Source organism: Bradyrhizobium sp. B097, assembly GCF_038957035.1.
In the GTDB taxonomy this organism is placed as follows: domain Bacteria; phylum Pseudomonadota; class Alphaproteobacteria; order Rhizobiales; family Xanthobacteraceae; genus Bradyrhizobium.
Window position 1 is genome coordinate 5,845,981 of the sequence record NZ_CP152412.1, and the last position, 230,686, is coordinate 6,076,666.

203 protein-coding genes (2 of these 203 running past the window's edge) are annotated in these 230,686 nt (G+C 64.4%); 84 read left to right on the forward strand and 119 right to left on the reverse strand.

What is annotated here, in order from left to right:
- From AAFG07_RS27360 to AAFG07_RS27385, 6 genes are all read right to left on the reverse strand, one after another.
- Positions 1-252: the 5' portion of a bifunctional salicylyl-CoA 5-hydroxylase/oxidoreductase gene (locus tag AAFG07_RS27360; RefSeq protein WP_342729257.1), read on the reverse strand. It extends 2,064 nt beyond the left edge of the window; the window shows 252 of its 2,316 coding nt (coding positions 1-252); it begins with the start codon at positions 250-252; its stop codon lies beyond the left edge, outside the window.
- 560 nt (positions 253-812) lie between these two features.
- The gene (locus AAFG07_RS27365) at positions 813-2,351 is read right to left on the reverse strand and encodes a sugar ABC transporter ATP-binding protein (RefSeq protein ID WP_342722926.1); all 1,539 of its coding nucleotides are present in this window, start codon (positions 2,349-2,351) and stop codon (positions 813-815) included.
- The gene (locus AAFG07_RS27370; protein WP_342722927.1) at positions 2,348-3,469 is read right to left on the reverse strand and encodes a hypothetical protein; all 1,122 of its coding nucleotides are present in this window, start codon (positions 3,467-3,469) and stop codon (positions 2,348-2,350) included. Before AAFG07_RS27370 ends, AAFG07_RS27365 begins: the two co-directional genes overlap by 4 nt.
- On the reverse strand, positions 3,469-5,601 hold the full coding sequence (locus AAFG07_RS27375) for an SMP-30/gluconolactonase/LRE family protein (protein WP_342722928.1): 2,133 nt from the start codon (positions 5,599-5,601) through the stop codon (positions 3,469-3,471). The genes AAFG07_RS27370 and AAFG07_RS27375 overlap by 1 nt, the downstream gene beginning before the upstream one ends.
- A 104-nt stretch (positions 5,602-5,705) precedes the next feature.
- On the reverse strand, positions 5,706-6,731 hold the full coding sequence (locus AAFG07_RS27380) for a sugar ABC transporter substrate-binding protein (RefSeq protein ID WP_342722929.1): 1,026 nt from the start codon (positions 6,729-6,731) through the stop codon (positions 5,706-5,708).
- A 93-nt stretch (positions 6,732-6,824) separates the two neighbouring features.
- On the reverse strand, positions 6,825-7,850 hold the full coding sequence (locus AAFG07_RS27385) for an ABC transporter permease (RefSeq protein ID WP_342722930.1): 1,026 nt from the start codon (positions 7,848-7,850) through the stop codon (positions 6,825-6,827).
- Between the two features lie 79 nt (positions 7,851-7,929).
- On the opposite strand from AAFG07_RS27385, the gene AAFG07_RS27390 reads away from it, so the two are divergent.
- Positions 7,930-8,937 carry a LysR family transcriptional regulator gene (locus AAFG07_RS27390; RefSeq protein ID WP_342722931.1) on the forward strand — a complete coding sequence of 336 codons (1,008 nt, stop codon included), beginning with the start codon at positions 7,930-7,932 and terminating at the stop codon, positions 8,935-8,937.
- Positions 8,938-8,948: 11 nt separating this feature from the next.
- Here the strand turns inward: AAFG07_RS27390 and AAFG07_RS27395 are convergent, their stop codons facing one another.
- The 3 genes from AAFG07_RS27395 to AAFG07_RS27405 are packed head-to-tail and all read right to left on the reverse strand — an operon-like array spanning position 8,949 to position 11,065.
- Positions 8,949-9,824 (reverse strand): SDR family oxidoreductase, encoded by an 876-nt coding sequence (locus AAFG07_RS27395; RefSeq protein WP_342722932.1) that lies wholly within the window; start codon positions 9,822-9,824, stop codon positions 8,949-8,951.
- A 4-nt stretch (positions 9,825-9,828) separates the two neighbouring features.
- The gene (locus AAFG07_RS27400) at positions 9,829-10,386 is read right to left on the reverse strand and encodes a carboxymuconolactone decarboxylase family protein (protein WP_342722933.1); all 558 of its coding nucleotides are present in this window, start codon (positions 10,384-10,386) and stop codon (positions 9,829-9,831) included.
- The gene (locus tag AAFG07_RS27405) at positions 10,364-11,065 is read right to left on the reverse strand and encodes a TetR/AcrR family transcriptional regulator (protein ID WP_342722934.1); all 702 of its coding nucleotides are present in this window, start codon (positions 11,063-11,065) and stop codon (positions 10,364-10,366) included. Before AAFG07_RS27405 ends, AAFG07_RS27400 begins: the two co-directional genes overlap by 23 nt.
- A gap of 160 nt (positions 11,066-11,225) precedes the next feature.
- On the opposite strand from AAFG07_RS27405, the gene AAFG07_RS27410 reads away from it, so the two are divergent.
- The 3 genes from AAFG07_RS27410 to ilvD all read left to right on the forward strand — a co-directional run bounded on the left by AAFG07_RS27410 (position 11,226) and on the right by ilvD (position 15,380).
- Complete coding sequence (locus AAFG07_RS27410) at positions 11,226-12,437, forward strand: ABC transporter substrate-binding protein (protein ID WP_342722935.1); 1,212 nt, start codon at positions 11,226-11,228, stop codon at positions 12,435-12,437.
- Between the two features lie 7 nt (positions 12,438-12,444).
- Positions 12,445-13,338, forward strand: coding sequence for an MBL fold metallo-hydrolase (locus tag AAFG07_RS27415; protein WP_342722936.1), 894 nt, complete (start codon positions 12,445-12,447; stop codon positions 13,336-13,338).
- Positions 13,339-13,535: 197 nt separating this feature from the next.
- Positions 13,536-15,380, forward strand: coding sequence for a dihydroxy-acid dehydratase (gene ilvD, locus AAFG07_RS27420; protein ID WP_342722937.1), 1,845 nt, complete (start codon positions 13,536-13,538; stop codon positions 15,378-15,380).
- Between the two features lie 204 nt (positions 15,381-15,584).
- Here the strand turns inward: ilvD and AAFG07_RS27425 are convergent, their stop codons facing one another.
- The 4 genes from AAFG07_RS27425 to AAFG07_RS27440 all read right to left on the reverse strand — a co-directional run bounded on the left by AAFG07_RS27425 (position 15,585) and on the right by AAFG07_RS27440 (position 19,436).
- Complete coding sequence (locus tag AAFG07_RS27425) at positions 15,585-15,800, reverse strand: hypothetical protein (protein WP_176532398.1); 216 nt, start codon at positions 15,798-15,800, stop codon at positions 15,585-15,587.
- A gap of 704 nt (positions 15,801-16,504) precedes the next feature.
- Positions 16,505-17,554 carry a hydroxyacid dehydrogenase gene (locus AAFG07_RS27430; RefSeq protein WP_342722938.1) on the reverse strand — a complete coding sequence of 350 codons (1,050 nt, stop codon included), beginning with the start codon at positions 17,552-17,554 and terminating at the stop codon, positions 16,505-16,507.
- A gap of 15 nt (positions 17,555-17,569) precedes the next feature.
- Complete coding sequence (locus tag AAFG07_RS27435) at positions 17,570-18,466, reverse strand: amidohydrolase family protein (RefSeq protein WP_342722939.1); 897 nt, start codon at positions 18,464-18,466, stop codon at positions 17,570-17,572.
- Between the two features lie 4 nt (positions 18,467-18,470).
- Positions 18,471-19,436, reverse strand: a complete 966-nt coding sequence (locus AAFG07_RS27440; RefSeq protein ID WP_342722940.1) for a tripartite tricarboxylate transporter substrate binding protein — start codon at positions 19,434-19,436, stop codon at positions 18,471-18,473.
- 186 nt (positions 19,437-19,622) lie between these two features.
- Here AAFG07_RS27440 and AAFG07_RS27445 point away from each other — a divergent pair, with 186 nt between their 5' ends.
- From AAFG07_RS27445 to tcmP, 4 genes are all read left to right on the forward strand, one after another.
- Positions 19,623-20,198 (forward strand): thiamine pyrophosphate-binding protein, encoded by a 576-nt coding sequence (locus AAFG07_RS27445; protein ID WP_026192548.1) that lies wholly within the window; start codon positions 19,623-19,625, stop codon positions 20,196-20,198.
- An 8-nt stretch (positions 20,199-20,206) separates the two neighbouring features.
- Positions 20,207-20,809, forward strand: a complete 603-nt coding sequence (locus AAFG07_RS27450) for a thiamine pyrophosphate-dependent enzyme (protein ID WP_342722941.1) — start codon at positions 20,207-20,209, stop codon at positions 20,807-20,809.
- A gap of 105 nt (positions 20,810-20,914) precedes the next feature.
- Positions 20,915-21,055 (forward strand): hypothetical protein, encoded by a 141-nt coding sequence (locus AAFG07_RS27455; RefSeq protein ID WP_342729441.1) that lies wholly within the window; start codon positions 20,915-20,917, stop codon positions 21,053-21,055.
- Complete coding sequence (gene tcmP, locus AAFG07_RS27460; RefSeq protein ID WP_342722942.1) at positions 21,048-21,401, forward strand: three-Cys-motif partner protein TcmP; 354 nt, start codon at positions 21,048-21,050, stop codon at positions 21,399-21,401. Before AAFG07_RS27455 ends, tcmP begins: the two co-directional genes overlap by 8 nt.
- A 337-nt stretch (positions 21,402-21,738) precedes the next feature.
- On the opposite strand, the gene AAFG07_RS27465 is transcribed toward tcmP, so the two are convergent.
- The 5 genes from AAFG07_RS27465 to AAFG07_RS27485 form a co-directional block, all read right to left on the reverse strand.
- Positions 21,739-22,497 (reverse strand): DUF5131 family protein, encoded by a 759-nt coding sequence (locus tag AAFG07_RS27465; RefSeq protein WP_342722943.1) that lies wholly within the window; start codon positions 22,495-22,497, stop codon positions 21,739-21,741.
- Between the two features lie 130 nt (positions 22,498-22,627).
- The gene (locus tag AAFG07_RS27470; RefSeq protein WP_342722944.1) at positions 22,628-23,689 is read right to left on the reverse strand and encodes a 2-dehydropantoate 2-reductase; all 1,062 of its coding nucleotides are present in this window, start codon (positions 23,687-23,689) and stop codon (positions 22,628-22,630) included.
- A gap of 194 nt (positions 23,690-23,883) precedes the next feature.
- A complete protein-coding gene (locus AAFG07_RS27475; RefSeq protein WP_092125289.1) occupies positions 23,884-24,273 on the reverse strand; it encodes a DUF1236 domain-containing protein in 390 nt (129 codons plus the stop codon).
- Positions 24,274-24,491: 218 nt separating this feature from the next.
- On the reverse strand, positions 24,492-25,274 hold the full coding sequence (locus AAFG07_RS27480; RefSeq protein ID WP_229165261.1) for an NYN domain-containing protein: 783 nt from the start codon (positions 25,272-25,274) through the stop codon (positions 24,492-24,494).
- Positions 25,275-25,425: 151 nt separating this feature from the next.
- Positions 25,426-25,833, reverse strand: a complete 408-nt coding sequence (locus AAFG07_RS27485) for a hypothetical protein (protein ID WP_342722945.1) — start codon at positions 25,831-25,833, stop codon at positions 25,426-25,428.
- A 364-nt stretch (positions 25,834-26,197) separates the two neighbouring features.
- Here AAFG07_RS27485 and AAFG07_RS27490 point away from each other — a divergent pair, with 364 nt between their 5' ends.
- Positions 26,198-27,601, forward strand: coding sequence for an MFS transporter (locus tag AAFG07_RS27490; protein WP_342722946.1), 1,404 nt, complete (start codon positions 26,198-26,200; stop codon positions 27,599-27,601).
- 116 nt (positions 27,602-27,717) lie between these two features.
- Positions 27,718-28,476 carry a GntR family transcriptional regulator gene (locus AAFG07_RS27495; RefSeq protein ID WP_342722947.1) on the forward strand — a complete coding sequence of 253 codons (759 nt, stop codon included), beginning with the start codon at positions 27,718-27,720 and terminating at the stop codon, positions 28,474-28,476.
- 106 nt (positions 28,477-28,582) lie between these two features.
- Here the strand turns inward: AAFG07_RS27495 and AAFG07_RS27500 are convergent, their stop codons facing one another.
- The 6 genes from AAFG07_RS27500 to AAFG07_RS27525 all read right to left on the reverse strand — a co-directional run bounded on the left by AAFG07_RS27500 (position 28,583) and on the right by AAFG07_RS27525 (position 33,838).
- Positions 28,583-29,692, reverse strand: coding sequence for a Zn-dependent alcohol dehydrogenase (locus tag AAFG07_RS27500; RefSeq protein WP_342722948.1), 1,110 nt, complete (start codon positions 29,690-29,692; stop codon positions 28,583-28,585).
- A gap of 36 nt (positions 29,693-29,728) precedes the next feature.
- Complete coding sequence (locus tag AAFG07_RS27505; protein WP_342710614.1) at positions 29,729-30,037, reverse strand: DUF6166 domain-containing protein; 309 nt, start codon at positions 30,035-30,037, stop codon at positions 29,729-29,731.
- Positions 30,038-30,065: 28 nt separating this feature from the next.
- Positions 30,066-30,263 carry a hypothetical protein gene (locus tag AAFG07_RS27510; RefSeq protein ID WP_024579640.1) on the reverse strand — a complete coding sequence of 66 codons (198 nt, stop codon included), beginning with the start codon at positions 30,261-30,263 and terminating at the stop codon, positions 30,066-30,068.
- Positions 30,264-30,275: 12 nt separating this feature from the next.
- Positions 30,276-30,650 (reverse strand): hypothetical protein, encoded by a 375-nt coding sequence (locus AAFG07_RS27515; protein WP_342722950.1) that lies wholly within the window; start codon positions 30,648-30,650, stop codon positions 30,276-30,278.
- A complete protein-coding gene (locus AAFG07_RS27520; protein WP_342729258.1) occupies positions 30,637-31,434 on the reverse strand; it encodes a sterol desaturase family protein in 798 nt (265 codons plus the stop codon). Before AAFG07_RS27520 ends, AAFG07_RS27515 begins: the two co-directional genes overlap by 14 nt.
- A 274-nt stretch (positions 31,435-31,708) precedes the next feature.
- On the reverse strand, positions 31,709-33,838 hold the full coding sequence (locus tag AAFG07_RS27525) for an acetate--CoA ligase family protein (protein ID WP_342722951.1): 2,130 nt from the start codon (positions 33,836-33,838) through the stop codon (positions 31,709-31,711).
- Positions 33,839-34,055: 217 nt separating this feature from the next.
- Here AAFG07_RS27525 and AAFG07_RS27530 point away from each other — a divergent pair, with 217 nt between their 5' ends.
- From AAFG07_RS27530 to frc, 3 genes are all read left to right on the forward strand, one after another.
- Entirely contained in the window at positions 34,056-34,751 is a 696-nt protein-coding gene (locus AAFG07_RS27530) for a GntR family transcriptional regulator (protein ID WP_097670734.1), read from the forward strand.
- An 89-nt stretch (positions 34,752-34,840) separates the two neighbouring features.
- Positions 34,841-36,571: an oxalyl-CoA decarboxylase gene (gene oxc / locus AAFG07_RS27535; protein ID WP_342722952.1), complete on the forward strand. Its 1,731-nt coding sequence runs from the start codon at positions 34,841-34,843 to the stop codon at positions 36,569-36,571.
- A 66-nt stretch (positions 36,572-36,637) separates the two neighbouring features.
- Positions 36,638-37,915, forward strand: coding sequence for a formyl-CoA transferase (frc, locus tag AAFG07_RS27540; protein WP_342722953.1), 1,278 nt, complete (start codon positions 36,638-36,640; stop codon positions 37,913-37,915).
- Between the two features lie 148 nt (positions 37,916-38,063).
- Here frc and AAFG07_RS27545 read toward each other — a convergent pair whose 3' ends face one another.
- Positions 38,064-39,005, reverse strand: a complete 942-nt coding sequence (locus AAFG07_RS27545) for a LysR family transcriptional regulator (protein WP_342722954.1) — start codon at positions 39,003-39,005, stop codon at positions 38,064-38,066.
- Between the two features lie 124 nt (positions 39,006-39,129).
- Here AAFG07_RS27545 and AAFG07_RS27550 point away from each other — a divergent pair, with 124 nt between their 5' ends.
- Both AAFG07_RS27550 and AAFG07_RS27555 read left to right on the forward strand, forming a co-directional pair.
- Positions 39,130-40,110 (forward strand): tripartite tricarboxylate transporter substrate binding protein, encoded by a 981-nt coding sequence (locus AAFG07_RS27550; protein ID WP_342722955.1) that lies wholly within the window; start codon positions 39,130-39,132, stop codon positions 40,108-40,110.
- A 72-nt stretch (positions 40,111-40,182) separates the two neighbouring features.
- On the forward strand, positions 40,183-40,485 hold the full coding sequence (locus AAFG07_RS27555; RefSeq protein WP_342722956.1) for a cupin domain-containing protein: 303 nt from the start codon (positions 40,183-40,185) through the stop codon (positions 40,483-40,485).
- Between the two features lie 126 nt (positions 40,486-40,611).
- Here the strand turns inward: AAFG07_RS27555 and AAFG07_RS27560 are convergent, their stop codons facing one another.
- From AAFG07_RS27560 to AAFG07_RS27575, 4 genes are all read right to left on the reverse strand, one after another.
- On the reverse strand, positions 40,612-43,215 hold the full coding sequence (locus tag AAFG07_RS27560; RefSeq protein WP_342722957.1) for an MASE1 domain-containing protein: 2,604 nt from the start codon (positions 43,213-43,215) through the stop codon (positions 40,612-40,614).
- A 290-nt stretch (positions 43,216-43,505) separates the two neighbouring features.
- Positions 43,506-44,012: a lipocalin-like domain-containing protein gene (locus AAFG07_RS27565; protein ID WP_342722958.1), complete on the reverse strand. Its 507-nt coding sequence runs from the start codon at positions 44,010-44,012 to the stop codon at positions 43,506-43,508.
- Positions 44,013-44,177: 165 nt separating this feature from the next.
- Positions 44,178-44,423, reverse strand: a complete 246-nt coding sequence (locus AAFG07_RS27570; protein WP_298367685.1) for a helix-turn-helix transcriptional regulator — start codon at positions 44,421-44,423, stop codon at positions 44,178-44,180.
- 5 nt (positions 44,424-44,428) lie between these two features.
- Positions 44,429-44,986: a DUF2975 domain-containing protein gene (locus tag AAFG07_RS27575; protein WP_342722959.1), complete on the reverse strand. Its 558-nt coding sequence runs from the start codon at positions 44,984-44,986 to the stop codon at positions 44,429-44,431.
- A gap of 134 nt (positions 44,987-45,120) precedes the next feature.
- Between AAFG07_RS27575 and AAFG07_RS27580 the strand changes: the two genes are divergently transcribed.
- The 7 genes from AAFG07_RS27580 to AAFG07_RS27610 all read left to right on the forward strand — a co-directional run bounded on the left by AAFG07_RS27580 (position 45,121) and on the right by AAFG07_RS27610 (position 52,354).
- Entirely contained in the window at positions 45,121-45,627 is a 507-nt protein-coding gene (locus AAFG07_RS27580) for a DUF2147 domain-containing protein (RefSeq protein WP_342722960.1), read from the forward strand.
- A 361-nt stretch (positions 45,628-45,988) separates the two neighbouring features.
- Positions 45,989-46,126: a hypothetical protein gene (locus AAFG07_RS27585; RefSeq protein WP_342722961.1), complete on the forward strand. Its 138-nt coding sequence runs from the start codon at positions 45,989-45,991 to the stop codon at positions 46,124-46,126.
- Positions 46,127-46,385: 259 nt separating this feature from the next.
- The gene (gene oxlT, locus AAFG07_RS27590; RefSeq protein ID WP_342722963.1) at positions 46,386-47,681 is read left to right on the forward strand and encodes an oxalate/formate MFS antiporter; all 1,296 of its coding nucleotides are present in this window, start codon (positions 46,386-46,388) and stop codon (positions 47,679-47,681) included.
- A 252-nt stretch (positions 47,682-47,933) separates the two neighbouring features.
- Complete coding sequence (oxlT, locus tag AAFG07_RS27595) at positions 47,934-49,250, forward strand: oxalate/formate MFS antiporter (protein WP_212310983.1); 1,317 nt, start codon at positions 47,934-47,936, stop codon at positions 49,248-49,250.
- 296 nt (positions 49,251-49,546) lie between these two features.
- Positions 49,547-49,981, forward strand: coding sequence for a CBS domain-containing protein (locus tag AAFG07_RS27600; RefSeq protein WP_212310984.1), 435 nt, complete (start codon positions 49,547-49,549; stop codon positions 49,979-49,981).
- A 240-nt stretch (positions 49,982-50,221) separates the two neighbouring features.
- On the forward strand, positions 50,222-51,217 hold the full coding sequence (locus AAFG07_RS27605; RefSeq protein ID WP_342722964.1) for a nitronate monooxygenase family protein: 996 nt from the start codon (positions 50,222-50,224) through the stop codon (positions 51,215-51,217).
- 168 nt (positions 51,218-51,385) lie between these two features.
- Entirely contained in the window at positions 51,386-52,354 is a 969-nt protein-coding gene (locus AAFG07_RS27610) for a zinc-binding dehydrogenase (RefSeq protein ID WP_342722965.1), read from the forward strand.
- Between the two features lie 96 nt (positions 52,355-52,450).
- On the opposite strand, the gene AAFG07_RS27615 is transcribed toward AAFG07_RS27610, so the two are convergent.
- Both AAFG07_RS27615 and AAFG07_RS27620 read right to left on the reverse strand, forming a co-directional pair.
- Positions 52,451-53,308 (reverse strand): EamA family transporter, encoded by an 858-nt coding sequence (locus tag AAFG07_RS27615; protein WP_342729259.1) that lies wholly within the window; start codon positions 53,306-53,308, stop codon positions 52,451-52,453.
- A 73-nt stretch (positions 53,309-53,381) separates the two neighbouring features.
- Positions 53,382-53,978 (reverse strand): TetR/AcrR family transcriptional regulator, encoded by a 597-nt coding sequence (locus AAFG07_RS27620; RefSeq protein ID WP_342722966.1) that lies wholly within the window; start codon positions 53,976-53,978, stop codon positions 53,382-53,384.
- A 785-nt stretch (positions 53,979-54,763) separates the two neighbouring features.
- On the opposite strand from AAFG07_RS27620, the gene AAFG07_RS27625 reads away from it, so the two are divergent.
- Positions 54,764-56,152 (forward strand): cation-efflux pump, encoded by a 1,389-nt coding sequence (locus AAFG07_RS27625; protein WP_342722967.1) that lies wholly within the window; start codon positions 54,764-54,766, stop codon positions 56,150-56,152.
- Between the two features lie 192 nt (positions 56,153-56,344).
- Complete coding sequence (locus AAFG07_RS27630; protein WP_342722968.1) at positions 56,345-58,666, forward strand: ATP-binding protein; 2,322 nt, start codon at positions 56,345-56,347, stop codon at positions 58,664-58,666.
- Positions 58,667-58,671: 5 nt separating this feature from the next.
- Here AAFG07_RS27630 and AAFG07_RS27635 read toward each other — a convergent pair whose 3' ends face one another.
- A complete protein-coding gene (locus tag AAFG07_RS27635; protein WP_342722969.1) occupies positions 58,672-59,568 on the reverse strand; it encodes a LysR family transcriptional regulator in 897 nt (298 codons plus the stop codon).
- Positions 59,569-59,822: 254 nt separating this feature from the next.
- Between AAFG07_RS27635 and AAFG07_RS27640 the strand changes: the two genes are divergently transcribed.
- Genes AAFG07_RS27640 through AAFG07_RS27660 form a run of 5 tightly spaced genes read left to right on the forward strand, consistent with a single transcriptional unit; the run spans position 59,823 to position 65,798 of the window.
- Complete coding sequence (locus AAFG07_RS27640) at positions 59,823-60,299, forward strand: formate dehydrogenase subunit gamma (protein ID WP_342722970.1); 477 nt, start codon at positions 59,823-59,825, stop codon at positions 60,297-60,299.
- A complete protein-coding gene (locus AAFG07_RS27645; protein WP_342722972.1) occupies positions 60,296-61,864 on the forward strand; it encodes an NADH-ubiquinone oxidoreductase-F iron-sulfur binding region domain-containing protein in 1,569 nt (522 codons plus the stop codon). The genes AAFG07_RS27640 and AAFG07_RS27645 overlap by 4 nt, the downstream gene beginning before the upstream one ends.
- Positions 61,865-61,877: 13 nt before the next feature.
- Positions 61,878-64,754, forward strand: coding sequence for a formate dehydrogenase subunit alpha (fdhF, locus tag AAFG07_RS27650; protein WP_342722973.1), 2,877 nt, complete (start codon positions 61,878-61,880; stop codon positions 64,752-64,754).
- 2 nt (positions 64,755-64,756) lie between these two features.
- Positions 64,757-65,593: a formate dehydrogenase accessory sulfurtransferase FdhD gene (gene fdhD, locus AAFG07_RS27655; protein WP_342722974.1), complete on the forward strand. Its 837-nt coding sequence runs from the start codon at positions 64,757-64,759 to the stop codon at positions 65,591-65,593.
- Entirely contained in the window at positions 65,577-65,798 is a 222-nt protein-coding gene (locus tag AAFG07_RS27660) for a formate dehydrogenase subunit delta (protein ID WP_173641858.1), read from the forward strand. Before fdhD ends, AAFG07_RS27660 begins: the two co-directional genes overlap by 17 nt.
- 185 nt (positions 65,799-65,983) lie before the next feature.
- On the opposite strand, the gene AAFG07_RS27665 is transcribed toward AAFG07_RS27660, so the two are convergent.
- The 8 genes from AAFG07_RS27665 to ccmI form a co-directional block, all read right to left on the reverse strand.
- Positions 65,984-68,941 (reverse strand): bifunctional [glutamine synthetase] adenylyltransferase/[glutamine synthetase]-adenylyl-L-tyrosine phosphorylase, encoded by a 2,958-nt coding sequence (locus tag AAFG07_RS27665; protein WP_342722975.1) that lies wholly within the window; start codon positions 68,939-68,941, stop codon positions 65,984-65,986.
- On the reverse strand, positions 68,938-70,392 hold the full coding sequence (locus AAFG07_RS27670; RefSeq protein ID WP_342722976.1) for an ATP-binding protein: 1,455 nt from the start codon (positions 70,390-70,392) through the stop codon (positions 68,938-68,940). The genes AAFG07_RS27665 and AAFG07_RS27670 overlap by 4 nt, the downstream gene beginning before the upstream one ends.
- Positions 70,376-71,056 (reverse strand): response regulator transcription factor, encoded by a 681-nt coding sequence (locus tag AAFG07_RS27675; RefSeq protein WP_212311653.1) that lies wholly within the window; start codon positions 71,054-71,056, stop codon positions 70,376-70,378. Before AAFG07_RS27675 ends, AAFG07_RS27670 begins: the two co-directional genes overlap by 17 nt.
- Before the next feature lie 265 nt (positions 71,057-71,321).
- Complete coding sequence (locus tag AAFG07_RS27680) at positions 71,322-72,911, reverse strand: Do family serine endopeptidase (RefSeq protein ID WP_342722977.1); 1,590 nt, start codon at positions 72,909-72,911, stop codon at positions 71,322-71,324.
- Positions 72,912-73,082: 171 nt separating this feature from the next.
- Positions 73,083-73,589: a cytochrome c-type biogenesis protein gene (locus AAFG07_RS27685; RefSeq protein ID WP_342722978.1), complete on the reverse strand. Its 507-nt coding sequence runs from the start codon at positions 73,587-73,589 to the stop codon at positions 73,083-73,085.
- The gene (locus AAFG07_RS27690; protein ID WP_342722979.1) at positions 73,589-75,574 is read right to left on the reverse strand and encodes a heme lyase CcmF/NrfE family subunit; all 1,986 of its coding nucleotides are present in this window, start codon (positions 75,572-75,574) and stop codon (positions 73,589-73,591) included. The genes AAFG07_RS27685 and AAFG07_RS27690 overlap by 1 nt, the downstream gene beginning before the upstream one ends.
- Positions 75,571-76,068 carry a cytochrome c maturation protein CcmE gene (gene ccmE / locus AAFG07_RS27695; RefSeq protein ID WP_207836602.1) on the reverse strand — a complete coding sequence of 166 codons (498 nt, stop codon included), beginning with the start codon at positions 76,066-76,068 and terminating at the stop codon, positions 75,571-75,573. The genes AAFG07_RS27690 and ccmE overlap by 4 nt, the downstream gene beginning before the upstream one ends.
- A gap of 59 nt (positions 76,069-76,127) precedes the next feature.
- On the reverse strand, positions 76,128-77,234 hold the full coding sequence (gene ccmI / locus AAFG07_RS27700; protein WP_342722980.1) for a c-type cytochrome biogenesis protein CcmI: 1,107 nt from the start codon (positions 77,232-77,234) through the stop codon (positions 76,128-76,130).
- Between the two features lie 440 nt (positions 77,235-77,674).
- Here ccmI and AAFG07_RS27705 point away from each other — a divergent pair, with 440 nt between their 5' ends.
- The gene (locus AAFG07_RS27705) at positions 77,675-78,277 is read left to right on the forward strand and encodes a hypothetical protein (protein ID WP_342722981.1); all 603 of its coding nucleotides are present in this window, start codon (positions 77,675-77,677) and stop codon (positions 78,275-78,277) included.
- A gap of 156 nt (positions 78,278-78,433) precedes the next feature.
- Here the strand turns inward: AAFG07_RS27705 and AAFG07_RS27710 are convergent, their stop codons facing one another.
- The 3 genes from AAFG07_RS27710 to AAFG07_RS27720 all read right to left on the reverse strand — a co-directional run bounded on the left by AAFG07_RS27710 (position 78,434) and on the right by AAFG07_RS27720 (position 82,311).
- Positions 78,434-79,828, reverse strand: coding sequence for a hypothetical protein (locus AAFG07_RS27710; RefSeq protein WP_342722982.1), 1,395 nt, complete (start codon positions 79,826-79,828; stop codon positions 78,434-78,436).
- A gap of 234 nt (positions 79,829-80,062) precedes the next feature.
- Entirely contained in the window at positions 80,063-81,439 is a 1,377-nt protein-coding gene (locus AAFG07_RS27715; protein WP_342722983.1) for a sensor histidine kinase, read from the reverse strand.
- A gap of 209 nt (positions 81,440-81,648) precedes the next feature.
- A complete protein-coding gene (locus AAFG07_RS27720) occupies positions 81,649-82,311 on the reverse strand; it encodes a response regulator transcription factor (RefSeq protein ID WP_092125249.1) in 663 nt (220 codons plus the stop codon).
- Between the two features lie 347 nt (positions 82,312-82,658).
- Between AAFG07_RS27720 and AAFG07_RS27725 the strand changes: the two genes are divergently transcribed.
- Positions 82,659-83,042: a VanZ family protein gene (locus AAFG07_RS27725; protein ID WP_342722984.1), complete on the forward strand. Its 384-nt coding sequence runs from the start codon at positions 82,659-82,661 to the stop codon at positions 83,040-83,042.
- A gap of 89 nt (positions 83,043-83,131) precedes the next feature.
- Here AAFG07_RS27725 and galE read toward each other — a convergent pair whose 3' ends face one another.
- From galE to AAFG07_RS27750, 5 genes are all read right to left on the reverse strand, one after another.
- Positions 83,132-84,127 (reverse strand): UDP-glucose 4-epimerase GalE, encoded by a 996-nt coding sequence (galE, locus tag AAFG07_RS27730; protein ID WP_342722985.1) that lies wholly within the window; start codon positions 84,125-84,127, stop codon positions 83,132-83,134.
- Positions 84,128-84,266: 139 nt separating this feature from the next.
- Positions 84,267-84,524 carry a hypothetical protein gene (locus AAFG07_RS27735; RefSeq protein ID WP_342722986.1) on the reverse strand — a complete coding sequence of 86 codons (258 nt, stop codon included), beginning with the start codon at positions 84,522-84,524 and terminating at the stop codon, positions 84,267-84,269.
- 163 nt (positions 84,525-84,687) lie between these two features.
- Complete coding sequence (locus AAFG07_RS27740; protein WP_342722987.1) at positions 84,688-85,317, reverse strand: transglutaminase-like cysteine peptidase; 630 nt, start codon at positions 85,315-85,317, stop codon at positions 84,688-84,690.
- A gap of 327 nt (positions 85,318-85,644) precedes the next feature.
- The gene (locus AAFG07_RS27745; protein ID WP_097670696.1) at positions 85,645-86,307 is read right to left on the reverse strand and encodes a ParA family protein; all 663 of its coding nucleotides are present in this window, start codon (positions 86,305-86,307) and stop codon (positions 85,645-85,647) included.
- Between the two features lie 15 nt (positions 86,308-86,322).
- Complete coding sequence (locus AAFG07_RS27750) at positions 86,323-87,606, reverse strand: glycosyltransferase family 4 protein (RefSeq protein WP_342722988.1); 1,284 nt, start codon at positions 87,604-87,606, stop codon at positions 86,323-86,325.
- 147 nt (positions 87,607-87,753) lie between these two features.
- Here AAFG07_RS27750 and AAFG07_RS27755 point away from each other — a divergent pair, with 147 nt between their 5' ends.
- Positions 87,754-88,689, forward strand: coding sequence for a hypothetical protein (locus tag AAFG07_RS27755; RefSeq protein WP_342722989.1), 936 nt, complete (start codon positions 87,754-87,756; stop codon positions 88,687-88,689).
- Here AAFG07_RS27755 and AAFG07_RS27760 read toward each other — a convergent pair.
- Positions 88,673-89,182: a hypothetical protein gene (locus AAFG07_RS27760; RefSeq protein ID WP_342722990.1), complete on the reverse strand. Its 510-nt coding sequence runs from the start codon at positions 89,180-89,182 to the stop codon at positions 88,673-88,675. The two genes, AAFG07_RS27755 and AAFG07_RS27760, sit on opposite strands and share 17 nt — an antisense overlap.
- Positions 89,183-89,284: 102 nt before the next feature.
- Here AAFG07_RS27760 and AAFG07_RS27765 point away from each other — a divergent pair, with 102 nt between their 5' ends.
- Complete coding sequence (locus AAFG07_RS27765; RefSeq protein ID WP_342722991.1) at positions 89,285-91,270, forward strand: glycosyltransferase family 2 protein; 1,986 nt, start codon at positions 89,285-89,287, stop codon at positions 91,268-91,270.
- Here the strand turns inward: AAFG07_RS27765 and AAFG07_RS27770 are convergent.
- Positions 91,211-93,550 (reverse strand): glycosyltransferase family 2 protein, encoded by a 2,340-nt coding sequence (locus AAFG07_RS27770; protein WP_342722992.1) that lies wholly within the window; start codon positions 93,548-93,550, stop codon positions 91,211-91,213. The genes AAFG07_RS27765 and AAFG07_RS27770 overlap by 60 nt on opposite strands.
- 227 nt (positions 93,551-93,777) lie before the next feature.
- On the opposite strand from AAFG07_RS27770, the gene AAFG07_RS27775 reads away from it, so the two are divergent.
- The gene (locus tag AAFG07_RS27775; RefSeq protein ID WP_342722993.1) at positions 93,778-95,085 is read left to right on the forward strand and encodes a UDP-glucose/GDP-mannose dehydrogenase family protein; all 1,308 of its coding nucleotides are present in this window, start codon (positions 93,778-93,780) and stop codon (positions 95,083-95,085) included.
- Positions 95,086-95,222: 137 nt separating this feature from the next.
- Here the strand turns inward: AAFG07_RS27775 and rfbD are convergent, their stop codons facing one another.
- Both rfbD and rfbC read right to left on the reverse strand, forming a co-directional pair.
- The gene (gene rfbD / locus AAFG07_RS27780) at positions 95,223-96,134 is read right to left on the reverse strand and encodes a dTDP-4-dehydrorhamnose reductase (RefSeq protein WP_342722994.1); all 912 of its coding nucleotides are present in this window, start codon (positions 96,132-96,134) and stop codon (positions 95,223-95,225) included.
- On the reverse strand, positions 96,134-96,688 hold the full coding sequence (rfbC, locus tag AAFG07_RS27785) for a dTDP-4-dehydrorhamnose 3,5-epimerase (protein WP_016841672.1): 555 nt from the start codon (positions 96,686-96,688) through the stop codon (positions 96,134-96,136). Before rfbC ends, rfbD begins: the two co-directional genes overlap by 1 nt.
- Before the next feature lie 109 nt (positions 96,689-96,797).
- Here rfbC and rfbA point away from each other — a divergent pair, with 109 nt between their 5' ends.
- The 3 genes from rfbA (at position 96,798) to AAFG07_RS27800 (ending at position 99,524) form a co-directional block, all read left to right on the forward strand.
- Positions 96,798-97,709 carry a glucose-1-phosphate thymidylyltransferase RfbA gene (gene rfbA, locus AAFG07_RS27790; RefSeq protein ID WP_050630279.1) on the forward strand — a complete coding sequence of 304 codons (912 nt, stop codon included), beginning with the start codon at positions 96,798-96,800 and terminating at the stop codon, positions 97,707-97,709.
- On the forward strand, positions 97,699-98,766 hold the full coding sequence (gene rfbB, locus AAFG07_RS27795; protein WP_342722995.1) for a dTDP-glucose 4,6-dehydratase: 1,068 nt from the start codon (positions 97,699-97,701) through the stop codon (positions 98,764-98,766). Before rfbA ends, rfbB begins: the two co-directional genes overlap by 11 nt.
- Before the next feature lie 209 nt (positions 98,767-98,975).
- Complete coding sequence (locus tag AAFG07_RS27800; protein ID WP_342722996.1) at positions 98,976-99,524, forward strand: hypothetical protein; 549 nt, start codon at positions 98,976-98,978, stop codon at positions 99,522-99,524.
- 182 nt (positions 99,525-99,706) lie between these two features.
- On the opposite strand, the gene AAFG07_RS27805 is transcribed toward AAFG07_RS27800, so the two are convergent.
- Positions 99,707-100,675: a glycosyltransferase family 2 protein gene (locus AAFG07_RS27805; RefSeq protein ID WP_342722997.1), complete on the reverse strand. Its 969-nt coding sequence runs from the start codon at positions 100,673-100,675 to the stop codon at positions 99,707-99,709.
- Positions 100,676-100,845: 170 nt separating this feature from the next.
- Here AAFG07_RS27805 and AAFG07_RS27810 point away from each other — a divergent pair, with 170 nt between their 5' ends.
- On the forward strand, positions 100,846-102,012 hold the full coding sequence (locus tag AAFG07_RS27810; protein ID WP_342722998.1) for a hypothetical protein: 1,167 nt from the start codon (positions 100,846-100,848) through the stop codon (positions 102,010-102,012).
- Positions 102,013-102,149: 137 nt separating this feature from the next.
- On the opposite strand, the gene AAFG07_RS27815 is transcribed toward AAFG07_RS27810, so the two are convergent.
- The 12 genes from AAFG07_RS27815 to AAFG07_RS27870 all read right to left on the reverse strand — a co-directional run bounded on the left by AAFG07_RS27815 (position 102,150) and on the right by AAFG07_RS27870 (position 123,108).
- Positions 102,150-103,073 carry a glycosyltransferase gene (locus AAFG07_RS27815; RefSeq protein ID WP_342722999.1) on the reverse strand — a complete coding sequence of 308 codons (924 nt, stop codon included), beginning with the start codon at positions 103,071-103,073 and terminating at the stop codon, positions 102,150-102,152.
- 12 nt (positions 103,074-103,085) lie between these two features.
- A complete protein-coding gene (locus AAFG07_RS27820; RefSeq protein ID WP_342723000.1) occupies positions 103,086-105,296 on the reverse strand; it encodes a glycoside hydrolase family 99-like domain-containing protein in 2,211 nt (736 codons plus the stop codon).
- Positions 105,297-105,627: 331 nt separating this feature from the next.
- Positions 105,628-107,487: a tetratricopeptide repeat protein gene (locus AAFG07_RS27825; RefSeq protein ID WP_342723001.1), complete on the reverse strand. Its 1,860-nt coding sequence runs from the start codon at positions 107,485-107,487 to the stop codon at positions 105,628-105,630.
- A gap of 173 nt (positions 107,488-107,660) precedes the next feature.
- A complete protein-coding gene (locus tag AAFG07_RS27830) occupies positions 107,661-109,007 on the reverse strand; it encodes an HlyD family type I secretion periplasmic adaptor subunit (RefSeq protein WP_342723002.1) in 1,347 nt (448 codons plus the stop codon).
- Positions 108,997-111,231: a peptidase domain-containing ABC transporter gene (locus AAFG07_RS27835; protein WP_342723003.1), complete on the reverse strand. Its 2,235-nt coding sequence runs from the start codon at positions 111,229-111,231 to the stop codon at positions 108,997-108,999. The genes AAFG07_RS27830 and AAFG07_RS27835 overlap by 11 nt, the downstream gene beginning before the upstream one ends.
- A gap of 196 nt (positions 111,232-111,427) precedes the next feature.
- A complete protein-coding gene (locus AAFG07_RS27840; RefSeq protein WP_342729260.1) occupies positions 111,428-112,042 on the reverse strand; it encodes a methyltransferase domain-containing protein in 615 nt (204 codons plus the stop codon).
- A 345-nt stretch (positions 112,043-112,387) separates the two neighbouring features.
- Positions 112,388-114,103, reverse strand: coding sequence for a calcium-binding protein (locus AAFG07_RS27845; RefSeq protein ID WP_342723004.1), 1,716 nt, complete (start codon positions 114,101-114,103; stop codon positions 112,388-112,390).
- 213 nt (positions 114,104-114,316) lie between these two features.
- The gene (locus AAFG07_RS27850) at positions 114,317-115,759 is read right to left on the reverse strand and encodes a calcium-binding protein (protein WP_342723005.1); all 1,443 of its coding nucleotides are present in this window, start codon (positions 115,757-115,759) and stop codon (positions 114,317-114,319) included.
- A 672-nt stretch (positions 115,760-116,431) separates the two neighbouring features.
- The gene (locus tag AAFG07_RS27855; RefSeq protein ID WP_342723006.1) at positions 116,432-117,583 is read right to left on the reverse strand and encodes a glycosyltransferase; all 1,152 of its coding nucleotides are present in this window, start codon (positions 117,581-117,583) and stop codon (positions 116,432-116,434) included.
- Positions 117,580-119,574, reverse strand: a complete 1,995-nt coding sequence (locus AAFG07_RS27860) for an alginate lyase family protein (RefSeq protein WP_342723007.1) — start codon at positions 119,572-119,574, stop codon at positions 117,580-117,582. Before AAFG07_RS27860 ends, AAFG07_RS27855 begins: the two co-directional genes overlap by 4 nt.
- Complete coding sequence (locus tag AAFG07_RS27865) at positions 119,571-121,757, reverse strand: bi-domain-containing oxidoreductase (protein ID WP_342723008.1); 2,187 nt, start codon at positions 121,755-121,757, stop codon at positions 119,571-119,573. Before AAFG07_RS27865 ends, AAFG07_RS27860 begins: the two co-directional genes overlap by 4 nt.
- A gap of 112 nt (positions 121,758-121,869) precedes the next feature.
- The gene (locus AAFG07_RS27870; RefSeq protein ID WP_342723009.1) at positions 121,870-123,108 is read right to left on the reverse strand and encodes a glycosyl hydrolase; all 1,239 of its coding nucleotides are present in this window, start codon (positions 123,106-123,108) and stop codon (positions 121,870-121,872) included.
- A gap of 117 nt (positions 123,109-123,225) precedes the next feature.
- On the opposite strand from AAFG07_RS27870, the gene AAFG07_RS27875 reads away from it, so the two are divergent.
- The 3 genes from AAFG07_RS27875 (at position 123,226) to AAFG07_RS27885 (ending at position 126,648) form a co-directional block, all read left to right on the forward strand.
- Positions 123,226-124,536 (forward strand): glycosyltransferase family 4 protein, encoded by a 1,311-nt coding sequence (locus AAFG07_RS27875; RefSeq protein ID WP_342723010.1) that lies wholly within the window; start codon positions 123,226-123,228, stop codon positions 124,534-124,536.
- A 73-nt stretch (positions 124,537-124,609) separates the two neighbouring features.
- Positions 124,610-125,920, forward strand: a complete 1,311-nt coding sequence (locus AAFG07_RS27880) for a nucleotide sugar dehydrogenase (RefSeq protein ID WP_342723011.1) — start codon at positions 124,610-124,612, stop codon at positions 125,918-125,920.
- A gap of 8 nt (positions 125,921-125,928) precedes the next feature.
- Positions 125,929-126,648 (forward strand): methyltransferase domain-containing protein, encoded by a 720-nt coding sequence (locus AAFG07_RS27885; protein ID WP_342723012.1) that lies wholly within the window; start codon positions 125,929-125,931, stop codon positions 126,646-126,648.
- 21 nt (positions 126,649-126,669) lie between these two features.
- Here the strand turns inward: AAFG07_RS27885 and AAFG07_RS27890 are convergent, their stop codons facing one another.
- The 11 genes from AAFG07_RS27890 to AAFG07_RS27940 all read right to left on the reverse strand — a co-directional run bounded on the left by AAFG07_RS27890 (position 126,670) and on the right by AAFG07_RS27940 (position 139,209).
- Positions 126,670-127,341 (reverse strand): class I SAM-dependent methyltransferase, encoded by a 672-nt coding sequence (locus AAFG07_RS27890; RefSeq protein ID WP_342723013.1) that lies wholly within the window; start codon positions 127,339-127,341, stop codon positions 126,670-126,672.
- An 85-nt stretch (positions 127,342-127,426) separates the two neighbouring features.
- Positions 127,427-128,053, reverse strand: a complete 627-nt coding sequence (locus AAFG07_RS27895) for a methyltransferase domain-containing protein (RefSeq protein ID WP_342723014.1) — start codon at positions 128,051-128,053, stop codon at positions 127,427-127,429.
- Entirely contained in the window at positions 128,050-129,339 is a 1,290-nt protein-coding gene (locus AAFG07_RS27900) for a polysaccharide transporter (protein ID WP_342723016.1), read from the reverse strand. Before AAFG07_RS27900 ends, AAFG07_RS27895 begins: the two co-directional genes overlap by 4 nt.
- 26 nt (positions 129,340-129,365) lie before the next feature.
- A complete protein-coding gene (locus AAFG07_RS27905; RefSeq protein WP_342723017.1) occupies positions 129,366-130,658 on the reverse strand; it encodes an O-antigen ligase family protein in 1,293 nt (430 codons plus the stop codon).
- Positions 130,655-131,770, reverse strand: a complete 1,116-nt coding sequence (locus AAFG07_RS27910) for a glycosyltransferase family 4 protein (protein WP_342723018.1) — start codon at positions 131,768-131,770, stop codon at positions 130,655-130,657. The genes AAFG07_RS27905 and AAFG07_RS27910 overlap by 4 nt, the downstream gene beginning before the upstream one ends.
- Positions 131,771-131,773: 3 nt before the next feature.
- Complete coding sequence (locus tag AAFG07_RS27915; RefSeq protein ID WP_342723019.1) at positions 131,774-132,532, reverse strand: methyltransferase domain-containing protein; 759 nt, start codon at positions 132,530-132,532, stop codon at positions 131,774-131,776.
- Complete coding sequence (locus AAFG07_RS27920) at positions 132,529-133,341, reverse strand: hypothetical protein (RefSeq protein ID WP_342723020.1); 813 nt, start codon at positions 133,339-133,341, stop codon at positions 132,529-132,531. The genes AAFG07_RS27915 and AAFG07_RS27920 overlap by 4 nt, the downstream gene beginning before the upstream one ends.
- Before the next feature lie 13 nt (positions 133,342-133,354).
- The gene (locus AAFG07_RS27925; RefSeq protein ID WP_342723021.1) at positions 133,355-135,628 is read right to left on the reverse strand and encodes a polysaccharide biosynthesis tyrosine autokinase; all 2,274 of its coding nucleotides are present in this window, start codon (positions 135,626-135,628) and stop codon (positions 133,355-133,357) included.
- A gap of 129 nt (positions 135,629-135,757) precedes the next feature.
- Entirely contained in the window at positions 135,758-136,420 is a 663-nt protein-coding gene (locus AAFG07_RS27930; protein WP_342723022.1) for a hypothetical protein, read from the reverse strand.
- A gap of 58 nt (positions 136,421-136,478) precedes the next feature.
- On the reverse strand, positions 136,479-137,948 hold the full coding sequence (locus tag AAFG07_RS27935; protein WP_342723023.1) for an O-antigen ligase family protein: 1,470 nt from the start codon (positions 137,946-137,948) through the stop codon (positions 136,479-136,481).
- 76 nt (positions 137,949-138,024) lie between these two features.
- Positions 138,025-139,209: a polysaccharide biosynthesis/export family protein gene (locus tag AAFG07_RS27940; protein WP_342723024.1), complete on the reverse strand. Its 1,185-nt coding sequence runs from the start codon at positions 139,207-139,209 to the stop codon at positions 138,025-138,027.
- A 235-nt stretch (positions 139,210-139,444) separates the two neighbouring features.
- Here AAFG07_RS27940 and AAFG07_RS27945 point away from each other — a divergent pair, with 235 nt between their 5' ends.
- The 5 genes from AAFG07_RS27945 (at position 139,445) to AAFG07_RS27965 (ending at position 142,918) form a co-directional block, all read left to right on the forward strand.
- Complete coding sequence (locus tag AAFG07_RS27945) at positions 139,445-139,732, forward strand: hypothetical protein (protein ID WP_342723025.1); 288 nt, start codon at positions 139,445-139,447, stop codon at positions 139,730-139,732.
- A gap of 128 nt (positions 139,733-139,860) precedes the next feature.
- Positions 139,861-140,124 (forward strand): hypothetical protein, encoded by a 264-nt coding sequence (locus tag AAFG07_RS27950; RefSeq protein ID WP_342723026.1) that lies wholly within the window; start codon positions 139,861-139,863, stop codon positions 140,122-140,124.
- Between the two features lie 125 nt (positions 140,125-140,249).
- On the forward strand, positions 140,250-141,542 hold the full coding sequence (locus tag AAFG07_RS27955; RefSeq protein WP_342723027.1) for a hypothetical protein: 1,293 nt from the start codon (positions 140,250-140,252) through the stop codon (positions 141,540-141,542).
- Between the two features lie 7 nt (positions 141,543-141,549).
- On the forward strand, positions 141,550-142,329 hold the full coding sequence (locus AAFG07_RS27960; RefSeq protein WP_342723028.1) for a metallophosphoesterase family protein: 780 nt from the start codon (positions 141,550-141,552) through the stop codon (positions 142,327-142,329).
- The gene (locus tag AAFG07_RS27965) at positions 142,322-142,918 is read left to right on the forward strand and encodes a hypothetical protein (RefSeq protein ID WP_342723029.1); all 597 of its coding nucleotides are present in this window, start codon (positions 142,322-142,324) and stop codon (positions 142,916-142,918) included. The genes AAFG07_RS27960 and AAFG07_RS27965 overlap by 8 nt, the downstream gene beginning before the upstream one ends.
- 41 nt (positions 142,919-142,959) lie before the next feature.
- Here AAFG07_RS27965 and AAFG07_RS27970 read toward each other — a convergent pair whose 3' ends face one another.
- Positions 142,960-144,402 (reverse strand): undecaprenyl-phosphate glucose phosphotransferase, encoded by a 1,443-nt coding sequence (locus AAFG07_RS27970; RefSeq protein WP_342723030.1) that lies wholly within the window; start codon positions 144,400-144,402, stop codon positions 142,960-142,962.
- 95 nt (positions 144,403-144,497) lie between these two features.
- Between AAFG07_RS27970 and AAFG07_RS27975 the strand changes: the two genes are divergently transcribed.
- The gene (locus tag AAFG07_RS27975; RefSeq protein ID WP_194455378.1) at positions 144,498-144,803 is read left to right on the forward strand and encodes a hypothetical protein; all 306 of its coding nucleotides are present in this window, start codon (positions 144,498-144,500) and stop codon (positions 144,801-144,803) included.
- A 14-nt stretch (positions 144,804-144,817) separates the two neighbouring features.
- Here the strand turns inward: AAFG07_RS27975 and AAFG07_RS27980 are convergent, their stop codons facing one another.
- Positions 144,818-145,192, reverse strand: coding sequence for a helix-turn-helix domain-containing protein (locus AAFG07_RS27980; RefSeq protein WP_342723031.1), 375 nt, complete (start codon positions 145,190-145,192; stop codon positions 144,818-144,820).
- Between the two features lie 668 nt (positions 145,193-145,860).
- Between AAFG07_RS27980 and AAFG07_RS27985 the strand changes: the two genes are divergently transcribed.
- Entirely contained in the window at positions 145,861-146,052 is a 192-nt protein-coding gene (locus AAFG07_RS27985) for a hypothetical protein (protein WP_342723032.1), read from the forward strand.
- 195 nt (positions 146,053-146,247) lie between these two features.
- Here AAFG07_RS27985 and AAFG07_RS27990 read toward each other — a convergent pair whose 3' ends face one another.
- From AAFG07_RS27990 to AAFG07_RS28025, 8 genes are all read right to left on the reverse strand, one after another.
- Positions 146,248-146,460 (reverse strand): hypothetical protein, encoded by a 213-nt coding sequence (locus AAFG07_RS27990; protein WP_342723033.1) that lies wholly within the window; start codon positions 146,458-146,460, stop codon positions 146,248-146,250.
- Positions 146,461-147,297: 837 nt separating this feature from the next.
- The gene (locus AAFG07_RS27995; RefSeq protein WP_342723034.1) at positions 147,298-147,555 is read right to left on the reverse strand and encodes a hypothetical protein; all 258 of its coding nucleotides are present in this window, start codon (positions 147,553-147,555) and stop codon (positions 147,298-147,300) included.
- Between the two features lie 62 nt (positions 147,556-147,617).
- Positions 147,618-148,640 carry an NAD-dependent epimerase gene (locus AAFG07_RS28000; protein ID WP_342729261.1) on the reverse strand — a complete coding sequence of 341 codons (1,023 nt, stop codon included), beginning with the start codon at positions 148,638-148,640 and terminating at the stop codon, positions 147,618-147,620.
- 100 nt (positions 148,641-148,740) lie between these two features.
- Complete coding sequence (locus tag AAFG07_RS28005; RefSeq protein ID WP_092125202.1) at positions 148,741-149,157, reverse strand: hypothetical protein; 417 nt, start codon at positions 149,155-149,157, stop codon at positions 148,741-148,743.
- A gap of 55 nt (positions 149,158-149,212) precedes the next feature.
- Positions 149,213-149,488, reverse strand: coding sequence for a hypothetical protein (locus AAFG07_RS28010; RefSeq protein ID WP_342723035.1), 276 nt, complete (start codon positions 149,486-149,488; stop codon positions 149,213-149,215).
- A gap of 157 nt (positions 149,489-149,645) precedes the next feature.
- Positions 149,646-149,843: a hypothetical protein gene (locus tag AAFG07_RS28015; RefSeq protein ID WP_342723036.1), complete on the reverse strand. Its 198-nt coding sequence runs from the start codon at positions 149,841-149,843 to the stop codon at positions 149,646-149,648.
- 164 nt (positions 149,844-150,007) lie between these two features.
- On the reverse strand, positions 150,008-150,166 hold the full coding sequence (locus AAFG07_RS28020) for a hypothetical protein (protein WP_171948113.1): 159 nt from the start codon (positions 150,164-150,166) through the stop codon (positions 150,008-150,010).
- A 471-nt stretch (positions 150,167-150,637) separates the two neighbouring features.
- Positions 150,638-150,790, reverse strand: a complete 153-nt coding sequence (locus AAFG07_RS28025; RefSeq protein WP_342723037.1) for a hypothetical protein — start codon at positions 150,788-150,790, stop codon at positions 150,638-150,640.
- Positions 150,791-151,044: 254 nt separating this feature from the next.
- Between AAFG07_RS28025 and AAFG07_RS28030 the strand changes: the two genes are divergently transcribed.
- Positions 151,045-152,022, forward strand: coding sequence for a Ku protein (locus tag AAFG07_RS28030; RefSeq protein ID WP_342723038.1), 978 nt, complete (start codon positions 151,045-151,047; stop codon positions 152,020-152,022).
- 213 nt (positions 152,023-152,235) lie between these two features.
- Here AAFG07_RS28030 and AAFG07_RS28035 read toward each other — a convergent pair whose 3' ends face one another.
- Entirely contained in the window at positions 152,236-152,400 is a 165-nt protein-coding gene (locus tag AAFG07_RS28035; protein WP_092127042.1) for a Flp family type IVb pilin, read from the reverse strand.
- A gap of 323 nt (positions 152,401-152,723) precedes the next feature.
- Between AAFG07_RS28035 and AAFG07_RS28040 the strand changes: the two genes are divergently transcribed.
- Positions 152,724-154,358 (forward strand): thiamine pyrophosphate-requiring protein, encoded by a 1,635-nt coding sequence (locus AAFG07_RS28040; protein WP_342723039.1) that lies wholly within the window; start codon positions 152,724-152,726, stop codon positions 154,356-154,358.
- A gap of 81 nt (positions 154,359-154,439) precedes the next feature.
- Entirely contained in the window at positions 154,440-155,654 is a 1,215-nt protein-coding gene (locus tag AAFG07_RS28045) for an FAD-dependent oxidoreductase (RefSeq protein WP_342723040.1), read from the forward strand.
- A 129-nt stretch (positions 155,655-155,783) separates the two neighbouring features.
- Here the strand turns inward: AAFG07_RS28045 and AAFG07_RS28050 are convergent, their stop codons facing one another.
- From AAFG07_RS28050 to AAFG07_RS28080, 7 genes are all read right to left on the reverse strand, one after another.
- A complete protein-coding gene (locus AAFG07_RS28050) occupies positions 155,784-157,028 on the reverse strand; it encodes an ABC transporter substrate-binding protein (protein ID WP_342723042.1) in 1,245 nt (414 codons plus the stop codon).
- Between the two features lie 42 nt (positions 157,029-157,070).
- Positions 157,071-158,552: an ATP-binding cassette domain-containing protein gene (locus AAFG07_RS28055; RefSeq protein WP_342723043.1), complete on the reverse strand. Its 1,482-nt coding sequence runs from the start codon at positions 158,550-158,552 to the stop codon at positions 157,071-157,073.
- Positions 158,553-159,479: a branched-chain amino acid ABC transporter permease gene (locus AAFG07_RS28060; protein WP_207836524.1), complete on the reverse strand. Its 927-nt coding sequence runs from the start codon at positions 159,477-159,479 to the stop codon at positions 158,553-158,555.
- A gap of 1 nt (position 159,480) precedes the next feature.
- A complete protein-coding gene (locus AAFG07_RS28065; protein WP_092125194.1) occupies positions 159,481-160,356 on the reverse strand; it encodes a branched-chain amino acid ABC transporter permease in 876 nt (291 codons plus the stop codon).
- Positions 160,357-160,450: 94 nt separating this feature from the next.
- Positions 160,451-161,674, reverse strand: a complete 1,224-nt coding sequence (locus AAFG07_RS28070; protein ID WP_342729262.1) for an ABC transporter substrate-binding protein — start codon at positions 161,672-161,674, stop codon at positions 160,451-160,453.
- Positions 161,675-162,034: 360 nt separating this feature from the next.
- Positions 162,035-163,627 (reverse strand): MDR family MFS transporter, encoded by a 1,593-nt coding sequence (locus AAFG07_RS28075; protein WP_342723044.1) that lies wholly within the window; start codon positions 163,625-163,627, stop codon positions 162,035-162,037.
- Positions 163,628-163,786: 159 nt separating this feature from the next.
- Positions 163,787-164,323 carry a YcgN family cysteine cluster protein gene (locus AAFG07_RS28080; protein ID WP_342723045.1) on the reverse strand — a complete coding sequence of 179 codons (537 nt, stop codon included), beginning with the start codon at positions 164,321-164,323 and terminating at the stop codon, positions 163,787-163,789.
- A 287-nt stretch (positions 164,324-164,610) separates the two neighbouring features.
- On the opposite strand from AAFG07_RS28080, the gene AAFG07_RS28085 reads away from it, so the two are divergent.
- From AAFG07_RS28085 to AAFG07_RS28095, 3 genes are read left to right on the forward strand one after another with little or no spacing between them, the layout of a single operon-like run.
- Entirely contained in the window at positions 164,611-166,884 is a 2,274-nt protein-coding gene (locus AAFG07_RS28085; RefSeq protein ID WP_342729263.1) for a PBP1A family penicillin-binding protein, read from the forward strand.
- 1 nt (position 166,885) lies between these two features.
- Positions 166,886-167,464, forward strand: a complete 579-nt coding sequence (locus AAFG07_RS28090; RefSeq protein WP_029082050.1) for a DUF1214 domain-containing protein — start codon at positions 166,886-166,888, stop codon at positions 167,462-167,464.
- Positions 167,461-168,081, forward strand: coding sequence for a DUF1254 domain-containing protein (locus AAFG07_RS28095; protein ID WP_342723046.1), 621 nt, complete (start codon positions 167,461-167,463; stop codon positions 168,079-168,081). Before AAFG07_RS28090 ends, AAFG07_RS28095 begins: the two co-directional genes overlap by 4 nt.
- 89 nt (positions 168,082-168,170) lie before the next feature.
- On the opposite strand, the gene AAFG07_RS28100 is transcribed toward AAFG07_RS28095, so the two are convergent.
- Positions 168,171-169,007, reverse strand: a complete 837-nt coding sequence (locus AAFG07_RS28100) for an MBL fold metallo-hydrolase (protein ID WP_342723047.1) — start codon at positions 169,005-169,007, stop codon at positions 168,171-168,173.
- 91 nt (positions 169,008-169,098) lie between these two features.
- Between AAFG07_RS28100 and AAFG07_RS28105 the strand changes: the two genes are divergently transcribed.
- On the forward strand, positions 169,099-169,956 hold the full coding sequence (locus AAFG07_RS28105; protein ID WP_342723048.1) for a LysR family transcriptional regulator: 858 nt from the start codon (positions 169,099-169,101) through the stop codon (positions 169,954-169,956).
- Here the strand turns inward: AAFG07_RS28105 and AAFG07_RS28110 are convergent.
- Positions 169,953-170,720 (reverse strand): hypothetical protein, encoded by a 768-nt coding sequence (locus tag AAFG07_RS28110; RefSeq protein WP_342723049.1) that lies wholly within the window; start codon positions 170,718-170,720, stop codon positions 169,953-169,955. The genes AAFG07_RS28105 and AAFG07_RS28110 overlap by 4 nt on opposite strands.
- Positions 170,721-170,736: 16 nt before the next feature.
- Positions 170,737-170,931, reverse strand: a complete 195-nt coding sequence (locus tag AAFG07_RS28115; RefSeq protein WP_097670912.1) for a hypothetical protein — start codon at positions 170,929-170,931, stop codon at positions 170,737-170,739.
- A gap of 295 nt (positions 170,932-171,226) precedes the next feature.
- On the opposite strand from AAFG07_RS28115, the gene AAFG07_RS28120 reads away from it, so the two are divergent.
- The gene (locus tag AAFG07_RS28120; RefSeq protein WP_342723050.1) at positions 171,227-172,159 is read left to right on the forward strand and encodes a DUF2336 domain-containing protein; all 933 of its coding nucleotides are present in this window, start codon (positions 171,227-171,229) and stop codon (positions 172,157-172,159) included.
- On the opposite strand, the gene AAFG07_RS28125 is transcribed toward AAFG07_RS28120, so the two are convergent.
- On the reverse strand, positions 172,156-172,500 hold the full coding sequence (locus AAFG07_RS28125; RefSeq protein ID WP_176532524.1) for a DUF1491 family protein: 345 nt from the start codon (positions 172,498-172,500) through the stop codon (positions 172,156-172,158). The genes AAFG07_RS28120 and AAFG07_RS28125 overlap by 4 nt on opposite strands.
- Before the next feature lie 226 nt (positions 172,501-172,726).
- Between AAFG07_RS28125 and AAFG07_RS28130 the strand changes: the two genes are divergently transcribed.
- The gene (locus tag AAFG07_RS28130) at positions 172,727-174,370 is read left to right on the forward strand and encodes an ankyrin repeat domain-containing protein (RefSeq protein ID WP_342723051.1); all 1,644 of its coding nucleotides are present in this window, start codon (positions 172,727-172,729) and stop codon (positions 174,368-174,370) included.
- A 66-nt stretch (positions 174,371-174,436) separates the two neighbouring features.
- Here the strand turns inward: AAFG07_RS28130 and AAFG07_RS28135 are convergent, their stop codons facing one another.
- Entirely contained in the window at positions 174,437-175,201 is a 765-nt protein-coding gene (locus AAFG07_RS28135) for a peptidoglycan-binding domain-containing protein (RefSeq protein WP_342723052.1), read from the reverse strand.
- Complete coding sequence (locus tag AAFG07_RS28140) at positions 175,194-177,005, reverse strand: ATP-binding protein (RefSeq protein WP_342723053.1); 1,812 nt, start codon at positions 177,003-177,005, stop codon at positions 175,194-175,196. Before AAFG07_RS28140 ends, AAFG07_RS28135 begins: the two co-directional genes overlap by 8 nt.
- A 432-nt stretch (positions 177,006-177,437) precedes the next feature.
- On the opposite strand from AAFG07_RS28140, the gene AAFG07_RS28145 reads away from it, so the two are divergent.
- Positions 177,438-177,815 (forward strand): DUF5330 domain-containing protein, encoded by a 378-nt coding sequence (locus AAFG07_RS28145; protein ID WP_173643073.1) that lies wholly within the window; start codon positions 177,438-177,440, stop codon positions 177,813-177,815.
- A gap of 143 nt (positions 177,816-177,958) precedes the next feature.
- Positions 177,959-178,390, forward strand: a complete 432-nt coding sequence (locus AAFG07_RS28150; protein WP_342723054.1) for a SufE family protein — start codon at positions 177,959-177,961, stop codon at positions 178,388-178,390.
- Between the two features lie 5 nt (positions 178,391-178,395).
- Here the strand turns inward: AAFG07_RS28150 and AAFG07_RS28155 are convergent, their stop codons facing one another.
- Both AAFG07_RS28155 and AAFG07_RS28160 read right to left on the reverse strand, forming a co-directional pair.
- Positions 178,396-178,809 carry a MucR family transcriptional regulator gene (locus AAFG07_RS28155; protein WP_092125178.1) on the reverse strand — a complete coding sequence of 138 codons (414 nt, stop codon included), beginning with the start codon at positions 178,807-178,809 and terminating at the stop codon, positions 178,396-178,398.
- A gap of 179 nt (positions 178,810-178,988) precedes the next feature.
- The gene (locus AAFG07_RS28160; protein WP_342723055.1) at positions 178,989-179,873 is read right to left on the reverse strand and encodes a DUF308 domain-containing protein; all 885 of its coding nucleotides are present in this window, start codon (positions 179,871-179,873) and stop codon (positions 178,989-178,991) included.
- 338 nt (positions 179,874-180,211) lie between these two features.
- On the opposite strand from AAFG07_RS28160, the gene AAFG07_RS28165 reads away from it, so the two are divergent.
- Both AAFG07_RS28165 and AAFG07_RS28170 read left to right on the forward strand, forming a co-directional pair.
- Entirely contained in the window at positions 180,212-181,861 is a 1,650-nt protein-coding gene (locus AAFG07_RS28165) for a glycosyltransferase family 39 protein (RefSeq protein WP_342723056.1), read from the forward strand.
- 224 nt (positions 181,862-182,085) lie between these two features.
- Positions 182,086-182,865, forward strand: coding sequence for a class II aldolase/adducin family protein (locus tag AAFG07_RS28170; RefSeq protein WP_173641786.1), 780 nt, complete (start codon positions 182,086-182,088; stop codon positions 182,863-182,865).
- Positions 182,866-183,241: 376 nt separating this feature from the next.
- On the opposite strand, the gene AAFG07_RS28175 is transcribed toward AAFG07_RS28170, so the two are convergent.
- Genes AAFG07_RS28175 through AAFG07_RS28185 form a run of 3 tightly spaced genes read right to left on the reverse strand, consistent with a single transcriptional unit; the run spans position 183,242 to position 187,641 of the window.
- Positions 183,242-184,642, reverse strand: a complete 1,401-nt coding sequence (locus tag AAFG07_RS28175; protein WP_342723057.1) for a M20/M25/M40 family metallo-hydrolase — start codon at positions 184,640-184,642, stop codon at positions 183,242-183,244.
- The gene (locus AAFG07_RS28180) at positions 184,536-185,996 is read right to left on the reverse strand and encodes a glycosyltransferase family 87 protein (RefSeq protein ID WP_342723058.1); all 1,461 of its coding nucleotides are present in this window, start codon (positions 185,994-185,996) and stop codon (positions 184,536-184,538) included. The genes AAFG07_RS28175 and AAFG07_RS28180 overlap by 107 nt, the downstream gene beginning before the upstream one ends.
- A gap of 22 nt (positions 185,997-186,018) precedes the next feature.
- Positions 186,019-187,641, reverse strand: a complete 1,623-nt coding sequence (locus AAFG07_RS28185; protein WP_342723059.1) for a helicase HerA-like domain-containing protein — start codon at positions 187,639-187,641, stop codon at positions 186,019-186,021.
- A gap of 356 nt (positions 187,642-187,997) precedes the next feature.
- Between AAFG07_RS28185 and AAFG07_RS28190 the strand changes: the two genes are divergently transcribed.
- From AAFG07_RS28190 to AAFG07_RS28240, 11 genes are all read left to right on the forward strand, one after another.
- Positions 187,998-188,363, forward strand: a complete 366-nt coding sequence (locus AAFG07_RS28190) for a hypothetical protein (protein ID WP_092127034.1) — start codon at positions 187,998-188,000, stop codon at positions 188,361-188,363.
- Positions 188,364-188,425: 62 nt separating this feature from the next.
- Entirely contained in the window at positions 188,426-188,833 is a 408-nt protein-coding gene (locus AAFG07_RS28195) for a DUF4332 domain-containing protein (RefSeq protein ID WP_092125172.1), read from the forward strand.
- A 101-nt stretch (positions 188,834-188,934) separates the two neighbouring features.
- Positions 188,935-189,789 carry a dihydropteroate synthase gene (gene folP, locus AAFG07_RS28200; protein WP_342729264.1) on the forward strand — a complete coding sequence of 285 codons (855 nt, stop codon included), beginning with the start codon at positions 188,935-188,937 and terminating at the stop codon, positions 189,787-189,789.
- On the forward strand, positions 189,786-190,166 hold the full coding sequence (gene folB / locus AAFG07_RS28205) for a dihydroneopterin aldolase (protein ID WP_342723060.1): 381 nt from the start codon (positions 189,786-189,788) through the stop codon (positions 190,164-190,166). Before folP ends, folB begins: the two co-directional genes overlap by 4 nt.
- A 20-nt stretch (positions 190,167-190,186) precedes the next feature.
- On the forward strand, positions 190,187-190,678 hold the full coding sequence (gene folK / locus AAFG07_RS28210; protein WP_342723061.1) for a 2-amino-4-hydroxy-6-hydroxymethyldihydropteridine diphosphokinase: 492 nt from the start codon (positions 190,187-190,189) through the stop codon (positions 190,676-190,678).
- Positions 190,679-190,785: 107 nt separating this feature from the next.
- A complete protein-coding gene (locus tag AAFG07_RS28215) occupies positions 190,786-192,660 on the forward strand; it encodes a methylmalonyl-CoA mutase family protein (protein WP_342723062.1) in 1,875 nt (624 codons plus the stop codon).
- Positions 192,657-193,127: a GFA family protein gene (locus tag AAFG07_RS28220; RefSeq protein WP_342723063.1), complete on the forward strand. Its 471-nt coding sequence runs from the start codon at positions 192,657-192,659 to the stop codon at positions 193,125-193,127. Before AAFG07_RS28215 ends, AAFG07_RS28220 begins: the two co-directional genes overlap by 4 nt.
- A 12-nt stretch (positions 193,128-193,139) precedes the next feature.
- On the forward strand, positions 193,140-195,296 hold the full coding sequence (gene scpA, locus AAFG07_RS28225; RefSeq protein WP_342723064.1) for a methylmalonyl-CoA mutase: 2,157 nt from the start codon (positions 193,140-193,142) through the stop codon (positions 195,294-195,296).
- Positions 195,297-195,330: 34 nt separating this feature from the next.
- Complete coding sequence (locus tag AAFG07_RS28230; protein WP_342723065.1) at positions 195,331-195,627, forward strand: nucleotidyltransferase domain-containing protein; 297 nt, start codon at positions 195,331-195,333, stop codon at positions 195,625-195,627.
- 1 nt (position 195,628) lies between these two features.
- The gene (locus tag AAFG07_RS28235; RefSeq protein WP_342723067.1) at positions 195,629-195,964 is read left to right on the forward strand and encodes a HepT-like ribonuclease domain-containing protein; all 336 of its coding nucleotides are present in this window, start codon (positions 195,629-195,631) and stop codon (positions 195,962-195,964) included.
- A gap of 2 nt (positions 195,965-195,966) precedes the next feature.
- Positions 195,967-196,749, forward strand: a complete 783-nt coding sequence (locus tag AAFG07_RS28240; RefSeq protein ID WP_342729265.1) for an RsiV family protein — start codon at positions 195,967-195,969, stop codon at positions 196,747-196,749.
- A gap of 15 nt (positions 196,750-196,764) precedes the next feature.
- Here AAFG07_RS28240 and AAFG07_RS28245 read toward each other — a convergent pair whose 3' ends face one another.
- A complete protein-coding gene (locus AAFG07_RS28245; RefSeq protein WP_342723068.1) occupies positions 196,765-197,235 on the reverse strand; it encodes an SRPBCC family protein in 471 nt (156 codons plus the stop codon).
- Between the two features lie 157 nt (positions 197,236-197,392).
- On the opposite strand from AAFG07_RS28245, the gene meaB reads away from it, so the two are divergent.
- From meaB to AAFG07_RS28265, 4 genes are all read left to right on the forward strand, one after another.
- A complete protein-coding gene (meaB, locus tag AAFG07_RS28250) occupies positions 197,393-198,385 on the forward strand; it encodes a methylmalonyl Co-A mutase-associated GTPase MeaB (protein WP_223968273.1) in 993 nt (330 codons plus the stop codon).
- A complete protein-coding gene (locus tag AAFG07_RS28255; protein ID WP_342723069.1) occupies positions 198,382-199,029 on the forward strand; it encodes a pyroglutamyl-peptidase I in 648 nt (215 codons plus the stop codon). Before meaB ends, AAFG07_RS28255 begins: the two co-directional genes overlap by 4 nt.
- Before the next feature lie 277 nt (positions 199,030-199,306).
- Positions 199,307-200,161, forward strand: coding sequence for an aldo/keto reductase (locus tag AAFG07_RS28260; protein ID WP_342723070.1), 855 nt, complete (start codon positions 199,307-199,309; stop codon positions 200,159-200,161).
- 544 nt (positions 200,162-200,705) lie between these two features.
- Positions 200,706-202,076 (forward strand): TIGR03808 family TAT-translocated repetitive protein, encoded by a 1,371-nt coding sequence (locus AAFG07_RS28265; RefSeq protein WP_342723071.1) that lies wholly within the window; start codon positions 200,706-200,708, stop codon positions 202,074-202,076.
- Positions 202,077-202,084: 8 nt separating this feature from the next.
- Here the strand turns inward: AAFG07_RS28265 and AAFG07_RS28270 are convergent, their stop codons facing one another.
- The 4 genes from AAFG07_RS28270 to AAFG07_RS28285 all read right to left on the reverse strand — a co-directional run bounded on the left by AAFG07_RS28270 (position 202,085) and on the right by AAFG07_RS28285 (position 206,127).
- A complete protein-coding gene (locus AAFG07_RS28270) occupies positions 202,085-202,579 on the reverse strand; it encodes a TIGR03809 family protein (protein WP_342723072.1) in 495 nt (164 codons plus the stop codon).
- 542 nt (positions 202,580-203,121) lie between these two features.
- The gene (locus AAFG07_RS28275) at positions 203,122-204,783 is read right to left on the reverse strand and encodes a S8 family serine peptidase (RefSeq protein ID WP_342723073.1); all 1,662 of its coding nucleotides are present in this window, start codon (positions 204,781-204,783) and stop codon (positions 203,122-203,124) included.
- Positions 204,784-204,820: 37 nt separating this feature from the next.
- Complete coding sequence (locus AAFG07_RS28280; RefSeq protein ID WP_342729266.1) at positions 204,821-205,558, reverse strand: hypothetical protein; 738 nt, start codon at positions 205,556-205,558, stop codon at positions 204,821-204,823.
- The gene (locus AAFG07_RS28285) at positions 205,558-206,127 is read right to left on the reverse strand and encodes a sigma-70 family RNA polymerase sigma factor (RefSeq protein ID WP_092125157.1); all 570 of its coding nucleotides are present in this window, start codon (positions 206,125-206,127) and stop codon (positions 205,558-205,560) included. The genes AAFG07_RS28280 and AAFG07_RS28285 overlap by 1 nt, the downstream gene beginning before the upstream one ends.
- Before the next feature lie 418 nt (positions 206,128-206,545).
- Here AAFG07_RS28285 and AAFG07_RS28290 point away from each other — a divergent pair, with 418 nt between their 5' ends.
- Together AAFG07_RS28290 and AAFG07_RS28295 are read left to right on the forward strand one after the other, a co-directional pair.
- Positions 206,546-207,694 carry a GGDEF domain-containing protein gene (locus AAFG07_RS28290; protein ID WP_342723074.1) on the forward strand — a complete coding sequence of 383 codons (1,149 nt, stop codon included), beginning with the start codon at positions 206,546-206,548 and terminating at the stop codon, positions 207,692-207,694.
- A gap of 61 nt (positions 207,695-207,755) precedes the next feature.
- Positions 207,756-208,862 (forward strand): DUF2336 domain-containing protein, encoded by a 1,107-nt coding sequence (locus AAFG07_RS28295; protein ID WP_092125155.1) that lies wholly within the window; start codon positions 207,756-207,758, stop codon positions 208,860-208,862.
- Between the two features lie 97 nt (positions 208,863-208,959).
- On the opposite strand, the gene AAFG07_RS28300 is transcribed toward AAFG07_RS28295, so the two are convergent.
- Positions 208,960-209,598 (reverse strand): DUF1109 domain-containing protein, encoded by a 639-nt coding sequence (locus AAFG07_RS28300; protein ID WP_342723075.1) that lies wholly within the window; start codon positions 209,596-209,598, stop codon positions 208,960-208,962.
- 2 nt (positions 209,599-209,600) lie between these two features.
- Complete coding sequence (locus AAFG07_RS28305; protein ID WP_342723076.1) at positions 209,601-210,146, reverse strand: sigma-70 family RNA polymerase sigma factor; 546 nt, start codon at positions 210,144-210,146, stop codon at positions 209,601-209,603.
- Positions 210,147-210,473: 327 nt separating this feature from the next.
- Between AAFG07_RS28305 and AAFG07_RS28310 the strand changes: the two genes are divergently transcribed.
- Together AAFG07_RS28310 and AAFG07_RS28315 are read left to right on the forward strand one after the other, a co-directional pair.
- The gene (locus AAFG07_RS28310; RefSeq protein ID WP_342723077.1) at positions 210,474-211,157 is read left to right on the forward strand and encodes a hypothetical protein; all 684 of its coding nucleotides are present in this window, start codon (positions 210,474-210,476) and stop codon (positions 211,155-211,157) included.
- Between the two features lie 125 nt (positions 211,158-211,282).
- Entirely contained in the window at positions 211,283-212,062 is a 780-nt protein-coding gene (locus tag AAFG07_RS28315; protein ID WP_342723078.1) for an enoyl-CoA hydratase, read from the forward strand.
- On the opposite strand, the gene AAFG07_RS28320 is transcribed toward AAFG07_RS28315, so the two are convergent.
- Positions 212,059-213,921, reverse strand: a complete 1,863-nt coding sequence (locus AAFG07_RS28320) for an acetyl-CoA hydrolase/transferase C-terminal domain-containing protein (RefSeq protein WP_342723079.1) — start codon at positions 213,919-213,921, stop codon at positions 212,059-212,061. The genes AAFG07_RS28315 and AAFG07_RS28320 overlap by 4 nt on opposite strands.
- 242 nt (positions 213,922-214,163) lie before the next feature.
- Here AAFG07_RS28320 and AAFG07_RS28325 point away from each other — a divergent pair, with 242 nt between their 5' ends.
- On the forward strand, positions 214,164-215,582 hold the full coding sequence (locus tag AAFG07_RS28325; RefSeq protein ID WP_342723080.1) for a TolC family outer membrane protein: 1,419 nt from the start codon (positions 214,164-214,166) through the stop codon (positions 215,580-215,582).
- A 137-nt stretch (positions 215,583-215,719) separates the two neighbouring features.
- The gene (locus tag AAFG07_RS28330; RefSeq protein WP_342723081.1) at positions 215,720-216,688 is read left to right on the forward strand and encodes an amidohydrolase family protein; all 969 of its coding nucleotides are present in this window, start codon (positions 215,720-215,722) and stop codon (positions 216,686-216,688) included.
- Here the strand turns inward: AAFG07_RS28330 and AAFG07_RS28335 are convergent.
- The 3 genes from AAFG07_RS28335 to AAFG07_RS28345 form a co-directional block, all read right to left on the reverse strand.
- Positions 216,681-219,815 carry a CusA/CzcA family heavy metal efflux RND transporter gene (locus AAFG07_RS28335; protein WP_342723082.1) on the reverse strand — a complete coding sequence of 1,045 codons (3,135 nt, stop codon included), beginning with the start codon at positions 219,813-219,815 and terminating at the stop codon, positions 216,681-216,683. The genes AAFG07_RS28330 and AAFG07_RS28335 overlap by 8 nt on opposite strands.
- A 114-nt stretch (positions 219,816-219,929) precedes the next feature.
- On the reverse strand, positions 219,930-221,177 hold the full coding sequence (locus AAFG07_RS28340) for an efflux RND transporter periplasmic adaptor subunit (RefSeq protein ID WP_342723083.1): 1,248 nt from the start codon (positions 221,175-221,177) through the stop codon (positions 219,930-219,932).
- A 151-nt stretch (positions 221,178-221,328) separates the two neighbouring features.
- Positions 221,329-222,750 carry a CoA transferase gene (locus AAFG07_RS28345; protein ID WP_342723084.1) on the reverse strand — a complete coding sequence of 474 codons (1,422 nt, stop codon included), beginning with the start codon at positions 222,748-222,750 and terminating at the stop codon, positions 221,329-221,331.
- A 153-nt stretch (positions 222,751-222,903) separates the two neighbouring features.
- Here AAFG07_RS28345 and AAFG07_RS28350 point away from each other — a divergent pair, with 153 nt between their 5' ends.
- The gene (locus AAFG07_RS28350; RefSeq protein ID WP_050626238.1) at positions 222,904-223,191 is read left to right on the forward strand and encodes a hypothetical protein; all 288 of its coding nucleotides are present in this window, start codon (positions 222,904-222,906) and stop codon (positions 223,189-223,191) included.
- Between the two features lie 983 nt (positions 223,192-224,174).
- On the opposite strand, the gene AAFG07_RS28355 is transcribed toward AAFG07_RS28350, so the two are convergent.
- Positions 224,175-224,711 (reverse strand): heme-binding protein, encoded by a 537-nt coding sequence (locus tag AAFG07_RS28355; protein ID WP_342723085.1) that lies wholly within the window; start codon positions 224,709-224,711, stop codon positions 224,175-224,177.
- Positions 224,712-224,932: 221 nt separating this feature from the next.
- Between AAFG07_RS28355 and AAFG07_RS28360 the strand changes: the two genes are divergently transcribed.
- Entirely contained in the window at positions 224,933-225,703 is a 771-nt protein-coding gene (locus AAFG07_RS28360) for an SDR family oxidoreductase (protein WP_342723086.1), read from the forward strand.
- A gap of 187 nt (positions 225,704-225,890) precedes the next feature.
- Here AAFG07_RS28360 and AAFG07_RS28365 read toward each other — a convergent pair whose 3' ends face one another.
- Positions 225,891-229,481, reverse strand: coding sequence for an error-prone DNA polymerase (locus AAFG07_RS28365; protein ID WP_342723087.1), 3,591 nt, complete (start codon positions 229,479-229,481; stop codon positions 225,891-225,893).
- Positions 229,478-230,686 carry the 3' portion of a DNA polymerase Y family protein gene (locus tag AAFG07_RS28370; RefSeq protein ID WP_342729267.1) on the reverse strand. 288 nt of this gene lie beyond the right edge of the window, so only the last 1,209 of its 1,497 coding nucleotides appear in the window; its start codon lies off the right edge, out of view — the gene reads right to left on this strand; its stop codon occupies positions 229,478-229,480. The genes AAFG07_RS28365 and AAFG07_RS28370 overlap by 4 nt, the downstream gene beginning before the upstream one ends.

A 230,686-nucleotide genomic window follows, 5' to 3' on the forward strand; every position in this document is an offset into this window, starting at 1 on the left:
CATCCGGCGGCCCTTGATCAGGACCTCGATGTCGTCCCAGTGGTTGAAGGCCTGCTCGATCGTATCGGCGGTGACCGGGTCCCATTTGCGCATGTTGTCCATGGTCGCATCGGAGAACACCACGCCGAAGCCGAACGTGTCATAGGGCCGGTTGCGCTCGACCACGGAGATCCGGTGCGCGGGATCAAGCATCTTCATCAGGATGCCGAAGTAGAGCCCGGCCGGCCCGCCTCCAATGCAAACGATGCGCATGGCGTTCTCGCCTTTCCGTTTGAGCATGATCGCGTCGGAGAACCGGGTGCCACTTTTCCGGATCATGCTCTGGCTTCGGCCAGGGTCGGTTTCCCCGCCAGCCGATACGGCATATTATTTTATACTTAAAATAATTGTCAAGGGTGGTTGGCGCCCCACCCACAATCGTCGTCCCTGCGAACGCAGGGACCCATAATCCCAGGCCTTGGTTGTTGAAATGAACTGTGGCCTCAGCGCTGCAAACCAACAGCAATCGGTGGTTATGGGTCCCTGCGTTCGCAGGGACGACACCGAGTCTGTTGCCCGAGCGGTGGCCGACGCGTCTGCATACGCGCGGCGCGATGGCGCCTGCGCGCTTCACTTCTCGTCTCTTCGCGACAGGGCGCCGAGGCCGCCGGGCAATTCGGCGCCGGGACGCTCCCATCTACTCGTCATTCCGGGGCAGCCCGAAGGGCTGAGCCCGGAATCCAATAAGCCGCATCATGCGCGGCGCAATGGATTCCGGGCTCTCGCTTCGCGAGCCCCGGAATGACGACGTGGAGAGACCGCGCCGTGCGCCCTCAATGCACCGCGGCGTACAGGATCTTGTCCTGCGTCGCGTCCGCCGCGTCGAACTCGGCGACGATGCGGCCGGTGCGGGCGACCAGGATGCGGTCGGAGACGGCGAGGATCTCTGGCAGATAGGACGAGATCACCACCACCGCCTTGCCCTCGTCGGCGAGCCGGCGGATTTCGCCGTGGATGTGCGGGATGGTACCGACGTCGACGCCGCGCGTCGGCTCGTCGAAGAAGATGATCGACGGCTCCTGCACCAGCGTCTTGGCCAGCACCACCTTCTGCTGGTTGCCGCCGGACAGCTCGATGATCCTGGCCTTGCGCTGCAGGGCGCTGATCTTGAGCCGGTCGACCCAGTAATTCGCGAGCTTGCTGCGCCTTGCGCGCGACAGCAGGAAGCTCCAGCCCTTCTTTGTGGCAAGGCTGCCGATATAGACGTTGTCGTCGACCACCATGGTCTCGAAGAAGCCGTTGGCCTTGCGGTCCTCGGTGATGTAGGCGATGCCGTCATTGATCGCCTGCCGCGGCACGCGATAGCGGATCGGCTTGCCGCGCAGCCGGATGGTGCCGCCATTGACCAGGTTGCGCTTCAACGCGCCGTAGACGATCTTGGCGATCTCGGTGCGGCCGGAGCCGATCAGGCCGGCGATGCCGACCACCTCGCCGGCATAGACCGAGAACGACATGTTCTTGACCGCCATGCCCATGGTGACGTTCTCGACGGTCAGCACCTTCTCGCGGCGCTGATGGGTCTTCTCTCTTCCGCCATAGACCGCCTGCGCCACCTCGCGCCCGACCATGTGCTGCACCAGCGCATCGCGGGTGAGCTGCTTGGCGGGCGCCGTGATCACCAGCTTGCCGTCGCGCAGCACGGTGATGCGGTCGGCGATCTGCAGCGATTCCTCCAGCGCATGCGAAATGTAGATGATCGAGACGCCGCGGGCGCGCAGGTCGCGCACCAGGTGGAAGAAGTGGACGATCTCCTCCGGCGTCAGCGATGCGGTCGGCTCGTCGAAGATGATGATGCGGGCTTTGTTGTAGATCGCGCGCGCGATCTCCACCATCTGCTTCTTGGCGGTGCCGAGCAGCGCCACCGGCGTCGCCGGATCGACGTGGAAATTGAGCGACTGCAGCAGCTGCTGGGCCTGGATGTTCAGCGTGCGGAAGCGCGTCAGCAGCTTCTCATTGCCGAGCTCGATGTTCTGCGCGGCGGTCATGGTCGGCACCAGGCTGGTCTCCTGATAGACCATGCAGATCCCGGCATCGAGCGCGTCGCGCGGCTGCTCGAAATTGGCGGGCTTGCCGTCCAGCAGGTAGTCGCCGGAAGTGAGATTGATCGCGCCCGCGATCGCCTTGCACAGCGTCGACTTGCCGGCGCCATTCTCGCCGACCAGCGCATGTACCTCGCCGGGATAGAGATCGAAATTGACCCCCTCGATGGCGTGGACACCGCCGTAGATCTTCGAGCCGTTGCTGATCTGCAGCACCGGCTCGCGGGGTGCGGACTGGGTCGGGGTCGCCGCCTGCATCACGCCGTCATTCATCGCAGCTCTCCCGTGTAGCGCAGCAACCGCCCGGCGCCGCGCGCCGCGATCACGATGCCGGAAGGCGTCGCGCAAGCGGCGGTGATGCCGTGGAAGCGGCCGCCGGCGCGGCTGTGCAGGCTGTCACTGGCCTCGCCCTCGGCATCGAGATGCACCAGCAGGCCATAGGAGCGCGGCGGCGCCCATGGCTTCTGGATGCCGAGCGCCTTGACGCTGCCGATCTGCATCGGCTCCAGGCAATCGCTGCCGCCGACCAGTGCAGGCGCGACCCAGTAATCGGGCGGCATCGTCGCCATCATCTCCTCGCGGAAATCGTCTTCCTTGAGCACGAACTCGATCAGATGGGTGCGGCGCGCGAACACGCCGAGCAGCACCCCACCATGGCCGTCCGGATGCAACCGCGCTGGATAGCCCGGCATGTTGGCGGCGACGCTCTCGCGCGGGCCGAGACCAGTGCCAGCTAGCGCGAACCGGCTGAGGCGATGCGCCCAGCTCTCGGTGAGCCACAGGCTGTTGCCGTCGGCCGAGACCATCACGCCATAGGGATATGGCAGATCGCGCAGCAGCACCTGCGGATCGTCGAGACCGGCGCCGCAGCTGATCAGGCGGCCGCCGGCGCGCTTCTCCATCAAATCGTGCCGCCACTCGCCTGGGCGGCGGCCGGCGCTGCCTTCGACGGCATAGATGCGGCCATCGGGCGCCGCCGTGACCGACAACAGCCCGGCGAGCGCGTTGCCGCCGGCGGCTTCCAGCCAGCGCGGCGCGGGCTTGGCGGGATCGATCGCGGCAAGCCCCCTGCCCGCGACGCAGACCAGGAGGCGGCCGTCCGGATGCAGCGCGAGCCCACCGGCATCATCCTCGAACTCGGCCACAACCGTGCGGGTCGCGAAATCACTGCCGCTGAACTTCAACACCTGGCGGCCGGCGGAGACATAGATCGCGCCGTCGCCGGCGGAGATGACGTCGTCGACGCCAGGCACCGGCTCGCCGATCGGCACAGCGGTGTCGAGCCGGTCGTTCGGGCTCATCGCGCCGTCGAGCGGGGGGATCGCGTTCTGGCCGCCGTCACGGTCGATGACGCTGCGGATGTCGCGCAGCAGATGATCGAAAAATCCCATTACTTCGCCACCCTGCTTTTGGCACCCCAATAGGCATCGTAGCCGGTCCAGCTGTCGTCGACGCCGTCGAGCTTGATGCGGCCGATCCGGTTGTTCTCGAGCCCGCCGAGATAGAGATAGCCCTGATGCTCGCGCATCGAGGTCAAGGTCGAGTGCGAGATGCCGGTCGGATCCCACCACGACTCCAGCGCCTCGCCCTGCTCGTTGAACTTCAGCACGCAGCCATGGTTCAGCGCGGGCGCCAGCCACTCGTCGGTCGGCACCTGCTTGACCATGCGCAGGCGGAAGCCGGGCTTTCGCGCGGCAAGGTCGAAGGTCGGCGTGCGGATGCCGACCAGCGCCAGCCAGTAGGTGCCGTCGGAGGCCCGGTTGATGTTGTCGGGGTTGCCCGGCAACTCGTCCATCAGCACCTCGGTCTTGCCCTTGTTCGGCCCCTCGATCCAGTGGCGGAACACCTTGCACAGCGAGGTCGACGCAATCAGGATCGACTTGCCGTCATGGGAGACGCAGATCCCGTTCGGGAAATAGAAGTGGTTGATCACCGTGCGCGTGGTCTTGGTCGCCGGGTCGTAGCAGACCACGCGGCCGTTCGGCCGGCCCTCGAGGATGTCGAGGGTGTTGGTGGTCATCTCGTAACGCGTGGTGCAGTCGCTGAAATAGATCCTGCCGTCGGGCGCGATGTCGAGATCGTCGGCCATGCGCAGGCGGGAATCGTCGTTCAGCTTGTACCAGGTGCGGTTGGTCTCGTCGGTGACCTTGAAGATGCGGCCGTCGGGCGCGATGCCGTAGACGCCCATGCCGGCGACCGCGACGATCAGATTCTCGTCGCGATCGAACTGCATGCCGAGCGGCCGGCCGCCGATATGGGCGAACACCTCGCGGGTCTTGAAGTCAGGCCCGGAGAAACGGATCACATTGCCGTCGCGGGTCGAGCCGTACAGCCGCCCCTGCCGGTCGAGGATGACGTCCTCGGGACCCTCGACCTGGTCGACGCCGATCGCCTGCGCGTTGATCAGCCGGTCGTTCTGCGCGTAGGGCGAGGCCGCGCCCGGCTGCACCGCCGGGGCCGAAGCGAGCGGCACGAATGCCGGATTGACATAGATCTTCTGGATCGCCTTGCCGCGGTTCTTCGACCATTTGACGTCGATGCCGACGGCGGCGAGCAGGATCATGCCTGTTACGGCGGACGTCACGTAGCCCGGGATGCCCATGCGCACGAGGCCGTTGATCAAGAGGAAGATGATCAGCGCGCCGATCATCGCCCGCCACACTGTGCCCTTGCCGCCGGCCAGTGACACGCCGCCCAGCACCACGGCGGTCAGCGCCTGGAATTCCCACCCCACACCGGTGGTGGAATCCGTCGAGGCCTGACGTGCCGCGTAGAAGATACCGCTCGCCGCGCACAGCGTGCCCGACAGCACATAAGTCATGAACAGCATCAGACGAACGCGGATGCCGGCATGGCGCGCCGCCTTGCGGCTGGCGCCGATCGCGGTGAGATGCCAGCCATAGCGCGAGCGCGACAGGAAGATGTGGCAGATCAGCAGCACCACGAACAGCGTCGCGGCATTGACGGGGATGCCGAGTACGCTGCCGCCGCCGATGAAATCCCAGGCGTCGCTCTCGACCGAATTGGTCGCGAACACCTGGGCGTAGCTGGTGTTGAGCAGATTGACCGAGGCGCGCAGGATGATCAGCGTCACCAGCGTGGTCAGGAACGGCCGCGTCTTCAGGAAGCCGATCAGGAAACCGTTGATGCTGCCGAGCAGCGCGCCGACCAGAAGCGTCGCCGGCACCGCGAGGCCGACCGGCCATTCGCGCACCAGCAGGAAGTAGAGCGCTGCGAAATTGCACAGCGCGAAGATCGCGCCGACCGAAAGGTCGATGCCGCCGGTGACGAGGCAGAAGCCCATCGCGAGCGCGACGAAGCCGAATTCGGCGAACAGCCGCAGCAGCGACACCGAGTTCTGCACCGAGGCGTAGTCGGGGATGGTGAGCGCGAAATACGCCCACAGCCCGATCATCACCGTGAAGGGAACGACCGGCTCGAACCACTGTTTCAGCAACAGCTCCGACAGCAGGAGCCGGGGTGAAAACCGCCGCACCGATGCGGCAAAGGAATCAACTGCCATCGACATCGCCAAAGCACTCCCTGATCCGGTTTCATGTTTCCGGATTCTGACCCGTGATACAGCCGGCGCGGGAATGCCCCCCGCGCCGGCTGTCTCGCGCCTTGTTAGTTTTTCTTGGGTAGCGCGAAGCAGGTGCCGCCGAGCGAGGCGTTCGACTTATCGATCCAGATCGGCCGCGTGTAGTAGGACAGGTTTTTCGAGCCGGGCTTGTCGCCGGACATCAGCAGCGTCTCGGCCGCGAACATCAGATCGTGGCCCTGCTCGGTCGCCTTGTAGCTGAGGAACTTGCTGAAATTGCCTGACGTGACCTGGTCGCAATCGAGCTGCGAGCCCTCGCCCGAGGCGAACACCTTCACATCGTCGATCTTGCCGGCATTGCGGATCGCCTGCGCGGCGCCCGACTCCATGATGCCCCAGAAGCCGATCGAGGCGCAGAGATCGGGATGCTGCTGGATCACGGTCGCGGTGATGTTGAGCGCGGTGTTGGCATCCCAGTTCGCCGCCTGGTTCGACACCACCTTGATGTTGGGATCCTTGTTCAGCACGTCCATGATGGCGCCGACCTGATCGACGCTGGCGGCTGCGGTCAATTCGCCCTGCACGATCTGCACCTTGCCCGATTTGCCGGAGCCGGTGCCGCAGGCCTTGACGGCTTCGTTCGCGAGCATCCTGCCGATCTCGCGCCAGTCGACGCCGACAAAGGCGCCGGACTTGTAGTTGGAGGCCATGTTGACCTGGATCACATGGGTGCCCTGGCTTTCGGCGCGCTTCAGGTCCTTCATCAAAAGCGTCACGCTCGGGTTCTGCACGATCAGGACGTCGGGCTTCTGGTCGACCAGCGCGGTCAGCGCCTGCTGCATAGCGGATGGATTGTTGTTGGGATCGCGCACGATGTATTTCATGCCGCGCCACTCGGCCTCTTCCTGCACCACGCGGCCCCATTCGTCGGACAGCGGCACGCCGAGCGCGATCGGCAAATAGGCGACGGTCTTGCCCTGCAGCGACTTGTCGTAGGCGGCGCGCAACTCGCGCCCGGCCTTGGTACCTTCCTCCTGCGCCGATGCCGCGAACGGCATCGCGGCGAGCGTCACCCCGGCGAGCAGGATCGTCCAGAACTTGGTCGTCTTCATCGTCTCCTCCACACAAAATTCTTTTGATTGATTTGGAATTGTTTTGATCGGCGCGAGAGGCGCGCTCAGTCGCCCTGTTTCAGTCGCCTCGTTTCAGTCCCCTTGCCGCGCGGTCTCCTCGTCGCGGGGGTGCAGCCAGTTGTCGAGCACGATCGCGGCCAGCAGCACCACGCCCTTGATGATGTTCTGCACCTCGCTGTTGACGTCCATGATGGTGAAGGCGTTGAGCAGCGTGCCGATCAGGACGCAGCCGACCACGACGCTGAACACGCTGCCGCGGCCGCCGATCAGGCTGATGCCGCCGATCACGACGACCAGCACGACGTCGAAGATCATGGTCCCTTGCGTGATCGCCATCTGCATGCTGCCCGTGGTGCCGACCCAGACCAGGCCTGCAATCCAGGCGAGCAGCGCAACCAAGACGTGCTCCAGCACGATCAGCGGACGCAGCGGAATTCCGGTCAGCCGCGCGGCCTCCGGATTGTCGCCCTGCGAATAGATGAATCGGCCGATCGAGGTGCGCGACAGGAACAGGTGCATCGCGATCGCGCAGACCGCGAACACAAGGATCGGAACCGGGATGCCGAACAGCCGCCCGGCGCCGAGATACATCAGGCCCGGCGCGTCCTTCGGCGCGTAGACCACCCAGGCCGGCGCGATCCAGAACGCCAGGCCATAGATCACGAAGCCGGCGGCCAGCGTCACGAACAGCGCCGGCGCCTCCACGAAGGCGACCATGACGCCGTTGACGAGGCCGATCAGCACCGCAACGGCCAGCGCCAGCAGCACTGCCGTGAAAACAGGCATGCCGTTCTGCATGTAGATCAGGGCGATCGCCCAGGAACCCGCCATGATCGCGACCTCGGAGAGGTCGATGCCGCGGCTGATCACGATCAGCCCCATGCCGAGGCCGAGCACGCCAAGGATGGAAATACTGCGCAGCAGATTCAGGAGATTGGAAACGCTGGCAAAACCGTTCAGCGTCAGGCCGAACACCACCAGAAGCGCGATCGTGATCAGGAGCACGATCTGCTCCTGGCTCGGTTTTGCGAACATTGTGCCCGAGCGAGATGATGCCGCAGGGACAGCAACGCCGCGCGATGGCGATTGCACGCTCATCGTTTCCTCCAGGTATTATTTTGCTTGAGACTTTAAGAGCGCCAACTCATATTCGTCAAATGCATTCGACGGATACGGATTGATTATTTCCATGCATGTGCGCGATATCGATCTGAACCTGTTCGTCGTGTTCGACGCGATTTACACCGAGGGCGGCGTCAGCCGCGCCTGCTTCCGCCTCAATTTGACCCAGCCCGCGGTGAGCCATGCGCTGGGCCGGCTGCGCGTGATGTTCAACGATCCGCTGTTCGTGCGCCGCCATCACGTCATGACGCCGACCCCGCTGGCGCGCCAGATCATCACGACCGTGCGCCAGGCGCTCAATGGCCTGGAAACGACGCTGACCCATACCAACCGCTTCGATCCGGCCAAGACGCCGAAGCGGTTCGTGATCGGCCTGCGCAATAATCTCGAGGCGCCGATGCTGAGCGCGCTGATCAACCGGATCAGCACGGTTGCGCCGCTGGTCGAGATCGCCACCGTGCGCAGCGAGCGCAACAATCTGGAGCGGGAGCTTGCCGCCGGCACGCTTGATGTCGCGATCGATACGCTGCTGCCGCTCTCGACCGAGGTGCGGCGCGAGCAGATCCTGACCGAGCATATCGCGGTGTTCGCCCGGCGCGGCCATCCCGAGCTCGGCACGCGGCTCGACAAGAAGGCGTACCTACGCATGGAACACGTCTGCGTGACATCGCGGCGCAGCGGCCTGTCGTTCGAGGACTTCCAGTTCCAGCGGCTCGGCCTGACGCGCACCGTTCGCCTGACCTGCCAGAACTTCGCGACCGCCTGCCATGTGGTGAGCCGCAGCAACATGCTGCTGACGGCATCCGAGAGCGCCGCCTCCGTGCTGGAAGACCCCAGGCTATTGCAGTGCTTCCCCTGCCCGTTCCCGATCAGCCCGCACGTCAATTATCTTTATTGGCATGCCACCGCCGAGGGCGACACCACCAATCAGTGGCTGCGCGAGCAACTGCGCGCCGCCGCGGCGTTGCTCGCAGGCAGCCGTTTCAGCAAGAAGAACCGGCGCGCGGCAAAGACCGGCCCCAAGGTGACAATCCCGATCCCGACCACCATCGCCGCCGAATAGCGGCGCGCCGGTCACATTCCGCTCAGGCCGCTGTCTACCGCAAGCGTTTGCGCGGTGACGTAGACGCTTTCATCCGACATGAAGAACAGCACCGCGTAAGCGATCTCCCACGCCGTCGCCTGGCGGCCGAACGGAACCTGGCTTTTGCCGCGCGACGGTCGGCCCGCACCGGCCTCGCGGCCGTTCGGGGTGTCGACCAGCCCGGGATAGACCAGGTTGGCGCGGATGCCGCGCCGCGCGCCGGTATGCGCGATGTTGCGCATCAGGCCGCCGAGCGCGGCCTTGGAGGAATCATAGACCGCCATCTGCGATCCCGCCTTCAGCGCCGCGATCGAGGAGATGAAGACGATCGAGCCGCCATCGGTGAACTTCGGCAAGGCGGCACGGCAGCACAGCATCGGGCCGCGGACATTGACGTCGTAAATCCTATTCCATTCCTCCGCGCTGACATTGTCGAGCCCGGTCTTGCCGAAGGTGCCGATGTTCAGCACCATGCCGTCGAGCCCGCCCATCGCGTGGTGCGCCTCGGCGATCATCCTGATGACATCGGCCTCGCTGGTGACATCTGCAGCGATCGCGAAGGCTCGGCCGCCGTCATCGGCTATGCGCCCGACCGTATCCTCGGCGGAGGTACGATTGAGGTCGGCGACCGCGACATGCGCGCCCTCGCGCGCGAACAGCAGGCTCATGGCGCGGCCGTTGCCGATCGGATCGGTTGCGGCATCGAACACGCGCTGGCCGCCGCCGACCACCAGGATGCGGCGGCCGTTGAGCCGCCCCCGGCCCGGCGCCATGCCTGAGGATTCCGCGCTCAACGGACGGACATAGCGCTCCGGCTTGTTGTCTTGCGAGGTCCCTTGCTTGGCCTCTTGCGAAGTCTCCGACATCCCATCAACCCCGCTTCTTGCCGCCCTCATAGACGGCCATGCCGGCGGCCGGATCGAGATCGGTCTCGGTCGCCTCCGTCAGCCGCGCCATCATCATGTAGAAGCCGAGCGTGACGATCGCCTCGACGATCTCCTGATCGCTGAAATGCCGGCGCATGCCGGCGAAAGCTGCCTCGCCGACGCGGACCTTCTCGACCACCTCGCGGCCGAAGCCGAGCAGCGCACGCTCGGCCGCGTTGAGCGCGGCATTCTCGTACTCGCCGCGCTCGACGGCATCGATCTGCGCCTGGGTGACGCCGACGCCAAGCGCGATCGGCACGTGCTGGCGCCACTCATAGGCGCCGCCCTCGAGCTGCGCCGCCTGCAGGATCAGCAACTCGCGGTTGACCGCCGACAGCTTCTGCTTGTGCAGGATCGAATTGGCGAGCCGCATCGCCGGGATCATGTTGGCCTCGGCATGGGCCATCATGCGGAAGATGTTGAGCTTGACCGGCATGCGGTCGAACGCGGCGCGGATATCGCCGCTCGTGGTGTCCGGATCAATCAGGGGCAGCCTTGCCATGCGTCTCTCCCTTTTTTCGTTGCTTCTTGTCCGATGTGTCTGCGTCCTTTGCCGCAATCAGCGACAGGAAGAACGCGAGATAGCGGTCGATCGCCTCGATCACCTTCGGCCGCGGCGAGGCCTGCGCGCCCATCACATAATGTTCGAGCCTGACATAGATCAGGCCGGCCGCGAACAGCCGTGCCGCCTCGCGCGGGTCTGAGGTCGAGATCAGCCCGGCGAGCGCAAAGCCGCGGAAGTAGTCCGTCATCAGACTTTGCTCGCGCGCATAGAAATGGTCGGCGAACTTGGCGCGGATACCGGGCACACGGTTGCGCTCGGCGGTGATGACCTTCTGGAACTGATGCTCGCGCGGATCCGACCATTGTTCGACGAGGTCGAGCGCGAACTGGCGGCAGAACGCCGCCGGCTGCCGCGCGAGCTGCCGGTAGCGCGGCGCCTCGAGCCGGTCGGCCGAACTCGCCGGACCGTGCTCGCTGACGATCGCTTCGAGGATCGCGGCCTTGCCCGGGAAATGATTGTAGAGGCTGCTCTCGCGGATGCCGACGCGGCGCGCAAGCTCGCGCATCGACGCGCCGCCATAGCCGCTTTGCGCGAACAGGCTGAGCGCCTCGCTGAGGATGCGCTCGCGGGTGGAGGTCACGACCGCCTCGGCCGCGCTGGATGTGGAAACCGCCATGGCGCCTTGACTAGCGAACGATCGTTCGTTAGTCAACGTACGAACGATCGTTCGTCTGCATGGCAACGGTCACGGCCCGCAAGCCGCGCAGGCGGCGGGCGACGTATTCGCGTTTCAACTCCGCCCGAAGAGGCGGAGAGCAGTCTGGGGAGATTCCGTCATGGCGCGCCTCGTCCGCACTCATTTTCGCGCGGCCCTTTTGCTGCTGCCGCTGATCGCCGCCGGCACCGTCCATGCCGAGAGCGCGAAATATGACTCAGGCGCCGATGACAAGACGATCAAGATCGGAACCACCGCGCCGCTGTCCGGCCCCGTCTCGGCGTTCGCGCAAATCGCGAAATCGGCGGAGGCCTATTTCCGCAAGGTGAATGACGAGGGCGGCATCAACGGCCGGCGGATCCAGATGATGATCGCCGACGACGCCTACAGCCCGCCCAAGACGGTGGAGCAGACCCGCCGCCTGGTCGAGAGCGACGAGGTGCTGTTGATCTTCGGCGGCGTCGGCACGCCGACCAACAGCGCCGTGCACAAATATCTCAACGACAGGAAGGTGCCGCAGCTCTTCCTCGGCTCGGGCGCGGCGAAGTGGGACGACCCGAAGAATTTTCCGTGGACCGTCGGCTGGCAGCCGACCTATCGCGACGAGGCGATCGCCTACGCCAAATACATCAAGGCGAGCCACCCGAACGCCAAGGTCGGTGTGCTCTATCAGAATGACGACCTCGGCAAGGACTATCTGAAGGCGCTGGAGGAAGGCCTCGGCAGCACCGAGGCGATTGTGGCGCGCGCGGCCTACGAGACCACCGCCCCCACCGTCGATACCCAGATCCTGCTGCTCAAGAGCAGCGGCGCCGACGTCGTGCTGGTCGCGGCTACGCCGAAATTCGCGGCGCAGGCGATCCGCAAGATCGGCGAGATCGGGTGGAAGCCGACCACCATCATCTCCAACGTCTCGGCCTCGATCAGCGGCGTGCTCGAACCCGCAGGAAAGGACAATTCCACCGGCGTGATCTCGAGCCAGTACCTGAAGGACTCGACCGACCCGGCGCTGAAGGACGACGCCGGCTACAAGGAATGGGTCGCCTTCATGGACAAATATCTGCCCGACGCCAACAAGAGCGACTGGCTCAATGTCTACGGCTACACCATCGCGCAGACGCTAGTCGCGGTACTGAAAGCCGCCGGCAACGACCTTACCCGCGCCAATGTGATCAAGCAGGCGACCGGCATCAGGGATCTGCATCTGCCGATGCTGATCAACGGCACCGCGGTCAGCAATTCGCCGGAGCGGTATACGCCGATGACCAGCCTGCAACTGATGCGCTACGACGGCACGCGCTGGGTGCCGTTCGGCGACCTCATCAAGAACTGAGCACCGCATGCGCCAGATCACAATCGGCAGCATGCGGATCGATCGGCTGGTCGAAATCCCCTCGCTCGCCTTCAACAAGACATGGCTGTTCGCCAACGTCACGGACGAGGTGATCGCCGCGAACCGGAGCTGGCTTGATCACCGCTATATCGAGCCGGAGACCGGCCGCTTCATCCTGAGCCACCACTCCTATCTGGTGCGCACGCCGCGCTGGACCGCTGTTGTCGACACCTGCTGCGGCAATCACAAGCCACGTCCGCGCGTGCCGGCCTGGAACAATCTCGACCAGCCCTATCTGGAAAACTTGGCCGCGCTCGGTGTGCGGCCCGAACAGGTCGACTTCGTGATGTGCACGCATCTGCATGTCGACCATGTCGGCTGGAACACGCGGCTGATCAACGGGCGCTGGGTGCCGACCTTTCCGAAGGCGCGCTATCTGATGGGACGCGCCGAGTTCCGGCACTGGGAGGCCGCGCACCGGGCGAACCCGCGGACGCCGGTCAATCACGGCTCGTTCGAGGATTCGGTGCTGCCGGTCGTCGCGGCCGGACAGGCCGAATTCGTCGAGACCGATCACCTGCTGTTCGACGACCGCGACGCGGGCCTGCGCTGTGCACCGGCGCCGGGCCACACCGCCGGCAACATGCAGATCCATCTCAATGGCGGCGGCGATCATGCCGTGATGTCGGGCGACGTGATCCATCATCCGATCCAGTGCGCGGAGCCGTGGCTGTCGAATGCCGCCGATGTCGATCCCGCTGCGGCGCTCGCCACCCGCGTGACGCTGCTGGAGGAGTTGGCGGATACGCCGAGCTATCTGCTGACCGGGCACTTCCCCGCCCCGACCGCAGGCCGCGTGGTCAGACATGGCGAGGCCTTCAGGTTCAGGTTCGAGGATTGAGCGTCTGAGACAATCGGATCGGGAGGGCGCCGCGAAACGAGCCGCGGCCCGTCTCCTGCGTGCCGTCGCCACAGAGGCCGAGATCGAAGTCAGATAGCGGGGTTCTGCCATGCGGTTCCGCGCTTGAATCGGCTGCTGCGGGCGGGCATAAGGGCTGCCATCTCCCCTAAAAAATGGCCATAGCCCAAGGATTTACCATGCCCGCCTATCGCTCCCGCACAACCACCCACGGCCGCAACATGGCGGGTGCACGCGGCCTGTGGCGCGCCACCGGCATGAAGAACGAGGATTTCGGCAAGCCGATTATCGCGGTGGTCAATTCCTTCACCCAGTTCGTACCCGGCCACGTCCATCTGCAGAATCTCGGCCAGCTCGTCGCGCGCGAGATCGAGAAGGCCGGCGGCGTCGCCAAGGAATTCAACACCATTGCGGTCGATGACGGCATCGCGATGGGCCATGACGGCATGCTCTACAGCCTGCCCTCGCGCGAGCTGATCGCCGACAGCGTCGAATACATGGTCAACGCGCATTGCGCCGACGCGATGGTCTGCATCTCCAACTGCGACAAGATCACCCCCGGCATGCTGATGGCGACGCTGCGCCTCAACATCCCGACGGTGTTCGTCTCGGGCGGCCCGATGGAATCCGGCAAGATCCTGCTCAAGGGCAAGAAGCGCGCGGTCGACCTGATCGATGCGATGGTCGCCGCCGCCGACTCCAACGTGTCGGACGAAGAGGTCGAGGTGATCGAGCGTTCGGCCTGCCCAACCTGCGGCTCCTGCTCCGGCATGTTCACCGCGAACTCGATGAACTGCCTGACCGAGGCGCTCGGCCTCGCGCTGCCCGGCAACGGCTCGGTGCTGGCGACGCATGCGGACCGCAAGAGCCTGTTCGTCGAGGCCGGCCATCTGATCGTCGATCTCGCCCGCCGCTACTATGAGCAGGACGACGCCAAGGTGCTGCCGCGCAATATCGCGAACTTCAAATCGTTCGAGAATGCGATGACGCTCGACATCGCGATGGGCGGCTCGACCAATACCGTGCTGCATCTGCTCGCCGCCGCGCGTGAAGGCGAAGTGCCGTTCACGATGGCCGACATCGACCGACTGTCGCGCAAGGTGCCGGTGCTGTGCAAGGTGGCGCCGTCGGTGCCGGACGTCCACATGGAGGACGTGCATCATGCCGGCGGTATCATGGCGATCCTGGGCGAGCTCGATCGCGCCAGGCTGCTCACGACCGACGGACCGATGGTGCATGCTGAGACGCTCACCGACGCATTGAACCGCTGGGACGTCGTGCGCACCACCAGCGACAAGGTTCGCAACTTCTACTGCGCCGCGCCGGGCAACGTGCCGACCCAGGAGGCCTTCAGCCAGGACCGTCGTTTCGATGAGGTCGATCTCGACCGCGAAAGCGGCGTCATCCGCAACGCCGAGCACGCCTATTCCAAGGACGGCGGCCTCGCCGTGCTGTTCGGCAACCTCGCCGAAGACGGCTGCATCGTGAAAACCGCCGGTGTCGACCAGAGCATTCTGAAGTTCTCCGGCCCGGCCCGGATCTTCGAGAGCCAGGACGCCTCGGTCGACGCCATCCTGACCAACAAGGTGAAAGCCGGCGACGTCGTGCTGATCCGCTATGAGGGTCCGCGCGGCGGCCCGGGCATGCAGGAGATGCTCTACCCGACCAGCTATCTGAAGTCGAAGGGCCTCGGAAAGGCCTGCGCGCTGATCACCGACGGCCGCTTCTCCGGCGGATCGTCGGGCCTGTCCATCGGCCACGTCTCGCCGGAAGCCGCCGAGGGCGGCCTGATCGGTCTCGTCGAGGAAGGCGACATCATCGAGTTCGACATCCCGAACCGCAAGGTCAACCTTAGGGTCGACGATGCCGAGCTCAAGCGCCGCCGCGCGGCGATGGAGGCCAGGGGCAATGCGGCCTGGAAGCCGGCCGCACCGCGCAAGCGCGCCGTCTCGACCGCGCTGAAAGCCTATGCGGCGTTCGCAAGCAGCGCGGCGAAGGGTGCCGTGCGCATCCTGCCGGAGTAATGAACGACGAGGTTGCCGTGCTTGGCTCCAGTCTCGCGGCAGATTAGCTGCACCTCTCCCGCTTGCGGGGGAGGTCGACGCGCGTAGCGCGGTGGGTGGGGGCTCTCTCCGCAATGTGACTCGTGGAGAGAGCCCCCACCCCAGCCCTCCCCCGCAAGCGGGAGAGGGAGCGCAGAGCAGATCCGGCTGCTACTCGACCTCGCATCAGGTCACTTGCAGGTCGGCCGCTTCGATCCGAATGCGGTCGGCGTGCAGTGACCAGTCGCAGAGCGCCTGTTCCTGACAGAATTTAAGCTTGGCCATCTCGGTGGCCTGGCCTTCGCTCGAGGCGTCGACCTCAAGTTCGCCCTGGCAAACCTCGCGCTGGCGGCCGTTGCCGCCGAGCACGTCCTTCATGAACTGAACGACGAAGCGTGACATTGAACCCTCCCTGCTGCGCCGGCAGAGCCCGGGGGTACCACGTTAGCACTAACGCGAAATGGCGTTGAGTTAATTCGGCGCGGGTGCGCCGCCGCAAGGTGGAAAACTACGCGCCGGCCTGCGGCAGGCTGGCGGCAGCGATCGCGACGATCTGCGCAAGACGGCGGCCGATCCTGGCGGGCGCGTTGCGGAGCAATGACTGGACCTGTCGCATGACACTTCTTCCTTCCGTGCCCGGAATGGTCGGGGACATCAGGAAGATGGCGATTTCGGGCTAAGCCGTCGATATCTCAGGGGAAATAACAACGGACGCGTTGTAAGGTGGTGCTTTGGCAGTGGGTTTATTGCCTCGATCGAGGCTACGACGAAGGAGATTTTCTCCGGTGTTTTTGCGCGAGCAACAGCACTCACACGACCGGCCATTTGCGCGAGGGACGCGCCGCCGGCGCAATCCCCTCCGCCCTTGCGGTCTCTCTCCCGCAAGGCCGGGCGCTTGCACGATTTCTGAATATTGGAAATGTACCCCTGAGTTGCCCGACGCGTCAAGTTGCCTGGTCGAACCGCCGGCAGCCGCCAGCTTTCTTTGCATGGGGTTGTTTTCGATATTTTGGCCGCGCGCAGCCGCAGCCCCCACAAGGCGGAGGCCTGACCAGCGTGCTCACCTCACCTGGCTGACTTCACCGTTGACAGCAATGATCGTCGATCTACCCCGGCATAAACCCGAACGCCTTCTCGAACCTTCTCGCGTACACCGGCCAGACCTCGGGATTGATAATGCGCGGCGGACGCTTGCCGTCGAGCGCATCGAGGATCTGCTCGGCTGCAATGCGGCCCATGTTGATGCGTGCCTCACGGGTGACGCCGGCGATGTGCGGGCTCGCCAGCACGTTGTCGAACTGCAGCAGCGGATGATCCGGCGGCGGCGGTTCCTTGGACCAGACGTCGAGGCCGGCGCCGGCGATGCGCTTTTCGCGCAGTGCATCCTCCAGTGCCTTCTCGTCGTGGATGAAGCCGCGCGCGGTGGTGACGAAATAGGCATGCGGCTGCATCAGCGCGAATTCGCGCGCGCCGATCATGCCTCGGCTCTTGCTGTCCAGCGGACAGGAGATCGAGACGAAGTCCGCGCGGTGCAGGAGATCGTCGAGCTCGACCTTCTCCCCGCCCCGCTTCGCCATCTCCTCGGCCGTCAGATACGGATCGTAGGCGATCACCTTCATGTGCAGCAGGCCCTTGCACAGCTCGGCGATGCGGCGGCCGACATTGCCGAGACCGACGATGCCGACGGTCTTCTCGTTCAGCTCGTTGCCGATCAGATCGTTGCGGTTGACGTTGGCCTCGCGCCGCAGCCTGCGGTCGGACTGAATGATGCGCTTCGACAGCGTCAGCATCATGCCGAGCGCGTGCTCGGCGACCGAGTTGGCGTTGCCGCCGGACTGGTTGACCACCAGTACGCCGGCCTTCGTGCAGGCATCGACGTCGACGGGATCGAAGCCGGCGCCGTTCGAGGACACGATCAACAGGTTCGGCGCGCGCTCCAGCAGCTCGGCATGGGCATGGAAATGCGGCGCCAGCTCATCGCGGGCGGCGCCGATCTGATAGGCATGCGCATCGGCGAGAACCGGCGCGAACGTCGCCTCCGGCGTCTCGTTCTCGAGACGGTCGAGCCGCACATCCGGCCGCTTCTTCAGGATGTCGACGTAGATCTCGTGGGCGAGGTATTTGACGTAGAACACGCGCTTGTTGTTGACGGTCATGTCTTCGGGCAGCTTTCAGTTTGGGAAGCCATAGAGTCGTGCGGGATTGTCGACGAGGATGCGGTGGCGGGTCGCGGCGTCCGGCGTCCATTCCTGGAACAGCGTCAGCAGGTGGCCGGCGTCAGGCATCTCGCCCTCGACGCGCGGATGCGGCCAGTCGCCGCCCCACACCAGCTGTTCGGAGTTGGCTGATATCAGCGCCTCGTGGAACGGCCGCGCATCCGGATAATCCGGCGCGCGCTGGCTTAGGCGATGCGCGCCCGACAGCTTGACCCAGCACCAGCCCTCGCCGACCGCGCGCAGCAGGCTCTGGAAACCCGCGGTGTTGATGCCGGCGGCCGCATCGGTGCGGCCCATGTGGTCGACCACGACCGGCAGGCCCAGTGCCTTCAGCGTCGGGACCGTGTCAGGCAAGTCCTTGACGTCGATCCAGAGCTGCAGATGCCAGCCGAGTTCGGCCATCACGCCCGCGTGCGTCTCGGCGACATCGAGGGGAATGCCACCGCGATAGTGCAACTGCCCGCCGCGGAAGAAATGGTTGAAGCGCAAGCCGCGCACGCCGAGCACATGCCACTGCCGCAGCGTGCCCGCCGCCACATCGGCATCGGCCACCGCAACGCCGCGCAGCCGCGCCGGCTCGCGCTGCAGCGCGTCCAGCATCGCCGAATTGTCGTGGCCATGCGCGCTGCCCTGCACCAGCACGCCGCGGCTGAACCCCAGCGCATCGAGCATGCCGAGATAGCTCGCGAGCGGCGCGTCGGGCGGTGTGTAGCTGCGACCGGCGGCATAGGGGAAGCGATCCGCCGGGCCGAACACATGCGCATGGGTATCGCAGGCCTTTGGCGGCAGCTTCTCTCTCGGCGGCGTCACCGGACGCGGCGGCAGGCAGGCGGGAATCCCGGACGCAGCCATCTTCCTACTCCGCCTTCATGCCGGCGGCCGTGATGATCGGCCCCCATTTGTCGTAGTCGGCCTTGATCTTGGCGGCGAACTTGTCCGGCGTCGAGCCGATCGAGATCGCGCCGAGCTTGCCGAGACGCTCCTTCACGGCATCCGTATTCACCGCCGTGACGAAATCATGCGAGATCTTCGCGACGAGATCAGCGGGCATGTTGCCGGGTCCGAGCAGCCCCCACCACACCTCGGTGTCATAGCCCGGCACCGTTTCCGATATGCTGGGTACATCTGGCAGGAACGGCGCGCGCGAGCCCGTGGTCACCGCCAGCGCGCGGACCGTGCCGGCCTGCAACTGTCCGGCCGACTCCGGGCCGTTGTTGAACGACATCGGAATTTGCCCGCCGAGCAGATCGTTGATCGCGGGCGCGCCGCCCTTGTAGGGGATGGCGTTGAGATCGATCTTGGCAAGGCTGTTGAGCAGCTCGCCGGCCAGATGGGTCGAGGTGCCGTTGCCGGCATGGGCGAACGACAGGCTGCCGGGCTTCGCCTTCGCGGCCGCGATGACGTCACTGACCGCCTTGAATGGCGAGTCCGCGCGCACCAGCAGCACGTTCGGCGACGACGCGAGCAGCGAGATCGGCGAAAAATCCTTGAACGTGTCGTAGGGCAGTTTTGGATAGAGGAACGGATTGGTGGCGTGGCCGCTCGCGACCATGATCAGATTGTAGCCATCGGGCGCGGAGCTTGCGATCGCCTGCGAGGCGATCACCCCGCCGGCGCCGGGCCGGTTCTCCACCACGATCGACTGCGTCCAGGTTTTCGACACGGCTTCGGCGAGCGTCCGCGTCAGCACGTCGACGCCGCCACCCGGCGAATATGGGACGAGAATATGAACGGCCTTTGCCGGGTATGGCTGCGCGGACGCAAGGCCGGCCACGACCGTGGCCGCTGCCGCAATGGCGGTCCGCCAGACCCATCCGGCCATCGACGCCTCCCGTCCTTTGATCGTTCCGTCCCTTGATCGTTACCGCCTGTATCGCACGCCGGTTCGGCATTACGATGGCCCAATTCCGCAGATCGCGTTGCGGCCGCGACATGTTGACAATCACATGGTCAGCGTCAAGTTTCATGGCGCAAGCGATCATCAGCGTCGCGCGAGAGGGAGAACAGGATGGCGGCCGCGGAACAAGCCTCGTCCAAGGATAAAGCCAAGGATAAGTCCCAGGATGCGGCGACCACCTGGCACGGCATCGTGCTGCAGACGCTGAAGCGGAACGAGATCAAGCTGGTGCCCTATGTGCCCGACCGGGTGCTGACCACGCTGATCAAGGACCTGCACGCCGATCCGTATTTCACGACGTTTCCGACCGCGCGCGAGGAGGAGGCCGTCGGCATCGTCTCAGGTGCCTGGATGGCGGGCACGCGCGGCGCCGTACTGATGCAGACCTCGGGCTTTGCCACGCTCGCCAACGTGCTGGCCTCGCTCGCGGTGCCCTACCAGATCCCGCTGATCATGTTCGTCTCCGAGCGCGGCACGCTCGGCGAGTTCAACTACGGCCAGGCGCTGGTCTGCCGCACCATGCGCCCGGTGCTGGATTCGCTGGCGATGGAACACCACACCATCACCCGGCTCGACGAGCTCGAATTCATCGCCGACCGCTCGATCAAGCAGGCCGTCACCACCCAGGCGCCGGTGGCGCTGATCCTCTCGCCGCTATTGACCGGCGGCAAGACCTTCGACAAGTGAGATCAGCCATGACCAACGCACCAGCGCGCAACACCAAGGTGATGAACCGGTTCGATCTCACCCAGCGCCTCGTCGCCGGGCTGAAGGACGAGGCCGTGATCGGCGGCATCGGCAACACCAATTTTGATCTTTGGGCCGCCGGCCATCGGCCGCAGAATTTCTACATGCTGGGCAGCATGGGGCTGGCGTTCCCGATCGCGCTCGGCGTTGCGCTGGCGCAGCCCAAGCGGCGCGTGTTCGCGCTCGAAGGCGACGGCTCGCTGCTGATGCAGCTCGGCTGCCTCTCCACGATCGCGACGCTGGCCCCGAAGAACCTCACTATGGTGGTGATGGACAACGGCATCTACCAGATCACGGGCAGCCAGCCGACGCCGGCGGCGGGGCATACCGACCTCGTCGCGATCGCAATCGCCAGCGGCATCGCGAACAGCTCCTGGGCCGCCGACGAGGACGATTTCGAGCGGCTGATCGAGCAGTCGAAACAGGCCTCCGGCCCGACCCTGATCGGCGTCCGCATCGACGACAAGCCCGGCACCGGCACCACCCGCCGCGACCCCGTGCAGATCCGCGAGCGGTTCATGCACGGGATGGGAGTCAGGCAGCTCCTGTAGGGCTGGTGCAGCAAAGCCGCAGCGCAACCGCGTGACTGTTCGCTAAAGTATAGTTGCACTCGCGCTATAGTTGCGCTTTGCTCGCCGTAAAAGCTGGGGCTTTTAATGATCAGGTTATTTGATGCGGCGCTTGCCGTGGCGGTTTTTTGCGGCACCACAGGAGCAGCATTGATTACATCCGAACGCAACGCTCAGCGTCGACTATCGATGTTCGCTGACGGCGATTACGGCTGGCATCATGGGTGAACTCGTCGAAGGAGATGACGGCCTCCAAGTAGAGGAGGTCGGGCGATGGGCGAAGGACAAAATCGCTTCTCTATGTCGCTACATCGAGATTTCGCGCGCAGTGCGTAAGAAGTGGTTAGGACCAGGAAAAGGTGGCGCGGCCTACGTCGAGCTTTTTTGTGGCCCCGGAAGATCCAGGGTAAGGCGAACGAACGAATACATCGATGGTAGTTGCGTGGCCGCGTGGAAGGCGAGCCTCGCCTCCAAAGCGCCATTCAGCACTGTTTATGTTGGCGACGCGGATGAGTACCGAAGATCACTCGCCATCGAGCGCTTGAAAAGGGCTGGGCACCCGTCGTGGAATTAAGCGGGACTGCCGTCCAGGCTGCTCACGAAGCTCGTTCTTTGCTCGGCGCGAGTGGACTCAACTTTGTATTCGTTGATCCCTACAATCTGGGCGCCTTCGAGTTCGAAGTAATGAGGGCATTCGCCGGCCTTCGATATATCGATATGCTTGTCAACGCCATCCCGCGATCCGTCGCGAGGTGTTCGAATATTGGCGTCGAAAAGTCGCCGAACTCGGAATTTCTACTTCGGCAGATATGCAACTAATTACGGGAGAAGGTGGTCAGCACCTGTACTGGTTAACTCTCGTCGCCAAGCATGATCTAGCGCACAAATTCTGGAAGACCGCCTCTAACAACTCAGGACAGCGTAACCTCCTCTAGGACCGGCATTTCATCGTAGGTCGTGCCATTCAACTCTCGCCCCGCTGCCTTCTTATTTTTCCCGCCCCATTGCTTGAAGAAGAAGGCGGTGCCGTGCCTGCGACAGGCGGCTTCGACCTCGTCGACCCATGCTCGTTTCATCGGACGTGCACCGGGCCCACTCTCGCCGCCGACGATCGCCCAATGAATGCCACTAAGATCGGCAACCGCAACCGAGCCTATCAACGGCTCAAATGAGATGAACCTCACTGCTGCACGTACGCGGCGCAGATCAACAATGCGATCGAGATAGTCGGCGCTTTCAACGCTGGTGCCGAGCCAAACATTGCGCAGGACTGGCAGCGCTGTTGTCACTTCGGCCATCCGGTCCGGCCGTTTGGTCAGGATTTGGTAGGTATGATGCGGCGTCTCCTGCATCGTCGACCAAACGTCAGCCACGAAGGTTGCGGGCACATCCGCGTGGAACAAGTCCGACATAGAGTTGACGAAGATTTGGCGCGGCTTCCGCCAAGCTCTCGGCGCTTCGAGAGACTTTCGGTCCAAGTATAGCTTGCCGGTCCACTTTGCCCGGCCGCCGGTCTTTCGAGTGAGACCACGGTACTTTTCAGCACCCATAGCGTCGAGGCGAGCGGCCATTCGCATCGCGTAGCAGTTGGTACATCCTGGCGAAAGGATCGTGCATCCGGCGACCGGGTTCCAAGTCGCATCAGTCCACTCGATTGTGGTCTCGGCCATGCGCTTCTCCTATGTGAAAAATATCCTGACATGGGCCGGTAAATCAACTCTAAATGTTCTATATCTGTTCTAAATAATCATGTCTATCTATATGATTTTACTTACATCAGCATTGAACGAGAAACCGTCCTCAATTCATCCGCAACTCCGTGATGTGCCGCGGATCCGGCGCGAGTTCGCCGCGCTCGACGCGCTTGACGATATCGGTCAGCGCGGCGTTGGCATTGCAGGCGAGGCCGAGCTTTTCGCCCTCGCGCACCACAAAGCCATTGAGGAATTCGATCTCGGTGCGGCGGCCCTTCTGCATGTCCTGGCCCATCGAGGGGCGCTGCGCCGATGACGTGCGCTTACTATCCTTGAAGCGCTGCTCGTCGCAGGCGCGGGTCGCGGCCTCGTCGCCCTCGCCCGCCCGCGCGATGGTCTCCGGCGGCAGATGCAGGATCTCTTCCAGCTGATAGCCGTGCGCCTGGCCGACGCGGATCGCCTCGCTGCCGAGCCGCGTCGAGAAGCGGCGCAGCGGTTCGCTTTGCAGCACCTCGCCGCCCGCTAGGCCCGTGCAGGCCGAGAGCCCGTTGCCCATCACGTTGGCGACGAGTTTCGACCAGCGCTCGCCCCAGAGATTGCCGGTCACCTTGGCGCTGTCGGAGGTGCCGACCAGGCGGCAAACCTCCTCCGCCCGCGCGGTGATGCGGCCATGCACCTCGCCGGCGCGGAACACGGTATGCGCCGCGCCGCCTTTGCCGGCGCCGCGGTGGATATGGCCGGGCTCGGGCAGATTGACGGTGATGCTGCTCGCGATGCAGCCGAGCGTCTTACCCCAGCCGACGATGCCGGCGATCGTCTCCTCGTTCATGCAGTTCTGCAGCGACACGACGTAGCCGTCGGCCGCCAGATATTGCCGGATCAGCATGGTCGCCCAGGCGGTGTCGTAGGACTTCATGCAGACGAAGGCGATGTCGACCGGCTTCTCCTTCGCCAGCTGCTGCGCGTCGGTGACATCAAGCGCACGCACCGGCACCCAGAACTCGGCGACATCCATCGCGTGCGTGACGCGCAATCCGTGCTTGCGCATCTGCTCGACATGCTCGGGCCAGGGATCGATGAAGGTGACGTCCTCACCCGCCTGCACCATATGCGCACCGGCATAGCCGCCGACCGCACCCGCGCCGACGATCGCGATCTTCCGACCCATGTTTCCACCCTGCCCTTGATTGAGGCGGCCGCTGGCTGCGTCCGCTTGTTGCGGACCAGTCTAGGGGATCGGGCCGGCAGGCCAACCGCTCGCTTCATGAAAAAAGCGGGCCTGTGCCATGCCGGTATTCATGGGACCACGAAAATCCCCGCGGGCGACAAGCCCGCGAGGATGTCCGCAGTCAGAAATTGAGATCAGTCGATGATCTTGACGATCCGGCGCGTGCGCGGCTCCACGATCACGCGCCGATCATTGACGATCGCGTAGCGGTATTCGGTGTAGCGCGGCACCGGACGCAGCACGACGGTGTCGGGCAGCGGCTCGCCGACCACGACGCGTTCGCGCACCACGACCGAGGGTTCGTCGCGCGGGATCGACGTGATCACCGCATTCGGAATCTCGAGGCCGGCGCCGACCGCGGCACCAACGGTGCCGCCGACGATCTCACCAACCGGGCCTGCGATCTCGCCACCGGTCCGCGCACCGTTCGCGGCGCCCGCCGCAGTCGTGGACTGTGCGAACGCCGAACCAGACGCGAGCAGCGACGCAGCGGCAACAAGGGAAACGGCAAAACGCTTGTTCATGATTCTCCTCCTCCGAGTTATGAGACGCCCCTTCAACATCGCAGGGAACGAGACGTTCCAGTTCCAACGCCGGCAACTCGTGCGCAAACTCCAGTTCCGCAGCAACTCGCCTTAGTTCCAGCACAAATGAAAATGCTGCTCCGGATATTGTCCAAAGCAGCATTCATCGTTGGTTCAGATTCACAGATGGTTCAGAGCAGGAGCGCGCTGCGCGCCGTTCATTCCGGCGGTTTTTGATCGGCTCGTCGTCTTGGCGTTCGCCGTCTTGGCGGCGGTGCGGCCGCCTGCTTGATGCGGATTCGCGTCGTCCCGCCCTTGGGCTGTTCGATCTCGAACGCATTTGTCCTGCGCACCAGTTCGCTCAGGGTGCGGAAGCCGTAAGTCCTTTGATCGAAATCCGACGCCAGATTGGCAAGCTGCCGTCCGACCTCGCCAAGCGTCACCCAACCGTCCTCGCTGGCCATCTGGCCGATCACCTTCTTGAGGATGGGCGTGGCGGCGTCGGGCGGCTGCAGCGGCTGGGCGCGCACCGCGGCGTCCTGATTGCTCGTCACGCCGCCGCGCAAATTCTCGGTGTAGACGAACCTGCGGCAGGCCTGCCGAAAACTCTCCGGCGTCTTCTGCTCGCCGAACCCGAACACGTCGATGCCGTGCTCGCGGATGCGGGCGGCAAGGCGGGTGAAATCGCTGTCCGACGACACCAGGCAGAAGCCATCGAACCGGCCGCTATGCAGCAGGTCCATCGCGTCGATCACCAGCGTGATGTCGGAGGCATTCTTGCCCGTCGTATAGGCGAATTGCTGCTGCGGGATGATGGCGTGCTTGGACAGAATGTCGGCCCAGCCCTTGGACCTCGGATTGGAGAAGTCGCCATAGATGCGGCGCACGCTGGCCTCGCCGATCTTGGCGATCTCCTCGAACAGCCCATCGGCGATCCTTGCAGATGCATTGTCGGCGTCGATCAGGACCGCCAGACGGGGCGAACGGAGTTCGGAAGGCATGGCTTCTCTCTGCTGGGATACGATGGATCAAGATGCGCGGACAGTTCCGGAACCGGCGCAGCCGTCGCATCGGAGCACATCGCGCGTCCCAAGCATAGGGTCGGTGGCATCGCCGGGACTTTCGCGGCGAAAGCACCCTCGGGCGGTGTGGTCAGAGCACCTCGCCTATATCGATCGCGCGCCTAGCGAACTCGATGGCCTTCTCCGCGGTGATCGCATCCGCTGTCGTCGTCGCCTCGTCCCGCACCGACGGCGGAGACGCGATCCGGATCTTCTTGCCGTTCGACCGGCGGATCGTCGCGCGCCAGCGATCGACATCGCGCCGGTAGGCATCGATGACAAAATCCCGATAGGTGACGCCGCTCATGAGCGGCTGAAGGGACGCCGCTTCGAGACCGGCCGGCTGGCTTGCGACATCGCGCACCATCTCGACAATCATCTCGACGGCATGCTCACGCGCGGCACCGGTCGCGTCCCTGAGCAGATAGCTCACCGCCGCGCCGATCTGCGCCCGTGCGCGATCGTCGCTCGCGAAATCCAAATCGACCTGAACTGACATGATGGGAAAACGCCTCCTCCGGACCCGATATCGGATACCTCCAGGCATCCGGTACGTCGCAACCAAAGAGCTTTAGTCGGCCCCCCATTAAAGCCGGATTATCGGACAGGCCCCGATTTCTCGGATGCCGTTAACCGGGCTTTGATGCCGCTTCGGAAGATGTCCGAAGCGGCATCGAACCTCGATCGGATCACAGCAGACCGGCGCCGCACGCCGATTTGTCCCCGACCCTGTCCGGCGCGAAGGCCGGCTCGCTCCCGCCAATTCGCGCGTGATCACCAATTGACATATCACTGCTATCCGTGTGACATTTTATGGAACGGGCCGACAAGAGCCCGGCAACGTCCATCTGGGGAGGACAGCAATGACCATTTCCGACGTCACCGCCGCGGCCGGAAGCCGAGCTCCGGCCGCCGTCGCGCGCACCGCGCAAGCGCAGCAGGTCGCCGACATCGCGGCACGACTCGAACGCCTGCCGCTGACCTCCTATCAGCGATGGATCTTCGGCATCATCGCAACCGCGTGGTTCTTCGACAGCATGGACCTGGCCGCGCTGACCTTCGTGCTCGGCTCGATCCGCCAGACCTTCGGCCTGTCGACAGCGGAGACCGGGCTGCTGTCCAGCATGAGCTTCCTCGGCATGTTCGTCGGCGCCGCGTCCGCCGGCCTGCTGGCCGACCGTTTCGGCCGTGCCCGCGTCTTCCAGGTCAGCATGATCTTCTGGGGCTTGGGCAGCCTGTGCTGCGGTCTCTCGACGACCGCGACCGCGCTTGGCGCATCCCGCCTGCTGCTCGGCTTCGGCATGGGCATGGAGTTTCCGGTCGCGCAGTCGATGGTCTCGGAGATCATGCCGGCCCGCAACCGCGGCCGCTACATCGCGTTCCTCGAAGGGTTCTGGCCGCTCGGCTTCATCGCGTCGGGCCTGTTGACCTACTTCGTGCTGCAGGCCGCCGACTGGCGCTGGGTCTTCATCCTGCAGGCGATCCCGGCCGTCTTCGTGCTCGTGGTGCGACGCTACGTTCCGGAATCGCCGCGCTGGCTCGCTTCCCACGGCCATTCCGAGCGGGCCGAAGCGACCGTGCGCGACATCGAGAGCAGGGTCCGCGATCGTCTCGGCAGCAAGGAGCTGCCGCCGGTGGTGCGCCAGGCCGCCGCACCCGCGTCCGAAGTGACCGGCCTGAGGACGCTGTTTTCGGGCATCTACGCCAAGCGGACCACGATGTTGTGGACCTTGTGGTTCTTCGCCCTGCTTGGCTTCTACGGTCTCACCACATGGCTCGGCGCGCTGCTGCAGGCCAAGGGATTCCCGATCACCAAATCGGTGTTCTACACCATCCTGATCTCGCTCGCGGGCATCCCCGGCTTCCTGGTCTCGGCATGGCTCGTCGAATCCTGGGGCCGCAAGGCGACGCTGGTGATGAACCTGCTCTGCGGCGCGATCGCCTGCCACTTCTACGGCTCGGCGGCGGACCAGACCCAGCTTATCATCGCCGGCCTCTGCATGCAGTTCTTCCTGTTCGGCATGTGGTCGGCGCTCTACGCCTATACGCCTGAGCTGTACCCGACCCATGTCCGCGCCACCGGAACCGGTTTTGCCTCCGCGGTCGGCCGAATCGGTTCGCTGATCGGCCCCTATGTGATCGGCGTGATCCTGCCCGCGGCGGGGCAGAGCGGCGTGTTCGCGCTGGGCGCCGGCGCGTTCGTGGTGGCGGTGCTGTTGCTCGGCGAGGAAACCCGCGGCCGCACGCTGGAGAGCATTTCGCACTGATGATGCGCCGCTGTTCGCTGCACGCGGCCGGATTCGGTGCAGCGCCCGTCGAGTGGCCTTGTCACTGCCGGCGGGGCGTGTGAGATATCTGCTGTACAGCAGCACGCAAGATCCCGATGGCCGATTCGAACAAGCGATCCAGCACGCTGCGCGCCCGCGCAGCAGGAAACCGCCGGCCGGCACGGCCATCGTCCGCCGCCGCCGGCAAGCCGCGCGCTGCCGCGCAGGCCCGTCTCCCGCAAGGCGACGTCACCCTCACCGATCGCGCCTATGCGGAGCTGGAAGAGCTGATCGTGACGCTGCAACTGCCGCCCGGCACCGCGCTGTCCGAGCTCGTGCTCGCCAAGCGGCTCGATATCGGCCGGACCCCGATCCGCGAGGCGTTGCAGCGGCTGTCGCGCGACGGCCTCGTCAACATCCTGGCCCGTCGCGGCGTGCTGGTGTCCGAGATCGACCTGCGGGCCCAGCTTCGCCTGCTCGAGGTGCGGCGCGAGCTCGAACGGCTGATGGCGCGCGGCGCCGCCGAACGCGCCACCAGCGAGCAGCGCGCGCAATTCACCGAGATCGCTGCCGGCATGCGGCGCGCGGCGGAAAAATCCGACGATCTGCTGTTCATGCGGCTGGACCACCAGTTCAACACACTGATCTCGGCGGCGTCGCGCAACGAGTTCGCCTCCCGCGCCATGGGCCTGATGCACGGCCTGTCGCGCCGATTCTGGTACCAGCATTACAAGGAAGCGGCCGACCTGCCGCTCGCGGCGCGGCTGCATGCCGACGTCGCCGAAGCCGTCGCCGAGCGCCGTGTCGACGCCGCCGGCGCGGCGTCCGACAGCCTGATCGACTACATCGAAAGCTTTGCGCGTTCGACGCTGTGAGCGTCTGAGATCATGATGCGATTACATGAAATCGCATCATGATCTCATCTCTTTGTTTGAGCATGATCTCTTCGGAAAACCGGATTCCACTTTTCCGGATCATGCTCTAGAACTCCACGATCGTGCGGATCGAGCGGCCGCGCCGCAACGCCTCGAAGCCGTCATTGATGCCGTCGAGGCTGCAGCGGCCGGTGATCAGCTCGTCGAGCTTGAGCCGGCCGTCGAGGTAGGCCTGCGCCAGCAAGGGGAAGTCGCGCCGTGGCCGCGCGCCGCCGTAGCTCGAGCGACGAAATCGCTTCTCCCCCATCAACGCGCCCCAGCGGAAACTCACGTCTTGCGTGACGTCGATCTTGCCGAGCCAGATCACCTCGCCGCCCGGCCGCACCGCCTCCGCGGTCTGCCGAAACGCCAGTGGATGGCCCGCCGCTTCGAGGATGACGTCGGCGCCCCGCCCGCGCGTCGCCTCCTTGGCGAACTGGACCGGATCCTCGCGCGCCGCGTTGACCGCGTGCGTCGCGCCGAGTTGCCGCGCCAGCGCAAGCTTTGCATCGTCGAGGTCGACCGCGATAACAGCACCGGCGCCGGCGAGCCGGGCGCCCTGCACTGCAGCCAGCCCGACCGCGCCGCAGCCGGTGACCATCACGGTATCGCCATAGCCGATGTCGGCTATGTTCAGCGCGGCGCCGACGCCGGTCATGACGCCGCAGCCGATCAGGCACGCGCGATCGAACGGGATGTCCTTGGGCACGACGATCGCCTGCTGCGCCGGGAGCACGACATATTCCGAGAACGCGCCGAGGAACATCAGATGCGACAGGCTGCCGCCACCCGCGAGCTGCGCCTTCGACGCGCCGTCGAAATGCATGCCTTCCGCGCCCCTGGCGAGATAGCTCTCGCACAGGATCGGCTGCGCGCGGTCGCAGTAAAAGCAGTGCCCGCAATGCGGATTCCAGGACAGGATCACGTGATCGCCGGCGTGCACGTCATGCACCGCGCTGCCAACCTCCTCGACCACGCCGGCCGCCTCGTGCCCGAGGATCATCGGCAAGGGATAGCGCAGCGACCCGTCGATCACCTCCAGATCGGTGTGGCAGAGCCCCGCGGCACGCACTTTCACCACGACGTCGGTCGGCGCAGGTGCTGCAAGCGAAACGCGCTCGATGGAGAGCGGCGTTCCGCTTTGATGCAGCACGGCCGCGCGACAGGTCAGGGTCATCTCAAAGAATTCTCCGGCGGAGAAATCCGCGTGGGGTCAGGCCGTTTGTCCGGACCGCAGCGCCGCGACCGCCTCATCGAGATCGGCCGAGGAGAGTTCCCATTCATTGCCGAAATTGGCGACGATGCGCCGCATGAAGCTCTCGTGCAGCGCCTTCGCCGCGGTCGCGTCGTGCAGATGATCATAGAGCAGCGCGAAGGCCAGCTGGGCCGGCTCGGGCCCCTCATAGCTCCATTCAAAGCCGTGTTCGGTGAGCCGAAGCTGGTCGTAATGCGGTGACAGCGGCTCGCCGTCGACCAGCACGGAAATGCCGTCGATGGTACGGTCCCCGGCATAGCTCGCCATCGGAGTCTCCCTATGCTGCAGCATCATATCAGGATCCCGGTGGACGCATCTTGAGGTCCTTCTTGACGACCTCGGGGAAGATCCACATCGCGACCGTGGCGAATACGCCAAGGAAGGCGACCGCGTAGCTCGGTCCCTGCTGTCCGAGATAGACCATGAAAAAGTATCCGCAGGCCGCCGTGGCGAGGCACGCCAGCGACAGCATGAGCTTGATGTGGCTCGGCATCGAGACCTCCCTCTAGGTCCACATGTGGAACGATGGTGCGGCCACGCCGACGAGCAGCGCCAGCGCCGCAATCATGGCGCAACATGACAGCCGCAATCCCGCACGTCCGTCGCGCCACCATTCCGGCAGCGCCTGAAACAGCCCCGGCAGGAACAGGAACAGCACACCGCCCACCACAACGACGGTGGTCCAGCGCAGCTCGACCAGGGCGAATGCCAGCGTGCCGACGAGCAACATCGCCCATAATGCGGTCGTCATCGTCACCGGCAGAACGGCGCGTCCGCGCAGCGGATACATGCCGGCCAGCTGCAGGAAGCCGATGCAGCACACGCTCCACAGCAGGCCGAACCAGGCGAGGCCGGCGAGATTGGGTTCAAGCTGCGGCATGCGGCACCGATTGCTCTTTCACCACCACCCGCGGCGTCCGCGCCGTCCGTCGCATGTCGGTCTTCACGTAGCGCATGCTGTAGCCGTTGAAGATGTGGCCAAGCAGGCCGCGGTTGAGGTCGGAAGTGCCGAATACATAGTCCATCACCGGGAAGGTCAGGTTCATGTTCCGCTCCATCATGATCGACTGGTTGTGATGGGCGGTATGATGCCGGCGGATGGTGTTGACGAACGGCATGTTGCGCACGAAGGCATTTTCCTCGACGTGGCAGCAGAAGTGCATGAATTCGTAGATCAGGTACATCGACGTGGTCGTGGTGATCAGCAGCCAGCCGGTATTGGCCGAGATCACCAGACCGGCGACGATCGCCGGCGGGATCGACATCAGGGTGAACACCACCAGCGCATAGGGCGGGAAGAAGGTGACGCGCCAGTCGTGATGATCGGCAAAGCGCATCTCCTCCTCGGTGAAGAACTGATGGTGCATCAGCGTGTGGCGGCTGTAGATCGCGCGCAGCAGCGGCACGTTCGAGGGCCTGTGCATGACGAAGCGATGCACCGCCCATTCGAAGAAGTTCGCAATCAGGAACACCGCCGGAATGGTGAGATATTCCCACCACTTCAAATCGTGCACATTGGCCAAATAGACGTACAGCGCCGTGAAACCGATCGTGTAGATCAGCACGACGTGCAGCCAGCCATTGTACCAGCCCACCACGCGCTCGCGGTAGGTCGCGCGATATTTGCGCTGGCGGTCGGTCATCCCTGTTGCAGCCAACTCCATCGCGGCGTCCTCCATCATTCTTATCTGACATATCAGTAGCACATCAGATGCGAAAGGCAAGCTGCCTTGGCGGACAAGACGCGGTCGAGAAAAAAGGATGGTGCGCGGAACCGGCGCAAGACGGAGCAGGAAATCGGGAGCTAATTTCGAACGCTCGGGCTGATGCCGCCCTGCCCGTCCACCGCGGCGGCAAGGCTCAAACGGGGGCGACCTCATGAAAAAGCCGCCCCGGACGATGTCCGAGGCGGCTTCTGGTCTTCGACAGATCAGACGATCAGAGCAGTCCCGCGCCGCGGGCCCACTTGTACTTGGCGCCGAGCACCTCGACTGGCAGCTCGGTCGAATAGGCGTAGGCCGGAATGCCGTTCTGGTAGAGATATTCGGCGGCTTCCTCGACCTCGACGTCGCCGGCGAGCGAGGCGACGATCGGCTTCACGAAGCCCTTGGCCTCCATCTCCTTCTTCACCTCGACCATGTTGCGCGCGAACACCATCGGCGGCGTCACGATGGTGTGCCAGTAGCCGAGGATCAGCGCGTGGATGCGCTCATCGGAGAGACCGAGCTTCACCGTGTTGACGTAGGTGATCGGCGGCTCGCCGCCGGTGATATCCACAGGATTTCCAGCCGCGCCGAACGGCGGGATGAACTTGCGGAACGCCGCATCGAGATCCGGCGGCATCTGCATCAGCGACAGGCCGTTGTCGACGACGGAGTCGGAGAGCAGCACGCCGGAGCCGCCGGCGCCGGTGATGATCAGGACATTCTCGCCCTTCGGCGTCGGCAGCACCGGCACGCCGCGGGCGAACTCGAGCAACTGCCGCAGGCTGCGAGCGCGGATCACGCCGGACTGCTTGAACACGTCCTCATAGATCTTGTCGTTGCCGGCAAGCGCGCCGGTGTGCGACGAGGCCGCCTTCGCACCCGCAGAGGTGCGGCCGGCCTTCAGCACGACCACCGGCTTCTTCTTGGAGACGCGCTTGGCGGCCTCCGCGAAGGCCCGGCCGTCCTTCAGGTCCTCGCAATGCTGCGCGATCAAATTGGTGTTGGGATCCTGCTCGAAGAAGGCGAGCAGATCGTCCTCGTCGATGTCGGACTTGTTGCCGAGGCCGACGATCGCCGACACGCCCATCTTGGCCGAGCGCGAGAAGCCGATGATCGCCATGCCGATGCCGCCGGACTGCGACGACAGCGCCGCGTGGCCCTTGACGTCATAGGCGGTGCAGAACGTGGCGCAGAGATTGGCCGGGGTATAGTAGAAGCCGTAGATGTTCGGCCCCATCAGGCGGATGTTGTACTTCTTGCCGACCTCGACGATCTCGGCCTGCAATTCGGGCGCGCCGGCTTCGGCAAAGCCCGAGGGAATCAGCACCGCACCGGGGATTTTCTTCTCGCCGCACTCGACGAGCGCGCCGGCGACGAATTTCGCCGGGATTGCGAACACCGCCGTGTCGATCACGCCGGGCACGTCCTTGACGCTCTTGTAGGCCTTGTAGCCGAGGATCTCCTCGGCCTTCGGGTGGATCGGATAGATCTCGCCCTTGTAGCCGCCGTTGATGAGGTTCTTCATCACGGAGTTGCCGATCTTGCCGTCCTCGGCGGAGGCGCCGATCACCGCGACGCCCTTCGGCTGCATGATGCGGCTCATCGCCGCGACGATCTCTTCGGTCGGGCGCGGCGCCGGACGCGGCTTGTAGTCGAAGTCGACGACGATGCGGACGTCGGCGGCGATCGCGTTCTTGCTGGTGGCGAACACCGGATTGAGGTCGAGTTCGACGATCTCGGGGAAATCGCTGACCAGCTGCGACACCTTGACGATGATTTCGGCGAGCGCTTCGCGGTTGACGGGGTCGCCGCCGCGCACGCCCTTCAGCATCTCATGGGCCTGGATGCCGTCGAGCATCGACAGCGCATCGTCCTTGGTCGCAGGCGCGAGGCGGAAGGTGATGTCCTTGAGGATTTCGACCAGCACGCCGCCGAGGCCGAAGGCGACCAGCTTGCCGAACGAGCCGTCGGTGATCGAGCCGACGATCACCTCGGTGCCGCCGCCCAGCATCTGCTGGACCTGGATGCCCTCGATCTTGGCATCGGCCTTATATTTCTTGGCGTTGGCCAGAATCGTCTCGTAGCTCTTCTCGGCGTCCGCGGCGCTCTTGACGCCGACCACGACGCCGCCGGCCTCGGTCTTGTGGAGGATGTCGGGCGAGACGATCTTCATCACCACCGGGAAGCCCATGTCGGAGGCGATCCGGGCGGCCTCGGCGGCCGACTTGGCAACGCCCTCCTTCGGCACCGGAATGCCGTAGGCGTCGCAGACCACTTTGCCTTCGGGCGCGGTGAGGCTCGTACGCTTGTCGGCCCTGACCGCATCGAGAATTTTGCGGACCGCATCCTTCGAATTTGACATTGGCTTCCTCCTGGGACAGATTTCGTGGCATTTGGTATGCCAAAAACGTAATTGTCAAGGTCGGTCGATGCCCAAAAATATCGAAAAATATGGGTAGCTTGACATTCTGGTATTTGGCATGCCAAAAATCTAAGGTACTTTCTTCTGCTAAGAAGACGTCTCCAAGAGGAGGAGACGAGTCGTGCCAGAACCGAAACAGACCAAGGCGTCGCCCACCATGGCTGACACAGATATCGCCATCGTCCGGATCGCGCCGGAGACGAGCTTCAAGAACAAGGCCTATGAGGCCTTGAAAGAAGCGATCCTGAAGATGGACATCTACGCGACGCCGGAGCCGGTGATGCTCGACGAGCGCGCATTGTCCGAGCGCCTCGGCGTCAGCCGCACGCCGATCCGCGAAGCGATCGCGATGCTCGAGCAGGACGGATTCGTGAAGACCGTGCCGCGCCGCGGCATCGTCGTGGTCCGCCGCACCAAGGCGGAGATCGTCGACATGATCCGCGCCTGGGCGGCGCTGGAAAGCATGGCGGCGCGCCTGATCACGACAACAGCGCGCAAGAAGGACATCACGGCGCTGCGCGACTTCTTCAAGGACTTCAGCGACGATCGCCTGCCGCAGGATCACGTCGAGGAATATTCCAAGGCCAACATCGCCTTCCACCAGGCGCTGATCTCGCTGTCGGAATCGCCTGTGCTGGTCGACCTCACCAATGACCTGCTGCTGCATGTGCGCGGCTATCGCCAGCTCACCATCGGCCGCAAGGATCGCACCGCGACCTCGCTGCCCGAGCATCTCGGGATCATCGAGGCACTGGAAGCGCGCGACACCGAGCTGGCCGAAAAGCGCGCCCGCGACCACACGCTCGGCCTTGCCGCCTATGTCGAGGCGCACGGCCAAGAATTATTCACGTAGAGAACCGTTCACGTAAGTTTGAGAGTCCACACCCGCTTCAGACGACGATCAGATCGTCCGAACCAAGAACGATCAGGGAGACGATGCCGATGCTGAATACCGCTACGAAGTCCGAGGCACCGGGCACCGAGCAGGAACTAACCGATGGCTTCCACCTCGTCATCGATGCGCTCAAGCTCAACGGCATCGACACCGTCTATGGCGTGCCGGGGATCCCGATCACGGACCTGGGCCGCATGGCCCAGGCGGCGGGCATTCGCGTGCTCTCGTTCCGCCACGAGCAGAATGCCGGCTATGCGGCCTCGATCGCCGGCTTTCTGACCAAGCGCCCCGGCGTCTGCCTCACGGTGTCGGCGCCCGGCTTCCTCAACGGCCTCACGGCGCTTGCCCACGCCACCACCAACTGCTTCCCGATGATCCTGATCTCGGGCTCGTCCGAGCGCGAGATCGTCGACCTGCAGCAGGGCGACTATGAGGAGATGGACCAGCTCGCGATCGCCAAGCCGCTCTGCAAGGCGGCGTTCCGCGTGCTGCACGCCCAGGACATCGGCATCGGCCTTGCGCGCGCGATCCGCGCCGCGGTGTCGGGCCGTCCAGGCGGCGTCTATCTCGATTTGCCCGCAAAGCTGTTCGGCCAGGTCATGGACGCGGCGGCCGGCGAGAAGTCGCTGGTCAAGGTGATCGATGCTGCGCCGGCGCAGATCCCTGCCCCGTCGGCCGTCAAGCGCGCGCTCGACGTGCTGAAGAACGCAAAACGTCCGCTGATCATCCTTGGCAAGGGCGCGGCCTATGCGCAGGCCGACGAGGCGATCAGGAATTTTGTCGAGAAGAGCGGCGTGCCTTTCCTGCCGATGAGCATGGCCAAGGGCCTCTTGCCCGATCTGCATCCGCAATGCGCGGGTGCGGCGCGCTCGACCGTGCTGAAGGATGCCGACGTCGTCATGCTGATCGGCGCCCGCCTCAACTGGCTGCTGTCGCACGGCAAGGGCAAGACCTGGGGTGAGGCTCCGAAGAAGTTCATCCAGGTCGACATCGAGCCGAAGGAAATGGATTCCAACGTCGAGATCGTCGCCCCCGTGGTCGGCGACATCGGCTCCTGCGTGTCCGCGTTCCTCGACGCCATGGGCGCCAACTGGTCGGCCGCGCCGAGCGACTGGCTTGCCACCGTGGCGAAGAAGCGCGACGACAACGTCGCCAAGATGGCGCCGAAGCTGATGAGCAACGCCTCGCCGATGGATTATCACGGCGCGCTCGGCGCGCTGCGCACGATCATCGCGGAACGTCCGGACACCATCTTCGTCAACGAAGGCGCCAACACGCTCGACCTCGCCCGCGGCGTCGTCGACATGCACAAGCCGCGCAAGCGGCTCGACGTCGGCACCTGGGGCGTGATGGGCATCGGCATGGGCTATTCGATCGCGGCCGCGGTCGAGACCGGCCTGCCCGTGCTCGCGGTCGAAGGCGACAGCGCGTTCGGCTTCTCCGGCATGGAGGTCGAGACCATCTGCCGCTACAAGCTGCCGATCTGCGTCGTGATCTTCAACAATGACGGCATCTATCGCGGCACCGACGTCAACAGCGCGGGCGAGGATCCGGCGACCACCGTGTTCGTCAAGGGCTCGCGCTACGACAAGATGATGGAAGCCTTCGGCGGCGTCGGCGTCAACGCCACCTCGCCCGACGAGCTGAAGCGCGCGGTCAATGCGGCGCTGGATTCCGGCAAGCCGACCTTGATCAACGCGGTGATCGACCCTGCGGCGGGCTCGGAGAGCGGCCGCATCGGCAACCTCAATCCTCAGAGCGTTCTGAAGAAAAAGTAAGCAGTCCCCTTCAACCCATCACTCCCTGCGGGTGCAGGGGCAGACCAGAGTACGGAGCATAATATTATGACCAAGGCGCTCAAGGGCGTTCGCATTCTCGATTTCACCCACGTCCAGTCGGGTCCGACCTGCACGCAATTGCTGGCCTGGTTCGGCGCCGACGTGATCAAGGTCGAGCGTCCCGGCGTCGGCGACATTACGCGCGGCCAGCTGCAGGACATCCCGAACGTGGACAGCCTGTATTTCACCATGCTGAACCACAACAAGCGCTCGATCACGCTCGACACCAAGAACCCGAAGGGCAAGGAAGTGCTGACCGCGCTGATCAAGCAGTGCGACGTGCTGGTCGAGAATTTCGGTCCCGGCGTGCTCGATCGCATGGGCTTCCCCTGGGAGAAGATACACAGCATCAACCCGAAGATGATCGTCGCCTCGATCAAGGGTTTCGGCCCCGGCCCGTATGAGGATTGCAAGGTCTACGAGAACGTCGCGCAGTGCACCGGCGGCGCAGCCTCGACCACCGGCTTTCGCGACGGCCTGCCGCTGGTCACCGGCGCCCAGATCGGCGACAGCGGCACCGGGTTGCACCTCGCGCTCGGCATCGTCACCGCGCTCTACCAGCGCACCCATTCCGGCAAGGGCCAGCGCGTCACCGCGGCGATGCAGGACGGCGTGCTCAACCTTGCGCGCGTCAAGCTGCGCGACCAGCAGCGCCTCGCCCACGGCCCGCTGAAGGAATACAGCCAGTTCGGCGAAGGCATTCCGTTCGGCGATGCCGTGCCGCGTGCCGGCAACGATTCCGGCGGCGGCCAGCCCGGCCGCATCGTCAAGTGCAAGGGCTGGGAGACCGATCCCAACGCTTACCTCTACTTCATCACCCAGGCGCCGGTCTGGGAGAAGATCTGCGACGTGATCGGCGAACCCGGCTGGAAGACCCATCCCGACTACGCCAAGCCGCCGGCCCGGCTGTCGCGGCTGAACGAAATCTTCGCCCGCATCGAGCAGTGGACGATGACCAAGACCAAGTTCGAGGCGATGGAGATCCTCAACAAGGACGACATCCCCTGCGGCCCGATCCTTTCGATGAAGGAGATCATCGAGGACCAGTCGCTGCGCGCGACCGGCACCGTGGTCGAGGTCGATCATCCGACCCGCGGCAAGTACATCTCGGTCGGCAACCCGATCAAGCTGTCGGATTCGCCGAGCGAAGTCGCCCGCTCGCCGCTGCTGGGCGAACACACCGACGAGATCCTGCGCGAGGTGCTCGGCTTCAGCGATCACCAGGTCGCCGATATCCACGACTCCGGCGCCCTCGATCCGCCGCGCAAGCAGGCGGCCGAGTAGCGGCTGCACTCGATAGAAATCGACAAATGGCCGCGGGCGACCGCGGCCATTTTTCGTCGGCCGGTCGTCTGCTCTCCGCGTCAATGGCGGACGTCAATGAGATCGACGTCCATGTCCGCAAAGGGCCCAATGGCGGACATGCGGACTATCATTTTCGTTTCGCCAATGGTTTTGCGAGCTCACGGGCGCTGTCGATGAACAGCTGCGAAACCGGGCTGAGTGCGCGGTCTTTGAGGGTCACGATGCCGTTTGGTCGACGGGCCATTGGCAATTCAACAGGCAAGGCCTTGAGCGCCGAGCCCGTGGCAAGAAATCTCAATGCCGAAGCGGGGAAGACCGTGATAAAGCGCCCGGTTTCCAGAAGGCTGACCCGCATATGAGGTGAATCCGTGACCACCGTCGCGCGAGGATAATCAAGCCCGCTGGCGCGAAAGGCTTCCATGATGACTGATCCGATCACGCTTTCGGGCGGCGGCAATACCCACCGCTCCGCCGCCAGATCGGAGATCTCGATCTTGCGCCGTCGAGCCCATGGATTACCTGCACCCGCTGCTACGACATAGCGATCCTCAAAAAGAAACTCGAAATCCAACCGCTTGTCGGTATTCGGGCCGATGCTTCGCACGATCAGTAGATCAACCTTGCGTTCGCTCAGTTGTCGGTGCAGCGGCTCGATGTAACCGGTCACCAGATGAAATGCGATCCGCGGATAGCGCCGCGAGAGCCGATCGATGAGCGCGGAAACAAAGCTTGCCGCCAAGAATGCGGTGCTGCCAATCCGCACTTCCCCAGCCGTCGGCTCGACCAGGAATTCGATGTGCTTCACGCCCTGACGTAGATCGTCGAAGACGATCGCTGCGCAATCGAGCAAGGCGCGGCCGCATTCGGTCGGCTCAACTCCTCGCTGGTGGCGGTTGAGCAGGCGGACGCCGAGCGTCTGCTCAAGATCGCCGATTGCTCTCGAGACATTTGGCTGAGTGGTATTCAAGATCAACGCCGCCTTGCCCATGCTGCCGGCCTGCACCACCGTCGTAAGCACGTGCAGGTCCTGCAGCTTCAGCCGGCTTCCGATTCGATCGCTCATCTGCATGGGTCGCCCATTTCCAGTTTGAGATGATGCCATCAGACAATAGCCTTATGCAGGTATGACGGCATCAAGTAAGTTGGGACGCTCAGCAGAACATCGCGCGAATGCGGGACGGGAGAGCGAGCTAGTGACACATTCCCGACGGCAGCTTCTCCACCTTGCAGCAAGTGCTGCCGCGCTCGCTGCGCTGCCAGGGTTGTCGTGGGCTCATGCTTATCCGTCGCGGCCGGTGCGCATCATCGTCGGCTTTGCTGCCGGCGGCCCGAACGACATCCTCGCGCGTTTGATCGGCAATTGGCTGTCGGAACGGCTCGAACAGCCATTCGTCGTCGAGAACCGGCCCGGCGCCGGCAGCAATATCGCCACTGAGGCGGTCGTGCGTGCGCCTCCGGACGGTCACACGCTGCTCCTGGTCGGTACGCCAAACGCGATCAATGCGACGCTTTACGACAATCTCAACTTCAATTTCATCCGCGACATCGCACCGATTGCGGGCTTGGTCCGGGGTGCCCTTGTCATGGTGGTCCATCCCTCGGTTCCGGCCAAGACACTTCCCGAGTTCATCGCCTATGCCAAGGCTCACCCGGGCAAGCTCTCCTACGGTTCCGGCGGCGTCGGCGGGATCACGCACATCACCGCCGAGCAATTCAAGCAGGAGGCCGGCGGCCTCGACATTGTGCATGTACCCTATCGCGGCGTGGCGCCCGCGCTCACCGATCTGCTCGGCGGGCAGGTCCAGATACTCTTTACAAACCTCGCCCTGTTGATCGGATATATCGAGACCGGCAAGCTGCGCGCGCTCGCAATGACTACGGCGACACGCTCGGAGGCGCTGCCAGAGATCCCGGCCATCGGCGAGTTCGTCCCGGGCTATGAGGCAAGCTCGGTGTTTGGCCTCGGCGCGCCCAGGAACACGCCCACCGAGATCATCGACAAGCTCAGCAACGAGATCAACGCCGCGCTCGCCGATCCCGGGTTCAAGGCGCGACTTGCTCACCTGGACGGCACCGCGCTTGGCGGCTCGCCCGCCGATTTCGGCAAGCTCATCGCGGAGGAAACCGAAAAATGGCGCAAGGTGATCCGGCTGGCCAATATCAAGCCGGAATGAGATTGACCGCCACATATTGCGCAGAATTGGAGAGAGTTCACATGCAGCGGCTCAACGCCACGGACCGGACGTATGACGTTGAACGTCGCGTCCATCACGCTGTTCGGCCCGGTTTCCGCATCGCCGAGATCCAGATCGGTCCGACCCAAACGATACCGGCATTACCACACGGAAGCGCAGGATACGTTCTACGTCATCAACGGAACGATACGTGTTTCTACGCGCGAGCCCGAAGAGGAGGTGTGCCTGACGGTCGGCATGACCTATTCCGTTCGTCCGGGACGTCCTCACCTTGTCGCTAACGCCGGTGCCATCTCAGCCGTCTTTCTGGTCCTGCAGGGAATGGGCGAGCACGATTTTGTCCCGCTCATCTGATGACGAGCGGCTCGCCGCGCCGTCCAAGGTCGAGAAGCGGACAACCCATTCAGCTTTTGCGACGAAGCAGCCTGTTCAATGACGGCGTCGGCACCGTCGGGCAAATGCCCACGATGGTGCGACCGGTCAACTTCTGCGCACAGCGTCGGTCGTGCTTGACGCCAAGGATACGCCGGATGATCGCGCTGATCTCGGCGGCGCAAGATCCTGGATAAAGTCTCTCAGCGCCTCGGTATCGAACGGCTTGCGGAGTATTCTCAGGCTTGGCGGAGCTGCTTTTGCGGCATCGCTGTAACCGGTTGTGAGGGCTATGGGCAAACCGGGGTACCGCGACCGAACTTCCCTCGCGAGCCCGACGCCATCGATTGTCCCTGGCATGACGATATCGCTGAAGACGAGATCGATCTTCGTACCGGTATCGAGCAGTTTCAATGCCGCTTCGGCCGAGTCTCGGTAGATGGTTTCATAACCCAGATGCTCGAACAGCGATGATGTCACATCCGCCACTTCGGGGCTGTCGTCGACCACGAGAACCGTCTGCCGCGGCGGCTGCCTTGGTCTTGCCCGGGCAGCGGCGAGCTCTTTGCTGGTGATCTGCTCGTCCACACAGGACGGCAGATAGATTGTAATTGTTGTTCCCTGTCCGACCTTGCTATCCGCCGTCACGGTTCCGCCCGCCTGGTGCGCAAAACCATAAACCTGGGACAAGCCGAGCCCGGTCCCTTTGCCGACCTCCTTGGTCGTGAAAAACGGATCGAACATCTTGGACAGAAGATTTGGCGGAATACCAGTGCCGGTATCGCCAAGTGTGATCGCAAAGAAGGCCTTCCCACGGCGATCGCCGCCGGTTTCCTGATTTGCGGTGACCGCGTGGACGGACAACGTGAATGTGCCGCCGCTTGTCATTGCATCTCGCGCATTGACGGCGATGTTGACGATCGCAAGCTCCAGCTCGGCGAGGTCAACCTTGACCGGTGAAACGCCGTCGCCAACGTTCTCGTTGTACACGATGTTCCCGCGCAGCGAGCTCTCAATCATGGTCCGCATGTTCTTGATGGACGCATTCAGATCAACGACCGTCGGGCTGAGATGCTGGTGACGAGAGAATGTCAACAATTGGCGCGTGAGACTTTCGCCGCGTTTGGCCGCGGTTTGTATGGCTTCGATGGCCTTTGGCAGTTTTGGATCAAGCAGGCGTTGAAATATCTGGGCACTGCCTCCGATGATCATCAATAAATTGTTGAAGTCGTGCGCGATCCCGCCGGTCAGCTTGCCGATTGCCTCCATCTTCTGAGACATCGCGAGCTGTTCGCGCGCCTGGACCAGCTTCTCCTCCGCGTCGCGCCGCTCCGTCGCGTCGCGCAGGATACTGATAAAACCGATCAGATTTCCTGCGTCATCACGGCTCGAAGAGACTGAGCCTGTGATGAAAAACGGCGTACCATTCTTTCTGATACGCCAACCCTCTACGTCGTACTTGCCGCTTTCGATTGCCGACTCCAGCGCATGTGTCGGTGAACCCGCGCGGCGTTCATCCGGCCGATAGAATATCCCGAAGTGCTTGCCTATGATTTCTTCCGAGGTGTAGCCGATGATCTTTTGAGCGGTGCTATTCCAGCTCGTCACGTGTCCTTCTCGATCAAGCGCAAAGATTGCATAGTCGACAACGCCTTCGATAAGGGTCTGGAAGTGCCGACGAATGTTGTCGAGCGCCAAAGCTTTCCGTTCAAGCTGACTGTTCAGCTGGTCCTGGACGGAAAGCAAATGGGCTTCCCTGGCCTGACGCGTCGCGCTTGCCGCGGCCAGGGCAAGCGGAGGCGCCGACACGATGATCGAAAGCACGAACAAGGATAACAGCGCCCCGTTCGGATCGATTTTCGAAAATGGATCGTTCCCCACCGAGAACCCCCACACGGCCGTTCCGATGAAAATCAACGCGGCCGTCGCCACGGTGCATCGATCGCCGCGCAGACCGGCCCAGATCAAGGGCAGCAGAACCAGAAAGCCCAGAAGGCTCCGATGCGGCAGCAACACGTCGAGGCCGTTGCTGACGAGATCGCTACCGATCAGCGGACTGTAAGCAGCGAGCCCGATGATACCAGCGAGGGCAGCGACCGTGATCCATTCCAACAGAGTCCATTTGGAAGCCATGCGTAGGGGCATCGTCGCCCAGAGCACGATGACCGGAGCAATCACCAGGGCCCCGGCAGCGTCCGCGAGCCACCAAGTCAACCCGGCGACGACGGAATCGGAGAAGCTCGATTCGTTGGCGAGCGTGAATCCGGCCAAGGCGATGGCTGAACTGATGATCGTGGTCGGCGCAAAGCAAATGATTGCAAACTTTGCGACACCGGATGGTGTGGCAAACGTCTGCCGACCGTTCGACCAGCGGCCGATCAGCCATGTCCCGGCACATGCGGCAAGGAGGCTGCCGATCCCGGCGGCGCCGATCTCCAGGAGCGATCGGTCGGCCATGAGGTAAGGTGAGAGAGCCCCTACCAGGATCGCGGGCCAGATCCGGTAGCCGCGCAGCAGGACCAGCGCGAGCGCAAGCCCGGTTGGTGGCCATAGCGGTGTCGCGGCTGGATTTATTGCGGGAAGCAATCGCGCGGATTCGGCAAGGCCAGCATAAATCGCGGCAACTACCAGGATTTCGACCGCGTAGATCGCAACGCTCCGAGCGTCGCCAAAAGCGAAAATCCTGGCCTTGGCGAAGCTTGCCCTTTCCATCGCGAGCCTTTGCAGTGGGCATCTCAACAATGCGGACGCAGTTTTGACCAAAACATGGCCGCACGATCGTGAGTAGAGAGGCGCTAGCCAACTTCGGAACGAGGGGCCATCGGGCAGCACCATTGACCTAACAGCGATGGTACACTACGCGCGGCAGTATGCGGAATACGAATCGGTCCGATCCCGCCGCGTGTCGGTGAGATCATCAGCAATCATTTTCCCTGTTGGCGCAAGAACTCTCGCTGTCGCTCCCATGACCGCTTCGGGTTAAGAGCTGGCGTGAGGCTCAATTACTCCGCTCGCTTCCAAATCACGTCGACTACGTCTCCAGCCGGAGGACGAACGGTCAGCGTCAGTCGGTCTCCCGCAATCGCAACGAAGCGCTTCTGATCGGTGCCATTCCAGTTTGGAAAGGAACTGCCTTCGACGTTGATTGCGATGCTGCTATCTGCCTCGTTTATTGAATACGTTCCGAAGTAGGTTATCGTGCCGTCGGCCGTTTCTTTGTTTTCCTCAGGGGTGCCTTGCCACAAGGCATTGCTCGCGTATTTGGCTCGATCTGGTCGCATCACCGTGATGATGTAGCGCCCACCCGCATCAAAGAAGGCGATGCCCCTCGGGCTGGTCCCATAACGCTCGACCTTGGTGCCGTCGCTTTTCTTCTGCTCCCACGAAAGCAGCGTCCAAGTGCCCACCAATTGCTCTTTGAACGATGTCTGGCCCAGCGCGTCGAATGTCATCATGAACGATCCAAAAGCCGCAATGGCGCATGCGGCAAGAGCCACTCGCAAATTCATTGTTCTCTTCCAAGGAGAAGGATTGATAGCGTCGATCGAGCACTGCGATCCCCGGACGTTTTACCACGCTCGGTCGAAGCACGAAAGACAAGGTCGGCATGTCCGTTGAACGGGCGCATCCCGCCAAGTGTCACGACGATGCTTCGCGATCGATCCTGCTGTGGATCAGCCGCCCTCGCCGCCTTCGGCCTCACCCTCATCGCCCGGCACATATTCCAGAATGTCGCCCGGCCGACAGTCCAGTTCGCGGCAGATCGCCGACAGCGTCGAGAAGCGCATCGCCTTCGCCTTGCCGGTTTTCAGGATCGACAGGTTCTGGATCGAGATGCCGATCGCCTCCGCGAGGTCTCCGAGGCGGCGCTTGCGCTTTGCGAGCATGACATCGAGGTTCACCACGATGGGCACCAGCATTCACCTCAGATCGTGAGCTCGTTTTCGGACTGCAGCAGGATGGCGTGCTCGATGACGAACTTCAGCGCCATCAGGAAAACGCCGCCTGCGATGGTGCCGACGTCGACGCCGTAGCTCGGCAGGAAGAACTTGATGTCGCCGAGCTTGTACAAGGCATAGGCGACCGCGTTGGTGGTGATCGTATCGACAAACGGCCAGACCACCAGGAAGATCCCCATCCACCACACACCCTGCAAGGTTTCCGACACGAAGATTCGCCCGTTGGCGAATCGGTTCACCATGCGATGAAGGATGCCGATCAGCACGGCATAAAACGATACCCCAAGCGCGAACAGCGCCCAGAACAGCATCTGCCCCTTGGCCGACATGGCGAGCGGGTCGGCGACGATGGCCGCGCATTTCGCCTGCTCGCCGGTGAGGCTTTCGGCGATCGCGCCCGCGGCAGTCGTGGTGCGGTAATAGGCCAGCCACAGCACGACCGGCAGCGCGGCCCAGATCACCCAGAAAGCCCGATCGAGCCGGCGAAACCAAAGCTGGCGCTGCTCGCGAACCGATTTCCTCATCACATCCATCCGATAATTTTTTGCCCGTACAGGCCGTTACGGCCGGGTCGCATCATGCTGCGGTAATGTTGTTGACTCAACCTTAAACGTGATTTATTTCATGTTTATCATGAAATTTTTCATGAAGAAGGTGGATGATGACGTTACCCCCAGATATTGACGGCCTTGCCAGCGCCATGAAACAGCTGATCCGCGCTCACCTCACGCGCCGCCTGATCGTGGCAGCGTTCCACATTCCGCTGCTCGGCAGCGCCGCCGATGCCGCCAAAGCCAATGACAAGGCCAACGATCCGGCCGGCGTCTGGCTGACCCAGTCCGGTGACGCCAGGATCAAGGTCCAGCGCTGCGGCAGCGCGCTATGCGGTCGCGTCGTCTGGCTGAAGGAGCCGACCGACAAGGCCACCGGCAAGCCGCAGCGCGACGACAAGAATGCCGATCCCGCGCAGCGGACCCGGCCGGTGATAGGCATCTCGCTGTTCATCAACATGCAGCCCGCAGGCCCGAACAAATGGGCCGGCAGGATCTACAACGCCGATGACGGCAAGACCTATGAGAGCTCGGTGACGCTGGTGTCGTCGGGCACGCTGAACGTTCGCGGCTGCATGGGAACGCTGTGCGCGGGCGAAGACTGGACGCGGTGAAGGGATCTGGCCCCGACCCTTCATCGGCCAAGAAGAAAAGCAAACCCAGTCACTCAAGGCCGCCCCGTCAGGCGGCCTTCTTTGTGACGGCAGCGACGACGTCGGTCGGCCACATTGAAATGCACCGCGCAGGAACGGCACGATTCCCGGGCTTGGGGAAGCCCCGCGCTGGCGTGGATTTGTCCGTCGCTTCAATGCGCTCCCCTTCAATCTGGGATGCCAACCCACCCATCTTGTTGCGTTGCACAATCTGCCATGCTGCTATGCAAACAAGCCCGTTGTCTCTGGCATCTGGTATACATAATTTGGCTGCAGATGATGAGCCGGCCCGTTGCTGGCCCTCCAGCCAAAGGGGACACCAATGTCCAAGACCACTGCCCTCACGCTCGCGCCCTCCTCCACCCTGTTCGGCCGCCTGATCGCCTCGATCGACCGCCTGCTGATGAAGAGCGCTGAGATCTCCAACCGCAATGGCGACCTGCCGCACTTCGGCCTCTGAGGCTAGATGATTCCGCGCGCGCGGCACCGAGATCGTTTCGTCGCAAGATGCGACCTGACATTGAACCTTCGACCAATGGCCCCGATTTTCGGGGCCATTTTTTTGCGCCCTGAATTACTCTCACTGCGGTGACCGCCTTCAGTGCTCTGCGGCATATGCGCACGCAACCTCTGCGACAGCTTGAACCTTGGCATATCAAATACCAAGATGACCGAGCCGCGCCACAAGCAGAATGACCAAGCGCGCACTGGGAGGATCAATGTCGGACATGGTTCAGGCAACTGCGGCCCCGGCGGCCGCGCGGGTCAGCGATACCTATCGCTGGACGCAACTTGCGATCGGCGTCGCCGCGATGGTGATGATCGCAAACTATCAATACGGGTGGACGTTCTTCGTCCCCGACATCCAGAAGAAGTTCGGATGGGATCGGGCATCGATCCAGTGGGCCTTTACGCTGTTTGTGCTGTTCGAGACCTGGCTGGTGCCGGTCGAGGGCTGGTTCGTCGATAAATACGGTCCGCGCCTCGTCGTGCTGATCGGCGGCATCCTCTGCGCGATCGGGTGGGCGATCAACGCGCAGGCGACCTCGCTGAACGGCTACTATCTCGGCATGATCATCGCCGGCATCGGCGCTGGCGGCGTCTACGGCACCTGCGTCGGCAACGCGCTGAAATGGTTTCCCGACAAGCGCGGACTTGCGGCGGGCATCACCGCAGCCGGCTTCGGCGCGGGCTCCGCACTCACGGTCGCGCCGATCCAGGCGATGATCAAGGACTCCGGCTTCCAGACCACCTTCCTCTATTTCGGTCTCGGCCAGGGCATCATCATCGTGCTGCTCGCCTTCTTCCTGCTCGCGCCGAAGGCCGGACAGGTGCCGGCCGTCGTCGCGAATGCCAACATCATCCAGACCCGGCGCAACTATCAGCCGACCGAAGTGCTGCGGCAGCCGATCTTCTGGCTGATGTACTTCATGTTCGTGATCGTCGGCGCCGGCGGCTTGATGGTGACGGCGAACCTGAAGCCGATCGCGGTCGACTGGAAGGTCGACAGCGTGCCGGTCACGCTGATGGCGGTGACGATGACGGCGGTGACCTTCGCGGCCACCATCGACCGCGTCCTCAACGGTCTGACGCGTCCGTTCTTCGGCTGGATCTCCGACATGATCGGCCGCGAGAACACGATGTTCGTCGCCTTCGGCATGGAAGGCATCGGCATCTGGATGCTCTACCTGTGGGGCCACGACCCGGTGTGGTTCGTGCTGCTCTCGGGCTTCGTGTTCTTCGCCTGGGGCGAGATCTATTCGCTGTTCCCGTCGACCTGCACCGACACGTTCGGCGCCAAGTTCGCGACGACGAATGCGGGCCTGCTCTACACCGCGAAAGGCACCGCCGCATTGTTGGTGCCGATCGCCAACTACATGCAGCAGTCGTCGGGCCATTGGGACAACGTGTTCATCATCGCAGCCGGGGCCAACATCCTTGCCTCGCTGCTCGCGATCGCCGTGCTCAAGCCGTGGCGGAAAATCGTGGTCGAGAAATCGGCGGCGATGGCTTAAGCAACGCGCCACGCTTCTACTGACGAAAGCGCCCGGCCAACGCCGGGCGTTTTCATTTTTCGGCGTCCGTTATGGGCTCGAATCCGAGGCTGAACCGGCGCGTCGTATGCCAGTTTTGCTGCAACGCAGCAGAAAGATGGGCTTGCTTTCTGGAATATAGTATACCAACCTCCGGCCAAGCGCTTGCGACGATACGCCACAAGAATTGCGACACTGGGTCACAACAAGACCAGGCGCGCTCGGGAGGATTTGATGGTTTCCAGCAATGCTGCCGTAACACAAGCACAACCTTCGTCCAGTGGCTTCCGCTGGCTGCAGCTCGTCATGGGCATCGTCTGCATGGCGATGATCGCGAACCTGCAATATGGCTGGACGCTGTTCGTCGACCCGATCGACGGCGCGCATCACTGGGGCCGCGCGGCGATCCAGTTCGCCTTCACGATCTTCGTGGTGACGGAGACCTGGCTGGTGCCGGTCGAAGCCTGGTTCGTCGACAAATACGGCCCGCGGATCGTCATCATGTTCGGCGGCGTCATGATCACGCTGTCCTGGGTGCTGAACTCCTACGCTGACTCACTCACTTTGCTCTACGCCGCGGCTGTGATCGGCGGCATCGGCGCCGGCTCGGTGTACGGCACCTGCGTCGGCAATGCGCTGAAATGGTTTCCCGATCGCCGCGGCCTCGCCGCCGGCGCAACCGCCGCGGGCTTCGGCGCCGGCGCGGCGCTGACCGTGGTGCCGATCGCCAACATGATCGCCTCGAGCGGCTATCAGACCGCGTTCTTCGATTTCGGCATCGGGCAAGGCCTGATCGTGTTCCTGCTCGCCTTCTTCATCCAGAAGCCTGCGGTCACGATCCCGCCGAAGAAGAAGCAGCTCAATCTGCCGCAGACCAAGATCGACTTCACGCCGCCGCAGGTGCTGCGCAGCCCGATCTTCTGGGTGATGTATCTGGTGTTCGTGATGGTCGCCTCCGGCGGCCTGATGGCGGCGGCGCAGATCGCGCCGATCGCGCACGACTACAAGATCGCCAACACGCCGGTCTCGCTCGCCGGCTTCCAGATGGCCGCGCTGACCTTTGCGATCTCGCTCGACCGCATCTTCGACGGGTTCGGACGGCCGTTCTTCGGCTGGGTCTCCGACAATATCGGCCGCGAACACACCATGTTCATCGCGTTTGGTACCGGCGCGCTGATGCTGCTGACGCTGTCGACCTGGGGCCATAACCCGCTGGTGTTCGTGCTGGCGACCGCGGTCTATTTCGGCGTGTTCGGCGAGATCTACTCGCTGTTCCCGGCGACCTGCGGCGACACCTTCGGCTCGAAGTTCGCGACCACCAACAACGGCATGCTTTACACCGCGAAGGGCACCGCCGCGCTGTTGGTGCCGGCCGCCAGCATCGTTGCCGCCAGCTATGGCTGGCAGGCGGTGTTCGTGATCGCGGTCGCGCTCAACGCCACCGCGGCGCTGATGGCGCTGTTCGTGATCAAGCCGATGCGCCGCGCCTTCATCAACGGCAACGAGGCTGCCGCCGCAGCCGAGACAGCGACGAATGCCAAGACAGCCTGAAATGTCGGCCTGAAATGTCGGCCGGATTTGACGGCCCGAGTTCGGGACGTCCCGCCGAACTGATGGAGGCGCATTTCGGTGCGCCTCTTTCGTTTTGGGAAGCACAGGGATGCCAGATGCCAGATACGCCAAGCGCGGCAGATGGCCAGCCCGCGCACACCAGGTCACAATCGTCTGAAACGTCAGCGACTCTGCCTATTTCGGCGGTTTCCTGGTGATAGATTTCCGCAGCGGCCACGTTGACAATTGGCATTTTGTATACCAGAATCCTGTCAACGATAACCAAGGAGGTTGCCATGCAAGTCGGAGATATCCTGCGCAAGAAGACCCCTCGCGTTGCCACGGTTCGCATGAACGAGACGGTGGCGATCGCCGCGCAACTGATGCGCGCCAGCAATATCAGCGCGCTCGTGGTCAAGGATGTCGTTCGCACCGAGGGCAACACCGCCGTCGGCATGTTCACCGAGCGCGACGTGGTGCGCGCGATTGCCGAGCACGGCGCAGCCGGCGCCAGCATGAAGGTCTCGCAATTGGTCTCGGTGCAGCAGCTGGTGTCGTGCACCTCGAGCGACACGCTCGAGCACATCCGTCATCTCATGACCAAACACCACATTCGCCACGTGCCCGTGATCGACGATTACAGCCTGATCGGCGTCGTCAGCATGCGCGACATCGCGGCCGCGTTCGACGAGGAAACCTCTGCATCGAAGAAGGACGCGGTGCCGGCGTAACAGGCATCTCGCTTTTCATTGCTCTCGGCCAGGCGCTGCGTGCCGATCACCAGCGCCTGCCGCAATAACTTAAAACTCCGCCCTCGCCTGACCTGCGCGCCCCGTCATTTCCGCATGGGCGCGCCGCAGGTCGCCGGTAGACATTTGCCGGACAGGACTGCATCCTTCCCTCGACATCCAAAAACAACACCGTGCGCGGCCGTCCGCGTCGCGGAAAATTCTGATGGAAACGAGGGCAGAATGATCAAGACACGCTTCACCGAAATGTTCGGCGTCGACCACCCGATCGTGCAGGGCGGCATGCAATGGGTCGGGCGCGCGGAGCTGGTTGCCGCCGTCGCCAATGCCGGCGCGCTCGGCATGATCACCGCGCTGACGCAGCCGACGCCGGACGATCTGCGCAAGGAAATCGCGCGCTGCCGCGAAATGACCGACAAGCCGTTCGGCGTGAACCTGACCATTCTGCCCGCGATCAAGCCGCCGCCTTATGCCGAATACCGCCAGGTCATCATCGAGAGCGGCATCAAGATCGTCGAGACCGCCGGCAACAAGCCGCAGGAACATGTCGACGAGTTCAAGAGGCACGGCATCAAGGTGCTGCACAAATGCACCAGCGTGCGCCACGCGCTGTCCGCCGAGCGCATGGGCGCCGACGCGATCTCGATCGACGGCTTTGAATGCGCCGGACACCCCGGCGAGGACGACACCCCCGGCCTGATCCTGATTCCGGCCGCCGCCGACAAGGTGAAGATCCCGATGATCGCCTCGGGCGGCTTCGGCGATGCCCGCGGCCTCGTCGCAGCGCTGGCGCTCGGCGCCGAAGGCATCAACATGGGCACGCGCTTCATGTGCACCAAGGAAAGCCCGATCCATCAGCTGGTGAAGGAACGCATCGTCGCCAATGACGAGCGCGAGACCGAGCTGATCTTCCGCACCATGCGCAACACCTCGCGCGTCGCCAAGAATGCGATCTCGACCAAGGTCGTGCAGATGGAGAAGGAAGGCGCCAAGTTCGAGGACGTGCGCGAGCTCGTCGCCGGCGCCCGCGGCAAGATGGTCTACGCGACCGGCGATGCCGACGAAGGCATCTGGTCGGCCGGCCAGGTGCAGGGCCTGATCCACGACATTCCGTCCTGCGCCGAACTGATCTCGCGCATCGTGAGCGAGGCGGAAGCGATCATCCGCGAGCGTCTGGACCGCATGACATCGGTCGGCAAGCGCCAGGCCGCGGAGTAAGCATCGAGTAGTGATCCGTCACCCTGAGGTGGCCGCTCTTCAGCGGCCCTCGAAGGGTCGACGGCCACCGGCCGGGCCGTTCATCCTTCGAGGCTCGCAAGAGCTCGCACCTCAGGATGACGGAACTCAGAGTGATCTCGAATTCTACGACACAACGAGAAGAAGCCCATGAAAGCCTATGTGTACGGAGCCAACGGCCCTGAAATCACCGACGTTGCGAAGCCCGTGCCGAAGGGCACGCAGGTGCTGGTCAAGGTTCACGCCTGCGGGCTGAACCGCGCCGATCTCGGCATGACCAAGGGCCACGCCCACGGCGCGGCCGGCGGCGTCGGCACCGTGCTCGGCATGGAATGGGCCGGCGAGGTCGCCGAGCTCGGCCCCGATGCCCGGGGTGTCAAGGTCGGCGACAAGATCATGGGCTCGGGCGGCGCGGCGTTCGCCGAGTACACGCTCGCCGATCACGGCCGGCTGTTTCGCGCGCCATCGAACATGAACTTCGACGAGGCGGCCACCCTGCCCGTCGCGCTCGCCACCATGCACAATGCCGTCGTCACCAATGGCGCACTGCAGGCGGGCCAGACCGTGCTGATCCAGGGCGCGAGCTCCGGCGTCGGCCTGATGGCGATGCAGATCGCGAAGCTGACGGGCGCCAAGCTCGTGGTGGGATCCTCGACCGATGCGATGCGCCGCGGGCGCTTAAAGGAATTCGGTGCCGATCTCGCGGTGGACTCGAAGGATCCCGGCTGGGTCGATCAGGTGTTGCAGGCAACCGGCGGCGAAGGCGTCGATCTGATCGTCGATCAGATCTCCGGACCCGTCGCAAACCAGAACCTCAAGGCGACCAAGGTCAAGGGCCGCATCGTCAATGTCGGCCGGCTCGGCGGCACCCACGCCGATTTCAACTTCGACCTGCATGCGGCGCGCCGCATCCAGTACATCGGCGTCACCTTCCGCACCCGCTCGATCGAGGAGATCCGCGATATCTTCGACGAGGTGCGCAAGGACATCTGGCCCGCGGTCGAGGCGCGCAAGCTGCAGCTGCCGATCGACCAGGTCTACAAATTCGCCGACATCGGCAAGGCGTTCGAACACATGGAAGCCAACAAGCACCTCGGCAAGATCGTGGTGACGTTGTAGCGACGCACACTGCTCCGTAGGATGGGTAGAGCGAAGCGAAACCCATCGATTGTATCCGCGCGGTGAGATGATGGGTTTCGCTGCGCTCCACCCATCCTACGACCCTAATCTCGGTCTCACCTGCGTGATGGCGACGCCGGAGATCGCGAGCAGCGCGCCGACAGCCAGCTTTGGGGTCACGCGTTCGCCAAGGAACATCACGCTCGAGATCAGGGCGAACACCGGAAGCAGCAGACCGAACGGGGCGACGTGGCCCATCGAGCAACGCCCGATCAGCCAGAACCAGAGGCCAAAGCCGACAATGCCGCCGATGAAGATGGTGTAGGCGAGCGCCAGCCAGCCGTGTTGATCCGCCGTGCCAAGGCTCGCCAGCTGTCCATATTCGAGCAGCAACGACATCAACATCACCTGCGGCACGGTGAGCAGCGACGACCAGCCCATCAACATCAGCGGATCAAACGGGCCGTAGCGTTTCGTCAGGACGTTGGACACCGCGAACGCGAACGCCGCCCCGACCACAAGCAGCAGCGGAAGCGCGTTGGTCGACAGCCCCGGCCCCGCCGCCAACACCACCACGCCGGCGAATGCAAGCACCACGCCGGCTGACGTGACGAGAGACGGCCTCTCCGCCAGCAGCGGCCAGGCCAGCAGGACGGTGAAAGGCGGCGCGAGTTGATAGGCGACAGCCGATATGCTTCCCGAGCCGAGCCCAAGACCAACATAGAACAGCCCGAAGTTCAGTCCACCAAGGAAAAGCGAAATAGCTGCGATAGGGCCGAACTGTTGACGCGTGGGCCTCTTGACGAACGGAACAAGCAGCAGCGCGATCGCCAGGAAGCGCAGTGCGAGGAAGAACAGCGGCGGAAACTCCGCGACGCCCACCTTGATGGCCACGAACTGAAGACCCCAGAGCAAGGGAACGGCCACTGCGCAGACGATCTGGATGGCAGTCATGGCATCATTCCTTTCAAGACCGATCAGTCTAGATATGGACGCACCAATAGCGAAGGCGTCCACGGGTTATTGCTTATCTGATGAAGCGATCGAGCAGCGCGTCAGCGGTGGCTTGCCATGTGACCCGTGTCTGTGCCGTTTTGGCGACCACTCGCAACCCCCAAACGAAACAGACGAGAATTCGGGCGGCACTTGCAGGCTCGACACTATCGGCCAATCTGCCGGCCGCCTCCGCGCGGGACAGTACGTCTGACAACCTGGCTTCCATGGTTTTGAAAAAGCCCGCGACGCGACGTCCAACCTCGGCATCCTGGCCGGCCAGCTCCATGACCGTCGCCACCAGCAGGCATCCGCGCCGGCCATTGGCGCCGCTGGCGCGCTCGACGTAACCGGCAAGGTAGGCCCGTAGACCGGCAACCGGTTCCTTACGAGGGTCGAGTTCGACATCCATCCGCGTCAGCGCATCGGCGATGTAGCGATCGAGCGCGCGCAGGAACAGCGAGTGCTTATCCCCGAACGCGGCGTAAAGGCTACCACGCGAGAGCTTCGTCGCACGCAGCAGGTCCGGCAGCGCCGTGGCATGATAGCCGCGCGACCAGAACACATCCATCGCGCGTTCGACGGCGGCTTCCATGTCGAAGCTTCGCGGACGGCCACGGGGCAGCTGCATGGCGGTTTGGCGGCTCATGACCAATATATAGACCAATTGGTCTAGATATCGCAAGTGATAGTTTCAGGCGATTGACGTGCAGGATGGGTGGAGCGGAGTGCGGTGGACCACCTCTCCCTTCGTCATTCCGGGGCTCGCGAAGCGAGAGCCCCGAGCCTGTCATCCGGCGCGCGTTCGCGCGACCCGTTGGCAGGTGTCTTCTCGCGAGACGCGATGCGCCTTGCGAGGACGGTGACAAGCAAGCCCGGTCTCGCCGCGGAGAGCACGAAGTAAGCCGTAACGCCATCGCGCAGGGAATGCCGGAGTGTCTCCCGCTGAACCTGTATGCTCGTGTGTGTCTTTGTTTCCACTTTTGCACACGAGACCGCGGGTGCAGCGCGCACCCGGCATTCCCTGCGCCCTCTTCGAGTAAGAGGGCGGAACGAAATCCAAAGCTCGGACAAATCGTGTCGCGAGAATGCGAAGCTGCGTCCTCACCCACACTGTCATCGCCCGGCTCGACCGGGCGATCCAGTACGCCGCGGCCTCTCGATTCAAGCACCGGCGTCTCTGGAATACTGGATCGCCCGGTCGAGCCGGGCGATGACACCGAGATGAAGTATACAATGACGCTGCGTCGTATCGCGCGAGAACCATCCTCATCGTCGTCCTGGCCAAGTGCGCGATTGCGCACCAGGCCAGGACGACAGCGTGATTTTGGCGCAAAGATGCAATTGCAAGTGAGTGGCGATTGCGCGTGACGACTGACACTTGATGTTCACGGACTCCCTGCTAAACCCCCGCCCATGAGTTCTTCCAGCACCAGCGCACCCAACACCAAGACATCCGTCGCCGCGATCTCGATCCTCGCCAGCGGCAGCATGGCCGTGGCGAAGTTCGTCGTCGGCATCGCGATCGGGTCGCTGGCGCTGATCTCAGAGGCGCTGCACTCGTCGATCGACCTGATCGCCACCATCATCACCTGGGCGGTGGTGCGGGTGTCGGACCAGCCGGCCGACGCCGAGCATCATTACGGCCACGGCAAGTTCGAGAGCGTCTCGGCGCTCTTTGTCATCGCCCTGCTTTATGTGCTGGCCGGCGGCATCCTGGTGCAGGCCTATAGCCATCTGCGCGAAGGCGCGCCGCCGCCGTCGATCTCAGCCATTCCTTTCGTCGTCCTCGTCCTCGATATCGGCGTCAATCTGTGGCGGGCCCGCGCGCTGCACCGCGCCGCGCGCGACACCAAGAGCCAGGCGCTCGCCGCCGACGCACTGCATTTCGCCTCCGACGTGATGGGATCCGCGGCCGTCATCGTCGGCCTGGTGCTGGCGGGCTTCGGCTTCTGGTGGGGCGATGCCGCGGCCGCCATCGCCGTTGCCGTGATGATCGCCCTGCTCGGCCTGCGCATGGCGCGCGAGACGGTCGAGACCCTGCTCGACCGCGCGCCCGAAGGCGCGCTGGAAAAGGCCACCGCGGCCATCAAGGCCGTGCCGGGCGTGGTCGACGTCGAGCGCCTAAGGGTCCGCATGGTCGGCGCTACGCATTTCATCGACGCCATTGCCGCCGTGCCGCGCACCTACCCGATCGACCGCGTCGAGGACATCAAGCGCAGGGCGCAGCAGGCGATGACCAAGGCGTTCGGCGACGCCGACCTCACCTTCACCGCGGTGCCGGTGGCGCGCGACAATGAGAGCGTGCGCGAGCGCATCATGGTGATCGCGCGCAACTCCGGCCTCGCCATCCACCACGTCACCGTGCACGACATCGGCGGCAAGCTGATCGTCGGCATCGACCTCGAGGTCGACAGCAACATGGCGCTGGACGCCGCCCACGACATCGCCCACGAGCTCGAGCGCGCGATCCGCGAGGATTTTGGCGAGGACGTCGAGGTCGACACCCATATCGAACCGCTCGAGCCGGAATTGCCGTGGGGAACCGACGCCGCGCCCGACCGCGTCGAGGCCATCAAGACCGCGCTGACCGGATTTGCCGATGGCGGCGCGATCCACGACATCCATAATGTGCGGGTCCGCAACACCGACGCCGGCGAGGTCGTCAACTTCCATTGCCGTGCTGAGCCCTCGATGAGTGTGATCAAGGCGCACGAAAGCGTCGACCAGATCGAACGCAAGCTGCGCCGCGCGTTCCCCACCGTGAAGCGTGTGATCAGTCACGCAGAACCGACGCGCGCGTAATTCTACGGAGCCGTTCCTGTTTCGGACTCACTTTGCGCCTGCTGATTCTCTCTTGGACAAGAATTTTTTCGCATTAACGAATCGTTGACTCTCGACAGCCCGGGAAATCTGGATTCAAATCATCATGATTCGGATGCGACGTGGGGAGCATCCGGTCCGGGTAAAAAATCAGCTTAGATGGGGGTCTAAGGCATGGCGCGCGCGCATGCAGCGAACGCTTGTGTCCAATCCGATTCGATCAAGGGATTGGCGCAGTCGATCGCGAAACCGGCCTATCACAGGCTCTTGACGGCCGAGCCTGCACTGCGCCGCGCTGTCCCTACGCTGATCATCGCCTTCCTCATCACGATCTGCCTCGGCGCCTTCGTCCAGGTGATCGACCAGAACCGGCAGAAGCGCGGCGCGATGAAGCGCGACCTGGCCGCGCTCTCCGACATCCTCGCCGAGCGTCTCGACCGCCTGACCTCGGTGCGGCGCGACCGGCTCGCCAATATCGAGCGGATGCAGGAGCTGCTGCCGGATCTCATTCCGTCCTGGGGCATCGCCAACGGCCGCCATGTCATCATCACCAGCGCCGATCACCGCGTGCTGGCGCGCGTGCCGATCGACGGCGCCGGCGAGAACGACCGCGTCCTCGACATCGTCTCCACCGCGCAGCTCCTGGTCGCACCGGGCCAGCAGGGCGCGGTCAGTGACATGACCCTGCCGGGCGGCACCGGCGCGCTGGCGATCTCGCAACTCGTCAAGTCGCTGCCCGGCCAGGTCGTCGTCATCCAGGAGATGAACGAGCCGATCTGGGGATCGGACGCCGCGCTCTCGGTGACGCTGTCGGCGACCACGAGCTTCGTGGTGCTGATCCTCGGTTTCGCCTTCCACTGGCAATCGACCCGCGCCCGCGAGGGCGACCTGATCAACGACGCCGTGCGCGGCCGGATCGACACCGCGCTCAATCGCGGCCGCTGCGGATTGTGGGACTGGGACCTGTCGCGCGGCCGGATCTTCTGGTCGCAGTCGATGTTCACCCTGCTCGGCCTCGATACCCGCAACGACCTCCTCACCTTCGGCGAGGTCAACGCGCTGGTGAACTCCGACGACATCAATCTGTTCGACATCGCCGAGCAGCTGATCTCGGGCAAGATCGATCACATCGACCAGAGCTTCCGCATGCGCCATGTCGGCGGCCACTGGATCTGGCTGCGCGTGCGCTGCGAGCTCAGCCACGCCGCGGCCGACAGCGGCCTGCACTTGATCGGCATCGCAGTCGACATCACCGAACAGAAGAGCCTCGCCGAGAAGTCGGTGGAAGCCGACCTCCGGCTGCGCGACGCCATCGAGACGATTCCCGAGGCCTTCGTGCTCTGGGACGCCGAGGACCGCCTCGTGCTGTGCAACTCCCACTTCCAGCGGCTGCACAAGCTGCCCGATTCCGCCGTCAGCCCCGGCACGTCCTATGAGACCGTGATCGAGGTCGGCAGCATGCCCGAGGTGCGCACCCGCCTGCACGAGAGCGGCGTGCCCGCGCCGGGCGCGCGTACCTTCGAAGCCCAGCTCGACGACGGCAGCTGGCTGCATATCAGCGAGCGCCGCACCAAGGACGGCGGCTACGTCTCCGTCGGCACCGACATCACCCGCATCAAGGCGCACGAGCAGAAGCTGGTCGACAACGATCTCCGCCTGCGCGCCACCGTGATCGACCTGCAGCGCTCGCAATCCGAGCTGGAGCGCCAGGCCGTCGAGCTCGCCGACCTCGCCGAAAAATATTCGCAGGAAAAGACCCGCGCCGAGGACGCCAACGCCGCGAAATCGAAATTCCTCGCCAATATGAGCCATGAGCTGCGCACCCCGCTCAACGCCATCATCGGCTTCTCCGAGATCATGGGCAGCGGCCTGTTCGGCACGCTCGGCTCGGACAAGTACGCGGAATATTGCCACGACATCCTGACCTCAGGGAAATACCTGCTCGAGGTCATCAACGACATCCTCGACATGTCGAAGATCGAGGCCGGCCGCATGAAGTTCGACATGGAGCCGCTCGACCTCTCCGGCATCCTCGCCGAGTCGCTGCGGGTGGTCTCTGGCCGCGCCGAGCACAAGGGCCTGTCGCTGGAATCGGATATCGAAAGCACGATCTCGGTCGTCGCCGATCGCCGCGCGGTCAAGCAGATCATCGTCAACCTGCTCTCCAACGCCGTGAAGTTCACGCCCGACAACGGCCGCGTGCTGGTGCGCGGCCAGATGCTCGATGACTCGATCGTGCTGCTGATCGCCGACAGCGGCATCGGCATCGCGCCGGAATCGCTGCGGCGGCTGGGCAAGCCGTTCGAGCAGGTCGAGAGCCAGCTCACCAAGAGCTACCAGGGCTCGGGCCTCGGACTTGCGATCGCGCGCTCGCTCACCAACCTGCACGGTGGCTCGATGAAGCTGCGCTCCAAGCTCGGCGTCGGCACCGTCGTCCGCATTACCCTGCCGCGCGATCCGCGTAGCTTGCGGGCGAAGCTGCAACAAGCGGCCTAGGCTGGCTACGCGCTCTCCAGCTTCGGCGCGACCTCGCGCGCGACCTGCACCAGGGCTGCGATCAAGGGTGTCATCGGATCACGCTGCGGGATCACCAAGCCGATGCTGTAGTCGACGACGGGATCGACGATCGGAATGCTGCGCACGGCATCGGCAAGGCCGAGCGTCTCGGCGAGCTTGGCCGGCATCACGCTGGCCCAGCGTCCGGTCTTCACATGGGTGTAAAGCACGAGCAGTGAATTCGACGTCAGCGTCGGCGTCGCCTCGGCACCGACCGAGGTCAGCGCGCGATCGATGATGCGGCGGTTCTGCATGTCGGGCGTGAGCAGGCACAGCGGCACGGTGCCGACTTCCTTCCACGTCACCTGCTTGCGGTCGCCGAACATCGCATCCGGCGCCGTCAGCAGACGATAGCTCTCGTTGTAGAGCGGGATGGTGCGGACCTTGCCGATCGGCTCGTTCTCGATGTAGGTCAGCCCGGCATCGACCTCGAGATTTTCAAGCAGGCCGAGCACGTCGGCGGACGTGCACGACTGGATGCGAAACCGCACATCGGGATGGCGCGCCCGGTACGGCGTGGTGAGCGAGGCCACCATGCCGAGCGCGGTCGGGATCGCGGCGATCCGGATCTCGCCGGACAGCTTGTCCTTGAGGCTGTTGATCTCCTGCTTCATCGCCCGCGCATCGCCGACGATGCGCCGCGCCCAGTCCAGCGTCCGTTCGCCCTCCGGGGTGAAACCCTGGAAGCGGGATCCCCGCTGCACCAACATCACGCCGAGGATTTCCTCGAGCTGCTTGAGACTGGTCGACATGGTCGGCTGGGTGACCCCGCAGGCCTCCGCAGCCCGGCCGAAATGCCGTTCCTTGGCCAGCGCCAGCAGAAGTTCCAGCTTGTCGATCAAGGTTCAAATCCCTTCGGAAGCGGCGCCCCGAATGGCGCCCGACGTGTCCATAGGTAGCACGATCGGGGTGCGATCCCGAAATCCAAAGCGCCCCGGAAGTCCGTGATTCCAGAACATTATTGCGATCCCGGATCGACCCATTCGGCAACGCTATTAATCGCGTTTCGCAATCGCCGCATGAGACAACTTTATTGATGTTTCGAAGGATTCCAATTCTCATGTGCAAAGCAAAAAACTGATCGTGAGAAGCGCTGATGACGGTGGGATATGAACCTTGGGACAAGGCGCGCGGCGCGGAGATCATCGCCGAGCATGCCGGGCTTGAAGGCGCCACGCTGGTGATCCTGCACGCGCTGCAGGAAGCCTTCGGCTACGTGCCGGAGCCCGCGATCCCGATGGTGGCGGAGGCGCTCAATCTGTCCCGCGCCGAGGTGCACGGCGTGTTCACCTTCTACCACGACTTCCGCAAGCAACCGGCCGGACGCCACGTCCTCAAGCTCTGCCGCGCCGAGGCCTGCCAGGCCGCCGGCGGCGATCGGCTTGCGGCGCGCGCGGAGACGAAGCTCGGCGTATCCTTAGGCAATACCACCGCGGACGAGCGGGTGACGCTGGAGCCGATCTACTGCCTCGGGCTCTGCGCCACCGCACCCTCGGCGATGCTGGATGGCCGGCTGATTGGCCGGCTCGATGAAGCGCGCATCGACGCGCTGGTCGCGGAGGCACAGCGATGACGATGCGCATCTACGTCCCCCGCGATGCCGCCGCTGTCGCGGTCGGCGCCGACGATGTCGCCCTCGCCTTCGCGCAGGCCGCAGCGGCGCGTGGCGCAGCGATCGAGATCGTCAGGAACGGCTCGCGCGGACTGTGCTGGCTGGAGCCGATGGTCGAGCTGGCAACTGCCCAGGGCCGGATCGCCTTCGGCCCGGTGACACCTAAGGACGTGCCGTCGCTGCTCGATGCGATGGCGGGCAGCGGCCAGCATGCCCTGCGGCTTGGTGTCACGGACGAGATTCCCTGGCTGAAGCGCCAGACCCGCCTGACCTTCGTCCGCTGCGGCGTGGTCGATCCGCGCTCGGTCGACGACTACCGCGCCCATGGCGGCTACAAGGGCCTGGAACGCGCGCTGACGCTGAGCTCCGATCAGATCCTTGCCGACGTCACCACCTCGGGCCTGCGTGGCCGCGGCGGCGCCGGCTTCCCCACCGGCATCAAGTGGAAGACGGTGGCGCAGGCCAGCGCCGACCGCAAATACATCGTCTGCAATGCCGACGAAGGTGACAGCGGCACGTTCGCCGACCGCATGATCATGGAAGGCGACCCCTTCGTCGTGATCGAGGGCATGACGATCGCGGGTATCACGGTCGGCGCCACCAAGGGCTACATCTACATCCGCTCGGAATATCCGCACGCGGTCGAGGCGATGAACGCGGCGATCGTGGCCGCCCGGCGCGCCGGCTTCCTCGGCAAGCGTATCGGCGGCACCAAGCATGAGTTCGATCTCGAAGTACGGGTCGGCGCCGGCGCCTATGTCTGCGGTGAAGAGACCTCACTGCTGGAGAGCCTCGAGGGCCGCCGCGGCATCGTGCGGGCCAAGCCGCCGCTGCCCGCGCATAAGGGCCTGTTCGGCCGTCCGAGCGTGATCAACAACGTGCTGTCGCTCGCGGCGATCCCCTTCATCCTCGACAACGGCGCCAAGGCCTATGCCGATTTCGGCATGGGCCGCTCACGCGGCACGATGCCGATCCAGCTCGCCGGCAACATCAGATATGGCGGGCTGTTCGAGACCGCTTTCGGCGTCACGCTCGGCGACCTCGTCGACGAGATCGGCGGCGGCACCTTCAGCGGACGCGAGGTACGCGCGGTGCAGGTCGGCGGCCCGCTCGGCGCTTACTTCCCCCGCGCGCTGTTCGACACGCCGTTCGACTATGAGGCATTCGCCGCGCGCGACGGCCTGATCGGCCATGGCGGCATCGTGGTGTTCGACGACAGCGTCGACATGGTCAAGCAGGCGCGCTTCGCGATGGAGTTCTGCGCGATCGAATCCTGCGGCAAATGCACGCCGTGCCGGATCGGCTCGACCCGCGGCGTCGAGACCATCAACAAGATCATCAACGGCGAGCGCGTGGCGGAAAACCTCGCCGTGATCGAAGACCTCTGCAACACCATGAAATTCGGCTCGCTGTGCGCGCTCGGCGGCTTCACGCCCTACCCCGTGATGAGCGCACTGAAACACTTCCGGGAAGATTTTGGCGGAGATTTAGGTCCCGCACCGGCCCGGCTGCAGGCCGCGGAATAGCAAGGAGATCACGATGTCGCTGATCCAGGAAATCGATTTCGGCACGCCAAAATCCAAATCCGAGGCGATGGTCACGCTGACCATCGACGGCAACCAGATCACGGTGCCCGAGGGCACCTCGATCATGCGCGCGGCCATGGAAGCCGGCACCCAGATTCCAAAGCTCTGCGCGACCGACATGGTCGACGCCTTCGGTTCCTGCCGGCTCTGCCTGGTCGAGATCGAGGGCCGCGCCGGCACACCTGCCTCCTGCACCACGCCGGTGATGCCCGGCCTCGTCGTGCACACCCAGAGCGATCGGCTGAAGAAGCTGCGCAAGGGCGTGATGGAGCTCTACATCTCCGACCACCCGCTGGACTGCCTGACCTGCGCGGCGAACGGCGACTGCGAATTGCAGGACATGGCGGGCGCGGTCGGCCTGCGCGACGTGCGCTACGGCTATGAAGGCGAGAACCACGTCTTCGCCAAATCGCACGGCTGCGAAAACGACAACTGGATGCCGAAGGACGAATCCAATCCCTATTTCACCTACGATCCCTCGAAGTGCATCGTCTGCTCGCGCTGCGTCCGCGCCTGCGAGGAAGTGCAAGGCACCTTCGCGCTGACGATCTCCGGCCGCGGCTTCGACAGCCGCGTCTCGCCCGGCATGAGCGAGAGCTTCCTCGGCTCCGAATGCGTGTCCTGCGGCGCCTGCGTGCAGGCCTGCCCGACCGCGACGCTGACCGAAAAATCCGTGATCGAGATCGGCCAGCCCGAACACTCGGTCGTCACCACCTGCGCCTATTGCGGCGTCGGCTGCGCCTTCAAGGCCGAGATGCGTGGCGAGGAAGTGGTGCGCATGGTGCCGTGGAAGGACGGCAAGGCCAATCGCGGCCATTCCTGCGTCAAGGGCCGCTTCGCCTGGGGCTACACCACACACAAGGAGCGCATCCTGAAGCCGATGATCCGCGAACGGATCGAGGATCCCTGGCAGGAAGTGTCGTGGGACGAGGCGTTGAATTTCGCCGCCGCCAAGTTCAAGGGCATCCAGCAGAAATACGGCCGCGACGCGGTCGGCGGCATCACCTCGTCGCGCTGCACCAACGAAGAGACCTATCTGGTGCAGAAGCTGATCCGCGGCGGCTTCGGCAACAACAATGTCGACACCTGCGCTCGCGTCTGCCATTCGCCGACCGGCTACGGCCTGTCGCAGACCTTCGGCACCTCGGCCGGCACGCAGGATTTCGATTCGGTTGAGGACACCGACGTCGTGCTGATCATCGGCGCCAACCCCGCCTCGGCTCACCCGGTGTTCGCCTCGCGGCTGAAGAAGCGGCTGCGTCAGGGCGCCAAGCTGATCGTGCTCGATCCACGCCGCACCGAGATGGTGGAATCACCGCATGTGAAGGCGCTGCATTTGCCGCTGATGCCCGGCACCAACGTCGCCGTGCTCACCGCGCTCGCCCATGTCATCGTCACCGAAGGACTCGTCGACGAAGCCTTCGTGCGCGAGCGCTGCGACTGGAGCGAGTTCGAGGATTGGGCCGCCTTCGTCGCAGAGCCGAAGCACAGCCCCGAAGCCACCGCGATCATGACCGGCGTCGATCCGAACGATCTGCGCGAGGCGGCGCGGATCTACGCCACCGGCGGCAACGGCGCGATCTATTACGGGCTCGGCGTCACCGAGCACAGCCAGGGCTCGACCACGGTGATCGCGATCGCCAACCTCGCGATGGTGACCGGCAATATCGGCCGGCCCGGCGTCGGCGTGAACCCGCTGCGCGGCCAGAACAACGTGCAGGGCTCCTGCGACATGGGCTCGTTCCCGCACGAGCTGCCGGGCTACCGCCATATCTCCGGCGATGCCGTGCGCGAGCAGTTCGAGGCGATGTGGAACGTCAAGCTCAACAACGAGCCGGGCCTGCGCATCCCCAACATGTTCGATGCCGCGATCGAAGGCAGCTTCATGGGGCTCTATGTGCAGGGCGAGGATATCTTGCAGTCCGACCCGAACACCAAGCATGTGGTGGCGGCGCTGTCGGCGATGGAATGCGTCATCGTTCACGATCTCTTCCTGAACGAGACCGCGAACTACGCCCACGTCTTCCTTCCCGGCTCGACCTTCCTCGAGAAAGACGGTACCTTCACCAACGCCGAACGCCGCATCCAGCGCGTCCGCAAGGTGATGACGCCGCTCAACGGCTATGCCGACTGGGAAGTGACGATCATGCTTGGCAAGGCGATGGGCTACGAGATGAACTACAGCCATCCGTCCGAGATCATGGACGAGATCGCCGCGCTGACGCCGACTTTCACCGGCGTCTCCTATGCCAGGCTCGATGAACTCGGCTCGGTGCAGTGGCCTTGCAACGAGAAGGCGCCGGAAGGCACGCCGGTGATGCATATCGGCGGCTTCGTGCGCGGCAAGGGCAAGTTCATCATCACCGAATATATCGCGACCGACGAGCGCACCGGCCCGCGCTACCCGCTGCTGCTCACCACCGGCCGTATCCTTAGCCAGTACAATGTCGGCGCGCAGACCCGCCGCACCGAGAACGTGGTCTGGCACGCCGAGGACCGGCTCGAGATCCATCCGCACGACGCCGAGCAACGCGGCGTGCGCGACGGCGACTGGGTACGGCTGGCGAGCCGTGCCGGCGAGACCACGCTGCGCGCGCTGATCACCGACCGCGTGGCACCGGGCGTGGTCTACACCACGTTCCACCACCCGGACACCCAGGCCAACGTCATCACGACCGACTTCTCGGACTGGGCGACCAACTGTCCGGAGTACAAGGTCACCGCCGTGCAGATCTCGCCGTCGAACGGTCCGTCCGACTGGCAGAAGGCCTATGACGAGCAGGCCCGCAACTCCCGGCGCATCGCGCCGGTGGTGGAAGCCGCGGAGTAGCGATGCGAGAACCGGTCCACAAGGCGATACGGAAGGTCTGGCGCGACGGCGTCTTCAGTGAGGGCGCGCGCCTGATCCCGGAAGAGACGCCGCTGGCGCTGACCTATAATGGCGGCACCTACGCCGTCATGATGGGCTCGCCCGAGGACCTCGGCGACTTCGCGGTCGGATTCAGCCTGAGCGAAGGCATCGTGCAGTCGGCCGACGAGATCGAGACCCTCGACATCGTCGAGCTCGATGACGGCATCGAGCTGCGGATGTGGCTCAAGCCTGACAAGGCCGAACGGATCGCGGAGCGCCGGCGCAACATCGCGGGCCCAACCGGCTGCGGCCTGTGCGGGCTTGATTCCATCAGCGAGGCGGTCCGGCCGGCCGCGGTGGTGCCCGCGGGCCGCGTCTTCGCGCCGCGCGAGATCATGACCGCGGTTGCGGCGGTCGCGCCGCTGCAGGAGATCAACCACCAGACCCGCGCGGTGCACGCCGCCGCGTTCTGGACGGCCACGCGCGGCATCGTCGCGCTGCGCGAGGATGTCGGCCGCCACAATGCGCTCGACAAGCTCGCCGGCGCGCTGGCCCGCGACAAGGTCGTCGCGAGCGACGGCATGGTGCTGCTGACCAGCCGCGTCTCGGTCGAGATGGTGCAGAAGACCGCGGCGATCGGCGCGCCGCTGATTGCTGCCGTGTCGGCCCCGACCGCGCTTGCGGTACGGATGGCGGATGCCGCCGGCATCACGCTCGCCGCGATCGCCCGCGCCGATGGATTTGAAATCTTTACGCATCCGGAACGCGTCACAGGCGCGGTGCCCGGCAAGGAGTCCACTTATGTCGTCGTCGCCTGACAAACTGGTCTATATGGCGAACCAGATCGGGAAGTTCTTCCACAGCCAGGGGCACGACCGTGCGGTGCAGGGCATTTCCGAGCACATCTGGAAGTTCTGGGACCCGCGGATGCGCAAGCAGATCTTCGCCCATCTCGACACCGGCGGCGCCGGCCTCGACCCCGACGTCCGCGACGCCTTGCAGAAGCTGAAGCAGCAGGCGTAGCGAGGGGCTGCACCCAGCTCTATCACCGTCACCCTGAGGAGCCGCGCAGCGGCGTCTCGAAGGGTCGACGGCCCTGCTCCTTCCGCGTGAATCTACGGGGGCCGTGCATCCTTCGAGGCTCGCTTCGCTCGCACCTCCAGCGACAAAGGCGAAGCCTTTGCGCGGGGATGACGGGTCGGGTACCCCTATCCCACGATCGCGTTGAAGACGCGGCGTACCTCGCTCTGGGTCTCGCGCAGGCGGGCTTCCAGCGCGGAGAAATCCGGCGCGTCGCCGGCTCGCGCCATCACACGCCGCAGATCCTCGCCGGCCGTCTCCGGATTGAACTTGCCGGTGACGCACAGCCGCAGGATCTGCGTCAAATCGTGGTAGAGCCGCGCCGCCGAACGCAGGATCTCGGCCTCGGACTGGCCGAGCAGGCCGAGCTTGGCGGCATGCTCCAGCACTTGCAGCGTCGAGACGCTGAGGATCTCCGGCTTCGCTGAGGCATGCGCGAGTTGCAGATATTGCGCGATGAAATCGATGTCGACGAGCCCGCCTGCGGCAAGCTTGAGGTCCCAGACATCGTCCTCGCCCTTCTCCAGCGCGATCGCGCGCCGCATGTCGGCAACGTCGGCCGCGGTCGACGCCGCATCGCGCGGCCGGGTCAGCACGCTGCGGATGATCGCCTCGATCCTCTCGCGGAATTCCGGCGACGACGAGATCACGCGGGCACGCGTCAGCGCCATGTGCTCCCAGGTCCACGCCTCGCGTTCCTGGTAGTCGGAAAACGAGTCGATCCGCGAGGCGACCGGACCGGCACGCCCCGACGGCCTCAGCCGCATGTCCACTTCATATAGGACGCCGTAATTGGTCCGGGTCGTGAAGGCGCTGATCAGGCGCTGGGTGAAGCGGGCAAAATACTGCGCGCCGTGCAGCGAGCGCTCGCCGTCGGAGTCCGGCGCCTCGCTGTCGAAATCGTAGAGCAGGATCAAATCGAGGTCGGAGGACGCCGTCATCTCGCGGCTGCCGAGCCGGCCCATCGCGACGATCGCGGTCTCCTGCCCCTTGATCCGGCCATATTGCGCGGCGAACTGGTCGGTGACGAGGCCGTGCACGGTGTGCACGATACCCTCGGCGACATCGGCAAACGCCGTGCTGGCGTGCTGCGCCGACACCGTGCCCGACAGGATCCGCGTGCCGATCAGGAACAGACTCTCCTGGCCGAACAGCCTCAGACGATCGAGGAAGTCCTCATAGGACGAGGCGTCCTGCAGCGTGGCGGCAAGCCGCTCCGACAGCTCCTTCTTGTCCGGCATCGCGCCGAAGAAGCGTGGATCGACCAGGCCGTCCATGATCTGCGGCTGCCGCGCCAGCATGTCGCCGAGCCGCGGCGCGGCACCGAGGATCAGCGCCACCAGCGCGACGAAATCGCGGTTCTGGCTGAGCAGCGAGATCAGCCGCCCGCCCCGCTGCAGCGCGCCCAGGAAACGGTCGAATGCCGTGACAGCATCGTCGGGCTCCTCGGCATCCGCGAGGCCGTCGATCAGGCCGGGAATGAACTCGAGGAACGCCGCGCGCGTCGCTTCCACGCGGAGCGCGCGATAATCACCCTCGATCCATTGCTGCACGGTGCCGGCGACCATGACCGGCTTCTTGAAGCCGAGACTGGCGAGATGCTCGATCAGGCGACCGTCTTCGGGGCCCGCCCCGTAGTCGACATCCGGCAGCTTCGCGCTCCCGGTCGGATCGTCGCCCTCGAACAGCTTGCCGTAATGGTTCTGCACGATCTTGAGCTGGCCGAGCAGATCCCTGGCGAAGGCCTCGCGATTCTCGTAGCCGAAGAAATGCGCAAAGCGCTCGACTGCTTCAGGCTCCTCGGGCAGCGAATGGGTCTGCTCGTCGGCGATCATCTGCAGCCGGTGCTCGACCCTGCGCAGGAATTCGTAGGCCGTGGTCAGCTCGTCGCGCGCCTCGAAGGTGATCCAGTTGCTCTCGGCGAGCACATTGAGCGCCTCCAGCGTCGGCCGCACCCGCAACTCCGGATGGCGGCCGCCGGCGATTAGCTGCTGGGTCTGGGCGAAGAACTCGATCTCACGGATGCCGCCGCGGCCGACCTTGACGTTGTGGCCCTCGACCGAGATCTCGCTCTGGCCGCGATAGGTCTGCATCTGCCGCTTCATGTCGTGGACGTCGGCCAGCGCGGCAAAGTCGAGATGCTTGCGCCAGACGAACGGCGCGAGCTCGCCGATCAGCGCCTCGCCGGCCCTGGGATCGCCGGCACAGGGCCGCGCCTTGATCATCGCGGCGCGCTCCCAGGTGCGCCCCTCGCGCTCGTAGTAATGTAAGGCCGCGTCGGTCGAGATCGCGACCTGGGTCGAGGCCGGGTCCGGACGCAGCCTGAGATCGACCCGGAACACGTAGCCCTCGCCCGAGCGCTGCTGCAGCATCCGCGCCATCGCCTGGGTGACGCGGACGAAGAACGGCTGCGGCTCGATATCCTCGGCGAGCGAGGTGGCCGTGCGATCGAAGAACACGATCAGGTCGATGTCGCTGGAATAGTTCAGCTCGCCCGCGCCCATCTTGCCCATCGCAAGCACGATCAGGCCCGAGCCCGCTTCCGGATGCTCGGGATCCACGGCAGTCATGCGGCCGCGGGCGATCTCCTGCAGGAACAAATATCGCAGCGCCGACTGCACCGAATTCACCGCAATGTCGGTCAGCGCCGCCGTCACCCGCATCACCGGCCAGACGCCGCCGATGTCGCACAGCGCGATCATCAGCGCGGCCTCCGCCTTCATGCGGCGAAGCAGAACCATCACGTCGGCCTCGCTGCCGGCGGCGAGCACGTCGCGCGAGGTGGTCTCGATCAGATCAGCCAGATGCGACTCCGGGTCGCATGACAGGATCCGGATCAGCCGGGCGGCATCAGCCCGCGCGAGCTCGAACAGATAGGGCGAGAATTCGGCAATGCCGCGCAGGATGTCCCGTGCGAATGGGTGCTCCAGCAGCGCCGCGAGCGCAGCCGATTGCGCCGGCTCGAGCTCGGCGAACCAGTCGGTCAGGCGCTGATCGGCGGATACGGAAACGGCGACACGCGGTCCGTCCGCGAACCGCGCGGCCAGATGGTGTCGATCCGCGTTTCCCGGCGCGGCGGCATTCATGCCGCCTTCTGTGGCACATCCTGCGTTTGAGCCGCAAGCCTGTCACTGCCGCCCGCCCGCGCCGGCAGCACCAGGGTGGCCACCAGCCCCGGATGGGCATCGCCAAGCCGCAGCTCGCCGCCGTGGAGCGTGGCAACCGCCGAGGCCAGGCTGAGGCCGAGACCGGAACCGGGTAAGGTGCGGCTCGCCTCGAGCCGGACGAAGCGCTCCACCGCGTGCTTGCGGTCACCCTCGGGGATGCCCGGACCGTGGTCGGTGACGCTGAGCAGAACCTGATCGCCCTCGCGCCGGGCCTCGATCAGGATCTCCCGCGCATCGGCCTTCATCGGCTCCACGCCCGGTTCGGGCTTGCCATATTTGATGGCGTTCTCGACCAGGTTGGCGACCGCCTGGCTGATCAATTCGCGGTTGCCGTGAATCGGCGCCGGCGCGGTCTTCACCTGCAGCGTCATGCCGTCGTCCTCGGCGAGCGGCTCGTACAATTCGTGGATGCCGTTGGCGACGTCGGCGCCGTCGAAATCGTCCATGTTGCCGCGCGCCTGGCCGGACTCGGCGCGCGCGATCATCAGCAGCGCGTTGAAGGTGCGGATCAAGCCGTCAGACTCTTCGATCGTCCGCTCCAGCGCCGCGCGATAGTCGGCCTCGGAGCCCGACCGCGCCAGCGCCTCCTCGGCGCGGTTGCGCAGCCGCGTCAGCGGAGTCTTGAGGTCATGGGCGATGTTGTCGGAGACCTCCTTCAGCCCGGTCATCAGCGCCTCGATGCGCTCCAGCATGACATTGAGATTTTCCGCGAGACGGTCGAGCTCGTCGCCGCTGCGGCCGACCGGCAGCCGGCCGGACAGATCGCCCGCCATGATGCGTTTGGTGGTGCCGGTCATGGCGTCGATCCGGCGCAGCACGCGGCGCGCGACGAAGATGCCGCCACCGATGCCGAGCACGACGACGACGAGGATCGACCATTGCGCGGCCTTGGCGACGATGCCGAACAGCCGCCGCCGCTCCTCGAGGTCGCGCCCGACCAGGAGGCGGAATCCGTTGTCCATCTCGGTGACCCGCACCAGCGCGCGGTGATCGGTCTTGTCCTGGTCGTCGAACCGGCGATAGGCGGTCTCGCTCCAGCCCTGGATGCTCATTACCCCAGGCGCCAGCGAGCCGACATTGCCGGCCAGCGCCTGCCCGTTCGGCGCCGTCAAGAGATAGAGGTTGGCGCCCGGCCGCAGCGCACGATTGCCCATGGTGGTCAGCAGGCCGTGCAGGCCGCGACGGTTATAGATGGCGGTGATCTCGCCGATCTCGACGTTGACGGTGGTCGTGATCTGCTCGGTGATCAGCCGTCGCGTGTTCCAGGCGAAATAAGCCAGCAGCGAGGCGGCAAACAGCGCGAACAGGAACAGGTAGACCAGCGTCAGCCGAAACGCCGTGGTCCGGATCAGTTTACCGAATGCCGTCACGGATCATATACCCCGCGCCGCGGATGGTATGCAGCAGCGGCCGCTCGAAGCCTTTGTCGATCTTGGAGCGCAGCCGCGAGATGTGGACGTCGATGACGTTGGTCTGCGGATCGAAATGATAGTCCCAGACGTTCTCGAGCAGCATGGTGCGCGTCACCACCTGGCCTGCATGCTTCATCAGATATTCGAGCAGGCGGAATTCGCGCGGCTGCAAGGTCAGCTCATCCTTGCCGCGGGCGACGCGATGCGACAGCCGGTCGAGCTCGAGGTCGCCGACGCGGTAGGTGGTCTCCTCGGCCGGCCCGACATTGCGCCGCGATAGCACCTCGACGCGCGCGAGCAGCTCGGCGAAGGAATAGGGTTTCGGCAGATAGTCGTCGCCGCCGGCGCGCAGGCCCTTGATGCGGTCGTCGACCTGGCCAAGCGCCGAGAGGATCAGGACCGGCGTCCGGTTGCCCTTGTCGCGCAGAATGCCGATCAGCGACAGGCCGTCCCGCTTCGGCAACATGCGATCCACAACCAGCACGTCGTAGTCGCCGGTCTCCGCCATCGACAGGCCTTCCTCACCGTCGGAGGCGAGATCGGCGATATAGCCGACTTCACGGAATGCCTTGACCAGATAGTCGGCTGACTCGCGGTCGTCTTCGATGATCAGGATGCGCATTTGCGGAGCGGTTGCGGTCACGGGAATGGGCCCTCTGTCAGCATGGCGCGGCCGGCCTGCACATGCAAGACGACCGCGAATATTCCGGATTGTCTGAAAAAAGTGGGCGGTGAAGCTGGGGGACCTCACCGCCCTGAGACCTTCCGACAGAGGGGGGCATATTCCATCGAAAGGCAGCATAGGGAGCGAGCAAGGGGCCCGCCCCCCGGAACGCGCCGTCGGCGGGGGCGACTAATGCCGGCGACGCGTCCCAACTCATAGATAGTTATCCCTTGGCCAGCGGCACTGCCACAAAGCGCGACGAACCGCCGCTCTTCACGCGCATGAGAACGCTGTTCTTGTTGTCACTGCGCGCCGCGGTGATCGCATCACGCACCTCACCGGCGGTGCCGACGGTCTTGCCGGCGACCTCGAGGATCACGTCGCCTTCCTTGAAGCCCCGCTCAGCGGCAGCACTCTTGGGATCGACTTCGGTCACGACCACGCCTTCCTTGCCGGCGCCGGCCACGCTGTTGGCAGGTGCCACAGTGAGGCCCAGCTTCGGCACGTCGGTGCCGCGGGACGAATTGCCCTTGTCACCGTTGTTGTCGGTGTCAGCTTTGGCTTCCAGGGTGTTCGGCAACTGGCCGAGCGTCAGGTTGACGGTCTTGTCCTGCCCCTTGTGCAGCACGTTCAGCTTCACGGCATTGCCGGGCGCGAGGCCGCCGATGGTGCGGGCGAGTTCGCGCGCATCCTTCACCGGCTCGCCATTGACGGCGGTGATGACGTCACCGGATTCGATGCCGGCCTTGGCCGCGGGGCCGTTGGCCTGCGGTTCGGCAACCAGCGCGCCTTCCGCCTTCTTCATGCCGAGGCTGTCGGCGATGTCGGAGGTCACCGGCTGGATCTGGACGCCGATCCAGCCACGGCTGACCGAGCCCTTGTCCTTCAGCTGGGCAACGACGCTCTTGACGGTCTGGGCCGGGATCGAGAACGCGATGCCGACGCTGCCGCCGGACGGCGAGTAGATCGCAGTGTTGACGCCCATCACCTCACCGGACACGTCGAACGCCGGGCCGCCCGAATTGCCCTTGTTCACGGGCGCATCGATCTGGATGAAATCGTCATACGGGCCGTTGCCGATGTCGCGGCCGGAGGCGGAGACGATGCCCGCGGTCACGGTACCGCCGAGGCCGAAGGGATTGCCGACCGCCAGCACCCAGTCGCCGATACGCGGCTTGGTGTCGGAAAGCTTGGCAAACTGGAAGTTGGAGCCGCCGTCGACCTTGATCAGCGCGAGATCGGTGCGCGGATCGGTGCCGATCACCTTGGCGGAATAGGTCTTGCCGTCATCGGTCGTGACTTCGACCTTATCGGCGCCGTCGACGACGTGATTGTTGGTCACGGCGAAGCCGTCAGCCGAGATGAAGAAGCCGGAGCCCTGGCCCGTCACCACGCCACCGCCACGCGGTCCACCGCGCAGACCCGGGGGCAAGCCATCCGGACCGCCGAAGCGGCGGAAGAAGCGCTCCATCGGCGAACCCGGCTGGAACGGCGAATCGTCATTGTTGTTGCTGTCGTCCTTCGCGACCTTCTCGCGAATGTTGACCTTGACCGAGATCACCGACGGCTTCACGCGCTCGACGATGTCGGCAAACCCGACCGGCTGCTGAACCTTCTTGACCTCGTTATTGACCTGCGCATGCGCGGGGGTCGTGAACAGGTCGGCCGGGTTGTGGGTGGGGCTGAAGCCGTAGGTGGCGGCACCGAGGCCGGCCACGACCGACGCCATCAGCGCGAGTTTGCGGGCAGAGAACAGCGAGCGCTTCGGCGCCTTGTAGGACGGAAGGGTCGAGAGGTCGGGACGGTCGGTCATGTCTTGAGATCTCCAGGGCCAGAATCATTCGGTGCCGGGGCGAGCACCTGATGCGCCTGAACATGGGGTCATCAGCCTTACGGCGCGCTGGCTGCGGAATTAAACTTTGGTAATTGAGCGGACCCGTGCTGCGGCAGAATAGCGCGGGCAAATTAAGGGCTTAGAAAGGAACTAAAGCGGCTTGTCCGGCGCGGATTCGGCCGCCAGCAGCCGTTCCAGGCGCGCCTCTTCGTCGGGCGTCAGCCCTGGGGCGGAATCGCCCTCGCCGGGGTGCGGATTTGCCTTGCGGCGGCCGAGGCGCCAGAGCGCGAAACCGCCCAGCAAAAGCGCCAGCGGCGGGGTCAGCCACAGCACAAGCGTATGCTCGTTGAGGCGCGGCTTCAGCAGCACGAATTCGCCGTAGCGGGCCACCAGGAAATCGATCACCTGGCGGTCGCTGTCGCCGGCCGAGATCCGCTCGCGCACCAGGAGGCGGAGGTCGCGCGCCAGCGGCGCCTCCGAATCGTCGATCGACTGGTTCTGGCAAACCATGCAGCGCAGTTCCTTGGAGAGCTCGCGCGCCCTCGCCTCCTTCGCCGGGTCCGCCATGATCTCGTCGGGCAGCACGGCCCGGGCGGGCATCGCACCGAGCACCAGGGTCGCCGCAAGCGCGGCGGCTGCAAGGGCGCGCGACCGCATCACTCGGCCGCCTGCAAGGCGCGCGCCGCTGCTTTGGCCGGCTTCGGCGCACCGACCCGCAAGCGGCGGTCGGACAGCGACAGCAAGCCGCCGAAGGCCATCAGCACCGGCCCCCACCAGATCATCAGCACCAGCGGCTTGTGATAGATCCGCACCGCGATCGCACCGTCGGCCGAGGTATCGCCGAGCGAGATATAGAGCTGACTCGCACCGCGGGTCAGCAGCGCGGCCTCGGTCGTCGAAGCGCCGCGGGTCGTGAAGTTGCGCTTCGACGGGGTCATCACGCTGACCTTCTCGCCGTCCCGCGTCACGGTGAATTGCGCGACCATCTCGCGGAAATTCGGCCCCTGCCGCGGATTCAGGCCGTCGAGCCGCAGCTCGTAGCCGGCGACCTTGGCGACGTCGTCCGGCTTCATGGAACCGATATATTCGCTGTTCCAGGTGGTCTCGCAGACGATTCCGATCAGTGCGACGCCGAGGCCGGCATGCGCGAAGACCGTGCCCCAGGTCGCCCGCGGCAGGCCGCGTGCGCGGCGCAGCGAGAGCGACAGCGGAATCCGGAACAGGGCGATGCGTTCGGCGAGATCGCACAGCGCGCCCATGATCACGAAGGCCGCAAGCCCGATCGCGAGCGGCGCCAGCGTCGCGCCGCCATAGGTCCACGCAAACACCACCGCGATCGCAACCAGCGCGACGATGCCGGCGACCATCAGCCGCTGCGCGGCGCCGAGCAGGTCGCCGCGTTTCCAGGCCAGTAGCGGCCCGAATGGCACCGCGAGCAACAGCGGCACGAACAGCGGCGCGAAGGTGAAATTGAAGAACGGCGCGCCGACCGAGATCTTCTCGCCGGTCAAGACCTCAAGCGCCAGCGGATACAGCGTGCCGATGAACACCGTCGCGCAGGCGGTGGTGAGCAGCAAATTGTTGAGCACCAGCGCGCCTTCGCGCGAGATCGGCGCGAACAGCCCGCCCTGCTTCAGCGCCGGCGCGCGCCAGGCATAAAGCGAAAGGCTGCCGCCGATGAAGACGAACAGGATCAGCAGGATGAAGACGCCGCGGGTCGGATCGGTGGCGAAGGCGTGGACCGACGTCAGCACGCCGGAGCGCACTAGGAAGGTGCCGAGCAGCGATAGCGAAAACGTCAGGATCGACAGCAGCACGGTCCAGACCTTCAGCGCGTTGCGCTTCTCCATCACCAGCGCCGAATGCAGCAGCGCGGTGCCGGCCAGCCACGGCATCAGCGAGGCGTTCTCGACCGGATCCCAGAACCACCAGCCGCCCCAGCCGAGCTCGTAATAGGCCCAGTAGGAGCCCATCGCGATGCCGAGCGTCAGGAAGATCCACGCCATCAGCGTCCACGGCCGCACCCAGCGCGCCCAGGCGGCGTCAATCCGCCCTTCGAGCAGCGCCGCCACCGCGAACGAGAACGAGATCGAGAACCCGACATAGCCGAGATAGAGCATCGGCGGATGCACCGCGAGGCCGATGTCCTGCAGCACCGGATTGAGGTCGCGTCCCTCGATCGGCGGATTGGCGATGCGCAGGAACGGGTTCGAGGTGATCAGGATGAACAGGTAGAAGGCGCTGGCGACCCAAGCCTGCACCGCCAGCACATGCGCGCGCAGCGACAGCGGCAGGTTGTTGCCGAAGGCGGCGACGAGGCCGCCGAACAGCGCCAGGATCGACACCCACAGCAGCATCGACCCTTCATGGTTTCCCCACACGCCGGTGATCTTGTAGAGCAGCGGCTTCAGCGAATGCGAATTCTCGAAGACATTGGCGACCGAGAAATCTGAGGTGACGTGCAGCGTCACCAGCGCCGCGAACGACGCCGCGACGAACAGCAATTGGGCGAGCGCGGTCGAGCGCGCGACGTTCATCAACGCCGCATCGCGCCAGCGCGCGCCGACGATCGGCACGATCGACTGGATCAGCGCGAGCGCCAGCGCGAGCACCAGGGCATAATGTCCGCTTTCGGCGATCACCGCATCGCTCCCTGGGTCGGCGCCGCGGAGGCGCTCGGCATGCTGTTCGGCTTGGCGCCGTAATCGTCCTTCCAGTGGCCCTGCTTCTTCAGGGCGTCGGCGACGTCCTTCGGCATGTAGGTCTCGTCATGCTTGGCGAGCACGGTGTCGGCGCGGAACACGCCGTCCGCATCGAGCGCGCCTTCGGCAACCACGCCCTGCCCCTCGCGGAACAGATCCGGCAGGATGCCCTTGTAGGCGACCGGCAGCGTCGCGCCGCCGTCGCCGACGGTGAAGGTCACCGCGAGGTTGTCGCCGCGCTTGAGCGAGCCCTGTTCGACCAGGCCGCCGAGGCGGAAACGCTTGCCCGGACCGAGATGCTTTTCGGCGACCATCGAGGGCGTCGAGAAGAACACGATGGAATCGCGCAGCGCATTCAGCACCAGGCCCGCGGCGATCGCGAGCACGACGAGCGCGCAGCCGATCAGTGTCAAACGCCGTTGCTTCCTGGTCATGGTGCTTCCTTGCGCATGACGTCCGCCGAAAACCGCTGCACATGTTTCGGCATCATGCGTTATCCATCCAATCCGAGACTCTTCAGCCCCTCATTGAGCTGACGCAACCGATCCGCATCATTGCCCACCGCCTGACGGGCATCCGCGAGCGCGCTCATCGCCTTGTCGCGCTCTCCCATCACGAGATAGGCGCGGACCAGCCGCAGCCAGCCCTCGACGTCGTCGCCGTTGGTCTTCAGCCGCGTCGCCAGCCGATCGACCATACCCTTGATCATGGTGCCGCGATCGGCCTCGCTCATGTCCTTGGCCGCCGCCACCGCGCCATCCGGCAGCGCGGGCGCGCTCACGCCGCCAACGCGAACCAGCGCAGCCTGCACCAGCGGCCGCCATGGCGCATCCGACGGCGCCTTCGCCAACATCTTCTGCCAGAGCGCAGCGGCATCAGCCTTGCGGCCGTCCTGCTCGGCGGCGAGGCCGAGGAAATAGTTCGCCTTGGCGTCGTCGCCGTTCAGCGCAACGGAGCGCTCGAACTCCGCCTTGGCGTCCGCGGTGACGACGCCGCCGGCGCTCCCCATCAACGCCTCGCCGAGATCGGCGCGGCGATCGGCGGTGTCGCCAGCATAAATGATGGCATTGCGATAGGCACGGACGGCATCATCGTAGCGGCCAAGTCGCGACAGTACCGGCGCCAGCACCGTCCAGCCGCGGCCGTCAGTCGGGTTCTTCTCCAGATGAGCCTCGACCTGCGCCACCAGATTGGTGAGCGGCTGGTTGGCATCGGCCACCTGGCTGCGCTCGGCGAGCGGAAAGTCACCAAGCCGCGGCGAGCCGAGCGCGAGATAGAAGCTTGAGGCAATGACCGGCAGCCCGACCAGGGCCACGATCGCAGCAGTGCGCCGCAGACTGAGACTGCCTGGCACCGGGGCTTCGCGCTCGCTCTGGTCGGCGGCGGCCAGCAGCCGGCGGCTGATCTCGATCCGGGCAGCATCGGCCTCGGCGGCGCCGATGATGCCTGAGGCCATATCGCGGTCGATTTCGGCGAGCTGGTCGCGGTAGACCACGACCTCGCTGCCGCCGCTATCCGCCCGTCCGCGGCGGCTGAGCGGCCACAGCACGGCAAAGATCGCCGCGACCGTCATCAGCGCGAACACAAACCACAGCGTCATCAAGCGGTTCCCGGATGGAACGGCGGCTTCCGGCAAGCCGCCTTAGAATCGCTTTACACTACCGGCGCCGAGCCCGGCAATTGACAATTACTGGATCGACCGAAGGTCGAAATCAGCCGGTTTCCGGCGCCGTTCCGGCGGTATTGCAACGGCGCCTCCGGGCGAAGGAGCCCGCAACCAAAATATCGAAAACAACCCCATGCACAGTAGCAGGGGCCGCCGGCGCCCGATTGACGACTTGACATGTCGGGCAAATCAGCGCCACACTTCCATTATTCCGAAATTGTGCAAATGCTTGTCATCCAGCCGTGTGGGGGGCGTCGATTTGCCGTCGAACATGCTCAGGACTTGCGCTTGATCTATAAGATTGTCCGGCAGTGCTTCCCGTCAGGGCGCGACTTTGCAATTGAATGCACTGTCACCGTAATCTGAGCCTCAACATGACTGAAGAACAACTTATTTCGGATGTTTGCAGGCGAGCCAGCAATCCGGCGACGCAGACTGATTACTCGAAAATAAGAGTCAGGGAAGTCGGTCCTCCAGCGACATCTCAGTCAATCGAAGCTACTGAAAGAAGGCTCGGCTTTTCCCTTTATCGCCTCCACTGCCGCTTGTTGAAAACCGTAGGAAATGGCGGCTTTGGGCCCGGAGATGGTTTGATCGGGACTGCAGATGGATCGCTAGACGTCGACGGACGTTCGCTGTGCGAGTTGAAGGAGGCCTTTTGGCCGGATACCGAAGTTGCGCTCGTACCGCTTTGCGATTGGGGAGATGGAATCTGGTCTTGCCTTGATACGGCGACGGGCTGTGTTGTCAGTTGCAGCGAGTTTGGACTGTTCAGTACGGGCCAAACCCTTCATTCTTGGCTCGAGAAGTGGGTAGCTGGCGACAATCTGTGGCTGGAGATGGTCGTGCCTGGAACTACGATCGTCCAAAATCCGAGCACAAGCGAGTACGTCACCGTCGCGACAGTACAAGGAATGAAAGGTGATCCGTATATATTGCCAGCGCGCGATGGCAACGACGGCCCGCATCACACATAGTGAACTCGACCAAGCGTAGAAATGCGAAGACGGTGTTCGAACTACGGAATTCCGGTGACCACTGTCACAAGAATTATCGTGTCTCACTTAGGGGTGTAGTTCAGCGCCGTGAGCGCAATTCCCAGTTCTGTCTCGCCTGCAAGTCCCGCGATCCCGCTACCCCGCGCGAGACGACTTCCGCTCGCCGGTCACGGCATTCTCCGCCGCCCGGTTCATCAGCGAGGCGTAGTCGTGGCCGAACAGCACTTCGCAGAAGCGGATCGCGGCCTTGACCTGTTGCTGGCGGAAGGCCCGGACCCGGGCGTCGCCGCCGCGCAACGACTGCACCAGCCCCTCGGTCGACTGCTCGACATAATGTTGCAGGTCCGAGAAGGTCCGCAGCGTCACCTCGTTGATGGCGAGCTCGCTGGCATAGGTGCGGCACACCGCGACGAAATCGATCAAAGCGGCGGCATCCTCGACCTCGGACGCATCGATCTTGGCGCCGGCCGTAATGTCCTTGTCGGCGCGCTGGCGCAGGATGCGGCGAACCCGGCCCGGCACGCTGTCGATCTCCGATTGCAGCGCGTTGGAGGTATCGGCGCGCACCGAGGTCAGCTGGCGGCCCCAGGTGGAATCGTTGCGCAGGTCGAGCTCGGTGCGCAGGCCGCGGACGCCGTCATGCAGGGTCTTGAGCTGCTCGCTGACATAATCGAAATGTCCGCGCCTGATGTCGGTGCGCAGACAGGCCGCCACGAATGACAGGTCATGCAGCGCGATGGTGACGGCGATGCCGTAGGGCGTTGCCGCGACCCGCAGTTCGTCGTCGGAGGCCGCCATCTTGATGGCAAGGCGGATGAGCTGCCACGGCGCGGCAAGCCGCTGCGCGATCAGCGACAGCGCGAACGGCAGCAGTTGCGGCGTCTGCAGCGACGGCAGCTTGAGCGCCTCCATCGCCGAGGCGATCTGGGAATCGGAAAACACCCTGATCTGGCTCGGCAGCCGGCTGCCCAGGGTTTCCAGGGCTTCACGGGCCTGCAGGACGAGGCCGATCGGCAGCAGATCCTCGACAACGTTCGGCGGGCCCACGCGCGCCAGCGCGCGCTGACGGTCGTCCTGCGCCGGCCCCGCGATCTTGAGGATGGCTTCCGCAGCCGCCAGCTGGAACTTGCGCGCGGCGATCTCCATCGGGCCGCTCTCCGAGGCCGCCGCCAGTGCCTTCTCGAATTCGCGGGCGGCCTCGGGCGCGCCCTCGCGGGCGAGCCACTGCCAGATCGGCAGCAGCGAGGCACGGCGGAGCTGGCCGGCTCGGGTCGGGAAATTGGTCTCGGCAAGGAACGGCTCGAGCGGCCGGAACAGAAGCCGCGCCGGATCGTCGCTGCGCGGCTGGATCTGCTCGTCCTGCTCGACCCCGCGCACGATCTTGCGCAGCTGCTCCAGGACCAGATTGGCGATCGCGACATCATCGCCGCGTTCGACGGCGCGCTCCAGCTCCCGCATCAGCAGCGCCTGCGATTGCGGCGGAAGCTGCGCGAGATAATCCCTCAGCCGCTCGGTCGATTTCTGGCTCATGCCCGGTCGTGAAACTTGGTGCCCGGCAAACGCCGCAGCCCGTCCGCCCGCAATGATAGAGGTGGGCGCGTTAAGAAGCCGTTTAGGAATAATGACGGCCGCGCGTCTGCTGGAGCTTCGGCTCTGATTGAATCAGAACCGAAGCTTCTAGTCTGTTGTATTGACGCGTTTTCTTCACGCGAACCGGTATCCGCTTCGCTCGAAAACGCTCCAAAGGCTACCCCGTCCGCCGGACTACACCGCCGGCAGCACGAGCTCGGCCCGCAGACCGCCGATCGGGGCGTCATTCAGCACGAGCTTGCCGCCATAGAGGCCGGCGAGATCGGTCACGATCGACAGGCCGAGCCCCGAGCCGGGCTTCGATTCGTCGAGCCGCTGGCCGCGCCGCGACACCTGGGCGCGCTCGGCCTCCGACAGGCCGCGCCCGTCGTCGTCGACCACAATGCGCAGCCTGGGACCGGCGCCCGACGCCTCCGGCGGGACCACGCTGACCTCGATGAAGACCTGAGAAGCCGCCCATTTGCAGGCGTTGTCGACGAGATTGCCGACCATCTCCTCGAGGTCCTGCCGCTCGCCGCGAAACCGCGCCGCCGGGTCGGCCTTCGCCTCGATCGCGAGGTCGCGATCGCGATGGATCTTCTCCATGGTCCGGCGCAGCGCCTCGATGACGGGGGCGACGTCGGTGATGGTGCTGACGATGGTGGCCCGAGCGGCGATCCGTGCACGCTCGAGGTGATGTGCGACCTGGTCGCGCATCAGGTCGGCCTGTTCCAGCACCTTGCTGGCAAAGGGATCGCCGGCATGCGCGCCCGCTTCGTTCACGATCACCGACAGCGGCGTCTTGATCGCATGGGCGAGGTTGCCGACATGGGTGCGCGAGCGCTCGACGATCTCCCGGTTGGCATCGATCAGCGCGTTGGTCTCGCGCGCCAGCGGCGCGATCTCGACCGGAAACCGGCCTTCGAGGCGCTCGGCGCGGCCGGAGCGGATATCGGCAATCGCATCCGATATGCGCTTGAGCGGCGCGAGGCCGTAGCGCACCTGGAAGATCGTGGTCAGCAGCAGCACGATGCCGAGGGCAGCGAAGGTGCCGCCGAGATAATAGTCGAAGCTGCGCGTCTCATCGAAGATCTCGGTGGCGTCGCCGGCGACGCTGACCAGGAACTTGCCGTCGGCGCCGAGGTCGACCGGGCGCTCGACCACGCGCAGGCTCTGGCCCTCGGGTCCATCGACATAGCCGAGGCGGACGCCGGCTGCGGTCAGTTCGGCGCCGTGCTCCTCGAGCTTCGGCAGCTTCTTGTCCCACAGCGAGCGCGAGGCGCGGGTCTCGCCCTTTTCGGTATCGGTGCGGGTGATCTGCCAGTACCAGCCCGACAGCGGCAGGTCGAACAGCGGCTCGCCGAGCGACTGGAACTGGCGGTCCGCCGGCTCGTCCGGCGTCGCCACCTCGGCGATCAGGGTGCGCAGATAGAGATTGAGCCGCCGATCGAAGGCGCGCTCGGTGGCGTCGCGATAGACCGACGACAGGATGACGCCGGTGATCGCCAGGATCACCACCACCCAGGCGGTCGCCGAGACGAACAGGCGGGTCGCAAGCGAGCTGCCGCCCATCAGAGCACGGGCTCGAACGGCGTGTCAGCGGCAACAGACATCAGGGATTCAAACATTGGCGAATCCAGTTCTCCCGGCGCGGATCATGCCAATGCCCGTGTACGCCGATCAAGCACTCTAAGAGCATGATCCGATTGAACAGGATATGCTCTCATCCTTTTGTTTGGTCACGCTTTCTTCACGCGAACCGGTTTGTTTGAGAAAGCGCTTTAGGTCGGCGGCGACAGCATGTAGCCGAGGCCGCGAACAGTCTGGATAATATCGACTTCCAGCTTCTTGCGGATGCGGCCGACGAACACCTCGATGGTGTTGGAGTCGCGGTCGAAGTCCTGGTCGTAGAGGTGCTCGACCAGCTCGGTGCGCGAGACCACCCGCCCGGTGTGGTGCATCAGATAGTCGAGCAGGTTGTACTCGTGCGAGGTCAGCTTGATCGGGTTGCCGTTGACGGTGACCCGCTTGGTCCGGGTATTCAGCGCCACCGGCCCGCAGGTCAGCTCGACCTGGGCATGCCCGGTCGCGCGGCGCAGCAGCGCGCGGATCCGCGCCAGCACCTCCTCCAGATGGAAGGGTTTTGCGACATAGTCGTCGGCGCCGGCATCGAACCCCTGAACCTTGTCACTCCAGCGGTCGCGCGCGGTGAGAATCAGCACCGGCATCACCCGCTTGTTCCGCCGCCAGGCTTCGAGCACCGAGATACCGTCCATCTTCGGCAGCCCGATATCCAGCACGACCGCGTCGTAGGGCTCACTGTCGCCAAGGAAATGCCCCTCCTCGCCGTCGAACGCGCGATCGACCACATAGCCGGCGTCCGTAAGCGCGGTGGTGAGCTGGCGGTTCAGATCCGGGTCATCCTCAACGACGAGCAGACGCACTTTAGCCTCCGAGAGTGAGCATTGCGATATTCCGGCATCAAATGAGGCTCCCGGCCGTGAACGGCTTATGAATGGAGCCGCAGGGCAAACCTTATTTTTTCGTCAGGTGCACCATCCCGGGAACCCGCGCAAGCGCGACGGGCTCCCGCTCTGAGATGCGCACCAAGTGGGATTGAGTTTCAGCATGTGGTATTTTAATACCTTATCATTTAGCACCAGGACGACCGGTCGCGTCTGTCACAATCGGCGGGCAAGTTAACCTTCGGCGACCATTTCCATGTCGCTGACACAAGTGATGCGCTAATCCAGCCCGGGGTCGTCTGCGGTACAGGACCGGGAATACTTTGTTGGATATTTCGAAGATACGGAAGTTCGGCGTGATTGCGGGCTGGCTTGCGCTTGCCTTTATCGCCTTCGTGACGCTGTCGCCGATCCAGGACCGTCCGTCGTTTTTCCATCCTCAGACCGAGCGCTTCGCCGCGTTTGCAGTGATGGCAATGGCCTTTGTGTTGGGTTACCCGCGGCGTACCGCGCTGATCTTGCTCTTTGTCGTCTTCAGCTCGTTCACACTCGAAGCGATGCAACTGCTGACACCGGACCGTCACGGCCGCCTGCTCGACGCGATCGTCAAGGTGGCGGGAGGTCTTGCCGGCATCGGCACGGGTCACCTCATACTGCTGGTGCTGCGCAGCCAGTTCGGCCGGCTGAGGTCGGGCGCGGACGCAGCCTAGTCTTCCGCCATTTTGAGCATGATCTCCGCGCAAACGCGTTCCGCGTTTGTCGCGACGGAAAGCCGCTTCGCACGCTTCCGGATCATACCCTATCGCCGGCGCGGGTGCGCCTTCTGGTGCCACGCCCAGGCCGAGCGAATGATGTAGCCGAGATCCGACCGGCTCGCCTTGAAGCCGAGCCCGCTTTCCGACCTGGTGGGATCGGCAACCAGGATCGGCGGATCGCCGGCCCTGCGGTCGCGCACCACGCTCGGCACCGCTTCACCGGTCTCGGCGCGGATCGCGTCGAGCACCTCGCGCACCGAATAGCCGGTGCCGGTGCCGAGATTGAACACACCGCCGGCGTCGCCCTTCAACAGCAGCTCGAGCGCCGCGATATGGGCGGCGGCGAGATCGTCGACATGGATGTAGTCGCGCACCGCGGTGCCGTCAGGCGTCTCATAATCTTCGCCGAAGATCGCGAAATCCGGCACATGCCCGAGCAGCGCCATCAGCGCGCGCGGAATCAAATGCGTCTCCGGATCGCGGAGCTCACCGATGGTGCCGGATGCATCGGCGCCGCAGGCGTTGAAGTAGCGCAGGCAGATCGATTTGAACTGATAGGCGGCGCGATAGTCATCGAGCATCTGCTCGATCATGAACTTGGACCGGCCGTACGGATTGACCGTCGGCCCTGCGGCGCTCTCGGGAATGGGATCGCGCCCGGCATTGCCGTAGACGGCGCCGGTAGAGGAAAACACCAGGCGGTCGCAGCCTGCCTCACGCATGCCGCGCAGCAAACCGAGCGTGCCGGCAACGTTGTTGCCAAAGTATTTCTGCGGATCCGCGACGGATTCGCCGACCGCGCTGAACGCGGCGAAGTGCATCACGGCCAGCGCATTGTGCTCGCGGATGGTGGCGGCGATCTTGTCGTGATCGGCGACGTCGCCGATCACGAGCGGTCCCCATTGCACGAAATTGCGATGACCGGTGGAGAGGTTGTCATAGACGACCGGGAGAAACCCGGCCTCGGCGACCGCCTTGGCGCAATGCGATCCGATGTATCCCGCGCCGCCCGTGATGAGGATCGAACCCCTGCTCGCCATTGAAAATGCCGTCCCTGCGCGGACCAATCCAGCGCCTCAACCACCGCAATGATCGCATGGGTACGACATTCCGTCTGGCGCAGCAAAATGCCGATGGGAATAGCGTTAAGAGCGAACGGATTTGCTGCCGCAGTGACGGTTAACGCGATCCCAGCGGGACGTTGGTCTGCTGCCCAACCGGTGCCGCGTGTCGTGGTGACCTTCCATAGGGGTAAACCGGTGTTGCCGGCGGGACCGGCTGGGTCGCCTGCGGCCGCGATGTCGGGACACCGCCGCCCGGGCCGTCGATCGAGTAGCGCGTTGCGCCCTGTGTGGTCTGCCCGGTGCCCTGTGCGAGCACGGGACCGGCTGTGGCGACGACCAGCGTCGCAATCGTGACAAGGCCGGCCAGCTTCATGTCGATGCCTCGATGGGTTGCACCGGGATCAACCGGTCCGGCCGCCAATCGTTCCGGAATGTTGTCGCAGCGCCCTCGCAATCTTCATCATCCCTCATACGAAAAGCGGCGCGGCGAAATGTCTCGCCGCGCCACGTTCAATCGATGGGGCTAACTCAGAAGTTCAGGCGCCGGCCTGCGCGACGGCGGCCCAGTGATCCGGGTTCGCCGGGGTCTGCATCCTGACCCAGCGATAGCGCGCCTGCGACCAGCTGCGGATTTGCGCGTTCAGATTGTCGAGCACGACGTCGCCGCCATCGGCGCGGACCACCAGCACGAGATGATGCTCGCCCCAGGACGTCACCACCTCGCTCAGCAGCAGGTTGCGCATCGGCCAGCCGCGCGCCAACAGTTCATGGCGCTTGCTGACGGCGTAGTCGTTGCAATCGCCGCGTGCCGGATTGATCAGCCATTCCTCGCCGGCGAGGCCGCGCTCGTTGCGCTGTGGCGCGATGCTGCGATTGACCGAGGCATTGACCTCGATCAGGTCGGCGATGCGCTGCTTGGTGAGACGTGTGGCGCCGCCGCGGAATACCATGCGGGCGCGGGGCTTCTGCTTGCATTCGTCGGCATAGCGCATGCAGAACATGGTGTAGGCCATCGGCGCCAGCGTCGGCTCGCTGAAGCGGATCTTCTCGACCACACCGCGCAGCGGCAGCGGGAAGCCGATCATTCCAGCTTGCGTGTGCTGCGCGCTTGTCCCGAGCGCCACGATGGCCAGAAGCAAGGCCATCACTTTCCTGACGTTGTACATTCTTCACTCCCCACCGTGACGGGAAGCATGTACGGGAAATGTCTTGAGCTTAGGCTCAAGCGCGCGGCGGCATTTGCCTCAAATGCCGAGATGCGCGCGAGCGGTCCGTTAACCAAGCCAGGTTCCCGCGCCGGTAAGCCTTTCGGCTGCCGAATGATAACGCGCGTGAAGGTCAACGGATCGCGGCTTCATCGCGCTTGCGGCGCTTTTTTTCCTGTGGTTTCTGCGGACGCCGCCGTCAGATCAAGGGGCAGTTGCGGCGCGGGATCGCTTGGTCCCATGCGGGCATGGTTACCCGATGTGAAGCAGCCGGAGCGCTCTGTTAATCTAGACCGTCACGCGCTGCCGGGGAGCAATCCCGCACCAGCTCATGACGAGATCGGCGAGCGTCTTGATCTCGAGATCCGCGGGCGTGCCGCTGGCGAAATCGGCAACCGATTGCCCCAGCGCGACGGCGCGAACATAGGCCGAGCGGCTTCCGATCATCGGCCCGATCTCTTCGTCGAGCGTATCCAGCTCCTCGATCAGCTGCTGGCCTTCGAGCGTGCGCTGGTCGACGCGGTTCGGCACGATCATGGCACGGAGTGCGGTTCGCCGCGCTGCACGCACCTCCCGCACGATGTCGATCGTCCGCGCGGTGGCCTCGATGTCGAGGCCCGACGGCGTACACGGCATCAGCACGATATTGGCGACCGCGAGCACGGCGCCCAGCACCCGGTCGTTGGGCGCGGAATCCACGACGATGATCTGATGCGGAATCTGGCGCATCAGCTTGGCCCATTCGGCAACCGGGCGGGTTTCCGGATCAAGCTGGTAGACCGGGAACGACAAATTGCCGGGCTCGGCCCAGTGACAGGCGGACGCCTGGGAGTCGGCGTCGACCAGCCCGACCAAGCCCGTACGGCGATCCAGTTCTGCCGCCAGCAAGACCGCAAGAGTCGTCTTTCCGACCCCGCCCTTGCGCTGGGCAACCGAGATGACAAGCGGCATTGCTAGCTCCTGGCGTTATCCCCCGTGCGTGCGCGGGAGGACACCTTCATCGACGAGCGTCAGCATCCGGGGCAGACAGACCCGCTTTGCGTCGTAATTGTCTCGCACAAAGCTCCTCGCCTTCATTCGCATCTTCTTGAAGGCTTTCGGCCGTGACAGCACCGAGACTACCTGATCCGACAACGCATCAGTATCAAAAAACGGCGCCAGCAGGCCGTTGCCGTCCGAGATGATATCGCGAAGCGGGGCCGTGTCGGATGCCACCACCGCACATCCCGCACTCATCGCCTCCAGCAGCGACCATGACAGCACGAAGGGATAGGTCAGATAGACGTGCACCGAGGAGATCTGCAGCAGCGCGAGATACTGTTCCCGGGGAATCCGGCCGAGGAAATGCACGCGGCGCAGATCGATGTCCGACCTGATCTCGTCCAGGAACATCGACTTCCAGCTCGAGCCCTTCGGCGGATTCGCGCCGTAGGATGTCCCGCTGCCGCCGACGATCACCACCTGCGCATTCGGCCGCGCAGCCAATATCCTCGGCAGCGATCGCATGAAGACATGGAATCCGCGCACCGGCTCCAAATTGCGCGAGACGTAGGTGATCACCTCGTCGTCCGCCGACAATGTCGCACCGTTCGGAAGCTGAAACCTGGCGACGGGATTGGGCTTCACCTCGTCGGTGTCGACGCCCTCGTGGATGACATCGATCTTGCTCTGAAACTCGCGCGGAAAGGTCGACCTCTGCCATGGCGTCGGCGAAACGCCGGAATCGCATTCCGTGAGCGCCAGCAGCGTCGTCGCGTTCTTCAGATGAAGTGCGACATTGCCGTCGAGGCCCGTCATCGGAAACTCGGGATCAAAGCCGACGTCCCTGCCCTCGGCGCCGTAGTAGAATTCGCAATAGAGGATGATCCGCGCTTTCGGAAACATCGTGCGCAGCGGCAGCGTCTCACCCCAACCGGGATGCGCGAAGATCAGGTCGGGCACGAAGCCCTGCCCCGACAGCGACGACAGCGCATACAGGACCTCTTCGGCGCGCCGCGCTTCGACATCGAAGCGGCGGGCAAAGGGATGGACCATCGCGGAGTCCGACTTGGTCGTCGAATATTTCAGCAGCCGGATATCCCGCGTCGTGCTCGCGGTCGATGAACCGACCGCAACGACCTTGTTTCCGGGCTGCTCCGCGAGCGCACGCGCAATGTGGCGATACTGGGCTGGAAAGTTGTTGTGGACGAAGAGGACGTTCATTGGCGGGCGGGCGCGCCCCCCGGCCGCGCGGTCGTCGATTGGGGTCATGCTCGATATCATGACCGGCAGGGTGTCTTCGATATGCACGTGCGAACTATCTCACCGGATTAACATTAAGCCCCCTTCTATCACATAGATTTTTGGGGCACACTGTGGGAAACATATCGACCCATTCCGTTAGGCTCGCAGGCGACCATGAACGAACAGATTCAGCAGAAAACCATTGACCTGGCACGGGGTCTTTTCCTGGTTCGCTACAATGGCGCGGAGGACAAGACATCACCTCCGGTGGTGCGCGTCTATGCCGATCGCGCCAGCCTTAACAATTGTAACATTATTACCGGGCCCGATGCGGCCAATGGAACCCTGTTTGCGCCGGAGACCGCGCTGGTCGTGTCAGTGGCCCGGCCAAGCCGCCTGATCGTCGAGGTCACGGCAGGGCGCGCCGGCGGCTCGACCGCCGCCAATATCAAGATCGAACCGCTGAGCCAGGGCCAACCGGCCGTGCAGCCGAGCGGTCAGCCGGCCAGCCAGCCATTCGACACCGATGAGCCCGAGGCCGGCCCTGACGAGCTGAGCGCCCTCAAGCTGCTCGCGCATGTCGCGGGTTTGGGTGACGTGACGGTCGGCCCGAATACATGGATCGCCGGACCGGCCGCGCCGGCCCGTATCGAGGGAATTTCGCTCGAATGGCCGAACAAGCCGTACGATCTCAACCTGCAATACGCAGTCAAGTTCGCCCGGCCGCAGCGCGGCGACAACCAGTTCGTTCCGCTGGGAACCTTCGCCGGAACCCGGGGGCGCGCGCTGGCCATCACGGGGTTCTCGCTGGAAGCCACCGGCCCCGGCGCGGATCGCTACGCCATCGCGGCCGAAACCATCTTCCTCGGGGCTCCCGCCTTGCGCGTGACCGGGAACCGGATTGTGGTATCGGGCCCTTCAGGCCGGGAACCCCTGGTGGGCCTCAAGCTCAGTCTCGAAGAGCACCGGGCGCAGGCAGCGCCCCTCGCGCCCCGGCAGCCAATGCGCGCTGAACCCGCCCCTCCGATGCCGCGCCAGGAGGCACCGCGCCTCGAGGGACGCGTGCGCGTGTTCCGGAGCCGGCAGAACGCCGTCAAGACGGCGGGCTGACCATGCGGGCAGACAAGGGCGACACTTGACCGCCGACGCGCGCAGGATCGCCTTTACGTCCAAAACGCTCCACCACGTCGAGCTCGAGCGAGCCGCCGTTGGAGCGCTCGAGGCACGTGATTTCCGCCGCGCATTCGCGCTCGCCGACCGGCGCTGCCGGATCCTGCCGCATCCGGGCGCGCGCGCCCATTTGCTGCGCGCAGAAGCGCTGTTTCGCCTCGATCTCACGGATGCGGCCATCGCCAGCGTCGCCAAAGCGCTCGAACTCGAACCGGACGATCTTGCCGCCGCTCGGCGAATGATGGCTTGGGGCGACGGCCTTGCGCGGATCGACGCCGCCCGAAGCGTCGCGGGGCGCGATGACGATCCGGATTCGGTCAGGACCGCGCTCCTGCTGCTCGAGCAGAACGGTCAGGACAGCTGCGCCCGTATCGACTTCCTCGATGAGGAGGTGAAGGGATGGGTGACGTGGCGAGGCGCGGACGATCCCCACCTTTCACTGGCGCAAGCCGATCAATCCAGCACCGTCCAGCTTCCCGCCGATCCCCGTCACAGGTTTGCGCACAATGGGCGACGCGCCGCAAGCTTCCGTCTGATGCGGCCGGCGTCCGCGACCTCGCAACACCTCGAGATCGCACAGGCGGGCCACATCATCGCGAGCCTTCAGCTCCCGGCCAACCGCGCGCCGGATCGCCGCGAAGCGCCACAACGGCCGCCTCGCGCCGGGAGCGCCGAAACTCCGCCGCTCACCATCATCATCCCGGTGTACCGGGATCTGGCCGCGACCCGTGCCTGCATCGAGAGTGCGTTGACGGCCGTGGCCTGCACGCCGGGCGCGACCATCGTCGCCGTCGATGATGCGTCGCCCGAGCCCGACATCAAGCGCCTGCTCGGCGAACTGGCGTCCGAGCAGCGCATCCGGCTCCTGACCAACGCGCACAATCTCGGCTTTGTCGGCGCGGTCAACCGGGCGCTTGCCGAGACTGATACCGGCGACGTCGTGCTGCTGAACTCGGATACGACGGTGCCGAAATACGCGCTGCAACGCCTGCAAAGCGCGGTGCAATCGACGCCGGGCGTGGGCACGGCGACCCCGCTCTCGAACAACGGCGAATATACCAGCTTTCCAATTCCGAACCGGTCGAACCCCCTGCCCTCGCCCGACGAGTTGGAATTGCTGGACGAGCTTGCCGGCACGGCGAATTCCGGGATCGCCATCGACATTCCCAATGGCATTGGGTTCTGCCTCTACATCACCCGCGAATGCCTCGACGCCGTGCATGAGCTCTCCGACGACTTCTATCGCGGCTATCTTGAAGACGTCGACTTCTGTCTGCGCGCCGCGGAGGCCGGCTTCCGCAATGTGTGCATCCCGTCGGTCTTTGTCGGACACGAAGGTTCGCGCTCGTTTCTTGGCGAGAAGCGTTCCCTGGTGCTGCGCAATCTTCGCGTGCTCGAGCACCGTTACCGGCGCTATGCGACGGAGTGCGCGGCGTTCCTGCTTGCCGATCCGCTGCGCGATTGCCGCGCGGCGCTTGAGCTCAAACTGCTCTGCAACGAACAGCGCGCCACGAGCCCGCACGTCATCCTCTGCGGCTCCGCCGTTGGCCGCGAGATTGCCGTCAGGCGGTGCCGGCAGCTCGCGGCGGACGACAGGCGCGGGCTGATCGTTCACTTCCGCGCCGAGGGACGACGCCAGCTGGCTGCGATCTTCGCGCCGGATGGCGGAGCCCCGCAGTCGATCGCACTCGACGTTGCGACAGCTGCGGGCCGCGAGGCCCTTCTGAGGTTTCTCACCGATCTCCAGGTCCGCTCGCTCGAAATTTCGGAACCGAACCGCATCCCCGGCGCATGTCTCGCGCAGCTCACGCAGCATTTCGCCTACGAGCTCCTGATCACCGACAGCAGACTTGCCGAGCGCGCCGCGATTGGATCCGGCCTCCATCCGGACTGGACCGGTCTCGTCGAACGGGCCCGAGGCGTGATCGCGATCGGCGAAGACGGGGCAGCCTTTTCGGTCTCGGTTCTCGGCCTGCAAGTGGTCAGGCCGAGCGACCCGCTGGTGCGGCCAGCGCGGCATCCTGCGGCGAGCGGCCCGGCGCGTCTCGGCCTGCTTGCCCTACGCGGCAGCGCGACGGAATTTCGCTTCATCAGAGCGCTCGGCGATCAAATCACCAATGCCCATGCAGACACCGAGATCATCGTGCTCGGCACCACCCTCGACGATCTCAAGCTGATGCAGCGGACGAATGTCGTGGTCACCGGCGAAATCGCCGTCGACGACGTCGCGACACTCATCGAGGGTCACGGCATCACGAAACTGGTTCTCGACATCGGCGAACCGGCATTCGGGCATCCGCTGGTCGACGCGCTGCTGGCGAGCGGATTGCCGGCCGCCGCGACGGAATGGCTTCCGACACCGCCGGGACGTGGCCGAAAAACCGACCTGAAGCTCCAGCCCGGTTTTGATACCGATGAAACGGTTGCCGCCGTCCTCGGCTGGGTGGTCGAAGATGTGCAGTTACATCCCGATCGGAGGAGCAGTCGGCACAGGCGGGAGGTTGGCGCGCGGCTTCCATGACCGCGGCGGCCATGCCAGCGACGAGAACGGCGTCGAGTCCAGCCCGAGCAGCGGGCTGTAATAGGGATCGTCGAGCAGCACCTCGCCCCACTTCGCGCGCAGCATCGCCAGCTCGCGCCCGAAGCGTGCCTTGCGGTCCGGCGCGGAATCGCGGCCCCGGCTTGCCGACTCCAGGTGAACGAGTTTCGCGTCCGGCGTGAATACGATCCGCTTTCCGAGCTGGCGCAGCTTCAGGCACAGATCGATATCGTTGAAACTGATCGGAAAGCGGATCTCGTCCATGCCGCCGACGGCCACGAAATCGCGCTTGCGCATCAAGAGGCACGCGGCCGTCACCGCCGAACATTCGTGCGCCACCTGGAGCAGATCGCCGTAGCCGGGATCACCATCCATCCGGTCGTTGAAGGCATGCGCAGCGGAGAAATTCGCCCCCAGTACCACCCCGCCATGCTGCACGACGCTGCTCGGCCAGAGCAGCTTTGCGCCGACGGCTCCGACGTCGGGAGCGGACAGCCGCCACAGCATCTCCGCCAGCCAGCCGTCGTCGAGCGCCTGGACGTCGTTGTTGAGGAAGCAGATGTTCTCCGTGTCGACGCAATCGACGGCGGCGTTGTTGATGGCTGCGAAGTTGAACGGCCCCTCGACCGAAATGACGTCGATCTCGTCCGCTGAGAGACCCTCGAGATAGTCCAGCGCTTCCGGCTCGCTCGAGCTGTTGTCGACAACGAGAATCCGGGCGTTGGTCTCATGTGCGGCCGGCAGGACCGTCTCGATGCAGCGCTTGAGCAGTTCGGCGCGATTCCTGGTCGGGACGATGATGGTGGTGCGCTCGTTCCAATCGACCGCGCGCTTGACCCGCACAGCTGGAAGAAGCCCTGCCTTCCGCGGCTCGACATTCGCCTCGACGCCAGTCCTGGCAAAATACGCCTGGCTTGCAGCGACCAGTTCGGTGGTTGCGGCGGACGCATCAATTCGCGGCAACGCCGCAACAGATCCCGGCAGATGATAGGTTCGCTCAGCATCCACGCAGCCAATGAAGATGTCGTAGAGCGACGTCGCCGATCGCAGCGCTTCCACGGCACGTTCCCGGCACACCGCAAAGCAATACGCGCCATAGCCCTGCTCGAGCGCACGTTCGCGATCGAATGCCGAAAACGCCAGCGGCCAGACAGCGCCGGCGCCGGCCGCGACCTCGACGTCGCCATAGACGAGCTCGCAACCGGGCTCGGACGCGAACACATCGGCGAAGCGCTGCAAGGCATCTTCCGCAAGGATCGTCCCGCTCAGGCAGAAGACGAAGAACGCGCTGTTGGCGGCATCGCCGTCGACGAACTCGCGCGCAGCGCCGGAATCGAACTGACTGAACCCCCGCGCCGGCAGAGACACCGCCGACCAGGCCGCGTGCCGCTGGGCCTCCAGGCTCTCGATGCTTTCGTCCACCCTGGCATCCCCGATCAGGACGACCGCGGCCTCGGATGGAACGTCGGACGGTGCTGTCGGCGAGAACCGCTCTTTCCAGTTGCGATAGGTGTGGAACGGCACCGAGGCAGGCAAGAGCTGATCGAACAATTGCCCGCGCAGCCGCTCGCTATCCCAGCGTCCGAGCTCCGCGATGGTCTGCTCCAGGCCGCGCTCGAAAGCGACGAATGCGACCGGCTCCGAGATCAGGCTCCGTCCCGAAATTGTCCGCGCCGACAGGCCGCGCACGCGACCGTCGGCGAAATGCTCGGGCAGGTGAAAATCGATCCGGCGGCCGACGCCGAACTCGCTGCCCCGCGCAACGTTGGTCCACCCGATCGGCTTCACGGTCATCACCGGCCGTTGCGCGATCAGGATCTCGATGTCTTCGTCGACGTCCTGCGAGAGCCAGCCCTCGAAGCGCAAGCCTCCGGCCCATTTGATCTCGCCGATTCGGTGCCACTGCGCTTGCGGTGCAGCGACATCGCAGCGAATCGGAGCACCGACGGGACTTCCGATATTCGCCAGTCTTGCCTCGATGATCGCAGCGTTCGAGCTGACCTCGTCCTGCACGTTGAACGTAAAGCCAAATCGACCGTCGCCGATTCCGGCATCGGCAAGCTCTGTTACAAACTCGTCACACAATGATGACATGTATGGCTCGCCGTCGACCAGCAGTTCGACGGCGTAGCGTCGGGTCGGATCGGCGCGGTCATAAACAAATCCAGAAAACGTGGTGCGATCGTATCTGGAGAATTGCGTCTGCAACGACGCGTATTCAGCTCCTGAGGGCCTCTGCTTGCCAATCGTCTTCGTGCTCATGTCCACCCCTCAAACGGAAGCTCGATTGTCGGTCGATTTCAAGTTGAGAATGTGTCCATGGCGCGCCCAAGCTGACTAGCCAGCACTCAACTGCACTGAGGCCATCACCGTTTGCACAAAAAGCCGCCGCGCTTCAACACAATCGATACGCGATAAAACTTGGCGTTATCGGCACCAATTGTGCTAGTGCTAACTCCTCCTCTCCACACTGATCGACGAGCGGATTCATGAAGATTGCAATGGTTGGAACGGGATATGTAGGTCTCGTATCCGGAGCGTGTTTTGCCGATTTCGGCCATCAGGTCGTGTGTGTCGACAAGGACGCCGGCAAGATCGAAGCCCTGAAGCGCGGCAAGATCCCGATCTATGAGACCGACCTCGATAAGCTCGTCGAGACCAATACCGCCGCCGGACGGCTGACCTTCACGACGGAGCTCGCGGGCGCCGTCGGCGACGCCGATGCCGTCTTCATCGCGGTGGGAACACCCTCGCGGCGCGGCGATGGCCATGCGGACCTGAGCTACGTCTACGCTGCCGCCAAGGAGATCGGCGCAGCGCTGAAGAAGTTCACCGTGGTGGTGACGAAGTCGACCGTGCCCGTGGGCACCGGCGACGAGGTGGAACGCCTGATCCGCGAGACCCGTCCCGACGCGGATTTCGCGGTCGCTTCGAACCCCGAATTCCTGCGCGAAGGCGCCGCGATCCAGGATTTTCGCCATCCCGACCGGATCGTCGTCGGCACCGAGGACGATCGGGCCAAGAGGGTGATGGGCGAAGTCTATCGCCCGCTCTATTTGAACCAGGCCCCGATCCTCTATACGGCACGACGCACGGCGGAATTGATCAAATACGCCGCAAATGCCTTCCTCGCCACCAAGATCACCTTCATCAACGAGATCGCCGATCTCTCCGAAAAGGTCGGGGCGAACGTACAGGAAGTCGCGCGCGGCATCGGGCTCGACAACCGGATCGGAACCAAGTTCCTGCATGCCGGCGCAGGCTATGGCGGCTCGTGTTTCCCGAAGGATACCCGCGCCTTGTTCAAGACGGCGCTCGATCACGACGTCCAGCTGAAGATTGTCGAAGCCACGCTGACCGCGAACGACAACCGCAAGCGCGCGATGGCGCGCAAGGTCGCCAACGTGCTCGGCGGAGAGCTGCGCGGCAAGACGATCGGCGTGCTCGGCCTGACCTTCAAGCCCGATACCGACGACATGCGCGAGGCACCGTCGATCCCGCTGATCAATGGCCTGATCGACTTCGGCGCGAGCGTTCGCGCCTACGATCCGGTCGGCATGGAGCAGGCCCGCAAGGAATTGCCCGAGATCGCGTACTGCAAGGACGCCTATGAATGCGCCCGCCAGGCGGATGCGCTGGTGATCGTGACCGAGTGGCGCCAGTTCCGCGCGCTCGATCTGAAGCGCATCAAGCAGGAAATGAAGCATCCGGTCGTCGTCGACCTGCGCAACATCTACCGGCCGGACGAGATGGCCGCGCACGGCTTCACCTACGACAGCATCGGCCGGCCGCGCTAAGCGGCCGCGCCGGCGCCGTCCAATCCCAAAGCGCGATGAGGTTGAATCCTCATCGCGCTTTTTGCTTGTTGTCTCAGCATCAACTCAGCGCAAACGCCCGGCATTTGCCGCAGGAAATCCGGTTCGCACCTTGAGCCCTAGGCGTGGGCGGGCACGCCGAGCTGGACATACGAGTCCAGCTCGCTTGCGAGCGCTTCCTGCCACGTCGGCATCGCGACCCCGAACTGCGTCTTGAGCCGCGTCAGATCCAACCGTGAATTGCCCGGACGGACCGCTTTGGTCGGGAAATCGGCCGTCGCAATCGGAACGATGTTGTCGACCGCGAGCGTGACGCCACGCGACCTCAGCCCGCCGACAATGGCGGTTGCAAAGCCGTGCCAGCTGGTTTCGCCGGCGCAAACAAGATTGACGACACCGCCCCTGCGCGCGAGCTGATCGTGCAGCGTGGCGATGTTCGGCAGGACGATGCCGGCGACCGCGCTCGCAATCGCCTGTGCCGTCGTCGGCGCGCCGATTTGATCGGCCACGATCCGCAGCTCCTTACGCTCGCCGGCGAGCCGCGCGATGGTGCGCAGGAAATTCGTGCCCTTTGCGGCATAGACCCAGGAGGTCCGCGCGATCAGATGCGCCCCACCCGCCGCCTGGATCGCGACATCGCCGGCAAGCTTGCTTGCGCCGTAGGCCGACAACGGTTCGGTCGGGCTGTCCTCGCGCCACGACCGGTCTCCTGAACCATTGAAAACGTAGTCCGTGGAGAAATGCACCAGCGGCACGCGGTTCGCTGCGGCCCATTTCGCGAGCGCTTCGGGTCCCCTGGCGTTGATCAGGAACGCCAGCTCGCGCTCGTCCTCGGCGCGATCGACGGCCGTATAGGCGGCGGGATTGATGATGAGATCGGGCTTCAGTCGCTCGAGCTCGTCCGTCAACATCTCCGGTTTCGCGAGATCGAACTCCGCGGTCGGCGGCGCGATGATGGTGCCGTGGCCTTCCAGCAGAGGCTTGAGCGCACTGCCAACCTGGCCGCGCGTTCCCGTCAAAAGAATCCGCATCAGATTTGTCCATAGGTCGGAAGATTGCTGGCGTCGGCGAGCAGCGGCGCATCCGCATCCTTGGCCGACAGCTGTGGCTTATCGACGCCCCATTTGATCCCGATCGCCGGATCGTTCCACCGGATCGAGAGCTCGTCCTTGGGGCTGTAGAAGTCATCGCATTTGTAGAAGAAGTCGGCGGTTTCCGAGAGCACCACGAAGCCGTGGGCAAAGCCGCGCGGCACCCATAGCTGCCGGCGGTTGTCCTCGCTCAATTCGACCGCGACGTGCTTGCCGAAGTTCGGGCTGCCGACACGCACGTCGACGGCAACGTCCAGCACCTTGCCGCGCAGCACGGTCACGAGCTTGCCCTGGGTGAGCGGGTTTTGCAGGTGCAGCCCGCGCAGCACGCCGTAGGCCGAGCGGGACATGTTGTCCTGCACGAAGGGGCGCGTGATGCCGTGCTCGACATAACGGGGCGACTGGTAGGTCTCGAGGAAGAAGCCGCGCTGGTCGCCGAACAGCTTCGGCTCGACGATCAGAACTTCAGGAAGCTCGGTCTTGATGACGTTCATTTAACATTTGTTCCAGTTTGACGCGCCCGAAATGTTAATTTCCACCTCATAACAAACTTGTGCAGCGCACGCTATATGTTATGTTCTGATAATCAAATTGTGAGGGACCATGAAAGGCATTATCCTTGCCGGTGGCACCGGCTCGCGCCTCTACCCCGTGACCACCGTCGTCTCCAAGCAGCTGCTGCCCGTCTTCGACAAGCCGATGATCTATTATCCGCTGTCGACGCTGATGCTCGGCGGAATCCGCGATATCCTGATCATCTCCACGCCGCAGGACAAGCCGCTGTTCCAGCGCCTGCTCGGCGACGGCAGCGAGATGGGTGTCCGGTTCGCCTATGCCACCCAGGAGACCCCGCGGGGCCTCGCCGACGCCTTCATCGTCGGACGCGAGTTCATCGGCGATGACTCGGTCGCCCTTGTGTTAGGGGATAACATTTTCTACGGCCACGGCCTGCCGAGCATGCTGTCGGCCGCCTCGGTCCGCAAGAAGGGCGCCACCGTGTTCGGCTACGTCGTCAACGCGCCGGAACAGTACGGCGTGATCGAGCTGGACGGCACCGGACGGGCGCTGTCGATCGAGGAGAAGCCGAAGCGGCCGAAGTCCAACGTCGCGGTCACCGGTCTCTATTTCTACGACAATGACGTGGTCGACATCGCCGCCGGCATCAAGCCGTCGCCGCGCGGCGAGATCGAGATCACCGACGTCAACAAGGCCTATCTCGAGCGCGGCGACCTCTATGTCGAGGTGCTCGGCCGCGGCTTTGCCTGGCTCGACACCGGCACCCATTCCTCGCTGGTCGAGGCCAGCCATTTCGTACAGATCCTGGAGCAGCGCCAGGGCCTGCGCATCGCCTGCCCCGAGGAGATCGCGCTGCGCCAGGGTTACATCTCGCTGGAAGCCTTCGCGAGGGTGGCACAGAAGACCGCCAAGAGCAGCTACGGCGAGTATCTGCTGTCGGTCTACCGCTCGTTCCAGGGTCAGCCCCGCACTGCCGAGGTATTCAAACATGCGGTTTAAGGGATCGACGATCTTCGTCACCGGCGGCGCGGGCTTCATCGGCTCCGCCGTGGTCCGGCACCTGCTGCGGGACACCCACGCCCGCGTCGTCAACATCGACAAGCTGACCTATGCGGCGAACCTGGCCTCCCTGCCCGGCTCGGCCGAGAGCCTGAACTACACCTTCGAGAAGGCCTGCATCTGCGAAGCACAGGTCCTGCGCCGGCTGTTCGAGAAATATCAGCCCGATGCGGTGATGAATCTTGCGGCGGAAAGCCATGTCGACCGCTCGATCGACGGTCCCGGCGAATTCATCCAGACCAACATCGTCGGCACCTTCACGATCCTGCAGGAGACGCTGCGCCACTGGCGCACGCTCTCGCCCGAGAAGCGCGACCAGTTCCGCTTCCTGCACATCTCGACCGACGAGGTGTTCGGGTCGCTCGGCGACGAAGGCCTGTTCACCGAGACCACGGCCTATGCGCCGAACTCGCCCTATTCGGCCAGCAAGGCCTCGTCCGATCATCTGGTGCGCGCTTGGCGCGAGACCTATGATTTGCCGACCCTGGTGACCAACTGCTCCAACAATTACGGCCCCTATCACTTCCCCGAGAAGCTGATCCCGCACATGATCATCAAGGGGCTCGCCGGCGAGCCGCTGCCGGTCTATGGCGACGGCCAGAACGTTCGTGACTGGCTGTTCGTCGAGGACCACGCCAGGGCGCTGACCTTGGTGCTGGAGCGCGGCGAGGTCGGCGAGACCTACAATGTCGGCGGCCGCAACGAGCGCACCAACCTGCATGTCGTGGAAAGCATCTGCGACCTGCTCGACGACGTCATGCCGGCTGCGGCCGGCCCGCGGCGGCAGCTGATCAACTTCGTCGCCGACCGGCCGGGCCACGACCGCCGCTACGCCATCGACGCCACCAAGCTCGAGACCGAGCTCGGCTGGCGCGCCGAGGAGAATTTCGAGACCGGCATCGCCAAGACGGTGCGCTGGTATGTCGACGAGCAACCCTGGTGGCGCGCGATCCTGGAGCGCGGCTACAAGGTGGAGCGCGTCGGGCTGAACCAGTAATCGCCGCTCTCTCCAAATCACGGGCGTGGATGGCGATGATGTTGGCGCGTATGCACGACCGGATTCGAATTTGTGAGCTATAGGCGGGAATGAACTGAGCAGCTGATCTGGATCGCAACGGCGTGCCGGCATTAGGCATGTCGAGCGCCCCGGCGACGACAAGTTGCTCTCGGTCACGGACATGGAGGAGACGTCAATTGCTACCAAGAATGTCGAAAGAAGAAGCGGATCTTTTCCTATCATTCGTGAGAAATAGCCGCGACTACGTCGAGTTCGGAACGGGCGGAAGTACGGTCATTGCATCAAGGCACGTCAAGAATTCAATTACGTCCGTCGATTCCTCACGGGGATGGCTGGACCAGGTCGATCGCGCCTGCACCTCAAGCCGCACAAAACCTCTCTTGACATTCATCGACATCGGACCGACCGGCGAATGGGGTTTTCCGATCGATCCGTCAACGAAGCCACGTTGGCCGGATTATCATTCGACCATCTGGAATACGCCGGGCAGCGCCAACGCCGATCTGTATCTCGTCGACGGTCGCTTCCGAGTTGCATGCTTCGCCCAGATTGTCTTGCACTGCAATCCAGCAGCAATCATCGGCATGCACGACTTCAGCTCGCGCCCGGCCTATCACTGTGTCAGAGAGATAGCTCGCGAAATTGCAACGGCCGGCGACATGTCGTTCTTCGTGCCGCTTGCGAACAGAAAAGCTGCGGAAGCGATACTTGAGTCGTCTTGCGCAGAGCCGTCCTAAGGCGCTTTCGAACGAAGCTGGCACCGGTTCGCGCGCCTCAAAGCAAGACGCTGAGCCCCGGCAATCAGAACTGAGGCCGCAGCCGGTAGGACCCCGCCGACAGGTCGAAGACTACGTTGGGTGGCCTGCCGTCCGATCGCTATCGGCGGCAATGGCCCCCGGCAACCAAGGCAGATCCAACCTCAAGAAGGCAGCATCTCAGCGCAAAGTGCGCCAAAGGAAGCGCCGAACTCGGCAAAGACGCGCGCCTCATCGGGCGATGCAAACTCAACTTTACCCGACTGCTCAATTCGCATCGATCCGCGTCCCAAGGGAGCGAGTTCGGATCCGGGATCTTCTCGGAGAGAGAGCAGCCGCTTGATCTCGGTTACGTACAGCTTCTCGTTTTCTGTCGCTCGCGATAGGTCTCGCTCCAGAGCCTTCTCAACCGAATCTCCGGACTGCAAGAAGCCTCGCGCAATCAGCTTGTTCATGTTGGCGCGAACCCGCTGCGCCGGCGACAAGGTCGCCATATGCAGCAGGAAGAATCCGAACCACGCCGCAGGGGCCTTCTTTCCCTTGGCGATCTGGCAATTGTGATTGACCTCTCCCGACAGGGGCGCCGCGGCTGACCGGATCAAAGGCTTGCCCCAGGCCAACCCATGCCGAAGCGTGCCCAATTCGGTGCCGCACAGCATTCTGTCGCGATAGGAAGGAGCGTTGTACAGCCAGGTCGACGGGATAAACGCGCCGCCTTCCTTGTCTTTCAAGCGATCCAACATCGCAGCGTCGCGGATGAACCGTTCGCCGTCATAAAACGTGAGAAATTCGTCCGTATCCAAAAAGCAAAAGAAATCGGAAGACGCAGAAAGGCTTGCGTAAAGACTTTCGAATTTGTTGGCATTGTGCAGGTCGTTGTGAAACCCGCCGAAACGGGCGACCAGCAGGTCCGGAACCAGATTTTCGTAAATCGACAGGACCTTGGCGTCGGAAGATCCGTTGTCAAAAATGATCAGGTTCGAGTCACCGACAATTTGCCTGTGATGGGCTGCCCAATCGGCAAGGAAATACGGGTCATCCTTCGTCTTGAGGACAATCTTGAGCGTTCCACGGGTGCTGCGGATACGGTCACAAATCGCAGTAGACTTATCTTCCCATGCAACGAGCGGCATCAAACACGGTCCCTGTGCGTAGCAATTAACATCGATCGGTTTTAGCCGATCTAAGTTCATCGCGCAGAAAAAGTTTGGCCTAACATTAGCCTTACCATCCCTCGATCATTAGGTTGTTTTTGAGGAGAAGCAACAGGATGTTTGGCAAAACAACCACGAGGCCCTCGAGGATGCTGACACGACGATTGTTCCTGGCCTTGGGCTCTGCTGGCATCAGCTATGCGTTTGGCCGCCGCCTGGCCGCCAGGCAAGTCGCGCCTCCCACCGACCGCCCCCTCGTGGGCGCGATCAGGTGGGACGCATGGTATGCCCCCGGGTCGACGTCGACCACAGCGGTTCAAACATCGCTCTCTCCCGCGCAGTACCATTGGCGAGTTCCATTCTTTGCGAAGGAGACCACCGGCAAGGGCCGCAGCGAGGTTGCCTTTCCGGAGATCACGCAACAAACGATCGACAAGGAAATCAAGCAGGCCGTCTTCGCAGGCATCGACTACTGGGCCTTTGTCGCCTACGGCTCGGCCGACCCGATGTCGAGAGCCCTGAAGGTGTTCAGGGAAAGCCCTATCAAGAACGAGATTTCGTACTGCATTTTTACGGAATTCCCGCGATGGGGCTCCCACGACAAGCCAAGCCCGATGATCGATGAACACGTCAGTCTCATGGGCGACAAAAACTACCTGAGAGTATCGGGCGGGCGGCCAATGTATTTTCTCGGCTTCATCCATGAGGCCGACGTTCAAAAACGCTGGGGTGGGGTGGAGAACCTTCGGTCCCAGATCGAGCAATTCAGGGCGCGTGTAACGGGCGCGGGGCATGGAAATCCGTATCTGGTGCTCACCGGCGACAAGAAGCTGCTTTATGAACAGGGTGCTTTTCTAACGGCCGATGCTGTCAGTTCCTATGCCGGAGTTTACGGTAGCGTCCGTGGTTCTTATGCCGACCTTGCACGTGGCGCGGAGCGGGATTGGAATGAGCTCGCCAAGAGCCAGCTCCCCGTCATCCCCACCGTGATGACTGGCTGGGACCGCCGTCCACGCATCGAACGTCCAGTCCCCTGGGAGGCCGCCAAGCAGCGCCCGGGCGTTGGAATGGAAAACTTCTTCATTGCACCGACCGGGCCGGAGCTTTCCGATCATCTGCATCGCTCGATCGCATGGAGGTCTGCTCAACCGGAGGAGCTGAAATCCCCTGCGATCCTGATTTACGCATGGAATGAAAACGATGAGGGCGGATGGCTCGTCCCTACATTGCCGTGCAGAACCGAACGCCTGGAGGCGTTGCGCAAGGTCCTGAAGGACCTTCATAACGAACAGTCCAAGAGCCCGAACCTTTGCTAGCATCGAAGCCTTGCTAGCATCGAAGCCTTGCTAGCATTGGAGCCTTGCTAGCATTGGAGCCTTGCTAGCATTGGCAATGCGAGGCGTGAACGCCTACAGGCCTCTTCAGCCTGCGGTCTCGCCTCGGCCGCATTTCTCTAATGCCATTCAGCCGGAACCGTCCACTGGTTCTTCTCCACCGTCCTGTGCTCGGCCATGTAAGGCGCGTACAGTTGCCGCATCCAATAATTGAAGTTCGGGTAGTTCTTGATCAGCCGATAGAAAGCATCCCCCATGTTCAGAGGGCTGAGACAAGTCCGGTTGGACGGTTTGGAGACCATCGCGCGCAGCGAATAGGTCTGCATGCAAGCCCTCGTTTCGCTTTCGGCCACCGAACTTAGTCCACGAAAACTATTGGATGCGTGCAACCGATACATGTACTGATCGGCTTCGACATATTTTGGCTCAACGATCGTGATCGCTCGCAGCGCGAATTCCCAATCGTGACAATATTTGAGGTCGGCAAACCACCCAGTCCGCCTCAACAATTCTGCGCTCAACACAAAATTTCCCGTTGAAGCTGCTATCTGCGACTCCAGGAAAGACCAAGACAGCGGGCGATCGGCACCTGCAGCCTGACTCGTTGCGTATCTGAGGCGCGCCGGAAACTGATAGCTCTTGATCGATTTCCCGTTCTCGTCGATCGGCTCAATCGAGGAAAAACCGAAGAACAGCTTTTCAGCACCATGGCGACCGACAAATGCCTCAACCCGCTCCTTCGAAAAGGCATCGTCCGAGTTAAGCAAGAACAACATTTCGCCCGTTGCGAGAGACAACGCACGATTCCAGGTGAAATGCGCTCCCATGTTCGTGGGATTCTTCAGCAACTTGCACGATGCAAAGCGCTTGGCGAACGATTTCCGCTTCAGGAGCCTCTCGGCCAACTGGAAGCTGTTGTCCGGCGAGTTGTCGTCGACGATGATCAGCTCGAGTTCGGGATATGTCTGATCGAAAACCGTCTCGAGGCAGTGCTCGAGATAGGCCTCGTGCTTGTAGCAAGCAATCACCACGCTGGCTAACATTTGATCCTCAACTCAATGCCGAACGACCAGAGAATGGCTTGATCCAACAATCAGGTTTTCTCCTTCGCCGACCTCGAGAATCGAAAGCCTGTACTGCCCATCCGGCAATCCCTTAAGCAGAAAACCCACCTCGAAGCCGAAGCAGCACTCGCGGGCGGTCGCCTTCATATACTCCGTCACGTCCATTCGCTCGTGCCAATCGACCACCAGGCAATACCCGCTTTTGCCTGCGTTGGTTTCTCCTTCCGGAGACAACACCAAAAATGCGATGCGATTTCTGAGCGGTTCGAAGCCATCCTTGGCAAAAACCCAACCTCGGACCAGCACCCTGTAGCGCGGGTCTACCACCACGCGCTCCTCCGTTTGCGAATTGATGCTCTCAATCACGAACATGGAGCCATCAGGGCTCGCGACGGCTCCCTCCATTTCGACCGGCAAGCCCTCTCGAAGGTTCTGGAATCCCGTCAAGGCGGCTTCGCTACGCTGCAAATTGGCGAGCACCTCGACATGAACCGCAGCTCCCTTGATGGCCTGCTCAAGCTCCGATCGGCTCAGGCAGTCCAGCAGAGCGGAGTTCGAGCGTAGCTCCGCCGAGATCGAATCGCCCGCAGACACCCGCCTGACGACATCCAGATAGGCACGGCCGTAACGGGAGTCCGGCTCCAAGTGAGCCCCCTCGGCCCACTCGTTCCACGAATTAATGAATACGATCGGCTCTCCCACAGAACTCCGACGAGCCCGCTCCGCCGCCTCGCGCAGCCAGACTTCGAAAGCCTCGGGACTTGATCTGACGAACACATGTCCTCGCGAGCCTTTGCGTGGAGTGTTGTCCCAACGCGGCATGACCGAAGGAAAGAACGGAAAATCGTAGACCTTGCCGAGCGTCGAGCGCATGGCTTCAAGGTAGTCGTAGAGCTTTCCGGTGAAGTCCGACGGCGCCTCGACCTCCGCACGGCTCAGCTCTCTGGCAGAAACGGTATGGGGCGGGAATTCCACTGCGGCATCGCAATGGAATTCCCGAGGATCGAACTCGCCGAAAGTCATGGCATTGCAAATCAGCAACTCTCCAATGCCGAGTTCTTTTGCACGGAGCCGCCAAGTCTGGAACAAGCGCTCTTTGTCCGGGATCAGCGAGGGACGGTAGATGAGCAGTATCTTCCGACCGTCGACGGTGATGTAGCGATCGTCAAGAAGGATATCCGCCATGTCATCAATGAAGCGGACATCATCTTCAAGCGCGTGATTCTGGCCGAGAAGAAGCTCGGTATCGGAACCGTCCCATCGGCGCGACCAGTTTTCGTTCGCCCAGCAGATGCAGAACGGCAAGTTTGGCTCGCCGTCCTCCAGCAGAAGCTTGAGCGGCTGCTCCAAAAGTCTTCGTCCCTGAAACCAATAGGCATAGTAGCAAAAGCCATGAACGCCGTAACGGCGAGCCAACTCTGCCTGTTGCCGGCGCGTCTCGATCAATCTCATATCGTAGAAACCCAGATCAGCAGGCAACCACGGAGATTGGTGCGTCGGAAACTGCGGACGCATCTGGGAGACGTTGGTCCATTCGGTGAAGCCAGGTCCCCACCATCGATCGTTCTCCGCGAACGAATGGAATTGCGGCAGGTAGAAGCAGACGAAGCGCACTTCTTTCTTGGAGGCGTCGACCGATCCGGCGACTATCTTGTTGTCGCTGTTCGGAAACAACAGATCGTCGTAGTCGTCGGTCGAGAAGCCGAGTGCGAGGATCACTTCGCTGCTCGATGCCAGTTTCTCGAACAGCGGTATTTCGTAGTATTCGCCATCGTTTAGACTGATGCGAAGATAAATCTGCACGGGGTCGCGTTCGACAAGCGTGTTTCTCAGGGCGCGCGCCAGACGGCGACGCACTCCCGGCTTGGATAGATCGATACGAAAACCGGGACGGCCGATCGCACTCTGCGGACCAATGCTCGCCCGAACCGGCCGCCCCGTTCGTCCCTCTTCGACACAGTGGGAGCCGATGAAAAGCGCGAGCGAGACGGTTGAAGCGGGCGACCGGGCGTCGACGATCCAGCCGGATATTCCTCGCCCCGAATATTCGAGGATAGCGCCACGCAGCCTCTGCCCCGCCTGGAGATCACCCACATCGGGATCCAGGAACAGGCTCTGCGAGATGTCGTCCTGCTGAACCGGACTGGCAACGGGCAACATGTCCTTCGTATCCCTGACGCTCCGTTCGACCATCTTGTTCATTGCCACTCAATCTCCTGCCAACGTTTAACGCCGGCTCCAGTTTCTTTCCCGGTCACGCGGAAGTTCGATCCCGGGACAATGTTGCCTGACACGCCGTCGCTCGTGACCTCGCGGTGCTTATCGACCATCTTCACACAACCTGAGATTACACGAGCATTGTTCGGCGAATGCCACATTAACGCAATCTCTCTGTCGTCGATATGAAAGCCATTGTTAGTTCTGCTCAGATTGTCACGCGGATCTGCCCGCTTCCGTGCCTTCGCGCCCAAAAACAAAGCCGTTCACCATCGATCGTTGACTGCATGCGACGAGATGCCCGCATCCAACAATCTCAGCCGACACTCTCGCCCATCGCCTGCAGACGACGCTGCGCACCTTCGTTGTTCTGCTGCGCCGCTTGCCGATACCAGCGCAGTGCCTGATCACGGTCCTGCGCGACACCGTTGCCGGCGCGCAGCGCATCACCAATCGCGAGCTGGGCTTCGACCATGCCCTGCTTCGCTGCTGCTTCGAACCACGCGGCCGCCTTCGCCGGATCGGCGTCGCAGCCCTGCCCGCGCCCCACCATCACCGCAAGGTTGTATTGCGCGGTGGTGTGGCCCTGGCGCGCTGCGGCCTCGTACCACGTCACGCCCTGGGCGAGGTCCTGCTCGACGCCCTGCCCGGTGCAATACATAACGGCAAGCTTGAACTGAGCCGCCGCGTTGCCGCCGTCTGCAGCCTTGACGATCCAGCTCGCCGCGGCCTGCGAATCCTTGAGGCCGCTCTTGGGATCGGAATACAGCAGCGCGAGCGTGTGCTGGGCCTCGACATGGCCGGCGGTTGCCGCACGCTTGAACCATTGCGCCGCGGCCGGCAGATCGACGCTGCCGCCGGACCTTCCCATGTGCAGCCCGCCGAGCTGAAATGCGGCGGCAGGATGACCGACCTCGGCCGCGTCGGTCAGGAGCGTGCGCGCTTCCGCGAGACGCGCTTCGGACGGCTCTTCCTGCATCAGGAACACGGCATAGGCCGTCTTCGCATCGGCGTCGCCGCCGTTGGCCGCCTTGCTCAACCACTCCGCGGCGCGCGCCTGATCACGCGGCACGCCATTGCCTGCCGAGTAGAGCCGGCCAAGCTGCACAGCCGCGGCACTGATGCCGCCTTCGGACGCGCGCTCGAACCACTTGATCGCGGTCGCGACATCGCGCGTCACGCCGTTGCCATTGAGATAGAACACCGCAATGTTGTGAGCCGCCGTGGCGTGGCCGCTCTCGGCCGCACGCTCGAACCATTTCGCCGCCTGACGAATGCTGGGCGGAACGCCGGTGCCGGTGGCATAGAAACGCCCGGTGAAGAATTGCGCCTGCGCATCGCCGCGCTCGGCCGCCTTCTCGTACCAATACGCCGCCTCGCGCAGATCCGGCTCGGCTGAGGTGCCGAGCGCATAGAACTCGGCCAGCGCCTGGATGGCCGGCAGATAGTCTTTCCGCGCTGCCTTGCGCAACGCGGTCTCGGCCTTGTCGATATCCTTGGCAACGCCTCTGCCGGCGAGCCGCAACAGCGCAATGTTGTAGAGCGCGATAGTATCATCATGGGTCGCGGCGCTCTGGAACAGCCGCGCGGCTTCGTCGGCATTCTCGGGAAGCCCGGTGCCCTTGAGGCACATGAACGCGAGCGCCACCTGCGCGCGCACATGTCCCTGCTCCGCGGCCTTGTGATACCAGATCGCAGCCTGCGCGAAATCAACGGGAACGCCGCGGCCCTGATAATGCACATCACCGAGCGCGAATTCGCCGGACGCAGCCTTCTGCTCGGCCGCGGCCTCGTACCAGCGCAACGCGGTTGCATGATCCTTGGTGCAGCCCGCCCCACTGGCGTACATGTCGCCGAGGATCGCCTGCGCGTCCGCCTTGCCGGCTTCCGCCGCCACCGACATCCAGAGGAAGGCGGCGTCGACATCCTTGGGCACGCCGATGCCGTTCGGGAAGACCATATCGTGGAGATTGGTCGCCTTGTCGCCCAGACGCTGTGCAGTGGATTGCCGCCACATCTCGGGCCTGTTCGGACCGACCGTCGGCTTGACCCCGTTGAGGTAGATCACGCCAAGCTGGAATTGCGCTTCGGTATATCCCTTAAGGGCAGCGCGCTCGTACCACGCAACCGCGTCGGGGAGGTTGCCGATGACGCCCTCGTTCCGCGCATACAGCAACCCGATACGGTAATCTGCCTCCGGGTTGCCCGCTTGCGAGGCAAGCCTCCAAAGCCGCAGGGCCTCGAGATACTGCCGGTTCTCATACGCCTCCAGCCCCCGTTCAAACTGCTTTGGATCTGAACGGGATGTACTGGGCCGGAAAAGGCCAATCAGGGATGGTGACAACACTGTCATGGCTCGCGCATGGACTCATTCATGCCGCGCAGCATGCCGCCGAGCAGATACATCGCGACCGAGCGTGTCCCGACATTGACATCGCCCTGCAGCGTCATGCCGGGGATAAGGCGGAAGTTCGCCGGAACATCCTTGAAGTTGGTGTGGTCGACCGAGCAGCGCGCCTTGTAGTAGGCATCGACGGGCTTTCCGTCATCATCGGTCGTGAAGGCGCCTTCGCTGATCCAGCGAATCTTGCCTTGCGCCGTGCCGTGCTCCGCGGCGTTGAAGGCATCGATCTTCATCGTACAGGGATCGTTCGGCCGGACAAAGCCGACGTCACGCGACAGGATCCGGATCTCGGCTTCGAGCCGCGTCTTGAGCGGCATCAGCGTGATGAAGGGATCGCCGGGCTTCAGCACGGATCCAACCGAGAGCTTGGCCAGGGTCAGGACGACCGAGGGCTCGGCGGCCGTCCAGCGGACGAGATCCTGATGCTTGACGGCCTTGTCATAGGCCGCGCGGGCGGTATCCAGGCTGTTGCGCGTCGTGACCAGATCCTGGCTCAACTGCGCGTTCCATTGCTGGATGAACGCCCTGCGATCCGCCTTCAGCGAGTCCAGCTGGTGTTGCGCTTCCAGCAGACTGTTGTGCGTATTGTCGATCTGACGCAACAACTCCAGGCGGGTATCCTGCGATAGATAAAGATTCAGCTTGGACCCGCTACCGCTCTCGGCGAGCGTCGAGCGCATGTCCTCGATCTTGCCGGCGATCTCGGCACGCTGACCATACCGCTCGTCGTCCTTCTTCGCCTTCAGGATCGTCGCTTCGGTCTGGCTGATCTTGGAATCGTAGCTGGTCACCTGCGCGGTGTACTGGGCAACGCGCTGGTCGTAGAGCGCCTTTTGCAGGGCGTTGTACCTGGTGACATCCTGATCACTGGATTGGCCGTATGACAGCGGCTTCCCGGACAGTTCGGCCTCATCCCGCGCAACCTGTGCGTCCAGGCTCGCGATCTGCAGCTTGTACTGAGTGACGTCAGCCACGGTGAATGTCGAGTCGAGGGTCGCGAGCAGTTGCCCGGTCTCGACCTGCTCACCTTCCCGAACATCGATCGTCTTGATGATCGACGGGTCCAACGCCTGCAGCACGTTGATCTGATCGACGGGAACCATCCTGCCCCCCACGCTCATGATCACCCGGTCAAGGCGCATCAAGCACATGATCGCCACGATCGATACCAGGAATGCTGACAGCACGAACAGCGTCGCGCGGGCCAGCTGCGGCTCGGCGGCTTCCCGGATGGCATCGGTTTCGGACTGGAACTGGCGAACGGTCGCGAGCGAAGCTTGATTAGGAGACAAGGGTCGGACTCCTGAAGTTCTTGTCGCTGCGACCCGTCGGCGCGAGGTGCGTATTCTGCTGGTACCACAGCGAGCTGTAGATATCGTTTCGTTCCAGAAGCTCGTCGTGGCGCCCGATGTCGTTGACCACGCCGCGATTGAGCACGAGAATCGCATCGGCCTTGGTCAGCGACGACAGGCGGTGCGAAATGATGATCAGCGTGCGCCCATGCGCGATCCGCGAGATGTTCGCATTCACGATCGTCTCGCTCTCGGCATCGAGCGCGCTGGTCGCTTCGTCCAGGATCAGGATCGGCGGATTGACGATCAGCGCGCGCGCGATCGCGAGGCGCTGGCGCTGGCCGCCGGAGAGATTGGTCGATCCCTCGTAGATATAGGTCTCGTAGCCGCGCGGCAGCTTGTCGATGAACTCCTCGGCACCGGCCAGCCGCGCCGCCCTGACGATTTCGTCGAACGTCGCATCCGGCTTTGCCGCCGAAATATTCTCGCGGATCGTGCCGCTGAACAGGAAGTTTTCCTGCAGCACGACGCCAATATTGCGCCGGAGATGGTCGACGTCGTATTCGCGAACATCGATGCCGTCGACCTTGATCAGCCCGCCATAGTCGGAATGCAGGCGCTGCAACAGCCGGGTAATCGTGGTCTTGCCCGAGCCGCTCTTGCCCATCACGCCGAGCGTCGTGCCGAGAGGAATCTCGAAGGAGATGTTGTTCAGCGCCGGCGATACCGCGCCCTTGTACTTGAACGTGACACCGGCGAATTCGACCAGCCCCTTCAGCGGCACCCTCACGCCATGGCCGGTGCGCCCCTCCTCGGGCGGCTGATTGACCAGCTTGCCGACGATCGCGACAGCCGTGCGCGCCTCGTCATACTGGTTGACGAGTTGCGCCATCTGCATCAGCGGACCGGCGACCCGCTGCGACAGCATCAGAAAGGCAAACAGCGCGCCAATGTACATCGGATCATCGCTCGTTATGGCCAGGTAGACGCCGAGCGCATAGGGCGCGCTCACCGCCAACCGCTCCAGCGGACGTACCACCGTCTGGATGGCAATTCCGCTCATGCCTTCCGCAAGACGCGCATTGGCGACGCGCGCAACCAGCACATCCCACATGTGCCGCTGACGTGAATCGAGCGCCAGAGACTTGATCGTTCTCATTCCGTTCAGGCTCTGGATCAGGAACGCGCCCTGCGCGCCTTCAGCCGCGAGAACTGCCGTCGACCTTTTCCGGTAGATCGGCAGCATCAAGACAAGCCAGGTGACGATCAGTGCTGCGAAGGAAAGCACAATCAGCGTCATGATCGGACTGAAGAAGAACATGACGGGCAGGAAGAAGATCAACGTCGTCGAATCGAGAATTGTCCCGAACAACTGCCCGGTCAGGAAGCCGCGAATCCGGAACACCTCGCGAATGTCCCGGGAAATAAGGCCGACAGGGTTCTGTTCGAAGTAATCGATCGGCAGATTGAGCACTTTTTCGAACACGTAGGTCGACAATTTGACGTCGAGACGTGCTGTCATGCGCTGGACGAGGTACTGCCGCAGGAACGAGAACGCGGCCTCGAACGCGATGATCACCAGCATCGTGACGCACAGCACGTAGAACGTGTTGAAGGCCTTGTAGTAGATGACCTTGTCCGAGAGCAGCCGCCAGAACATGATCGGCGCCAGGCCGAGGAAGCCCAGGATCAGCGCTGCGATCGCGACGTCGCGCAGGATGCGCCGCTCGCGGAACACAAGGGCGGCGACAAAGCCGAGGCTGAACGGCTGGGTCTCGTCGGAGATCTCGTAATCGCGCTTGGCCATGACGACGTCGCCCGACCAGATGTCCTCAAAGCGCGGTTGATCGATGACGAGCAGCGCATCCTCGCTCGCGTTCGGATCCTGCAAGACCACCCGGGTGCTGTTTTCATCGCCTTCGAGGCGCAGCAAGACCATGTGGCTGCCATCGCGCAGGCGAACGATTGCCGGCAGCGCCCGCTTGAGATGGCTCAGCCCCCTCCAGTCCAGCGTGACGGCCTTTGCCGTCATGCCCGAGGAATTCGCGCACTTCAAAAGCTCGGCAAGCGTGACTTCCTGGTCGCCCAGCAGATTGTCATGGATGAGCTGGGACGGGGTCAGGTGCAAACCATGCTGTCTTGCCACGATGACGAGACAGGCGAGACCCGAGGGCGGCAGCGCCTCCACCGAAGGTGCGCCGACGAGCGAGAGGTGTTTGGTCATGGAAGCCTCGAGGTTTCGACTGCGCAAGATCCGGTCCCTAGCGAGATATAACTTATCACTGTTAGTTCGCTAATGCAGCATTTTCAGCGCATCGTTCCGAAAAGATATGTGTCGCAACAAGCACAGAAGCCAGTTCCGGCCATTGCTACCGGTGGTTTAACCACGGAACCCTTATAACATTATTTAACATCTACAATCATGGAGCGGCGGCCTCCGTCTCCCGGAAGTCGAAGCCGCAGGCCTCGAGCTGCGGCCGAATCCGCCTCTCCTCGGCCTCCGGCATGAGCGCCAACGCGCAGACCTCGAAGTTCCCGCTGCGAACGGACACCGTGGGAAACCCGGCGCTCAGCAGCAGGTTTCCCATCCGGTCGCACGAAAACCCGGTCTTGTGCGCCATGTGGTGGCGTCCCTGCTCGATCGCGCCGGAATGCCCGTAGATCATGTCAAGTGGCCGTATCGGACCGGCCGGCGAGACATAGGCGACCGCACCGAGGCCCTGGGTCAGCATGTGCTGAGCCACCGCTTCCAGGTCGGGCGACATGATCAGCGCGAATCCGTCCGGCTTGAGGACCTCGCGGAACTGGACGAATGTGGGGTGTATCTCATGGGCATAGAGATGTTCCATCAGATGGGAGCACCAGATCGCGTCAAACGAGGCCGGCCGGCACAGTTTGGCGAGATCGGTAATCGAGCCGACGATATCCGGACTCAGGCTACCGTCGACATCGAGGCGAACCTCCTCCCACTCATGCGACGTCAGGAGCGGCTGGATCCGCTTGGCAACCGTCGATCCAGCACCGGCGTTCAGCATTTTCTTCTTGGCCAATTCGTGAGCTCCGCGGTTCGCGCATTAAGCGGCTGATTTCTGCAGCGATCGCTCGTCTCGACCAAAGTTGCCGGCGCTGCGGGAAACCATCGGCCACGGCACCACTCAATCGAGCGAGCCACACGCCTTTACAAAAGCTACGTGGTCCGAATGTGACGAACTAACGTTCTAACGTCCGTTAACGGAATGCCTGGAGCGGAACTTGAGACGGAGCTCGCCCGATCCGATGGCAAATGATCGACAAGTTCCGATCACCTTGTTCGTACACCAAAGAAAGCGCCGCCCAACCGAGGTCGAGGCGGCCCCCTCACTTCGTGAAGACCTGGGATGTTACAGCCTGGTCGAGTGACCATCGTTGAAGATCAGGTATTCGATGTTGCTGATCTGGGTCACCTGGCCATTGCTGAAGTTGATGTCCAGAGAACCGCCCTTGCCCGCACTGATGTCGGTCACGTCAGTCGAGGCGTGATCCAGGAAGGTCAGCGAGTCCTTGTTGCCGGCGCCACCGTCAATAGTGTCTTTGCTGTGGAGGTTGGACAAATAGAAGTAGTCCTGACCCGAGCCACCGACCATCGAGGCCGTGCCGGTGGCGGAGCCGACGAACGACGAACCGCCATTGCCGCCGATCAGCGTCTGCGTGCCCGAGCCGGCAACCATCGTATCGTGGCCGGAGCCGCCATACAGCGTGTCGTTGCCGGCACCGCCATAGAGCGAATCGTTGCCGTCGCCGCCGGAGAGCGAGGTCGCGTGCGACGCATCGCTGCCCGAATAGAGCGCGTCGTTACCGTTGCCGCCGTATTCGGCAACAGTGCGGATATCGCCAACCAGGAGGTCGTTGCCGGCGCCGCCATCCAGCGAGTCGGCACCGGTACCGCCATAGAGCGAGTCGTTGCCCGCACCGCCGTCCAGGATCGTGCCGTGCGATGCATCCGAGTGCGCGTAGATCGCGTCGTTGCCGCTGCCACCATACTCCGCAACAGTCCCGGCAGCACCGATCAGCAGATCGTTGCCGGCACCGCCGTCCAGCGTGTCGGAACCGATATTGGCAGGATTATACCCTGCACCGGCAACCAGCGTGTCGTCGCCCGCACCGCCATCGAGCAACGTGCCGAGCCCATAACCGGCGCCTGAGTAGAGAGCGTCGTTGCCGCTGCCACCGTACTCCGCAACAGTGGCGACGCCGCCCTTGAGCAGGTCGTCCCCGGCGCCGCCATCCAGCGTGTCGGCTACGGCGCTGGCACCACCCTCCAGCGTGTCGTTGCCGTCACCGCCCGACAGGTACGAGCCGTACCACGCAAACAAGTTCGCGTAGAGCAGGTCGTCGCCGGCGCCGCCGTAGAGCTGATCGCTGTATGTGCCGGCGACCAGCGTGTCATTGCCCGCGCCGCCGTCGAGCGTCTCGTTGTAGAAACCCGCGCTCAACCAGTCGTCACCGGTGCCGCCATACAGGCGATCATTGCCCCAGCCACCGAACAGCACGTCGTTGCCGCTACCGCCGTCCAGCGTGTTGATCCGGTCCAGTGATTCCAGCGAGCTGCCGGACAGCAGGGTATCGTCGCCGCTACCGCCATGCAGGTCCGACCAGTCACTGCCATAAAGCCAGTCATTGCCGGCGTCGCCGTAAAGCAGGCTGTGACCCACGCCGCCACCGTACACCGTATCGTTGCCCGCGCCGGCAAGAACCGTGGTACCGCGGTTGTTGTTGATGGTGATATCGTCGTTGCCGTCGCTGGTCGCGATCACCACCGGGGCGGCGCCGTTCACGGTCAGCGTCACGTCGCTCTTGGTGGCTTCGATGATCGCCTTCAGCTTGGCATCGAGCTTGATCGTGTTGTTGGCGTTGGTTTCGATCAGAACATTGGCGTTCGGATCCGGGTTGCTGATCCCGGCGCCCACCTCGACCGGGATGGTCGCGCCGTCATCCGGGCTGGTGTAACCGATCCCCGCGCTGATCAGATAGTCGAGAATCTGTTGCCGGGTTGCGTGATCGATCGTGGAGCTGATCGCGGCCTTGAGCTGCGTCTGGTTCAGGTTTTGCGTCACCATCGATGGAGCCCCTGCTTCGATGCGCTACATCAACGCTAAGCAAATACTCAAATGATCTCGATGATTCACAATTGGAGCAGGCAGCAACGCTGCGACATTATCAGACAGCGCTTCATAACACCACCTGCAATCGAAAAAAGCGCCGCCTCAACCAGGGTCGAGACGGCGCCTTCGTTTAGTGCAGACCTGAGATCTTAGTTCAGGATTGGGATCTTACAGCTTGGTCGAGTGACCATCGTTGAAGATCAGGTATTCGATGTTGCTGATCTGGGTCACCTGGCCATTGCTGAAGTTGACGTCCAGAGAACCATCCTTGCCCGCGGTGATTCCGGTCACATCGGTCGAGGCGTGATCCAGGAAGGTCAGCGAGTCCTTGTTGCCGGCACCGCCGTCAATGGTGTCGCTGCTGTGGAGGTTGGACAGGTAGAAGTAGTCCTGACCAGAGCCGCCGACCATCGAGGCCGTACCGGAGGCGGAACCGACGAACGAGTCGTTGCCGCCGCCGCCGAGCAGCGTCTGGTTGCCCGAGCCGGCGACCAGCGTGTCGCTGCCGGAGCCGCCATACAGCGTGTCGTTGCCGGCACCGCCATAGAGCGAGTCGTTGCCGTCACCGCCAAACAGCTTCGTCGCATGCGACGCATCGCTGCCCGAGTAGAGCACGTCCTTGCCGGCGCCGCCGTACTCGGCAACGGTGCCGGTACCGCCGACCAGCAGGTCGTTGCCGGCACCACCGTACAGGGTGTCGGCACCCGCACCGCCATACAGCGAGTCGTTGCCGGCACCGCCGTCGAGGATCGAGCCGTGCGACGCATCCGAGTTCGAATAGAGCGCATCGTTGCCGGCACCGCCGAACAGCTCGTTGTTGCCCGAACCGCCGATCAGGACGTCGTTGCCCTTGCCGCCGTCGAGAATCTGGTTGCCCGAACCGCCGGTCAGCGTGTCGTTGCCGTCGCCGCCGAACAGGCGATCGTTGCCGGCACCGCCGTACAGCGCGTCGTTGCCCGTGCCGCCAAGCAAGATGCTGGAATTGCCGACAGTGCTGCCGGAGACCAGCACGTCGTTGCCGCTGCCACCCAACAGGGTCGACGAGCTGCCGCCGTAAAGCGTATCGTTGCCGGAGCCACCGATCAGGGTGTCGGCACCGATCCCGGACAGCAGATCATCGCCCTTGCCGCCATCGAGCGTGCTGTGACCGGAAACGTTGTCGATCAGGACGTCGTCGCCGTTGCCGCCGGAGAGCGAGTCGTGACCCGCGCCACCGAAGATCGTGTCGTTGCCATTGCCGGCGAGAACCGTGGTGTCACCGGTGTTGTTGATGAAGATCTGATCGTTTCCGTTGCCGGTCGCGACCAGCACCGGGGTGCTGCCGTTCACCGTCAGCGTGACGTCCTGGTTGGTCGCCTCGATGATCGCCTTCAGGCTGGCGTCGGTGGTAACAGAGTTATTCGGGTTGGTTTCGATGAGAACGTTGGCGTTCGGGTCGGGGTTGCTGATGCCGGCGCCCACTTGCACCGGGATCGAGCTGCCGTCATCCGGGCTGGTGTACCCGATGCCTGCGTTGATCAGATAGTCAAGAATCTGTTGCTGGGTCGCGTGATCGATCGTGGAGTTGATCGCATGTTTGAGGTCAGTCTGGTCGAGATTGTAAGTCGCCATCGATGTAGCCCCTGCTTGGGATACGAGGATTCAAGCCGCTCGCCCGCACGTAAGCTGTTGATTCACAACTGGTTTGTTGCGACGCAGCTCAAATGTGGACACACGTTACGAACTTGTTAAGTCCATTGTTAAGTCCGCAATATCGGAGTGTCAATCAGCAATGCGCTATTAACGTCTGGTTCCATGAGACTTATGTGAGACTTAGCACCATCTCGGTCGCGGACTAACATTCAGCGCAGGCAGCTCACAAATGTTAGCCGCGATGCAAAAAAGGGTAGTGATTATACGGGGTTTCATCCGGTCCCAAGATGGCGCCAGGGCGCCGAATTTCGCAGCCTTTGTGCACGCTTCGACGCGATTTTCTGATCTGAAAAAATATTTCTGCGCCGCGTAAGCGCTTTTTCAGAAAAGCGTCAAACGTCACAACCGGCCGGCCAGCGAGTGGCGTTATGCCGGGTTCTGGTTGCAGGCTGCGAGCGTCAAGCGGGCAAAAACCGGGGAATCGATCGTAGAATCGGGGCAATTCGGCCCCGCGGCCAAAGCCGGAGGGGCGCCCAAACAAGCACCCGATATAACAAATTAACATTAGATTCGCCGCAATCCGTTAGGGACAAGAGCGCGGCAACGGGCAAGACGGCGCCCGATCACGGGCGGAGCAACCGTCTGCGGCGATCATCCAGCGGCGCGCGCGTAGATGGCCTCGAGCAGCCGCAGATTCTCCTCCGGCGCGTAACGCTCGATATAGGCGGTCCGCGCAGCCTGCCCCCATGCCGTTGCGAGATCGGGGGCGCCCAGAAGCTCAACAATCCGCTGTCTGAGCCCTGCCGCGTCGCCCGGCGGCACCAATGTGCCGGTCTTGCCGGCGCTCACCACCTCGGCAAGTCCGCCGATCTCGGATGCGATCACCGGCGTCCCCTGTGCGAAGGCTTCGACCACGACCATCGGAAATCCCTCGTACCATAGCGACGGCACGACCAATGCCCGGGCACTCGCCATTTGCCGAAGCACGTCTGCGCGCGAGAGCGCGCCGAGGAACCTGACATTGGCGGGCGCCCGAGCTTCAAGCGCAGCGCGCTCCGGCCCCTCGCCCACGATCCGCAACGGTACGCTGGTCCCGGCAACAGCGTCGAGCAATACGCCGACGCCCTTCTCGCGGCTCAGCCGTCCGACATAGAGCAGCCCGGCGCGCGGTATCGCCGGATCGGGTGCACCCGGATCGGCCATGAAGTTCGGCTTCACGTCGATCCGGCGGGCATCGAAGCCGGCCTGCGTGAACAACGTTCGGGCAAACTGCGTCAGCGCGATCAGGCGAACGCCGGGACGCGTCCAGGTGCCGCGGCGCTGGTGCCGCGCGATCATGTAGGCCGAGGCCAGCGAGCCCGGCAGCGATCCGCGGTAGCAGCGATGCACGACACCCCAGAGATGGCCGCGGTCCAGGCATTTGTGGCAGATGCGGCCGTCGCGCAGCAGCATGCCGCCGGTGCAGATAGTGCGGTAATTGTGCAGCGTCACCACCGCAGGCACGCGCTGCTGCCGGCAGACATCGAACACGGCAGGCGAAAGCAGTGGGAAGAAATTGTGGACGTGGACGATGTCGGGGCGAAAGCGGCCGATCACCTCCGCCATGGCCCGTTTTCCCTCCACATTATCGGCGATCGACAACGTCGTCGCGATCCGCGCGGCAAGCGAATTGATCGCTTCGTTGCTGACCGTGAGCGTCTCAACACTGTGTCCAGCGTCGCGCAGCAGGTCGACTTCCGCTTCGAACACGACGTCTTCGCCGCCGCGTCCCTGATACCTGTTGTGAGCGACCAGGATCTTCATGATCGGCGTGCCGGCTCGGGAAACCAGCGCAGCTCCGTCACCAGGCTTTGGCCGGCGGCCAGCGTTCCGGAGCCGATCAGCGTCGTCGCCGGCACCTTGAGATCGAACGACGGCGAATACCACCCGGCCGGCACGGTTTCGTCACCGCGATACGGCGTCCAGCTGAGCGCCGCCGGCAGCTCGAGCTCGCCGCGTCCGCCGGGCCATGACAGGCGCGCGTGACGCCCTTCGAGCTTGCATTCGACGTCGGGACCGAGATGCCAGCTGAGGCTCGCCGGCACCGCAAGCCCCTCATCGGCAAGCACAACATCGGTAACGACGAGCCGCGCCGCCTGACGCTGCAATTGCACTGAACGGCGATGCACGAGACGATCTGCCGTGTCCTGATATCCCGAATGCTCCGCGACCCAGCTTGCGTCCGCATCACGATCGTCCAGGCCGCTCAATGCGATCAGCCGGCTCTGCGCGTGCCGCGTCCACAGAAACGGCCCGCCCGACACCGACTGGTCGCGCCCGAACAGGCAGAGCGTGTTGTGCGCCAGCGTGGAACGGAAATAGGCGCGCCATCGCGGATCGCCGTGATAGCAATAGGTGCCGGGGTCGGCGAGGATATCGACGCCGCCGATCCTGCATTCGAGCGACAGCGCATCCGCGTGGGCATGGGCCGCAATGCGGCCGAAGCCATGCGGGCCGTGATCGCAGCGGCACCACACCGCTCGGGTGGCATCGACCAGAAAGGTCTGTCCCGCCTCATCAAGCGAATACGGACGGCGCGCAGGGCGCGCGGCGATCGCACGCGCCTTGATGCCGTCCGTCAGAAAAAACGTGCGCAGATCGGGCTGCGGCAGTTTGGGCCACCACGGCAGATCGCCGAACAGGCGCGCGCCGGTGGCGAGCAGACCGGGCCAGCGATTGCAGGCGGGATCGTCGAGCAACAGGCCGATGCCGTCGTCGCCATCGCCCTGACGCGGAGGATGCGCGCGGTCGTCGAGCATCGCAGCAATCGCATCGCTCATGCGGCACATCGTGGTCCAGACCATTTCGCCCAGCTGGTGCCCGGACGCTTCGCCCTGCACTGCCGCGGCCAGCAGCAGTTCGAGGACGAAGCCGTGATAATCGGTTGCGAGCTCGCGATTGCTGCCGCAGGCGAAGGTTTGCGCAACAGCTTCGTCTGCCAGCGTCCTGGCGGCATTCTGGCGCCACAGCGCGCTGTCGCGAAAAAAGGGAAACGCACAGGCCGCCACGAACTGCCCGGCAGCCTCCGCGATGATGTGGTTGTTGGCGGAGGAGCCACGGCTCGGGAACTGCGACAGCCAGTATTGGTGCGCATAGAGCTGCGTCAGGAACAGGTCATTGTCCTCGAACAGCGCAGGCGCGCCGGGCCAGTTCTGCAGCAGCTGCCGCACCCAGGCCCACGAGATCAGCCGCACGCCAAGCTCGATGCCGCTGATCCAGTGCGGGCCGCGCGGAAACGGATTTTCGCGCCACCAGCTTGTGAGATGCGCGGCCACACGCCTGGCGTAGCGTTCGTCCGAGGTCAGGTAATACGCCGACGCGAGCACCGTGAGATGGTGGTGACGCGACGACTCCCAGATGTATTTGATGTTCCCGACCGCGGCTTCGTCGCGATAGGGCACTGCAAACGCATACACGTCAGCAGGCGCCCGCTTGCCGCTGCGGACATCGACGAACCAGTCCGGCCGCTCGCCGAGGGCATTATGATCTCGGGCGAAGACCCGCCAATGTCCGGCGAGAATCCCGTCGGCGCTCCGGATGAGTCGCTCCGCGGCCTGCTGCGGAGCGTGCGCCGGCAAAGGCAGCGGCTTCAGCCGCGGCTGCCGCGGGCCCGGGGCCAGCCTGGCGCTGGCGTGTCGTGCGATAGCGGGCGGAGTGATGCGCCAGAGCAGGCGCAACAGCTGATCGTTCACCCGTCCCGCTAGCTCGGACGGCTCCATGCGCTGCAGCCTGCGCAGATACCAGGCCGGATTCATCTCAACGCAGTCGATGCGCGCACGACGCCCTGCTCTGCTGCGCCGATCGTCAGATCGACCGGCATCCCGGCGGCTGCGCTCTCCTGAACCGCGAGCGTTGCGCGGGTGGTCGCAAGCAGCGAGTCGAGCCCGATCGGCATCGCGGCCGCCGATGCGACCGCGGCGATGAAGGCATCCAGCATCGGCCGCTGCCCCTTGTCGAGCCGCGCTTTCTTCGCCGTCCGCTGTCCGGCGTGCCAGACCTCGAAGCCCGCGAAATTGTCAAAGGCAGCAAAGCCGGTGCTTGCCGATATTTCAAGCGCCTCCTTGGGCACACGCGGATCGCCGCCGGTGAGATAGCTGAGGCTCGCAACCGAGCCGTCGGCAAAGTCGAACGTGGCGACGAGATTGTCGACATCCTTGCCCGCGGTACGCGCCGAGACGCGCACCGGCTCGGCGCCGAGCCACCAGGACAATACGTCGATGAAATGGCCGCCCTCGCCGACGAATCGGCTGCCCTCGCTCTCGGCCTGCAGATACCAGGATGATTTCTCCAGCGGGCCGGCGATGACGCGATATTGCAAGGTCTGTGGCCCCGCCGGCGAGAACGCCGCGCGCATCCCCTGCAGCAGCGGCGAGAAGCGGCGATTGAAGCCGACCATCAGCCGGTTGTTGCCGGTCTCGCGGATCGCCTGCCCCAGCTGATCGAGCGCGTCTGGATCGATCGCGAGCGGCTTCTCGACAAACACCGCCTTGCCGGCGCGCAGCGCTTGGGTCGCGAGGTGGGCGTGGGAGGCATGGCGCGTCGCGATCAGCACGGCATCGATGTCGTCGGCCTCGAGCACCGAGGCCGCATCCGTCGAGGCACGCGCGAAGCCGAACTTGCGCACCGCGGTGGCGCCGCTGAGGCCGGTGTTGGTGGCGACCTCGACGAGATCGACGCGCGCGTGATTTGCAAGCTGCGGCAACAACATGCTGGAGGCATAATTGCCGGCGCCGATGACGCCGAGCCGGACCCGGCCGCTGCGCAGCGCGACGGCCGGACGATAGACCATCTGCATCGCGCGGGAAGCGGCGTCCGGATAGGTGAACACCATGCCGAGACCAACCTCGCCCCGGCTCATGCGCTCGAATGCCGACGTCGCCTGCTCCAGCGGCACCATGTCGGAAATCAGCGCAGAGAAATCCAGCCGCCCGTCGGCCAGCAGGGCGACGATCGCCTCCATGTTGCGCTTCTCGGTCCAGCGCACATGGCCGATCGGATAGTCGATGCCGCCCTCCTCGTAGAGCGGATCGTAGCGGCCGGGGCCGTAGGAGCGCGAGAATCGAACGTCGAGCTCCTTGTCGTAGAATTCGTTCCACGGCAGGTTCAGCGTGCATTTGCCGATGTCGACGATACGGCCGCGGTCGCGCAGCAACGCGGCCGAACGCGACGCGAGCTCCGGATCGTCGCTGCCCGCCGTGATGAACACGCAATCGACACCATTGCCTGCGGTCAGCTGATCGATCCGCGCGCGAAATTCGGCCGCGGCATCATCCGATGCGACCGCACAGAGCGCGGCACCCGCCGCCTCCGCCTGACCACAGCGCGGCTCCAGCCTGTCGAGCCCAACGACCACGACACCGGCGCTGCGCAGCAGGCGCACCATGATCTGCCCGATCAGGCCAAGGCCGATCACGCAGGCGGTCTCACCGAAACCGATTTCCGACTGGCGCATCGCCTGCAGCGCGATCGAGGCTATCGTCGTGAACGCGGCCTGGTCGAGCGCTGCACCGTCCGGCAGCGGCACGCAGAGGTTCACCGGCACCCAATTATATTCAGCATGGGTTGCATACTGATTGCCGCCGCAGCAGACCCGCTGTCCGAGCGCGAAGCCGCCGACACCCTCGCCCACCTCCACGACGGTGCCCGACAGCGAATAACCGAGCGGCGTGTAGGAATCGAGCCGGTTCATCACCTTCTGATAGGTCGCAAGCAATCCCTGCTGGCGAGCCGAGCGCACCACCTTGGCAACCTGGTCGGGGCGCGCACGCGCCTTGCCGAGCAGCGACAGCCGGCCTTCGGTGAATTTCATCATCTCGGTGCCGGTGGACACCGCCGAGAATGCCGTGCGCACCAAAACCCCGCCGGGGCGGCAGCGCGGAGCCGGCACGTCGATCAGCTTGAGCTCGCCGCTCTTATAGTTCTGCGCGATCTGCTTCACGGTCGGTCAATCGCCTCAAGTTAACAGTGCTCGTTGTATCGCGCCCGCCGCCCGCGATGAGGCCGGGAACATCGTCATAATTTATCTCATCGCCGACCGTTTAACATCGTTATCATTCCAGCAACAGGACCGGTTTGGGCGAGATCTCGACCTCACCGTTGGCGACAGCTCCTTCGCCGCCGTCCAGGCCCTGGTAACGGCTAAAACGCGGGTCGACCCGATGTACGGACCGCCCCTTGGTGGTCCAGAGGATCAAGCCGTAGCGGCCATCCGGCATGCGGAGTTCGACGCGCCAGGTCGACGGCGACGTCCTGCCTGCCGCCACGACGCTGGCGCCGACCAACCATGACTGGACCGTGCGATAGGCAATTCCGCTCGGAAGCAGCCCGCGTGCCCGATCCCACAATTTGCCGAAGTCGCCGCCCCCGCCGGCGAACTCGTACCAATAGAACCGGTCGACGCCGCTGATCCATTTCAGGATATAGGCGCGCGCCAGAAAGCCATCCGGGTTGTCCTCGTGCGACGACCAGCCGGCCTCGGTGTCCCAGATCGGCCTTGTGGAGAGATCGTGCGCGGCGAGGATCTGCTTGAAGCGGGCGATGATCCCGATCACCGCTTCGGGTTCGCTCGTATAGCCGTGGAAGGCGAAGACATCGGCATATTGTCCGCCGCCTTGCGCCATGAAGGCCTGTTGCCAACGATAGCCGTCCGGCGTGCCGTTGGACGACGGCGTCAGCACAGTCAGAGCGGGATCGCTGGCCTTGATGATCTGGTAGGCCCGTTTCTGCATCTGGACCATGGTCGCGATATCGCCCGAGTAATATTTGGGATCCTCGGGCTCGTTCCAGATTTCCCAGTATTTGATGCGGCCGGCGGCGCGGGTCACGGCCGCGCGCACCCATTCGTCCCATGATGTGAGATCGGCAGGCGGCGAGCTTGCGCCGGGCGTGAATGCCGGCGGCGCATCTTTCACCGACGCGGCCCAGCGCGGCGTGAAGGCGAGATTGAGGACGATCTCGACGTGCTCGCGCTCCGCCGCCGCAAGGATCGCGTCGAAGCGTGCCCAATTGTAGATGCCGGGCGCCGGGTTGATCTGCGCCCAGTAGATCGCACCCCACAGCCGGACGCCGTCAAACTTGAGCGCCGGCCATGGCTGCGACTGTCCGATCGCATTGATCGTCATGCCGAAAAGCGTCGGCGGGATCACCACGTTCACATGGCTCACATTGAGCACATCGTTTGCCGCCGCGCCGGCCCACTGCAGCGGCCATTTGTGAGCCAGCGGCGCCAGCGCACTCAAAACCAGCGCGATCGACGCCCTTTGTGCCCACTCCCTCACTCTACCTGCCATGTCGGTGTCTCGTCGCCGTCACATCCGCGGCGGGATTGCAAAATGGAAGCTGCGCATGTTAATGCCGATGTTAGTCGGATTGTGATGTTGTTAGGTCAATGGTATAGATCATCGCAGATGTCGAGAGCTGAACCATCACCGCGGCGGATCCTGATCATCGTCGAGAACCTTCCGGTTCCTTTCGATCGCAGGGTGTGGTGCGAGGCAACGTCGCTGCGCAAGGCGGGCTATGAAGTTTCGGTGATCTGCCCGAAGGGCCGCGGCCATACCGAATCCTACGAGTGCCTCGACGGCATTCACATTTACCGTCATCCGATGCCGGTGGAAGCACGCGGGATCGCCGCCTATCTCATCGAATATCCGGCCGCACTGTTCTGGGAGACGTGGCTTGCGATCAAGGTGGCGTGGAAGCACGGCTTCGACGTGATTCATGGCTGCAATCCGCCCGACCTGATCTTCCTGATCGGCCTGCTGTTCAAGCTCGGCGGCAAGCGCTTCGTGTTCGATCATCACGACGTCAATCCCGAGCTCTACGAAGCGAAGTTCGGCCGCAGGGACTTTTTCTGGCATCTGCTTCGGCTGGTCGAATATCTCACCTTCAAGACCGCAAGCATCTCGATCGCGACCAACGAATCCTATCGCGAGATCGCGATCACCCGCGGCCGGATGCCGGCCAACCGGGTCTTCGTGGTGCGCTCTGGCCCCAATCTCGAACGGGTGCGCTCCCGCCCGGCCGATCCGGCCTGGCGCCGTGGCCGGCGCTACAGCGTCGGCTATGTCGGCGTGATCGGCCAGTCGGAAGGCATCGATCTCCTGCTGCAGTCAATCGGCCACATCGTGCACGATCTCGGCCGCACCGACATCCAGTTCAACATCGCCGGCACCGGGCCGGAGTGGAATGCGGTGGTCAAGCTCTGCGCGGAAATGCAGCTCTCCGACTACGTGAACTTCACCGGCGCTATTGCCGATGACGCTCTGTTCACGATGCTCTCGACCGCAGATGTCTGCGTCAATCCGGATCGCGTCACACCGATGAACGACATCTCCACCATGAACAAGATCATGGAGTACATGGCGCTCGGACGGCCGATCGTTCAGTTCGAGGTTCGCGAAGGCCGCCGCTCCGCGCTCGACGCCTCGCTCTATGCGGCGCAGAACGACCCGCGGGATTTCGCCGGCAAGATCATCACGCTGATCGATAATCCGGCGCTGCGGCAGACGATGGGGGCCTATGGCCGCAGCCGCGTCGAGCGCGAATTGTCCTGGACGCATGAGGAGCCGAAGCTGCTCGCCGCCTATGAGGCGCTGTTCGCCAGAGCGCTTCCCTGGCAGAGCCGCGCCCCACGGGCGAACGCCACCACGGAGCGGCCGACGTCGCAGGCGCCCGGCGTCAACGCCAATGCAGCTACCGGGCGGGCATCGCGTTGAACGCCCTGCCGCCTCACTCACGTCAAACGCGACGCGGCCACGCGCAGGTCGCTGGATTGTCGAAGGTCGAAGCATGAACGTCAGCATTTTCGGCCTCGGCTATGTCGGAACGGTGTGCGCGGCCTGCTTCACCGAGCTCGGCCACCAGATCATCGGCGTCGACAAGAGCATCGATAAGGTCGACCTGATCCGCGAGGGCCGATCGCCGGTCATCGAGCCGGGCATCTCGGACAAGGTGGCGCACGCGGTTGCGACGGGTCAGTTGACCGCAACCACCGACGCCACCGAGGCGATCGTCAACAGCGACATATCGATGGTCTGCGTCGGCACGCCGTCGTCCGGCAACGGCAATCTCGACCTGACCGCGATCCGGCAGGTCGCCGTCGAGATCGGCCGCGGGCTGCGGGCAAAGAACGCGCCGCATACCGTGACGATCCGCTCCACCGTGCTGCCCGGCACCACCCGCGACACCGTCGGGCCGCTGATCGAGGAAGCCTCCGGCAACAAGATCGGACGCGATTTCGACCTCGCCTTCAATCCGGAGTTCCTGCGCGAAGGCAGCGCCATTGCCGACTTCAACGCGCCGTCCAAGACCGTGGTCGGCGCCTTCAACCAGGAAACCGCCGACCGCGTCATGGCGCTCTACAAGGATCTGCCCGGCGCCAAGATCACGCCGCCGGTCGAGACCGCCGAGCTGGTCAAATATGTCGACAACAGCTGGCACGCGCTGAAGGTCAGCTTCGCCAACGAGATCGGCGCCATCGCAAAGACGCTCGGCATCGACGGCCGCGACGTCATGAACATCTTCCTGCAGGACACAAGGCTCAACATCTCGCCGGCCTATCTGCGGCCGGGTTTTGCCTTCGGCGGCTCCTGCCTGCCCAAGGACGTCAAGGCGCTAAAGCACCTCGCGCACAGCCGTGGTCTGTCGACGCCGGTGCTCGAAAGCATCCTGCCGAGCAACGACATGATCATGTCGCGCGGCGCCGACTGGATCCTGTCGCACGACGGCCGCCGCATCGCGTTCCTCGGCATCAGCTTCAAGGCCGGCACCGACGATGTCCGCGACAGCCCCTTCGTCGAGCTGGTCAAAAGCCTGCGCGGCGAGCAGCGCGACATCCAGATCTACGACCCCAACGTACGGCTGTCGCAACTGATCGGCGCCAACCGCGACTTTCTGATGCGCAACCCGGAGCTGGTCGGCTTGCTGCATGACGATGTGACGGCGACGATCGAATGGGCCGACATCATCGTGCTGACGACCGCCGATCCGCGCTTCGTTGCGGCGCTGAAGGCAACCCGGCCCGACCAGGTGGTGCTCGAACTGTCGGACATTGGATTGCCCCGAGAGGTGCGCGCCAAGGTGAGCGGCTTCCACTGGTAGGGAACACCATGGCTACCGTGGCCCAGACCCGCGACCGACCCGAAATCCGCTTTCACGACGAGATCTCGTCGGAGTGGGAGAGGCTGCATCGGAGCCGCACCTTCAAGGCGCGCACCGCCGCGATGTTCGATCTGCTCGGGAATGCGGACCTCAATGGCCAGCGCTGGCTGGATGCAGGTTGCGGCACCGGAACGCTCTCCCGCCTGCTCGCCGCACGCGGCTGCGATGTCACCGGCGTCGACGCCTCGTCGGAGATGATTGCGGCGGCACGCAGCCGCCCCGCCGACGGTCCGCCGGCCGACCGGCTCACGTTCCGGCAGATTCCGACCATCGCAAACCTGCCGTTTGCGGATCGGTCCTTCGACGGCGTGCTCTGCGCGAGCGTGCTGGAATATGTCCCCGACGTGGCGCAGTGCCTCGCCCAGATCCATCGCGTGCTCAGGCCCGGTGGACTGCTGCTGGTCTCGATCCCCAACCGCGGATCGCTGCTGCGCCAGGGCTACAAGCTCGCGCATGCGGCTTCGTCGCGCGTGTCGGGCCGGCCGCTGTTCCGCTACCTCGCCTTTTCCAAGTTCGACACCACGCCGGCCGTCATGCAGGGCCTGCTGCGGCAACATGGTCTCACCATGCTCGGCGTCAGCTTTGGCGGCTCGCCGCTGCCGCCGGCGCTCGATCGCCGGCCCGCGGTCGGCACGCTGATCAATATCCTCGCCCGCCGCGACAATTGATGCGGCGGGCAGATGCCTGCTTCACACCTTGATCGCCATCAGCGACTTGGTCATGCCGAGGTATCGCTCGCGATAGATTTTCGCGTCCGGAAACGTTTCGGTCATCTCGCCCCAGTCGAACAGGTGCCAGTCGGGCGCGGTCCGCTTGAACCAGAATCGGTTGAACCTTTCGATCAGTGCGATTTGCCGTCGCCTCGGCAACAGGACGATGATTCCGGGCAGCCAGGTATGGCTCTCGATCGGAAAGTACCGGTACGGCGTCTGCACGTAGAAGGACCTCGCGACCCGGGAGATCTCACCGGCAAAGCGGTTCTGGTGCTCGCGCGCGATATTCCTGAATGCCGTGTCGTTCTCGATCGTCACGACGGCCTGCTTCGGCCCGGTGACATGCTCGATCACCGACGAGCAGAAGCAGAAGTCGAACGCCTGATCCTTGAACGGCAGCCGCTCGGTTTCCCGCAGCAGAACGGTCTTGAACCCGAAGCGTTCGCGCGCGGCCTTCAAATCGTCGGCCGATATATCGCAGACCGTGATGTCGGTATGGCGCGGCAGGATCGCGCGAATGTGCCGGCCGGTGCCGCCGCCGAGATCGAGGATCCTTGCGTCGAGCGGCAGGTTCACGGTGCGGACGAGGAACTCGCCGCGCCGCTTGCGTGCTGCACCAGAAAATCGGGCTTGAATTGTGCCCAGCAATGTCAGTCTCCTGCTACCGGTCGCGTCGGTCTAGCACGGCACGCGCAATTCTTCACGCAGCGGCATATCGGCTCTCTGCTTCCGCTCACTTGATCGCCTCGAAGAAGATCGACTCGTCCGGCCGGTTGTCGAGCCGGTCGATGTCGGGACAGACCCCCTCTCGATAGGCCCGGGTGTGGGTCTCGGAACAGCCCGCATCGCGGAACAGAGCCGCGAGGGAGGCGCGCGTAAAGCCCCAGTGATGCGCGAAGGCAGCCTCCTTGCGGCGCTCGATCTCGAACACGCCCTTGAGGAAGGCCTGCGGTGCGGCCGGGTCGTAGAGCGCGACGATCCGTTCCATGTCGGGGACGACGATGCGGCACACCCCGCCCGGCGCCAGCACCCGCGCAATCTCACGCGCCAGCCGCTCGACCTCGTCGGGAAATAGATGCTCGAAGACATGTGCGCTGAACACCGCCGAGAGGCTGCCATCTGCGAACGGCAACGGCTTGGTCAGGTCCATGTAGCGGAGCCCGGCAAACTTGCCCTGGCGGTGCTCGGCATAGCGCGCGTCGCTCAGCAGGCCGGCGAGATGCAACGCTTTCGCCGCGAGCGGCAGGCGCGCGATCCACAGATGCATCGTGATGTCGGTGTTGATCCAGCCCGCGATGCCGCAGTTGAAGGCGCCGATATGCAGCCGCTGCAGCGCGCGGCCGGGTGCGTTGTCGGTCATGTCTTCTCCCGCACCGAATTGGTCAGCACGACCACGATGACCGACGCCGCGCTGGAGGCCACCATCGCCGCAACCGCGCCCACCACTTGCCAGGCCTCCGCCGCAAGCGGCAGAACGCCACACAGTGCGACGAGGCCAGCGATCCGGCTCAGCATGAACCGCTGCGGCCTGCCGGTCGCGAACAGCGGCAGCGCGAGGCCGAGCCACACCGCGTCGAGCGCCATCGCGGTCCCCATCAAGGCGATGCTGCCGGTACCGATCTCGTAGCTCTGACCGTGGATGACAAGGGCGAGCATGCGCTGGCCGAGCAGCACGACCATCGCGCCATAGGCGAGCGCGATCGAGCCGAGCAGCACGGCGTTCTCGCGTGCAGCAGCGGCGACCGCGCTGCGCCGGCCGGCGCGCAGCTCGGCTGCGATTTCCGGCAGGCGGACCGAGAACATCGTCGCGCAGAACTGGCTCAGCGGTGCGAACACCAGGAGCAGGATCCGCAGCGACGCGCTCGCGTCCAGCCCGATCAGGAAGCCGCAAACCGGGATCAGCCCGATGCTGCCGATCCAGTAGGTGAGCGAGGTCGCGACGAACCAGCGGCCGTTCCGAAACAGCCGCCGCAGCGAGCCGCGGAAGATCCTGGTCTGCGGCCAGGCCAGGTCGATGGTGTGAGCGAGCAGCAGGCTGCCGGCGAGCGCCGCCGAGATCGCGATGCAGGCCATCGCAGCCGCAGCGCCGGTCAGTTTGAGCGCGATCATCAGGCCAGCCGAGACGACGAGCGCCACGCAATAGGTGAGCGACGATGCCACCGCGCGCGGCAGCCGCCCATCGAGATAGCAGATGCGGCGGAACATGCTTTGCAGCCGAACCGCAGGGATCGCGAGCCCGGTCGCGATCACGAGCCCGCCCGCGGCACCGCCGACCGCACCGATCACGAGACCGGCAACCACCAGCAGCAGGCCAAGCACCGCCGAAACCAGCAGCGACGACAGATAGAGGCCGAGCCGCAGCTGCGGCCATAGCGATTTCGGGATGCGATGCGCGGTCGCCGGCAGCCCGTCGTCGAACAACCCGCGCAGAAACACCGCCTCGATCAGGATAGAGAACGACCAGGCGATGCTGAATTGGCCGAACGAATTGATATCGAGCACATTGGCCAGCACGATCGTCAGCACGAAGGCCGAGCCGCTAAGCAGCGCCTGATCGATCAAGCCGAGCGCGACATTGCCCCCGGCGCGCCGCAGCCGGCCGAGCGCTCCGCGCGCAGCACAGGCGACCCGGGTCTGGGCCGCCATTCGATCCAGCCTTTCGGTCAACGCACTCACGCCTCACTCACACGCAGTCTGGCAAACGCCCGCCGCGGCACCATCTGCAGCCTGGCTTCCGGGCCGAAATAGCACCAGAACACCAGCACGCAGCCGAAATAATTGTGCAGCAGCTGACTGGAATCGTTGGCTGACGCGATCACGACGAACAGCAGCATCGCGAACGGCGCCAGCCAATACATCCCGCGCCGCTCGAACGTGAAGACGATGGTGTTCCATAACGCCCGCGCCACCAGCAGCATATAGAACGCGCCGCCGAGCAGGCCGAACTGGAGGAAAGCATCAAGATAGGAATTCTCGAACGAGCCAAACTCGGTGTTCCATGGCGCCATGCTCGTCAGCTCGTTCACGGGCGAGTTCGGCAACTCGTTGAAGAACCCGGAGAAGCCGTAGCCCAGCCAGGGGTGTTGCCAGAAGAAGTGCGGCCAGACCGCCCAGAGGAACGAGCGGCCGGTCAGGTTTCCGCTGCGGCCGACCAGCCCGTACAACTCGTCGCTCGGCACGGCGAACGTGACAAGCGCAACAAAGGCGAGGCCGAGCCAGTAGATCGAGGCAGCTCCCCTGTGTCCAAGCACCACCAGCAGCAGCCCGAAAGTCACGGCGAGTGCCGTCAACATGCTGATCAGCGGTCCTGCTGCGCCGGCCGCGGCGAGCGCAAAAAGATGACACCCCATCAGCAACAGCGACCAGCCGAACTGCCGCCGCGGCCCCGCCAGCATGCGGACGAAACAGATCAGCACCATGAGACCGAAGAAGGCGCCCGCGAGATTCTTGTGGCCGAACACGCCGGCATAGGCCTGGGTCCCGAGCACGGTCGGCCGATGCAGCGGATCGTAGTCCCATTGCGAGCCGATCACCGGAAATAGCACGACATGAACGATCAGCACCACGATCCCGATCCGGAACAGGGTGTCGACGAGCCGATCGACCGGGCAGCTGATCACGACCCATGCCGAGAACAGCGTGGTCAGGAGGTACATCGCGAACTTGATCGACGCGCCCGCGGGGTCGGCGCTCAGCGCCAGCGACACCAGCGCGAAGGCAATGAATGCCAGATAGAGATGCGATTGCAGCATCAGCAGGCCGAAGCGTTTCCGATCGACCGCAATGTGCAGCATCAGCAGGATATAAAGCAGCAGCCACACGCCGCGGAACAGCGTGGACTCCCCGGCCCGTTCCGCGAACGAGATGCCCTCGATGAAATTGAACAGGAAATAGATGCAGCCGAGCACCATCACCAGATAGGCGTGCAGAAAGAGCTCAGTTCGAAACCACCATCTGCCGATCATTGAACGGCTTCCTGCCGGGCCGGCGCCCTCAAGAGATGATCGACCGCGGCAGCAAAGCGCGCCGCGGCGTCGGCAAGTGCGTCCTTACGCATACTGCGCCTGGCCTGCCGCGACATCGCCTCCCAGCGCGCCGGATGTTCGAGCAAGCCACGCGCCGCGTCGACCCAAGCCTGCTCATCGAGCGCGCAAACATGGCCATTAACCCGGTCGCGCACCAACTCACCGCCCGCCCCGACATGGGGCGACACCAGGCAGGGAACCCCGCACTGCAAGGCCTCGTTGCACACCAGACCCCATGGTTCCAGCAAAGAGGGCAGCAGCAACAACCGCGATTGCAGATAGACCTCCGATATCGCCTGCCATGGCACATAGCTGTCGTGGCTGACATCGATGCCGGCGCCGCCGAGCCGCGCCAGCATGCGCTGCTCGGCAGCGCCGGACCCGACCACGCGAACCCTCAAGCCGGGCAAGACCCGGCCGAGCGCGATGGCGACGTTCTCGAAGAAGATCGCGTTCTTGGCGTCGTCGTTGATGCGGGCGCACCACAGCAGGTGAAAGGGACGGTCGTGGAAACCAGGGACGGTCTCCGGCGGATCCCATGCCGGCACCAGCGGCACGACGAACAGATCGTCGTCGCCGACACCCTCGCCGCGGAAATACGCCCTGCCCTTGTCGCTGCAGCACACGACCGCGCCGCATTGGCGCAGCAGCCATGGCCGCGCCAGGCGATGATAGGCCGTGTTGGGCATCGTCTCGCGCCAGCCGTCGATCGTCAGCGCAAGCGCCCTGCCGTTGGCGCGCGCCCATGCCGCGCCGGCCAGCATCGAGGGATAAAGGCCGTTGACGAATAGCAGGTCGGGCGCGAGCGCGTTCAAGGCGCGCCCGATCCCGATATTGAAATGGGTGTGACGCGAGCGCGACAGCGGGATCGAGACGCCGGGCACCGTGCGCGTCGTGTAGCGCGGTGTGAACGATCCCGCCCAGGAGCGATCGGCCTCCTGCGCGGTACAGGACAGCACCGCGAGATTGAGCCCACGGTCAACCAGCTCGTTGTAGAGCCGATTGGTGTAGGGTGTGATCATGTTGTTGAAGACGACCACGCGCGGCGCCATGGCTTATCGGTCCCGCGGCGGGGGCAGCGCTTCGACGCGCCGGCAGAGCGCCCCGCAATGATAGGTCGCAAGCCGGGTCGCAAGCTCGGGGCTGACCGACAACAGCGACTTCCGCACAAGGCTCTTGGCAAGCCCCCTGACCCGCGATGAATGAAAAGCGTGCACCGGCAGGCTGTGATCATAGGTACCGAAGCCGACAACATGCAGCCCCGCGGTCTCCAGCACCAGGCGGAACGTGTCCGGCGTGTAGAAATTGATGTGGCCGATGTCGAGCGTCGATTGCAGCGCCCGGCGATTGGTTCGCGCATGCAGCTCGCACGGCACTTCGAGATAGATGAAGTTCCGCGCCACCCGGGCAAGCTCGTGCAGGAACGCGCGCGGCTCGGGCACGTGTTCGAGCACGTGGCTGGCATAGACGAGGTCGAACGATCCGTCGGCGAACGGGATCGTGGCACCGTCATAGCTCGACCAGCGGAACGGGGCTGAAGCGGCGCCATCGGTCTCCAGGTTGGTCGCGGGATCGATGACGTCGATGCCGGTGAAGTCGCGGCCGATGCCGATCGCGGACAGCCGCGCCAGCACGGCGCCGGTACCGCAGCCGACCTCGAGCACATTGCCGACACCGGCGGCCGACGCGCCGAGCAAGCCGGCAATATGATCGGCCTTGTCGACTGCGCAGACGCGGCGCCAGTCGCGCTCCTGCGCCGAATAGACGCCCTCATAATGCGCGTTGTGCTGCCTGATGCTGAATTCCATCGTCATGGTCTGGCCATCGCTCCGGGCGGCATTCGGGCAAGCTCGCCGAGGCGGTCGTTCGATTTGCGCTCAAGATTGCGTCGCTCCGCCGGCGAGAGGTGGTCGAGATCGTATCCAATGTCCGCCATGCTACGGGTCAGGATGTCGACGTTCCGTTGCGGGACAGCTGCCAGACCAGCCAGCAGCCTGTCCCGGTGCAACCAGCCCGGGCCCTTCAGGAGATCGATCGCCTCGGTGTACAATTCGGTCTTCACCAGACGTGCGAACTCGGCAACGACCTCCGCCGACAGGTCGGGCGGCAACGCATCGAGCATGGCGAGCGCCATGGCGCTGCGCTTGACCACGATCCAGCCCTCATTGGGTCCGAGCCGGTATGACATCCGCAGCAGGTCGAAATTGGCGTCGCTCAAACCTTGCCTGATGTTGCGAAGCCAGAACAGCACGACCCAGAGATAAGGATCGGACGGCGCGCAGCCGAGCGACTTGCGGACGGCCGTGTCAAGCTCGCCCATCCGGGTGTCCACCCGGGCGCCGGATGCGAGTGCGTTCTCGGCGAGCCGCAGCCGGATCACCGCCGCGCTGCGATCGATCGCCGGCATGCAATCCGATCGCGCCGCCGCGCGCGACAGCAGCGGGCCGAGGTCGCCGAGCTCGGCGTCGCTGACCGGCACGTTGCGCAGGATCAGGTCCCTGGCGGCATCGAGCCGGGTCTGGTCGATAAACACCGGCAGAGTGGTCGCGCCCCAGGCGACCGACGAGCACCCGACGGCGGCCAGAAAGCCGCGCGCAAGCCAGATGGCGGCACGCCGGGGCATCGCACCGTGCGTCTCACTCGGTGTAGCCATATCGCCCATAATGCGAGTTGTAATAGTAGTTCTTTCCGCCATAGCCGCTATAGCGGCTCATCGCGGCGATATCGGCCTTGTTGAGCACGACGCCGAGCAGGTTCTCGTTGACCGCACGCGCGCTGCGCAGCGCCCGCTCGACCACCTGCACCTGGGTCTTGCCCCATTCCACGATGAAGACGAAGGAATCGACGAAGTGCGCGGTGATGCGGACATCGACCACCGGCGTCAGCGGCGGGAAGTCGACGATCACGTAATCATAATGACTGCGGACGCCGTCGATGAAATCCTTCATCTGGTCGGAGGCCAGCACCTCGTGCGAATGCGCGATGCGCGACCGTGTGGCGCCCGGCAGGAAGGCAAGGCCGGTCTCTGGATCGCGCCACAGCGTCTCCTGCAATGTCGCATTGTTCGACAAGACGTCGAGAATGCCGCGCTCGGCGCTCGCGGCGACCTTGCGGCTGAGCGAGGGATTGCGCAGGTCGCAATCGACCAGGAGCACGCGCGCCCCGCTTTGCGCGACCAGCTGCGCGAACACGAAGGCCAGCGTCGACTTGCCCTCGTTGGGCAGTGCCGAGGTCAGGCCGAGGATCTTCGACGGCTTGGTGACGTTGAGGTCGGCATTGACCTTGATCGAGCGGATCGCTTCCGAGAACCGTGAGAACGGCGAATCGATCGCCGCCCACAGCACCGGTTCATCGCCGCGCTGGATCAAGCGCGCGCCGACCGGCAGGTTGGGACGAGCGACCACCGGCGCCTTGAGCTGGCTTGGCGAGAGGCGGGGAACGATCGCGACGCAATCGGCGTCGAGGATGGTCTCGACCATTTCAGCGGTGCGGAACACCCGGTCATAGAGATCGCGCAACACGCCGAGCCCGAGCCCGGCGATCAGGCCGCCGAGCGCCGAGAGCGCGAGCACGACCAAGGTCTGCGGGTGGCTCTTGCTGAGCGGACGCGAGGCACGGGTGATCACCCGCGCCTCGCTGACCGGGAACGACTGCTGCTGCACATTTTCCATGTAGCGCTGCAGGAAATTGTCATAGAGCGAGCGATAGGTCTGGGCCGAGCTCTCGAGCTCGCGCAGCGTGACCTGCGCCTGGTTGGTGGACTGCGACTGCGAGACCGACTCGTTCACGGCGCGCTCGATCTCGGTCTGACGCTGCAGGGCGATCGCATAGTCGCTCTTGTAGCTTTCGGCGAGCCGCTTCAGCTCGTCGATGATCGACGACTGGATCTCTCGCATCTGGTTGCGCAGATTGACGGCGGCCAGGTGATTGTAGCCATAGCGCGACGACCAGTCGGCCTCGCGGTTGGCAAGCTCAAGATATTGCGAGCGGAGCTTGGTGATGACCTGGTTGTTCAGCGTATCGGCAACCGTCGCGTCGGCGACGCCGCCCTTCACCACCGCCTCGATGCGGTCGAGCTTGGCCTTGGCGTCGGTGACCTGCGACTTCACATGGACCAGCTGGGTGTTGAGCTCGCCGAGCTGCTGCTCGTTGAGCAGCTTGCCGCTCGAGGTGACGATGTTGTTGGTCTTCTTGTAGTCGAGCACCGCGCGCTCGGCATTGGATGCCTGCGTGCGCAGCTCCTGGATGCGGTCCTGCAGCCAGACGCTGGCGCGGCGCGTCGCCTGATACTTGGAATCGAGCTGGTCGACGATGTAGGCGTCGGCAACACCGTTAGCGATTTGCGCCGCACGCTCCGGATCGAGCGAGCGGAAAGAGACCTCGATCACATAGGTCATGCCGCGGCGGCGGACGTCGAGCTGCTTCTGGAAGGTGCGGACCGCGCGCCGGGTCCGGTCGAACTCGTTGGGCGGCGCGCTGCCGGCGAACAGGCCGGATACGAAATCGAGCACGGCTCCCGCCGCGCCGGCCCTGGAGCCGATGAATTCCGGATCCTCGTTGAGCTTGAGGTCGCGGATCACCGCGAGCGCCACGTTCTCCGACTTCAGGATTTCGACCTGGCTCTCGACCGCGGAAGAATCGACCGGGAGCTCGCTTACCGGCGATTGCTGCTGGAAGGCCTGGAATTTGCGCGTGTCGATGATCATCGTGGCGAGCGCGGTATAGCTCGGCGCCGCCGTCATCAGGTAGCAGATGCCGCCGAACAGGCAGAGGCCCGCCGTCCCGAGGATCACCCAGTACTGCCGGAGCAGATAAGTGACAAAGGCGTCGAAGGTCTCCGCCAGCGACGGCAATTCGGCCGGACGATTTCTCAGATCGACAGACGGCGAAATCTGGTTGCGCTGAAGCATCTCGTTCTATCGCCGCGCCAGCAGGATACATCCTGCCCTCGCGCCCTCCAGTGATCCTGGGAAACGTCCCGCCGCCGACACCGAAGCGCGTTGCTGCAGAGAGTTCTCCATTGGCGATCGGAAGCCCGCTCAGGGAGTAACTGTTGAAAGCAGCGTGGTGGTGGTGCCGGCGGTTGTACCGGTCGTATTGTTACCCGAGCTGCTCACCGACGAGGTGAAGCTGAAGATGCCGGTGTTCACGCTGTTGCCGTTGATGGCCTCGAGCGTGCCGCCGCCTGCGCCGGTGGCGCCGAGCGCGCTGGTCTGGCCGCCAGATGCGCCGGCGCCGCCCGCGCCGCCGGCGCCGGTCGCAGCGGTGCCGCTATCACCCGACGCTGCGGCAAACGCCGTCACGGTGTCGAGGTCCTTGGTGTCGGCAATCGCCTGCTGGATGCGCGTCGCGTAGGGCTGATTGCTGCGCACCACGATGCGCGCGGCCTGGGCGAGACCGGCGGCGATCGCCGTCTTCTGGTCCTTGCTCGCCTTGGCGAGCAGCGCGATGAGCGGATCGAGCGACGTCGGATCGTTGAGGGCGAAGTCGCGCGCCCGCGAAGTCAATTCCACGCCGGCGTTCGGATATTGGGTCAGTAACTGTTCCGGATTGGCCTTGAAATTCGTGACCGCCTGCGAGAGCTGGATCAGCCCGCCAGGCGTTTCTGCCATCGTAGCGCCGCCGGGCGCCGCCAGCGCCAACAGCGCCAATACCACCAGCCGCAAGGCGGAAAAACCGCCGGATCGCTCAAATGTGAACACAGCTATCTCCCTAACGAATACTAACAGTTCGTTAGCATAGTCAGAGTTATCGCGCCAATTAAAACCCCTGCCCGGCCGCGCCGCCGGGCTCAGGCGCGAAATCAGCGTTAACTGGCGAACCGGCCGCAATACAGGCGTCCCTGTCGCCGCGATCGTTGCCGGTGCCCCTGCCGGAGCGGAAGGATTGTGACAGCCCCGCCCCGAGCATCGCGGCGATAACAACGGCGTAGCCGGTGATCTGGAGCGAGAAATCGATCATCGAATGGAGTCCGCCGGCAGCCGACGCGCAGAGCGCCGCGAGCGGCACGATCACGTCGCGGCGACGGGTCCGCACGCCATGCGCGAGCACCCCGAAGGCTGCGAGCAGCGCGATCATGACCGCGCCGGCCATTAACATTCCGCCGTCGGACGCCAGCTCGAGCCAGCTGTTGTGGGCCCGGTTCCAGGTCCCACGCAACGAGATGTCGTCGGTGCGATAGGCCGGATAGACCCATTCGAAGGACCCGAAACCATCGCCGAGCCAAGGATGATCCCAGATCATCCGCAACGTCGCGCGATAGGTCGAGAACCGTCCCTCATCCGACAGGCCGATCGTGCTGAAGCGCGCGCCGACGCCGCCGCCGAGCAGCTGCAGCAGCGCCAGCGCAACCAGGCTGCCGACGCAAAGCGCCATGATCAGGCCGTAGCGGCGCGGCATCCGGTTACGAAAGAAGATCGCGGCAGCTGCGACCGCAGCGAGCAACGAGATCCCGACGCCGCCGCGCGATCCGGTCAGAAACATCGCCAGCAGGCAAGTAAGCCAGCCGAACGCATGGCCGGCGAGCCGGCGCCGTGCCGGCATATCGAGGCGCGCCAACAGGCGTGGCAGGCTGGCCCGGTGCGACGGCCAGTGCCGCTCGATCAATTCGCAGCCGAACAACAGCCAGATCAGCGCACAGCAGCCGTAATAGATAGCCGCCGTGTTGCGGTTGACGAAGGGAGACGTCAGCCATTCCAGATGGGCCTGCTTGTCGTGAAGCAGGAAGATCCGGGTGGGATCGATCGCGAAGGTGATGATGCCGAGGATCGCATAGACCAAGCCGGCAATGGCCACCGCCCGCAGCAATCCGCGCGCCAATACGCGGTTCGCACCGAGCACGACCCCGATCGCAAAGCTGAGCAGGCAGACGATCCCGACGCCCGCGGAATAAAATGGCTGGTTGCGCGCGACCGTCACGGCGGGCGGAAGCTCGGCCGGCAGCAATTTGCCGGCCTCTGCCCACAGCGCGTTCGGCGCCACGCCCGACCAGGGCCGCACCGCCGACTGCTCGTGCAGCACCAGCATGGCGAGCGCAGTCAGCAGCGCCGTTACCGCGAGGATTGCGAGCTGGCTGCCGCGCAAGCGCATCGGCAACATCCCGAGCAAGACGATCGCGAGCAGGATCGACCAGATCGCGGACGCGACGCCGCCGACCGAGCCGAGCGGCAGTGGCGCCAACGCGACGACGGCGCAGAACAGCCACGACGACCATCGTACCGGCCACGGCAATGCCGTCGCCCCGCTTGAGCTGGAAGGTGATCGTAAGCGTTCCATGAAGCCGGCCGGGCCGGCTCACGCCCGAATATCAGGGCGCAAGCTTGATCGAATTACGAAGTAAAGTTGCGTTGTAGGCGGCCACGATCGGATCGTTCACCGTCGCGGTGACGAGGCGGATTTGCTGCATGAGCTTGGCGTCCTCGACGGATGCCGCGTTCGATGCATAAAGCACGTCCTTGTTGCGCAACTGGAAACGCGTGGCCAGGAAATAGCCGGCCGGATCGCGGAAATTGATATTGTAGACGACCGGGATGATCGGCCCTGAATATTTGCTGACGTCGACGCCAAGCTTGGCCGCCACTTCCGGCAGCTCGCCACGATAGACGAACACCGAGGCCGGATCGGCCGAGGAATCGTTCAGGCCGCCCGCCTTGGCGACCGCTTCGGCCAGCGAGATGCGCCAGGCCTCGAAATTGAACTGGCCCTGCGCACCCGACGCGCCGAAGGCGACGAAGGTCTGCGGCTCGCGGTAGACATAAATAGTGTCGCCCGGATGCGCATAAATGTTGGTCTTGGGCTCGTAGACCAGCTGGCCGAACGGCACCGTCGTCCGCTTGCCATCACGCTCCAGCATCACCCATGTGTCAAATCCCTGCCCTTTCGGGCCGCCGGCGCGCGTGATCGAGTCGAGCACACGCTCGCCCGCGGCGTTGGCGGGGAAGCGGTTCGGCGTGTTGACCTCGCCGAGCACGGAGATCAGCGAGGTACGCTGCTCGATCAGGGCGACCACGGCCTGCGGCTCGATCGCGCGGTTCTTCAGCGCATCGACGATCGAGCGCTGCACCTCGGTCGGCGTGCGGTTCTTGGCGCGGATCGCGCCGGCATAGGGCACCGAGATGTTGCCGTCGGTATCGACGTTCTGGTTCGGCAGCGTGATGTAGTTGCCGGGGCGCACGCCGGCCTCGACCGGAATGAACAGACCGCCGGCGGCGGCCTCGAAGATCGTGACGCTGACGACGTCGCCGATGCCGAAATGGATGTCCTTCGGCGGCGGACCTTGAATGCCGCCGGCGAGTTGCGGCGCGAACGACGCCAGCACGTTCTCGACCTGCGGCGTGATCTTGACCATCGCATAGGGCAGGCTTTCCGGATCCTTCTGCCCGGCGACGACATCAGAACTCGTCGGACCGTTGGTCGGCATGTAATGGCAACCGCCGACCCAGCAGGCGGCCGCAAGCAATAACATTGCTCTAATGAAATTCGCACGCGACATCTAAAATACTCCGGCCGTGCCGTAACACGCCGACTATCATAATCACAAGGTTCCGTGATATAGCGCACCGCAGATGATAAAGAATGTTAGCAGGGTGAGGCAATTCAGCGACACCGGCACGTCGCCGTGAACAAGCGGCCCGCGCGACGTCACTCCGGCTTTGATTTCGTGTGATGTTCCGATTATCTGTGAACGAGATGGTTTGAGTTAACCGATTGAGGGTTCGATGGCTCGCATGAAGCCGCTGGCGATCGCATTGGGAACCGTTGTGGTCCTGCTTGGCGGATCGGGCGCATTTGCTGCGGAATTGGGCATTTACAAAGCCCCGCGCGCCGTCGAGCGTGTCAGCGCCAACTGCCAGCGGCTGCAATATTGTCATGGCGATGTCTGCCAATGGAAACGGGTCTGCTGGCACGGTTGCCCGGATCGCTATTCCTGCGCGCCGCTCTATGGGGCCTATGGGCCGTATGGCGGCCGCGACTACTGGGCCGCCTATGGCTACGGCGACTTGCGCCCGTTCTGAATGTTAATCGATTAACACAACCGGGAGCCACTTGAGCGTCGGCCGGCATCGCGCCGGCGGATTTGCGACGACCGGTTTAACCCCGGCTTAGGACCCGGCCCGATAATATGCGGGCGCAGGGTTTGGTTATGCTATTTGTTTTGCTTGGCAATTTGATCGGCGGCGCCGTGCTCGGGCTGCGCCAGCACTGTCTGGTGCTGGTGCCGGTCGCGCTTGCGGAACTCATGCTGCTCGCCGCCGTCGGCGTAGCGCGCCTCGCGTGGTCCGAGACTGCGCTGCTCATGATCACCGCCATGGTATCGCTGCAGGGCGGATATCTCGCGAGCACCTTCGCGCCGCGGCTCCGGTCCCGCACCTCGACGCCACTCGTTGCCCTGCGCCGCCCGCATTAACGCGGCATAACGCTACCTTACCTGGCAAGTCCGATTTCGATTGACCTCGCAGCGAGCCCGGGGCATCCCGCTGCCTTGCGTTCTCATCTTCCGCAGGACCTGTTTCCCAAGGATTTGCCCCTCCCGTGTGGAACGTCACGGCTTTCATCTGCATCCTGATCGGGGCATCGATTCCGGTGGGCTTCATCGACGCGTCGCCCGCCATGGGCCTGGTCGGCGCCGCAACGTCGCTCGGGCTGCTGGCAAGCGTGACGGCGATCCGTCCCGGTGAACTGTCTTTCCTGAATCGGGTTGCCGGGCCCGCCGTGGCGGCGGCGCTGGTGCCGATGCTCTGGATCATCGTCCAAATGCTTCCGCTGCCGTTCTGGGCGCATCCGGTGTGGAAGTTCGCCGGCGAAACATTGGATGCATCGCTCAGTGGCAGCATCACGATCGACACCGGCGCGAGCCTTGGCGCGCTGCTGCGCTGTCTGTCGCTGCTCTCGGTCATGATCACTGCGGCGGCGATCGCGATCGATGCCCGCCGGGCCGACATGGTGACCCGCAGCATCGCAGCGACGGCCGTCGCCGCGGCCCTGATCCTGCTGTTGTACAGCGATCCGATCAAAGCCTGGCTTGGCGCTGCCGACGTTGCGCGCGACGAGACAGCAAACGGATTCCTCGTCGTCACTCTGATTGGCGTTCCGCTCAGCCTTGTGCGCGCACTCGACGTGGGCGGACATGCTGACGGCCGCACGGCCGCGCAGTTGGTGCGATTGCGCCGGCTGCTCGCCGCAAGCGCACTGTTCTGCGCTGTCAGCGCCTGCTGGTACGGGCGGCGCGGCGCCGCGATCGCGATCGTTGCAGGCATCGCGCTCGTCCTGATGATCTTCGCCGCGCGAAAACTTCATCTGCATCGCTGGAGCAGCGCCGCTGCTGCGGCGGCGATCGCGCTGATCGCGCTGGCGACGGCGATCGCCAACCGTCATCCCGACGTAGCGCTGGCCATAGCCTTCGTCCACGCGCCGACCGACCTCGTGCAGTCGACCCACAATCTGCTCGCCGACCTGCCCGCGCTCGGCGGCGGCGCCGGCAGCACCGCAAAGCTGGCATCGACCTATATGGACTGGCAAGGGGCGACCACGCGGCCCGTGGTGGCAACCAGTGCCGCCGGCTTGATCGCGCAGTTCGGTTCCGCCATGTTCTGGACTCTCGTGGCGGTTACGATCATGGGCATCGCCGCGTTCACGGCCGGCGCGCGCAATCGCGGCCGTGACTGGTCCTACTCCGCGGCGGCGGCAGCCGTGTTGCTGACGCTGCTGCTCGCCGTCTTCACCTTGCCGGAACTGCCGGCGCTGCCCGGAGTGATCGTGTTGGGAGCCGTGATCGGAACAGGACTGGCGCAGCGGATCAGCCGTTCACGGTTGCAGGCGGGCTAGTCGCCAGATGCGCAAGCTCCTCCGGCGTATGGTCGGCCAGCCCGGCGACCTCCAACATGACGAGGGCGACGAGACCTGCATCTATGCCGTCGGCGATATCCACGGACACGCCGACCTGCTGCACGAGATCTGCGCCCGCATCGATGCCGATATCCGCAAGTTCCGGCCGGCGCGGCCGATCCAGGTGTTCCTCGGCGACTACATCGATCGCGGACCGGATTCGCGCGATGTGATCGCGATGCTCGAGCAACGCCGCCGGACCCGCAGCATGGTCTGCCTGCTCGGCAATCACGAGGCCTGCCTGCTGGAGTTTCTCGTCAATCCCGACATGCTTGCGCAATGGCGGCAGTTCGGCGGCCTGCAGACGCTGATGTCCTACGGACTGACGCCCTCGCCAAATCCCGACGCCGCGGAGCGGCGGGCGCTCGCCCAGCAATTGGCGCGCCAGATGCCGCCGGCCCATCTCGCCTTCCTGCGCTCGCTGCCGATCTGTTATGTGCACAGCCACTATTTCTTCGTGCATGCCGGCGTCAGGCCCGGTGTCGCGCTCAAGCAGCAGCGCAAGGAAGACCTGCTCTGGATCCGCGACGACTTCCTGGTGTCGGAAGACGATTTCGGCAAGGTCGTGGTCCACGGCCATACGCCGGTGCACGAGGCCGAGCTGCTGCGCAACCGCATCAATGTCGACACCGGCGCCTATGCGACCGGCCGCCTGACCTGCGTCAAGCTGGAGGGCGCGCGGCGAACCCTGCTGATGACCAGCAACCGGGCAGCGCGCCATGGCTAGCGCCAGGGCTGACGCGATCCGACGGCACGCGCGGCGGCTGTCGCCGGCCTTCGTACCGGCCGCAATCCTGATCGGCGCCACGACGCTGGCGTTGTCGATGTGGTGGCTCGCCGCCGATGCATCGCGCGGCAAACCCTGGCTCGCCGCCGATGTCGGCGTGGTCAGGAGCGAGCTGTGGCTCGCCGACGGCTGGAGCGAGTTGCAGACCTCGCCCGAGGCGGCCGAAGCCGCCTTCACCCGCGCGCTGCGGCTCTCGCCGATGGACGCCGGCGGCTGGTTCGGCCTCGCTTCGGCGACCGGGCGGTTCGACTGGCTGAACCCGACCGCATCGAAGGCGCTGAAGATGTCCTACTACACCGGCTTCAACCGCAGCGACCTGATCGCGCCGCGGCTGATCCTGCTGGCGCAGGTCGATACCACGCGCGATGTGGAGCTGGTCGATCTGTTGCAGCGGCAGATCCGCCTGATCCTCACCCGTGCGCCGGAGCTGAAGGGCGCGCTCGGCCAGGCCTATCGCGTGGCGACCGATGCCAACCGGCGCATCATCGAGGCGGAATTCAAGGACGCCGGCCAGAGCATTCCGGAGTAGCGTGCTGCCGCCACGCGGGCAGCCGTTGGATGCCCGGTCCGCTAGATTCCCTTGTGCCGCAGCACCGCGCCGACGGTGCGCAGCAGGATGCGCAGGTCGAGCACGAAGCTCCAGCTCTTGATGTAGATGAGGTCGTGCGCGACGCGCAGCTGCATGTCCTCGATCGCGGGCGTCGCGCCGCGCAGTCCCTGCACTTGTGCAAGACCAGTGATGCCCGGCTTGACGTGCTGGCGCTGCGCATAGCTTGCGATCAGCTTGGAATATTTGTCGTCATGCGCCAGCGCATGCGGCCGCGGCCCGACCAGCGACATGTCGCCGCGCAGCACGTTCACCAGCTGCGGCAGCTCGTCGATGCTGCGGCGGCGCAGCGTGGCGCCGATCCCGGTCAGCCGCGGATCGTTCGCGCGAGCCTGCGTGATGACATCGCCGTCCTCGAGCACATGCATGGAGCGGAATTTGAGGATGGTGAATTGCTTGCCGTCGAACCCGTTGCGGCGCTGCCGGAACAGGACCGGCCCCCTGGAGTCGAGCTTGATCGCAATCGCCGTCCCGATCAGAAGCGGCGCAAACAGCACCAGGAGGCCGCTCGATGCCACGATGTCGAACAGCCGCTTGCCGGCACGCTCGACCGAGGTCAGCGGCGAGCGCTGCATTTCCAGCGTCGGTATCGGGCCGGACGCCACCATCCGCAGCGCCAGGAACCGCTCCGCCGTCCGATCCGGCAGCAGCCGCACCGGCAGCGGTGACGCCCGCAGCTGATCGCACACGAACTGGATGCGCGGTTCCTGCTGCCAGGGCATCGCCAAGATGATCTCGTCGGCGCCGCACTCCCGTGCCGCGCGAATGGCTGACGCGACGGCGGCGCGGTCGCCCGCATCGTCGGACAGGCCGGACAACTGGATCCGTCGCACCTCGCTGAGGCCGAAATCGCGCAGCAGGCTCGATTGCCGCACCCGGGACAATTCGTCCGCCATCCCGACCACCACCGCACGGCGCGTCGCCAGCATGCCGCGGTCGATCGCACGTTGCAGCGGCGCCTGCAGCAGCATCCGTCCGGTCACCAGCCCAAGGCCGCCGATCAGGCCAAACGACATCACCGACCCGCGCGAGACGCCGGAGCCAACCTTCAGAAGGAAGATGATCAGGGTCATCAGCAGGACCACCAGCAGCCACCCGCCGAGCAGGCTGCTCCAGCGCCGGTCGAGACCGGCCAGCACCTGCGCATTGTAGAGGCCCTGCGACTTAGCCACGAACATGTGAAGGATGGCGGCGAGGACCCCGATCCCTAGAAAACCCTCGAAGCTGTTGCTATAAACCGTGTGGTAGTAAAACAGGTGATAGGCCGCGCCGCCAATGATGCTGGACAGCACGGCGGTGATCATCTCGAAGACGACAGCAAACGCTTCGAGCGAGGCAAAAGCGAACGAGAAGGCGCCGAAGCTAACCGGTACCTTCGCTATTCGAGCGTCCGAAAGGTCGGTCATCGGGAATTAACATTCGTGTTAACAATTCACATGTTTAATATCAGGCAGGTCATGAGCTCGCAAGGCCTGCCGGCAATATCAGGCAGAGACCGTCTATGAGTTCATCGGCTGGCGAAACCGAGGCCGCGCTGCTGGCCCTCCTCCATCTCATCCGCCTGATGGGCGCCGAACTGGTCGCCGGCCAGCACCGCGACGACGTCGAGTTGCTGGTCAAGGCGGTCGAAACAAAGCTGCGTTCGGCCCGTTTTCCGGCCGAAATGCCGAATCAGGACATTGTCAAAGGCCTGGACCTCGCACAGGCGAGGCTACGTCCAATCCTCGAGGAGCTTCGCGCAAGATCTGAAAAAGCGCATCTGAGCGACCAGCTGCTGCTGGCTCCCAGGCCCTCGCGTATCCATTAGCGGATCAGCTTACGTCAGCTCTGCACTTCACCACGGCGGGGCAAACCATTCCCGCCGCTGGACCTGAGCGCAAGCTTCTCCTCGATCTTCATTTTCTCGAGCAAAAGGTCGGTCACAATCCGGCGCAGCCGTTCATTTTCCAGCCGCAATTCGTCAATACGGTTGTGGACGTGGGGAATACCATCTCGATCATCGGCGCGAGCAGTGAGCTCGGTCACAGTACCATTCGGGTGATGGCCGCGTGCAGCCTCCTGCTTGCGCCAGCGGTGAAATGTCATCACGCTAACGCCCAGCACCTTGCACGCTTGGGCTTGTGACTGCCCCCGCGCCATGAGTTCCTCGGCCTGCTTGACCTTGGAACTGATCTCGTCAGTTGAATGACGCCTCATTGGTCATCTCATTGCCCCCTAGATTAGCAATCATCGCATGGCCTATAAGCTATGTAAATGCAACAGGAAATTCAAATTGAGGATTTCCCGGGGGTCCTTCGGGAGCCTCGAACTTGCCGTAGGCAGCGCCGCATTGTGCGAAGAAACACCGAAGCTGCAAGGTGTTTACCGGAATATATGAGCAATATTCCTGCCGGAAGACGACCTCACAGAAAAAGTTATACGACTTTCTGCGCATGACAATTTGATCTGGATAACTGGCGCACCGTTTGCATTCCCGAATGAGAAGCAAATGAGAACATCCAATCGGTCCCGCGACAGATTGTGAGTGCACCATGCCTCTCCGCGATACCTACGCCGCCGGTCACGCGAGAGTTTCACAACATTCTAACAAATTAATCCCGCGACCTTCGCGTCCGGCAGCTTGCGGGCACGCTCGCGCAGCGGTAGTTACTAAGACGTTAGGTGTCATGAGAGTTTCAACATATTTGAGGATCATTTTCAGGAAACCTAACACTCATAGCTCGATCCGCGAATTATCAATTAGGCGCTTTCCCACCCGAGGCCACCAGGCGGAACCACGACCGCCCGACAATCCGCGAACTATTCTGTGCTGACGCTTGTCAGAGCCAGCCCTCTGACCAACACATTTTACGAGGATCGACACTATGGCGCGTCTCAAGGTCTTCGAAGGGAAGCAATCCGTGTCCAGCGAGGCAACCGACGACGCCCTGGAACGCCTCGTCGCGGAGAACTCCGAGCTCCGGCACACCGCCGTCGAACTGGTGTTGCAGACGTGGATCCTGCGCGAGCGCCTGTCCTACGTCGTGGCGCACAAGCCGGTGCGGCAAGAGCACTGACTGCCCCGCCCTCACGATCACAAATTGTCCACGGCAACCACAGCTAGATCGATCCAGCTCGCCCAAAACGAGGATCGATCGGGACAACATTCAATTTAAAATTGAATTGTCCATAGCAGCAAGCGCCGACATCCTCGCCGGACCGGCTTGGATGTGGCCGCAAATTCTGCTCAGTGAGAAATAGGCTGACGGACTTCAGCTGTGGTGAACCCGGCGCAATGCGGCACGCGGGGCGTTCTGCTCACGCGACATGCCGAACGAACGAGACGCGGCTGGGCGCTCGTGGATTTCACGCAACGCGGCGATATCAAGCATCAGCGCAACGACTTCGTTGCGCAGCGATTGATTGGTCGCGAGCAACGCCTCTTCGATTGGCTGATGCGAATGTTGTACTTTGTGCTGCTTCATGGCGCGCCCTCGCTCTGCGGTTAAGGGTATGAGCGATGTGATTGAAGTTTCAATGACAGAGTTTTAGCTCACGCACATGGAATGCGGTTAATGGGGCAGGTTTGCGACGAACGTGGCTCCGCGTTAAATTTTCTCAACCAGGTTCCACAACCTGATCGCGAAACGTTCGATCGATGGCCTTATATGTGTCGTCGCGATGGGATGTCAGCGGCAGCGACGCGGCAGGCGGCCAAAGACCGCAGCCGGCACCGACCATGAGGCGCGAGCAAGAGCATGAAATCATTTGACGATCGTTGATCGCAGCGATCGCGGTCGAAACCGGCGACACGCCTGCCGGCTATCACAATATCGCCGCGTCAACGGCTCGCGACGTGATGAGGTGTTCCAGCCTCGAACCAGATATTCCACCACACACGGCGTGCACACACTAAATCTGCTGCTTTCGATCAATCCGTTTTTTCGCCGCGCATAACAGGTTGAACCGAGCAGCATGGATGCAGCGAACCGACACCGCGTCGTCTGCATTGATCGCAGAATATTTCGATCCGTTTCAGATATCGGGGCCGCGGATCTGAGCATTCTGATCCGCCCTGACGATGCGGCGGAGGGAATCAACGCCACACATTCGATCATGCAAGATATTCACCTCGATCTCGCCGAATGCGACAATGCTATTCTAATTCGAAATGAGCGGTAATGAGGCATTTCGGCTTCATCAGAGGCAGCGAAGCGCCTTCGCGTTCTACATGCGCTTGCACGATTGCCACGGCGGACAGCAGCGGATTCGACCAGCCGCCATAAGCATCGCTAATTCGGAACGCGCGTCGCGATCGCGCGCTATTTCGATTTCGGAGGCGTGTCGTCGTCCATCTTGCCGCCATTGGCGACGCATTTGTTGAAATAGTCGCGCTGGTCCTTCCCACCGCCCCTCACGCTGCCGGAAGCGGGATTGCCGGGCTGCCGCGGTGGAAACGCCCGCGCGACCAAGGCATCGCAGGCGCGTGCGACCTTGGCGTCGATCGCGTGCGCCGGAACGATTGCACAGGACGTGATGATCACGGCTGAAGCGAACGCAAAACCATTGACAACTCTCATTGCCACACTCCGTTCCACGCCGAGCCAGGTTTTTCTCGAGCCGGAATTCGCTAACGAGCGCACTACGTCCGATCGACGTTGTGATAAGCCCGATACCAGGCGACAAATTTGGCAATGCCGTCCTCGATCCGCGTCTGCGGCCGAAAGCCGATTTCACGCTCCAGATCGGAGACATCGGCTGACGTCTCCAGGACATCCCCAGGTTGCATTGGCAACAACTGCTTTTCGGCCTGCCGGCCGAAGCCCTGCTCGAGCAGCGCCACCACATGCATCAGTTCTTCCGGCCTGGAGTTGCCGATATTGTAGACGCGCCAGGGTGCCTTGCTCGAACCCGGATCGGGATGCGCGCCCGACCAGTTGACGTCGCCCTCGGGCGCGCGGCCGATAAGGCGCACCATCGCCTCGACGACATCATCGACATAGGTGAAGTCGCGCCGCATGTTGCCGTTGTTGAACAGCTGAATCGGCTTCCCCTTGGTGATCGCGTCCGCAAACTTATAGAGCGCCATGTCCGGCCGATACCACGCCCCATAGACGGTGAAGAACCGCAGCCCAGTCGTCGGGATGCGATAGAGGTGGCTGTAGGAATGGGCGAGCAGTTCGTTGGCCTTCTTGGTCGCGGCATACAGGCTGACCGGATGATCGACGTTGTCGTGGACCGAGAACGGCAGCTTGGTGTTGGCGCCATAGACCGACGATGACGACGCAAACAGCAGATGGCGGCACGCCGTATGCCGGCAGCCCTCGAGGACGTTGACGAAGCCCTCCAGATTGGAATCCACGTAGGCCTGCGGGTTCTGCAGGGAATAGCGCACGCCGGCCTGGGCAGCGAGATGCACCACGACCTCGAAGCGATAGCGCTCGAACAGCGCCTTCATCCCGGCGCGGTCGGCGAGGTCGAGTTCCAGGAAGGTGAAGCCACGGTGCTGCTTGAGCAGATCGAGCCGCGCCTGCTTGAGCGCCGGATCATAATACTGGTTCAGATTGTCGATGCCGATGACCGGCTGCCCTGCCCGCAGCAAATGCTCCGCCAGATGGAAGCCGATAAAGCCGGCACAGCCCGTGACGAGTAGATTGCCTGCGATCACCACGTTTCGCCTGTGCCTTTCGCCTTGCGCCGGACCAGGCCGCACACGCCGTCAGGTGCGGGCCGCAGCTTCGGCTTGGCGTTGCGGCCGCGGCGCGTCAGTTGCTGGCGGCCGGAGGTTTGTAGTCCGGAAAGCGGCTCAGTACCGCGGCCTTCATGAACTTGAAGTGTGCAATCTCGGTCGCCAATTCCTTCAGCCGACGCTGGCCGTTGGAGATCTCGGCGTCAAACAGGTCTTGATGATAGTTGTCAAGCGCCTCGCGTTCCAGATACTCGTCGGTGCCGTTGCCCAGCGTCACCGCGGCGCGGGCCAGAACATCGTCGACACGGCGGCCAAGGCCGGATTGCTCGCTTTCGGCCGCCTGCAACGCGGCCTCGATCGCGGCCATGATCGATCCGATCCGGGCGCGATCGGTCTCGGCATCGCGTTCGGCCGAACGTGCCTTGAAACCTTCCTCGCTCCGCCGCGACCTGATCAGGTCATGCGCGCGAGCCCGCAAAAACAGCTGAAACATCTGTCAGTATCCGGTTCGGGCCCACTCAGGCAGTATCGCTCAAAGTCGCCCGGTCTTAGTTAAAAAAGAGTGAATTATCCTGTTGCCCGGCCCTCAGATCGGCCTTCCACTTGATCCAGGCCTTGTCGTGCTTGTCATAGAGCTCGACCCACCGTCCCTCGATGGCCGACGGCACCAGCTCCGCATCGTGGACTTCCCCGCCCAGCACCGGCAGGGAGGCGTCCAGTCCCTCGAATTCCGACGTCTCTTCAAGCGTGAGGCCGACCAGCACGCGCCGTCCACTGACATCGACGACATACCGCCTTGGCGAATGCCCCCTGAGATCACTCATGCGTGCAAGTTCCCTCACGATGCGCGGGCCAACGGCAACACCTCGCCGGCACGCGAACCCAGCCCGGCTGCCGCAACGAAGACAAGATGACCGATTGCATGTCGCCCGCCAACCCCAACTCACGCCACTGTCGCGCTACCTCTGCCGAGCTAGCCCGCTAGAACGCGCGGCGCATGTGGCCGAATGCCGTGAGCGGCTGTTCCCGCCTCGCCGATTTGGCGGCTGGCGGCGCCACGTAGGGCGCATAGATCCGATATTGCGCGCGGCGCTTGTGCGATCGCCACGCGCGCGCGGCGAAACCGGAGAAGAAGCCGGCGACGAACGCCGCCGCAAGGCTGAGAACGGGAGAAAGCATCACAGTCGTCCATGTTAGATCGGATGTTATTAACATTCGGAGTTGTGACGACATCATGATTGCGCGCGCCGAAAGAATGTTCAGCCGCTGGAATTTTTTGTGCAATCGAACGGCGCAACAATGATCGGGCGCCCACATCGGTTGTTCTCGCGCGCGAGGCGCCCTCAGGAGAACCACCACAGCATGAATTTCAGGAACATCGAGCTGAGCAGATAAATCCACCCCGCCATCGCCAGCAGCGTCAGTCCGACGAAGGCGCCTGAAACGCTTTTCTCCTTGAGACGCGCCAACAGCGAGTTTTTTTCTTCTTGCGGATAGAACATCTCAAGCTCAAGACGCATCTGATTCAAATCAGCTAGCAGCCAATTTCGATGATCTCATGACGCGTCACGGCAGCAATTCGCTTCGCCGTCACAGATCTCGGCTGCAAAATCTCGTGAACGCGCGGGCCGTCGACGACGATTCCTGGCTCACGTGCTGGCTGACAAAGTCTCGGCTGACAAAGTCTTGGCTCAAGAAAATTCCGCGTGACATGGTCAGCGATCGGCTCCCGCGACCTCAGCAGTCCGCGCGCCGGAATTTTCAGTTGCGTGATATTGCGTTCTGCGCCGCGGATGCGCGTCGCGCGTCAAACCGACCGTCGAGCCGGCGAATGCCGTGCGACCGCGTGCGCGATGGCGGTGGCGAGATGCAGGCGTGACCGACCGCACACCCCGCAAGCGTATGGTGGCCGCTCTGCTTGTATCTCAGTTTAACAATCAAGACCTCGCATGCGGGAGACCGCGATCGCAGCGTCACACCCGGAAAAAGGCGAACCGGACCATTCCGGGGATCAAGACTGCGAGCCCGGTCGAGGCCGTGAGCAGCGCGAGAACTGAAGGTGCGGGCTCGGCCTGGCGCGCCTCGGTCGGGGTTTCGATGATCCGACCGGGTCGTACCTCCGCCATGGCGACCTCTTTGGTTAAGTGCCTGAAATTCCGGCGGTTGCCGCCCCCTTCTGAAGGCCAACGCGCGCTTCGGAGTGAGGTTCCGGGCCGCTTGACGGCTGTCCAATGGCCATTGCCGCCGCAGCGTCAAACGGGCGCAGGCTTGGGGCCACGGTTAACGCCGTTGCCAGATTCACCGGGCCGCGTTGTTTCAAACCGGGGTTCCCGGTGTTATCCTCGATCGTTCCGTCGGTTGCGTAATCGGAGTTTTCCCTATGGCCCCCCGCGCCAACTGGAAGGGCTTTTTGCGCCTTTCGCTCGTGACTTGCCCGGTTGCCCTGTACCCGGCGACGTCGGATACCGAGAAGGTCTCCTTCAACCAGATCAACCGCAAGACCGGCCACCGGATCAAATACGCCAAGGTCGATGCGGAGACCGGCGAGGAAGTCTCCACCGACGACATCATGAAGGGCTACAAGGTCGACACCGACACCTATATCGAGGTCACCAAGGAAGAGCTCGACGACATCGCGCTGGATTCGACCCGCACCATCGAGATCGACGAATTCGTGCCGCGCAGCGAGATCGACAGCCGCTATCTGATCCGCCCTTATTATCTCGTTCCCGACGGCAAGGTCGGCCACGACGCCTTCGCGGTGATCCGCGAGACCATCCGCAGTATGGACAAGGTCGCGATCGGCCGCGTGGTGCTGACCAACCGCGAGCACATCATCGCGCTCGAGCCGCTCGACAACGGGCTGATGGGCACGCTGTTGCGTTACCCCTATGAGGTGCGCAGCGAGAAGGAATATTTCGACGACATCCAGGATGTGAAGATCACCAAGGATATGCTCGATCTCGCCAAGCACATCGTCGAGCAGAAGTCCGCCGAGTTCGATCCGGAGGATTTCGAGGATCGCTACGAGCAGGCGTTGATCGACCTGATCAACCAGAAGCGCAACGGCATCAAGATCGCCAAGCCCGCGGCGAAGACGGGCGGCAATGTCATCAACCTGATGGACGCGCTGAAGAAGAGCCTCGTCAACGAGAAGCAGGCAGCTCCCGCCAAGGCCGAGGTAAAGGCGGCGAAAGGCAAGAAGCCGAAGAAGCGCATCGAGGGCCAGCGCGAGATGCTGCTGCCGATCTCGGGCAGCGGCAAGCGCGAGCCCAAGGAGGCCGTCAAGCCCGAGCCGAAGAAGGCCGAGAAGCCGGCGCGTACGCAAGGCACCGCGGCGCGGAAGAAGGCGGGCTGAGGTCGCGGCGCTGCCGCAGGCGACCGGCTAGACCATGAAGCTATCGGAGGACGCCCAGCAGACGGCGCGCTGGCAGTTCCGGTTGAGCATCTGATCAAGGCGGAGAACGAGGTGCCGGCGGGCCGATGTTCGCGCGCAGCGCGATGTTTCGCGCGTTGAATGGAGACGGCGGAGGCGACTGAATCAGAAGGTGTGAAGCGTGTCCGGTGGCGCTTACTTGAATGCCGAACTGACGGCGGTGAATTGGCCGCTCACGGTGGTGCCGATGCCTCTGACGCCGGCGACGATCACGATGCTGATGCCGCCGGCAATGATGGCGTATTCGATCGCCGTAGCCCCGACGTCATCGCGCAGAAATCTTGCAAGCAACGCGCGCATGAAAAGCTCCTGTCCGACGCCCGCGGCTTTTTCTCCCGCGCCGTAGTAATATTCCAGCAAAACTAGGCCACATTGGTTGACGGCGCATTGATGGACAGGATGAACGATCGCTTAAGGGTTGCAGTGAAACTCGCTGCTAGTTCTGCCTGTACCCCGTCCTCGCCGCGCGAGGCGGCAAGCCGCGATTGGGCGTAAACGCATATCAGGGCTACCTGATCCGGCCCCGGCGGCGCTTTACCCTCGCGGCGGAATCCTGTTCCTTTATCGGACAGGACGACAACGAGGCCGGAACGAACCGGCCGCATCCAAAGGGAGTGACCGTCATGAAGCTCGGCACCGCGATCGCGGAAATCATGAAGCGCGAGGGGATCGAGATCCTCACGGGCTACCCGGTCAACCATTTGATCGAATACGCCGCCAGTGCCGACATCCGCCCCGTGATGGTGCGCCAGGAGCGCATCGGCGTGCACATGGCGGACGCGATCTCGCGCGTCACCTCAGGCGAGAAGATCGGCGCGTTCTGCATGCAGCACGGACCAGGCGCCGAGAACGCGATGGGCGGCGTCGCGCAGTGCTACGGCGAATCCGTACCCGTCCTGGTGCTGCCGATGGGTTATGCGCGCCGGCTTGCCAACATCGATCCGAACTTCAATTCCAGCCAGGCGATGAAGGCGTTCTCGAAATCCTCGGAGCCGATCAACATCGCCGCCGAAGTCTGCAACATCTTCCGCCGCGCCTTCACCAGATTGAAGAACGGCCGCGGCGGGCCTGTGATCGTCGAGATCCCCGCCGACATGTGGAACGAGGAGGTGCCGGAGCCGCTGAACTACACGCCGGTGCTGCGCACCCGCACCGGCGCCGATCCCGTTCACGTGAGGGAAGCCGCAACCCTCCTCGTCAACGCCAAGCGTCCAGTGATCTATGCCGGCCAGGGCGTGCATTACGCAAAAGCCTGGCCGCAGCTGAAGCGGCTCGCCGAGCGGCTCGCGATCCCCGTCACCACGAGCCTCGGCGGCAAGTCGTCATTTCCGGAGACGCATCCGCTGTCGCTCGGCTCCGGCGGCCTTGCCGTGCCACGTGCGGTGCCGAAATTCCTCACTGAGGCCGACGTGATCTTCGGCATCGGCTGCTCCTTCACCGAAACCTCGTTCGGCATCGCGATGCCGAAGGGCAAGACCATCATCCATTCGACGCTCGATCCGAACCACATCAACAAGGATGTCGAGGCCAGGATCGGGCTCGTCGGCGACGCCGGCCTCGTGCTCGACGCGCTACTGGAGGAGATCGGCAAGACCGTGACCGCGGATCGTAACGCCAGCGCGGTCACTGAAGAGATCGCCGCTTCCCACAATGAATGGCTCGCCAAATGGATGCCGAAGCTCACGCATAACGATGCGCCGCTCAATCCCTACCGCGTGCTGTGGGACCTGCAGCACACCGTCGACATCCACAACACCATCATCACCCACGACGCGGGCAGCCCGCGCGATCAGCTGTCGCCGTTCTGGAAATCGGTCGAGCCGCTGTCCTATATCGGCTGGGGCAAGACCACGCAGCTCGGCTATGGTCTCGGCCTCGCGATGGGCGCCAGGCTGGCAAAACCGGACAAGCTCTGCATCAATGTCTGGGGCGACGCCGCGATCGGTTTCACGGGGATGGATTTCGAGACCGCGGTGCGCGAGAGGATTCCGATCATGTCGATCCTGCTCAACAATTTCTCGATGGCAATCGAATTGAAGGTGATGCCGATCTCGACCGAGAAATACCGTTCGACCGATATCTCCGGCGACTACGCCGCGATGGCGCGGGCCTTCGGCGGCTATGGCGAGCGGGTGACCAAGCCCGAAGACATCATCCCCGCGATCAAGCGCGGCATCCAGAAGACCAGGGAAGGCGTGCCGGTGCTGCTGGAATTCATCACCAGCAAGGAGACCGAGGTGTCGCGGCCGGGGACGTGAGGGACCTCACACGCCCTCACCCACTTGATTTGACCTCGCGTGCGCAGGCAAGCTCCCTCCGACCCGAGATCGGAGGAAGAGATGGCGCGCATCCTGGTGCTGGGGGCCGGCTTTGCCGGGCTGTGGGCGGCGCTTGGTGCGGCCCGCAAGCGCGACGAGATCGGCGCGCGGGCGGCGGACACCGAGATTCTGGTGATCGATCGCAACGCCTATCACAACATCCGGGTGCGCAATTACGAGGTCGATCTCGGCGACGTCGCGCTGCCGCTCAAGGGCCTGCTCGATCCGGTCGGCGTCAGGCATTGGGTGGCTGACGTCACGGCGATCGATCCGGCCAAGCGCGAGGTCGCCGTCAAGACAGGCTCCGGCGCGGAGACACTGAGCTATGATCGGCTGGTGCTGACGACCGGCAGCGAGCTGGTCCGCCCCGCGATATCGGGCCTTGCCGCGCATGGCTTCGACGTCGACACCTTTGAGGCGGCGATGCGGCTCGACACGCATCTGGCGGCGCTCGGCAAGCAGCCGCCCTCGCCGGCACGTGCGACGGTGGCGGTGGTCGGCGCCGGTTTCACCGGGATCGAGGTTGCGGCCGAGATGCCGGCCAAGCTCGCGCACGCCGGGATCGCCGGCGATCGCCGCATCATCCTGATCGATCCCAATCCGGTGGTCGGCGCGACGTTCGGCGCGCATGGCCGCCCGGTCATCAACGAGGCGCTGGCCGCGCTCGGCGTCGAGACGCGGCTGAACGTCAGGGTCAGCGCCGTCGGCGCGGGCAGCATCACGCTTGATAGCGGCGAGATCATTCCGGCCGCGACTGTAGTGTGGTGCGGTGGCATGCGCGCGAGCCCCCTCGCCGCGATGCTGGCGGTGAAGCGCGACAGGCTTGGCCGCATCCCGGTGGATCATTACATGCGCGCCGAGGGCCTCAATGGCGTGTTCGCCGCCGGCGACGTCGCCGCCTGCCTGATCGACGGCGAGCATCCGACCGTGATGTCGTGCCAGTTCGCGCGGCCGATGGGCCGGTTTGCCGGGCACAATGTGGTTGCGGATCTGTTCGGCGAAAGACTGCTGCCGCTCACTATCGATTGGTACGTGACGGTGCTCGATCTCGGCGGCTGGGGCGCGCTCTACACCACCGGCTGGGACCGCGAGGTGCACACCACGGGCGCCGCCGCCAAGCTCACCAAGCAGACCATCAACCAGCAGCGCATCTATCCGCCGCGCAACGGCGACCGCGCCGCACTGCTTGCGGCCGCCGCGCCGACGATCCAGACGGCACCGCCGACGCGGAAGTAGTAGTTGGCTCGTCTCGACCCCTCTTCGCCGTCATTGCGAGGAGCGAAGCGATGAAGCAATCCATCTATCCCCGAGTGGAATGATGGATTGCTTCGCTTCGCTCGCAATGACGGGGCTTTGGGCTTGGCGTTACTGCGACAACTTCACGAAATCCGGAAACTTCAGCTTCCCTTCCGCGATCGCCTTCGGCCAGACCGTGATCTGCTTGCCGCCCTGCCACTGGAACACGAGGCCGGTGACAGCACCCGGGCCGGACTTGATGCCGTGGGTGAACTCGTCGTTCTTGCCGTAGAACTGGATCTTGCCGATCGTGCCGTCGAAGTCGGTCTTCTCGAGCTCGGTGACCATCTTGTCCGGATCGGTCGAGCCGGCGCGCTGGATCGCTTCCGCAATGATGTAGACCTCGTCATAGGCGGTGTAGCCGGTATAGGCCGGCGGCGTGCCGAACTTGGCCTTGAAGGCGGCCGCGAACGGCTTTGTCTTCGGCGTCACCGCGACGTCGGGCGTCGCCACCGCGAGCGAGGGCACGCCTTCGGCCGCGCCGTTGGTGTCGCCCCAGAAGGTCGGGCTCAGCGCCTGCGCGCTGATGCCGAACATCGGGATCGGCACCTGCTGGTTCTTCCACTGCACCGTCGGCTGCACGCCGACATGGGAGATGCCGGTGACGATCACGTCGGGCTTGGCGGCTTCCATCTTGTTGAAGATCGGCGTGAAGTCGGTGGTGTCGGGCGAGAAGCGGATGTGCTCGACGACCTTCAGGCCGGCCTTGGGCAGGCAGGCCTCGTAGCCGATGTCGAGCGGCTTGGTCCAGGCCGCGTCCTCGCTCATGATCGCCACCGACTTGAACTTGAGCTGGTCGACCAAGAGCTCCTTGGCCGCGTCGCAGACGAGCTGCGCCTGCGCGGCCGAGGTCAGGTAACCGTGGAAGGTGTACTTGTTCTTCTCATAGTCGTTGTGGATCGCCTTGGTGATCTCGTTCGAGGCGGCGCCAGGCGTGATCAGCGGCATCTTCAGCCGCGAGGCCCACGGCTCCAGCGCCAGCACGACCTCGCTGATGTAGCTCGCGATCACGGCCGAAACCTTGTCCTCGCTGACCGCGCGCTGAAACGCGCGCACCGAATCCGCCGACGAGCTCTTGTTGTCGTAGGTGACGATCTCGATCTTGCGGCCCAGCACACCGCCCTTGGCGTTGATCTCGTCGGCAGCGATCTGCGCGCCGCCCGGGGTTGCCGCGCCCGCGATCGACTGCACCTCGGCGATGATTCCGATCTTGATCGGGTCCTTGGACTGCGCATAGGCCGGCGCCGCGAGGCACAGCGCGAGCGCCGAGGCCAACAGGCTCACGCGGGTGGCGGTTGAATATGCTGGCATCATGATCTCCCTTGCTTGTTTTGTTATTTCTTCAAACTTTGAGCGTCAGAGAAAGTCCTTGCCGGCCTCCGCGGCGAACCGGCCCGGATCGCCTTCCCAGACGATCCGCGCGTGCTCCAGCACATAGACGCGGTCGGCATGGGGAAGCGCGAAGGTCACGTTCTGCTCGCCGAGCAGCACCGTGATCTTGGTGGTCTGGCGCAGCTTCTCCAGCGCCTTCGACAACAGTTCGAGGATGACCGGCGCGAGGCCCAACGTCGGCTCGTCGAGGATCAGGATCTGCGGCTGCATCATCAGCGCGCGGCCGATCGCCAGCATCTGCTGCTCGCCGCCGGACAGCGTCTGCGCCATCTGGCCCTGGCGCTCCTTCAGGATCGGAAACAGTTCGAACAGCCAGGCGAGTTGCTTCGCCCGCGCTGCATCGTCCAGATGCTGGCCGCCGAGGTCGAGGTTCTCCCGCACCGTCATCTCGCCGAACAATTCGCGCGATTCCGGACACTGCACCAGGCCCGAGCGGGCGATCTTGGCAGGTCCCGTTCCGCGCAGCTTCTCGCCGCCGCGCAAGATCTCGCCGGTATAGGGCAGGAAGCCCGAGATGGTGTTGAACAGCGTGGTCTTGCCGGCGCCGTTGAGGCCGACGATCGAGACGAACTCGCCCTCATGGACGTGGATCGAGACGTTCTCCAGCGCCTGCGCCTTGCCGTAATGCACGCTGACATTCTCGACCTGCAGCAGCGGCACCTTGTCCTTGAACGAGGTCTCGGGCCGCGCATGGGTCTCGATCGCGCCGCCGAGATAGACCCGCCGCACGGTCTCGTTCTTCATCACGTCCTCGGCGCGGCCGGTCGTGATCTCCTCGCCGAGATACATCGCGAGCACGCGGTCGACCAGCGCCGCGACGCTCTTGACGTTGTGGTCGACCAGCATCACCGCGCGTCCCTCGTCGCGGAAGCTGCGGATCAATTGCGAGAACACGCCGACCTCGGTGCTGGTCAGCCCGGCAAACGGCTCGTCGACGAGCACCACCTTCGGGTCGCGCGCGATTGCTTTCGCCAGCTCAAGCCGGCGCAGATCGGCGAATGGCAGCGTCGGCGGGCGGCGGTCCATCACCGCCCCGAGGCCGACGCGCTCGGCGATCCACCTGGCGCGCTCGGTCAGTGCCTTGTCGGGAAACAGCATGAACAGGCTGTCGGGCAACAGCGCGACCATGATGTTCTCGAGCACGGTCTGCCGGTTCAGCGGCCGCGAGTGCTGGAACACCATGCCAAAGCCCTTGCGCGCGATCTTGTGCGCAGGCAGCCCGGCGACGTTCTCGCCCTCGAACAGCACCTCGCCCATGGTCGGGCGCTCGATGCCCATCACGCTCTTCATCGCGGTCGACTTGCCCGAGCCGTTCGGCCCGATCAGGCCGAGGATCTCACCGGTGCGCAGCTCGAAGCTCAGATTCTTCACCGCGGTCAGGCCGCCGAACCGCTTGGTCAGGCCGCGAACTGCAAGTGTCGGAGTAGTAGTCACGGTCTGATCCATTTAGGAGCGCGCCTCGCGTGACAGGGCCGCTCCGAGGAAACCGCCGGGGAAGAACAGCACGACGAGCAGCGCCACCGCCGAGACGATGAAGGTTGCGAGTTCGCCGGTCGGACGCAGGAATTCGCCGGCCACGATCAGGAAGATCGCACCTAGCGCCGCACCGAGCACGGTGCGCCGTCCGCCGAGCACGGCGGAGACGATGACGTTCACGCCGACCGCGACGTCGACCACGGTGCCGACCGAAGCGGTGCCGAAGTAGAACACCAGGAGCGCCCCCGACAGTCCCGAGAAGAACGCGCTGACGATGAAGGCCGCGAGCTTGTGCTTGACGATGTTGAAGCCGAGCGCGCCGGCCTGCACCGGGTCCTGCCCGCTTGCCTGCAGCACGAGTCCAACCGGCGATTGCGACAGTCCGTACAGGATCGCGGCGCTCACGGTCATGAAGCCGAGCGCGATCCAGTAATTGGCGCCGGCATTGATGGTGATGACATCGGGGATTGTGAGCCCGATCTCGCCACCGGTCAGATCGGCGAACACCACGATGAAGTTCTGCAGCATCAGCACCGCGACCAGCGTGGTCAGGCCGAAATACGGTCCCCTCACCCGCAGCGCCGGCAGCGCCAGCACGAAGCCCGCGACAACCGAGGCCAGCGCGCCGAGCAGGATGCAGACATAGACCGACCAGCCGAACTGGTTGTTGAGGATCCCTGCGGTGTAGGCGCCGGTGCCGATCAGGAAGGTCGGCCCGAAATTGACCTCGCCGGCGAAGCCGAACAGCAGGTCCCAGGCCATCGCGAACACGCCGAAATAGAATGCGACGGTGAGCAGCCCGAGGATGTAGCCCGAGACGTAGAGCGGCAGCGTCGCGGCAACCACCACGCAGACCAGCGATATGAAGAACAGGCGCGAGGTAAAGAAGTTGGCCATCTCAGCGCCTCCCCAAGAGGCCCTGGGGCCGGATATACATCACGAACACCAACAGCAGCAGCGCCGGGATGGTGCGGTAGGCCGGCGAGATCATGTAAGCCGTGATGGTCTCGAGATAGCCGACGACGAAGGCCGCAATCAGCGAGCCGGAGACGCTGCCGAGGCCGCCGAGCACCACGATCGAGAACGCGCTCGCTGTCAGCGGTCCGACGCTGTAGGAGCTGACGCCGAGGAACATGCCGAGCAGCACGCCGGCAATGCCGGCCAGGATGCCGTAGATGCCCCACACCACGATGTAGATCTGGGTGAGCTCAAGCCCGAGCAAGGTGACGCCGCGCGGGTTCATCGACGCCGCCAGCACGGCCTTGCCGGTGCGGGTGCGGTTCACCAAGAGCCAGAGCAGGCCGATCACGAGGCAGCACACCAGCGCGGTGAAGATATTGTTGCGCGGCGTGCGGTTGCCGAAGATATCGACGACGCCCTCCACGATCGGCAGCACCGTCTTGGCATTGTTGGTGAAGAAATAGGCGATCAGCTCCTGGATCATGATGCCCCACAGCAGGGTGCCGGTGAGGACGAAGATTTCCTTCTCCTCATTGGGGATCCGCCTCGAGTTCTGGATCGGCTTCACGACCGCGAAATAGGTCGCGAACGCCATGATCAGCGCCACACCGACACCGAACAACGCGCCGGAGTAGATGTCGAGGTGCAGCACGCTGGCCGCGGCCCAGGCCGCGACCGCTGCGGCCACCATGATGGCACCGTGGGAGAGGTTGAGGACGCCGGAGACACCGAAGATCAGGGTGAAGCCGGTGGCACCGAGCGCATAGAGCGCACTGATGGCGAAGCCATCGATCAGGATTTGTAGGGCAAGCATCTCAAATCGGCCGCGGCAGCAGGGCTGCCTGTTGTGGAGGACGCGGAACTGAATACGGATGCTCCCGGGACCGGCCCGGGAGCATGATCATCGGTCAGTTCGTGGTGAGCTTGATGAAGCTCGGGAACTTGAGATCGCTCTTGGCGACCTCCTTCGGCCAGACCGCGACCTGCTTGCCGCCCTGCCACTGCAGCATCAGTCCGGTGATCAGGCCCTTGCCGTACTTGATCGAATGGGTGAAGGGATCGTCCTTGCCGTAGAACTGGACGCGTCCGATGGTTCCTTCCCAATCGGTCTTCTCCAGCGCATCGACCATCTTGTCGGCCTCGATCGAGCCGGCGCGCTTCACCGCATCCGCGATGTAGTAGACCTCGTCATAGGCGGTGTAGCCCGCATAGGACGGATAGTTGCCGTAGCGCTTCTTGAAATCCTCCGCAAACGGCACCGACTTCGGCGTCACCGCGACGTTCGGGCCCGACACGCCCTGATACAGCACGCCTTCCGCCGCGTCGTTGGTGTCCTTGCCGAAGGTCTCGTTGGTCGCCTGCGAGGAAATGCCGAACATCGGGATCGGCACCTGCTGGTTCTTCCACTGCACCGTCGGCTGCACGCCGACATGCGAGATGCCGGTGATGATGACGTCGGGCTTGGCGGCTTCGACCTTGTTGAAGATCGGCGTGAAATCGGTGGTGTCGGGCGAGAAGCGGATATGGTCGACGACCTTGAGCCCGATCTTGGGCAGACACTCCTCGTAGCCGACGTCGAGCGGCTTGGTCCACGCCGCGTCCTCGCTCATGATGACCGCGGTCTTCATGTGCTTCTGATCGACCAGCAGCTCCTTGGCGGCATCGCAGACCGACAGCGCCAGCGCCGCCGAGGTCAGGTAGCCGTGGAAGGTGTACTTGTTCTTCTCGTAGTCGGCGTGGACGCTCTTGCTGATCTCGTTGGAGGCCGCCCCGGGCGTGATGAACGGGGTCTTCAGGCGCGAAGCCCAGGGCTCGAGCGCCAGCACGACTTCGCTGATGTAGCTCGAGATGACGACATTGACCTTGTCTTCGTTGACCGCGCGCTGGAACGCACGCACCGAGTCCGCCGAGGACGAGTGATTGTCGTAAGAGACGATCTCGATCTTGCGGCCGTCGATGCCGCCCTTGGCGTTGATCTCGTCGGCGGCGAGCTGCGCCGCCTGCGGGATCGACGCCCCGGCAATCGCCTGCGCTTCGGCGATCACACCGATCTTGAGGGTGTCAGCCGCCAGCGCTCCGCCGGGCGCGAGCGCCACAAGGCCCAACACGGCCGCTCCAGCAAGTTGCTGCATCGCATGAACAGGCAGTCGCGAAGTCTTTTTCACCCTGTTTCTCTCCTCTTTTTGTTCGGCTGCTTCGAGCTCTTGGGGCCGGACTATAGCTGCGACAAAATGCGCAGCAAGTGAAACTGCGCGCAGATCGCCATGCGTGGACGACAACTAAAGTAGTGGGTCGGCGCTCACCGGCTGAATAAATTTGAGGCAGCGCGGGAATAAAAGCGCGGGCCTGCGCCCCCTTCCAAGTGGGAGGGCGAACGAGATGCAAGACTCGGACAATTCATGTCGCGAGAATGCCGAAGTATGAATCACGATTGGTCCAACACATTCGGCGTCGTCCTGGCGAACGCCAGGACGACATCGGGGGCTACCGCCCTACTCCGCCATCTCGACCGGCTGCGCGGCCGGACCGGCGAGCGGGCGCTCTTCCATCGTGATCATGCAGACAGACGCGGTGGTCAGCAGCACGGCAGCGGCACCGAACACGTAGCGGAACGCGGTGATCATGTCGGCCATCGGGATCGCGCCGACGGTGCCGGCGGACGCGGCATGATGCTCGCCGGCGAGCGAGATATCGGTCCCGAGCGTCATCAGCAGGATCGTGGTGAAGGCGGCGACCGTGAAGGACGCCATCATCGCGCGGAAGAAGTTCATCGCGCCGGTCACGGTGCCGACCTGCGGACGCGCCACCGCGTTCTGCAGCGACACCACGCTGATCGGGAATGTGGTGCCGAGCCCGAGCGCGAACACGCTCATCAACAGCAGCAATCCCCACAGCGGCAACGTCGTCACGGCCATGCCGACGGCGCAGATCGCGGCCACCGAGGTGCCGACGATCGCGACACGCTTGTAGTGCTTGGCCTTCGCCATGGTCCGGCCGGCGATCGCAGCACCGAAGGTCGAGATCGCCGCGAGCGGGATCAGCGCAAGGCCGGCCTCGCTGGCGGTGAGGTGATAGACCACCTCGTAATAGAGCGGCAGGTGCACGGTGAGCCCGACCATGGCGCCGAGCGCACAGCCGCCCGCCCCCATTGCGAACGGCACCACCGAGCCGCCGAGCAGCGACAGCGGCAGGAACGGCTCGTCGGCGCGGCGCGCGTGCCAGACGAAGGCGCCGGCGAGCGCGATCGAGGCGCCGATCATGGCGGTAATGGTCGGCGACAGCCAGGACAGACGGGTGCCGCCCCAGGTCAGCACCAGCATCAGCACGACGGCCGAGGCCATCAGCAGCACGCCGCCGAGCCAGTCGACCTTGCGCTTGCGGTGGAACACCGGGATCTTGCTCATCTTCGGCAGCAGCAGCGCCAGCGCCGCCGCCGCGAGCGGCAGGTTGATCCAGAAGATCATCGACCAATGCAGATGCTCGGCGAACACGCCGCCGACCACCGGACCGAGAATGCCGCCGGCCATCCAGACGCTGGAGAAATAGGCCTGATAGCGGCCGCGCTCGCGCGGGGTCACCACGTCGGAGATCACGGTCTGGACCACGGGCATGATGCCGCCGCCGCCGAGCCCCTGCAGACCGCGGGCAATGATCAGCGTGGTCATGCTGGGCGCGATCGCGCACAGCACCGAGCCAACCACGAACAGGCTCAGCGAGGTGATGATCATGACGCGGCGGCCATAAATGTCGCTCAGCGTGCCGAACACCGGCGCCACCGCGGTGGAGGCGAGCAGATAGGCCGTGATCACCCAGGACAGATTGGTGACGTCGTGAAACTGGCGCCCGATCGTCGGCAGCGCGGTCGCGACGATGGTCTGGTCGAGCGCGGCCAGGAACATCGTCAGCATCAGGCTGATCACGATGGTGCGGACTTCGTCTGGATTGAGCGGGGCCGGCGGCGCCAGCGGCGGCGCGTCGCTGAGTTCGATCACCTCGCTCGGGAGATGAGACAGCTCTGCGGCAATGTCGTCAGGCAATGTCTCTTGGTCGGCAGGAATCCGGCTCTGCCGTTCATACTTGTTCATTTGGGGCGTAATGCTGCTGCGCGGGCGCGTGCCGCGATGGAATCATTCTCTGATCCGCAATTTATGCAGCAATTCGCTGCTGAGGCAGGCACCTCAGCGCATGGGTGCATCCCGCCGCGGCCTTCTCGCGATGACGTGATCGCGGACGCCGTGGCGACGTCACCCTTTGGTCGTCTTGTCGAGCACCTGGGGCCGCTTCTTCAATTGCGCCCGCTTCGGCAGCAGGGCCGGCCACCGCACGATGTGATCCTCGAGATCGGCGGCGTTGACGTCGAGTTCGGTGCCTTCCACCCGGCCGCGTACCGAGACCCCGGCTTCATGCACGGTGTTGGGATCGCCGGAGATCAGGGGATGCCACCAGTAGAGGTCCCGCCCCTCGGCCACGAGCCGGTAGCCGCAGCTCGGCGGCAGCCAGTTCAGCGTCCTGACGTTCTCGGGTGTCAGGCGGACGCAATCCGGAACCTGGTCGGAGCGGTTCGGGTAGTCCTTGCAGCTGCACAGGCCGGAATCGAGCAGCTTGCAGGAGATATGGGTGAAATAGATCTTGCCAGTGTCCTCGTCCTCGAGCTTCTCCAGACAGCAACGTGCGCAGCCGTCACACAGGCTTTCCCATTCGGCGTTGGACATTTCTTCCAACGTCTTGGTTTTCCAGAAGAATCCCTCCTGGCCCGACGGGCGCTTGGGCGGTGCGGTCATGATATCCCTGACATAGTGGTAAAGCCCTTCTTGGGACGCCGGCGCTCCCTCCGCAAGGGGGTGATATTGCGGGGTCGAAAAAGCCGGTGGGCAGCGTTAGGGCTTTCATTAAATTCACAAGCCGCGCCATTGGTTTATGGCAGCCGCTCGGATAGAACAACGAACGAGTCCCCAACGACGCAAATGCGCCTTGGGATTGCCGCAACATCGAAGCAAGACGCTGGCCTGTGCCCGTTTCGGGCACCCGCAGCGCTGTCGAACTGATCAAGGGTCCGGTCCTTCAGATCATGCCGTCGCATTGGAAACAGAAGGTCCGGAATTTCTTCCTGGACCTCGATGCGCGTATCGACTCGACGCTGTTCTCGTCGGGCAAGGGCCTGCGCGAACTCTACGAGCGCTATTCCACCTTCATGGACCGCTTTTATGTCGGCCGCTGGAAGCGCTGGGTGTTCATCGAGCCGCTGTCGGAAGCCGCGACCATCGGGCTCGGCGGCATGATCCTGATGCTGACGCTCGCAATCCCCGCCTTCCGCGAGACCGCCGACGAGGACTGGCTGAAGAAGTCCGACCTCGCTGTGACCTTCCTCGACCGCTACGGCAACCCGATCGGCAGCCGCGGCATCAAGCATAATGACTCGATCCCGCTGGAAGACTTTCCGGACAATCTGATCAAGGCGACGCTCGCGACCGAAGACCGCCGCTTCTACGACCATTTCGGCATCGACGTGCCGGGCCTCGCCCGCGCGCTCGTCACCAACGCGCAGGCCGGCGGCGTCCGCCAAGGCGGTTCGTCGATCACCCAGCAGCTCGCCAAGAACCTGTTCCTGAACAATGAGCGCACCATCGAGCGCAAGGTGAAGGAAGCCTTCCTTGCGATCTGGCTGGAGACGCGGCTCACCAAGAACGAGATCCTGAAACTCTATCTCGACCGCGCCTATATGGGCGGCGGCACCTTCGGCGTCGACGGCGCCGCGCATTTCTACTTCAACAAGTCGGTGCGCGACGTGAACCTCGCGGAAGCCGCGATGCTCGCCGGCCTGTTCAAGGCGCCGACCAAATACGCCCCGCACATCAACCTGCCCGCGGCGCGCGCCCGCGCCAATGTCGTGCTCGACAACCTCGTCGATGCCGGCTTCATGACCGAGGGCCAGGTGTTCGGCGCCCGCCGCAATCCGGCGGTCGCGGTCGACCGGCGCGACGAAAACTCGCCGAACTATTATCTCGACTACGCCTTCGACGAGATGCGCAAGCTGGTCGACACCTTCCCGAAATCCTACACCGAGCGCGTCTTCGTGGTCCGCACCGCGATCGACATGAACGTGCAGAAGGCGGCCGAGGAAGCGATCGAGAACCAGCTCCGCCAGTTCGGGCGCGACTATCACGCGACGCAGGCCGCGACCGTGGTGTCCGATCTCGACGGCGGCATCCGCGCCATGGTCGGCGGCCGCGACTACGGTGCGAGCCAGTTCAACCGCGCCACCGACGCCTACCGGCAGCCGGGCTCATCGTTCAAGCCCTACGTCTACACCACGGCGCTGCTCAACGGCTTCACGCCGAACTCGAAGATCGTCGACGGCCCGGTCTGCATCGGCAACTGGTGCCCGCAGAACTATGGCCATTCCTATTCCGGTCAGGTGACGCTGACGCAGGCGATCACCCGCTCGATCAACGTGGTGCCGGTCAAGCTCTCGATCGCGCTGGGCGGCAAGGAAGGCCCGAAGGCCGGCCGCGCCAAGATCGTCGAGGTCGCGCGCCGCTTCGGCCTCAAGGCGCCGCTGCCCGATACGCCGTCGCTGCCGATCGGCTCCGACGAAGTCACGGTGATCGAGCATGCGGTGGCCTACGCGACCTTCCCGAACCGCGGCAAGGCGGTGACGCCGCATTCGGTGCTCGAAGTGCGCACCGGCGCCGGCGATCTGGTGTGGCGCTGGGATCGCGACGGCCCGAAGCCGCGGCAAGCGATTCCGCCGAACATCGCCGCCGACATGGCCGGCATGATGAGCCACGTGGTCAGCGAAGGCACCGCGCGCCGCGCCGCGCTCGACGGCATTCCGACCGCGGGCAAGACCGGCACCACCAACGCCTATCGCGACGCCTGGTTCGTCGGCTACACCGGCAACTTCACCTGCGCGGTCTGGTACGGCAATGACGACTATTCGCCGACCAACCGCATGACCGGCGGCTCGCTGCCGGCGCAGACCTGGCACGACATCATGGTCGCCGCGCATCAGGGTGTTGAGGTGAAAGAACTCAACGGCGTCGGCATGGGCCAGAAGCTGCCGCCGCAGCCGGCGCAGGCCAATGCCCAGGCCAACGCAGCGCCGCGTATCCTGGAGACCAAGCCGGGTCCGCCGCCGGTCTTGACCAAGCGCGGCGCCGATATCCTGGTGCGGGTCGAGAAGCTGCTCGACGACGCCGCCAAGACTGCCAACAAGACCACGCTGAACGAGCCCTCGAAGACCGGCAAGGCTGAGTCCTCGAGCGCGCTGGCGTTCCCCGAAAACTACGTTGCCGCGGCCGGACCGGACGGCACGACAGCCCCTGCGCCACGCAAGAACTGACGTGCGGCTCCTCCTCACCACCTTGCTGGCACTCGTCATCGCCACGGCCGTTGGCCTCGGCCTGACCTACGCGACGGCGACGCGCGGCACCGATCTCGGCACGCTAAAGATCGGCGCCTGGACGGCGCGGCCGAAGAACGGCACCTCCGACGTCGACCCCTATTCGCGCGCCACGATCGCGCGCAGCGGCGAGCTGCCGATCGGCACCGGCGACGGCATCGCGTTCTCGGCGACGTCAGACGACAAGAACAAGCCGCTCGACGGCCGCTGCGACATCGTGGTCAGCGGCGTGACGCCGGCGGCGCGGTTCTGGACGCTGACGCTGTTCGACCGCAAGGGCCACCTCGTCGCCAATTCGCTGCAGCGCTACGGCTTCACCAGCCAGGAGATCATGCGCGCCTCCGACGGCACATTCGAGATCCACATCGCCTCGCGCTCGCGCGCCGGCAACTGGCTGCCGACCGGCGGCATCGAGCGCTACGCGCTGATGTTGCGCCTCTACGACACGCCGGTCGGGGTCGCGACCCGCACCCAGCGCGACGCACCGATGCCCTCGATCGCAACGACGGGCTGCCCATGATCCGCGTGCTGTTCACCATCCTCGCAGGCGTGCTGCTCGGCGGCGTGGTGCATCTCGTCAGCGTGTTGGCGCTGCCGCGGATCGCCTCGCAGGACGCCTATTCGCGGCTGACGCCGATGACCAAGCTCAACGAGGTGACGCAGCTGCCGCTCGCCGACCCGAGCAACTCGCCGATGCCGCTGATGGATCCGGCCTTCGCGGTGGCGATCTGCCGCTACGATCTCTCCACCGGGCCGCTCAAGCTCACCGTGCCGGTCAGCCAGGCCTATACCTCGGTGTCGTTCTACACCCGCAACGAGGTCGCCTATTACGCGATCAACGACCGCTCCGCCGGCAAGAAGGTGATCGAGCTCGATTTGATGACGGAAGCGCAGCACAACGAGCTGCCGGAGGACGAGGAAGTCACCGCGGCCGACCGGCTGATCATCGACTCGCCGACCTCGACCGGCCTGATCCTCTTGAAGGCGCTGGCGCCGGAGCCCGGCCTGATGCCGCAGGCACAGGCCTCGCTTGCGGCCTCGTCCTGCAAGGTGCAGGCCGAGCCCGTTGCGACGAAGCAGGAAGCCCCGCCGCCACTGCCCGTTCCCGCTCCACCGCCCGCGGCGCGCAAGCGCTAGTTCGCAAGCATGATCCGGAAAAGTGCGAAGCGGTTTTCCGTCGCGACAAGCGCGGAGCGCTTGCGCGGAGATCATGCTCAAATAAAGCGCTAGCGCGCGTGCCGGGCGCAACGGCAGGTCTCGTAATCGACGGGATCGTGGCTGTTGACGATCGTGACATCAGAACCATGCGCCGCCTTCAGCTGGCGCAGCCGTTCCTGGTTCTGGATGCGCGTCGCGCGATCCATGTCCGCCCGGCGCTGGAACATGCCGAGCACCAGCGGGATCCGCGGCCGGGCATCGAGCTGCGCGTGGTGGAAATAGGCATCGCCGGCGTGCAGCAGCCATTTATCCTTGTCGCGCACCGCGATGCCGCAATGGCCGAGCGTGTGGCCCGGCAGCGGGATCATCAGGATATCCGGCTCGCGATCGCCGAGCGCGCGCACGCCCTTGAAGCCGAACCAATCCTCGCCCCCGCCGGCGCCGTAGAACGCCCAGTCCGGCCCGTGCATCCACTGCGCCGTGATGTAGCGGCCTTCCGGCGGCGCGACCTGATGCGTCACCGCCATGTCGTACTCCTTGCGATCGACATGCACCTTGGCCTTCGGAAAGTCCGGCACGCCGCCGGCATGGTCGCGATCGAGATGCGTCAGCAGCAGATGCCGCACATCGTCGGGCGAGAAGCCGAGCGCCTTCACCTGACGGACGGCCGTTTCGGCCGGATCGAGCCGCGGCGTCGTCTGCCGCACCCATTTGCGCCCCAGCCGCGGCGGGTCGCCGATGTCGTCGAGCCCGATGCCGGTATCGACCAGCACGAGGCCGTCATTGCTCTCGATGAGCAGGCAGTGACAGACCATCCGGGCGCGCTGGAAGATGCTGCCGCTGCCATTCACGAGCCGCTTGCCGATCGGGCACATTGTGCCGGTGTTGAGATGGTGGATGCGCATGACCAGTCCTCCGCTGAATTCAGCACAGGCTTGCCACCCGCCTTTCCATAGGTAAAATATTGTCTCTCTATCTTTACGATAGGACAGGCCTATGGATATCCGCGAACTCCGCTATTTCGCCGCGGTCTACCGCGAGCGCAACCTGACCGCTGCGGCGAAGCGCTGCTTCATCTCGCAGCCGTCGATCTCGGCGGCGATCACCCATCTCGAGGCCGAGCTCGGCACCACGCTGTTCATCCGGCACAAGAAGGGCATGGCGCCGACCGAATCCGCCGCGCAGTTTCACGGCATCGCCCGCAGGATCATCGACGAGGCGGACGCGGCACGAAACCTGTTTCGCAAGCCTGCGACAAGACAGCCGCTGACGCTCGGCCTGCTGCGGACGCTCGATCAGGCGCGGACGATCGCGCTGCTGAAGCCGCTGACGGCCAATGCCGATCTCGCGCTTAGGCTGGTCGGCGCAAATGAGAAGGCTGATGCGCGGATCGTCGCCAAGTCGATGATCAACGCCGGCGAGCACTTCATCCCGCTCTGGAGCGAGCGCTACGTCGCGGCATTGCCGCCGTCGCATCCGCTTACCCTGAAGGAGACGCTGCGGACCACCGACTTCGCGGGCGTTGCGATGATCGATCGCTGCCATTGCGAGCAGCAGGAATTCTTCAAGCGCACGTCGCCGCCGCGCAAGCCGGTGGCAATCGCGGAATCGGAGGAATGGGCGATGGCGCTGGTCGCGGCCGGGGTTGGCGTTGCGATCGTCCCCGAAGGCGTCGCGCGCGGCAATCCGGATGTGGCGGTGCGTGCGATCGAGATCGACGTGACGCGCCAGGTCGGCCTCGCCTACCCCTCGAGGCACCCACCCTCCGATGCGCTGAAGGAGTTCATCGCAAGCTTGCCGCGGCAGGCGAGCAGCCGCGGGGTCAAATCAGCGCGGAAAGCGAAGCGGACCTAGCCCTTCGTCACCACGGCATGGCCCGTGGCCGGTCCTGAGACCAGCGGTGCATTGGCGGTGAGCCGGGCGAGTTCGTTGATCTGGCGTTCGGCGTCGGCCGCCATGCCGTCGGGCGCCTGGATCACCAGCCGCTCCAGCGCCCAGCGATAGGACGAGATCCGCCGCTCGAGGCTCTGCTGGACCCATTGCACGATCAGCGTGTTCTCTTCCATCCGCGCCACCGCGTCGGCCCGCTCGCGCGGCGACACGTCGGCGATCATGTTAAGGCTGGCATTGCGCTTGCGGTCGAGTTCGATCACCTGGATCGCGGTGGCGAAGAACGGCTCGAAGCGGGTGATGTCGTCGCGGACCTGGTCGATCAGCAGCGAATAGCGCGAGGCGAACGAGCGATGCGGCTCGTCGATCAGATTGCGGCCATACGCCGTGCGATCAAACACGACCCTCTGCCGCCACGGCGAAGGCAGCGGCTGGTAGTCGCCGTACACGCTCTTCCAGGCCGGTCGCGACAGCGGCGGCTCGACGAACTGATAAGCGAGATCGCGCAACTGACGTTCGTGTTCGGTGAGCTGGAATTGCGAGGCGTTCTTGCCGACGCTGCCAGTCGCTTCGGCACCCATCCAGCGATGCATGTCGTCGTTGCGGAAGTCGGCGCGGGTGCGGCCGAAATCGCCGCCGCTGCAGCCCGCGAGCGCTGCGCCCGCCAGGAGCAGGATCAGCGCCGGGAGTGACCGCCGAGCGGCGGTCCGCTGCGCAAGCTGCGACATTGCACGATGTCCGCGATCAGGAGCGGCGTCGGCGTCGGCGGCCCTGCGCAGTGCCCTGCTCCGGTCCGCGCCCACCGCCGGTCTCCTCCGTCGTTCGCTCGATCCGGACGACGGGAAGGATCAGCACGGTCCCCATGCCTTCGCCGGCAGCACCGACAGCGCTCGGCCGCCGTGCAGCCGCATCCGCCGGAAACTCAACGATGGTGCCCATGTTCCGTTCTCTCTGGCCCCGCACGGACATGATTTGCCCCGCGCACGCCGAGTTAAGAACGCGTATGGTTAACGACATCTTAAACTGCCGATACGGACGGTTACGGATGTGGCGCTGTGCTTTAATAGACACGCGCAAATTCGAGCGTTCGCCTTCACGGCTTGTTTTCCTTAACTGCGTCTTAAAACAGCCTGCGTAGGCTCGCTGTCACAAGGTTTTCAAACCGAGTCTTATTGGCAAGTCGCGTACGCCCGAGATGAGCGCAGCTCCGCTATTTCCTGGTTTCGATGGGCTGATGACGCTCTCCCGCCGCGAGGGAGTCGACATCCGCCCCACTTTGCTGCGCGTCCTGACCGACCTGTATGTGCAGGCGAGCGCGCACTCCGCCGACGAAGAGCGCCAGTTCGTCGAGCTGACGTCGCGCCTGATCGACGAGGTCGACGACGCGACCCGCGCCGCCGTCCGCGCGCGGCTTGCGATCTATCCGGCAACGCCGGCCGAGGTCATGGACAAGCTCGGGTTGCGCCGCGCCGGTCCGGACCAGCCGGTGCCGGCTGCCGCGCCAATTCCCGCACCCGCGCTCACCGCGCTGCCCGCCAAGATCCCGACCGAGGCAGAGCTGCGGATGGCCGCGAGCCTTGCGATGCGACCGAACGATGCCGCCGAAATCTCCGACATGTTCTTTGCCGCCAGTGCGAAGGAACGCGCGCAGATCCTGCACAATCTGCAGGAGACGCCGCTGAAGGCCGCGGCGCGGATTCCCGCCGCCCGCGCCGCGCGCGCGATCCATATCCTGGAGATGGCGGCGTTTGCCGAGGACCTCGATAACTTCACGCTCGAACTCGGCGAGGCACTGATCCTGCCGTCGCGGATCGCAGCCGACGTTGTCAACGATCCCGGCGGCGAGCCGCTCGCCTGCGCGATGCGGGCGCTTGACGTCTCGAGCGCCGCGTTCCAGCGGATCCTGATGTTCCTCAATCCGGAAGCCGGCTCCTCGGTCAACTACGTCTATCGACTGTCGCGGCTCTACGATCGCCTGAGCGAGCGCTCCGCGCTGGTGATGCTGGCGGCATGGCGCGGCTCGACCATGGCGGTTGCGCGCGCCAAGTACCGCTCGTCGCTCTATGACGACGAGCGTCATCGCGTCCGCACGACGCCGTCGCAGACACGACCCGTCGTGCAGCCCGGCAGCGCGCCCGGCATTCGCAACCAGAAGTCTGGAAGCTAGGCCTTCGCCAGATCGAGAAAGTGCCGCCCGGCGCGGTCCTCGGTCTCGACGATCCAGGCATCGGGATCGAAGCGGAGCTCCTTGGTCAATCGCTCCTCGACCGAAGGCTCGGACACCGGCTGCTGCGCCGTCGGCACGAACAGCCGCTCGGCCGGACGGCTGTCGTCATAAACCGTCTGCGGTGCCGGCGCATACAGCATCGCGTTGCCGTCCATCAGCGCCACCTTGACGAACACGGCGCCGGCCTCTTCGGCGCCCTTCTTGCGGATCGCGCCGAACACGCCTTCGGTTTGGCAGCGGCGCAGATACGCCGCGACCCATATGCTGGTTTTCAATCGCATGCGCCGACCTATAGGCCAGCGCCGCGGCCACGTCCAATTGTCACAGATGAGATCACGCACCGGCGGGTTGACCGATACAAGCCTCGCTCATATCCTTGCGTCTGCGGTGCAAGCCGCGCCCGGGTCCACGGGAAGGGTTGAACCCACTTGCACCTGATATGCGGCCAACCAAGCCTTTGTGCAGCCGGTTTTGTGGACCATCGGCGATTGATGCACGGAGGTTTCCATGGACCGATCGCCCGCGCGATTGAATCTCGAACATCTGAAGAAGCAGGCCAAGGAGCTCATTCGCCTTTACCGGCGACAGGCCCCGGAGGCTTACGCCCGTTTCCGGCAGGCGCTTCCGGGTGCGGCCGGGCGCAGCGACGCGCAGATCGCCGCACTTGATCTGCGGCTCCACGACGCGCAGTCCTGCGTGGCGCGCGATCTCGGCTTCGCCTCATGGCCGGACCTGCGGCGCTATGTCGAAGCCCAATTGCCGCCTGGTAAGAGCAAGCCCGACCGGATGCGGCGATGGCTGCAGCTGGTCTATGCCGCAGACGTCGACGGCACCACCGATCGCGCCCATCCGCGCGTCGCAATGCGGATGCTCACCGAGGATCCCGATCTTGTGGCCGATGATCCCTATCTCGCCTGCGCCATCGGCGACGAAGAGACGATACGGCGCACTGCGGCCAGTGATCCCGCATGGGTCAACCGTCCCGGTGGTCCCCTGAAGCTGCCGCCGTTGGTTGCGGTCACGCATTCCAGCCTGCTGCAGATTCCGGAATTTCAGGCACGGCTGCATCGCTGCGCGCGCCTGCTGCTTGAGGCCGGCGCCGATCCCGACCAGCACATCAGCAGCCGTTGGCCGCCCGGATCGCTCGACACGCCCGACGACGGCAATCCGCTGTCGGCGCTGTATGGCGCCGCCGGACGCAACCACGATCTCGCGCTGACCAGGCTGCTGCTCGAAGCGGGCGCCAATCCGAACGACAATGAATCGCTGTACCACTCGCTCGAAGGCTCCGTGACCACAGGCCTGCTGCTCAAGCACGGCGCGCGGATCGCGGGCACCAACGCGATGTACAAGGTGCTCGACGAGGAGAACGTGACGGCGCTCGAATTGCTGCTGCGGCATGGCGGCGATCCGAACGAGCCGGCCTGCAACGCGCCGTTGACGGATTGCGGATCGCCGCTGATGTGGGCGATCCGGCGGCGGCGATCGCGGACATGCATCGCGGCCTTGCTCGACGCCGGCGCGGATCCACACATCACGACACCGGACGGTCTCGGCGCCTACCGGTACGCGCTGCGGTTCGGCTTGACCGAGGTCGCCGAGCTGCTGCGGGAGCGCACCGGCGACGAGACGCTTGCCGATGACGAGCAGTTCATCGCGGCGTGCAGCAGCGGCGACGAGGACGAAGCGCGGCGGATCCAGGCCGCCCGACCAGATCTTCCGGGATCGCTTTCTCCAACGCAGTTGCGGTTGCTTCCCGAGCTCGCCGCGGCAGGCGGCGACGATGCGGTGCGGCTAATGGTCAAGCTCGGCTGGCCCATCGCGGTGCGCGGCGGCGATTGGGATGCCTCGGCGCTCAATCATGCGGTGTTCCACGGCAATGCCGGGCTGGCACGCTTCCTGCTCGAGCACGGCGCTGGCTGGACCGAGCAGCACGGCTTCGGCGACAACGCGTCCGGAACCTTGTCGTGGGCGTCCTGCAATGAACCGGTCAGTGGCGGTGATTGGGCCGGCTGCGCGCAGGCCCTGCTCGATCACGGCATGCCGCGCGCCATTCCGGATCACAACGATCCGGAATGGGTGCTGCTGGCCGGCCGCAGAAAACTGTTCTCCGACGAGGTCAGGGACGTTCTGCTCGGCGAAGCTGCCTGACGACACATCCAACGGACCAACGAGGGCCGTGCATGGCCGGGCAAGACCCGGCCATGGCAAGGAAGCCTAGTCGATCGAATGCCCGATCATCGCGCTGAGCTCGCGCACCAGGCGATCGGACATCTGGCCGGTCACCGGCAGCTTGCGCGCGCGCTCGAACTTCGCGATCGCGTGCTGGGTATCGGCGCCGATCGTGCCGGTCGGCTTGAGCTGACCGTAGCCATATTCGGTCAGCGTCCGCTGGACCGCTGCGATACGCTTGCCGGCCGGGCTCAGATGTTGTGTCGGGATCGGCGCCGGCGGACGAATGATGCCGGACGGCGCGGCGGCCGGGGACGGCGCGGCCGCCGGCGGCGCGACGGTCGACTTCAGCACCAGGTTGGCCATCGGATCGACCGGCTTGGACTCGACCTTAGGTTCGGCCGGCTTGGCTTCAACGGACCTGGACTCGGCGGGCTTGGTCTCCACCGGCTTCACGTCGACCGGCTTTGATGGTTCCACGGCAGCGGGCTCGATCGATCGGGCGGCGGCCTCGGCCGGACGCGGGCGCGGAATCGGACTGGTGGCGGCGGCAGCCGGAGCCGGCGGCGGCAGCGTCACCACCGAGCCGCCGAACATCGGCGACGGATGACGGCCAGCCTGCAGGAACAGAGCGTTGATCAGGATCGCAACAATGGCGGACAATGCCAGCACGCCCGCAACCAGATCCTTCGGGCTATGCAGCAGCAGGCGCAGGACGAGGCCACGTTCCTCTTCGGCCGCGATGGCCACCGCCTTGGCGCCGCGGCGACGGCGCGGCGTTTCGTCGTCATCCAAAGTCTGTCTAGGCACTCTTCTTCACCTGTTGGGTTTGCTCTTGCAGTCCGGACCGCAGCGCGGGCTTCAGGGTCGAGACATTGCTGGACGGCTCGACCGCGGCCGGCGGGGTGAACGACAGCGGCAGCGCGACCGACACGATGGTGCCCTCGCCCACCTTGCTCTCCACATTCATCTCGCCATGGTGCAGGCCGACCAGCCCCTTGACGATGGAAAGGCCAAGGCCGGTGCCTTCGTGGCGCCGCTGATAGGTCTTGCCGGCCTGGAAGAACGGATCGCCGATCCGCTTGAGGTCGTCGGCGGCGATGCCGACGCCGGTGTCCGAGACCCGCAGCAAGAGCCGCGATCCCTCGACGCCGGCCGACACGGTCACCTTGCCGCCGCGCTCGGTGAACTTGATGGCGTTGGAAACCAGATTGAGAACGATCTGCTTGAACGCGCGCGAATCGCCGTTCACGATCGGCAGGTCGTCCGGCACGCGGGTGACGAGGTCGACACCGCTCTCGCGCGCCTTCAACGCCACCAGATTGCAGCAATTGAGCAGCGCCGGCCGCGGCGCAAACGGCTCCGGCGAAATCTCGAAATTGCCGGACTCCATCTTCGACATGTCGAGGATGCCGTTGACGACCGACAGCAGATGCTGGCCGGAGTCGTTGATGAGCTGCGCGTATTCCTTGCGGCGGGCCGCGTCGAGGCCGAGCACATCCTCCTGCGCGATCATCTCGGAGAAGCCGATGATCGCGTTGAGCGGGGTCCGCAGCTCGTGGCTCATGGTGGCCAGGAAGCGCGTCTTCGACGCATCGGCCTGCTCGGCCGCATGGCGCGCCTGTTCGAGCGCCTGCTCCTGCACCTTGCGATCGGTCACGTCGCGGATCACGGCGACCACCTCGGCATCGGCGGCGGCCTGCTCGAGCGCCCGGCAGCGCATCTCGACCCAGATGAATTCGGCGGCCGTCTCGCCGCGCGCACCGTCGCGGCGCACCCGGAACTCGACGCTGCGGGATTCGCCGCGCGCGGCGTCCGACAGCGCGGTGAGATAGGCCGGACGATCGGCGACATGAACGCGGTCGAACAGGCCGTGGCCGGATAGCCGCGAGGCCGGCACGCCGAGCATGATCTCGACCGCGGGCGAAATGAAGCGCACCGCGCCGTTGCGGCTGTGCCGCGACAGCACGTCGCTCATGTTATGGGCGAGCAGGCGGTAGCGCTCTTCCTCGACGTAAAGCAGCGCCACGCTGGTGCGCGCCAGCGACTCCGCGCCGAAGGCAAGCCCAGCCGCATAGAAGATCGCCGACACGACGCCGAAGCCGACCAGCGTGCTATTCGAGGCAACTGCAGGATCGACCACCGGCAGCACGTGATAATGGCCGAGCACGCTGAGCAGCGCGGCGCAGATCATCGCCAGCGCGAACGCAAACGCCACCACGCGCCGCGAGGCCGACAGCGCCGCCTCGATCGGAATCACGACGAGCCACACCGCCGCGAACGACGCGATGCCGCCGGTTGACGCCGCGATCATCATCACGAGACCGGCGAGCGCCAGCGACGATAGCACATGCGCGCCCTCATAGCGGCCGGTGCGCGACAGGAACCAGGACAGCAGGATCGGCGCGATCAGCCAAGCGAAGGCCGCGACCTCGATCGCCGTCGGCGCCCCGCGCATCGCCAGAAAGGCCGGGAACGATGCCAGCGCCGCCAGACTGCCGAGCAGCCGCGGCGCCATGAAGGCACGGTGGCGCGCACGCGTCAGCGCATCATATTGCGCCGACGGATGCAGCAGCGCATCCAGACAATCGCGGATCAGACTCAAACTACTCACAGCACTCGCGCTTCGGCTTAATCGTCAGACAGACGCGCCGGAACGCCTCCTTTGTGATTGCAGGCCAACGTGTCAGAGCGAACTTAAGCGAACGCTAAGGCGGGGCCGCCTGCTGCCAAACACCGTGCATTGGCGAGGCTTCGACGCTGTCATTCACCGGTCATTTGTCGGGGATGGTGAACGGCTGGTTTCCGGGTGCGACTAACTATGGTTTCGAAATGGTGGACGCGGCGCAGTACGCCGATTTGGCACCCGTCAGCCGCCATCAATCGAAAATTTACGGCGAATCAACTCAGGCGAATTTTCCGCGATTTTTCGGCGGATTTACTTCAATGCAGATACTTCCGATTTATCCACCGATGCTAACCGTGAGGGCAATAGCGGCATCGACCGCGCAAGAAGCAAGACAAGATAGACGACCGGGATCGCGCCATGTTCTTCCTGCTGCGTTTGGCATTCTGGCTCGGGCTTGTGCTCGTGCTGCTGCCGAGAGACAAAACCCCTGAAGCGGACAAGACGCCGCAGATCAGCGCATCGGACGCGGTGTCGGCCGCGACGGCGACGATCAACGACATGGGTCAGTTCTGCAAGCGCCAGCCTTCCGCCTGCGAAGTCGGCGGCCAGGCCGCGACCGCGATCGGCCAGCGCGCGACCGATGGTGCGCGCAAGCTCTACCAGATCATCACCGACAAGAAGCCGCCCGACCACACCGGCTCGATCGGCAAGGACGATACCGACCCGGGCGCATCCCGCGACACGCTGACCGCGGACGATCAGATGATTGAATTTCGCCTGCCGCCGATGCCGTAAGCGCCAATCGAGCGCCTTCGCGTGAGGCGGTTGCCGGTTCGCGTGAAGAAAACGCGCCAAAACAACCGGGAACCGGTTCCATTTTCGTCGCTTTCGCGGCCCGCCTTCCTATATAAGCCGGTGAGAATAGGACGCGGACCACGATGACGACGATCGACGAAATCAGGGACAATTTTGCGCTGCTGGACGAGTGGGACGACCGTTACCGCTATGTCATCGAGCTCGGCCGCACGCTGGAGCCGTTGTCGGAGGCGGAGCACTCGGCCGAGAACAAGGTGCAGGGTTGCGTCAGCCAGGTCTGGCTGTCCAAGCGGGTCGATCGCGATGCTAACGGCGAACCGCGCCTGAACTATGTCGGCGACAGCGACGCCCACATCGTGCGCGGCCTGGTCGCGATCGTGCTGACGCTGTTTTCCGGCCACACGCCGAAGGACATCCTCGCCACCGACGCGCTCGCGCTGTTCGACGAGTTCGGCTTCCGCGACCATCTGACGCCGCAGCGCTCCAACGGCCTCCGCTCGATGGTCGATCGCATCCGCAACGACGCGCGCGAGGCGCTGGCGTCCGCCGCGTAAGCCCCTTACTTCCGCTTCCGCGCCTGCTGGCCAAGTCCCATCTTCTTGGCGAGCTGCGATCGGGCCACCGCATAGTTCGGCGCCACCATCGGATAGTCGGCCGGCAAGCCCCATTTGTCGCGATACTGCTCCGGCGTCATGTTGTACTGCGTGCGCAGATGGCGCTTGAGCGACTTGAAGCGCTTGCCGTCTTCGAGACACACCAGATATTCCGGCGTGATCGACTTCTTCATCGACACCGCCGGCTTGGCCGGCTCGCTCGGCGTGTCGGCGCGCCCGCTCGACACCCGCAGCAGCGCAGCGTGGACCTGGCTGATCAGGCTCGGAATGTCCGAGGCCGGCGTCGGATTGTTGCTGAGATAGGCCGAAACGATATTTGCGGTCAGCTCGACCGGCGTTTTGCCTGACGTATCGGACATGACTCAACCTTCCCCGTGCTCTCGACGGTCCGGCGCCCACCGGACAGTATCCACGTGCAGCAATACATCAATGGAATCGCGTACTACTTTGCGAATATGAGCGGATTACAGCAAATCTGACAAGAACGGCCGTATTTTTCCGGCCGCGAACCAGCCGCTCGCAAGTATTGATGCGGACCTTAAGGCCGCTGCTCCAGATGCGACCTGAGCTCGTCGATCGAGGCAAACCGCATCATGCCCTCCGGCATCTGCGCCTCGATCGATCCGTCCGAATAGAGCGAATAGGCCATGCCGTCGACGACGCCCGATTTGAGCACGGTCACCGGCGGCTGCTCCTGGGGCGGCGGTGGGTGGCCTGATGACGGCGCCGTGCCGGCCGACTGGGTCTCGCCGAAGGTCGATGGCCGGGGCGTGCGCCGCGGCGCGACATCGACCGACCGCGGGCGCTCGGCCTTCGGCCAGGCATCGTCGAACGTTGCCGATGCGGGCTCGGCCGCTGCGGCCGGATCAGGACGCAGCTCCGGCGACAGCAGATCCGGCGTCAGCGGCTCAGCTATACGGCCCTGGGCCCGCTCGCGTTCCTTCCGCGAGGACGAAAACAACAGGTTGCGCCGCTTGGGCGTGGCTTCGCCCTCCGGGGGCGCTCCACCCGGCGCGGGCGGCGGCGCCACGCCCGGCGCGCCACGCGGGGGGATTTCGTCGTGCCAGGGCGGAGGGGCCGTTGACGCGGATGGCGGGACCGGAGACGGAGGCGCGGCGACCTTGGGCTCGCGCGGCGGCGGGAAGACAGGATCCTCGGGGGTATTGCGCGGGGAAGTTGCAGACGCTAGCGGAATCTCGGCCCGGGCGCCTGCCACACCAGGCTCAAGCCTCCTGGCGATGACCTGGAGTTCCCGAAGGATAGCGGCGAGCGCCAGCACAATCGCGCCGGTGCAGACGCCGGTCACGCCGGTCGTGATCAACGCGCCGCCGACGCTGAATTCCTTGTAGGGGATTCCCAAGCCGATCGCCGCCAAGCCCGCCACAACCAGGCCCACGCCGACGACCAACAGACCAACCATCATCGAACTAACCCCCGGGAGACCCGACCGAAAATCGGCGCAGGCCACCAACGCCACGATACCGTCATATTGCCCACACCGCCAACCGCCAATTGTAGACGGAGTTCCCTAAAATCCCGCTTAACCGGGCCTGGTGCGCTTCTTGATCGCGGCTGCAGCCACGCGCAGGACCCCGTCTCCCGTAGATTTACTGGCTACGAATTGCTGCCAATATATTGCAATGCATCTGGGAAATTACGCCACAATTACCAATTACTCGGAAACGGAACTGCGCTATGGATGCCGGGGAATGAGGCCCTAAAGCGCCAAACTGGGCCACAGGCACGCCGGTATCACTAGCTATGTCATCGATTACGACGTCTGTCCTCGAGGCGCCTGCACGGCGCTCGGTGGAGAAGACCTGCGACGATCTCGCATTCCTCGTCCTCGGCGTGGTCGCCGTGGTCGCCGGCCTCACATTCCGCGATTACGGTCTGGGCTGGGACGATTACACCCACGCTGAATACGCCGACCTCCTGCTGCGCATGTACGGGTCCGGGTTCAAGGACACCGGCGCGCTTTCCTTCGCCAATCTCTATATGTACGGCGGCGGCTTCGACATGGCCGCGGCCCTGCTGCACAAGGTCATCCCGCTCGAATTGTTCGAGACGCGCCGCCTGCTTGGCGCGATCGTCGGCGTGATCGGCCTTGGCGTAACCTGGCGCCTGGCGCGCCGCGTCGGTGGCCCGCTGGCGGGACTGGCGGCCCTGCTGCTGCTCGCGCTGTGCCCGACCTTCTACGGCCACATGTTCATGAATCCGAAGGATGCACCGTTCGCCGTGGCGATGGTGGTCCTGATCATGGGCCTCGTCCGCCTGATCGAGGAATATCCGGCGCCCTCGCCGCGCACGATCCTGATCGTCGGCCTCGGCGCAGGCCTGTCGATCGGCTGCCGCGTCCTTGGCGGCCTCGCCCTGATCTACGCCGTGGTCGGCTTCATCCCGCTCTGGATCGAGGAATTCCGCAAGCAGGGTCCGCGCGAGGCGACCCATCGCTTTGCCCATGCCATCTATGTGCTGCTGCCGGGGCTCGTGCTGGGCTATCTCGTGATGGGCCTGATCTGGCCGTGGTCGATCATGGAGCCCGGCCATCCGCTGGAAGCGGTGACCTATTTCTCGCACTTCTTCGAGAAGCCGTGGAAGGAGATGTTCGACGGTGCGCTGGTGTCGGTGCCGGACATGCCGTGGTCCTATTTGCCGACGCTGTTCGCGCTGCAGCTTCCCGAGGTGCTGCTGGTGCTGCTGAGCGCGGCCGTCATCACCACCTTCATGTCGCTGTCGCGCACCGATGTGGCGGCGAAGCGCAAGTCGGTCATGCTGATGCTGACGCTGGCGGCGACGCTGCCGCTGGTGATCGCAATGGTGAAGCGGCCGGCGCTCTACAACGGCATCCGCCACTTCATCTTCGTGATCCCGCCGATGGCGGTGCTTGGCGGTGTCGCCTTCGCCCGCGGCATGGACTGGCTCGGCGAGAACCGCCGCGCCTGGCAGCCCGCGGCGCTCGCCGTGTTCGCGTTCGGCCTGCTGCTGCCGCTCAGCGAAATGATCCGCCTGCATCCGTATCAGTACACGCACTTCAACCACATCGCCGGCACGGTGCGGACCGCCGACAATTTCTTCATGCTGGACTATTGGGGCCTGGCGCTGAAGCAGGCATCCGACGGGCTGCGCGAGCAGCTGGCGGAGCGGCAGGAAGTGCCGCCACAGCACCGCAAGTGGAAGGTCGCGGTGTGCGGACCGCAGCGCCCCGCGCAGGTCGCGCTCGGGCCCGACTTCACGATCGGCTGGGACAGCCATGCCGCCGACTTCGCGATGACGCTCGGCGAGTTCTACTGCAAGGGCCTGGCCGCCCCGGTGATGGTCGAGATCAAGCGCGACGACGTCGTGTTCGCCCGCGTCTACGATATCCGCGGCCGCAGCATCTCGAGCCTGCTCGCGATCCCGGCGCCGTAAAGCGTTTTCGAACGAAGCAGACGCCGGTTCGCGTCAATCAGAACCGAATATGCTCTCGCCATCGCGGCCTTGGAAGATCGGTCCTGCGGCTGCCCACCGGCCGTTGCCGTTCGGATCGTGGGCCGCATGCCGGCATGACTGTCACGCCGTTACGCTGCCTTGCTGCGATCCGGTGGCGGCGCTAGGCTCGGCCTAAGCAACAGCCATCAACGGAGCAATCGGCCATGTCGCCAGCGGAAGCGCGCCTGAAGGAAGTGCCATCGGATATCAGTGCGGCGGAATGGGAGCAGCGGATCAATCTCGCCGCCTGCTATCGGCTGGTCGCGCTCTACGGCTGGGACGATCTGGTCGATACCCACATTTCCGCCCGGGTGCCGGGACCCGAGCATCACTTCCTAATCAACCCCTACGGGCTGATGTTCGACGAGATCACCGCGTCGAGCCTGGTCAAGGTCGACCTCGACGGCAACCAGCTCTCGAAGAGCGACTACAGCATCAACCCGGCCGGCTTCACCATCCATTCGGCGATCCACGAGGTGCGCGAGGACGCCGGCTGCGTGCTCCATCTGCACACGGTCGACGGCACCGCGGTGTCGAGCGGCCCCGATGGGTTGCTGCCGCTGAACCAGACCGCGCAGCTCGTCACCCACGACCTCGCCTATCACGACTATGAAGGCATCGCGCTCGATCATGACGAGCGACCGCGCCTGCAGCGCGATCTCGGCACCAAGAACCACATGCTGCTGCGCAATCACGGCACGCTGACGGTCGGCCGCTCGGTCGCGTCCGCCTTCGAGCGGATGTACCATCTGGAGCGCGCCTGCTCGATGCAGGTGGCGACCCGCGCACTCGGCGGAAGCGCCTATCCGGTCGACCAGCATGCGATCGACAAGAACACCGAGCTGCTGTCGAACCCCGATCGCGCCGAGCTGCGCTCGACCCAGCTGGTCTGGCCGCCGCTGCTGCGCAAGCTCGACCGCGTCAATCCCGGCTACCGTGATTGAAATTTCACAATATCCGGGTAAGCTAGCCGCCAACACCCTCTACACGACCTGAATCAAAACGCCGCCCAATTCCGGGCGGCGTTTTTGCGTGCAGTCTTCTCTTCCGTAGCCCGGATGGAGCGCAGCGTAATCCGGGGCAACGCATCCGCGGATCGACCGTCCCGGATTTCGCTTCGCTACATCCGGGCTACTCGGCTAACGCTCCTCGCAATGCCCGTCATCCCCGTGCAAAGGCTTCGCCTTTGTCGCTGGAGGTGCGAGCTCTTGCGAGCACCTCAGGGTGACGGGTTGATATTTTCCGATGCTTATCGGAACGGCAACGAAGTGATGGGTTTCGCCGCGCTCTACTCATCCGAGCTGCAAGCCGAACGCCCCTCTATTTGGCGTCGGCGAACGCCGCCAGGATCCGCGCCCAGGAGCGGATGCCCTTGTGGTAGCTCTTGAGGTCGTACTTCTCGTTCGGCGAATGGATGTTGTCGTCGTCGAGCCCGAAGCCGACCAGCACGCTGTCGAGGCCGAGCGTGCGCTTGAAATCGGCTACGATCGGGATCGAGGCGCCGGAGCCGACCAGCAGCGCCTCCTTGCCCCATTCGTCGGTCAGCGCGCGGCGGGCTGCCGCCAGCGGCTTCATGTTCCAGTCGAGCGCGATCGCCGGCGCAGACGAATGATCGATGAATTCGGCCTTACAATCCGCCGGCACGCGCGCCGTCACATAATCGCGGAACGCCTGGCGGATCTTCTCGGGATCCTGTCCCTCGACCAGGCGGAACGAGACCTTCGCCGACGCCTCGGCCGGGATCACCGTCTTGGAGCCCTCGCCGGTATAGCCGCCGACGATGCCGTTGATGTCGCAGGTCGGCCGCGAGGAGACCTGCTCGATCAGGAGCCGATCCTTCTCGCCGGCTGGCACCGACAGGCCGATCGGCTTGAGGAAGCTGTCCGCCGTCAGATTGAGCTGCTTCCACTGCGCCAGGATGTCCGGCGGCAGATCCTTCACGCCATCGTAGAAACCGGGGATGGTGATGTGGCCGTTCTCGTCATGCAGGCCGCCGAGGATCCGCGTCAGCACGCGGATCGGATTCTGCGCGCCTCCGCCGAACACGCCGGAATGCAGGTCGCGATTGGCGGCTTTGATCTTGACCTCGTCATAGACCAGGCCGCGCAGCGAGGTCGTGATCGCGGGCGTGTTCGGATCCCACATGCCGGTATCGCAGACCAGCGCGAAGTCCGCCTTGAGCTCGGCCTTGTTCGCTTCCAGGAACGGCACGAAATTCTTCGAGCCGATCTCCTCCTCGCCCTCGATGACGATGGTGATGTCGATCGGCAGCGATCCCGTCACATTCTTCCAGGCGCGGCACGCCTCGACGAAGGTCATCAGCTGACCCTTGTCGTCCTCGGCGCCGCGCGCGACGATGATCTTGCGCCCGTCGGCATGGTCGGTCACCGCGGGCTCGAACGGCGGACGGTGCCAGAGATTCAGCGGATCGACCGGCTGCACGTCGTAGTGACCGTAGAACAGCACATGCGGGCGCCCGTCGGTCGCGCCGTTCAGCTTGCCGACCACGGCCGGATGGCCGGCGGTCGGCCGCACCTCGGTCTTGAAGCCGAGGGTTGCGATGTCCTTGGCGAGGTGATCGGCAGCAGCCTTGCAGTCATTGGCAAAGGCCGGATCAGCCGAGATCGATTTGATCCGCAGCAGCGTGAACAGCCGCTCGAGACTGTTGTCGAAATCGGCGTCGATGCGGTCGAGGACGGGCTGCAGCTTGGCGTTGGACATCGCTTATATCCCATTGGTTGGACATTGCGCCAAGTTGTACCGCGCCGGCCGCCGGAGGCAAAGCTTCTCCACTTTCCTTGGCGGAAGACTTGCGGATGTGCCAGACCAGGCCCCCGATCAGCACAAAGGTCGCAGCAAGATTGTTGCCATAGGCCTGCAGCGCGATCGGATACCACGGCAACGAGAGCCCGAGCAGCGCACAAGCGACCGCAAGAACGACCCAGGTTCCGGTCCGAACCTTTGGCCGCGGATGATAGACGGCACGATGCATCAAGACCGTGATCGGGAAAAATAACCACATAAAGTAGTATTCGCGTGCCAATGGCGAAGCCACCGTCATCAGACAGAACAGGATGCCGATCTCCTCCGCGTCCGACTTTTCGGTCCGCAACCAGGCCGGCGGCATCACCCAGATGTAGCCAAGCCCGATCAGGACGGTCACCGCGATGATGACCCAGTTCGCCGTCGCGAAATCGAGATCGAGGAGGTTCATGTAACGCGGCGGCTTGCTCGGATCGTCCTGATTGTAGTTCAGCGGCCGCAGCAGCCGATGCGATACTGCGATGATCGACTGGTTTACTGACGACCAGTTCTGCTCGGCCCGCTGGCCAAACCCCTCGGCCGAACTCGTCCCAACCATGCCGTGGTACCAGGTCTTCAATTCGTCGACGTTGTGCTGGAAGCCACGGAATGGCGCCGGCAGGACGAACAGGAAGAAGACCAGAAATGCAGTCATGCCGGCGATCGCGCCCCAGCGCCTGCGCCAGACGAGATAGGGCAATACCGCAATCGGGAACACCTTGATTGCGACAGCCAGGGCAAACATGCCGCCCGCAAGCCACGACCGCCCGCTCCGCAACAGCCAGAAGCCATAGAGCATCATCGCAAGCAGGATCAGGTTTGGCTGCCCAAGGTCGAAGATATCGATGACGAAGGTCACCATGACGCAGCCCGGCAGCGCCTCAAGCCAGGGCCCCGGCTCGCGGCCCGATCCCGCCATCGCGTGCGAGAACTGCGCAACCATCCACCACGCGGCGGCGTTGAGCAGGGACAGGCACAAGTAAAGCGGGATCTTGCCGAAGAATGCCGGAATCGCGAGGAGCACCGCCGGTAACGGCGGGTAGATGAACTCGAAATAGCCGGAGGCATCGGCGGGATAGAGGCCGTGACCGTGCAGCACCTGCTGTCCGGCCCAGAACCACAATGGATAATCCTTCGTCTTGCCGTGTCCCCAAATCTCAGGGACCAGAACATCAGCGATCAGCCCGACGCAGCACACCAAAAACAGCAGGTGAAACGGGGCCTTCAGCGAAGGATATCTCAGCAAATGTTCGTACCAAGCAGTTGGCGACAATGCTGCGATGATAGCCCTAATATTATCTGCGCAGCAATCCTCCGAGCGCGCCGCGCACCAATGCGCGACCGATCGAGCCCCCGACCGAACCACCGACCGACTTGCCGAGATCGGCCGCCACCCCGCCGATCACCTTGTCGGTCACCGAGCGCGTGACGTTGCGCGCGATCACCTGCCCGGTCGACATGCGGCCGCGCTTGACGTTGGTGCCGAAGATCGTGGCGGCGATCGAGCCGATTTGGCCGAGGATGCCGCCGCCCTCGCCACCATCCGCACCGCCCGCCGGAGCCGCCGCCCCCGACAGGCGCTTCTGGATGATCTCGTACGCGGATTCGGCGTCGATCGCGGTGTCGTATTTGCCCTTCACCGGGCTAGCATCCATGATCGCCTTGCGCTCTTCCGGCGTGATCGGCCCGATCCGCGCCGACGGCGGGCGCACCATGACGCGCTCGACCATCGACGGCGTGCCGCCGCCCTCGAGGAACGAGACCAGTGCCTCGCCCTTGGCGAGCTCCATGATCACCCGCGCGGTATCGAGCTTCGGATTGGGCCGGAAGGTCTGCGCGGCCGCGGCAACCGCCTTCTGGTCGCGCGGCGTGAAGGCGCGCAGCGCGTGCTGTACGCGGTTGCCGAGCTGCGCCAGCACCTTGTCCGGCACGTCGATCGGATTCTGTGTGACGAAATAGACACCGACGCCCTTGGAGCGGATCAGCCGCACCACCTGCTCGATCTTGTCCATCAGCGCCTTCGGCGCATCGGTGAACAACAGATGCGCCTCGTCGAAGAAGAACACCAGCTTCGGCTTCGGCAGGTCACCGGCCTCCGGCAATTCCTCGAACAATTCCGAGAGCATCCAGAGCAGGAACGTGGCGTAAAGCCGCGGGCTCTGCATCAGCTTGTCGGCGACGAGGATATTAACCATGCCGCGCCCGTCGCGGTCGGTCCGCATGAAATCCTTCAGGGACAGCGCGGGCTCGCCGAAGAACTTCGCGCCGCCCTGGTTCTCGAGCACCAGCAGCTGGCGCTGGATCGTTCCGACCGTCGCCTTGGACACGTTGCCGTAGCTCTGGGCGGCCTTGCGGATCGACGCCAGCGGATCTTCGCCGTCGTCGGCGCCCTTCTTGCTGCTGTCGGGCGCGATCGCATCCAGCAGGGCGCGCAGATCCTTCATGTCGATCAGCGCGAGGCCGTTCTCGTCGGCGACGCGGAAGGCAACGTTGAGCACACCCTCCTGCACGTCGTTCAGATCGAGCATCCGCGACAGCAACAGCGGCCCCATCTCGGTGACGGTGGCGCGCACCGGATGGCCCTGCTCGCCGAACACGTCCCAGAATACGGTCGAGAATTGATCGGGCTGGAAGGTCAAGCCCATTTCCTGGGCGCGCTTCACGATGAAGTCCTTGGCCTCGCCGACCTCGGAGATACCAGAGAGATCGCCCTTGATGTCGGCGGCGAAAACCGGAACGCCGGCGCGCGCAAATCCTTCAGCCATGACTTGAAGCGAGACGGTCTTGCCGGTTCCGGTTGCACCGGTGACGAGGCCATGCCGGTTGGCCAGCGCCAGCGTCAGCCAGGCTGTCTCCTCACCCTTGCCGATAAAAATCTTCTCGTCGGTATCGGCCAACTTGTTGTCGGGGGTCGCCATCGCTTCGCCTCTTGGCACAAATTTAGATCGGTTCGATCATCGCACCCGGTTCGATACCGAACCAGCGCGCCATCATATTGCATCTTGCGGGTCGATTGAAACCGTCAGCGCATGCTGACGTATATTGTCGCGCCACTGGTTCCTCATATTTTATTCCCGGCGAAGTGACGAAAGGCATTGCGCATTGCGACAAGATGGTGTGAATCCGCCGCTCACTCTTGCAGCGAGGCCACAGTCACGACGCGATCGAAAAAGAAAACCAACTGAAATGCGCGGATCGCTTGTATTTCGTGACACAGGCGCTCAAGATAAATTCCGAAGAACGACCCGGCAAAGTCCGGTTGAGGCGGGGCAAGATGGATGAATTGGTTGGACAGCTGGCCGCGAAGGCCGGCATCGACGGCGCTGTCGCTGAAAAAACCATCGGCATCGTTCTGGGTTTCCTCCGTAACGAGGGACCTTCCGACAAAGTCCAGGCTCTGATCGACCAAATCCCCGGCGCCGAAGCGGCAATCGCCGCCTCCAACAACAGCGGTGGCCTATCGCGGTTGATGGGCGGCGGCCTGATGGCTGTCGGCACCCGGCTGATGGCGCTTGGCCTGAGCATGGGTGAAATTCAGAACGTCGCGCGTGAACTTTTCAGGTTCGGCCGCGACAAAATCGGAGCGGATCAAATGGGCGAGATCATCTCGGGGACGCCGGGCCTCAGCCAATTTGCCTGAAGCACTTTCCCAACGCCCCTGCACGCGCGCTCCCTTCTACCTGTTACCTGCATACGAGTATCATGACATACCCCCTCTCCGAGATCGAAGGCCTGTCCGCCTATTGCGCCACCAAACTGAAATCGCAGGGTATCCGCACGACCGACGCACTGCTTGAAGCCGCCCGCACCGTCAAGGGACGCAAGGCGCTCGCCGCCAAGACCGGGATCAGCGAACAACAACTGCTGGAATGGGCCAACATCTCCGACTACATGCGGATTCCCGGCATGGGCAAGGCGAAGGTCGGGCTGGTCCGTGCCGCCGGCGTCACCACCGTGCGCGAGCTCGCGCAGCGCAACCCGTCGCGGCTGGCGCAGAGCATGAAGGACGCCAATGTGCGGCGTAAGCTCGTCCGCGTGATGCCGTCAGAGAAATCGGTCGAGTTGCTGATCGAACAGGCACGCAAGCTGCCGCTCAAGATCACCTACTAGCCTCACTATTAGGCCGCCTTAACCGCAGCCGCGGCCGCCGGCGCCACGCATCGCCGCGACACCTTGACTTGCCGCTGCGGTCAGCGCAAAGCCACCGCATGATGGCAACCAGGCCCATAGCATCGGCGGTGACCGGCCCGGCCGCATCAGCGGTGCTGCCGGCGCTGCTGTCGAGACCCTATCCGGCGGTGATGGGTATCCTGAACGTAACGCCGGACTCGTTCTCCGACGGCGGCCAGTTCATCGCGCCCGAACAGGCGCTGGCGCAGGCCCGCAGGTTGATCGCCGAGGGCGCCGACATCATCGACATCGGCGCGGAATCCACCCGCCCCTACGGCTCGCAGCCGGTCACCGCCGAGGCTGAAATGGCGCGGCTGAAACCGGTGCTGGCCGAGGTGGTCGCGCTCGGCGTGCCGGTCTCGATCGACAGCATGAAGTCGGAGGTCGTGGCCTGGGCGCTCGACCAGGGTGCTGCGATCGCCAATGACGTCTGGGGCCTGCAGCGCGACGCCGGCATGGCGCCGCTCGTCGCCGCGCGCGGCGTGCCCGTGATCATCATGCACAATCGTGAGCAGGCCGATCCGGCGATCGACATCATGCAGGACATCGCCGCGTTCTTTGAACGCTCGCTCGATATCGCGGCGCGCGCCGGCATTGCGCCCGACCGGATCGTGCTCGATCCCGGCATCGGCTTCGGCAAGACGCCGGAGCAGAGCATGCTGGCGCTGGCGCGGCTCGCCGAGCTCGATGCGTTCCGCCTGCCGGTGCTGGTCGGCGCCTCGCGCAAGCGCTTCATCAGCACGGTCGTGCCCGCAGAGCCGCAACAGCGGATCGGCGGCTCGATCGCGGCGCATCTGATCGCTGCACAGAATGGTGCCCGCATCATCCGTGCGCACGACGTCGCGGAAACCGTTCAGGCGCTGCGGGTGGCCGCGGCCATCGAGGGACAGCAATGACCGACACGATCTTCATCACCGGGATCGTCATCCATGCCCGTCATGGCGTGATGGAACATGAGACCGAAGTCGGGCAGCGCTTCGTCATCGACCTCGAGCTCTATACCGACCTCTCGGAATCCTCGCGCACCGACCGCCTCTCCGACACGGTGTCCTATTCCAACGTGGTGGCGACCGCGACGTCGGCATTCAAGAACACCAACTACAAGCTGCTGGAGCGCGCCGCCGGCGCGGTGGCCGATGACATCCTGACCACCTTCCCGCGCGTCAGGGCGGTCAAGGTCACCGTGCACAAGCCGCATGCGCCGATCGCCGCGATCTTCGACGATGTCGGCGTGGTGCTGACCCGCTCGCGGCATCCGTCGTCCCAGAGTTGAACGCCCAAGGTTGAACGCTGATGGCTGACGTCCTGATCGCACTCGGCGGCAATGTCGGCGACGTCCGCACGACGTTTCGCAAGGCGATCGCCAATATCTGCGGCATGACGCAGGCCGCGCTCGTGGCGCGCTCGTCGGACTATTCGACGCCGCCCTGGGGCGAGCAGCAGCAGGACAGCTTTATCAATGCCTGCATCGAGATCGACACCAGCCTCGATCCGCACGCGCTGCTGTTCACGTTGCACAAGATCGAAACCAAATTCGGCCGCGACCGCAAGAACGAGCAGCGCTGGGGACCGCGCACCCTCGACCTCGACCTGCTCGCCTATGACGACGTCACACTCGACAAGCCGGAACTGACGCTGCCGCACCCGCGCCTGTTCGAACGCGCCTTCGTGCTGGTGCCGCTGGCCGAGATCGTTCCCGACCGCGTCATCGCCGGGCGCCGCGTCGCGGATGCGCTGGCTGGGGTCTCGACCGACGGTATTTTCCGTCTAGCGGACCTCGATTAAAAGCCGCACGAGCGCAAACAACCGTTTGGCTTGGCCGCCCGCCCGTGGCAATTTCCGGCCAAATCAAGGGGCCCCGTCGCGGGGCCGATGAAGGACGATTTGGGCGGATGACGACCTCGACTGACGATTTGGCTCTGGCTTCGGATTTTCGACCTGCGACCTATGACGACTGGCGCAAGCTGGTCGACGGCGTGCTGAAGGGCGCGCCGTTCGAGAAGCTGGTCGGCAAGACCTATGATGGCCTGAGGATCGATCCGATCTATCGCCGCGCGACCAACTCAAGCCCGCTTCCCGGCCGCGCCGCCGCGACTCCCTGGCAGATCCTGCAGCGGGTCGACCATCCCGACGCCGCAGCGGCCAATGCGCAGGCCTTGCAGGATCTCGAGAACGGAGCGACCGGTCTCGAATTCGAGTTCGCCGGCGGTCCCGGCGCGCGCGGCTTCGGTCTTTCGGATGCCAGCAAGAAGACGCTGGCGCGGGCCTGCGGCGGCGTCCATCTCGATGCCGGCATCATGATCGCGCTCAACCCGGTGATCGGACGCGAGAACGCCGGCGAGACGTTCGCCGACATGGTCGAGGCCCGCAAGCTCGATCCGGCCAAGCTCGACCTGCATTTCAATTACCAGGCGCTCAGCACGATGGCCGTGCGCGGTGCCGCGGCCATCGCCTGGCCCAATTACGAAAAGTCGTTCGGCCAGGTGGTCAGCGGACTGATCAGGCGCGGCTTCAAAGGACCGTTCGTGCTGGCCGACGGCCGGCCGGTGCATGATGCCGGCGGCTCCGAGGTACAGGAACTCGCTTTCACGCTCGCGACTGCGCTCGCCTATCTGCGCATGCTGGAGGCCGCAGGGCTCGATCTCGATGCGGCGCGCGCAGCCGTGTCGTTCCGGCTCAGCGCCGATGCCGACCAGTTCCTGACCATGGCTAAATTCCGCGCGCTGCGCCGCCTTTGGGCGCGGGTCGAAGAAGCCTGCGGCCTCGCGCCGAAGCCGATCTTCGTCAATGCGCAGACCGCCTGGCGGATGCTGACCCAGCGCGATCCCAACGTGAACATGCTGCGCGCGACGATCGCGACCTTTGCGGCCGGGCTCGGTGGCGCCAATGCGATCACCGTGCTGCCGCACACGCTGGCGCTCGGCCTGCCGGACGATTTCGCCCGCCGCGTGGCGCGCAACACGCAGCTCGTGCTGCTCGATGAGTCCAACCTTGCCAAGGTCTCCGATCCCGCGGCAGGCGCCGGCGGCATCGAGACGCTGACCGCGCAGCTTTGCGAGGCGGCGTGGGCCCTGTTCCAAGAGATCGAGAAGGCCGGCGGCGTCTTCGCCGCGCTCGAGCGGGGACTGCTGCAAAACAAAGTCGCCGCGACGCGGGCGCAGCGCGAAGCCAATGTGGCGAAGCGCCGCGACGTGCTGACCGGCGCCAGCGAATTCCCCAACCTGCACGAGGCCAACCTCGCCGTGCTGGATGTGAAGCCATCAGCGCCGGTATCCACCGCCGGTGCCAAGGTCACCTTCGACGCCCTCTCGCCGATGCGGCTCGCCGAACCGTTCGAGGCGCTGCGCGACAAGTCCGACGCCGCGCTGAAGGCGCGTGGCGCACGGCCCAGGATCTTCCTCGCCAATCTCGGCACGCCGGCGGATTTCACGGCCCGCGCGACATTTGCAAAAAGCTTCTTCGAGACCGGCGGGATCGAGGCCATCGACAGCGAGGGCTTTGCCGACGCGGCGGCGCTTGCCGCAGCCTTCACGGCCTCGGGCGCCGCGATGGCATGCCTTTGTTCCTCTGATAAGGTCTATGCCGTTAGCGCCCCTGAGGCCGCCAAGGCCCTTCACGGCGCCGGCGCAAGGCATATCTATCTGGCAGGGCGGCCCGGCGACCAGGAAGCGGCGCTGCGGGCGGCCGGCATCGGTGAGTTCGTCTTCGCCGGCGGTGATGCGCTGGCGACATTGCGCGACGCCTATCGGCGGATGGAGCAGGCATGACGGCAGAGACACCAGCGAAACCCGTTCTGACCGGCGGTTGCCAGTGCGGCGCCGTGCGCTTTGCGGTGTCGGCGGCACCGAACCGCGTCAGCGTCTGCCACTGCCGGATGTGCCAAAAGGCCTCCGGTGCGCCGTTCGCCTCTTTCGCCGACATCAACAAGGAGGATTTCGCCTGGACCCGGGGCAAGCCGGCGGCGTTCAAATCCTCTTCGATCGCCGAGCGCGACTTCTGTGCCGCCTGCGGCACGCCGCTCAGTTTCCGACGGATCGACGGTCCGCGCATCGAGATCATGACCGGCGCCTTCGACCGGCCCGACCGGGTGATCCCGACGCAGCAATTCGGAACCGAGTCGCGCCACGGCTGGGTGGTCGGCATCGCCAATCTGCCGAGCCAGACCACGATGCAGAATTACGGACCGGAGAAGATGGCGACCATCGTCAGCCATCAGCACCCGGACCATGACTAAGGAAGCTAAGGAATGACCCGCATTCCCAATTTCGCCGATGTCGCCTTCCAGCCCGTCGCCGCGGCGATGCCGACCGCGAGCACCGAGCCCTGGCTGACGCCCGAAGGCATTCCGGTGAAATCCGTCTACGGCGAGGCTGATCTCGAAGGCATCGATTTCCTCGAGACCTGGCCCGGCATCGCGCCCTATCTGCGCGGCCCCTACCCGACGATGTATGTCAACCAGCCCTGGACCATCCGGCAATATGCCGGCTTCTCCACGGCGGAGGACTCCAACGCCTTCTATCGCCGCAACCTCGCGGCCGGACAGAAGGGCCTGTCGGTCGCGTTCGACCTCGCCACCCACCGCGGCTATGACTCGGATCATCCGCGCGTCTCCGGCGACGTCGGCATGGCCGGTGTCGCGATCGATTCCATCTACGACATGCGCACGCTATTCGCCGGCATCCCGCTCGACCAGATGAGCGTGTCGATGACCATGAACGGCGCGGTGCTGCCGATCCTCGCGCTGTTCGTCGCCGCCGCCGAGGAACAGGGCGTGCCGCCGGAGAAGCTGTCGGGCACCATTCAGAACGACATTCTGAAAGAGTTCATGGTGCGCAACACCTACATCTATCCGCCGACGCCCTCGATGCGGATCATCTCGGACATCTTCGCCTACACCTCGCAGCGGATGCCGAAATACAATTCCATTTCGATCTCCGGCTACCACATGCAGGAAGCCGGCGCGACGCAGGACCTCGAGCTCGCCTATACGCTGGCCGACGGCGTCGAATATCTGCGCGCCGGGCTTGCCGCGGGCCTCGACGTCGACCGCTTCGCGCCCCGGCTGTCGTTCTTCTGGGCGATCGGCATGAACTTCTTCATGGAAGTCGCCAAGATGCGCGCCGCGCGGCTGCTGTGGGCCAAGCTGCTGAAGCAGTTCAACCCGAAGGACCCGCGCTCGCTCAGCTTGCGCACGCATTGCCAGACCTCGGGCTGGTCGCTGACCGCGCAGGACGTGTTCAACAATGTGATGCGCACCACCATCGAGGCGATGGCGGCAACGCAAGGCCACACCCAGTCGCTGCACACCAACGCGCTCGACGAGGCGCTGGCGCTGCCGACCGACTTCTCGGCGCGCATCGCCCGCAACACGCAGCTGTTCCTGCAGCAGGAGAGCGGCACCAACCGCATCATCGATCCCTGGGGCGGTTCCTATTATGTCGAGCGGCTGACCCGCGATCTCGCGGCCAAGGCCTGGGGTCACATCCAGGAGGTCGAGGAACTCGGCGGCATGGCCAAGGCGATCGAGGCCGGCGTGCCGAAGCTTCGGATCGAGGAAGCCTCCGCGAAAACCCAGGCGCGGATCGATGCCGGGCGCCAGGCCGTAATCGGCGTCAACAAGTTCAAGCCCGAGAACGAAAGGCCGATCGACGTCTTGAAAGTGGAGAACTCCACCGTGCGGCGGCTGCAGATCGACAAGCTGGCGCGGCTCAAGACAGAGCGCAACCAGAAGGACGTCGATGCGGCGCTCGCCGCGCTCACCCGCTCGGCGGGCGAAGGCAACGGCAATCTGCTGGCGCTGGCGATCGACGCCGCGCGCGCCAAAGCCACCGTCGGCGAGATTTCAGACGCGATGGAAAAGGTGTTCGGCCGCCACCGCGCCGAGATCAAGTCCATCACCGGCGTCTACAAGCGAGAGGCAGCGGCCATGTCCAACAAGGTCGAAAAGGTGCAGGCGCTGATTGATGCCTTCGAGGAAGCCGAGGGCCGCCGCCCGCGCATCCTGGTGGCCAAGATCGGCCAGGACGGCCATGACCGCGGCCAGAAGGTGATCGCATCGGCTTTCGCCGATGTCGGCTTCGACGTCGACATCGGGCCGCTGTTCGCAACCGCCGACGAAGCCGCGCGGCAGGCGGTCGAGAACGACGTCCACATTCTCGGCGTCTCCTCGCTCGCCGCAGCCCATCTCACCGCGGTGCCGGAATTGAAGGCGGCGCTGAAGAAGCACGGCCGCGAGGACATCATGATCATCATCGGCGGCGTGGTGCCGCCGCAGGACTACGATGCGCTTTATGCGGCCGGCGCCGAGGCAATCTTCCCGCCGGGCACCGTGATCTCTGACGCCGCCGAGGAGCTGATCCACAAGCTCAACGCCCGGCTCGGCCATAGCGCGGCGGCGGAGTAGATGATAGATTGGTGGGATTGCAAGGTCCCAAACCATGACGCGCGAAGAGGTCGTAGCCGCGATACGAGAGAACGCCGATGCCATCAAGGCGGAGGGCGTGTCTAGGCTCGCGATCTATGGATCGCGTGTGCGCGGCGACTATCGGCCCGACAGTGACGTCGATGTGCTCGTTGAAGTCGAGCCGGACGCCTCGTTTTCGCTCCTCAACCTGATCGGTGTCGAGCACATCATTGAAGACGCGACGGGCTTGCAGGCGCAAGCAACCATGAAGCGATCCCTTCCTCCTCGGCTCGCACGACAAATCGCCGACGACGTTCTCGAAGTCTTCTGACGTGCAGCCGACCGTTGCAGACCGCATAGCCACGGCGATCGACAGCATTCGGGACATAACTGCCGAGCAAACCCGCGAGAGCTTCGCCAACAATCTGGTGATGCGGCTGGCCGTAGAGCGGCTGCTTGAGATGATCAGCGAAGCATCAAGGCACATTCCAACCGATCTGAAGGCCAGGGAACCCGGCATCAACTGGAGGCGATTAGCCGATCTCGGAAACTGGTTGCGCCATGCCTATCATCGGACCGACGCTGACCTGTTATGGATCATGGTTGAGGATGATTTGTCGCGATTGAAGGCGTTCGTCGATCAAATCACCAGGGAATTGAAGCATTGACGATCATCGCAAAGTGGGCCGTTGCCCTGATAGCGGGCTTCCTCTTTACTTCCCCCGCCATCGCCGCCGATCCCAAGTCCGACGCCACGATCAAGAATGCGAGCATCGAGGCCAACGTCTATCTCGACGACAAGATCAAGGCGGACGCAGCGTTGGCGGCCGATTGCCTCGCCGAGGGCCGGAAGTGGATCGACAAGAACGCCGCGGAGGCGGCTTCCGCGCGCAAGGACGAGCCTGAGCTTTTCAAGGACCGCGGCGGCTATTCATTCGAGCGCAAATACACGGTGCGCTCGGTCGTCGACGACCGCTATGTCAGCGTGTTGCGCAACGACTACATGGATACGCTCGGCGCGCATCCGAACTCCGACGTCAACACCATCCTGTGGGATACGACGGCGAAGAAGCGCATCAGCATCCGTCCCTTCTTCACCGAGACAGCCGACAACGGCCCGACCCTGACGGCGATGCGCAAGGCCGTCGTCAGCGCACTGAACGCCGAGAAGAAGCGGCGCGGTGCCGGCGAGACCGCAACCGCCGAATGGTACAAGGAGCTCAAGCCGACCCTGCTCAAGATCGGCGCGGTGACGCTGGCGCCGTCGACCGAAGCCGGCAGGAGCTCCGGCCTCACCTTCCACTACCCGCCCTACGCCGTCGGCCCCTACGCCGAAGGCCAGTATGTGATCTTCGTGCCGTGGGAGACGCTGAAGCCGTATCTGACGGCGGAAGGCGCCAGGATCTTCGGCGGCGCACGGCCGAAGGCCGACGCGGACGATAAGTCGCAATAGCTGCTTCAGCAGGCCTCAGCCTGGCTGACGCGCCAGTGCCCTGACCAGGGAGTCGGTCCAGTCCGGAATCCAGGCCTGGAACTGGCTGTGCCAGCGATCGGCGTCAGCAGGCGCGGTGTCGAGCTTGACCGACCATTCGATGAAGGTGCGGTTGCCCTCGACGACCGGCAGCAGATGCATCGTGCCCTCATAATGGGTCGGCTGCGGCGCGTCCGAACCGGCATCCGACAGAAACGGCAGCGGCTCGATGCTGGCATAGGTCAGCGAATGCTGCGTGTCCGAGTGGCCGGCAAGGCGTTGCCTGACCCAGAGCCCGAGATAGCAGAAGCGCCTGATCGCACCGACCTGGTCGCCGCGCTTGTCGTCCTCGATCACGCTTTCGCTGACGCCCTCGATATAGGCGGGGTAATTGTTGAAGTCGCGGATCAGCGACCACACGGTATCGAGCGGATGGTCGAGGACGGTGCTATAATAGGCTCTGGTCATGGCAGGCTCCGGATGTTGGTCCGCAGTGATGCGGAACGCGCCCTGATCAACCGCATGGCAACGGGCGCGCCCACCCGATTTCCGACCTCGCGATTGATCGGGGACGAGTGCGGACTCCGCCCTCGCCTGCAACCGGCAGCCGTTGTAAACCAAGGCCATGACCTCGCCGAAGCCCGCCTCTCCCGACATCCACGCCCTCGCCAAGCAGCTCCGCGCCGGCCACCGCGCCGCGCTGGCGCGGGCGATCACGCTGGTCGAGAGCCGGCGCGGCGACCACCAGGCGGCGGCGCGCGAGCTGGTGCAGGCGTTGTTGCCCGACACCGGCAAGGCGGTGCGGGTCGGCATCACCGGCTCGCCCGGCGTCGGCAAGTCGACCACAATCGATGCGCTCGGCATGTTCCTGATCGAGCGCGGCCACAAGGTCGCGGTGCTGGCGGTCGATCCTTCCTCGGCGCGCACCGGCGGCTCGATCCTCGGCGACAAGACGCGGATGGCGCGGCTCGCCGTCTCCGACCAGGCCTTCATCCGCCCCTCGCCGTCCTCCGGCACGCTCGGCGGCGTCGCGGCGAAGACCCGCGAGGCGATGCTGTTGTGCGAGGCTGCCGGCTTCGACGTGGTGCTGGTCGAGACCGTCGGCATTGGGCAGTCCGAGACCGCGGTCTGCGACATGACCGATTTCTTCCTGGCGCTGATGCTGCCGGGCGCCGGCGACGAGCTGCAAGGCATCAAGAAGGGCCTCGTCGAGCTCGCCGACATGATCGCGATCAACAAGGCCGACGGCGATAACCTCAAGCGCGCCAATCTCGCCGCCGCCGACTATCGCAGCGCGCTGCATATCCTCGCGCCGCGCTCCGAGCACTGGCATCCGCCGGTCGAAACCTATTCCGCGCTGACCGGCGCCGGGCTCGACCGGCTTTGGCAGAAAATCCTCGAGCACCGCACCGCGATGAACGCCTCGGGCGAATTCGAGGCCCGCCGCAGGGAGCAGCAGGTGAAGTGGATGTGGTCGATGCTCGAGGGGCGGATGATGGCACGGCTGCGCTCGGATGCTGCGATCCGCGCCAGGGTGAAGAAGATGGAGGCCGAGGTTGCCGGCGGCCGCATCTCGCCCGCGGTTGCCGCCGAGCAGATCGCGGAGATGCTGCATTGAGCGGCAAACTGCGCATCCTCGTCACCGGCTTCGGGCCGTTTCCGGGTGCGCCGTTCAACCCGACCATGCCGCTGGTCAAACGGCTGACCGGGCTGCGCCGGCCGGCTTTCGACAACGTCGCGCTGACGAGCCACATCTTCGACGTCACTTATGCTGCCGTCGACCGCGAATTGCCCGAGCTGATCGCACGACATCGCCCGCAGGCGCTGTTGATGTTCGGCCTCGCCGGCCGGACCTCGCATCTGCGGATCGAGAGCCGCGCCCGCAATGCGGTGACGACGCGCTTTCCCGATGCCGGCCGCCAGCATGCGCGCAAGGGGTCGATCGCAGGCGGCGCCGATGCGAAGGTGTTCGGGCCGCAGAGCGAAAAGCTGCGGCGCGCCGCGCTGGCCACCGGCATCGATGCACGGATGTCGCGCGATGCCGGCAGCTATCTCTGCAACTATTTGAGCTGGCGCGCGATCGAGGCCGTCGACGGCGACAACGAGTTACGCCTCGCACAATTCGTCCATGTTCCGCCGCTCGCCCATGACGGCACGGCCGCATCAGGCAAATCATCAATCACGCTGGAAGCGCTGGTCGATGCCGGCGAAGCGATGCTGCTGGAGCTGGTGAAGCTGACGAGACAGGCCGCGCGCGCGTGAGCGACGCGGATTTGGCGGTCACGGGCTGGCGTGATCCTGTGAGTCCGCTGTCCCGGCAAGCCTGGGGCTGCGCACCCGAGAAATTTGCAATTTCAGAGAGTGTAAATGGACCTCTTGCGGTCGTAAAGGCCGTCCAAAGCTCACCGGTCATGCTTGTCCTTCGGTTGACGATCAAAGTCGCTCGCAAGAGCTTATCCACCGAAACCGACACGTCCGCAGCGTGAAGCGGATCTCTTCCGAGAATGCAGCATTGCGGTTTCGACAGATGGAGTTGCGGGTGAACCAGTCTCCATACGAAGGGGCAGCACTTGCTGGAATAATTCGGCTCGGCGACTTGCCGGTTAGTCGATTGGGCTTCGGCGCAATGCGCCTCTGCGGAGATTCAGCCTGGGGAAGACCAAGGGATCGAGGCCACGCCAACCGGGTTCTGCATCGCGCGGTCGAGCTTGGCGTCAATCTTATCGACACTGCGGATAGCTACGGCCCCGAGGCGAATGAGTCACAGATCTCGGAGGCGCTGTATCCCTACCCGCCGGGCTTGGTCATTGCCACCAAGGGCGGCCTGGTGCGACCAAACCGCCGATCTTGGATCGAGGACGGTCGCCCCGACCATTTGCGGCGCGCGGTGGAAGGCAGCTTGCAGCGGTTACGGCTCGAGCGCATCGATTTGTATCAACTCCATGCGCCTGACCCCAATGTGCCATTTGCCGAGTCGGTGGAAGCACTGGCTGATTTGAAGCGCGCAGGCAAAATTCGCCATATCGGCATTTCGAACGTCACGGTTGCGCAGCTCGAAGCGGCGCGCTCGATCACACCGATCGTGTCGGTTCAGAACCCGTACAATCTGCGAAACCGGACTAGCGAAGACGTCCTCGCCGCGTGCGAGCGTCTTGGAATTGCTTTTCTGCCCTGGTATCCGCTGGGCGGCAAACGCGGCCTGAAGGCACTCAAGGTCAAGCAAGTTGCCTCGCGCCGCGGTCTCACGCATGCCGCCTTATCCCTTGCGTGGCTGCTCGCAAGATCACCGGTGATGCTGCCAATCCCCGGCACGCGATCCATCGATCACCTGGAGGACAATGTGCGTGCGGCCTCCCTCAAGCTTGCGCCGGAAGACTTCGCCGATTTGGGATGAAAGCTTCGGGGCAACCAGCGATGCCCTGCTCAAGCACGCGGCCTGCGTAGCCCGAACAGCCGACCTTTGCGTCCCAGCACATGTCGCGAGAATGTGGGTGTCTGAGTCACAGGTGACGCCACAAGTTCGCTGTCGTCCCTGCGAAAGCAGGGACCCATAACCACAAATGTCGATCATTGAACGATGCTGGAACGACGAGTCCCGTTCACAACACAAGCCGCGGAGTATGGGTCCCTGCTTTCGCAGGGACGACGTGTTGGAGGAACCGCGGACTCATATCTCTCTCCGTGTCATCGCCCGGCGTGACCGGGCGATCCGCCGCGGCCTCTCGGCTCAGCACTGCCGTCTCTGGACTACTGGATCACTCGTATGCGCGGGTGATGACACCGAGCTGTTTGACAGTGTGAATCGGCTGCACCGGGGGTTAACCCTACCGCCAACAATCGCCCGGCTGCGTCGGCGTGTTCACCATGCCGCGCCGCATTTCGCGCTACCACTCGGGCGCGAACGTCACCGCTCGCGACTATTTGCGAGGGCTATGCCCATGGACGTCAACCGCCGCCATCTGATCGGAGCCTCCGCCGCCGGTGTCGCCGGCGCGCTTGCGATGTCGCCGGATGCGGCGCGCGCCGCGCAGTCGGCCGGCTCGCTCGGCCGCGACGTCACGCAATATGGCGTCCGTCCCGGCAGCCCCGACGACCAGACCCGCAATCTGCAGCGCGCGATCGATGATGCCGCGCGCGCGCAGGTGCCGCTGGCGTTCCCGCCCGGCGTCTACCGCACCGGCCTGTTGCGGCTTGCGCCCGGCAGCCAGCTGATCGGCGTGCGCGGCGCCAGCCGGCTCGCGTTCAACGGCGGCGCCTCGCTGCTGGAAGGCGAAGGCGCCGGCGGCATCGTCCTGATGGGCCTTGCCTTCGACGGCGGCAACGTTCCGCTGCCGGCGCGGCGCGGCCTCGTCCATTGCCTGTCCGGCCGCGACATCCGCATCACTGATTGCCAGTTCACCGGCAGCGGCGGCTGCGGCATCTGGTTCGAGCAGATGTCGGGCGACGTCAGCAACAACATCTTCACCGGCATCGCGTCGACGGCGCTGGTGTCGTTCGACGCGCTCGGCCTGATCGTCTCGCGCAACACCATCAAGGGCACCAACGACAACGGCATCGAGATCCTGCGCACCGCGATCGGCGACGACGGCTCGATCGTCGCCGACAACCGCATCGAGAACATCAAGGCCGGTCCCGGCGGCTCCGGGCAGTACGGCAACGCCATCAACGCCTTCCGCGCCGGCAATGTGATCGTGCGCGGCAACCGCATCAGCAACTGCGACTTCTCGGCGGTGCGCGGCAATTCGGCCTCCAACATCCACATCACGGACAACAGCGTCAGCAATGTCCGCGAGGTCGCGCTCTATTCGGAGTTCGCGTTCGAGGCTGCGGTCATCGCCAACAACACCGTCGACGGCGCCGCGATCGGCGTCTCCGTGTGCAATTTCAACGAAGGCGGCCGCATCGCGGTGGTCCAGGGCAACATCATCCGCAATTTGCTGCCGAAGCGCCCTGTTGGCACCGACCCGAACGACGGCGCCGGCATCGGCATCTATGTGGAGGCCGACAGCGCCGTCACCGGCAATGTGATCGAGAATGCGCCGAGCTTCGGCATCGTCGCCGGCTGGGGCAAGTATCTGCGCGACGTCGCGATCTCAGGCAATGTCGTGCGCAAGGCGTTCGTCGGGATCGGCGTCTCGGTGGTGCCGGGCGCAGGCTCGGCGCTGATCAACAACAACATGATCTCGGAGACCCCGGGCGGCGCGGTGGTCGGGCTCGACCACGCCCGCCCGATCACGACGGACCTGTCGGCGGGTGGCGCCCAGCAATATGCGCAGCTCGTGGTCGGCGCGAACGCGGTGCGGCACTAACCTTCGGCCTACAGCGCGTTGCGCAGCAGCGGATAGCGCCGCTGGATGGTGTCGAGATCGAGCACCGGCGGCGGCATGACCGGAGGGGGCATCTCCAGCGGCGGTGCGTCGGCCACAACGGGCGGCTGCTCGAGGACCTCGGCCGCCGTTTCCATCGCGGCCGCGACTGCGCTCATCGCGGCCTCGGCCAGTGTCGCCGTCTCGGAGCGGCGCTGCGACACCGGCGAAAGATCGGGCGGCGGCAGTTTCGACTTGCCGCGGCCGAGCCAGGACAGATCGATCGGCGAATTGTCGAGCGAAGCTTCGCGGGTCAGCAATTCGCGCCAGATGTCGACCGCGGCCCGCGCTTCCCTGACGTTCTCGAGAAAGGCCTGCTCGCTGTGATAGCGGCGCCAGCGTCCGGTTTCGAACAGCTCGTTGAGGTGCTCCAGCCTTTGCTCGGCAAGGTTGCACCAGCGTGCAACGATCTCTTGGCCTCTGGCCACGTCGGTCCGATGTGTCATTCAACTTGCCCGCAGGGAAAGAAACGGACGCAGACGCAACCGAACCGAATCAACTGGACGCGACGCTGATATTCTGTGGAAAAGGTAAATAAAGTCTAACTAAATTCTTAATCGCGGACGGGCAATGAAGGAAGTCCGCTCGACTACGGAGTTGCTTGCCCGAACCATCGTCAAGTCATCGACTTGCATGGTGGCGATGTGCGTCGCTCCCGATCACTGCGCAGCCGAACGATCCACAGCAAACAGCCGCGGCCATCGCGCGCATCCCATCACGATCACGCAGCGCGACCTCGTCCGACCAGTGCGTCATGCAAGGGTGCCCCCAAAATGAAAGACCCGTCCGGGGGGACAACCGGACGGGTCAAAGCCATATGGGCGCTTGGGGTGGATGGGCGCTCGCGCCTGATATAGCCGGGGAGGGATAAACCGCTCCCACACACATAAGTCGTGAGAGGACGGCGGACGTTCAAATCGGCGGAGATTTTTTTAACCTTTTCGCCGCCCGGTTCCATCGCACCGTCGCAGGCGTTCGGCACCGGAAATCACTGCGCAGCACGGTGATTTGCCGCGGAATCGTCCGACGCGATCGACGGCGCGGGTTCATTCAACGCGCGGCTCACGGAAGTGTTATTGCCGTCCACTGCCTGTGCAGGCTGCGACGGTTTGTCCAAGGCAGCCGCGACGGGAGCATTGGTCGCCGCCATCACCGCGGCAAGCGCGTCCGCCTCCCCGGCCCCGAACAGATCATCACGTCCGGGTGTCCCGAGATCGCGCGCCGTGCCGGTCAGGACCTTGCGCACCTCGGCGGGCTTCAGTGCCGGACTGCGCTCCAGCACCAGTGCCGCGATGCCGCTGACGAACGCGGCCGAAAAAGAGGTGCCCGACATCAGCTGGTACTTGCCGTCCGGCACCGGCACGAGGAGATCGGCGCCCGGCGCCGCCAACGCGATGTAGCTGCCGCGGTTCGAGGCCGCCATCAGCCGTTCGCCGGCATCGATGCCGCCGACCGCGATCACGTCGGGATTGGCGGCCGGATACAGCGGCGGCGATTTCGGGCCGGCATTGCCGGCCGCGGCAACCAGCACGACGTCCCTCGCCGCGGCGGCGGCCACGGCGCGCGCGACAAGTGCGTCCTGCGGTCCGGCAAAGCTCATGTTCACGATCTGCGCGCCGTGCGCCACCGCGTAATCGAGGCTCCTGAGGATCACATAGGACGTACTCTCGGCGCCGCCGGCGGCCACACCGAAGGCGCGGATGGCCAGGATCCGCACTTCCGGCGCACTCCCCGTCAGCCGGACGCGCGCCGCGATCACGCCGGCGACGGCGGTGCCGTGGGCATGCGGACCATCCTTGCTGCCGAGCGCATCGAACGTATCCGCAACCGTGTTGGCCAGTTCCGGATGCGCGGCATCAATGCCGGAGTCGATGACGGCAATGGTGACGTTCATCCCGCGCGCCAGCCGGTGCGCCTCGGGCAGATGCAGCTGCGTCTGGGCGTATTGCGCCGGATCACTGCCGCCGGCCGTCGGCTTCTGGTCCTGCAGCGCGTAACGATAGTTCGGCTGCACCGAGTGGACGCTGCTGTCGCTTGCGAGGTCGCGGACCACCGCGTCGGCGGAACGATTGCCGGTCGTGCGGAACAGGCCGATCGTCGCGCCGAGCAGCGGGATGTTCTGCGAGGCGATCCGCCTCAGGCCATGGCGACGCGCCAGCGCGTCGGTCTGGGTCTCGGTCAATGCGCCGTCGATCTCCGCCACGAGCTCGTTCGGCACGGTTCGCGTGGCCGCGGCCGCCACGTCCTGCGCGCGGCTGCTGCCGCCACCGCCGGCCCTGCCCTTCCGCGCAGCGCCGTTGCCGCCACCGTTCACGGCGACCGGCCGGCTGGAGCATTGGCGCGTGCCGTCATCACAATCGGCAGAGAAACGGGGGGCGTCACGCGCACGGGGCGGCGGCATGCTCGATCGCGGCCCATCACCGGTCCACGACGTCGCCGGGCCGTGCAGCGGCGCGCGGTCAGCCAGCCCGCCACCGGCCCCGCCGATGCCGGGATTGACCCGCGGCCCGATGGAGAGCTGCGGCCTGCCGCCGATCGGCGATCGCATGAAATTCTGGGCGTAGGCCGAGCCGGCAACGGACGCCAGCAACAACACGGCGGCCGCAATGGCCGCTCGGTTCGTCGATCTGGTCCGGCCGTTGGCGGTCATGGTGACCTCAACTCGGCGCAGGACCGTCAGCTGCCGTTTACGGGGTCTCGACCGCGAGGCTGACGATCTTCTCTTTCTGCAAACGGGCAATCAGCGATGCGACGCCATCCTTGTCCATCGCGCGGAACTGCAATCGGAACATTCCGCCCTTCCCGTCGACGATCGCGCCCTGGTAATTGTCGAGCAGCGACGTGATGTCGGCGATCCTGGCGTCCGGCGTGAAGCGCACCAACAGCCGCGTCGGCGCCGCCGCCACGCTGGCGCCGAGGTCGCGGGTGATCGGCGCACTGGGTGCAACGGCCGCGCTCGGTGCGCTGCGTTGTTCGGCGGCATCAAGCGAGGCGGTCTGGAACGCGGCCGGCTCGCTGCGCATCAGCACCGCGCCGATCACGCCGGCCTGCAGCAACACCACGAGCGCACCGAGGCTGGACGACCAAGCCAGCGTCCGCGGCGACAATTTCGAAAAGAACTCCGAGACCGAGGCCGACATGCGCGCGCCCGCCGACGGCTTGCGCTCCGGCTCGGCATCGATCGCGGCAAACAGCTTCTGCATGGCACGCGCAGAGGGCGCACCGAGGCTCTCGTTGAGGCCGATCGTCTCGGCATATTCCTCGCGGATGACGGCATACTGCCTGGCCAGCTCCGGATCGGAAGCGAGCGCGTCCTCGACGCGGCGCGCGTCACGCGCGTTCAGCGTGCCGGCCGCATGCCAGGGCAGCAGCATCTCGACATCGTCAGGATCTTGACCCTGCACTTTCTTGTTGCTCGCAGCCATCATGGCCAACCTCGCTCGACACCGGCTGCCTTCAGCAACTCGGCAAGTTTCTTGCGCGCATAGAACAGGCGCGTCTTCACGGTGTTCTCCGGAATCCCGACGATCTCAGCGACGTCTTCCACGGATTTCTCGTGATAATAGACAAGATCGACAATTTCCCGGTGTTCCGCCGATAGTCCCGTCAGGCACTTACGCAGCGTGTCACCCGTGTCCTTCTTCTGCACCACCGTTTCCGGATCGTCGGACGTGTCCTCGATCGCGTTCGCGGCCTCATCGTCCAGTTCGGCGTCCTTCCTTCGCCGCAGCGAAGACAACGCCTTGAACCGGGTAATCGCCAGAAGCCAGGTTGAAACGGCGGATCGTCCCTCGAATTTGCCCGCCTGACGCCACACGTCCAGGAAGACCTCGCTAATAAGGTCCTCCGCCACCTGTTCGTCCCGCACGAGCCGAAGCCCGAAGCGGTACACCCTGACATGATGCCGTCCGTACAGCACCTGCATGGCGAGCCGGTCGCCTTGAGCGATCCGAGCGATCAGAACCTCGTCTGAAGCCGCCTGTGTCGCGCTCAATGGCCGTCTCGCAAAGTTGGTCTGAGGGGGGTGGTGCGTGGTTCGACGCGAGAGGCAAGATTCTTCACAATACGGCAATGTGCGCACCGCATGTGTGATCTATGACACAGTCGACGATCCCAATCAGGAAAAATCGCCGGGGACTCGATAAGCGGTATCATAATAGTGAAAACTCTCGCGGACTCGCACCATCCGGCGCGACCATACCAAGGCTTTGCCGGCAAGCCAGCGCTGTCGCGAAGCGGGTGCCGCCGCCAGCCCCCGCCCCGATCGCTTCCGACCCGCCTCCGTGAACGGATTCCCCTTACGAAACAAGGGTGATGACCGGGTTTCACCGGAGCAGATTCGGTTCCAAAAGATACCAAACCTAAAGGCTTTCCCACTTAGATTTTCGCCGGATTTCAGCAATGGCGAGACCATGGGCAGCGCTGCGTCGTCACTTCCCAGCCCGATCGCGGGTGCATCGGAAAGCGGCCGTCCCAGGCTGACGCGCGAGCGCCTGGCGCGCCGGGCCAGGCAGCGCCGCCAGATCCAATCGATGATCGCCGCCTGCTTCGTGCTCGATGCCGTCGTGCTGCTGATCTACGCGCATGCCGGCACCACGTCGGTCCTGGTGGCGGCGGGCTATGCCCTGACCGGCCTCTCCCTCGTCGCCGTCTATGTGCTGCTTTCGGAGCGCGGCTTTCACGAGCGCTTCCGCGACCACTATTTGGTCGCACCGCAATCGGCCGTCAACATGGTGAACCTGCTCGTGTTCACCTACATCGCGCCCGAAGTCGGCGTGCTGTTCCTCTGCAATCTGTTCGTGGTGTTCGGCTTCGGTGCGCTACGTACCTCGGCGCGCCAGACCGCGGTTGTCTGGACCATCATGGTGCTGGGCCTCGCCGCGCTGTTCCTCGGAACCGACAAGGCGATCGGGATGCCGACCGGCACCAGGATCGACCGCCTCGCCACCATGCTGGTGTTCGCGCTGACGATCGGGCGCTGCATGTATCTCGGCATCTTCTCGAGCTCGATGCAGCAATCGCTGTATCAGAGCGGCGTCAAGCTGAAGGAGGCCTACCGGCGCATCGAGGAGCTCGCCGAACTCGACGAGCTGACCGGCACCTCCAATCGCCGCAGCATCATGCGCACGCTCGAGGAGGAGATCGCGCGCTGCGCCCGCAACGGCAGCTCCTGCGCGGTGGCGCTGATCGACCTCGACCATTTCAAGCGCATCAACGACGTCTACGGCCATCCGATCGGCGACGAGGCGCTGCGCACCTTCGCCATCGGCATGTTCGCCAATCTCCGCAGCATCGATCGCTTCGGCCGTTACGGCGGCGAGGAATTCCTGCTGGTGCTGCCCGACTTGTCGCAGGATCAGGCGATGCGGGCGCTCGAGCGGCTGCGCGCGATCATCGCCGGTCTCGACTGGAGCGCATTCTCGCCCGGCATGCAGGTAACGATCTCCGCGGGCGTCACGACGCTCAAGCCGCACGAAAACTCCGACACGTTACTCGCCCGCGCCGATGGCGCGCTTTACGCAGCCAAGGCGAGGGGACGCAACCGCATCGCCACTGCCTAACATCCTTTCATTTCCCTATTCGGCGCCGGAGAATCCGTCGCCACCGCTCCAGGACAGAGTCATGAGTTCGAAGCCCGAGACCGCCCCCGAAAGTCTGCTCGACGAGCTGCAGACGACGCTCGCGCACGGCACCGTCGCACGCCGTGTCGAGACGTTGCGCCGCGTGACCGACCTCTTCATCAACGGCTCGGTCAACTATTCGGACCAGCAGATCGTGCTGTTCGACGACGTTTTCCAATGCCTGCTCGAGCACATCGAAAACTCGGCCAAGGCGCTGCTCGCCAACCGCCTCGCCCCGATCGAGACCGCACCGCCGCAGACCATCCGTACCCTTGCATTCGACGACCTGATCGAGGTCGCAGGCCCCGTGCTGACACTGTCGCCGCGGCTCGACGACGACACCCTGATCGAAACGGCGCGCAGCAAGAGCCAGGCGCATCTGCTCGCGATCTCCAACCGCAAGACACTGAGCGGCGCCGTCACCGACGTGCTGGTGCTGCGCGGCAACGACGAGGTGATCCAGAGCGCGGTCAACAATCCCGGCGCGGAATTCACCGAGCGCGGCTTCACCCGGCTGGTCAGCCGCGCCGAGGGCGACGACAATCTGTCGACCTGCGTCGGGCTCCGCCCAAGCATCCCGCGGCATCTCTATCTCAAGCTGGTCGCCAAGGCCTCGGACACGGTCAGGCAGCGGCTCGAGGCTGCCAATCCGCAGCAGGCCAAGGAGATTCCGATCGCGGTAAAGGAGGCGACGCGACGCGCGCGCTCGGCGCCCGCCGCCGTGACGCCGGACACCACGATCGCGCATGCGCTGGTCAAGTCGCTCTACCAGGACGGCCGGCTCGACGAATTCCAGCTCGCAGCCTTCGCCGAGGCCGGCAAGTTCGACGAGACCAATGCCTCGCTTGCCGCGCTCGCCAATGTCTCGGTCAGCATCGCCGAGAACATGATGATCGAAACCCGTGCCGAGGGCGTGATGATCCTGGCCAAGGTCTCGGGCCTGTCATGGTCGACGGTGCGGTCGATCATCAATCTGCGCGACGACATCTCGGGCGGTGAACCGACCGATTTGCAGGCCTGCAAGGACACCTATGAGCGGCTGCGGCCATCGACCGCGCAGCAGGTGCTCCGCTTCCATCGCATGCAGCAGTCCGCGCCCGCGGCCTGATCTGCGTAGCCCGGATGAAGCGCAGCGCAATCCGGGACCAGTCCATCCGCGGATAGAACCCCGGATTTCGCTCCGCTGCATCCGAGCTACAATCGGGTCAGTACCTCAGTGCGCGGCTTCCCATCAGCGCGCCGACGCTTGCGACGATCACAGTCGCCAGCGTGTACCAGGTGGCGACGAACAGCGGCGAGTCATCGGTGCAGTGCGACGCATAAACAGTGGCCGCGAGGCCGGCCGAGAGCAGGCCTGCCACCGCACCCGCGACCGCCGGCCGCGCCGGTGCGCCCTGCCGGAGCCCGTACAGCGCGCCGACCAGCAGCGGCAGCGACATTGCGGGGATCGCGGTCATGCACGCCACCGAGTTCTTGCCGATCAGCCGCGTCATCATCGGCGTGCGCTGCGGCATCATCATCTCGCCGCTGATCGTGGCAACGAGGATGCCGGCGGGAATCAGCAGCCACCAGCCGAAGCTGCGCAGCGAGGCTTCCGGCCGCGTCAGATGCAGGCTGACCCCGATCGCCGAGGCGGCGAGCGCCAGCGTCACCGCGAATTTCAGGTCGAAGAACGGATTATGCATCGCGGTCATCACGTCGGGCCGCACGCCGAGCTCGGCGAAGAAGATCAGCAGCGAGACCGGCGCCGCCGCCAGCAGCGCCATCATCAGCGCAAGACCGATCGGACGAGGCCGATAGGCATTGTCGGCGGTCAGGGTTCGAATGAGTTGATCGGTGTCCATGCTCATCGGTCCCGTAATTTCGCGGTCAGGCTCGCAAGCCCACGATGCAGTGCAACCCGCACCGCGCCCTCGGTCATCGCGAATTTCGCAGCGGTGTCCTTGATCGAGGTGCTGTCGACCGCGATCGATTGCAGCACGTCGCGCTGCCGCGCCGGCAACGCCTGCAACTGGGCGGTCACCTCGCCGGGCGAGGCCGTCGGCTCCGGTGTTTCCCCCGGTAGCGTCTCGGCGAAGTCATCGATATTGACGAAGATGCGCCTGCCGCGGCGGCGCAGCGCGTCGATCAGCTTGTTGCGCGCGATCGCGAACAGCCACGGCGCGAACGGCGCGCTCGTGTCCCAGGTCTGTCGCTTCAAATGCACCGCCAACAAGATGTCCTGCACGATGTCCTCGGACTGATCGACCGGTTGTCCCGCGCGCGCCAAGCTACGTCGCGCCGCGGCACGGAGTACCGGCGTGATGGCCTTGAGCAAGCGATGATACGCCGCGTCATCGCCTGAAATGGCCGACCGCATCAGGTCGGTCCATTCATCCTCACGTTCGCGCACGCAGGCTCCTGAATTGCAATTCGACCGATCTTTCAGTTTGTTACGCGGCACGCCAAGGACATCACGAATTCGTGATAATCACCCTCAGGTAAGGCCGTGCCGAGGATCAGCCTCAAAGAATCGCTCCGGCGGGTTTGCAGACGGAAGGGCTCATAACACCGATCGGTCCGACACGCATCGGTGCAGCTGCTGCCGACGATCCACCGGGACGAAATTGCCCAGCTTTTGCCCTCTGAGGCCCGAAGATTCCCTTTTTTTGCCCCGGTGTAGACACGCAGCGGGGTCTCATTTCGCGTTCGGGACGGGCGAAATGGGGAGATCATCAGAATGAAGATCAAAGCCAGCGGGCGCTTGGCCTTGATGGTTGCGACAGGGCTGACAGGGATTTGTGTGTATCTCGCCGGACCGTTGCCGGCGCATGCGGCCGGTTCGGATCCCGCCGCGGCGAAATCCGACAATGCTTCGACCGACAAGTCCGCGCAGCAGAGTTCGCGGCAGGGCCGGCGCCATGCGCGCCACCAGTCTTCCAAGGCGGCTGACAAGACGGCCGACAAATCCGAGAGCAAGAAGGCCGCGAGCGATGCCGGCAGCGTGACGTCGGCGGGCATGCCCGCCACGGTCGCCAATGCCAATGCGGAGCTGACGTCCGGCGACGGCAATGCGAGCACCGCGCCGGCCAGCGTCAATCCGGTGATGGCCGCCTCCGACAAGCCCGGCGACGCGCAACCCGACGGTAGCGTGGTCGCATCCGACCAGCTCAACGACCTCGACCGGGCCCTGCAGCAGGAGCAGCCGGCGGAACAGCCGCAACCGATTCAACCGCAGACCGCCCAGCAGGAGGCGCCCCCGACGCAGCCGCCGCCGGTCGCCGTAGCGGCACCCAAGCCGGCTCCGGTTCTGGCGAGCAGCGACAGCGCGAGCTTGGACCAGACCTCGCTGATCGGGAAGATCTTCATCGGCTTCGGCGCCCTGCTCACGGTGGCCTCCGCCGCGCGCATGTTCATGGCCTAAGCCGAGGTCCTCGCGGCTTGCGGCGCAGGTGCGCCGCACCGCGGCCCAAAGCCTCGCTTCAGCCACTTGAAGCGCATCCCGCCAGCGGGCACATTGCCCGGCAAATCAGGCACGGGGTTTGCGTCATGGCTACGTTCGAATTCATCATCGTCGAAAGCAAGGGACCGGTCGGCGTCATCACGCTGAACCGGCCCAAAATGCTGAATGCGCTGTCGTTCGGCGTGTTCCGCGAGATCGCCGCGGCGGTGGACGATCTCGAGACCGACGACAAGATCGGCTGCATCCTGATCACCGGCAGCGAGAAGGCCTTCGCGGCCGGCGCCGACATCAAGGAGATGCAGCCAAAGGGCTTCATCGACATGTTCAACAGCGACTTCACCGCCATCGGCGGCGACCGCGTTGCCCGTTGCCGCAAGCCGACCATTGCCGCGGTCGCGGGCTATGCGCTCGGCGGCGGCTGCGAGCTCGCGATGATGTGCGACATCATCATCGCCGCCGACACCGCCAAGTTCGGCCAGCCGGAAATCACCCTCGGCACGATTCCCGGCATCGGCGGCACGCAGCGCCTGACCCGCGCGATCGGCAAGTCGAAGGCGATGGATCTCTGCCTCACCGGACGCATGATGGATGCGGCGGAAGCCGAGCGCTCGGGCCTCGTGTCGCGGATCGTTCCGGCCGACAAGCTGCTGGAAGAGGCGCTCGCCGCAGCCGAGAAGATCGCCTCGATGTCGCGTCCGACCGCCGCGATGGCCAAGGAAGCCATCAACCGCGCGTTCGAGACGCCGCTTTCGGAAGGCATGAATGTCGAGCGCAACCTGTTCCACTCGACTTTCGCGCTCGAGGATCGCTCCGAGGGCATGGCCGCCTTCATCGAGAAGCGCAAGCCGGTCAACAAGAACCGCTAGTTCACGCGGCTCCGTTGCAATGCCGCGGTGACGAGCGCGCGATAGGCGCGCTCGGTGAAATGCGTCGGCTTGTCGAGACCGAGCCGCGTCAGGCATTCGCGGTCGGCGGCGTCAGGTGGATGCCGCATCCCTTGCCATAGCAGGCCGGCGAGTTGCAGCGGGGTCTGCTGCGCCTGCTGCAAAATCTGCAGGGCCGGAATCAGCCGTTGCTCGACGTCGGTGAAATCGCTGCCGAACGGGAATGACGGCAGCAGACCTGCGTCACGTGCGGGCTTCAGCGCAGTGCTGATGCGCTCGGGATAATTTTCGCGGTGGGCGGCCGGGATTTCGTGATTGCGCGGCAGCTTGCTGGCATCCTTGGCTTGCCGCATCAACTCGCCCTGGAAGCGCGAGTCCGCCACCTGCAGCATCGCGGCGATCACGTCGGCATCGGACTTCCCCCTGACATCGGCGATGCCGTATTCGGTGACGAAGACATCGCGCAAGTGCCGTGGAATGGTCTCATGACCGTAGGACCAGCGGATGTTGGACTGCGTTTGCCTGCCGGACTGATGGGTCGCCTCCAGCGCCAGCACCGAGCGCGCGCCCTCGAGCGCGAATGCCTGCGCCACGAAATTGTACTGGCCGCCGACGCCGCTCACGACCTGGCCGTTCTCGAGCCCGTCGGAGATCGCAGCGCCCAGCAGCGTCGCCATCATCGCGTTGTTGACGAAGCGCGCATCGACGCGGGCGCGGCGCTTGCCGTCCTCGTCGCCGAAGATCTCGTTGGTGAAGGACACCGGCATCATCTGGATTCGCGCCAGCTGCTCGCCCGTCATCTCGCGGAGCGCCCGATAGAAGGATTGCGGCCCCAGGAAGAATGCGCCGTGCAGGATCACGCCGCCAATGTCGCGCTTGAGAATGCCGGCGTCGATCAGCCCGAGAAACGCCTCGAACAGCATCTCGCTGACGCCATAGAGGCCCTTCTCGAACGGCCCGGTCTCGGCCGCCGCGAGCTGTGCGCTACCGGGCGCAAGGCGCTGCATGATGCCGTGGAATCGGGCGTTGTCGCGGTGACGCACCACAAGCCCCTGCGCCAGCGCATCGCCGACCTGCCCGATCCCGATCTGCAGCGTGCCGCCGTCACGGACCAACCCCGCGGCATGCAATCCGATCGCATATTTGGTGTCGCTGATCGGCTCCGACGGCGGCGCGAACAGCGGGAAATCGGTGTCGGGACTGTCGAGCACCGCATCGAATTCATCCGCCGGCAGATCGCCGGGCCCCGGCATGAACGGCAGTTCGGAATTGACCTGGCCGATCAGCTTGAATGACGCCCGGCCCTGCGCACGGGCGCGCAGCACGTCGAGCGTCGTGTCGGTGTTGCAGCTCAGGCTATAGCGCGGCACGCCGTCGACCACGCGCTTGGCGACGAGCTGGGGAACGACATTCAGTCCGCGCGACAGCAGGTATGACGCCGCGTGGGTGTAATTGGCGGAAATGTAGTGCTGCTGGGCGAACGGCTGATGCAGCCATTGCCCGGCGAGGAAGAAGAACTCGATCACCTTGATGTTGGGCGGAAGCGCGCCGCGATGCAGCGCCTCCGCATAGGCGAGATCCGGATAACCGCCGAACAGGCGATCGATCACGGGACCGATGAAGCGCTGTTCGAGCAGGCTCTTCGGCTTCGGCTTTTCTAGAGTCAACGCCGAGAACAGCGTCAGATTGATCGAGCGGTCGGCGACCGCCCGCGCGTACAGCGCGTTGACGATGTGGTTGGCTTTGCCGAGGCCGAGCGGCAGCCCCACCACAAGTTCGGTTCCGACATCACGAATGATGTACTCCGCGATCGCCTCGGGATCAGAGAAGAATTTCGGCATCTGCGATGAACCCGGGGCAGGCAGGGGATGACCGGCATCGCTGAATCGGCGGCCGGCGGTTCGAACTTATACTTCATATGACAGTTGCGTTCGCCTGTGACGAACCGGCAACAGACAACAACCGAAATGATGTGCAGATGTCGCGTGGCGGTTTGCCTGTGGCGGCGCCGGCCCGTAAACAGGTAGATGTGTCGACGGCATCGGCGAGAGCGGACTGCCGGGGTTTTGGTTTGCGGGATCACATGGTTGGGCGTGCCGCTGATATTGGCGACGTAGCGAGGCGCGTGCTGTTGTCGGGCATCGGCCTTGGCGCGCTGGCCTGCGCGCTGCTGACGGACACCGCGGCCCGCGCCGAGAGCCTGCCCGAAGCGATGGCCAAGGCGTATCAGACCAATCCGCAGCTCAATGCCGAGCGGGCACGTCAGCGCGCCACCGACGAGAACGTGCCGCAAGCGCTGGCCGGTTACCGCCCCCAGATCACCGCCGGCCTCTCGCTCGGCCTCCAGGCCGTGCGCGACCAGCTGCCCGGCAACGTGATCCAGGGCGCGACGCTGAAGCCCTGGCAGATCGGGGTCACCGTGACCCAGACCCTGTTCAACGGCTTCAAGACCGCCAACAGCGTCCGCGTCGCCGAGTTGCAGGTGCAGTCCGGCCGCGAGGCCCTGCGCAATGTCGGCCAGGGCGTGCTGCTCGACGCCGTCACCGCCTATACCAACGTCCTGGCCAACCAGACCCTGGTCGAGGCGCAGCGCGCCAACGTCGCCTTCCTGAGGGAGACCCAGGCGATCACCCAGCGCCGCCTCAATGCCGGCGACGTCACGCCGACCGATACCGCGCAGGCCGAGGCCCGGCTCAACCGCGGCCTGTCCGATCTCAACGCCGCCGAGGTCAACTTCGCGATCAGCCAGGCGACCTATGCGCAGGTGGTCGGCAGCGCGCCGTCGCAATTGCGTCCGGCCGAGACCATCGACCGGCTGCTGCCGCGCAGCCGCGAGGATTCGATCGCGCTTGCGGTGCGCGAGCATCCGGCCGTGATGGCCGCAGGCTTCGACGTCGACGTCGCCTCGACCTCGATCCGCGTTGCCGAGAGCAGCCTGATGCCGAACGTCACTCTGCAAGGCAGCGTCAGCCGCAGCCGCGACAGCGACCCCACGCTCGGTACGTTCGGGACCGACCAGGCTTCGGTGATCGGCCAGGTCACGCAGCCGATCTATGACGGCGGCACCGCGGCCTCGCAGACCCGGCAGGCCAAGGAAGTCGCGGCGCAGAGCCGCCTCGTGCTGGACCAGGTCCGCAACCAGGCCAAGACCGCCGTGGTCAGCGCCTGGGTCGCCAATGAGGGCGCCAAGATCGCTGTCTCCGCCTCCGAGTCCGAGGTGAAGGCCGCGGAGATTGCGCTGGCCGGCGTGCAGAAGGAAGCCGCCGGCGGCCAGCGCACCACGGTCGATGTGCTCAACGCCCAGCAGGATCTGATCACGGCACGCGCCCGGCTGATCGGCGCGCAGCGCGACCGCGTGATCGCTTCCTACACCTTGCTCAGCGCAACCGGACGCCTCGACGTCAAGACGCTCAATCTCAAGACGCCCGACTATCTGCCCGAGGTGCACTACCATCAGGTGCGCGACGCCTGGCATGGCCTGCGCACGCCGTCGGGACAATAGGCTTTACGGAACCGTTCGCACCGCGAACCGGACCTTTCCGCCCGCTCTCTCCGCCGATAACCTCCGCCCCGCCGGCCATCAACAATGCCGGTGCGCGGAGTGCGCGCATAACAGCCGAGCACGCAGGGAGACGTCCAATGCTGACGCGACGCAGTATGATGCTGGCTTCCATCGCAGCGGGAGTGACCATGACCAGCAGCAACGCATTTTCCAAGGCATCGCAACCATCGACCCCGGTGAACTTCGACGTGCCTGCCGGTGCCTGCGACTGCCACACCCACATCCATGGCGATCCCGCGAAATTCCCGTTCTTCGCCGGCCGCGTCTACACCCCGGAACCGGCCTCTCCGGAGGAGATGAGCGCGCTGCACAAGGCGCTGCATCTCGAGCGCGTGGTGATTGTGACGCCGAGCGTCTACGGCCCCGACAATTCGTCGACGCTGTTCGGCATGACGGCGCGCGGACCCACGGCGCGCGGCGTCGCTGTGATTGACGACAAGACCAGCGAGAGCGATCTCGACGCCATGCAGAAGGCCGGCTTCCGCGGCATCCGCCTCAACCTCGCGACCGGCGGCGTCAACGATCCCAACGTCGGCCGGCAGCGCTTCTCGGCCGCGATCGAGCGGATGAAGGCGCGCGGCTGGCACGTGCAGCTGTTCACCAGCCTCGCCATGATCTCGGCGATCAAGGACCTGGTCGCGGCAGCGCCGGTCCCCGTGGTGTTCGACCATTTCGGCGGCGCCGAGGCCGCGCTCGGCACGGGCCAACCGGGATTTGACGACCTGCTCGCGCTGGTCAAGTCGGGCAAGGCCTACGTCAAGATTTCCGGCGCCTATCGCGCCTCCAGACTCGCGCCCGACTATGCCGACGCCGCGCCGCTGGCGAAGGCGCTGATCGCGGCCAATGCCGAGCGCATCGTCTGGGGCACCGACTGGCCGCACCCGGATTCGGTGACGCCGCAAGGCAAGAAGGTCACCGACGTCACACCGCTGTACCAGATCGACGACGGCCGCCTGCTCAACCAGCTTCCGGTCTGGGCGCCGGATGCCGCGGTGCGCAAGAGCATCCTGGTCGACAATCCGGCACGGCTCTACGGCTTTACCTGACGTTGTCCTTCGGCCGGCGCGAGAAGTAGGAGATCAGCACCGGCAGCGTGATCAGGATCACCAGCGGCGCCAGCATCATGCCGGTGACGACGACGATGGCGAGCGGCTTCTGCACCTGCGAGCCAATGCCCTCCGACACCGCCGCCGGCAACAGGCCAATGCCGGCGACGACGCAGGTCATCAACACCGGACGAAGCTGCAGCTCGCCGGTACGGATCACCGCGCGCATCCGGTCATAGCCCTCGTCGATCAGCTGGTTGAACTGCGACAGGATGATGATGCCGTCCATCACGGCGATACCGAACAGCGCGATGAAGCCGATCGCCGCCGACACGCTGAACGGAATGCCCGAGATCAAGAGCCCGAGCACACCGCCGAAGATCGCCATCGGGATCACGCTCATCGCGAGCATGGTGTCGACCATCGAGCCGAAATTGAGGAACAGCAGCACCGCGATCAGCACGAGGCTGATCGGCACCACGATCGACAGCCGCTTGATCGCGTCCTGCAAATTGCCGAACTCGCCCACCCATTCGATACGCGAGCCGGGTGGCAACTGGACCTGCTCGTTGACCTTCTGCTGCGCCTCCAGGATCGCGCTGCCGAGGTCGCGGTCACGCACCGAGAACTTGATCGGCAGATAGCGCTCCTGCTGCTCGCGATAGATGTAGGCCGCGCCCGAAATCAGCTTGATCGAGGCGACCTCGCTCAGGGGGATCTGCGTGACCCCGCCATTCGGATTCGTTGCCCCGATCCGCAGGTTCTGGATCGCCTCCGCGCTCTTGCGATATTCCGGCGCAAGGCGGACGATGATCGGAAAGTGCCGGTCGCTGCCAGGTTCATAGAGATCGCCCGCGGTGTCGCCGCCGACGGCGACCTTGATCGTGGCGTTGATGTCGCCCGGGGACAGGCCGTAGCGCGCCGCCCGCACCCGGTCGACGTCGATCTGGACGGTCGGCTGGCCGAGCGAGGTGAACACTGCGAGGTCGGTGACGCCCTGCACGGTCGACAGCACCGATTTGATCTTGTTGGCGGTGTCGGTCAGCGCCTGCAAATCGTTGCCATAGAGCTTGATCGAGTTCTCGCCCTTCACGCCGGACACCGCCTCCGACACGTTGTCCTGCAGGTACTGCGAGAAGTTGAATTCGACGCCAGGGAACTTGTCCTGCAACTGCGCGAGCAATTGCGCGGTGAGCACGTCCTTGTCGTGTGTGTCGGGCCATTCGCCGGCCGGCTTCAGCGGCGCGAAGAATTCGGCATTGAAGAATCCGGCGGCGTCGGTGCCGTCGTCGGGGCGGCCGTGCTGCGACACCACCGACACCACCTCGGGACGAGCGCTGATCAGCTTCCGCATCTCGTTGACGTAGGCGTTGCCTTCCTGCAGCGAGATCGTCGGCGGCAGCGTGGCGCGGATCCACAGGTTGCCCTCTTCCAGCTTGGGCAGGAATTCGAGGCCGAGGAACCGAACGCAGATGATGGTCGTGACCACGAGGCCGGCCGCCCCGGCCATCACGATCTTGCGGTTGGCGATCGCCCAGTTCAGCGCCGGAACGTAGAGCGCATCGAGCTTCTTGACGATCCAGGTTTCGGTTTCGTGAATATGCGCCGGCAGGATGAGCGCGCTCAGCGCCGGCGTGATCGTGAACGTCGCCAGCAATCCGCCGGCCAACGCATAGGCATAGGTTCGCGCCATCGGCCCGAAGATGTTGCCCTCGACGCCCCCCAGCGTGAACAGCGGCAGGAACGCGGCGACGATGATGGTCGCGGCGAAGAAGATCGAGCGCGATACGTCGGCCGCCGCCGACAGGATCGCATGGCTCTTCATGCCCATCACCGTATCGTCGGAGATGTGGCTCCGCTCGTCTTCCGACAGCGCCGTGGTCTGCGACAGCCGGCGGAAGATCGCCTCCACCATGATCACGGTGGCATCGACGATCAGGCCGAAATCGATCGCGCCGACCGACAGCAGATTGGCGGATTCGCCGCGCAGCACCAGGATGATCACGGCGAAGAACAACGCGAACGGGATCGTGGCGCCGACGATCAGCGCGCTGCGGAGATCGCCGAGGAAGATCCACTGCAACAGCACGATCAGCAGGATGCCGACCACCATGTTGTGCAGCACGGTGTGGGTGGTGAGCTCAATCAGATCCTTGCGGTCGTAGATGCGCTCGATCTTGACGCCCGGCGGCAGGATCGAGGAATTGTTGATCTGGTTGACCAGCTGCTCGACGCGGGCAATGGTCGGCGAGCTCTGCTCGCCGCGGCGCATCAGCACGATGCCCTGCACGATGTCGTCGTCATTGTCGATGCCGGCGATGCCGAGCCGCGGCTTCTCGCCGATCGTGACGGCGCCGATGTCCCTGACCAGCACCGGATTGCCGCCCGATTGCGAGATCATGGTGTTGGCGAGATCGTCGATCGAGCGGATCAGGCCGACGCCGCGCACCACGGCCGATTGCGAGCCGATGTTCACGGTGTTGCCGCCGACATTGATGTTGGCGTTGGAAACCGCTTGCAGCACCTGCGGCAGCGTCAGGCCGTTGGCGACGAGCTTGTTGAAGTCGACCTGGATCTCGTAGGTCTTGGTCTTGCCGCCCCAGCCGGTGACGTCGATCACGCCGGGCACCGCGCGGAAGCGGCGTTGCAGCACCCAGTCCTGCAGCGTCTTGAGGTCGAGCACGCTGTAGTTCGGCGGGCCCTTCAGCCGGTAGCGGAAGATTTCGCCGATCGGGCTGGTCGGGGAGATGCCGGGCTGCACGTTGCCGGGCAGCGGCGCGAGCTGCGACAGCCGGTTCAGCACCTGCTGCAGCGCCTCGTCATAGGTGTAGTCGAAGGAGAACTGCAGCTTGACGTCGGAGAGGCCGTACAGCGAGATGGTGCGGATGGTCTTGAGGTTCTTGATGCCGGCGACCTGGGTCTCGATCGGGATCGTGATGTAGCGCTCGATCTCCTCGGCCGAGAGGCCCGGGCTCTGCGTCACGATGTCGACCATCGGCGGGGTCGGATCGGGATAGGCCTCGATGTTGAGCTGCTTGAACGCAAGCAGGCCGCCGATGAAGACGACCACGAACATGGCCACCATCAAGTAGTGGCGATTGACGGCAAGGGCGACGAGGCGATCCATTCAGATCGGCACTTTCAACGGTGAGGATTTGTCTTGGTGAGCATGGTCTCCGCGCAAACGCGTTCCGCGTTTGTCGCGAGGGAAAGCCGGTTCCCACTTTTCCGGATCATGCTGCTAGGTACCTGACGCGGCGCGGTCGATGAAGAGGCTTCCCTTCGTCACGATCTGCTCGCCCGGCTTGAGATTGCCGGCGACCTCGACGAGGTCGCCATTGACGAGGCCGGGCTTGATCTGGCGCAGCTCGATGGTCTTGTCGTCGGCCTTCGCGATCCAGACCCGAACCTGATCGCCCTCGTAGATCAGCGCCTGTTTCGGCACGCCGACCGCCGGGTGGTCGCCCTTCGAATACAGCGTCACATTGGCGAACATCTCGGGCTTCAGCCGATTGTCGGCGTTGTCGATGGTGGCGCGGACCAGCAGCCGGCGCGAGGTCGCGTCGATCGCGGCGGCGACATAGTTGACCCGGGCGTTCAGCACCTTGCCCGGCAGCGCCATCACGCTGAAGCTGAGGTCCTGCCCGACCGCGACATTGTCGGCGTCGGATTCGCGGACGAAGGCGATCAGCCAGACCGTCGAGAGATCGCCGATCACATAGACCGGATCGCTGGCGCCGGTCGAGACATACTGGCCGGGACCGGCCTTGCGCTGAACGACGGTGCCGCCGATCGGCGCGAACACCGTCGTCTCCGGATTGAGGCGGCCCTTCTGCTGCAAGGTCGTGATGGCTTCGTCGCCGAAACCGAGGATGTGCAGCTTGTTCTGCGCGGCTTCCAGCAGCGTCTGCGCCGAGCGCGCATCGTTCTGCGCCTGCACCAGCGCCGCCTGTGCAGTCTGATAATCCTTCAGCGGGATCGCCTTGCCCTCGGACAGGTCCTTGGCGCGCTTCTCCTGGATCTGGGCCAGGTCGAGCGCCGACTGGGCCTTGTTGAGGCCGGTCATCGCGGCGACGTAGTCGTTCTGCGCCTGCACGGTGTCGGCCGCTTCGATCACGAACAGCGGCTGCCCCTTCACCACGGTATCGCCCGGCCGCACCAGGAGGCGGGTCACCCGCCCGGTATAGGGCGAGTAGACCGGAGTGGAGCGGTCCTCGTCGATCCCGATCTTGCCCTCGGTTACCAGCTCGGAGCGGAAGGTGTGCTCGGCCACGGTCTGGAAGGTCAGGCTGGCCCACTCGGCGGGCGACGGCGCATAGCGCGTGCCCCCCTTGCGGGACTGGCTGGAGACCTCCGACGGTGCCTGCTTGTCCGAGCCGAAAAGCGTGTAGCCATAGGCGCCCGCGCAGGCGACCACCAGCACCGCAGTGGCCACGAGCAGCCGCGGGCGGCTAAAGCTCTGCATTCTCTTGGTAAACTCTTTCAGCATGCGGTCCGCGGGGTCGATCGTTGCAGCTTCCGGCGGGACAGCCCCAGCGGTGCGCTAATAGTGCCGATTTGGCGTTTCAAACAACCTAAAAATCGCACTTCGGCGGTGCGCGTCGTTAAAGTTGGGATAGCCTGAACGACGGCTGAATGTCTCATCCGGGAAACTCCGGGGCAGGAAACTCGGGAGCAGGAAACTCCGGGGGATGGCTGCCGAGCGGCATGGCCGGGCGGGACCAGTGGGCCGGGGTACGCGACAGGACGGCGGCATGCCGGACCGAACTCAGCGTGCCAAAACCGGACTGAAGCCGCTCGATGAAGGGCAGCACCGCATCCGCCTTCAGGTCCTCTGTGGCAAGGCCCCCTTCGAGGCGGCCGAGATTCCACAGCCAGCGCCCGGTTTGCGCCAGCGACACCCGGACATGCCAGCTGCCGCCCTCGCGCGCCTGGCGGGCCTTGGCCATCATGGCGCCGAACGCCATGAAGTATCCGGTAGCGTGATCGAGCATCTGGGCCGGCAATTCCTTCGGTCCGTCGACGCCGGCGGCCTGCCCCTCCGCATGATTGAAGCCGGTCGTGGTCTGCACCAGCGAGTCGAAGCCGCGGCGGTCCGCCCACGGACCGGCATGGCCATAGGCCGAGAGTGTCACATAGACGATCCCGGGATTGATGCGCGCCGCGTCCTCAGGCGAGAAACCGAGCCGCGCAATCGCCTGCGGGCGATAGCCCTGCGAGAGAATATCGGCCTGCGCCACGAGACCACGCATTACGCCCCGCCCCTCCTCACTGCGCAGCTCGAGAAAGCTCGTCAGCTTGCCGCGGCCGGTGTCGATGGTGAGCCAGGGGATCGCTGGCAGATCGGGGCCGGAGATCAGGAGCACGTCGGCGCCATGCGCGGCGAGCGTGCGGCCGGCGACGGGACCGGCGATCACGCGCGACAGGTCGAGCACCCGGATGCCGGCCAGCGGCCGCTCCCCCGCGGGCCACGGCTTTGGCGCGGCTTCGCCGATCTTCTCGATCGAGATCAGCGGCAGTCGTGCAAGTTCTCCTGCATGCGGCGTCGCTGACCACTCGTCATATGAGCGCATCAAGGCGACGACGCCGCTGGCGGCATAGGCCGCGGTCTCGAACGCCTCGCCGTCCCATTGCAGCAGCGCGGCCTGCACCTCGTCGCGCTCGGCGCTGCAGCCGAGCACCTTGCAGACGGCGTCGCGGTGATGCGGGAAATTGGTGTGCAGGCGGACGAAGCGGTTGTCGCGGACACGGTAGACGCCGGCGATCTTGTCCCAGGCCGGCGGCGGCGGCTTGTCGTCGACCCGCAGATAACGCTCGCTGCGGCATTCGACGACGGCATGGCGCAGGTCGACCGCGACGTCCTGCGGCTCGCCGCTGCGGGCTTTCCAGATCTCGGCCGCCGCAAGGCCCGCCGCGGCAATCGGTACCTGCGCCGCCGCTGCGACCCGAAACGACGACGGCAATTGCGGCTCGCTGCCGGTCAGGGCGACCGCGTCGAGCGCGGACGGCGCGCCGCCGGTGCCGGTCCAGACATCGGAAAGGATTTCACGGATGTCCTGCATGCGCATTCCTGTTTGCGATTATTCTATGCCCGAGCATGATGACAAAATGGCAATGCCCGATCTCAACCCGTATTTGGCATCGTCTTTTCGGAAAACCGTTTCACACTTTTCCGGACCATGCCTTAGCTCTGCCCGACCCGAACAGGAGTTGCAATGGCTGCCATCGATCCCCTCACCGCCGGCGGCGTCTTCCTCGCGACCGCGGCGACCGACGCGGTCTACGTCATGTTCACCTCGGCAGTCGTCGCGCGCAAGCGCGTGCCGGCCGCGACCTGGAGCAGCGTCTGGTACGTGCTCTCCTCCTATGCGGTGATCAGCTACACCGAGAACTGGCTCTACGTCGCCTTCGCAGCCGCCGGCTCGTGGGTCGGCGCCTATGCGTCGATCACCTTCCTGCACCGCCCGCCGGGCGGACCGCCGGTCGGCGCCGCGGTGGAATAGCATGCAGCTGCGGAAGAATTCATCAGCTTGCGAGTGCAGGACCACGTTCAACCGTCGTCCCTGCCTAGTGCGCAATTGCGCACGCGAGCAGGGACCCATAACCACAGGTGATCATCGTTACACGACGCTGTGGCCCCAGCGTCTCGAGACAATCAACATTTGTGGTTATGGCTCCCGGGTCGCGCGGAGCCTGTCATCGGGCGGCGCTTCGCGCCGACCCGTTGGCTTGCCCGGGACGACACCGAATTTGAGCGGGTTGTAAGCTTCGTGTAAGCATTCGCACGCAAGTCGTGGATGAGCACTCTCGCGGCGTGATGCGCCCGAGGTTTTGCTTCGTGTGTCGCCCTCTCTCGAACAGAGGGCGCAGGGAAAGCCGGGTGCCGATCGCACCCATGGGCCCCGAGCAAAAGGTAGAAAGCTCGGGGGTAGGACCACAGGTGTAACCGGAAACAGCCCGGCATTCCCTGCGCGATGGGTTACGGCTTACTTCGTGCTCTCCCCGGCGAGACTGGGCTTTTTTGTCACCGCCTTCGCAACACGCGTTGCATCTTGCGAGAGGACACCTGCCGCTAGGGCGTCAGGACCACACGACTTCACCGTCCGCCTCATGCGCACTCGTCAGTTGCGCACTCGGCGTCCACCGCATCTCGACCCACGTTCGTGACGACCGCGAAGCGCCCCTCGTGTCGGGTGAGACAGGTGCATTGAACATCTGAGTTGGGTCCGGCGTCAAGTTAAATTCTGAAAAGCCGAACAATTTATTGGCGGTTCGTAGGATGGTAGAGCCAACGGGTCCGCGCAAAGCGCGGCCTGATGATAAACTCCGCGAAACCCATCATGGGAGCCGCGGATGGAATTGATGGGTTTCGCTTCCGCCTTCGCTCTTCGAGCTACGGCGGACAGGTCGCTCTACCCATCCTACAATCTTCGTCAGAAAAGCTTCTGCCCGACCGAAGCCTGGCAGAAGCTTCACGTCGCTACTCTCACTTCAACGAAGCCTGGCCGGCGAGCGAGATCACGTTGTCCTGCGCGCCGGAGCCGCCGCTGACACCGATGGCGCCGACGATCTTGCCGTCGACCATCAGCAGATTGCCGCCACGCGAGGCGACGACGTCATCGAGCGTGGTGAGATAGGCGAAATACGGCCCCTTGCCGATCAGCGTTTCGAACACCAGCGTGGGGCGGCGATAACGGGTTGCGGTGCGCGCCTTGTGCTGGGAGACCCCGACCGAGGCATACTGGCAATTGTCCTGCCTCTCGAAATAGACGAGGTCGCCGCTCGGATTGACGATCGCGATGCAGAACGCGTTCCAGTTTCGCTTTTGCGTCTCGGCAACCGCTGCGGCGGCGACCTTCTTGGCGGTCTCCAGATTGATCGGTTCGCCATAGGGCGGCGGCGTCAGGGCATCGGCGACCACGTCATTCGGATTGTCGGGATTGGGCGGCACCTGGGCCAACGCGCCGGTGGCGGTAGCGAGCACCACCCATGCCGCGCCGATGAGCGCAGTGAAATAACGCATGTCATTGTCTCCCCGTTTGATTGTTGTTTTCAGACGCCCTAATGCGATGACCGGGCGGCGGGACGATAGCAATTGATCCGCGGTGCACAAGGCGAGATCGGATTGGGTGCACCGCGATATTCGCTCGGCTACGATGAAAATCGCGTGACGCGAGGGAATATCGAGGTCGCGCGATGCTGCGTGGGTCGCTACAGTCCGCGCGCATCAGAAAGGACATCCGAATGGATCTGGGTTTGAAGGGACGAAACGCCATCGTGCTCGGCGGCACGCGCGGCATCGGGCGGGCCATTGCGGCGACGCTGGCGGGCGAAGGCGTCGGCGTCGCGGTCTGTGCGCGCAATGCCGAGCAGGTTGCTTCCAGCGTTGCCGAGCTGAAGGCTGCCGGCGTGCGCGTCACCGGCGCCGCCGTCGATATCACCGACAGCGCGGCGCTGACATCGTGGATCGCCGGCGCAGCAACCGAATTGGGCAGCATCGACATGATGTTCTCCAATGCAGGCGCGATGGCGCAAGGCGGCGATCCGGCATCGTGGGAGCAGAATTTCCGGCTCGACGTGCTCGGCGCGGTGAACGCGTTCGAGGCAGCGCGCCCGTTCCTCGAAGCGAGCGGCGAGACAACCGGCGATGCGGCCTTCATCATCATCTCGTCGATCTCGGCCGCGCAAGCGGATCGTGCCGGCTCCTACGGCCCGATCAAGGCGGCGCTGGTGCACATGGCGAAGGGACTGGCGCGGCAATACGCGGCAAAGAAAATTCGCGTCAACGTGGTGTCGCCGGGCACTGTGTATTTCAAGGGCGGCATCTGGAACATGGTCGAGCAGAACACGCCGAAGATTTATCAGGACGCGCTGGCCCGCAACCCGACCGGCCGCATGGCGACGCCGCAGGAGATCGCCAACGCCGCGGTGTTTTTGGCGAGCCCGGCCTCCTCGTTCACGACCGGCTCGAACCTCGTGGTCGACGGCGCGATCTCGAACCGGGTGAATTTTTAGGGGGAACACTTCGCCGTCGTCCTGGCGAAAGCCAGGACCCAGGACCCATTACCCCAACTGCCAATTGTGCGCGGCGCTGGGGCTACAATCCCCGCAACAACAAAGTTCGGTGGTTATGGGTCCTGGCTTTCGCCAGGACGACGTTGGGGAGATAGCCGGCTCAACAGCCACCGTCATCGCGCAACGACTAATGGAAATCCCGTGACGGCGGCAGGATGCGGACGTTGCGGGGGTGGCGGATCCTTTGCGGCGAGTTGTCGCCGTGATCGCGGCGGTCGTCGTTAAGCGGCTCGTCGTTGAGCGGCTCGATCAGCGCCGGACCCGCCGGCACCGGATGCTTGCTGCTGAGGGATTCGTTGGCGAGGCCGATCAGATCGTGGGAGCGGTCGGTCATTCGCTGCGCCACCAGATGCGTCACGCCCTCGGGGCTGCTCTGGATGTAGCCCTCGACCAGGATCAGGCGCGCGCCCATCACCTCTTTCCGATACTGCTCCATCACCTTCGGCCACACCACGATGTTGGCGATGCCGGTCTCGTCCTCCAGCGTCATGAACACGACGCCCTTGGCGCTGCCCGGCCGCTGCCGCACCAGCACGACGCCGGCGCAACTGACGCGGCGGCGGTCGTTGCTGCGGTTGATCGTGTGACAGGCGACGACGCGCTCTCTGGTGAACATCTCGCGCAAGAATTCCATCGGATGGCCCTTCAGCGACAGGCGGATGGTCTGATAGTCGGCGACCACCTGCTCGGGACGCGGCATCTCCGGCAGCGGTTTTGCGCCCTCATCCGGCTGCTCGCGCGCGGTGGCGGCCTCGAACAGCGGCAGCGGCACATCGTCGGGCAACCGCCGTACCGCCCACAGCGCCTCGCGGCGGTCGAGCCCGAGCGAGCGGAACGCATCGGCGTCGGCGAGCAGGATCAGCGCGCGCTTGGGGAGAGCGGTGTCGCGGGCGAAGTCCTCCAGCGACGTGAACGGCCGCCGGTTGCGCGCGGCGACGATGCGGTCGGCCCAGTCCAACTCATCTCCGACCGAGGCCGCGCGGGAGGTGGACGGGTTCCCTCCCCCCTTGCGGGGTCCGAGACGAGCGGAGCTCGCTCTCGAGGTTAGGGAGAGGGGTAAGCCGCACGGGCGGTGGTCGTGGCTTACCCCTCTCTCCAACTCTCCCCCGCAAGGGGGGAGAGAGCCCATCCGTTCGTGCCTCCCTGACTCAGGTACGTTTACGCTTCGCGCATTACGCAGCGTCTGCTGCATCCGCTTCAACCGCTCCTCGTCCTCATCCAGCCAGTGAAAGCCGTCGATCTGGCGGAAGCCGAGCCGCACTGCGCAATGCTTCCCGTCGCGCTCCTCCAGCGTGTTCTGCGCAAAGCTGAAGGAGACATCGACCTCGCGCACCGTGACGTCGTTGTTGCGGGCGTCGCCGACGATCTGCGCCGGGGCATAGAAGCCCATCGGCTGCGAGTTGAGCAGGCCGCAGCAGAACGCATCGGGATGATGGTGCTTCAGCCATGAGGAGATGTAGACGAGTTGCGCGAAGCTCGCGGCATGGCTTTCCGGGAAACCGTAACTGCCAAAGCCCTTGATCTGATCGAAGCAGCTGCGGGCGAAATCCGGATCGTAGCCGCGCGCGACCATGTTGCCGACCAGCTTCTCCTCATAGCTGCCGATGGTGCCGAGGTTGCGGAAGGTCGCCATCGAGCGGCGCAGGCCGTTAGCTTCTTCCGAGGTGAAATGTGCCGCCTCGATCGCGATCCGCATCGCCTGCTCCTGGAACAACGGCACGCCGAGCGTCTTGTGCAGCACGTTGTAGAGCTCGTCCTTGTCACCCTGGTCCGGCGCCGGCGCTGGATAGCTGACCTTTTCCTGGCCGTTCCGCCGCCTGAGATAAGGATGCACCATGTCGCCCTGGATCGGACCCGGACGCACGATCGCGACCTCGATGACGAGATCGTAGAAGGTGCGCGGCCTCAAGCGCGGCAGCATGTTCATCTGGGCGCGGCTCTCGACCTGGAACACGCCGAGCGACTCGCCGCGGCACAGCATGTCGTAGACTTCTTTTTCGTCCTGCGGGACCGAGGCGAGCTCCCAGCGCTCGCCCTTGTGGTCATCGATCAGGTCGAAGCATTTGCGGATGCAGGTCAGCATGCCCAGCGCCAGCACGTCGACCTTCATCATATGAAGCGCGTCGACGTCGTCCTTGTCCCATTCGATGAAGGTGCGGTCGTCCATCGCGGCGTTGCCGATCGGCACATAGGTGTCGAGCCGGTCCTGGGTCAGTACATAGCCGCCGACATGCTGCGAGAGATGGCGCGGAAACTCGATCAGCTCGGTGGCGAGCTCGACCGCGAGGTTGATCATCGCGTTCTTCGGGTCCAACCCGGCCTGCCGCACCTGCATGTCGTTGAGGCCCTTGCCCCAGCTGCCCCACACGGTGTCGGCGAGCGCCGCGGTGACGTCCTCGGTCAGCCCGAAGGCCTTGCCGACGTCGCGGATCGCGCTGCGCGGTCGATAATGGATGATGGTGGCGATGATCGCTGCACGGTGGCGGCCATAGCGGCGATAGACATACTGCATCACCTCCTCGCGCCGCGAATGCTCGAAATCGACGTCGATGTCGGGCGGCTCCAGCCGCTCCTTGGAGATGAAGCGCTCGAACAAGAGATCGACCTTGGTCGGATCGACCGAGGTGACGCCGAGCACGTAACACACCGCCGAATTGGCCGCCGAGCCCCGCCCCTGGCACAGGATGTTCTGGCTGCGCGCATAGTGCACGATGTCGTGCACGGTGAGGAAGTAATGCGCGTATTGCAGCTCGGCGATCAGCGCGAGCTCCTTGTTCAGGGTGGCGCGAAGTTTTGCGTCAATCTCGCCGCCGAAATATTTGTCGACGCCGGCCCAGGTCAAATCCTCCAGATGCTGCTGCGCGGTCTTGCCCGGCGGCACCGGCTCGTCGGGATACTGGTATTTGAGCTGGTCGAGCGAGAAGGAGATGCGTTTCGCAAAGCGCATGGTCTCCGCGATCGCGTCCGGCAGATCGCGGAACAGCCTGATCATCTCATGCGCCGGCTTGAGATGCCGCTCGGCATTGGCCTCGAGCCTGCGGCCGACAGCCTCGATCGTGGTCTTTTCGCGGATGCAGGTCAGCACGTCCTGCAGCGGGCGGCGCGCAGGATGGTGATAGAGCACCTCGTTGGTGGCAAGCAGCGGCACGCCGGCGTCAGTGGCGAGGCCATGCAGCCGCGCGAGGCGGCGCCTGTCGTCGCCGCGATAGAGCAGGCTTGCGGCCAGCCAGACGCCGTCGGCGGCGCTGGCCTTCAATCGCGCGAGCAGATCAAGCGCTTTCTCCTCTTCGAAACGATGCGGCAGCGCCAGCACCAGAAGCTGGCCTTCGGCGAAATCGAGCAGATCGGACAGAGTGAGCCGGCAGTCGCCCTTCTCGATGCGTTCGCTGCCGCCGCCGCGCTTGCCGCGGGTGAGCAATTGGCAGAGCCGGCCATAGGCGGCGCGATCGCGCGGATAGACCAGGATATCGGGCGTGCCGTCGATGAAGACGATGCGGGCGCCGATCAGAAGCTTGGGCGGATGGGCGACCTTGTCGCTGTCGAGCTCCTTCCAGGCGCGCACCACGCCGGCCAGCGTGTTGTGATCGGCGAGCCCGATCACGGGAATCCCAAGTTCGCTCGCCTGATGCACATAGGCGCGCGGATCGGAGCCGCCGCGCAGGAAGGAGAAATTGCTGGTGATGCCGATCTCGGCATAATCGGGTAGAGGCGCGCTCATGCGAACAGCCCGTGCACATACCAGTTGGCCGGGACCGGCTTGCCTTCCTCGTCGCGCAGCTCGCTCTCGTAGAGGCCGTCGCGAAAGATCCAGAAGCGCTGGCCCTCGGCATCCTCGACGCGGAAGTAATCGCGCGTCAGCGCCGCGCCGTCCTGCTTCCACCATTCCATCGCGATGCGCTCGGGGCCCTCGACCCGCACCACCGCATGCAAGGCGCGCCGCCAGGTGAACTGGTGCGGCGGGCCGTCCGGCACACTCGCGAACGGCACCTTGATCGGCTCGGGCCGCTCGAACAGCCTGAGCGGCCGCAGCGGCGGCTCGCCGGCGACGCGCTCCGGCCAGGCGGCCGCGCTGGCCGCGGCCAGATGATGCTGCGCCGGCAGCGCCAGCGCAGCGCGTTCGGGGATGTGGCTCTCCAGCGGCAGATGCACGACGACGCGTTTGCCCCCGATGCGGGCGGCGATGCGGTCGATCAGCGCCGAGATCTCGTCATTGTCGTGCACCGTGGTGTCGAGATCGCGCTGCTGCTGCACCACGATTTCGGTACGCCCCGCGGCGAGGCGAATGAGATCGAAGCCGAAGCCGGGGTCGAGCGGATCGTTGAGCGCATCGAGCCGCTCGCGGAACAGGCGGTCGATCATCTCCGGCCGCGTCACCGGCCGCCCGGTCTCGACCATGATCGCGCGCACCGCGCCGTCGGTGCGGAAGAAGCTCGCTTCCAGCTGCCGCGCGCCCTTGCCCTGCTTGTCCATCGCCGCAACCAGCGTCTTGGCAAGGCTTGAGAGCGTCAGCGCGATCACGGTGTCGGTCGCGATCGGCTCGGGGAAACGCTTCTCGACGATGTAATCGGGCAGCGGCTTGCGCGGACTGATCGGGACATCGCCCCGCCCGAGCGCGTGGCCGAGCAGGGTCGTGAAATCAGCGCCGAACCGCGCCGAGATCTCATGCGGCGCGCGCGAGGCGACATCGCCGATGGTCTTCAGGCCGGCGCGGCGCAGGCCGGTGGTGATTGTGGCATCGGCGCCGAGCGCCGACACCGGCAGCGGGCCGACCGCCTCCGCCTCTGCGCCATCGGCGATGATCTGCCCCGAGGTATAACGCGTCAGCGTGCGCGCCGCGATCGAGGTGCCGGCAATCGCCGCGCTGACGGCAAAGCCGCGCCGGCTCAGCGCATTGGTCACGATCTGCAGCAGCGCGCGCTCGCC

Coding starts and splice junctions, on each gene's coding strand:
- AAFG07_RS27365 (WP_342722926.1), bottom strand. CDS start 2,351: ATGAATGACGGCGTGATGCAGGCGGCGACCCCGACCCAGTCCGCACCC.
- AAFG07_RS27370 (WP_342722927.1), bottom strand. CDS start 3,469: ATGGGATTTTTCGATCATCTGCTGCGCGACATCCGCAGCGTCATCGAC.
- AAFG07_RS27375 (WP_342722928.1), bottom strand. CDS start 5,601: ATGGCAGTTGATTCCTTTGCCGCATCGGTGCGGCGGTTTTCACCCCGG.
- AAFG07_RS27380 (WP_342722929.1), bottom strand. CDS start 6,731: ATGAAGACGACCAAGTTCTGGACGATCCTGCTCGCCGGGGTGACGCTC.
- AAFG07_RS27385 (WP_342722930.1), bottom strand. CDS start 7,850: ATGAGCGTGCAATCGCCATCGCGCGGCGTTGCTGTCCCTGCGGCATCA.
- AAFG07_RS27395 (WP_342722932.1), bottom strand. CDS start 9,824: ATGTCGGAGACTTCGCAAGAGGCCAAGCAAGGGACCTCGCAAGACAAC.
- AAFG07_RS27400 (WP_342722933.1), bottom strand. CDS start 10,386: ATGGCAAGGCTGCCCCTGATTGATCCGGACACCACGAGCGGCGATATC.
- AAFG07_RS27405 (WP_342722934.1), bottom strand. CDS start 11,065: ATGGCGGTTTCCACATCCAGCGCGGCCGAGGCGGTCGTGACCTCCACC.
- AAFG07_RS27410 (WP_342722935.1), top strand. CDS start 11,226: ATGGCGCGCCTCGTCCGCACTCATTTTCGCGCGGCCCTTTTGCTGCTG.
- AAFG07_RS27415 (WP_342722936.1), top strand. CDS start 12,445: ATGCGCCAGATCACAATCGGCAGCATGCGGATCGATCGGCTGGTCGAA.
- ilvD (WP_342722937.1), top strand. CDS start 13,536: ATGCCCGCCTATCGCTCCCGCACAACCACCCACGGCCGCAACATGGCG.
- AAFG07_RS27425 (WP_176532398.1), bottom strand. CDS start 15,800: ATGTCACGCTTCGTCGTTCAGTTCATGAAGGACGTGCTCGGCGGCAAC.
- AAFG07_RS27430 (WP_342722938.1), bottom strand. CDS start 17,554: ATGACCGTCAACAACAAGCGCGTGTTCTACGTCAAATACCTCGCCCAC.
- AAFG07_RS27435 (WP_342722939.1), bottom strand. CDS start 18,466: ATGGCTGCGTCCGGGATTCCCGCCTGCCTGCCGCCGCGTCCGGTGACG.
- AAFG07_RS27440 (WP_342722940.1), bottom strand. CDS start 19,436: ATGGCCGGATGGGTCTGGCGGACCGCCATTGCGGCAGCGGCCACGGTC.
- AAFG07_RS27445 (WP_026192548.1), top strand. CDS start 19,623: ATGGCGGCCGCGGAACAAGCCTCGTCCAAGGATAAAGCCAAGGATAAG.
- AAFG07_RS27450 (WP_342722941.1), top strand. CDS start 20,207: ATGACCAACGCACCAGCGCGCAACACCAAGGTGATGAACCGGTTCGAT.
- AAFG07_RS27455 (WP_342729441.1), top strand. CDS start 20,915: ATGATCAGGTTATTTGATGCGGCGCTTGCCGTGGCGGTTTTTTGCGGC.
- tcmP (WP_342722942.1), top strand. CDS start 21,048: ATGGGTGAACTCGTCGAAGGAGATGACGGCCTCCAAGTAGAGGAGGTC.
- AAFG07_RS27465 (WP_342722943.1), bottom strand. CDS start 22,497: ATGGCCGAGACCACAATCGAGTGGACTGATGCGACTTGGAACCCGGTC.
- AAFG07_RS27470 (WP_342722944.1), bottom strand. CDS start 23,689: ATGGGTCGGAAGATCGCGATCGTCGGCGCGGGTGCGGTCGGCGGCTAT.
- AAFG07_RS27475 (WP_092125289.1), bottom strand. CDS start 24,273: ATGAACAAGCGTTTTGCCGTTTCCCTTGTTGCCGCTGCGTCGCTGCTC.
- AAFG07_RS27480 (WP_229165261.1), bottom strand. CDS start 25,274: ATGCCTTCCGAACTCCGTTCGCCCCGTCTGGCGGTCCTGATCGACGCC.
- AAFG07_RS27485 (WP_342722945.1), bottom strand. CDS start 25,833: ATGTCAGTTCAGGTCGATTTGGATTTCGCGAGCGACGATCGCGCACGG.
- AAFG07_RS27490 (WP_342722946.1), top strand. CDS start 26,198: ATGACCATTTCCGACGTCACCGCCGCGGCCGGAAGCCGAGCTCCGGCC.
- AAFG07_RS27495 (WP_342722947.1), top strand. CDS start 27,718: ATGGCCGATTCGAACAAGCGATCCAGCACGCTGCGCGCCCGCGCAGCA.
- AAFG07_RS27500 (WP_342722948.1), bottom strand. CDS start 29,692: ATGACCCTGACCTGTCGCGCGGCCGTGCTGCATCAAAGCGGAACGCCG.
- AAFG07_RS27505 (WP_342710614.1), bottom strand. CDS start 30,037: ATGGCGAGCTATGCCGGGGACCGTACCATCGACGGCATTTCCGTGCTG.
- AAFG07_RS27510 (WP_024579640.1), bottom strand. CDS start 30,263: ATGCCGAGCCACATCAAGCTCATGCTGTCGCTGGCGTGCCTCGCCACG.
- AAFG07_RS27515 (WP_342722950.1), bottom strand. CDS start 30,650: ATGCCGCAGCTTGAACCCAATCTCGCCGGCCTCGCCTGGTTCGGCCTG.
- AAFG07_RS27520 (WP_342729258.1), bottom strand. CDS start 31,434: ATGGAGTTGGCTGCAACAGGGATGACCGACCGCCAGCGCAAATATCGC.
- AAFG07_RS27525 (WP_342722951.1), bottom strand. CDS start 33,838: ATGTCAAATTCGAAGGATGCGGTCCGCAAAATTCTCGATGCGGTCAGG.
- AAFG07_RS27530 (WP_097670734.1), top strand. CDS start 34,056: ATGGCTGACACAGATATCGCCATCGTCCGGATCGCGCCGGAGACGAGC.
- oxc (WP_342722952.1), top strand. CDS start 34,841: ATGCTGAATACCGCTACGAAGTCCGAGGCACCGGGCACCGAGCAGGAA.
- frc (WP_342722953.1), top strand. CDS start 36,638: ATGACCAAGGCGCTCAAGGGCGTTCGCATTCTCGATTTCACCCACGTC.
- AAFG07_RS27545 (WP_342722954.1), bottom strand. CDS start 39,005: ATGCAGATGAGCGATCGAATCGGAAGCCGGCTGAAGCTGCAGGACCTG.
- AAFG07_RS27555 (WP_342722956.1), top strand. CDS start 40,183: ATGACGTTGAACGTCGCGTCCATCACGCTGTTCGGCCCGGTTTCCGCA.
- AAFG07_RS27560 (WP_342722957.1), bottom strand. CDS start 43,215: ATGGAAAGGGCAAGCTTCGCCAAGGCCAGGATTTTCGCTTTTGGCGAC.
- AAFG07_RS27565 (WP_342722958.1), bottom strand. CDS start 44,012: ATGAATTTGCGAGTGGCTCTTGCCGCATGCGCCATTGCGGCTTTTGGA.
- AAFG07_RS27570 (WP_298367685.1), bottom strand. CDS start 44,423: ATGCTGGTGCCCATCGTGGTGAACCTCGATGTCATGCTCGCAAAGCGC.
- AAFG07_RS27575 (WP_342722959.1), bottom strand. CDS start 44,986: ATGAGGAAATCGGTTCGCGAGCAGCGCCAGCTTTGGTTTCGCCGGCTC.
- AAFG07_RS27580 (WP_342722960.1), top strand. CDS start 45,121: ATGATGACGTTACCCCCAGATATTGACGGCCTTGCCAGCGCCATGAAA.
- AAFG07_RS27585 (WP_342722961.1), top strand. CDS start 45,989: ATGTCCAAGACCACTGCCCTCACGCTCGCGCCCTCCTCCACCCTGTTC.
- oxlT (WP_342722963.1), top strand. CDS start 46,386: ATGTCGGACATGGTTCAGGCAACTGCGGCCCCGGCGGCCGCGCGGGTC.
- oxlT (WP_212310983.1), top strand. CDS start 47,934: ATGGTTTCCAGCAATGCTGCCGTAACACAAGCACAACCTTCGTCCAGT.
- AAFG07_RS27600 (WP_212310984.1), top strand. CDS start 49,547: ATGCAAGTCGGAGATATCCTGCGCAAGAAGACCCCTCGCGTTGCCACG.
- AAFG07_RS27605 (WP_342722964.1), top strand. CDS start 50,222: ATGATCAAGACACGCTTCACCGAAATGTTCGGCGTCGACCACCCGATC.
- AAFG07_RS27610 (WP_342722965.1), top strand. CDS start 51,386: ATGAAAGCCTATGTGTACGGAGCCAACGGCCCTGAAATCACCGACGTT.
- AAFG07_RS27615 (WP_342729259.1), bottom strand. CDS start 53,308: ATGACTGCCATCCAGATCGTCTGCGCAGTGGCCGTTCCCTTGCTCTGG.
- AAFG07_RS27620 (WP_342722966.1), bottom strand. CDS start 53,978: ATGCAGCTGCCCCGTGGCCGTCCGCGAAGCTTCGACATGGAAGCCGCC.
- AAFG07_RS27625 (WP_342722967.1), top strand. CDS start 54,764: ATGAGTTCTTCCAGCACCAGCGCACCCAACACCAAGACATCCGTCGCC.
- AAFG07_RS27630 (WP_342722968.1), top strand. CDS start 56,345: ATGGCGCGCGCGCATGCAGCGAACGCTTGTGTCCAATCCGATTCGATC.
- AAFG07_RS27640 (WP_342722970.1), top strand. CDS start 59,823: ATGACGGTGGGATATGAACCTTGGGACAAGGCGCGCGGCGCGGAGATC.
- AAFG07_RS27645 (WP_342722972.1), top strand. CDS start 60,296: ATGACGATGCGCATCTACGTCCCCCGCGATGCCGCCGCTGTCGCGGTC.
- fdhF (WP_342722973.1), top strand. CDS start 61,878: ATGTCGCTGATCCAGGAAATCGATTTCGGCACGCCAAAATCCAAATCC.
- fdhD (WP_342722974.1), top strand. CDS start 64,757: ATGCGAGAACCGGTCCACAAGGCGATACGGAAGGTCTGGCGCGACGGC.
- AAFG07_RS27660 (WP_173641858.1), top strand. CDS start 65,577: ATGTCGTCGTCGCCTGACAAACTGGTCTATATGGCGAACCAGATCGGG.
- AAFG07_RS27665 (WP_342722975.1), bottom strand. CDS start 68,941: ATGAATGCCGCCGCGCCGGGAAACGCGGATCGACACCATCTGGCCGCG.
- AAFG07_RS27675 (WP_212311653.1), bottom strand. CDS start 71,056: ATGCGCATCCTGATCATCGAAGACGACCGCGAGTCAGCCGACTATCTG.
- AAFG07_RS27680 (WP_342722977.1), bottom strand. CDS start 72,911: ATGACCGACCGTCCCGACCTCTCGACCCTTCCGTCCTACAAGGCGCCG.
- AAFG07_RS27685 (WP_342722978.1), bottom strand. CDS start 73,589: ATGCGGTCGCGCGCCCTTGCAGCCGCCGCGCTTGCGGCGACCCTGGTG.
- ccmE (WP_207836602.1), bottom strand. CDS start 76,068: ATGACCAGGAAGCAACGGCGTTTGACACTGATCGGCTGCGCGCTCGTC.
- ccmI (WP_342722980.1), bottom strand. CDS start 77,234: ATGACGCTGTGGTTTGTGTTCGCGCTGATGACGGTCGCGGCGATCTTT.
- AAFG07_RS27705 (WP_342722981.1), top strand. CDS start 77,675: ATGACTGAAGAACAACTTATTTCGGATGTTTGCAGGCGAGCCAGCAAT.
- AAFG07_RS27710 (WP_342722982.1), bottom strand. CDS start 79,828: ATGAGCCAGAAATCGACCGAGCGGCTGAGGGATTATCTCGCGCAGCTT.
- AAFG07_RS27715 (WP_342722983.1), bottom strand. CDS start 81,439: ATGGGCGGCAGCTCGCTTGCGACCCGCCTGTTCGTCTCGGCGACCGCC.
- galE (WP_342722985.1), bottom strand. CDS start 84,127: ATGGCGAGCAGGGGTTCGATCCTCATCACGGGCGGCGCGGGATACATC.
- AAFG07_RS27735 (WP_342722986.1), bottom strand. CDS start 84,524: ATGAAGCTGGCCGGCCTTGTCACGATTGCGACGCTGGTCGTCGCCACA.
- AAFG07_RS27740 (WP_342722987.1), bottom strand. CDS start 85,317: ATGTACAACGTCAGGAAAGTGATGGCCTTGCTTCTGGCCATCGTGGCG.
- AAFG07_RS27745 (WP_097670696.1), bottom strand. CDS start 86,307: ATGCCGCTTGTCATCTCGGTTGCCCAGCGCAAGGGCGGGGTCGGAAAG.
- AAFG07_RS27750 (WP_342722988.1), bottom strand. CDS start 87,606: ATGACCCCAATCGACGACCGCGCGGCCGGGGGGCGCGCCCGCCCGCCA.
- AAFG07_RS27755 (WP_342722989.1), top strand. CDS start 87,754: ATGAACGAACAGATTCAGCAGAAAACCATTGACCTGGCACGGGGTCTT.
- AAFG07_RS27765 (WP_342722991.1), top strand. CDS start 89,285: ATGCGGCCGGCGTCCGCGACCTCGCAACACCTCGAGATCGCACAGGCG.
- AAFG07_RS27770 (WP_342722992.1), bottom strand. CDS start 93,550: ATGAGCACGAAGACGATTGGCAAGCAGAGGCCCTCAGGAGCTGAATAC.
- AAFG07_RS27775 (WP_342722993.1), top strand. CDS start 93,778: ATGAAGATTGCAATGGTTGGAACGGGATATGTAGGTCTCGTATCCGGA.
- rfbD (WP_342722994.1), bottom strand. CDS start 96,134: ATGCGGATTCTTTTGACGGGAACGCGCGGCCAGGTTGGCAGTGCGCTC.
- rfbC (WP_016841672.1), bottom strand. CDS start 96,688: ATGAACGTCATCAAGACCGAGCTTCCTGAAGTTCTGATCGTCGAGCCG.
- rfbA (WP_050630279.1), top strand. CDS start 96,798: ATGAAAGGCATTATCCTTGCCGGTGGCACCGGCTCGCGCCTCTACCCC.
- rfbB (WP_342722995.1), top strand. CDS start 97,699: ATGCGGTTTAAGGGATCGACGATCTTCGTCACCGGCGGCGCGGGCTTC.
- AAFG07_RS27800 (WP_342722996.1), top strand. CDS start 98,976: ATGTCGAAAGAAGAAGCGGATCTTTTCCTATCATTCGTGAGAAATAGC.
- AAFG07_RS27805 (WP_342722997.1), bottom strand. CDS start 100,675: ATGCCGCTCGTTGCATGGGAAGATAAGTCTACTGCGATTTGTGACCGT.
- AAFG07_RS27810 (WP_342722998.1), top strand. CDS start 100,846: ATGCTGACACGACGATTGTTCCTGGCCTTGGGCTCTGCTGGCATCAGC.
- AAFG07_RS27815 (WP_342722999.1), bottom strand. CDS start 103,073: ATGTTAGCCAGCGTGGTGATTGCTTGCTACAAGCACGAGGCCTATCTC.
- AAFG07_RS27820 (WP_342723000.1), bottom strand. CDS start 105,296: ATGAACAAGATGGTCGAACGGAGCGTCAGGGATACGAAGGACATGTTG.
- AAFG07_RS27835 (WP_342723003.1), bottom strand. CDS start 111,231: ATGACCAAACACCTCTCGCTCGTCGGCGCACCTTCGGTGGAGGCGCTG.
- AAFG07_RS27840 (WP_342729260.1), bottom strand. CDS start 112,042: ATGCTGAACGCCGGTGCTGGATCGACGGTTGCCAAGCGGATCCAGCCG.
- AAFG07_RS27845 (WP_342723004.1), bottom strand. CDS start 114,103: ATGGTGACGCAAAACCTGAACCAGACGCAGCTCAAGGCCGCGATCAGC.
- AAFG07_RS27850 (WP_342723005.1), bottom strand. CDS start 115,759: ATGGCGACTTACAATCTCGACCAGACTGACCTCAAACATGCGATCAAC.
- AAFG07_RS27855 (WP_342723006.1), bottom strand. CDS start 117,583: ATGAAGATCCTGGTCGCTCACAACAGGTATCAGGGACGCGGCGGCGAA.
- AAFG07_RS27860 (WP_342723007.1), bottom strand. CDS start 119,574: ATGAATCCGGCCTGGTATCTGCGCAGGCTGCAGCGCATGGAGCCGTCC.
- AAFG07_RS27870 (WP_342723009.1), bottom strand. CDS start 123,108: ATGGCAGGTAGAGTGAGGGAGTGGGCACAAAGGGCGTCGATCGCGCTG.
- AAFG07_RS27875 (WP_342723010.1), top strand. CDS start 123,226: ATGTCGAGAGCTGAACCATCACCGCGGCGGATCCTGATCATCGTCGAG.
- AAFG07_RS27880 (WP_342723011.1), top strand. CDS start 124,610: ATGAACGTCAGCATTTTCGGCCTCGGCTATGTCGGAACGGTGTGCGCG.
- AAFG07_RS27885 (WP_342723012.1), top strand. CDS start 125,929: ATGGCTACCGTGGCCCAGACCCGCGACCGACCCGAAATCCGCTTTCAC.
- AAFG07_RS27895 (WP_342723014.1), bottom strand. CDS start 128,053: ATGACCGACAACGCACCCGGCCGCGCGCTGCAGCGGCTGCATATCGGC.
- AAFG07_RS27900 (WP_342723016.1), bottom strand. CDS start 129,339: ATGGCGGCCCAGACCCGGGTCGCCTGTGCTGCGCGCGGAGCGCTCGGC.
- AAFG07_RS27905 (WP_342723017.1), bottom strand. CDS start 130,658: ATGATCGGCAGATGGTGGTTTCGAACTGAGCTCTTTCTGCACGCCTAT.
- AAFG07_RS27910 (WP_342723018.1), bottom strand. CDS start 131,770: ATGGCGCCGCGCGTGGTCGTCTTCAACAACATGATCACACCCTACACC.
- AAFG07_RS27915 (WP_342723019.1), bottom strand. CDS start 132,532: ATGACGATGGAATTCAGCATCAGGCAGCACAACGCGCATTATGAGGGC.
- AAFG07_RS27920 (WP_342723020.1), bottom strand. CDS start 133,341: ATGCCCCGGCGTGCCGCCATCTGGCTTGCGCGCGGCTTTCTGGCCGCC.
- AAFG07_RS27925 (WP_342723021.1), bottom strand. CDS start 135,628: ATGCTTCAGCGCAACCAGATTTCGCCGTCTGTCGATCTGAGAAATCGT.
- AAFG07_RS27940 (WP_342723024.1), bottom strand. CDS start 139,209: ATGTCGCGTGCGAATTTCATTAGAGCAATGTTATTGCTTGCGGCCGCC.
- AAFG07_RS27945 (WP_342723025.1), top strand. CDS start 139,445: ATGAAGCCGCTGGCGATCGCATTGGGAACCGTTGTGGTCCTGCTTGGC.
- AAFG07_RS27950 (WP_342723026.1), top strand. CDS start 139,861: ATGCTATTTGTTTTGCTTGGCAATTTGATCGGCGGCGCCGTGCTCGGG.
- AAFG07_RS27960 (WP_342723028.1), top strand. CDS start 141,550: ATGCGCAAGCTCCTCCGGCGTATGGTCGGCCAGCCCGGCGACCTCCAA.
- AAFG07_RS27965 (WP_342723029.1), top strand. CDS start 142,322: ATGGCTAGCGCCAGGGCTGACGCGATCCGACGGCACGCGCGGCGGCTG.
- AAFG07_RS27970 (WP_342723030.1), bottom strand. CDS start 144,402: ATGACCGACCTTTCGGACGCTCGAATAGCGAAGGTACCGGTTAGCTTC.
- AAFG07_RS27975 (WP_194455378.1), top strand. CDS start 144,498: ATGAGTTCATCGGCTGGCGAAACCGAGGCCGCGCTGCTGGCCCTCCTC.
- AAFG07_RS27980 (WP_342723031.1), bottom strand. CDS start 145,192: ATGAGGCGTCATTCAACTGACGAGATCAGTTCCAAGGTCAAGCAGGCC.
- AAFG07_RS27985 (WP_342723032.1), top strand. CDS start 145,861: ATGGCGCGTCTCAAGGTCTTCGAAGGGAAGCAATCCGTGTCCAGCGAG.
- AAFG07_RS27990 (WP_342723033.1), bottom strand. CDS start 146,460: ATGAAGCAGCACAAAGTACAACATTCGCATCAGCCAATCGAAGAGGCG.
- AAFG07_RS27995 (WP_342723034.1), bottom strand. CDS start 147,555: ATGAGAGTTGTCAATGGTTTTGCGTTCGCTTCAGCCGTGATCATCACG.
- AAFG07_RS28005 (WP_092125202.1), bottom strand. CDS start 149,157: ATGTTTCAGCTGTTTTTGCGGGCTCGCGCGCATGACCTGATCAGGTCG.
- AAFG07_RS28010 (WP_342723035.1), bottom strand. CDS start 149,488: ATGAGTGATCTCAGGGGGCATTCGCCAAGGCGGTATGTCGTCGATGTC.
- AAFG07_RS28015 (WP_342723036.1), bottom strand. CDS start 149,843: ATGCTTTCTCCCGTTCTCAGCCTTGCGGCGGCGTTCGTCGCCGGCTTC.
- AAFG07_RS28020 (WP_171948113.1), bottom strand. CDS start 150,166: ATGTTCTATCCGCAAGAAGAAAAAAACTCGCTGTTGGCGCGTCTCAAG.
- AAFG07_RS28025 (WP_342723037.1), bottom strand. CDS start 150,790: ATGGCGGAGGTACGACCCGGTCGGATCATCGAAACCCCGACCGAGGCG.
- AAFG07_RS28030 (WP_342723038.1), top strand. CDS start 151,045: ATGGCCCCCCGCGCCAACTGGAAGGGCTTTTTGCGCCTTTCGCTCGTG.
- AAFG07_RS28035 (WP_092127042.1), bottom strand. CDS start 152,400: ATGCGCGCGTTGCTTGCAAGATTTCTGCGCGATGACGTCGGGGCTACG.
- AAFG07_RS28040 (WP_342723039.1), top strand. CDS start 152,724: ATGAAGCTCGGCACCGCGATCGCGGAAATCATGAAGCGCGAGGGGATC.
- AAFG07_RS28045 (WP_342723040.1), top strand. CDS start 154,440: ATGGCGCGCATCCTGGTGCTGGGGGCCGGCTTTGCCGGGCTGTGGGCG.
- AAFG07_RS28050 (WP_342723042.1), bottom strand. CDS start 157,028: ATGATGCCAGCATATTCAACCGCCACCCGCGTGAGCCTGTTGGCCTCG.
- AAFG07_RS28055 (WP_342723043.1), bottom strand. CDS start 158,552: ATGGATCAGACCGTGACTACTACTCCGACACTTGCAGTTCGCGGCCTG.
- AAFG07_RS28060 (WP_207836524.1), bottom strand. CDS start 159,479: ATGGCCAACTTCTTTACCTCGCGCCTGTTCTTCATATCGCTGGTCTGC.
- AAFG07_RS28065 (WP_092125194.1), bottom strand. CDS start 160,356: ATGCTTGCCCTACAAATCCTGATCGATGGCTTCGCCATCAGTGCGCTC.
- AAFG07_RS28070 (WP_342729262.1), bottom strand. CDS start 161,674: ATGCAGCAACTTGCTGGAGCGGCCGTGTTGGGCCTTGTGGCGCTCGCG.
- AAFG07_RS28075 (WP_342723044.1), bottom strand. CDS start 163,627: ATGAACAAGTATGAACGGCAGAGCCGGATTCCTGCCGACCAAGAGACA.
- AAFG07_RS28080 (WP_342723045.1), bottom strand. CDS start 164,323: ATGACCGCACCGCCCAAGCGCCCGTCGGGCCAGGAGGGATTCTTCTGG.
- AAFG07_RS28085 (WP_342729263.1), top strand. CDS start 164,611: ATGCCGTCGCATTGGAAACAGAAGGTCCGGAATTTCTTCCTGGACCTC.
- AAFG07_RS28095 (WP_342723046.1), top strand. CDS start 167,461: ATGATCCGCGTGCTGTTCACCATCCTCGCAGGCGTGCTGCTCGGCGGC.
- AAFG07_RS28100 (WP_342723047.1), bottom strand. CDS start 169,007: ATGCGCATCCACCATCTCAACACCGGCACAATGTGCCCGATCGGCAAG.
- AAFG07_RS28105 (WP_342723048.1), top strand. CDS start 169,099: ATGGATATCCGCGAACTCCGCTATTTCGCCGCGGTCTACCGCGAGCGC.
- AAFG07_RS28110 (WP_342723049.1), bottom strand. CDS start 170,720: ATGTCGCAGCTTGCGCAGCGGACCGCCGCTCGGCGGTCACTCCCGGCG.
- AAFG07_RS28115 (WP_097670912.1), bottom strand. CDS start 170,931: ATGGGCACCATCGTTGAGTTTCCGGCGGATGCGGCTGCACGGCGGCCG.
- AAFG07_RS28120 (WP_342723050.1), top strand. CDS start 171,227: ATGACGCTCTCCCGCCGCGAGGGAGTCGACATCCGCCCCACTTTGCTG.
- AAFG07_RS28125 (WP_176532524.1), bottom strand. CDS start 172,500: ATGCGATTGAAAACCAGCATATGGGTCGCGGCGTATCTGCGCCGCTGC.
- AAFG07_RS28130 (WP_342723051.1), top strand. CDS start 172,727: ATGGACCGATCGCCCGCGCGATTGAATCTCGAACATCTGAAGAAGCAG.
- AAFG07_RS28145 (WP_173643073.1), top strand. CDS start 177,438: ATGTTCTTCCTGCTGCGTTTGGCATTCTGGCTCGGGCTTGTGCTCGTG.
- AAFG07_RS28150 (WP_342723054.1), top strand. CDS start 177,959: ATGACGACGATCGACGAAATCAGGGACAATTTTGCGCTGCTGGACGAG.
- AAFG07_RS28155 (WP_092125178.1), bottom strand. CDS start 178,809: ATGTCCGATACGTCAGGCAAAACGCCGGTCGAGCTGACCGCAAATATC.
- AAFG07_RS28160 (WP_342723055.1), bottom strand. CDS start 179,873: ATGATGGTTGGTCTGTTGGTCGTCGGCGTGGGCCTGGTTGTGGCGGGC.
- AAFG07_RS28165 (WP_342723056.1), top strand. CDS start 180,212: ATGTCATCGATTACGACGTCTGTCCTCGAGGCGCCTGCACGGCGCTCG.
- AAFG07_RS28170 (WP_173641786.1), top strand. CDS start 182,086: ATGTCGCCAGCGGAAGCGCGCCTGAAGGAAGTGCCATCGGATATCAGT.
- AAFG07_RS28175 (WP_342723057.1), bottom strand. CDS start 184,642: ATGTCCAACGCCAAGCTGCAGCCCGTCCTCGACCGCATCGACGCCGAT.
- AAFG07_RS28185 (WP_342723059.1), bottom strand. CDS start 187,641: ATGGCGACCCCCGACAACAAGTTGGCCGATACCGACGAGAAGATTTTT.
- AAFG07_RS28190 (WP_092127034.1), top strand. CDS start 187,998: ATGGATGAATTGGTTGGACAGCTGGCCGCGAAGGCCGGCATCGACGGC.
- AAFG07_RS28195 (WP_092125172.1), top strand. CDS start 188,426: ATGACATACCCCCTCTCCGAGATCGAAGGCCTGTCCGCCTATTGCGCC.
- folP (WP_342729264.1), top strand. CDS start 188,935: ATGGCAACCAGGCCCATAGCATCGGCGGTGACCGGCCCGGCCGCATCA.
- folB (WP_342723060.1), top strand. CDS start 189,786: ATGACCGACACGATCTTCATCACCGGGATCGTCATCCATGCCCGTCAT.
- folK (WP_342723061.1), top strand. CDS start 190,187: ATGGCTGACGTCCTGATCGCACTCGGCGGCAATGTCGGCGACGTCCGC.
- AAFG07_RS28215 (WP_342723062.1), top strand. CDS start 190,786: ATGACGACCTCGACTGACGATTTGGCTCTGGCTTCGGATTTTCGACCT.
- AAFG07_RS28220 (WP_342723063.1), top strand. CDS start 192,657: ATGACGGCAGAGACACCAGCGAAACCCGTTCTGACCGGCGGTTGCCAG.
- scpA (WP_342723064.1), top strand. CDS start 193,140: ATGACCCGCATTCCCAATTTCGCCGATGTCGCCTTCCAGCCCGTCGCC.
- AAFG07_RS28230 (WP_342723065.1), top strand. CDS start 195,331: ATGACGCGCGAAGAGGTCGTAGCCGCGATACGAGAGAACGCCGATGCC.
- AAFG07_RS28245 (WP_342723068.1), bottom strand. CDS start 197,235: ATGACCAGAGCCTATTATAGCACCGTCCTCGACCATCCGCTCGATACC.
- meaB (WP_223968273.1), top strand. CDS start 197,393: ATGACCTCGCCGAAGCCCGCCTCTCCCGACATCCACGCCCTCGCCAAG.
- AAFG07_RS28265 (WP_342723071.1), top strand. CDS start 200,706: ATGGACGTCAACCGCCGCCATCTGATCGGAGCCTCCGCCGCCGGTGTC.
- AAFG07_RS28270 (WP_342723072.1), bottom strand. CDS start 202,579: ATGACACATCGGACCGACGTGGCCAGAGGCCAAGAGATCGTTGCACGC.
- AAFG07_RS28275 (WP_342723073.1), bottom strand. CDS start 204,783: ATGACCGCCAACGGCCGGACCAGATCGACGAACCGAGCGGCCATTGCG.
- AAFG07_RS28280 (WP_342729266.1), bottom strand. CDS start 205,558: ATGGCTGCGAGCAACAAGAAAGTGCAGGGTCAAGATCCTGACGATGTC.
- AAFG07_RS28290 (WP_342723074.1), top strand. CDS start 206,546: ATGGGCAGCGCTGCGTCGTCACTTCCCAGCCCGATCGCGGGTGCATCG.
- AAFG07_RS28295 (WP_092125155.1), top strand. CDS start 207,756: ATGAGTTCGAAGCCCGAGACCGCCCCCGAAAGTCTGCTCGACGAGCTG.
- AAFG07_RS28300 (WP_342723075.1), bottom strand. CDS start 209,598: ATGGACACCGATCAACTCATTCGAACCCTGACCGCCGACAATGCCTAT.
- AAFG07_RS28310 (WP_342723077.1), top strand. CDS start 210,474: ATGAAGATCAAAGCCAGCGGGCGCTTGGCCTTGATGGTTGCGACAGGG.
- AAFG07_RS28315 (WP_342723078.1), top strand. CDS start 211,283: ATGGCTACGTTCGAATTCATCATCGTCGAAAGCAAGGGACCGGTCGGC.
- AAFG07_RS28320 (WP_342723079.1), bottom strand. CDS start 213,921: ATGCCGAAATTCTTCTCTGATCCCGAGGCGATCGCGGAGTACATCATT.
- AAFG07_RS28325 (WP_342723080.1), top strand. CDS start 214,164: ATGGTTGGGCGTGCCGCTGATATTGGCGACGTAGCGAGGCGCGTGCTG.
- AAFG07_RS28330 (WP_342723081.1), top strand. CDS start 215,720: ATGCTGACGCGACGCAGTATGATGCTGGCTTCCATCGCAGCGGGAGTG.
- AAFG07_RS28335 (WP_342723082.1), bottom strand. CDS start 219,815: ATGGATCGCCTCGTCGCCCTTGCCGTCAATCGCCACTACTTGATGGTG.
- AAFG07_RS28340 (WP_342723083.1), bottom strand. CDS start 221,177: ATGCTGAAAGAGTTTACCAAGAGAATGCAGAGCTTTAGCCGCCCGCGG.
- AAFG07_RS28345 (WP_342723084.1), bottom strand. CDS start 222,750: ATGCAGGACATCCGTGAAATCCTTTCCGATGTCTGGACCGGCACCGGC.
- AAFG07_RS28350 (WP_050626238.1), top strand. CDS start 222,904: ATGGCTGCCATCGATCCCCTCACCGCCGGCGGCGTCTTCCTCGCGACC.
- AAFG07_RS28355 (WP_342723085.1), bottom strand. CDS start 224,711: ATGCGTTATTTCACTGCGCTCATCGGCGCGGCATGGGTGGTGCTCGCT.
- AAFG07_RS28360 (WP_342723086.1), top strand. CDS start 224,933: ATGGATCTGGGTTTGAAGGGACGAAACGCCATCGTGCTCGGCGGCACG.
- AAFG07_RS28365 (WP_342723087.1), bottom strand. CDS start 229,481: ATGAGCGCGCCTCTACCCGATTATGCCGAGATCGGCATCACCAGCAAT.